General features: G+C 57.9%; 210 protein-coding genes, 2 tRNA genes, 2 other RNA genes, 1 pseudogene and 1 riboswitch (2 of these 216 cut by a window edge). Of the genes and pseudogenes, 116 read left to right on the forward strand and 99 right to left on the reverse strand.

Annotated elements, in window-relative coordinates:
• The 10 genes from purD to Q0Y21_RS00720 all read right to left on the reverse strand — a co-directional run.
• On the reverse strand, positions 1–884 hold the 5' portion of the coding sequence (gene purD / locus Q0Y21_RS00675; protein ID WP_297790565.1) for a phosphoribosylamine--glycine ligase. 403 nt of this gene lie to the left of the window's left edge; only the first 884 of its 1287 coding nucleotides appear in the window; the start codon lies at positions 882–884; the stop codon falls past the left edge of the window.
• A 22-nt stretch (positions 885–906) separates the two neighbouring features.
• Complete coding sequence (gene purH, locus Q0Y21_RS00680) at positions 907–2487, reverse strand: bifunctional phosphoribosylaminoimidazolecarboxamide formyltransferase/IMP cyclohydrolase (protein ID WP_297790567.1); 1581 nt, start codon at positions 2485–2487, stop codon at positions 907–909.
• A gap of 89 nt (positions 2488–2576) precedes the next feature.
• The gene (fis, locus tag Q0Y21_RS00685; RefSeq protein ID WP_297790569.1) at positions 2577–2894 is read right to left on the reverse strand and encodes a DNA-binding transcriptional regulator Fis; all 318 of its coding nucleotides are present in this window, start codon (positions 2892–2894) and stop codon (positions 2577–2579) included.
• The gene (gene dusB, locus Q0Y21_RS00690; protein ID WP_297792447.1) at positions 2891–3886 is read right to left on the reverse strand and encodes a tRNA dihydrouridine synthase DusB; all 996 of its coding nucleotides are present in this window, start codon (positions 3884–3886) and stop codon (positions 2891–2893) included. Before dusB ends, fis begins: the two co-directional genes overlap by 4 nt.
• A gap of 218 nt (positions 3887–4104) precedes the next feature.
• Positions 4105–5364, reverse strand: a complete 1260-nt coding sequence (locus Q0Y21_RS00695; protein WP_297790571.1) for a DUF3426 domain-containing protein — start codon at positions 5362–5364, stop codon at positions 4105–4107.
• A gap of 62 nt (positions 5365–5426) precedes the next feature.
• Positions 5427–6323 carry a 50S ribosomal protein L11 methyltransferase gene (gene prmA / locus Q0Y21_RS00700; protein ID WP_297790573.1) on the reverse strand — a complete coding sequence of 299 codons (897 nt, stop codon included), beginning with the start codon at positions 6321–6323 and terminating at the stop codon, positions 5427–5429.
• A 7-nt stretch (positions 6324–6330) separates the two neighbouring features.
• On the reverse strand, positions 6331–7677 hold the full coding sequence (gene accC, locus Q0Y21_RS00705; RefSeq protein ID WP_297790575.1) for an acetyl-CoA carboxylase biotin carboxylase subunit: 1347 nt from the start codon (positions 7675–7677) through the stop codon (positions 6331–6333).
• 18 nt (positions 7678–7695) lie between these two features.
• The gene (gene accB / locus Q0Y21_RS00710; RefSeq protein ID WP_297790577.1) at positions 7696–8160 is read right to left on the reverse strand and encodes an acetyl-CoA carboxylase biotin carboxyl carrier protein; all 465 of its coding nucleotides are present in this window, start codon (positions 8158–8160) and stop codon (positions 7696–7698) included.
• 33 nt (positions 8161–8193) lie between these two features.
• On the reverse strand, positions 8194–8631 hold the full coding sequence (gene aroQ, locus Q0Y21_RS00715; RefSeq protein WP_297790579.1) for a type II 3-dehydroquinate dehydratase: 438 nt from the start codon (positions 8629–8631) through the stop codon (positions 8194–8196).
• A gap of 343 nt (positions 8632–8974) precedes the next feature.
• Complete coding sequence (locus Q0Y21_RS00720) at positions 8975–10588, reverse strand: diguanylate cyclase (protein WP_297790580.1); 1614 nt, start codon at positions 10586–10588, stop codon at positions 8975–8977.
• 198 nt (positions 10589–10786) lie between these two features.
• On the opposite strand from Q0Y21_RS00720, the gene Q0Y21_RS00725 reads away from it, so the two are divergent.
• Positions 10787–12781: an EAL domain-containing protein gene (locus Q0Y21_RS00725; protein WP_297790582.1), complete on the forward strand. Its 1995-nt coding sequence runs from the start codon at positions 10787–10789 to the stop codon at positions 12779–12781.
• Between the two features lie 18 nt (positions 12782–12799).
• Positions 12800–13852: a DUF2333 family protein gene (locus Q0Y21_RS00730; protein ID WP_297790584.1), complete on the forward strand. Its 1053-nt coding sequence runs from the start codon at positions 12800–12802 to the stop codon at positions 13850–13852.
• 85 nt (positions 13853–13937) lie between these two features.
• On the opposite strand, the gene ppa is transcribed toward Q0Y21_RS00730, so the two are convergent.
• From ppa to rpiA, 3 genes are all read right to left on the reverse strand, one after another.
• Positions 13938–14465 (reverse strand): inorganic diphosphatase, encoded by a 528-nt coding sequence (gene ppa, locus Q0Y21_RS00735; RefSeq protein ID WP_297790586.1) that lies wholly within the window; start codon positions 14463–14465, stop codon positions 13938–13940.
• A 96-nt stretch (positions 14466–14561) separates the two neighbouring features.
• Entirely contained in the window at positions 14562–15701 is a 1140-nt protein-coding gene (locus tag Q0Y21_RS00740; RefSeq protein ID WP_297790588.1) for an acyl-CoA dehydrogenase family protein, read from the reverse strand.
• Between the two features lie 124 nt (positions 15702–15825).
• Positions 15826–16506 carry a ribose-5-phosphate isomerase RpiA gene (rpiA, locus tag Q0Y21_RS00745; RefSeq protein WP_297790590.1) on the reverse strand — a complete coding sequence of 227 codons (681 nt, stop codon included), beginning with the start codon at positions 16504–16506 and terminating at the stop codon, positions 15826–15828.
• Between the two features lie 140 nt (positions 16507–16646).
• Here rpiA and ilvA point away from each other — a divergent pair, with 140 nt between their 5' ends.
• Positions 16647–18179 carry a threonine ammonia-lyase, biosynthetic gene (gene ilvA, locus Q0Y21_RS00750; RefSeq protein WP_297790592.1) on the forward strand — a complete coding sequence of 511 codons (1533 nt, stop codon included), beginning with the start codon at positions 16647–16649 and terminating at the stop codon, positions 18177–18179.
• Positions 18180–18472: 293 nt separating this feature from the next.
• A complete protein-coding gene (locus Q0Y21_RS00755) occupies positions 18473–18643 on the forward strand; it encodes a hypothetical protein (protein ID WP_297790593.1) in 171 nt (56 codons plus the stop codon).
• Here the strand turns inward: Q0Y21_RS00755 and Q0Y21_RS00760 are convergent.
• The 6 genes from Q0Y21_RS00760 to Q0Y21_RS00785 form a co-directional block, all read right to left on the reverse strand.
• Positions 18640–19272, reverse strand: a complete 633-nt coding sequence (locus Q0Y21_RS00760; RefSeq protein ID WP_297790595.1) for a 5-formyltetrahydrofolate cyclo-ligase — start codon at positions 19270–19272, stop codon at positions 18640–18642. The two genes, Q0Y21_RS00755 and Q0Y21_RS00760, sit on opposite strands and share 4 nt — an antisense overlap.
• Before the next feature lie 4 nt (positions 19273–19276).
• Positions 19277–19456, reverse strand: a non-coding RNA gene (ssrS, locus tag Q0Y21_RS00765) — 6S RNA.
• Between the two features lie 66 nt (positions 19457–19522).
• Positions 19523–19822: a cell division protein ZapA gene (locus Q0Y21_RS00770; RefSeq protein WP_297790597.1), complete on the reverse strand. Its 300-nt coding sequence runs from the start codon at positions 19820–19822 to the stop codon at positions 19523–19525.
• The gene (locus Q0Y21_RS00775) at positions 19822–20028 is read right to left on the reverse strand and encodes a TIGR02449 family protein (protein WP_012136985.1); all 207 of its coding nucleotides are present in this window, start codon (positions 20026–20028) and stop codon (positions 19822–19824) included. Before Q0Y21_RS00775 ends, Q0Y21_RS00770 begins: the two co-directional genes overlap by 1 nt.
• A gap of 102 nt (positions 20029–20130) precedes the next feature.
• Positions 20131–21405 carry an ABC transporter permease gene (locus tag Q0Y21_RS00780; protein WP_297790601.1) on the reverse strand — a complete coding sequence of 425 codons (1275 nt, stop codon included), beginning with the start codon at positions 21403–21405 and terminating at the stop codon, positions 20131–20133.
• Complete coding sequence (locus tag Q0Y21_RS00785; RefSeq protein WP_297792449.1) at positions 21402–22070, reverse strand: ABC transporter ATP-binding protein; 669 nt, start codon at positions 22068–22070, stop codon at positions 21402–21404. Before Q0Y21_RS00785 ends, Q0Y21_RS00780 begins: the two co-directional genes overlap by 4 nt.
• A 120-nt stretch (positions 22071–22190) precedes the next feature.
• Here Q0Y21_RS00785 and Q0Y21_RS00790 point away from each other — a divergent pair, with 120 nt between their 5' ends.
• Entirely contained in the window at positions 22191–22712 is a 522-nt protein-coding gene (locus tag Q0Y21_RS00790; RefSeq protein ID WP_297790603.1) for a DUF3299 domain-containing protein, read from the forward strand.
• 16 nt (positions 22713–22728) lie between these two features.
• On the opposite strand, the gene Q0Y21_RS00795 is transcribed toward Q0Y21_RS00790, so the two are convergent.
• Positions 22729–23319: a DUF2796 domain-containing protein gene (locus Q0Y21_RS00795; protein ID WP_297790605.1), complete on the reverse strand. Its 591-nt coding sequence runs from the start codon at positions 23317–23319 to the stop codon at positions 22729–22731.
• A 139-nt stretch (positions 23320–23458) separates the two neighbouring features.
• Between Q0Y21_RS00795 and Q0Y21_RS00800 the strand changes: the two genes are divergently transcribed.
• The 5 genes from Q0Y21_RS00800 to Q0Y21_RS00820 are packed head-to-tail and all read left to right on the forward strand — an operon-like array spanning position 23459 to position 28867.
• A complete protein-coding gene (locus tag Q0Y21_RS00800) occupies positions 23459–24058 on the forward strand; it encodes a UPF0149 family protein (RefSeq protein ID WP_297790607.1) in 600 nt (199 codons plus the stop codon).
• Positions 24059–24084: 26 nt separating this feature from the next.
• Positions 24085–25404, forward strand: coding sequence for a Xaa-Pro aminopeptidase (pepP, locus tag Q0Y21_RS00805; protein WP_297790609.1), 1320 nt, complete (start codon positions 24085–24087; stop codon positions 25402–25404).
• Between the two features lie 4 nt (positions 25405–25408).
• On the forward strand, positions 25409–26689 hold the full coding sequence (gene ubiH / locus Q0Y21_RS00810; protein ID WP_297790611.1) for a 2-octaprenyl-6-methoxyphenyl hydroxylase: 1281 nt from the start codon (positions 25409–25411) through the stop codon (positions 26687–26689).
• The gene (locus Q0Y21_RS00815) at positions 26682–27905 is read left to right on the forward strand and encodes an FAD-dependent monooxygenase (RefSeq protein ID WP_297790613.1); all 1224 of its coding nucleotides are present in this window, start codon (positions 26682–26684) and stop codon (positions 27903–27905) included. Before ubiH ends, Q0Y21_RS00815 begins: the two co-directional genes overlap by 8 nt.
• A 47-nt stretch (positions 27906–27952) precedes the next feature.
• Positions 27953–28867 carry a DUF808 domain-containing protein gene (locus Q0Y21_RS00820; RefSeq protein WP_297790616.1) on the forward strand — a complete coding sequence of 305 codons (915 nt, stop codon included), beginning with the start codon at positions 27953–27955 and terminating at the stop codon, positions 28865–28867.
• Position 28868: 1 nt separating this feature from the next.
• Here the strand turns inward: Q0Y21_RS00820 and Q0Y21_RS00825 are convergent, their stop codons facing one another.
• The 9 genes from Q0Y21_RS00825 to ubiE form a co-directional block, all read right to left on the reverse strand.
• The gene (locus tag Q0Y21_RS00825) at positions 28869–29588 is read right to left on the reverse strand and encodes a 16S rRNA (uracil(1498)-N(3))-methyltransferase (RefSeq protein ID WP_297790618.1); all 720 of its coding nucleotides are present in this window, start codon (positions 29586–29588) and stop codon (positions 28869–28871) included.
• Positions 29585–30379, reverse strand: a complete 795-nt coding sequence (gene tatC / locus Q0Y21_RS00830) for a twin-arginine translocase subunit TatC (protein ID WP_297790620.1) — start codon at positions 30377–30379, stop codon at positions 29585–29587. Before tatC ends, Q0Y21_RS00825 begins: the two co-directional genes overlap by 4 nt.
• A complete protein-coding gene (tatB, locus tag Q0Y21_RS00835; RefSeq protein ID WP_297790621.1) occupies positions 30376–30846 on the reverse strand; it encodes a Sec-independent protein translocase protein TatB in 471 nt (156 codons plus the stop codon). The genes tatC and tatB overlap by 4 nt, the downstream gene beginning before the upstream one ends.
• 11 nt (positions 30847–30857) lie before the next feature.
• Positions 30858–31094: a Sec-independent protein translocase subunit TatA gene (tatA, locus tag Q0Y21_RS00840; RefSeq protein ID WP_366517643.1), complete on the reverse strand. Its 237-nt coding sequence runs from the start codon at positions 31092–31094 to the stop codon at positions 30858–30860.
• Positions 31095–31185: 91 nt separating this feature from the next.
• The gene (locus tag Q0Y21_RS00845) at positions 31186–31515 is read right to left on the reverse strand and encodes a phosphoribosyl-ATP diphosphatase (protein ID WP_297790625.1); all 330 of its coding nucleotides are present in this window, start codon (positions 31513–31515) and stop codon (positions 31186–31188) included.
• Positions 31508–31945, reverse strand: a complete 438-nt coding sequence (gene hisI / locus Q0Y21_RS00850) for a phosphoribosyl-AMP cyclohydrolase (protein ID WP_297790627.1) — start codon at positions 31943–31945, stop codon at positions 31508–31510. The genes Q0Y21_RS00845 and hisI overlap by 8 nt, the downstream gene beginning before the upstream one ends.
• Before the next feature lie 22 nt (positions 31946–31967).
• Positions 31968–33611 carry a ubiquinone biosynthesis regulatory protein kinase UbiB gene (gene ubiB / locus Q0Y21_RS00855; protein WP_297790628.1) on the reverse strand — a complete coding sequence of 548 codons (1644 nt, stop codon included), beginning with the start codon at positions 33609–33611 and terminating at the stop codon, positions 31968–31970.
• Positions 33608–34249, reverse strand: coding sequence for an SCP2 sterol-binding domain-containing protein (locus Q0Y21_RS00860; protein ID WP_297790630.1), 642 nt, complete (start codon positions 34247–34249; stop codon positions 33608–33610). The genes ubiB and Q0Y21_RS00860 overlap by 4 nt, the downstream gene beginning before the upstream one ends.
• Positions 34249–35040, reverse strand: coding sequence for a bifunctional demethylmenaquinone methyltransferase/2-methoxy-6-polyprenyl-1,4-benzoquinol methylase UbiE (gene ubiE / locus Q0Y21_RS00865; protein ID WP_297790632.1), 792 nt, complete (start codon positions 35038–35040; stop codon positions 34249–34251). The genes Q0Y21_RS00860 and ubiE overlap by 1 nt, the downstream gene beginning before the upstream one ends.
• A 113-nt stretch (positions 35041–35153) precedes the next feature.
• On the opposite strand from ubiE, the gene Q0Y21_RS00870 reads away from it, so the two are divergent.
• Positions 35154–35432: a polyhydroxyalkanoic acid system family protein gene (locus Q0Y21_RS00870; RefSeq protein ID WP_297790634.1), complete on the forward strand. Its 279-nt coding sequence runs from the start codon at positions 35154–35156 to the stop codon at positions 35430–35432.
• A 21-nt stretch (positions 35433–35453) separates the two neighbouring features.
• Here Q0Y21_RS00870 and Q0Y21_RS00875 read toward each other — a convergent pair whose 3' ends face one another.
• Together Q0Y21_RS00875 and Q0Y21_RS00880 are read right to left on the reverse strand one after the other, a co-directional pair.
• Entirely contained in the window at positions 35454–36203 is a 750-nt protein-coding gene (locus tag Q0Y21_RS00875) for a hypothetical protein (protein WP_297790636.1), read from the reverse strand.
• A gap of 70 nt (positions 36204–36273) precedes the next feature.
• On the reverse strand, positions 36274–37197 hold the full coding sequence (locus tag Q0Y21_RS00880) for an alpha/beta hydrolase (protein ID WP_297790638.1): 924 nt from the start codon (positions 37195–37197) through the stop codon (positions 36274–36276).
• Between the two features lie 348 nt (positions 37198–37545).
• Here Q0Y21_RS00880 and Q0Y21_RS00885 point away from each other — a divergent pair, with 348 nt between their 5' ends.
• From Q0Y21_RS00885 to Q0Y21_RS00900, 4 genes are all read left to right on the forward strand, one after another.
• On the forward strand, positions 37546–38958 hold the full coding sequence (locus Q0Y21_RS00885; RefSeq protein ID WP_297790640.1) for a WS/DGAT domain-containing protein: 1413 nt from the start codon (positions 37546–37548) through the stop codon (positions 38956–38958).
• Between the two features lie 220 nt (positions 38959–39178).
• Entirely contained in the window at positions 39179–40282 is a 1104-nt protein-coding gene (locus Q0Y21_RS00890) for a porin (RefSeq protein ID WP_297790642.1), read from the forward strand.
• Positions 40283–40410: 128 nt separating this feature from the next.
• The gene (gene nosP / locus Q0Y21_RS00895) at positions 40411–41691 is read left to right on the forward strand and encodes a nitric oxide-sensing protein NosP (protein WP_297790644.1); all 1281 of its coding nucleotides are present in this window, start codon (positions 40411–40413) and stop codon (positions 41689–41691) included.
• Positions 41666–43927: a NahK/ErcS family hybrid sensor histidine kinase/response regulator gene (locus tag Q0Y21_RS00900; protein WP_297792451.1), complete on the forward strand. Its 2262-nt coding sequence runs from the start codon at positions 41666–41668 to the stop codon at positions 43925–43927. The genes nosP and Q0Y21_RS00900 overlap by 26 nt, the downstream gene beginning before the upstream one ends.
• 119 nt (positions 43928–44046) lie before the next feature.
• On the opposite strand, the gene Q0Y21_RS00905 is transcribed toward Q0Y21_RS00900, so the two are convergent.
• Positions 44047–44724 (reverse strand): response regulator transcription factor, encoded by a 678-nt coding sequence (locus tag Q0Y21_RS00905; protein ID WP_297792453.1) that lies wholly within the window; start codon positions 44722–44724, stop codon positions 44047–44049.
• A 286-nt stretch (positions 44725–45010) separates the two neighbouring features.
• Between Q0Y21_RS00905 and Q0Y21_RS00910 the strand changes: the two genes are divergently transcribed.
• The 3 genes from Q0Y21_RS00910 to Q0Y21_RS00920 are packed head-to-tail and all read left to right on the forward strand — an operon-like array spanning position 45011 to position 47470.
• The gene (locus Q0Y21_RS00910; RefSeq protein WP_297790647.1) at positions 45011–46018 is read left to right on the forward strand and encodes an ABC transporter substrate-binding protein; all 1008 of its coding nucleotides are present in this window, start codon (positions 45011–45013) and stop codon (positions 46016–46018) included.
• On the forward strand, positions 46015–46806 hold the full coding sequence (locus Q0Y21_RS00915; RefSeq protein WP_297790649.1) for an ABC transporter permease subunit: 792 nt from the start codon (positions 46015–46017) through the stop codon (positions 46804–46806). The genes Q0Y21_RS00910 and Q0Y21_RS00915 overlap by 4 nt, the downstream gene beginning before the upstream one ends.
• Positions 46799–47470 (forward strand): ATP-binding cassette domain-containing protein, encoded by a 672-nt coding sequence (locus tag Q0Y21_RS00920; protein ID WP_297790651.1) that lies wholly within the window; start codon positions 46799–46801, stop codon positions 47468–47470. Before Q0Y21_RS00915 ends, Q0Y21_RS00920 begins: the two co-directional genes overlap by 8 nt.
• A 208-nt stretch (positions 47471–47678) precedes the next feature.
• On the opposite strand, the gene Q0Y21_RS00925 is transcribed toward Q0Y21_RS00920, so the two are convergent.
• From Q0Y21_RS00925 to Q0Y21_RS00940, 4 genes are read right to left on the reverse strand one after another with little or no spacing between them, the layout of a single operon-like run.
• Positions 47679–48482 carry an ABC transporter permease gene (locus Q0Y21_RS00925; protein WP_297790653.1) on the reverse strand — a complete coding sequence of 268 codons (804 nt, stop codon included), beginning with the start codon at positions 48480–48482 and terminating at the stop codon, positions 47679–47681.
• A gap of 2 nt (positions 48483–48484) precedes the next feature.
• Positions 48485–49207: an ABC transporter ATP-binding protein gene (locus tag Q0Y21_RS00930; RefSeq protein ID WP_297790655.1), complete on the reverse strand. Its 723-nt coding sequence runs from the start codon at positions 49205–49207 to the stop codon at positions 48485–48487.
• Positions 49204–50178 carry a YVTN family beta-propeller repeat protein gene (locus tag Q0Y21_RS00935; RefSeq protein WP_297790657.1) on the reverse strand — a complete coding sequence of 325 codons (975 nt, stop codon included), beginning with the start codon at positions 50176–50178 and terminating at the stop codon, positions 49204–49206. Before Q0Y21_RS00935 ends, Q0Y21_RS00930 begins: the two co-directional genes overlap by 4 nt.
• 43 nt (positions 50179–50221) lie before the next feature.
• Positions 50222–51394, reverse strand: a complete 1173-nt coding sequence (locus Q0Y21_RS00940) for an ABC transporter substrate-binding protein (RefSeq protein WP_297790659.1) — start codon at positions 51392–51394, stop codon at positions 50222–50224.
• A 164-nt stretch (positions 51395–51558) separates the two neighbouring features.
• On the opposite strand from Q0Y21_RS00940, the gene Q0Y21_RS00945 reads away from it, so the two are divergent.
• A complete protein-coding gene (locus Q0Y21_RS00945) occupies positions 51559–52791 on the forward strand; it encodes a HAMP domain-containing protein (protein ID WP_297790661.1) in 1233 nt (410 codons plus the stop codon).
• Positions 52788–53444, forward strand: coding sequence for a response regulator transcription factor (locus Q0Y21_RS00950; RefSeq protein WP_297790663.1), 657 nt, complete (start codon positions 52788–52790; stop codon positions 53442–53444). The genes Q0Y21_RS00945 and Q0Y21_RS00950 overlap by 4 nt, the downstream gene beginning before the upstream one ends.
• Positions 53445–53456: 12 nt before the next feature.
• On the opposite strand, the gene Q0Y21_RS00955 is transcribed toward Q0Y21_RS00950, so the two are convergent.
• Positions 53457–54110, reverse strand: a complete 654-nt coding sequence (locus Q0Y21_RS00955) for a pentapeptide repeat-containing protein (RefSeq protein ID WP_297790665.1) — start codon at positions 54108–54110, stop codon at positions 53457–53459.
• 66 nt (positions 54111–54176) lie between these two features.
• Complete coding sequence (locus Q0Y21_RS00960) at positions 54177–56030, reverse strand: methanol/ethanol family PQQ-dependent dehydrogenase (RefSeq protein WP_366517644.1); 1854 nt, start codon at positions 56028–56030, stop codon at positions 54177–54179.
• Positions 56031–56395: 365 nt separating this feature from the next.
• On the opposite strand from Q0Y21_RS00960, the gene pedF reads away from it, so the two are divergent.
• From pedF to Q0Y21_RS00975, 3 genes are all read left to right on the forward strand, one after another.
• The gene (gene pedF, locus Q0Y21_RS00965) at positions 56396–56824 is read left to right on the forward strand and encodes a cytochrome c-550 PedF (protein WP_297790667.1); all 429 of its coding nucleotides are present in this window, start codon (positions 56396–56398) and stop codon (positions 56822–56824) included.
• Between the two features lie 75 nt (positions 56825–56899).
• Entirely contained in the window at positions 56900–57856 is a 957-nt protein-coding gene (locus tag Q0Y21_RS00970; RefSeq protein ID WP_297790669.1) for a transporter substrate-binding domain-containing protein, read from the forward strand.
• A 209-nt stretch (positions 57857–58065) separates the two neighbouring features.
• The gene (locus Q0Y21_RS00975; protein WP_297790671.1) at positions 58066–59841 is read left to right on the forward strand and encodes a PQQ-dependent methanol/ethanol family dehydrogenase; all 1776 of its coding nucleotides are present in this window, start codon (positions 58066–58068) and stop codon (positions 59839–59841) included.
• 64 nt (positions 59842–59905) lie between these two features.
• On the opposite strand, the gene Q0Y21_RS00980 is transcribed toward Q0Y21_RS00975, so the two are convergent.
• The 6 genes from Q0Y21_RS00980 to Q0Y21_RS01005 all read right to left on the reverse strand — a co-directional run bounded on the left by Q0Y21_RS00980 (position 59906) and on the right by Q0Y21_RS01005 (position 67714).
• Complete coding sequence (locus Q0Y21_RS00980) at positions 59906–60691, reverse strand: ABC transporter ATP-binding protein (RefSeq protein ID WP_297790673.1); 786 nt, start codon at positions 60689–60691, stop codon at positions 59906–59908.
• Positions 60691–61506, reverse strand: a complete 816-nt coding sequence (locus Q0Y21_RS00985) for an ABC transporter permease (RefSeq protein ID WP_297790676.1) — start codon at positions 61504–61506, stop codon at positions 60691–60693. The genes Q0Y21_RS00980 and Q0Y21_RS00985 overlap by 1 nt, the downstream gene beginning before the upstream one ends.
• 52 nt (positions 61507–61558) lie before the next feature.
• Positions 61559–62626 carry a putative urea ABC transporter substrate-binding protein gene (locus tag Q0Y21_RS00990; protein ID WP_297790677.1) on the reverse strand — a complete coding sequence of 356 codons (1068 nt, stop codon included), beginning with the start codon at positions 62624–62626 and terminating at the stop codon, positions 61559–61561.
• A 67-nt stretch (positions 62627–62693) separates the two neighbouring features.
• Entirely contained in the window at positions 62694–66338 is a 3645-nt protein-coding gene (gene uca / locus Q0Y21_RS00995) for an urea carboxylase (protein WP_297790679.1), read from the reverse strand.
• A complete protein-coding gene (locus Q0Y21_RS01000) occupies positions 66329–66967 on the reverse strand; it encodes an urea amidolyase associated protein UAAP2 (RefSeq protein ID WP_297790681.1) in 639 nt (212 codons plus the stop codon). Before Q0Y21_RS01000 ends, uca begins: the two co-directional genes overlap by 10 nt.
• Before the next feature lie 12 nt (positions 66968–66979).
• Positions 66980–67714, reverse strand: a complete 735-nt coding sequence (locus Q0Y21_RS01005) for an urea amidolyase associated protein UAAP1 (protein WP_297790683.1) — start codon at positions 67712–67714, stop codon at positions 66980–66982.
• A 57-nt stretch (positions 67715–67771) separates the two neighbouring features.
• Positions 67772–67896, reverse strand: a riboswitch (guanidine-I (ykkC/yxkD leader).
• 376 nt (positions 67897–68272) lie between these two features.
• On the opposite strand from Q0Y21_RS01005, the gene Q0Y21_RS01010 reads away from it, so the two are divergent.
• The 12 genes from Q0Y21_RS01010 (at position 68273) to Q0Y21_RS01065 (ending at position 80478) form a co-directional block, all read left to right on the forward strand.
• Positions 68273–69793, forward strand: coding sequence for an aldehyde dehydrogenase family protein (locus tag Q0Y21_RS01010; RefSeq protein WP_297790685.1), 1521 nt, complete (start codon positions 68273–68275; stop codon positions 69791–69793).
• 336 nt (positions 69794–70129) lie between these two features.
• A complete protein-coding gene (gene pqqA / locus Q0Y21_RS01015; RefSeq protein WP_007153157.1) occupies positions 70130–70201 on the forward strand; it encodes a pyrroloquinoline quinone precursor peptide PqqA in 72 nt (23 codons plus the stop codon).
• 55 nt (positions 70202–70256) lie between these two features.
• Positions 70257–71186 (forward strand): pyrroloquinoline quinone biosynthesis protein PqqB, encoded by a 930-nt coding sequence (gene pqqB / locus Q0Y21_RS01020; protein ID WP_297790687.1) that lies wholly within the window; start codon positions 70257–70259, stop codon positions 71184–71186.
• Complete coding sequence (pqqC, locus tag Q0Y21_RS01025) at positions 71183–71941, forward strand: pyrroloquinoline-quinone synthase PqqC (protein ID WP_297790689.1); 759 nt, start codon at positions 71183–71185, stop codon at positions 71939–71941. Before pqqB ends, pqqC begins: the two co-directional genes overlap by 4 nt.
• A gap of 8 nt (positions 71942–71949) precedes the next feature.
• Positions 71950–72213, forward strand: coding sequence for a pyrroloquinoline quinone biosynthesis peptide chaperone PqqD (gene pqqD / locus Q0Y21_RS01030; protein ID WP_297792457.1), 264 nt, complete (start codon positions 71950–71952; stop codon positions 72211–72213).
• Complete coding sequence (gene pqqE / locus Q0Y21_RS01035) at positions 72210–73367, forward strand: pyrroloquinoline quinone biosynthesis protein PqqE (protein WP_297790691.1); 1158 nt, start codon at positions 72210–72212, stop codon at positions 73365–73367. Before pqqD ends, pqqE begins: the two co-directional genes overlap by 4 nt.
• Positions 73333–75228 carry a prolyl oligopeptidase family serine peptidase gene (locus Q0Y21_RS01040; RefSeq protein ID WP_297790693.1) on the forward strand — a complete coding sequence of 632 codons (1896 nt, stop codon included), beginning with the start codon at positions 73333–73335 and terminating at the stop codon, positions 75226–75228. Before pqqE ends, Q0Y21_RS01040 begins: the two co-directional genes overlap by 35 nt.
• An 80-nt stretch (positions 75229–75308) precedes the next feature.
• Positions 75309–76472, forward strand: coding sequence for an alcohol dehydrogenase-like regulatory protein ErcA (gene ercA / locus Q0Y21_RS01045; RefSeq protein WP_297790695.1), 1164 nt, complete (start codon positions 75309–75311; stop codon positions 76470–76472).
• Positions 76456–78213: a NahK/ErcS family hybrid sensor histidine kinase/response regulator gene (locus Q0Y21_RS01050; RefSeq protein WP_297790697.1), complete on the forward strand. Its 1758-nt coding sequence runs from the start codon at positions 76456–76458 to the stop codon at positions 78211–78213. The genes ercA and Q0Y21_RS01050 overlap by 17 nt, the downstream gene beginning before the upstream one ends.
• A gap of 71 nt (positions 78214–78284) precedes the next feature.
• Positions 78285–78569: a hypothetical protein gene (locus Q0Y21_RS01055; protein WP_012136930.1), complete on the forward strand. Its 285-nt coding sequence runs from the start codon at positions 78285–78287 to the stop codon at positions 78567–78569.
• Between the two features lie 32 nt (positions 78570–78601).
• Positions 78602–79978 carry a class II fumarate hydratase gene (locus Q0Y21_RS01060; protein WP_297790700.1) on the forward strand — a complete coding sequence of 459 codons (1377 nt, stop codon included), beginning with the start codon at positions 78602–78604 and terminating at the stop codon, positions 79976–79978.
• Between the two features lie 17 nt (positions 79979–79995).
• On the forward strand, positions 79996–80478 hold the full coding sequence (locus tag Q0Y21_RS01065; protein ID WP_297790702.1) for a CDP-archaeol synthase: 483 nt from the start codon (positions 79996–79998) through the stop codon (positions 80476–80478).
• 3 nt (positions 80479–80481) lie between these two features.
• Here the strand turns inward: Q0Y21_RS01065 and Q0Y21_RS01070 are convergent, their stop codons facing one another.
• Positions 80482–81456, reverse strand: a complete 975-nt coding sequence (locus Q0Y21_RS01070) for a metallophosphoesterase (protein ID WP_297790704.1) — start codon at positions 81454–81456, stop codon at positions 80482–80484.
• Positions 81457–81571: 115 nt separating this feature from the next.
• Between Q0Y21_RS01070 and msrA the strand changes: the two genes are divergently transcribed.
• The 3 genes from msrA to Q0Y21_RS01085 are packed head-to-tail and all read left to right on the forward strand — an operon-like array spanning position 81572 to position 83423.
• The gene (gene msrA, locus Q0Y21_RS01075; RefSeq protein ID WP_297790705.1) at positions 81572–82216 is read left to right on the forward strand and encodes a peptide-methionine (S)-S-oxide reductase MsrA; all 645 of its coding nucleotides are present in this window, start codon (positions 81572–81574) and stop codon (positions 82214–82216) included.
• Between the two features lie 10 nt (positions 82217–82226).
• The gene (gene msrB, locus Q0Y21_RS01080; protein WP_297790707.1) at positions 82227–82649 is read left to right on the forward strand and encodes a peptide-methionine (R)-S-oxide reductase MsrB; all 423 of its coding nucleotides are present in this window, start codon (positions 82227–82229) and stop codon (positions 82647–82649) included.
• Positions 82650–82658: 9 nt separating this feature from the next.
• The gene (locus tag Q0Y21_RS01085; protein ID WP_297790709.1) at positions 82659–83423 is read left to right on the forward strand and encodes a lysophospholipid acyltransferase family protein; all 765 of its coding nucleotides are present in this window, start codon (positions 82659–82661) and stop codon (positions 83421–83423) included.
• Between the two features lie 24 nt (positions 83424–83447).
• Here Q0Y21_RS01085 and Q0Y21_RS01090 read toward each other — a convergent pair whose 3' ends face one another.
• Positions 83448–84419, reverse strand: coding sequence for a calcium/sodium antiporter (locus Q0Y21_RS01090; protein WP_297790711.1), 972 nt, complete (start codon positions 84417–84419; stop codon positions 83448–83450).
• Between the two features lie 9 nt (positions 84420–84428).
• A complete protein-coding gene (gene nhaD, locus Q0Y21_RS01095) occupies positions 84429–85679 on the reverse strand; it encodes a sodium:proton antiporter NhaD (protein ID WP_297790713.1) in 1251 nt (416 codons plus the stop codon).
• Between the two features lie 296 nt (positions 85680–85975).
• Here nhaD and mqo point away from each other — a divergent pair, with 296 nt between their 5' ends.
• From mqo to Q0Y21_RS01120, 5 genes are all read left to right on the forward strand, one after another.
• Complete coding sequence (mqo, locus tag Q0Y21_RS01100) at positions 85976–87457, forward strand: malate dehydrogenase (quinone) (RefSeq protein WP_297790715.1); 1482 nt, start codon at positions 85976–85978, stop codon at positions 87455–87457.
• Between the two features lie 156 nt (positions 87458–87613).
• A complete protein-coding gene (locus Q0Y21_RS01105) occupies positions 87614–88846 on the forward strand; it encodes a carboxylate--amine ligase (protein ID WP_297790717.1) in 1233 nt (410 codons plus the stop codon).
• Between the two features lie 53 nt (positions 88847–88899).
• The gene (locus Q0Y21_RS01110; RefSeq protein ID WP_297790719.1) at positions 88900–90930 is read left to right on the forward strand and encodes a hypothetical protein; all 2031 of its coding nucleotides are present in this window, start codon (positions 88900–88902) and stop codon (positions 90928–90930) included.
• 37 nt (positions 90931–90967) lie between these two features.
• Positions 90968–92638 (forward strand): acetolactate synthase large subunit, encoded by a 1671-nt coding sequence (locus Q0Y21_RS01115; RefSeq protein ID WP_297790721.1) that lies wholly within the window; start codon positions 90968–90970, stop codon positions 92636–92638.
• Positions 92639–92684: 46 nt separating this feature from the next.
• A complete protein-coding gene (locus Q0Y21_RS01120) occupies positions 92685–93575 on the forward strand; it encodes a hypothetical protein (RefSeq protein WP_297790724.1) in 891 nt (296 codons plus the stop codon).
• A 27-nt stretch (positions 93576–93602) separates the two neighbouring features.
• Here Q0Y21_RS01120 and Q0Y21_RS01125 read toward each other — a convergent pair whose 3' ends face one another.
• Both Q0Y21_RS01125 and Q0Y21_RS01130 read right to left on the reverse strand, forming a co-directional pair.
• A complete protein-coding gene (locus Q0Y21_RS01125; protein WP_297790726.1) occupies positions 93603–94304 on the reverse strand; it encodes an outer membrane beta-barrel domain-containing protein in 702 nt (233 codons plus the stop codon).
• On the reverse strand, positions 94274–95005 hold the full coding sequence (locus Q0Y21_RS01130) for an SH3 domain-containing protein (protein ID WP_297790728.1): 732 nt from the start codon (positions 95003–95005) through the stop codon (positions 94274–94276). Before Q0Y21_RS01130 ends, Q0Y21_RS01125 begins: the two co-directional genes overlap by 31 nt.
• Before the next feature lie 439 nt (positions 95006–95444).
• Between Q0Y21_RS01130 and Q0Y21_RS01135 the strand changes: the two genes are divergently transcribed.
• The 12 genes from Q0Y21_RS01135 to Q0Y21_RS01190 all read left to right on the forward strand — a co-directional run bounded on the left by Q0Y21_RS01135 (position 95445) and on the right by Q0Y21_RS01190 (position 109277).
• Complete coding sequence (locus tag Q0Y21_RS01135) at positions 95445–96101, forward strand: AraC family transcriptional regulator (RefSeq protein ID WP_297790730.1); 657 nt, start codon at positions 95445–95447, stop codon at positions 96099–96101.
• A gap of 4 nt (positions 96102–96105) precedes the next feature.
• The gene (locus Q0Y21_RS01140) at positions 96106–97896 is read left to right on the forward strand and encodes a hypothetical protein (protein WP_297790732.1); all 1791 of its coding nucleotides are present in this window, start codon (positions 96106–96108) and stop codon (positions 97894–97896) included.
• Positions 97886–100732, forward strand: coding sequence for a tetratricopeptide repeat protein (locus Q0Y21_RS01145; RefSeq protein ID WP_297790734.1), 2847 nt, complete (start codon positions 97886–97888; stop codon positions 100730–100732). Before Q0Y21_RS01140 ends, Q0Y21_RS01145 begins: the two co-directional genes overlap by 11 nt.
• Positions 100713–101558 carry a tetratricopeptide repeat protein gene (locus Q0Y21_RS01150; RefSeq protein ID WP_297790736.1) on the forward strand — a complete coding sequence of 282 codons (846 nt, stop codon included), beginning with the start codon at positions 100713–100715 and terminating at the stop codon, positions 101556–101558. The genes Q0Y21_RS01145 and Q0Y21_RS01150 overlap by 20 nt, the downstream gene beginning before the upstream one ends.
• A 9-nt stretch (positions 101559–101567) precedes the next feature.
• Positions 101568–101882, forward strand: coding sequence for a hypothetical protein (locus Q0Y21_RS01155; RefSeq protein ID WP_297790738.1), 315 nt, complete (start codon positions 101568–101570; stop codon positions 101880–101882).
• 106 nt (positions 101883–101988) lie between these two features.
• Positions 101989–102603 carry a MotA/TolQ/ExbB proton channel family protein gene (locus Q0Y21_RS01160; RefSeq protein WP_297790740.1) on the forward strand — a complete coding sequence of 205 codons (615 nt, stop codon included), beginning with the start codon at positions 101989–101991 and terminating at the stop codon, positions 102601–102603.
• A gap of 19 nt (positions 102604–102622) precedes the next feature.
• The gene (locus Q0Y21_RS01165) at positions 102623–103150 is read left to right on the forward strand and encodes a biopolymer transporter ExbD (protein ID WP_297790742.1); all 528 of its coding nucleotides are present in this window, start codon (positions 102623–102625) and stop codon (positions 103148–103150) included.
• Positions 103147–103653 carry a biopolymer transporter ExbD gene (locus Q0Y21_RS01170; protein ID WP_297790745.1) on the forward strand — a complete coding sequence of 169 codons (507 nt, stop codon included), beginning with the start codon at positions 103147–103149 and terminating at the stop codon, positions 103651–103653. Before Q0Y21_RS01165 ends, Q0Y21_RS01170 begins: the two co-directional genes overlap by 4 nt.
• A gap of 14 nt (positions 103654–103667) precedes the next feature.
• On the forward strand, positions 103668–104621 hold the full coding sequence (locus Q0Y21_RS01175; protein WP_297790747.1) for an AgmX/PglI C-terminal domain-containing protein: 954 nt from the start codon (positions 103668–103670) through the stop codon (positions 104619–104621).
• 73 nt (positions 104622–104694) lie between these two features.
• On the forward strand, positions 104695–107613 hold the full coding sequence (locus tag Q0Y21_RS01180; protein WP_297790749.1) for a hypothetical protein: 2919 nt from the start codon (positions 104695–104697) through the stop codon (positions 107611–107613).
• A 16-nt stretch (positions 107614–107629) separates the two neighbouring features.
• Positions 107630–108307 carry a hypothetical protein gene (locus Q0Y21_RS01185; RefSeq protein ID WP_297790751.1) on the forward strand — a complete coding sequence of 226 codons (678 nt, stop codon included), beginning with the start codon at positions 107630–107632 and terminating at the stop codon, positions 108305–108307.
• Between the two features lie 271 nt (positions 108308–108578).
• Complete coding sequence (locus tag Q0Y21_RS01190) at positions 108579–109277, forward strand: hypothetical protein (protein ID WP_297790753.1); 699 nt, start codon at positions 108579–108581, stop codon at positions 109275–109277.
• Between the two features lie 63 nt (positions 109278–109340).
• Here the strand turns inward: Q0Y21_RS01190 and Q0Y21_RS01195 are convergent, their stop codons facing one another.
• From Q0Y21_RS01195 to smpB, 6 genes and pseudogenes are all read right to left on the reverse strand, one after another.
• Positions 109341–110006, reverse strand: coding sequence for a carbonic anhydrase (locus tag Q0Y21_RS01195; RefSeq protein WP_297790755.1), 666 nt, complete (start codon positions 110004–110006; stop codon positions 109341–109343).
• A 14-nt stretch (positions 110007–110020) separates the two neighbouring features.
• Positions 110021–110179 (reverse strand): annotated as a pseudogene (locus Q0Y21_RS01200) (biotin/lipoyl-containing protein); the annotation flags it as partial.
• 7 nt (positions 110180–110186) lie between these two features.
• A complete protein-coding gene (locus Q0Y21_RS01205; RefSeq protein WP_297790757.1) occupies positions 110187–110783 on the reverse strand; it encodes an exopolysaccharide biosynthesis protein in 597 nt (198 codons plus the stop codon).
• Positions 110784–110972: 189 nt separating this feature from the next.
• Positions 110973–111337: a transfer-messenger RNA gene (gene ssrA, locus Q0Y21_RS01210) on the reverse strand.
• Positions 111338–111425: 88 nt separating this feature from the next.
• On the reverse strand, positions 111426–112847 hold the full coding sequence (locus Q0Y21_RS01215; protein WP_297790759.1) for a wax ester/triacylglycerol synthase family O-acyltransferase: 1422 nt from the start codon (positions 112845–112847) through the stop codon (positions 111426–111428).
• Positions 112848–112997: 150 nt separating this feature from the next.
• Entirely contained in the window at positions 112998–113477 is a 480-nt protein-coding gene (gene smpB / locus Q0Y21_RS01220) for an SsrA-binding protein SmpB (RefSeq protein ID WP_012136896.1), read from the reverse strand.
• A 179-nt stretch (positions 113478–113656) separates the two neighbouring features.
• Here smpB and Q0Y21_RS01225 point away from each other — a divergent pair, with 179 nt between their 5' ends.
• From Q0Y21_RS01225 to Q0Y21_RS01235, 3 genes are all read left to right on the forward strand, one after another.
• Positions 113657–115276: a sodium-dependent transporter gene (locus Q0Y21_RS01225; RefSeq protein ID WP_297790761.1), complete on the forward strand. Its 1620-nt coding sequence runs from the start codon at positions 113657–113659 to the stop codon at positions 115274–115276.
• A gap of 72 nt (positions 115277–115348) precedes the next feature.
• Entirely contained in the window at positions 115349–115795 is a 447-nt protein-coding gene (locus tag Q0Y21_RS01230) for a type II toxin-antitoxin system RatA family toxin (protein WP_297790763.1), read from the forward strand.
• Positions 115792–116073, forward strand: coding sequence for an RnfH family protein (locus tag Q0Y21_RS01235; protein ID WP_297790765.1), 282 nt, complete (start codon positions 115792–115794; stop codon positions 116071–116073). Before Q0Y21_RS01230 ends, Q0Y21_RS01235 begins: the two co-directional genes overlap by 4 nt.
• A 7-nt stretch (positions 116074–116080) precedes the next feature.
• On the opposite strand, the gene Q0Y21_RS01240 is transcribed toward Q0Y21_RS01235, so the two are convergent.
• Positions 116081–116407: an outer membrane protein assembly factor BamE gene (locus Q0Y21_RS01240; RefSeq protein WP_297790767.1), complete on the reverse strand. Its 327-nt coding sequence runs from the start codon at positions 116405–116407 to the stop codon at positions 116081–116083.
• A gap of 122 nt (positions 116408–116529) precedes the next feature.
• Between Q0Y21_RS01240 and fur the strand changes: the two genes are divergently transcribed.
• Complete coding sequence (fur, locus tag Q0Y21_RS01245; protein ID WP_297790768.1) at positions 116530–116940, forward strand: ferric iron uptake transcriptional regulator; 411 nt, start codon at positions 116530–116532, stop codon at positions 116938–116940.
• Between the two features lie 97 nt (positions 116941–117037).
• Here fur and recN read toward each other — a convergent pair whose 3' ends face one another.
• A complete protein-coding gene (gene recN / locus Q0Y21_RS01250; protein WP_297790770.1) occupies positions 117038–118714 on the reverse strand; it encodes a DNA repair protein RecN in 1677 nt (558 codons plus the stop codon).
• Between the two features lie 240 nt (positions 118715–118954).
• On the opposite strand from recN, the gene grpE reads away from it, so the two are divergent.
• From grpE to greA, 7 genes are all read left to right on the forward strand, one after another.
• Complete coding sequence (gene grpE, locus Q0Y21_RS01255) at positions 118955–119548, forward strand: nucleotide exchange factor GrpE (protein WP_297790772.1); 594 nt, start codon at positions 118955–118957, stop codon at positions 119546–119548.
• Positions 119549–119689: 141 nt separating this feature from the next.
• Entirely contained in the window at positions 119690–121615 is a 1926-nt protein-coding gene (gene dnaK / locus Q0Y21_RS01260) for a molecular chaperone DnaK (protein ID WP_297790774.1), read from the forward strand.
• A 79-nt stretch (positions 121616–121694) separates the two neighbouring features.
• Complete coding sequence (gene dnaJ / locus Q0Y21_RS01265; protein ID WP_297790776.1) at positions 121695–122819, forward strand: molecular chaperone DnaJ; 1125 nt, start codon at positions 121695–121697, stop codon at positions 122817–122819.
• Between the two features lie 11 nt (positions 122820–122830).
• Complete coding sequence (gene dapB / locus Q0Y21_RS01270) at positions 122831–123631, forward strand: 4-hydroxy-tetrahydrodipicolinate reductase (protein ID WP_297790778.1); 801 nt, start codon at positions 122831–122833, stop codon at positions 123629–123631.
• Positions 123632–123851: 220 nt separating this feature from the next.
• Complete coding sequence (carA, locus tag Q0Y21_RS01275) at positions 123852–124976, forward strand: glutamine-hydrolyzing carbamoyl-phosphate synthase small subunit (RefSeq protein ID WP_297790780.1); 1125 nt, start codon at positions 123852–123854, stop codon at positions 124974–124976.
• Positions 124977–125061: 85 nt separating this feature from the next.
• Positions 125062–128277: a carbamoyl-phosphate synthase large subunit gene (gene carB, locus Q0Y21_RS01280; protein ID WP_297790782.1), complete on the forward strand. Its 3216-nt coding sequence runs from the start codon at positions 125062–125064 to the stop codon at positions 128275–128277.
• Between the two features lie 4 nt (positions 128278–128281).
• Positions 128282–128761, forward strand: coding sequence for a transcription elongation factor GreA (gene greA / locus Q0Y21_RS01285; RefSeq protein ID WP_082446039.1), 480 nt, complete (start codon positions 128282–128284; stop codon positions 128759–128761).
• A 66-nt stretch (positions 128762–128827) separates the two neighbouring features.
• On the opposite strand, the gene yhbY is transcribed toward greA, so the two are convergent.
• On the reverse strand, positions 128828–129139 hold the full coding sequence (gene yhbY / locus Q0Y21_RS01290) for a ribosome assembly RNA-binding protein YhbY (RefSeq protein WP_297790786.1): 312 nt from the start codon (positions 129137–129139) through the stop codon (positions 128828–128830).
• A 168-nt stretch (positions 129140–129307) separates the two neighbouring features.
• Between yhbY and rlmE the strand changes: the two genes are divergently transcribed.
• The 14 genes from rlmE to pnp all read left to right on the forward strand — a co-directional run bounded on the left by rlmE (position 129308) and on the right by pnp (position 144777).
• A complete protein-coding gene (gene rlmE, locus Q0Y21_RS01295) occupies positions 129308–129928 on the forward strand; it encodes a 23S rRNA (uridine(2552)-2'-O)-methyltransferase RlmE (protein WP_297790788.1) in 621 nt (206 codons plus the stop codon).
• Positions 129929–130077: 149 nt separating this feature from the next.
• Positions 130078–132021, forward strand: coding sequence for an ATP-dependent zinc metalloprotease FtsH (gene ftsH / locus Q0Y21_RS01300; RefSeq protein ID WP_297790790.1), 1944 nt, complete (start codon positions 130078–130080; stop codon positions 132019–132021).
• 93 nt (positions 132022–132114) lie between these two features.
• Positions 132115–132948 (forward strand): dihydropteroate synthase, encoded by an 834-nt coding sequence (folP, locus tag Q0Y21_RS01305; RefSeq protein WP_297790792.1) that lies wholly within the window; start codon positions 132115–132117, stop codon positions 132946–132948.
• A complete protein-coding gene (gene glmM / locus Q0Y21_RS01310; RefSeq protein WP_297790794.1) occupies positions 132945–134288 on the forward strand; it encodes a phosphoglucosamine mutase in 1344 nt (447 codons plus the stop codon). The genes folP and glmM overlap by 4 nt, the downstream gene beginning before the upstream one ends.
• A 74-nt stretch (positions 134289–134362) precedes the next feature.
• Positions 134363–135121, forward strand: coding sequence for a triose-phosphate isomerase (gene tpiA, locus Q0Y21_RS01315; RefSeq protein WP_297792459.1), 759 nt, complete (start codon positions 134363–134365; stop codon positions 135119–135121).
• Between the two features lie 24 nt (positions 135122–135145).
• A complete protein-coding gene (secG, locus tag Q0Y21_RS01320; RefSeq protein ID WP_297790796.1) occupies positions 135146–135520 on the forward strand; it encodes a preprotein translocase subunit SecG in 375 nt (124 codons plus the stop codon).
• Between the two features lie 7 nt (positions 135521–135527).
• Positions 135528–135612: transfer RNA gene (locus Q0Y21_RS01325), tRNA-Leu, on the forward strand.
• A gap of 361 nt (positions 135613–135973) precedes the next feature.
• The gene (gene rimP, locus Q0Y21_RS01330) at positions 135974–136435 is read left to right on the forward strand and encodes a ribosome maturation factor RimP (RefSeq protein ID WP_297790798.1); all 462 of its coding nucleotides are present in this window, start codon (positions 135974–135976) and stop codon (positions 136433–136435) included.
• 42 nt (positions 136436–136477) lie between these two features.
• On the forward strand, positions 136478–137971 hold the full coding sequence (nusA, locus tag Q0Y21_RS01335; protein WP_297790800.1) for a transcription termination factor NusA: 1494 nt from the start codon (positions 136478–136480) through the stop codon (positions 137969–137971).
• 18 nt (positions 137972–137989) lie between these two features.
• Positions 137990–140557 carry a translation initiation factor IF-2 gene (gene infB / locus Q0Y21_RS01340; protein WP_297790801.1) on the forward strand — a complete coding sequence of 856 codons (2568 nt, stop codon included), beginning with the start codon at positions 137990–137992 and terminating at the stop codon, positions 140555–140557.
• A gap of 25 nt (positions 140558–140582) precedes the next feature.
• Complete coding sequence (gene rbfA, locus Q0Y21_RS01345; RefSeq protein ID WP_297790804.1) at positions 140583–141005, forward strand: 30S ribosome-binding factor RbfA; 423 nt, start codon at positions 140583–140585, stop codon at positions 141003–141005.
• Positions 141002–141922, forward strand: a complete 921-nt coding sequence (truB, locus tag Q0Y21_RS01350) for a tRNA pseudouridine(55) synthase TruB (RefSeq protein WP_297790806.1) — start codon at positions 141002–141004, stop codon at positions 141920–141922. Before rbfA ends, truB begins: the two co-directional genes overlap by 4 nt.
• 91 nt (positions 141923–142013) lie before the next feature.
• Positions 142014–142283, forward strand: coding sequence for a 30S ribosomal protein S15 (gene rpsO / locus Q0Y21_RS01355; RefSeq protein ID WP_127333726.1), 270 nt, complete (start codon positions 142014–142016; stop codon positions 142281–142283).
• 379 nt (positions 142284–142662) lie between these two features.
• Positions 142663–144777, forward strand: a complete 2115-nt coding sequence (pnp, locus tag Q0Y21_RS01360; protein ID WP_297792461.1) for a polyribonucleotide nucleotidyltransferase — start codon at positions 142663–142665, stop codon at positions 144775–144777.
• Between the two features lie 275 nt (positions 144778–145052).
• On the opposite strand, the gene Q0Y21_RS01365 is transcribed toward pnp, so the two are convergent.
• From Q0Y21_RS01365 to Q0Y21_RS01375, 3 genes are all read right to left on the reverse strand, one after another.
• Complete coding sequence (locus tag Q0Y21_RS01365; protein ID WP_297790809.1) at positions 145053–145922, reverse strand: alpha/beta hydrolase; 870 nt, start codon at positions 145920–145922, stop codon at positions 145053–145055.
• The gene (locus tag Q0Y21_RS01370; protein ID WP_297790811.1) at positions 145892–147757 is read right to left on the reverse strand and encodes a DUF4105 domain-containing protein; all 1866 of its coding nucleotides are present in this window, start codon (positions 147755–147757) and stop codon (positions 145892–145894) included. The genes Q0Y21_RS01365 and Q0Y21_RS01370 overlap by 31 nt, the downstream gene beginning before the upstream one ends.
• Positions 147758–147844: 87 nt before the next feature.
• A complete protein-coding gene (locus tag Q0Y21_RS01375) occupies positions 147845–148309 on the reverse strand; it encodes a DUF3015 domain-containing protein (RefSeq protein ID WP_297790813.1) in 465 nt (154 codons plus the stop codon).
• A 322-nt stretch (positions 148310–148631) separates the two neighbouring features.
• Here Q0Y21_RS01375 and Q0Y21_RS01380 point away from each other — a divergent pair, with 322 nt between their 5' ends.
• Positions 148632–149066 (forward strand): hypothetical protein, encoded by a 435-nt coding sequence (locus Q0Y21_RS01380; RefSeq protein ID WP_297790815.1) that lies wholly within the window; start codon positions 148632–148634, stop codon positions 149064–149066.
• Positions 149067–149161: 95 nt separating this feature from the next.
• Here Q0Y21_RS01380 and Q0Y21_RS01385 read toward each other — a convergent pair whose 3' ends face one another.
• From Q0Y21_RS01385 to Q0Y21_RS01410, 6 genes are all read right to left on the reverse strand, one after another.
• Positions 149162–149863: an ABC transporter ATP-binding protein gene (locus Q0Y21_RS01385; protein WP_297790817.1), complete on the reverse strand. Its 702-nt coding sequence runs from the start codon at positions 149861–149863 to the stop codon at positions 149162–149164.
• A 9-nt stretch (positions 149864–149872) separates the two neighbouring features.
• On the reverse strand, positions 149873–150628 hold the full coding sequence (gene livG / locus Q0Y21_RS01390) for a high-affinity branched-chain amino acid ABC transporter ATP-binding protein LivG (protein WP_297790819.1): 756 nt from the start codon (positions 150626–150628) through the stop codon (positions 149873–149875).
• A gap of 6 nt (positions 150629–150634) precedes the next feature.
• Positions 150635–151906, reverse strand: a complete 1272-nt coding sequence (locus tag Q0Y21_RS01395) for a high-affinity branched-chain amino acid ABC transporter permease LivM (RefSeq protein ID WP_297790821.1) — start codon at positions 151904–151906, stop codon at positions 150635–150637.
• Positions 151906–152829 (reverse strand): high-affinity branched-chain amino acid ABC transporter permease LivH, encoded by a 924-nt coding sequence (gene livH, locus Q0Y21_RS01400; RefSeq protein WP_297790823.1) that lies wholly within the window; start codon positions 152827–152829, stop codon positions 151906–151908. The genes Q0Y21_RS01395 and livH overlap by 1 nt, the downstream gene beginning before the upstream one ends.
• Positions 152830–152991: 162 nt before the next feature.
• Positions 152992–154104: a branched-chain amino acid ABC transporter substrate-binding protein gene (locus Q0Y21_RS01405; protein WP_297790825.1), complete on the reverse strand. Its 1113-nt coding sequence runs from the start codon at positions 154102–154104 to the stop codon at positions 152992–152994.
• Positions 154105–154234: 130 nt separating this feature from the next.
• On the reverse strand, positions 154235–155191 hold the full coding sequence (locus tag Q0Y21_RS01410; protein WP_297790827.1) for a tetratricopeptide repeat protein: 957 nt from the start codon (positions 155189–155191) through the stop codon (positions 154235–154237).
• 302 nt (positions 155192–155493) lie between these two features.
• On the opposite strand from Q0Y21_RS01410, the gene Q0Y21_RS01415 reads away from it, so the two are divergent.
• Positions 155494–155988 (forward strand): MarR family transcriptional regulator, encoded by a 495-nt coding sequence (locus Q0Y21_RS01415; protein WP_127333715.1) that lies wholly within the window; start codon positions 155494–155496, stop codon positions 155986–155988.
• 6 nt (positions 155989–155994) lie between these two features.
• Here Q0Y21_RS01415 and lon read toward each other — a convergent pair whose 3' ends face one another.
• Positions 155995–158445: an endopeptidase La gene (gene lon, locus Q0Y21_RS01420; protein WP_297790830.1), complete on the reverse strand. Its 2451-nt coding sequence runs from the start codon at positions 158443–158445 to the stop codon at positions 155995–155997.
• Positions 158446–158645: 200 nt separating this feature from the next.
• Here lon and trxA point away from each other — a divergent pair, with 200 nt between their 5' ends.
• Positions 158646–159509, forward strand: coding sequence for a thioredoxin (gene trxA, locus Q0Y21_RS01425; protein WP_297790832.1), 864 nt, complete (start codon positions 158646–158648; stop codon positions 159507–159509).
• Positions 159510–159540: 31 nt separating this feature from the next.
• On the opposite strand, the gene Q0Y21_RS01430 is transcribed toward trxA, so the two are convergent.
• Positions 159541–160635 (reverse strand): fatty acid desaturase, encoded by a 1095-nt coding sequence (locus Q0Y21_RS01430; protein ID WP_297790834.1) that lies wholly within the window; start codon positions 160633–160635, stop codon positions 159541–159543.
• 136 nt (positions 160636–160771) lie between these two features.
• Here Q0Y21_RS01430 and Q0Y21_RS01435 point away from each other — a divergent pair, with 136 nt between their 5' ends.
• Entirely contained in the window at positions 160772–161794 is a 1023-nt protein-coding gene (locus Q0Y21_RS01435) for an AraC family transcriptional regulator (protein WP_297790836.1), read from the forward strand.
• 32 nt (positions 161795–161826) lie between these two features.
• Here Q0Y21_RS01435 and Q0Y21_RS01440 read toward each other — a convergent pair whose 3' ends face one another.
• A complete protein-coding gene (locus Q0Y21_RS01440; RefSeq protein WP_297790838.1) occupies positions 161827–163191 on the reverse strand; it encodes a lysine 2,3-aminomutase in 1365 nt (454 codons plus the stop codon).
• 638 nt (positions 163192–163829) lie between these two features.
• Here Q0Y21_RS01440 and aceE point away from each other — a divergent pair.
• Positions 163830–166499: a pyruvate dehydrogenase (acetyl-transferring), homodimeric type gene (aceE, locus tag Q0Y21_RS01445; protein ID WP_297790840.1), complete on the forward strand. Its 2670-nt coding sequence runs from the start codon at positions 163830–163832 to the stop codon at positions 166497–166499.
• A gap of 10 nt (positions 166500–166509) precedes the next feature.
• A complete protein-coding gene (aceF, locus tag Q0Y21_RS01450; RefSeq protein ID WP_297790842.1) occupies positions 166510–168174 on the forward strand; it encodes a dihydrolipoyllysine-residue acetyltransferase in 1665 nt (554 codons plus the stop codon).
• Positions 168175–168217: 43 nt separating this feature from the next.
• On the opposite strand, the gene Q0Y21_RS01455 is transcribed toward aceF, so the two are convergent.
• Entirely contained in the window at positions 168218–170080 is a 1863-nt protein-coding gene (locus tag Q0Y21_RS01455; RefSeq protein WP_297790844.1) for a Clp1/GlmU family protein, read from the reverse strand.
• 199 nt (positions 170081–170279) lie between these two features.
• Here Q0Y21_RS01455 and Q0Y21_RS01460 point away from each other — a divergent pair, with 199 nt between their 5' ends.
• On the forward strand, positions 170280–171545 hold the full coding sequence (locus Q0Y21_RS01460; RefSeq protein ID WP_297790846.1) for an NADH:flavin oxidoreductase/NADH oxidase family protein: 1266 nt from the start codon (positions 170280–170282) through the stop codon (positions 171543–171545).
• A 505-nt stretch (positions 171546–172050) separates the two neighbouring features.
• Here the strand turns inward: Q0Y21_RS01460 and Q0Y21_RS01465 are convergent.
• Positions 172051–173196 (reverse strand): DcaP family trimeric outer membrane transporter, encoded by a 1146-nt coding sequence (locus Q0Y21_RS01465; RefSeq protein ID WP_297790848.1) that lies wholly within the window; start codon positions 173194–173196, stop codon positions 172051–172053.
• A 161-nt stretch (positions 173197–173357) separates the two neighbouring features.
• Between Q0Y21_RS01465 and Q0Y21_RS01470 the strand changes: the two genes are divergently transcribed.
• The 6 genes from Q0Y21_RS01470 (at position 173358) to astB (ending at position 181296) form a co-directional block, all read left to right on the forward strand.
• Complete coding sequence (locus tag Q0Y21_RS01470; protein ID WP_297790850.1) at positions 173358–174809, forward strand: exonuclease domain-containing protein; 1452 nt, start codon at positions 173358–173360, stop codon at positions 174807–174809.
• A gap of 54 nt (positions 174810–174863) precedes the next feature.
• Complete coding sequence (locus tag Q0Y21_RS01475; RefSeq protein ID WP_297790852.1) at positions 174864–176087, forward strand: aspartate aminotransferase family protein; 1224 nt, start codon at positions 174864–174866, stop codon at positions 176085–176087.
• Positions 176088–176256: 169 nt separating this feature from the next.
• Entirely contained in the window at positions 176257–177273 is a 1017-nt protein-coding gene (locus tag Q0Y21_RS01480) for an arginine N-succinyltransferase (protein ID WP_297790854.1), read from the forward strand.
• A 34-nt stretch (positions 177274–177307) separates the two neighbouring features.
• The gene (gene astA / locus Q0Y21_RS01485) at positions 177308–178405 is read left to right on the forward strand and encodes an arginine N-succinyltransferase (RefSeq protein WP_297790855.1); all 1098 of its coding nucleotides are present in this window, start codon (positions 177308–177310) and stop codon (positions 178403–178405) included.
• 63 nt (positions 178406–178468) lie between these two features.
• Entirely contained in the window at positions 178469–179944 is a 1476-nt protein-coding gene (astD, locus tag Q0Y21_RS01490; RefSeq protein WP_297790857.1) for a succinylglutamate-semialdehyde dehydrogenase, read from the forward strand.
• Between the two features lie 11 nt (positions 179945–179955).
• Positions 179956–181296: an N-succinylarginine dihydrolase gene (astB, locus tag Q0Y21_RS01495; RefSeq protein WP_297790859.1), complete on the forward strand. Its 1341-nt coding sequence runs from the start codon at positions 179956–179958 to the stop codon at positions 181294–181296.
• On the opposite strand, the gene Q0Y21_RS01500 is transcribed toward astB, so the two are convergent.
• Positions 181287–181946 (reverse strand): TetR/AcrR family transcriptional regulator, encoded by a 660-nt coding sequence (locus Q0Y21_RS01500; RefSeq protein WP_297790861.1) that lies wholly within the window; start codon positions 181944–181946, stop codon positions 181287–181289. The two genes, astB and Q0Y21_RS01500, sit on opposite strands and share 10 nt — an antisense overlap.
• A gap of 165 nt (positions 181947–182111) precedes the next feature.
• Here Q0Y21_RS01500 and Q0Y21_RS01505 point away from each other — a divergent pair, with 165 nt between their 5' ends.
• Positions 182112–183191, forward strand: coding sequence for an efflux RND transporter periplasmic adaptor subunit (locus tag Q0Y21_RS01505; protein ID WP_297790863.1), 1080 nt, complete (start codon positions 182112–182114; stop codon positions 183189–183191).
• Complete coding sequence (locus Q0Y21_RS01510; protein ID WP_297790865.1) at positions 183191–186217, forward strand: efflux RND transporter permease subunit; 3027 nt, start codon at positions 183191–183193, stop codon at positions 186215–186217. The genes Q0Y21_RS01505 and Q0Y21_RS01510 overlap by 1 nt, the downstream gene beginning before the upstream one ends.
• Positions 186218–186233: 16 nt before the next feature.
• Here Q0Y21_RS01510 and astE read toward each other — a convergent pair whose 3' ends face one another.
• The 6 genes from astE to Q0Y21_RS01540 form a co-directional block, all read right to left on the reverse strand.
• Entirely contained in the window at positions 186234–187280 is a 1047-nt protein-coding gene (gene astE, locus Q0Y21_RS01515; protein ID WP_297790867.1) for a succinylglutamate desuccinylase, read from the reverse strand.
• A 167-nt stretch (positions 187281–187447) separates the two neighbouring features.
• Entirely contained in the window at positions 187448–188170 is a 723-nt protein-coding gene (locus Q0Y21_RS01520) for an ABC transporter permease (protein ID WP_297790869.1), read from the reverse strand.
• Positions 188171–188173: 3 nt separating this feature from the next.
• Complete coding sequence (locus Q0Y21_RS01525; RefSeq protein WP_297790871.1) at positions 188174–188878, reverse strand: ABC transporter permease; 705 nt, start codon at positions 188876–188878, stop codon at positions 188174–188176.
• A 50-nt stretch (positions 188879–188928) separates the two neighbouring features.
• Positions 188929–189681: a transporter substrate-binding domain-containing protein gene (locus Q0Y21_RS01530; RefSeq protein ID WP_297790873.1), complete on the reverse strand. Its 753-nt coding sequence runs from the start codon at positions 189679–189681 to the stop codon at positions 188929–188931.
• 100 nt (positions 189682–189781) lie between these two features.
• A complete protein-coding gene (locus tag Q0Y21_RS01535; protein ID WP_297790875.1) occupies positions 189782–190552 on the reverse strand; it encodes an ABC transporter ATP-binding protein in 771 nt (256 codons plus the stop codon).
• 151 nt (positions 190553–190703) lie between these two features.
• Entirely contained in the window at positions 190704–191462 is a 759-nt protein-coding gene (locus tag Q0Y21_RS01540; protein WP_297790877.1) for an FCD domain-containing protein, read from the reverse strand.
• A 339-nt stretch (positions 191463–191801) separates the two neighbouring features.
• On the opposite strand from Q0Y21_RS01540, the gene dctP reads away from it, so the two are divergent.
• From dctP to Q0Y21_RS01580, 8 genes are all read left to right on the forward strand, one after another.
• Complete coding sequence (gene dctP / locus Q0Y21_RS01545; protein ID WP_297792463.1) at positions 191802–192860, forward strand: TRAP transporter substrate-binding protein DctP; 1059 nt, start codon at positions 191802–191804, stop codon at positions 192858–192860.
• A gap of 97 nt (positions 192861–192957) precedes the next feature.
• The gene (locus Q0Y21_RS01550; RefSeq protein WP_297790879.1) at positions 192958–193662 is read left to right on the forward strand and encodes a TRAP transporter small permease subunit; all 705 of its coding nucleotides are present in this window, start codon (positions 192958–192960) and stop codon (positions 193660–193662) included.
• Positions 193659–195194 (forward strand): TRAP transporter large permease subunit, encoded by a 1536-nt coding sequence (locus Q0Y21_RS01555; RefSeq protein WP_297790881.1) that lies wholly within the window; start codon positions 193659–193661, stop codon positions 195192–195194. Before Q0Y21_RS01550 ends, Q0Y21_RS01555 begins: the two co-directional genes overlap by 4 nt.
• Before the next feature lie 21 nt (positions 195195–195215).
• Positions 195216–195641, forward strand: a complete 426-nt coding sequence (locus tag Q0Y21_RS01560; protein ID WP_297790883.1) for a heme-binding protein — start codon at positions 195216–195218, stop codon at positions 195639–195641.
• Positions 195642–195681: 40 nt separating this feature from the next.
• The gene (locus Q0Y21_RS01565) at positions 195682–197154 is read left to right on the forward strand and encodes an FAD-linked oxidase C-terminal domain-containing protein (protein ID WP_297790885.1); all 1473 of its coding nucleotides are present in this window, start codon (positions 195682–195684) and stop codon (positions 197152–197154) included.
• Positions 197147–198211, forward strand: a complete 1065-nt coding sequence (gene glcE, locus Q0Y21_RS01570) for a glycolate oxidase subunit GlcE (protein WP_297790887.1) — start codon at positions 197147–197149, stop codon at positions 198209–198211. Before Q0Y21_RS01565 ends, glcE begins: the two co-directional genes overlap by 8 nt.
• A 155-nt stretch (positions 198212–198366) precedes the next feature.
• The gene (gene glcF, locus Q0Y21_RS01575) at positions 198367–199575 is read left to right on the forward strand and encodes a glycolate oxidase subunit GlcF (protein WP_297790889.1); all 1209 of its coding nucleotides are present in this window, start codon (positions 198367–198369) and stop codon (positions 199573–199575) included.
• 51 nt (positions 199576–199626) lie between these two features.
• Complete coding sequence (locus Q0Y21_RS01580) at positions 199627–200067, forward strand: DUF4124 domain-containing protein (protein WP_297790891.1); 441 nt, start codon at positions 199627–199629, stop codon at positions 200065–200067.
• Between the two features lie 28 nt (positions 200068–200095).
• On the opposite strand, the gene Q0Y21_RS01585 is transcribed toward Q0Y21_RS01580, so the two are convergent.
• Positions 200096–201067: a calcium/sodium antiporter gene (locus Q0Y21_RS01585; RefSeq protein ID WP_297790893.1), complete on the reverse strand. Its 972-nt coding sequence runs from the start codon at positions 201065–201067 to the stop codon at positions 200096–200098.
• Positions 201068–201273: 206 nt separating this feature from the next.
• Here Q0Y21_RS01585 and Q0Y21_RS01590 point away from each other — a divergent pair, with 206 nt between their 5' ends.
• The 4 genes from Q0Y21_RS01590 to Q0Y21_RS01605 all read left to right on the forward strand — a co-directional run bounded on the left by Q0Y21_RS01590 (position 201274) and on the right by Q0Y21_RS01605 (position 204790).
• On the forward strand, positions 201274–201429 hold the full coding sequence (locus Q0Y21_RS01590; protein WP_297790895.1) for a hypothetical protein: 156 nt from the start codon (positions 201274–201276) through the stop codon (positions 201427–201429).
• Positions 201430–201484: 55 nt separating this feature from the next.
• Entirely contained in the window at positions 201485–202666 is a 1182-nt protein-coding gene (locus tag Q0Y21_RS01595) for a multidrug effflux MFS transporter (protein ID WP_297790897.1), read from the forward strand.
• Between the two features lie 64 nt (positions 202667–202730).
• The gene (locus Q0Y21_RS01600; protein ID WP_297790899.1) at positions 202731–203483 is read left to right on the forward strand and encodes an NYN domain-containing protein; all 753 of its coding nucleotides are present in this window, start codon (positions 202731–202733) and stop codon (positions 203481–203483) included.
• Positions 203484–203893: 410 nt separating this feature from the next.
• Complete coding sequence (locus Q0Y21_RS01605) at positions 203894–204790, forward strand: metal-dependent hydrolase (RefSeq protein WP_297790901.1); 897 nt, start codon at positions 203894–203896, stop codon at positions 204788–204790.
• Positions 204791–204876: 86 nt separating this feature from the next.
• On the opposite strand, the gene Q0Y21_RS01610 is transcribed toward Q0Y21_RS01605, so the two are convergent.
• The 4 genes from Q0Y21_RS01610 to Q0Y21_RS01625 form a co-directional block, all read right to left on the reverse strand.
• Positions 204877–204952, reverse strand: a tRNA-Phe gene (locus tag Q0Y21_RS01610).
• Positions 204953–205072: 120 nt separating this feature from the next.
• Positions 205073–205345 carry an oxidative damage protection protein gene (locus tag Q0Y21_RS01615; protein WP_297790903.1) on the reverse strand — a complete coding sequence of 91 codons (273 nt, stop codon included), beginning with the start codon at positions 205343–205345 and terminating at the stop codon, positions 205073–205075.
• An 82-nt stretch (positions 205346–205427) separates the two neighbouring features.
• Positions 205428–206492, reverse strand: coding sequence for an A/G-specific adenine glycosylase (gene mutY / locus Q0Y21_RS01620; protein WP_297790905.1), 1065 nt, complete (start codon positions 206490–206492; stop codon positions 205428–205430).
• Complete coding sequence (locus Q0Y21_RS01625; protein ID WP_297790907.1) at positions 206489–208711, reverse strand: AsmA family protein; 2223 nt, start codon at positions 208709–208711, stop codon at positions 206489–206491. The genes mutY and Q0Y21_RS01625 overlap by 4 nt, the downstream gene beginning before the upstream one ends.
• 192 nt (positions 208712–208903) lie before the next feature.
• On the opposite strand from Q0Y21_RS01625, the gene Q0Y21_RS01630 reads away from it, so the two are divergent.
• From Q0Y21_RS01630 to hisF, 5 genes are all read left to right on the forward strand, one after another.
• Positions 208904–209365: an SRPBCC family protein gene (locus Q0Y21_RS01630; protein WP_297790909.1), complete on the forward strand. Its 462-nt coding sequence runs from the start codon at positions 208904–208906 to the stop codon at positions 209363–209365.
• Positions 209366–209479: 114 nt separating this feature from the next.
• A complete protein-coding gene (gene hisB / locus Q0Y21_RS01635) occupies positions 209480–210073 on the forward strand; it encodes an imidazoleglycerol-phosphate dehydratase HisB (RefSeq protein ID WP_012136788.1) in 594 nt (197 codons plus the stop codon).
• 27 nt (positions 210074–210100) lie between these two features.
• Positions 210101–210742, forward strand: coding sequence for an imidazole glycerol phosphate synthase subunit HisH (gene hisH, locus Q0Y21_RS01640; protein ID WP_297790913.1), 642 nt, complete (start codon positions 210101–210103; stop codon positions 210740–210742).
• Complete coding sequence (gene hisA, locus Q0Y21_RS01645; protein ID WP_297790915.1) at positions 210736–211473, forward strand: 1-(5-phosphoribosyl)-5-[(5-phosphoribosylamino)methylideneamino]imidazole-4-carboxamide isomerase; 738 nt, start codon at positions 210736–210738, stop codon at positions 211471–211473. The genes hisH and hisA overlap by 7 nt, the downstream gene beginning before the upstream one ends.
• A gap of 12 nt (positions 211474–211485) precedes the next feature.
• A complete protein-coding gene (gene hisF, locus Q0Y21_RS01650; protein ID WP_297790917.1) occupies positions 211486–212259 on the forward strand; it encodes an imidazole glycerol phosphate synthase subunit HisF in 774 nt (257 codons plus the stop codon).
• A gap of 60 nt (positions 212260–212319) precedes the next feature.
• On the opposite strand, the gene Q0Y21_RS01655 is transcribed toward hisF, so the two are convergent.
• From Q0Y21_RS01655 to gpmI, 4 genes are all read right to left on the reverse strand, one after another.
• On the reverse strand, positions 212320–213147 hold the full coding sequence (locus Q0Y21_RS01655) for a divergent polysaccharide deacetylase family protein (protein ID WP_297790919.1): 828 nt from the start codon (positions 213145–213147) through the stop codon (positions 212320–212322).
• Positions 213147–214547 (reverse strand): S41 family peptidase, encoded by a 1401-nt coding sequence (locus Q0Y21_RS01660; protein WP_297790921.1) that lies wholly within the window; start codon positions 214545–214547, stop codon positions 213147–213149. Before Q0Y21_RS01660 ends, Q0Y21_RS01655 begins: the two co-directional genes overlap by 1 nt.
• A gap of 110 nt (positions 214548–214657) precedes the next feature.
• Positions 214658–215791 (reverse strand): peptidoglycan DD-metalloendopeptidase family protein, encoded by a 1134-nt coding sequence (locus Q0Y21_RS01665; protein ID WP_297790923.1) that lies wholly within the window; start codon positions 215789–215791, stop codon positions 214658–214660.
• Between the two features lie 8 nt (positions 215792–215799).
• The gene (gene gpmI, locus Q0Y21_RS01670; protein WP_297790925.1) at positions 215800–217347 is read right to left on the reverse strand and encodes a 2,3-bisphosphoglycerate-independent phosphoglycerate mutase; all 1548 of its coding nucleotides are present in this window, start codon (positions 217345–217347) and stop codon (positions 215800–215802) included.
• A gap of 143 nt (positions 217348–217490) precedes the next feature.
• Here gpmI and Q0Y21_RS01675 point away from each other — a divergent pair, with 143 nt between their 5' ends.
• Positions 217491–217907, forward strand: a complete 417-nt coding sequence (locus Q0Y21_RS01675) for a rhodanese-like domain-containing protein (RefSeq protein WP_297790927.1) — start codon at positions 217491–217493, stop codon at positions 217905–217907.
• A 62-nt stretch (positions 217908–217969) separates the two neighbouring features.
• A complete protein-coding gene (gene secB, locus Q0Y21_RS01680; protein WP_012136779.1) occupies positions 217970–218470 on the forward strand; it encodes a protein-export chaperone SecB in 501 nt (166 codons plus the stop codon).
• Positions 218471–218550: 80 nt separating this feature from the next.
• Here the strand turns inward: secB and trmL are convergent, their stop codons facing one another.
• From trmL to traF, 4 genes are all read right to left on the reverse strand, one after another.
• On the reverse strand, positions 218551–219015 hold the full coding sequence (trmL, locus tag Q0Y21_RS01685; RefSeq protein WP_297792465.1) for a tRNA (uridine(34)/cytosine(34)/5-carboxymethylaminomethyluridine(34)-2'-O)-methyltransferase TrmL: 465 nt from the start codon (positions 219013–219015) through the stop codon (positions 218551–218553).
• A gap of 4 nt (positions 219016–219019) precedes the next feature.
• Complete coding sequence (locus Q0Y21_RS01690; protein ID WP_297790930.1) at positions 219020–220198, reverse strand: acetyl-CoA C-acetyltransferase; 1179 nt, start codon at positions 220196–220198, stop codon at positions 219020–219022.
• A 122-nt stretch (positions 220199–220320) separates the two neighbouring features.
• On the reverse strand, positions 220321–221442 hold the full coding sequence (locus Q0Y21_RS01695) for a multifunctional CCA tRNA nucleotidyl transferase/2'3'-cyclic phosphodiesterase/2'nucleotidase/phosphatase (protein ID WP_297790932.1): 1122 nt from the start codon (positions 221440–221442) through the stop codon (positions 220321–220323).
• Positions 221443–221524: 82 nt separating this feature from the next.
• Positions 221525–222790: a conjugal transfer protein TraF gene (traF, locus tag Q0Y21_RS01700; RefSeq protein ID WP_297790934.1), complete on the reverse strand. Its 1266-nt coding sequence runs from the start codon at positions 222788–222790 to the stop codon at positions 221525–221527.
• Positions 222791–223046: 256 nt separating this feature from the next.
• On the opposite strand from traF, the gene Q0Y21_RS01705 reads away from it, so the two are divergent.
• Positions 223047–223580 (forward strand): LPP20 family lipoprotein, encoded by a 534-nt coding sequence (locus tag Q0Y21_RS01705; protein ID WP_297790936.1) that lies wholly within the window; start codon positions 223047–223049, stop codon positions 223578–223580.
• A gap of 39 nt (positions 223581–223619) precedes the next feature.
• A complete protein-coding gene (locus Q0Y21_RS01710; protein WP_297792467.1) occupies positions 223620–224813 on the forward strand; it encodes a flagellar assembly protein T N-terminal domain-containing protein in 1194 nt (397 codons plus the stop codon).
• Here the strand turns inward: Q0Y21_RS01710 and Q0Y21_RS01715 are convergent, their stop codons facing one another.
• The 7 genes from Q0Y21_RS01715 to sufB all read right to left on the reverse strand — a co-directional run.
• Complete coding sequence (locus tag Q0Y21_RS01715) at positions 224814–225275, reverse strand: SufE family protein (protein ID WP_297790938.1); 462 nt, start codon at positions 225273–225275, stop codon at positions 224814–224816. It abuts the gene before it with no gap.
• Positions 225276–225818 (reverse strand): putative Fe-S cluster assembly protein SufT, encoded by a 543-nt coding sequence (sufT, locus tag Q0Y21_RS01720; protein WP_297790940.1) that lies wholly within the window; start codon positions 225816–225818, stop codon positions 225276–225278.
• A gap of 60 nt (positions 225819–225878) precedes the next feature.
• On the reverse strand, positions 225879–226232 hold the full coding sequence (locus tag Q0Y21_RS01725; RefSeq protein WP_297790942.1) for an iron-sulfur cluster assembly accessory protein: 354 nt from the start codon (positions 226230–226232) through the stop codon (positions 225879–225881).
• Positions 226233–226245: 13 nt separating this feature from the next.
• Positions 226246–227499, reverse strand: a complete 1254-nt coding sequence (locus Q0Y21_RS01730) for a cysteine desulfurase (protein ID WP_297790944.1) — start codon at positions 227497–227499, stop codon at positions 226246–226248.
• Positions 227500–227505: 6 nt separating this feature from the next.
• Positions 227506–228792, reverse strand: coding sequence for a Fe-S cluster assembly protein SufD (gene sufD, locus Q0Y21_RS01735; protein ID WP_297790946.1), 1287 nt, complete (start codon positions 228790–228792; stop codon positions 227506–227508).
• An 11-nt stretch (positions 228793–228803) separates the two neighbouring features.
• Entirely contained in the window at positions 228804–229580 is a 777-nt protein-coding gene (gene sufC / locus Q0Y21_RS01740; protein WP_297790948.1) for a Fe-S cluster assembly ATPase SufC, read from the reverse strand.
• Between the two features lie 65 nt (positions 229581–229645).
• Positions 229646–230686 carry the 3' portion of a Fe-S cluster assembly protein SufB gene (gene sufB / locus Q0Y21_RS01745; RefSeq protein WP_297792469.1) on the reverse strand. It continues 408 nt past the right edge of the window, so the window shows 1041 of its 1449 coding nt (coding positions 409–1449); its start codon lies off the right edge, out of view; it ends in the stop codon at positions 229646–229648.

Here is a 230686-nt window from a genome sequence, read left to right on the forward strand (position 1 = left end):
TCCGGGTCGCCGAAGCGGCAGTTGAACTCAATCACCTTGGGGGAGCCGGAGCTGTCGATCATCAGGCCGGCGTACAGGAAGCCCTTGTACGGGTGGCCTTCGGCCGCCATGCCACGCACGGTCGGGTAGATCACCTCATCCATAATGCGCTGATGAATATCCGCCGTCACCACCGGAGCCGGTGAGTAGGCGCCCATGCCACCGGTATTGGGTCCGGTGTCTCCGTCGCCAACCCGTTTGTGATCCTGGGAAGTAGCCATGGGCAGGACGTGTTCGCCGTCCACCATGACGATGAAGCTGGCTTCCTCGCCGTCCAGGAATTCCTCGATGACAACCCGGCTACCGGCGTCACCGAAGGCATTGCCGGCGAGCATGTCACGGATGGCGTCTTCCGCTTCTTTCAGGGTCATGGCCACAATCACGCCCTTGCCTGCCGCCAGGCCGTCGGCCTTGACCACAATGGGAGCGCCTTGTTCGCGTACATAGGCGAGGGCGTCGTCAACATCGGTAAAGTTGGCGTAAGCGGCGGTGGGAATGTTCTGGCGTGCCAGGAAGTCCTTGGTGAAGGCCTTGGAGCCCTCCAGCTGTGCCGCCCCGGCACTGGGGCCAAAGACCCGAAGGCCGCGTGCTTCAAACTTGTCGACGATACCGGCGACCAGAGGGGCCTCCGGACCGACAATGGTCAGGCCCACGTTGTTGGCGGCAGCAAAATCCGCCAGACCGTCCAGGTCCATAACGTCGATGTTGATGTTCTCCAGGCCCGGTTCCCGGGCGGTGCCGGCGTTGCCTGGGGCCACGAAGACCCGGTCAGCATCCGCAGACTGGGCGGCTTTCCAGGCCAGTGCGTGTTCACGGCCGCCGGCGCCAATAACAAGAATATTCATAGTCGTTTTCCTGTTTGTCGGATTAATGCCGGAAATGGCGCATGCCGGTGAACACCATGGCAATGCCATGTTCGTTAGCGGCGTCGATCACTTCCTGGTCGCGCATGGAGCCACCGGGCTGGATCACGGCGGTAATGCCGGCTTGTGCGGCAGCGTCGATGCCATCCCGGAACGGGAAGAAGGCATCGGAAGCCATAACGGAACCTTTCACTTCCAGGTTTTCATCGGCGGCCTTGATGCCGGCAATTTTCGCGCTGTAGACGCGGCTCATCTGGCCAGCGCCGACACCGATGGTGCGACCGGCCCTGGCGTAGACAATGGCGTTGGATTTGACGTACTTGGCCACTTCCCAGGCGAACAGCAGGTCGTTCAGTTCCTGCTCGGAAGGCTGACGCTCAGTCACTACCTTAACGTCTTCCATGGCCACCATGCCCAGATCCCGGTCCTGGACCAGCAGGCCGCCGGTGACGCGCTTGTAGTCCATGGATTTGGCGCGCTCGTCATCAAGTTCGCCGCAGGCCAGCAGGCGCACGTTTTTCTTTGCTGCAACCAGTTCTACCGCTTCCGGGGCGATAGTCGGGGCAATGATTACTTCCACGAACTGCCGGTCAATAATGGCCTTGGCGGTATCAGCATCCAGTTCCCGGTTAAACGCGATGATGCCGCCAAAGGCAGATGTGGGGTCGGTGGCAAAGGCCAGATCATAGGCCTGACCAATGTCGGTACCAATGGCAACCCCACAGGGGTTCGCGTGCTTGACGATAACGCAGGCGGGATCCGCGAAGGGTTTCACGCATTCCAGTGCCGCATCGGTGTCAGCCACATTGTTGTAGGACAGTTCTTTGCCCTGAAGCTGCTTGGCGGTGGCAACGCAGGCCTCCTTCGGACTACGCTCAGCGTAGAAGGCGGCGCGCTGGTGGGGGTTTTCCCCATAACGCATGTCCTGAACCTTTACATACTGGGCGTTGAAGGTGCGGGGGAAGTCAGCGTTGTCATTGTCCGGGGTGCGCCCGCCAAGGTAGTTGGCGATGGCACCGTCGTAGCCGGCGGTGTGCTCGAAGGCTTTGACCGCCAGGTCGAAGCGGGTGTTGTAGGTCAGTTGACCATCGTTTTCTTCCAGCTCTGCCAGCACCCGGCTGTAGTCCGATGCATTGACCACGATGGCCACATCGTTGTGATTCTTGGCGGCGGCACGCACCATGGTCGGGCCACCGATATCGATGTTTTCGATCGCGGTGGGCAGGTCACAGTCCGGATTGGCCACGGTGTCTTCGAACGGATAGAGGTTCACCACCACCATATCAATGGGGTTAATGCCGTGTTCGCCCATAATGCTGTCATCGGTTCCCCGCCGACCGAGAATGCCGCCATGGATTTTCGGGTGCAGGGTTTTCACCCGGCCGTCCATCATTTCCGGGAAGCCGGTGTAATCGGACACCTCGGTGACCGGAATGTTGTTTTCCTTCAGAAGGCGAAAAGTACCACCGGTGGAGAGCAGTTCAATACCGCGCTCGGTCAGGGCACGGCCGAAGTCGACAATGCCGGATTTGTCACTGACGCTGATCAGCGCGCGACGGACGGGAGTGTTAGCCTGGTTTGCCATGGGTTGGTCACATTCTTTAGCTGGGGATGAACGAATAAGGGCCTCGCGAATGGTGTCCGGGAGGCCCTCGTTTCAATCGGGTAGCTGGATTATAGCAGACCGTATTGCTTAAGCTTCTTGCGCAGGGTGCCGCGATTCAGGCCAAGCATGGTGGAGGCCTTGGTCTGGTTGTTGCGGGTGTACTTCATCACCTGCTCCAACAGGGGCGCCTCCACTTCGGACAGCACCAGCTGATACACCTCTGTGACGGGTGCTCCGTCCAGCTGGGCAAAGTAGTTTTTCAGGGCAACTTCTACGCTGTCACGCAGGGTGACGCTGTTGCCGCTGCTGTTCACCGTCTGCAACTGATGAATGTCATCGTTGGCCGATGTGCTCAGGTTGTCGTTTGCCAAAGTCTCAGCGGTCATGCTGCGAATACCTCTCCATTTCGTAAGCCTGCAAAGTACTGTTGAATGCTGTCTCTTTGCTCCGCCGCCTCGTCCAGGGCGTTGAAGCGTTTGCGGAACTGTTTGCTCTCGTCGTGTGACTGCAGGTACCAGCCCACGTGCTTTCTGGCTATGCGCACACCCATGAAGTCCCCATAAAACTGGTGCAGGGCATCCAGGTGCTGTGTCAGGATCTCTTCTACCTCGGCCAGCGGAGGCGCCGCCAGGTGTTTTCCGGTCTCCAGGAAATGCAGGATTTCCCGGAAGATCCAGGGCCGGCCCTGAGCTGCCCGGCCAATCAACAGACCGTCGGCGCCGGTGTGCTGGAGTACCAGTTTTGCCTTCTCCGGGGACGTGATATCGCCGTTGGCAAACACCGGAATGCTGACGCGGGATTTTACTTCCGCAATGGTGTCGTACTCGGCGTCACCTTTGTAAGCGTCCTTACGAGTGCGGCCGTGAACCGCCAGTGCCTGTATGCCTGCATCTTCTGCCATGCGCGCGATCAGGGGCGCGTTACGATGGTCCCGGTCCCAGCCAGTCCTCATCTTCAGGGTGACGGGGATATCCACGGCGGCGACGACGGCCTCCAGAATCTCTCTGACTAGACTTTCGTCCTTCATCAGCGCGGAACCCGCTGCCTTGTTACAGACTTTCTTGGCGGGGCAACCCATGTTGATATCAATGATCTGGGCCCCGTACTCGGCATTCAGTTTCGCGGCGTGGGCCAGCATCTCGGGGTCGCCGCCGGCAATCTGGACCGACCTGGGTTCCGGTTCGCCGGCATGGTCCATGCGGGTCCTGGATTTACGCGTGTGCCAGAGCTTGCTGTCCGCTATGACCATTTCCGATACGGCCAGCCCGGCTCCCATGTTCCGGCACAGCAGACGGAACGGGCGGTCCGTCACACCCGCCATGGGTGCAACAATCAGCGGGTTGGGCAAGGTGTACGGCCCGATTTTTGCCGTTGGCAGCATGATCTGAGTCCGTGTCACAGCGGTTTAAGCAAGGGTCGGAATGGAACGATTGCTCAATAAGTGACCGATCCTGATCCGAAGGGCGGTAATGATACCGCCGGGACGCCGGTGATTGAAGGGGCAAAGGGGTGAAAAAATTGATTATTTTTCGTGCTTTCTGGTTGACTTTTAGTCTGTTCGATGGCGTCTGCCGTGGTTAACGAGTGAATGTTGGCTTACTCGGGGTTGTAGGCCCGAAAGGCAATGTTGTAGTTCACCGCATCCCTGCCCGGATCCCGGATATTGATCGCAATTCGCACCGGCGTGTCCGTTGGCATGGCTGACAATTCATGACCTTCGCCGGCGATGTATTCATCCGGAGTGAACACGCTTTGAGCAACCACGTCTCCGTTCAGGTTGGAGAAGGTGAGGGCAATGGCGGGGAAAGGTTGAGAAAACGTGGCCCGATTGATAATCACGGCTTCCACCAGCAGTTGGCTGCGGTTGTCGGGATTGGTTCGAACCACCAGTTTGCGACTCTGGATGGCATCGACGTCAATCAGAGGCTTGAGTTCACAGCCGGCCAGTTCGCAGCCTCTTTCGTAAAAAGGCCTCAATTCAGGGATTGAGGACAGACGGTCAAACTGGAACCAGGCAACCTGAGCCACCAATACGCCCATCAGTGCCAATACCACCAGGCTCCATGCTATCGTACGCACGCGTCCACCGGAGCTGCGATGAACGGAGACGGGTTCCCGCCGGAGGTCGCTGTAGGGATGGTGGGATGTCAGCGGCTCCTCCGTGTCGGCTTCATCTATTACGGGGCTTTCGACAGCCACTGTCTCTCGATGGTCCCTTGTGGGCTCGAGGCTGAGGTCGAGGGCGGTATCGGTCGGAGTAGCCGGCGCATCTTCGGATGGCGTCTGATCTTCCTGGGACTCACTGCCCGCACCGGGCGGGACGGAAGGCTCGATTTCCGGTTGCGGCTCGTCATCGGGTTCTGCCAGTGGCTCAGGCTCACGGGTGGCTGACAAACCGCTGTGTCCTCCGCTGATGTCATCGTCGACAAGCATGGCTTCGGCCCAGCTCTCATCGATATCATCGTCGGTACGATTGTCCTCGGCATCAAATTCCGATTTGGCTTCTTTGTCAACGGACCGAAAGCTGTCACTGAGCTCATCGTCGGAGAAGGTCATCCGGGAGCCGGCGTATCGTCCTTCTTCTGCATCCTCTTCAGGATTGTCGGCGAAGACAAAATCATCGTCTGCAGAGAAGCCGCTGGCGGAGCTGGCCGGTTCTGTATCCGGCGAAGCAGGCGGAGTGGGTTGCGACGGTGTCGTTGACGCAGCGGGTTTTACCTGGTGCTCCACTGCGTTGAAGACTTCCATGCAGTTTCCGCAGCGCACTTTGCCTCTGGCAATGCTGAGTTGCTCATCCGTTACCCGGAACCGGGTATCGCAATTGGGGCACTGTGTCTGCAGGCTGCTTTGGGTCATGCTTCGTTCCTGTAAGCGACTTCGCTACGAGTCACGGAGTTTAGTCGTTCACAATGGATTCGTCACCTGTCGCTACGTCGTCCTGTGAGGCGTATCCACTCTTCCTGTTGTTCGGGCTCATCCATCACAAACCAGGGTTCATAGGCCTCCATGACCTCGCGTGCCTGGTTGGCCAGAATCCCGGAGAGCACCAGGTCGCCGCCGGGTTTGACCCGGGCGGCCAGATGCGGCGCAAGGCCGATCAGCGGTTGGGCCAGGATGTTGGCCAGCATGATATCCGCTTTGGTATCGGGTTCATGCTCGGGCAGGTACAGGTCCAGGCGACGGTTTTCGACGCCGTTACGCTGAGAGTTGTCGCGGCTGGCTTCCAGCGCCTGTGGGTCTGTATCCACGCCAATAACGTGATCAGCGCCCAGTAACAACGCTGCCAGGCCGAGAATGCCGGAGCCGCAACCGTAATCGATTACCTGTTTATCCTGCACGTCCTGGCCGTCCAGCCACTGCAGGCAAAGGGCGGTGGTAGGATGGGTGCCGGTGCCAAAAGCCAGACCGGGGTCGAGCATCAGGTTGGCCGCGTCAGGGTCGGGAGCGTCGTGCCAGCTGGGGACAATCCACAGCCGTTCGCCGAACTGCAAAGGTTGAAAGTCGTCCATCCAGGCACGCTCCCAGTCCTTGTCTTCCACCAGGGACACGGCAATCTCTGGCAGGGATTGCTGGGTCTGCTGATGCCAGGCATCGCTGACCGCAGCGCACAGCTGGTCGATGTCCCGTTCCGAGTCGAACAGGCCGGTGACGCTGGTCTGGTGCCATAGTGGGGTGGTGCCGGGGTCGGGCTCGTATAGCGGCTGGTCAGCTGCGTCTTCCATGGAGACGGCTTCGGCACCCATCTCCATGAGCAGATCTTCCAGCTGATCCGCGTTGTCCGGATCAGCTGGGATCTGTAGTTGTATCCAAGGCATGTTTGGTTCAATCCCGCATCAGTTTTTCCAGGTAATGGATGGTGAAGTCTACCTGTTTAAAGCCACCATCGCGTACCAGTTTTCTATGCAGGGGTTGATTGGTCTTGATGCCTTCGACAACCAGCTCATCCAGGGCGTTCTTCATGCGCCGACGAGCAATCTCTCGGTCATCGCCCCAGGTGATCAGCTTGGCCACCAGGGAATCGTAGTACGGGGGTACCGTGTATCCGCTGTACAGGTGCGAATCGACCCGGATGCCGTTGCCGCCGGGGGCATGGAAATGCTTGACCTTGCCCGGACTGGGTACGAACGTCTTGGGATCTTCGGCGTTGATCCGGCATTCCAGAGCGTGGCCGGAAATGCGGATATCGTCCTGGGTGTATTGCAGTGGCAGGCCGCTGGCAACGCGGAGCTGTTCGCGCACAATATCCACGCCGGTGACCATCTCGGAAACAGGATGCTCCACCTGCACCCGCGTGTTCATCTCGATGAAATAGAACTCACCGTCCTGATACAGGAATTCGAAGGTACCGGCACCGACGTAGCCGATTTCCTTGCAGGCGTCGACGCAGGCCTTGAGCGTGCGCTCGCGGGATTCCGGGTTGATATTCGGAGCCGGCGCCTCTTCAATCACTTTCTGGTTGCGGCGCTGCATGGAGCAGTCGCGGTCACCCAGGTGGATGCAGTTGCCGTGCATGTCAGCCAGCACCTGAACTTCGACGTGCCGTGGATGCTCCAGGAACTTTTCGAGGTAGACCGTCGGGTCGCCAAAAGCATTGCGGGCTTCGCTTTGGGTAATCTGAACACCCTTTAGCAGTGCCGCTTCCGAGTGAACCACCTGCATGCCACGGCCACCGCCACCGGACGCGGCCTTGATCATCACCGGATAGCCGATCTCACGGGCAATGTGCAGGGTGCGCTCCTCGTCGTCGGTCAGTGGACCATCGGAACCGGGAACCGTGGGAACACCCGCCTTGATCATTGCATTAATGGCGGACACCTTGTTGCCCATGAGGCGAATGGTTTCTGCTCTGGGGCCGATGAAGCGGAAGCCGCTTTTTTCCACCTGTTCGGCGAAATCGGCGTTCTCGGCGAGGAAGCCGTAGCCAGGGTGAATGCCGACAGAGTCGGTCACTTCCGCCGCGCTGATAATGGTGGGGATGTTGAGGTAGCTGTCCGTCGCGCTGTTTGGGCCGATACACACGGATTCATCCGCGAGGCGTACATGCATCAGGTCACGGTCGACTTGTGAGTGGATGGCGACCGTCTTGATGCCCAACTCTTTACAGGCGCGCAGAATGCGGAGTGCAATCTCTCCCCGGTTTGCGATCAGAACTTTTTCTAACATAGCCATGATGTGCAATCACCGAGTTCAGGAAATGACGACCAGAGGCTGGTCGAACTCTACCGGCTGACCGTTCTCTACCAGGATTTCGGTGACGGTGCCGCTCTTGTCTGATTCGATCTGGTTCATCATCTTCATGGCTTCTACGATGCAGACCACTTCACCTGCTTTGACCTCCTGACCCACTTCCACGAAAGCCTTTGCCGTCGGCGACGGTGAGCGATAGAAGGTGCCCACCATGGGTGAATTGACGGTGTGGCCAGTGGGGCCGGTCGGCTTGCTCTCCGTGGCTGCCGGTGCTGGCGCATCGGCGGCCGCAGCCGGCTGCGGTGCAGGCGCTGGCGCCGGATAGTGAGCCATGTACTGAGTGGCGGCCGCGTGTTCACCGCGACGGGAGATGCGGACGGAATCGTCACCCTCATGAATCTCCAGCTCCTCGACGTCGGATTCCTCCAGGAGCTCAATCAGCTTCTTGATTTTACGAATGTCCATAGTCAGTTAAGTCCCGTATTTGTCTGTGGTCTATCAGTGAATTCGCTGCAGGGCCGCCTGAAGCGCGAGGTCATACCCCTGACTGCCCAGCCCGCAGATAACGCCTTCGGCGATATCGGAAAAATAGGAGTGATGGCGGAATGCTTCCCGCGCATGCACGTTGGAAAGATGCACCTCGATAAAGGGAATACCCGATGCCAGCAAGGCGTCTCTCAGGGCCACGCTGGTGTGGGTAAACGCCGCCGGGTTGAAAATAATGAAATCCACGCCTTCATTACGTGCATCATGGATCCGTTCAATCAGCTCATACTCCGCGTTGGATTGCAGGTGGAGCAGGTGATGACCCTGTTGTGCCGCCTGGTGGTGAAGCCGGTCGTCAATATCCGCCAGGGTCTCGCGGCCATACAGCTCCGGTTCCCGGGTGCCCAACATGTTCAGGTTGGGCCCATGGAGTACGAGTATAGTCGACATGATGATACGTGCCTTGTTTCCATTATTTGCTACAGGATCGCCGAAAATGGCGACATTTTCCATTCATGGTGCGTTTTCATGGCTTTCGGATCAATACATTTCGACGTTCCGGATGTGACAGCGGGAAAGTCTCATATTGCGGATCATTGTCGGAGGGTGCCGGCCAGACGTCCATAAGACGTTTGTTTCATTTCCGGTGGTTTGATCGTCTTTTTAGACCATAGTCTAGCAATATCGGTCGTGGCGGATGTGGTGCGGAGTCCACGCCACACCCGGGGATGAACCGGAACGGGGCCGTAGCTTGCAATGGCGGGTATGTCAGCAGACTTTGTACTGCCGGGCGTCAGTCCGTTGCTGCCGTCACACAGTTCCTGCCCAGCTCCTTGGATTTATACAGCGCCCGGTCAGCGCGCTCACACAGGGCCTGGGAGCTGTCCCCCGTCCATGCCGCAACACCACAGCTGAAAGTGACATTGAAATCTCGATCTCCGGCGGGCTGTTGCAGCTCCGAAAAGCGCTCACGGATTTCGTTGAGTACATTGCGGGCATCGCTCTCCCGGGTATCGGGCAGAATGATGGCAAATTCCTCGCCACCATACCGTCCGATATGGTCGGTCTTGCGCAGGCGTTGCTTGAGGAACATGGACAGACTACGTAGCACCCGGTCCCCGATGGGGTGGCCGAAGGTGTCGTTCACTTTCTTGAAATAATCGATGTCGATCATGGCGAAGCACAATGGTTGGTCCTTCTGCTTCGCACGAACAATCTCCTGGTCCAGCAGGTGGAGAGTGTGGGTGTGGTTGTACAGGCCCGTCAGGCTATCGCGAATCATCAGAGCCAGCAGAGAGCGCGCGCGTCGCCCGCGGTTGTGAATGGTAGCGACCAGGTGTTTGGGGTCAATGGGCTTGGTAAGGAAGTCATCGCCCCCCAGGCTCATGGCGTGCAGCTGCTTGGAGACGTCCTCCTCGGCGGACAGGTAGATAATGGGAACGCTGTGCAGTTTGTCCTGCTGGCGAATCACCCGGGCGATCTCCATACCGGTGCATCCGGGCATGTACATATCGAGGACGATGATTTCCGGTGAGAATTCTTCCAGTGCGTGAATGATCTGCATCGGATCGGTAATGATATGGGCGGTCATACCGGCTTTTTTCAGGACCGTTTCCATGAATTTGGCCTGGGCGCGGGAATCGTCCAGCACCAGTACCCGATATGGCTCTATTGTGTTGCCGTGGGTGTAGCTTTCGATTTTTTCAATCAGTTGTCCCGGGTCAACTGCCGGGTAGAAGAACTCTTCCCCCCCACAGCGTGAAGCGCGCAGGCGGGTTTCGATGGTGCCATCCTCACTGCTCATGAAAATGACGGGAATGGGCGTGTCATGTCGTTCCTGCAGGCACTCAATGGTGGCAATCCCGGCGTTGTCCCTGTCGCCGAAATTGACGTCCATCAGGATGGTTTCGGGTTTGTGCAGGGCGCAGGCTTCAATGAGCTGGTCGGCGTCACTGAAGGCTGTGGCCCGGAAACCGAAAAACTCCAACTGGCGGATCATCCGCCTGGCCATTTCGTCATTGGCCAGGGCAATATAAACCGGCGTCCTGCGGAATTGTTGGGGGGCATCCGGAGTGTTTATGTCGGTGCGGCGCAGGGTGTTGCGAGACAACAGTTCAATGGCGTCCTGCAGTTGCCGTTCCAGAGCGTCCGGAAGGTTCTCGCCGGTCGGCCAGTCCTCCAGGAGTGTCAGGACCTTTTTGCCGGCTTCGGAGTGACCGTCCATCTCGAAGCGCTGGGCGTAGCGAACCAGTTTCTCCGTGGCGATGGCGAAGTCCCCGTGAAAGGCCGCCGATTGCTGGTTGTTCCCATGGATTTTCTGCCAGGTGTCGAGCACCACTCTTGCCTGTGTTGTGACGCGGCGGGCAAAGTGCTGCTTGAGTTTCTCTTTCTGGCTTTCGTCGGTCATTGTATTCCGGCCTGTCTCTTTCTCTTTATCGTGTCGCCCCTCTCCGGGACACGAGTCCTTCACAGAGTCTATAGTGTTTAATGTTGTCGGCGTAGATCATGCTATGTAAATGTTTGTCAACTCTGCGGGGCAGGTCACATCAGGAGCCCGGCAGAACCTCATTTTTCAGGGCCAGACGGGCCCCGGGGGCCGCCAGTTATGGCACGGATGCAGTCTCTAACTTTACCTATGCGCCAGAGGGGCCTGATTTCCCTTCGTTCCCTTCTGCTGCTTTATACCGGCAGCCTGCTGTTGCTGATTCTGCTGGCCAGTCTCGCCTTCAGTTTTGATCGCTTCCGGGACTATGTGTCGGATCAGTTGGAAGGGCATGCCCGAGATGGGGCAACAGCGGTTGGGCTGTCGCTGTCGAACGCCATCGATGGCCGTGATCCGGTTGCGTCCGAGTCCCTGATTGACTCGGTGTTCGACAGTGGTCGCTACCTGTCGATGGTGTATTTCGATCATCAGGATGAGTGGGTGGCGGGGCGGCAAACCACCTTGTCCGGGGCTGGCGTGCCATCCTGGTTTGTGACCCTGGCGGATCTACCCTTGCCAGTGGGGCGAGCGGAAGTCGTTCGGGGGTGGTCCCGTCTCGGGTATGTCGAAGTGATCAGTCACCCGGGACGTGCCTATCGTGATCTCTGGCATGTGACCGTCGGAATGATTGCCGGAACCATCGTGGTTGGTGGGGTCGGGTTATTGCTGTTGTTCTGGATGGTCAGATGGATACTCAAGCCATTGAAGGCGCTTGAAATACAGGCAGAGGCATTGGGGCGACGGGATTTTCGCAAGCGTGTTGAGATAAATTCCACCCGTGACCTGAACCAGGTCACCCGTGCGATGAACCTGATGGCGGATGACCTCGGCGCACTGTTCGAGGGGCAGGCCAAACTGATTCAGCATTTGCGCCGGGTCAGCAACGAGGACACTGTCACGGGCCTGGCCAGCCGGAGCGCATTCGATCAACGTCTGAAGGTTGAAGTGGAGTCGGAGGAGCGGGCAGCGCCTGGGGTATTGTTTCTTATACATCTGGACGACTTTGCGTTGTATAACCAGACGTACGGTCGTAGTGAAGGTGATCGCTTACTGCTGAGCGTTGCCGATGTGATCAATCAGTTTGTCCGGTCCCATACGGGGGCGTTCGCCGGCCGTAGAAATGGTGCCGAGTTCGCAATTTTTTTGCCGGGTGTTACGCAGGCGGATGGCATCGTCTGGTGTCATCAACTGCTGGAAGAGCTGGATGGTGTTTATGCTGACCGTGCATCGCCCATGGATGTCATGGTTCATGGTGGCGTCGCCCAGGCTACGGAAGACCGGAGTGCCCGAGACTTGATGGTTGCCGCCGACGAAGCGTTGCGACAGGCACAGACCAGGCCTCAGACCGATTGTCACGCGGCGGATCCTGAGCGCGCTGGGCACCATAATCTGGAAACCTGGCGCGCCATCATTCGTCAGGCGATTGATTTGGATCGGTTGTCACTGTGGCTTCAGCCCATGGTGGTCAACGGTAATGGCCATCTGGTCTATCATCAGGTGTTTTCGCGTATTGAGAGCGATGAGGGAGAGCTCCGGGCAGCTGTGTTTGTGCCGATAGCCGAGCGCTTCGGTATGATCGCGGAAATTGATCGGCTGGTGATGCGGCATGCGCTTGTCCTGCTTGAGCGCCAGTCGCAGGCGAGTCTGGCATTATCTCTGGGTGCTTCATCCGTAGCCAGTGAGTCGTTCCGGCAAGACCTGATTGAATGCCTGGAATCGGCCGGGCCTTCGCGGGAACGTCTCTGGGTTGGTATTTCGGAACAAACCGTGCACCATCACCGGACGGCAGTTGGCTTGCTGGTACGAGCACTGAACCGGCTCAATGTTGCGGTACTGGTGGACCGTTTCGGAGTCGGCGGTGTGCCTTTCAGCTACCTGAGAAATCTGAGGTTCCAGGGGCTTCGTATTGATAACAGCTTCATTCATGGTATCGATAGCCATGAGGAAAACCGCTTTTATCTGGAGGCTGTGGTGGCCATCGCCCACAGTCGGGGGGTAAAAGTGTTCGCGACGGGCGTGGAAACCGCTGAAGAATATGAGGTTTTGTGTACATTAGGCGTGGATGGTGCGATGGGGTACCATCTGGGCCGACCGTTCCAGGCTGATAACGATAACTGACAGGGGGTTGAATAACCGATGCCGGGCAGAATTAGACAGTATTTCAGGGATCGTAAGGACGATGTACAGGATTACACCGACGGAAGCGGTGTGATTGGTAAATTCATCCTCATTGTACTGGGTGTTTATCTGCTGGTAGCGGTGATACTGGGCATGTTCTGGAGCAGTGAGCCGGACACCTTCTCGGTTCGGGAGCACACCCGTACCGTCGCATCTGAAATGGGCCGCGAGCCGGTTGCCGGGTTTGCCACCACGGTGACCATGATTCGTTTGGCGGAAACCTTGCTGGACAAGCCCGGCGGCTATATTTCCAATGACATTTTCCCGCCCGGCCTATGGCTGGACAATATGCCGAGCTGGGAGTTCGGCGCGCTGGTACAGCTGCGCGACCTGGCCCGGGCCATGCGTAAGGACATCAGCCGGTCCCAGAGCCAGTCGGCGGAAGATCCGGACCTGATCGTGGCGGAACCGCAGTTCCACTTCGACAGCGGTAGTTGGGCCATTCCTTCCACTGAGGCGGAGTACCGTCGAGGCATCGACGCGCTGTATCGCTACCTTGACAGACTGTCGCGCCGGGATCAGCCCTCAGCCCAGTTCTTTGCCCGCGCAGACAACCTGAATAACTGGTTGGCGGATCTTGAAACCCGGCTCGGCAGCCTTTCCCGCACCTTGGGCGAGAGTGTGGGCAAGGCCTCCGTATCGGAGGCGGTAGCAAACCTTAATCCTGATGATCCGTTGGCCGAAGAAGCTTCCGGGGAGGAAGTCAAGACGCCCTGGACCAAGATCGATGACGTGTTTTATGAAGCGCGCGGCAGTTCCTGGGCGCTGTTGCATATCTTTCACGCCATTGAGGTCGATTTCCGCAAGGTGCTGAATGACAAAAACGCGATGGCCAGTGTGAAGCAGATCATCATTGAGTTGGAGGGCGCCCAGGGTTCCATGTGGAGTCCGGTCATCTTGAACGGCAGTGGTTTTGGAGTGCTGGCCAATCACTCTTTGACGATGGCGGCGTATCTGTCACGTGCCAGCGCCGCGATCAGTGATATGCGGGATCTGTTGTCCCGCGGCTGATGTCGGGTTTGCCGGTTACCGGCAATGATTCAGGCATAAAAAAACCGGGCTGTCATGGCCCGGTTTTTTTATGAGAGTGCGACGCTTAGCCTTTGTAGGCGTTCACCGACTCAACGATGGCCTTCTTGGCTTCTTCGGCGTTGCCCCAGCCTTGCACCTTGACCCACTTGCCCGGCTCCAGAGTCTTGTAGTTTTCGAAGAAGTGCTGGATCTGATCTCGCAGCAGCTCAGGCAGGTCGTCGATTTCCTTAATATCATGGTAGGAGGTAGTCAGCTTGTCATGCGGGACCGCAACGAGCTTGGCGTCACCGCCGGCTTCGTCTTCCATGTTCAGGACGCCAACAGGGCGGCAGCGGATAACGGAGCCTGCCTGTACCGGGTAGGGCGTGACAACCAGAACATCAATAGGGTCGCCGTCGTCAGCCAGGGTGTGGGGGATGAAACCATAGTTGGCCGGGTAGAACATGGGAGTGGCCATGAATCGGTCAACCAGCAGCGCGCCCATGTCCTTGTCCAGCTCGTACTTCACCGGCGAACTATTGCACGGGATTTCAATGGCGACGTAGATGTCTTCTGGCGGGTTCTTGCCTGCCGGGATGTTGTCGAAGTTCATGAGCAATCCTTCCTGAGGTACGTTTAACTGCGTTTAAAAAGTGGGCGCAATTATACGGGACTCTGTTGTGGATCGAAACTAAACGTTGGTCTCTCTTCAGAGATGCATTTGCTTGGCGATCAGCTCCTTCATGATTTCGTCGGTGCCGCCGCCGATGGACAGGATTTTGGCATCCCGGTACAGGCGTTCAACCACAGACTCCCGCATATAGCCCATGCCACCATGGATCTGGACCGCTTCACGAGTGACCTTCTCACACACCTCCACCGCAAAATTCTTCGCCATGGCCACCTGTTTGACGGGGTTCTTGCCGGCCTGCATCAGCGCGGCGCAACGGTAAGTATACTCCCGTGCGATATCCACCTGGGTGGCCATGTCCACCAGTTTGTGGCGGGTTACCTGAAAGCGGTCAATGGAACGGCCGAAGGCCTGTCGTTGTTTGGCGTAGGCCAGGGAGGCTTCCAGTGCAATGTCGGCGGTGGTGTAAGCCATGATGGACAGCATCAGGCGTTCGGCCAGGAAGTTGCTCATGATGGCAATGAACCCGGCGTTCTCGGCGCCGATCAGGCGGTCGGCGGGTACCCGGCAGTCCTCGAAGAACAGTTCTGCCGTGTCGCTGGCCCACCAGCCCATTTTCCGTAGCTTTTTGCCGGTGGAGAAGCCTGGCATGTCGCGGTCAATCAGTAGCAGGCTGATGCCGCCATGGCCTTCGCCCCCGGTACGAACGGCAACGGTGTAGTGATCCGCGCGCATGCCACTGGTAATGAAGGTCTTGCTGCCATTGACGATGTAATGATCACCATCGCGAACAGCACGGGTCTTTAGGTTGGCCACGTCGGAGCCTCCACCGGGTTCGGTGACGGCGAGGGCCGCAATTTTTTCACCGCGCAGTACCGGCGGCACAATCTGCTCGCGCACTTCCGGCTTTGCCCACTTGGCGACGGGTGGCAAACCAATGTCCAGGGAGCCGAGGCTGGCCACCAGGCCGCCCGAAGTGGAGCGCATCAGTTCCTCGGAGACGGCGACCTTCAGGAAAACATCGCCCTCTCCAGTGCCCCCGAGGGCCTCGGGAAATCCAATACCCAGCAACCCGGCGTCGCCTGCCTTCTTGTAGATGTCACGGGGAAATTCACCGGCTTCTTCCCAGTCGTCAATATGGGGAAGCACGTGAGTGGCCACAAACTTGCGGGCACTCAGGCGGGCCTGTTCATGAATATCGTTGAAGTAATCGGACACGGTAAACCTCCCAATGATCGGACATCATGGGAGGCAGTGTCGCGCAATTCCGAATACCAAGCAAGCGCTTGGTATGGGGTGAGGCTGGCTGGCCTGAATTGCCAGGAAGCTTTGCCGAAGGAGGTCAGCTCCCCTGGCGCGGGATGCTTTTCACGCCGCTACTGGTGCCCAGCAACAACAGATCCGCGGGACGACGGGCGAACAGTCCGTTGGTGACGACGCCGACAATCTGGTTCAGCTTCTCTTCAACCTGGATGGGGCGGGAAATATCCATGTTGTGGATGTCCAGAATGATATTGCCATTGTCGGTGGTGAAGCCTTCGCGGTAGACGGGATCGCCGCCCAGACGGACAATTTCACGGCCAACATGGCTACGGGCCATGGGGATGACTTCCACCGGTAGTGGGAAGGCCCCGAGCGTGCCAACCAGCTTGGAGTCGTCGGCAATGCAGATGAAGGTCTTGGCGACCGCGGCGACGATCTTTTCGCGGGTGAGGGCGCCACCTCCGCCCTTGATCAGTTCCAGGTGTTCGTTGGTCTCGTCTGCGCCGTCCACATAGAACTCCAGCTCACTGGCGCTGTTGAGATCGTAAACGGGAATGCCATGGCTTTTCAGTCGCTCAGCGGTAGCGTCAGAACTCGCCACAGCGCCATCGAATTCATTGCGGATCTCTGCAAGCAGGTCGATAAAGAAATTGGCGGTGCTGCCTGTGCCGACACCAATGACGCTGTCGCTATCCAGGCGGGGGGCAATGTAATCCAGTGCGGCCCTGGCAACGGCTTTTTTCAGTTCGTCCTGGGTCATGGAAGGACTCCGGTTGGGGGAAGTGAGTAAGTTTGGCGCTATTATAGCCTTTCTGGCGTCACCGCTTATAGACGGAGGGCGACCAAAGTTTCTACACTGTGCGTTTTCCCCATGAATCTCCCTAACTTCCGGACGGACCCATGCCGCAACGCTATATCAAGAAAATCCTCGATGCCCGGGTGTACGATGTGGCAATCGAGACGCCGCTGACAGAGGCGCGAAGCCTCTCCAAACGCTTCAATAACCAGATTTATCTCAAGCGTGAAGATCTACAGCCGGTGTTTTCCTTCAAGATTCGCGGTGCGTACAACCGGATTGCACAGCTGTCCGAGGAACAGAAAGCCAAGGGGGTTATCTGTGCATCTGCGGGGAATCATGCCCAGGGCGTGGCGCTGGCGGCCAAGAACCTTGGTATCAAGGCGGTCATTGTGATGCCGCAGACTACACCGGACATCAAGGTGCGTTCGGTGCGGGATCATGGGGCAAAGGTCGTGCTCAAGGGCGATGCCTTTGATGAGGCAGCGGCCCACGCCCAGGAACTGATCAAGAAGCATGGCTACACCTATATTCCGCCCTACGACGATCCGGACGTGATTGCCGGGCAGGGCACAGTGGCCATGGAACTCATGTGGCAGTTTACCAAGCCCTTGCATGCAGTCTTTATCTGCGTCGGCGGTGGCGGCCTGATTGCCGGGATGGCGGCCTATATCAAGTACCTGCGTCCGGAGATCAAGGTGATCGGGGTCGAGCCGGAGGATTCCAACTGCCTGCAGGCAGCCATGAAGGCCGGTGAGAGAGTGATACTGGATGAAGTCGGGATCTTCGCCGACGGGGTCGCGGTCAAGCAGATTGGCGCGCACCCGTGGGAAATCTGCAAGGATTATGTGGATGAGGTGATCACCGTCTCCACCGACGAGATCTGTGCCGCCATCAAGGACATCTTTGAGGATACCCGCTCCATCGCGGAACCGGCCGGTGCCCTCGGTGTTGCCGGCATGAAGAAGTATATCGAGCGCGAGGACATCGAAGGGGAGAATCTGGCGGCAACCCTCAGTGGCGCCAACATGAATTTCGACCGCCTGCGTTACGTCTCCGAGCGCACGGAAATTGGCGAAAAGCGTGAAGCGATCCTGGCGGTCACCATCCCCGAGAAGCCGGGGGCATTCAAGACCTTCATCAAGGCCCTGCACAAGCGCAGTATTACGGAGTTCAACTACCGCTACGCTGACAGCAAGCAGGCCACCATTTTCGTGGGTGTCCAGATTCAGGCTGGCGGCCTGGGTCGGGATGAGCTGGTGCAGGACCTGCGGGAGTCTGGCTATTCAGTGGTGGACCTGACCGACAGTGAATTCGCCAAACAGCACATTCGCCATATGGTCGGGGGGCACGCTCCCTCGGTGACCAACGAGAAGGTGTACCAGTTCGAGTTCCCGGAACGGCCGGGTGCGCTGTTGAAGTTCCTGATGTCACTGGGTACCCGCTGGAATATCTCCCTGTTCCATTATCGCAACCACGGCGCGGCATACAGTCGTGTACTGCTGGGCGCCCAGGTGGACGAAGAGGATCTGGCGGACTTTGAGGAAATGCTCGATAAAGTCGGCTTCCGTTATGAAGACATGACTGATAATGAGGCGTACCAGCTGTTTCTGGGTGCCGGTAACGGTCAGGCCTGATGACTGGGAGTGGGAACCGACTCGTGGGTGGGGGTTCCGAAACACGCTCAAGCACATCCCTGTGACGCTTGGGCTCCGCCATCCATGGCTCCGCACAGTTTCGGAACCCCCATCCACGACCCGGTTCAGTCAGAATTTATTCGCCTTCAGAGATCAATTTCCTTACAAAACTTTAACCTTCAAAAATTGTAAAATACAAGATGCGTGTTAGTCTTTCGTCTAATTCTTAAATAACAATAATAGCTCGCTGATTTTTCGAGTTTTTACCTTTTCGGGAGTTGGAGAAACGCCTAATGGAACGCAAGCCTGACGCCATAAGGGCCGTTGTGCTGATTTTTGCTGTCGGCCTTGTGATCACCGGCTTTACCTCACTGCATGCTTCTGAAGAAAAGCAGAGCGCCAATGAGCGTGTTGTGGCCAGCGGGGCAATGCTTGAGACTGTCGCCCGAAGTGATAGCCGTTAGCGAACGCGGTAACACCGTCGATCGGTAATGATGCTGTGCAGGGGCACATCCCATGGCTCAATGGGTAATTCCGGCACTTTCTGGAAATCGTGGGCAAGGCCAATCAGCTTGGGTGCCAGCCGGGGCCGAAGCCTTGTGAACGCGAACGTCCGGTCATAGAAACCTCCCCCCATTCCCAGTCGTCCACCCGATTCATCAAATCCCACCAGTGGAAACAGTACCGCATCCAGTGCCCAGGGCGGGCGCTTGAGTCCCTTATGGAAAGGGGGTTCGGGGATGCCGAAACGGTTGATGATCAGTTGTACCCCATCATGATAGGGGCTGAAAACCAGTCTGCCGTGATGGATGGGGTGCAGCACCGGTAAGTAGAATTGAATGCCTTTGCGTCGGGCCACCGACAGGTAGGTCTGTGGATCAATTTCGCCATCGTTGGGCAGGTACAGTGCGATGTGCCGTGCCCGGTGCAGATCCGGGTTGCCGAGAAGGTTCAGGGCGAGGTTGTCAGCGGCTTGCTGCTGTTGTTCCGGGGTTAGCGATCGCCGCTTGCGACGAAGTTCTTTGCGCAGGGTGCTACGGGATCGTTTGTCAGGATGTTCTTCGAACGGTTGGGGGGCAATAATCTGACTCAAAATAAAGCTTCCCGGACTGCCGTTATCGGATGTGGCCCTTGAACCCAAAGTTCAAGGTCGGTGGCCGCTGTGACATATTAGGCTTTCCCCCTTGGGGGACGTGCTCACAATGCCCTGAAGTAGCCACCTGGGTAGTGCGCATCGGCTCGAGGACGAATCCGACCAGCGAACAGCCCAGGAAGTTATTTACATTATACGGGCATCAGCGGGGCCGATTGCAACACCTGAATCCGGATGTGCCGTTATCGGCTTACTGGCCGGATGATTCTTCCAGTGCGCTATCAAGCTTGTGATCCATTGCTTCCAGAATGGCGCTGGCGGTGTCGGACATGGTGTCCCGCTCGAGCAGATCGTGAGTGATGTTCAAGGCTGCCATAACGGCGATGCGCTCAGTGCCGAATACTTTGCCGCTGGAACGGATCTCCCGCATCTTGCTGTCCAGGTGGTGGGCAGACTGAATCAGTGCCTCGCGCGCCTCCTCGGGGCAGGCAACCAGGTATTCCTTGTCGAGAATCTTCACTTCAACGGTAGTGGGCTGCTGTTGTGCCATCAGTGGTGCTCCAGGGCCCGTAGGCGGCCGATCATGGCTTCGATCTTGTTTTTGGCAAGATCGTTCTTGTGCATTAACTGGGCGCGCTCCCGGTTCCAGTCATCCTGCAGCTCTCTGAGTGCAGCATTATCCCTTTCCAGTTTGCGGCAGCGCTCAATGAGCTTGTCCAGTTTGTCCGCCAATGCCTGTAGTTCGGACTGTTCCATGATTGCGTCAACGCCTGTGGTTATAGATGCAAGTAACTATAAGTGTGCACTGCAACCCGGTCAATTTACAGGGTTGTCATGGCCTCTGAAGAGTGACAACTGTCACTCTCCGGCGCTGTGACTGAGTCCCTGTCGCCGGCCCTGCCGCCAAGCCTGCAGTGCCGGGATCAGGCCCACCAGGGCCGCCGTGACCGGCACGCTGGCCAGAATGATCCATTCCGGCGCTGCCAGAGGGCGCAGGCTGATCTGTATCCCGTAGTGTTCCAGCAGCCAGGGGCTGAGTAGTGTCAGCCCGCCGGTGCCGAGCAGCAGGGCCAGCAGGCAGGCAATGACAGCAAGGAAGATGCATTCGATGACGTGGAGTGCAGCGACCAGCCCCGGAGAAGCGCCGGTGGCACGGAGAATGGCAATTTCACGACTCCGTTGGGCCTGGAGGGTCAGCAGCACGGCGACCAGGCCGACGAGGCTGATGACCACCACAAAACCGGTAATGCCCAGCAGGGCGCGCTCAAATTGCCCCATGATACGCCAGAGTTCACTCAGGGCGACCCCCGGTAGCACGGCTGACAGCGGTTCCACCCGGGATTCGTTGATCTGGCGCTGCACCTGGAACGTCATCACTTTGCGCTCGATACCCACCAGCGCAGCCGTTATAGCATCGGGGGTCAGGTCGCGTTCCCTGGCTTGCTCTGGCGAGACGGTTCTTCCCGGGATCGCCACTCCGGACTGCCAGCCAATGTGCATGGCTTCCATGCCTTCCAGGCTGATGTAGACGGCCTGGTCTACCGGTGTCCCAGTGGGCGCCAGAACGCCGATGACGGTAAAGGGTGTGTCCTTGTGGTTGGAGAAACTGGTGCTGCCGCCGCCGTGGGACAGGATCAGTTTGTCTCCCAGGGAGTGGTCGTGTTTGCGGGCGACCTCTGCCCCGAGAACCACATCGAAGACATCATCAAACCATTGGCCTTCGCTCAGCTGGAGCGCCTGATCCCGGCCATACTGGAAGTGTTCTATAAAGCCGGTATCCGTGCCGACAACGCGATGGCCGCGATAGCTGTCTCCCAGGGAGAGGGGCACTGTCCAGTCGATACGGCTGTCTCCGGTCAGCCCCTGATAGGTGGACCAGCGGATATTGTTGGTGGCATCTCCGATATGGAAGACGGTATAGAGAAGAAGATTCAGTTGCCCGCTGCGGGCGCCGACGATCAGATCGGTGCCCGAAATGGTGTTGGTGAAAGACTGGCGCACTTCAGTGCGCAGGTACTGAACGCCCAGCAGCAGTGTCACACTCAGCGTCAGGGTCAGCGTTACCAGCGCGAGCACGCGCCGCCGGTGCCACAGGCTGGCCCAGGCCAGGGAAAACGCAAGGCGGGCCTTCATGGGTGCGTCTCCAGGATAAGTTCGTGGTCGAAATGGGTGGCCAGACTCTGGTCGTGGCTGACAAATATGACCGAGGAGCCTGCTTTTTGCCCCAGGGTCAGAAGCAGCTCGATAAACCGGTCGCGGTTGTCGGTGTCCAGCGCCGAGGTGGGTTCGTCGGCAAGTATCAGCTCGGGATGGCCAATAAGGGCGCGTGCCGCGGCCACCCGTTGTTGCTGACCGACACTGAGCCGGGTAACCGGTTGGTGCCAGTGGCTTTGCGGAATGGCCAGCTCAGCCAGCAGCGCTGCGGCTTCCTGTAAGGGTTCCGGTTTGGCGAGCTGGTGCCGCTTGGGAGACAGGCGACACGGCAGGGTGACATTGGCCAGAGTTGTGAGGTAGGGCACCAGGTTGAATTGCTGGAAGATAACGCCCATGTGATCGGCACGAAACCGGTCCCGTTGCCCATTGGTAAAGGGGGTAATATCCTCCCCCAGTAGTGAAACTGTGCCAGATGTGGGCCGTAACATGCCTGCCAGCAGGCCCAAGAGTGTGCTTTTTCCGCTGCCGCTGGGCCCCTTGATAAACAGGTGCTCACCGCGTTCCAGGGTAATGTCCGGAAATTGCAGTGCGGCCTTGCTGTCGGGCCACCGATAACCGAGTTCGCTGGTCGTGACGGCCTGCAGATTGCTTGCGGAACTTCTGGTCTGTGTGGGTGTCTGCTTGGTCATGTGCGCTTACGCTGATTCGGTGTATGATTTGCGCACAAATCCATAGATAGGCAATTTATGTTCTCGGCTTCACGCATGTTTTCACTATTCTCTGTGTTTACCCGCCGCTGGTTTCGGGGCGGCGTCACCGTTTTCCTGGCAGTATTCCTGGGTCTTGCCTCAGCGGCCGATCGGGAAATTGACTGGCTCGAACTGATGCCGGAAGAAGACCTGAATTTGCTGGAGAGTATGCCAGAAATCGTTCATGAGGGAGACGGCCCGCCTACATTGCCGGACGAGATCATGACCGGTCGGGTGGTGCCTGAGATGGATGGGGTTTCGGGAAAGATTCCCGGCTTTGTGGTGCCTCTGAAAACCACCGATGACATGCGTATCCTCGAATTCTTCCTGGTGCCGTATTACGGTGCCTGTATCCATGTTCCGCCACCGCCCCCGAATCAGATCATCCACGTAAAGTACAAAGAGGGTTTTACCCTCGAGGCGCTTTACGATCCGGTCTGGGTCGAGGGTACTCTTATTGTTGAGAGTACCGAGAACGACATTGCCACCTCGTCCTATTCCGTGGTCGCAGAGAAGGTGAAGCGATATCAGGAGTAAGGCTTGTGCGCCTGCCTTATTGACCCAGCTGGAACGTGGATTCGCCCTCGCCAAGCCGGATGCTGCCCTGTCCGGCTTCGCCTACCCATTCCACTGTCAGCACCTCAAGGTTCGGGAACCTGACCTTCAGGGAGCTTGAGAGCGCTTGGCGGGCAGTCAGTTCCGTGCACTTCAGTTGCTGAGAGACTTCGTATTCGCGATGGCCTTCTTCGTCCTCACTGTCATGATTGTGTTCGTCGTCATGGTGGTGATGGTCTTTGTCTGGCTGGTCCGAAGGCCCGCCATGATGAACCGCGCCCGCGATGACAATGCAGGAGCCGGGGACAGTGTCGATCAGTGGATTGTCGCCCAGCCAGTTTGAGATCTCTGCCAGCCTGGCTTTTTCTTCCGGGGTTTGAGCCTGCCTTTCAAAGCCGGCAAGGTTGTAGGCTGGCGAGGTAAAAAACAGATCAATACTGTCTCCCTGGACGGCCATTTGCAGTTGCCCATAGCCATGGCGGTGAGCGCCCGGATTATCGTCGGCGAAACCCGGGCCAGCCACTAACAGGGAGGCCATGCCAAGGCTGAGGGCCGTCTTGGGCAGGGCGTGGAGAATGTTGCTGTTCATGACTTCGAATCTCCGAATTATTGATATGTTATAACATAATTAATCATCTGGCAGCCTGAATCAAGAGGGCGAGTGTCTTCCACGGCCCCGAATGCTAGGATAGACCCCTAAATCCAGTGATACAGGACAGTTCCGTTTCATGTCAGAAACCGACACCTCAGGTGCTGCTCGCGCTGCTGCGTTCGAGCGTTGGGCCAACATCTTTACCGCGCACAAAGCCTTCAGTCACCCTTCCGAACTTCATGGCGTCCTGTGTGGGCGGCTGGCTGCCGGTGCCCGTATAGACCAATCAGAATGGCTTGCCATGGTCTGTGAACACATGGGGCTGCCGGATACTGCTGCTGAAGAGTCCTCTGAGCTGCAGGAATTCATGCAGGCAGCCTACGACCAGACCCTGGCTCTGCTGAAGGCCACGGACATGAGTTTTCATCCGCTGCTGCCGGATGATGACTACGCCATTGATCAGCGTCTGGAGGCACTCACTTCCTGGGTGCGTGGTTTCCTTGAGGGGATGGCCTTGTCCGCCGGGGAATCCCTGGGCCAGGCCCCGGATGAGATCCGCGAGCTGATTGAGGATATGGTGGCCATCAGTCAGGTCTCCGAAGACGAAGAGACGGACGATGAAAGCGAACAGCAACTGATGGAAATTGTGGAATACGTGCGCCTGGGGGCGCTGGCGGTGTTCACCGAATTCAATCCGCCAGAAAAGCCGGCCACGGAAACTCCGACACTGCACTGAGCAGGCACGTACCTGCGGGAGAGGTTATGCCGTCAAAGATACCCGTAAAAGAATTTGCCGATCGTCGTCGCAAGTTGATGGAGCTGATGGCTCCGGACAGCATCGCGATTGTACCGGCGGCTCCGGAAAGCGTTCGTAATCGGGATGTACTGCATCCGTTTCGTCAGGACAGTGATTTTCAGTACCTGTCCGGGTTTGGCGAGCCGGAAGCGGTACTGGTGCTCATCCCCGGGCGCGAGCATGGTGAATCCGTACTGTTCTGCAAGGAACGCAATCCCGAGAAGGAATTATGGGACGGTTTCCTGGCCGGCCCCGAAGGGGCGATTGAAAGGTTCGGGCTGGACGATGCCTTCCCGATTTCCGACATTGACGACATTCTGCCTGGTATGATCGAAGGTCGCAGCCGGGTCTATTATCCGCTGGGCAAGGATCACAGTTTTGACGCCCGGGTGATGGACTGGGTCAAGGTGATCCGCAGTAAGGTGCGCGCCGGTGCCCATCCCCCGGGAGAGTTTGTCGCTCTGGAGCACCTGCTCCACGACTTGCGACTGTATAAGAGTGCCAACGAAGTCAAGGTGATGGCCAAAGCAGCCGAGATCAGCGCAGAGGCCCACTGCCGGGCCATGAAGAGGGCCCGCAAGGGCGGGCACGAATACAACCTGGAGGCGGAGCTGATCCATACCTTCATGGATCACGGTGCTCGTTCCACAGCGTATCCGTCCATCGTCGGCTCCGGTGTCAACGGCTGCATCCTGCATTACATTGAAAACAGCGCGCCATTGAAAGCGGGTGATCTGGTGTTGATCGACGCGGGCTGTGAAGTGGATTGCTACGCGTCGGATATCACCCGGACATTCCCGGTCAGTGGCCGCTTCAGTGCCGAGCAGAAGGCGCTGTATGAGGTGGTTCTGTCTGCGCAGTATGCGGCGATTGAAGCGGTGCGCCCCGGCAACCACTGGAACCACCCCCACGAGGCAGCGCTGCGGGTGTTGACCCAGGGCCTGATTGACCTCGGCCTGTTGTCTGGATCCCTTGACGATGCCATTGAACAGGACGCCTATAAGCCCTTCTTCATGCACCGCACCGGCCATTGGCTGGGGCTGGATGTGCATGATGTTGGTGATTACAAGGTTGGCGACGCCTGGCGTCAGCTGGAACCGGGCATGACACTGACGGTGGAACCCGGATTGTATATCGCGCCGGACAACACCGATGTGGATGAAAAGTGGCGAGGCATTGGCATCCGTATTGAAGACGATGTGGTGGTCACCAAGGAGGGGTGTCGCGTGCTGACTGAAGCCGTGCCCAAGACGATTGCGGATATTGAAGCACTGATGGCGGACTGACGCGGTGGCCAGACTCGATACCGATCTGATTATTGCTGGCGGCGGCCTGGCCGGTGCCACCCTGGCGCTGGCATTGTCCCGGGTGGTGCCGTCATTGCGGGTAACCGTAGTGGAGGCGTTTCCACTGTCTCCCGATGCATTGCCGGACAGCTATCAGCCCAGTTACGACGCCCGTTCCACGGCACTGGCCTGGGGCTCCAGACTGATTTTCGAGGAGCTCGGGCTGTGGCCGCGGCTGTCGGCACACGCCACCCCCATAGAGCATATTCACGTGTCCGATCGCGGTCGTTTTGGTGCGACCCGCCTGCATGCCTCTGAACATGATCAGGCGGCACTGGGCTATGTGGCCGACAATCGCTGGATGGGGCTGTGCCTGATGCGGGAGCTACTGCAAACCCGCGTGCATTGGGAAGCACCCGCCGAGGTGGTGGATATGACGCCGCTACCCGAGGGTGTCCAGGTATCGGTCAAATCCGGTGACCACACCCGTGAACTGACCGCTCAGTGCCTGGTGGTGGCGGACGGTGGCCGCTCCGGCTTGCGGGAAAAACTCGGGTTCCAGACCCGTGTCCATGATTATGGGCAGAATGCCCTGATCGCCAATGTCTCGACCGCTGAGAGTCATGGCTTCACCGCTTTTGAGCGCTTCACTGACGCCGGTCCCATGGCGTTGTTGCCCCATGGCTCCTTGTCCCGTGCCGGCCACCAGTCGGCGCTGGTGTGGACGCTGACCGATGAAGCTCTGGACGATATTCTATCCTGCTCCAATGAAGACAAGTGCAGGCGGCTCCAGGAGCGATTTGGCTGGCGGCTGGGGCGGATCACCCGTATCGGGACCTGCAATCATTACCCGTTGAAGCTGACTACGGTGGATGAGCCGGTCCGGCCTGGAGTTGCTCTGGTGGGTAACGCTGCCCATGCGCTGCACCCCGTGGCCGGGCAGGGCTTCAATTTGGCTCTGCGGGGCCTGATGACGCTGGTGGAGCAGTTCCGCCTGGCGGCGGCGCAGGGCACGCCCATTGGTGATCTGGCTGTGCTCAAACGCTATCAGGCGCTGCATCATCGGGACTGGCAGCAAACCGTGCAGTTTTCGGATTCGCTGATCCGCATCTTCGGCCAGTCCATGCCGCCGTTGGCGGCCGCCCGTGATGCCGGACTGGTGGGGCTGGACCTGTTGCCGGGAGCCAAGCGCTGGTTTGCCCGCAAGGCCATGGGGGTTGGTGGGCGTCGTGCCGTGATTGGTCATCCGGCTTCAGTGAACAAGGAATCTTCGAATCATGAGTGACCCAAAGTCTTTCGACATACTGGTTGTGGGCGGCGGCATGGTGGGTTCCGCCCTGGCATTGGGTTTATCCCGTCAGGGGTGGCATGTTGGACTGGTGGAAGGCAGTGAGCGCAAGGCCCTGTTGGAAGCGCCGGCCACGGCGGACAGTGTGGAGGGCTTTGAGCCCCGGGTCAGCGCTATTTCGGTGGCCAGTCAGCGCCTGCTTGAAGAGTTGGGCGTCTGGAGCGCGATCGCTGCCGGCCGTCATTGCCCCTACCAGAGCATGACCGTATGGGACGGTGATGGTACTGGTCGGATCCAGTTTGAGGCGGCGGAACTCCAGGCCCGGGCTTTGGGCACTATTGTCGAAAACCGCCACATCGTGCGGGGGTTGTTTTCAGCTCTGGCAGACAGTCAGGTCGAGTTGATTGATGGCGTAAAAGTCACAGGCTGGTGGCAGAATCAGAACCAGCGTGGCATTGAGCTTGAGAATGGCACCATGCTGGGCGCAGATCTGGTGGTAGCGGCCGACGGCGCCAATTCCCGCCTGCGCCAGTGGGTGGGTCTGCCTACCCGTGAATGGGATTATGACCAGCAGGCCATTGTGTGCACCGTGAAAACCAGCCAGAGTCATCGCTTCACCGCCTGGCAGCGCTTTTCACCCACCGGGCCGCTGGCGTTTCTGCCGTTGCTGACAGAAGGCGGGGATGAGCATTTCTGCTCCATAGTCTGGTCTCAGGACACTGAAGAGGCTCGCCGTCTAATGGCTCTGGATGACGGCAGCTTTGCAGGCGAACTGGAGCGAGCTATTGAACGGGAGCTGGGGACGGTCGAATCCATTTCCCGCCGGTTTGCGTTTCCTCTGCGTCAGCGCCATGCCAAAGACTACATTGCAACCGGTTTTGCCCTGGTGGGCGATGCCGCCCACACCATTCATCCATTGGCCGGACAGGGCGCCAATCTGGGCTACGGAGATGTGCGGGCGTTGCTGGACGAACTGGCGCAGGCCAGAAAGTCAGGTCTCAATGCGTCTGATGACCTGGTCCTCGCGCGATATCAGCGTCGCCGCAAGGGTGAAAACCTCACCATGATGGCGGCGATGGAGGGCTTCAAGCAGCTTTTTGCCCGAGACGAGCTGCCTCTGCGGTGGCTGCGTAACACCGGCATGCGCTGGCTGAATCAGCTTGGACCAATCAAGAATCGGATCGCCGCCGAAGCCATGGGACTGGATGCCTGAATCGCCATTTGGATTTTCCCTTTTACCCGCCGACATAGGAACGTGTTATGGCCGGAAGTAGTCTGCTTGTCCTGATCGATGACATCGCCACGGTACTGGACGACGTCGCCCTGATGACCAAAGCCGCCACCAAGAAAACCGCCGGTGTATTGGGAGACGACCTGGCCCTCAACGCCCAGCAGGTCACCGGTGTGAAGCCTGCGCGGGAACTGCCGGTGGTGTGGGCGGTTGCCAAGGGCTCGATGATCAACAAGGCCATCCTGGTCCCTGCGGCCCTGGCCATCAGCTTTTTCGTGCCGTGGCTGGTGACGCCCCTGCTTATGTTGGGCGGTGCCTTCCTTTGTTTCGAGGGCTTCGAGAAGCTGGCCCACAAGTTCCTGCACAAGCAGGAAGATGAGAACCACAAAGCTAAACTCCACGACGCCCTGATGAACCCTGATGTCGATCTGAAATCGATCGAGAAGGACAAGATCAAGGGAGCGATACGGACAGACTTTATCCTGTCAGCGGAAATTATTGCGATCACGCTGGGCACTGTGACCACCCAGACAATTGGCATGCAGTTTATGGTGCTGGCCGTCGTGGCGGTGATGATCACCGTGGGTGTGTATGGCCTGGTGGCGGGGATCGTGAAGCTCGATGATGGCGGCCTGTATCTCAGTCAGAGAGACAGTGCCATCGCGCAGTGGATGGGCAATGGCGTTCTCTGGCTTGCGCCCTATATGATGAAAACCCTCTCCATCCTCGGCACCATCGCCATGTTCCTGGTGGGAGGGGGTATCCTCACCCATGGCCTGCCCCCGGTCTATGATGCGATTCATCACGTTGCCGAGGGCTTCAGCGGTGTTGCCGGCGCCCTGGTCCCGACTCTGGCGAACGGCCTGTTTGGTGTAGCGGCAGGGGCTCTGCTGGTGGCGATCATCACGCCGTTACTGAAGTGGTGGGAAGCTCGCTCCGCCTGACTTAGCGGCAGGCGTCGAGCAGGCGGCTGATCAGTACCGGCACCGCCGTTTCCACTCTCAGAATCCGCGGGCCGAGGTGGACGCTTTCGCACCCGGCCTCTTCCAGTTTGCCTACTTCATAGGGTGTAAAACCGCCTTCCGGGCCCACGCAGAGCGCGACGGGCTGGTCCAGATGCGCAGGGCAGGGAGTTGCGGTACCCGGGTGGGCCACCAATGCCCGTTTACCTTGCAGCAGCGTAGGTAACTCATCCTCCACGAACGGCTTGAACAGCTTGCGGGTTTGCACCTCTGGAAGGATCGTGTCCCGCGCCTGTTCCAGGCCCAGGGTGATGTTCTCCCGCAGGTTGTCATCGGACAACCAGGGCGTTTGCCAGAAACTCTTTTCCACCTTGTAGCTGTTGATCAGCCAGATGTCCTTCACACCGAGGGTGGCACAGGTCTGCAGCACACGCCGGAACATCTTCGGTCTGGGCATGGCAAGAATCAACGTCAGGGGCAGCGGCGGGGGAGGTGGATCTGCGAGGTCCACCAGAATGTCTGCCTGTGCGCTGGTGAGGCTCACTATTCGACCGGTGCCGATATCGCCATTCACCCTGCCCACAGGAATCAGATCACCCTCAGTGACTTTCAGAACCTCGTGGAGGTGTGATAACCGGCGGCCGGTGAGTACGGCACGGTCGGCCGTGACAAAGTCTTCCTCAAACAGTAGTGCAAGGTTCATTCGTCCGTCGCTTCACCGGTGTCCGGGGCATCAGTCTTCCTGACCGCCAGCTTGCTGAAGATGATGCCCAGCTCGAAGAGCAACCACATGGGCACAGCCAGCAGCGTCTGGGAAATGATGTCGGGAGGCGTCAGCAACATGCCGATCACAAAGCAGGCGACCACGATGTAGGGTCGTTTGGCGGCCAGGTCTGCAGGCGTGGTGGCCCCTGTCAGAACCAGCAGGATGGTCGCGATGGGTATCTCGAAAGCCACGCCGAAGGCGAAGAACATTTTCAGGACAAAATTGAGATAGCTGGTGATGTCCGGCAACTCGACGATGCCTTCCGGGCCAATGGCGGTGAAGAAGCCAAATACCAGGGGGAATACCACAAAGTAGGCGAAGGCGGCGCCCAGATAGAACAGGATCACCGAGGTAAACAGCAGGGGGAACGCCAGCCGCTTTTCATGGGCATATAGGCCTGGTGCCACGAAGCTCCATAGCTGGTAGAGAATCACCGGGATCGCCGCGAACACTGCCAGTACCAGGGCCAGTTTCAGGGGGGCAAAAAAGGGCGAGGTAATGTCGGTGGCGATCATCATCTGGCCAACCGGAAGTAGTTCCCGCAGCGGCTGTGACAGCAGCAGGTAAAGTTCGTTGGCAAACGGGTAGATCGCGGCAAAGCAAATCACGACCGCCAGCACCATTTTTAGCAGGCGATTGCGCAGCTCCAGCAGATGCTCAATCAGGGGCATTTCCGGCTGGGCTGTGGATGAATCCGCGGTGTGGTTGCCGTCAGGCTTGTTGGTCATGAACGATTATCCGACGCGCTTTCCTGATCTGGGTGGGGTTCCGGCTGGTGCTCGCTGGCTGTTTGCTCGGTCGCGGGTGTCGGCTCCGGGCTTTGCTGTGGCTGTTGAGCAGGCTCCGCAGGTGGTTTGGAGTCGGCTGTCCGGCGGGTTGCTGGCGCTGGCCTGGGCTTGTCCGTCCGGTTTTCCGGCAGGATCATGTGTTCGTACTTTTTGGCCTCATCCAGGGCGCCTCGAACACTTTTCTCGACGTCTTCGAGGCCTACGTCCCCGGCTTTGCGCAGCTCTTCCCGCAGTTCTTCGGCTTTCAACTGGCGGTCCAGTTCCGAGGTGAACTGGTTAACCATGCGGCGGGCACCGCCAACCCAGCGGCCAGCCGCCCGCGCTGCCGTGGGCAGGCGTTCAGGGCCAAGGACCAGCAGTGCGATCACACCACAGATCAACAGCTCGACAAAGCCGATATCAAACATTCAGCCCGGTCTCAGCCAGTGGTTTTGTCCCGGGGTTTCTCTTCCGGGCTGGTTTTGTGGGCCGCCGGCTCTTCCTTGTCTTCCAGGGAGTCCTGATCGGGGGTCTTGTTATCCTCGTCGTTCATGGACTTCTTGAAGCCACGGATAGCGCCGCCCAGATCGCTGCCAATGTTGCGGAGCTTCTTGGTTCCAAACAACAGGATAACGATGCCGAGTACGATAAGTAGTTGCCAGATACTGATGCCCATCACGGGATCCTCTCTCTAATGTTGCTGTTGCATGCCATTGTACGTTACCGGGACGGTATTGCGGAAACCCCCGTTAGGGGTACCCATGGCATTACTTGTCCCGGGATGCCTTTTCCTCGAGTCCAGACAGGTCGAAGCGGCGGGCCAGCTCATCCAGTACCTCTTTGGGGCCGAGGCCCAGGTTCGATAGCATGACCATGCTGTGAAACCAGAGGTCGGCGGTTTCGTAAACCACTTCCCGGGTGTCCCCGGACTGTTCTGCATCCTTGGCGGCTAACAGGGTCTCGGTGCACTCTTCGCCCACTTTCTCCAGAATCTTGTTCAGACCCTTGGCGTGCAGACTGGCTACGTAAGACTTGTCGGGATCTGCTTCTTTCCTTGCTTCCAGAACCTGGGCAAGTCGTTCCAGTACATCACTCACTCTGTTCGCTCCCTTTCACCGGTCTGTAGATGCTTTGCGGGTCTTTCAACACGGGGGCGGTGGTCACCCACTCACCGTCCTGTAGTTTTCGGTAAAAGCAGCTGCGCCTTCCGGTGTGGCAAGCGATACCGCCTTTTTGTTCCACTTTCAGCAGAATCACGTCTTCGTCACAGTCCAGACGAATTTCATGCACCACCTGCTGATGGCCCGAGGTTTCGCCCTTACGCCAGAGTTTGCCTCGCGAGCGGGACCAGTAGACTGCCTGGCCCTCCTCTGAGGTTAGCCGCAGGGATTCCGGGTTCATCCAGGCCATCATCAGGATCTCGCCGGTGGTGGCGTCCTGGGCAATGGCGGGAACCAGCCCGTCGGCGTTCCAGCGGATGGCGTCCAGCCAGTCAAGGTTGTCGACTTTAGGTGATGAATCTTGCATTTCTATGAATCCTGAAAAAATGTTACCGGCCACCCCGGACGACCAGCCCGGTCGCCACTGCGAGCATGGCCCAGCCCCACGGGGGCATTGACTGGGCCAGGGTCGGCAGTTCGTACTGGGTACTGAGCCAGGCGCCACCCACCAGGGCGGCTGCGATAAGGGTTCGTCGCCAGCGTCTTTCCGCCCGCTTCTGGTTGTCCCGCAGGATCTCCAGTGTAGCGCGATTCTGCTCTTCCGTGGGGCCGGAGCTGCGTAGCTGCACCAGGGTGTCGTGTACCAGTTGCGGCATTTCCGGGGACTGTTCAAGCCAGGCTGGCAAATGCGACTGCAGTGACTTGATCAGCCCGGACGGACCGATCCGCTGGCGCATCCAGCTTTCCAGGAATGGCTGGGCGGTACTCCACAGATCCAGATCCGGGTATAGCTGGCGGCCAAGACCTTCCACGTTCAGCAGGGTTTTCTGCAGCAGCACCAGCTGCGGTTGCACTTCCATATTGAAGCGTCGGGCGGTTTGGAAAAGCCTCAGCAGGAAGTGGCCGAAGGAAATATCCTTCAGGGGCTTCTCGAAGATCGGCTCGCACACGGTGCGGATGGCGGCCTCGAATTCGTTGACGCGGGTGTGTGGCGGTACCCAGCCGGACTGAATGTGCAGTTGCGCGACCTGGCGATAATCGCGGCGGAAGAAGGCGAGCAGGTTACGCGCCAGATAGCTTTGGTCGTCCGGCGCCAGAGTACCGACAATACCAAAATCGATGGCGATGTATTTCGGGTCTGTGGGATTACTGACATCCACAAAGATGTTGCCGGGGTGCATGTCGGCGTGGAAGAAACTGTCGCGGAAAACCTGGGTAAAGAATATCTCCACGCCTTTTTCCGCCAGCACCTTCATATCGACACCGGCTGCCTGCAGCGCCGGTATGTCGGCAATGGGAATGCCGTGGATGCGTTCCATGACAAGTACGGTTTTACGGGTGTAATCCCAGTCAATGAACGGAATGTAGATCAGTGACGAGTTTTCGAAATTACGGCGTAACTGGCTGGCGTTGGCCGCTTCCCGTTGCAGGTCCAGTTCATCGTGGATGGTGGAGTCGTAATCTGCCACCACCTCGACCGGATGCAGTCGCTTACCCTCGGACCAGTATTTTTCCAGAAGCCCGGCCATCAGGTACATCAGGCCCAGATCCTGCTGAATGACTCTCTCTATACCCGGTCGCAGCACCTTCACGACGACTTTCTGGCCGTTAAGCAGGGTGGCAGCGTGCACCTGGGCGACGGACGCCGAGGCCATTGGGTCGGCGGAGAACTCGTTGAACAACTCGGCAACGGGCGCGCCCAGGGAGGTTTCAATGATTTCCCGCGCGGCGGTGCTGGGGAAGGGCGGGACGCGGTCCTGAAGGTGCTTGAGTGACTCGGCCATGTCATCGGGCAGCAGGTCGCGGCGCGTTGACAGAATCTGGCCGAACTTCACGAACACCGGCCCCAGTTCTTCCATCGCCAGGCGTAGGCGGTCACCCCGGCTCAGTTTCGGTTGCGGAAACAGGTGCCAGGGAGCAAGGAGGAAGAACACTTTGAGTGGGCCGGGCAGCTCGGCCAGCGGCAGGAACGTGTCCAGCCGGTAACGGCAAAATACCCAGGCTATTCGGAACAGGCGTTGCAGACGGGTCACGGTGTCTCCGGAGGCTCTTCGTTAGTGTGGCGTTCCAATAGCCCGAGACGGGCCTCCAGCCGTTCAGTGTGAAGGCTCAATTGATCGATATCCTCAAAGGTGGCTTCCAGCTCCCGGCGGCCCGGCAGGGTCTGGCTTTCCTCGTGCACGTATTCTTCGATATTGGCGTTGAGGGCGGTAAACGCCTGGCGACTCCACTTCACAGCACCGCGAATGCGCTGGCCGATAAAGTGGGCTGGTACATCGCCCATATGGCGGGCCAGGGCGGCTTCCCAGTCGGGCTCAAGCTGGTTCAGCGCCCGCTGGAACTGGTGTGCCAGGGCGGTGTCGCCGATGACCTGGATGCGGCCATGGCGGAACACTTCGCCGTCGCCGGTAGCCAGCGCGGCGAACGCCATGGGTTTGCCCGCCAGCTGTAATGCCGGAATCTCGGCCGGCTGACTGCAGACCTGAACCCGATCCCCAGTCTGATAAAGTGTAAACGTCAGGTGCAGGGGGGCGGTCAGGGTAAATTCTACCGGCCCCGTCAGGGCACCCATTAACGCCTTGTGACCAGCCGGATCGAGTTCCAGGGCGCGGTTCAGGGCGCCCTCAACAACGGCGGTCATGGCAGAAAGCAGGGTAGGGCCGGGAAACATCAGGGCTTGATTCCCACGTGCAGGGCAACGATGCCGCCGGTCATGTTGTAGTACTTGCAGTTCACCAGTCCGGCCTGCTCCATCATGCCCTTGAGGGTGTCCTGATCCGGGTGCATGCGAATGGACTCCGCCAGGTATTTGTAGCTTTCGCTGTCACCGGCAAACAGCTGGCCCATCAGGGGCAGAGCGTTGAAGGAGTACATGTCATACGCCTTGTTCAGCAGCGGGTTGGTGGGCTTGGAGAATTCCAGCACCATCAGTTTGCCGCCAGGCTTGAGTACCCGTGCCATGTCCCGCAGGGCCTGATCCTTATCGGTGACATTACGAAGGCCGAAGGCGATGGACACTGCATTGAAGGTGTTGTCTGGAAACGGCAGGTGTTCGGCGTCCGCTTGGGCAAACTCGATGTTGCCGGCATAACCCCGGTCCATCAGGCGACCGCGACCCACCTGCAGCATGGAGGCGTTGATGTCGGCGAGTACGACTTTACCAGTAGGGCCAACCAGGTCGGAAAACTTCATGGTCAGGTCACCGGTGCCTCCGGCGATGTCGAGCACCTGATGCCCCGGGCGGACACCGCTTAGCTCAATGGTGAAGCGCTTCCAGAGCCGATGGATACCCATGGACATGAGGTCGTTCATCAGGTCGTATTTGCCGGCCACACTGTGGAAAACCTCAGCCACTTGGCCGGCCTTCTGGTTTTTCGGCACATCGCGGAAACCGAAGTGGGTGACATCGTCCTGCGGGGAGCCTGGCTGATTATCATTGGCCGGCGTTTGTTGCTCGCTCATGGGGGTATCCTGTCAGAATCTGAACCCCGTATTCTAACGGTTAGGGGGGTGGCTACAAGTTTATTACCCCCTTAAACTATAAAACCTCCCAATTTTTAAGAGAAACCTGATTCATGTCTGTAATCGATGTTCATCGCGCCCATTCCCTGGACAAGGAGCACGCTCGCGAAGCGGCGGAATCCCTGGCGAAGGATCTGTCCAGACAGTTTGATGTGAACTACCAGTGGGACGGGGATGTGCTGCGCTTCAAGCGCAGTGGCGTAAAAGGCCAATTGACCATCGACCACAATGACCTGCACATCCACCTGGAACTGGGCATGCTGCTGAGGCCCTTCAAATCTCGGATCGAGCAGGAAATTCACTCCCAGCTGGATCAGATCATCAAGGCCTGATCTGCGATGCCGTTGCTGCGATTACAGGTCTTTCGGCAGGCTGAACGGGGCCGGGTGCTCATTGAAGATATTGTCCAGGACCTGCCGCTCTCTCGTGACCAGTCGCTCGATTAGTGAGTCAACATCTTCCATTTTCCGGAAGGCGGTGTAGCCTCGGTGCAGGAAGCTGTGGAGGTCGCTCAGATCCGCCATTTCCGCCGGCCCGCGGGTCATGCTGAGCAGCCAGCCCAGGGTGCGGTTGCGAACGTAGTGATCCAGCTGCTGCCCCACCTCGGCCACCAGTGCAATCTGGCGCTGGCGTTGTGTCAGGTTGTGACTGGCGCGAAAGGCCCTGCAGTATTGTTCGTTGGTAATGGCGTCACGCGGTACTTCGCGCTGGGCGAGCTGTTCTGTCAGCTCGAGATCAAGTTGTTGGGTAACCAGGTTCAGCTCCACCAGTCCGGCGAACGTGTTGAGCAGGCTATTGGGCAGCCACTTCACCATTTTGGGGAACACGCGGTCGATGTTGTCGTCGCGACGGGTCATGTGTGCCGGGGCATACAGGTCGGTAAGCAGAAACTCCAGGCCGGTGTGGTAGCCGGGGTGCCGGTAAAGATCCTGATGGGTTTGTTTCAATCGTTCCGCCTGCCAGTCGGCAACCCGGAAAGTATCTTCCAGTAATGGATGAGCCGCCTTGCGCTGGCGGAAATCGTGGTACTCAATCAGCAGCAGCTGCAGCCGACGGGCGCTGTCAGAGTGAACTTCGGTAGCGACGAGGCGCTCGCGGTACATGAAGGGGGCTCCGGTAACCTTGTGGCAGAAAACCTGCGAGTTTACCGGAGCCGACAGTCAGATGGCAGTCTCAAGCCTCAGCGGATGCCTGCAGGGTTTCGAGACCAGGTACCCATTCCTTGTTGTCCAGCGTGATGAAGTGGCTTAGGGCCTCGGTTTCCACAATGCGCATGGTTGTCGGGCTTTGACGAGCGCTGGCCAGCATGGCCTTGCGGTCAAGAATGCGGTCCACCGCGGGAATCAGGAAGGTGCCGTGGCGAACGTTGTTGTAAACGCTGGTATCCGTGCGCTCCATCCAGTCCATGATGTTCTCGATGTTGCGAACAATGGTGAGATGATCCTTGGTGGAGGAAAACAGCTTGCTCAGCAACTGCTTCTTACGGGGATTCATCTTTCCGAAAAACGTCTGGCCATAGGCAGAAGACGGCGCACTGTTGATCAGGCGAATCAGCCAGGGCCACATGCCGTGGCTGACCGGTTCCAGTATGGTAGTGACCAGTCCGTGGAGTTTGCCCTGGGGCAATACCGGTGCTTCCAGGACCACTTCCACGTTGTCATAGAGTTCCGGCCGCTGGTGAATAGCCTCGAGGATGACCGCGCCGCCCCGGGAGTGACCGTGAACACGAATGTTCTCGGTGCCAGGAAGATTGGCAACAGCCTGGTTCAGTATGCAGGCGTCGTACTCAATGGTGCCCTCGAGGTGCTTGATGGGCACTTCCCATTCCGGAGTTTCCGGCGTCACGCCGTTGACCGGGATGTGGTAGTTGCTGCAGGTCAGCAGAATAAGTTCGGTGGTCGGCGCTTCATAGGCCTGCGTGAAGTAACAGTGGTTCTCAAGGAAACCGTGCACACCAATAACCGTTTGTTCCGCCTTACCACTATGGTTGCGGACGGAAACTGCACCTTTGCCTACACGGTAGACACGCCCCGAGAACATCTCGGAGTAGGCGCTTTCAATCGGTTGTATCAGTTTGCGAACATGGCTCGCTTTCATAACCGTTCTCCTGTCAGCACCGTGGAAGACTGCTTTTGGATTTGTGGTGTGCTGATAGTGACTGTTGTATCGCGTTCCCGGACCATAGTTATTGGCACTGGTTACTCAATATACGAACGCCCACGGCCAATAGTCTGCTTGGTTGGCAGGTAGACACCCGCCCGGGGCTCAGTTAATAACCATTCCATTAATTCATATAACCAGTATAGAGGCGAAGGGTTAATTGCGCGTAATTTTTTGTAATTCTGCGAAGAGGACGCCTTATATGGAGCCTCTCGTCCTTGTCTGGCACAATGCTGGATTCGCCAATTATTCAATGTTTGTTAATTCACCCGGGGACAGCCAGATTTGAACCAAGAGGACTCACATCTCCTGTTACCTGTGGATTCCGCATGGCTGTCCCTGGAAAGACCCGAAAACCCGATGACCATAACGGTCATGTTGCGGGTCGACGGGCTGACGGCGGCACGGTTGCGGGAATTTCTGGAGGCCTACTGGCTCGCCTGGCAGCGCTTCCGGTGCTTGCCTGTAAAGCGACCGCCGGGCTGGTGGTGGGAAGCGGATCCCGTGTTTGATCTCAAACATCACCTGCAGGTGGCTCCCGGCGCGTTTTCCGGTGAAGAACTTCAGGAATGGGTCTCCGCGCGTCTGAATGAGCCCCTTCCGGACTACCGGCCGCTGTGGAAATTCTGGCTTGCGCCTGATGCCGAAGGTGGCGCGGCCCTGTTGCTGAGAATGCATCATTGCTATGCCGACGGTTTGTCCCTGCTGGGGGTCTTCGAAAGGATTTGCACACCCTCTCCGCAACAGCTACCAGCCATCTACGGTTCTCAGGAAACCGCCCAACTCCAGAGCTGGAGGATGGCGGCCGGCACCTGGCTCAGGGATTTGATTGGTGATGAAATAACGGCGGTCTCTGGAAGCCGTTCCGGTGATGTGTCCGGTCGTGTGGACGGCTCATCGGGCACGTTGCAGGACGCTGGCAAGGTACTTGAGCGGGTCGCCCATGGCGGCCTGAAACTGGTTAACGAGATCAGCCAGTTTCTGGTGGAGCCGGAAGATTCCCCCTCGTCTCTGAAACGCCCACTACTTGGGCGTCGCCATTGTTGCTGGTCGACGCCCGTGGCGCTGTCACGGTTTCAGGAGGTTGCCCGATTAACCGGCGTCACCATCAACGATGTCCTGCTCAGCTGTGTCGCGGCCGCCGTGCGCAGGCAACTGGTGGCCAGTGAGGCCGACCTTGACGAAGCCGTTCTCCACGCGGCGGTGCCAGTGGATATCCGTGGCCAGTTACCTGCAGGGATCAAGCCCGAAGCGGGGGCGCTGGGCAATTGTTTCGGCACCGTGTTCGTTCCTCTCCCGGTGGACGGTGAAAGCTCACTGGAACGGCTCTATCGAATCAAACACGAAACCCGCCGACTGAAAAAAAGCTGGCAGCCCGGTCTTGCCTGGGGCCTGACCGCCAGTGCGTCGCTGGTACCTGAGCCCTGGCGCCAGTCTCTGGCCGATGTGTTCTATCGCAAGGCGAGTGCCGTCGTGTCCAATGTGCCAGGTTCCCATGAGGAGCGGTATCTGGCCGGTTGCCGCATTACGGAACAAATGTTCTGGGTGCCTCAGGCCGGGGACATTGGTCTGGGGGTAAGTATTGTCAGTTATGCGGGCCAGGTTCAGTTCGGGGTCGTGGCTGATGAGGCTGTTATGGCGTCCCCCTCGCGGTTCCTGGCCGATTGCCTGGAGGAGCTGGAAGCTTTCCCCGGCTGATCCGCGTCCTCATCCTTTACCTGTGCCCGTATCTGGCGGGTATTAATCCCAAAGTCCTGTTTCTCAGGCCTCCTAAAAGATCAGAAAACCTGCCCCCTAGGCGCATTTTCCCCGCCACAGCCATAACCGACCATGGAATTCAGGCGACAGACCTACGCCTGGGACTGCCGGATGAGTCGGCGTCCCGATCCCAGATTTCCTAAAAACAACCGGGGGAACTATGAACAACAACAATTTTCGAAAGTCAGGGTTAGCGATTGCGATGGCTGCTGCCATGGGTGCAAGCGCCAGCGCCAATGCTGCCGTTGAACTTTACAACGAAGACGGCACCAGTTTTTCTGTTGACGGTTATTTCAACGCTTTCTACGTAAACCGTGACGACAAGGTGTCCGATACCCGCAATTCAGATGTGAAGATGGGGTTTCTGCCGAATACCATTGGCTTTAATTTTAGCAAGGAAGTGGGCGACCTGACCATGGGTGGCCGCTCCTCGTTCTGGAGCACGATCAATGACAGTCTTCAGTCGCCAACGGATACGGCGATCGATGTTCGTCAGCTGTATGCCACCGTCGATGGCTCGTTCGGTCAGGTTCTCATCGGTAAGGATTTCGGATTATACGCCCGTTCCAACATCTTTCTCGACGAAGTCCTGATGGGCTTTGGCTCCCCGGGAGCAGCCACCGGCGTCTCTTTCGGTAACATCCGTACCGGCTACCCGTATCCCAATCCGTCAGCTCAGATTACCTACCGGTCCCCGGCAATGGGTGGACTGAAAGTGGCAGCGGGTATCTTTGAACCGGCGAATACCACTCCCGGTGCCCAATCCGAGCAGTCGGCACCGCGCTTCGAGGCGGAAGTTACTTACAGCGCCGATCTCAGTGGCCTGGCGTTGACCGGTTGGGTTAATGGTCGTCATCAGAGCTCGGAAAATGCGACCACTGAGATCGACAGCCAGGGCATCGGCTATGGTCTTAAAGCAGCGGCTGCAGGCTTCTCACTCACTGCCTCCGGCTTTACATCGGAAGGGGATGTGCCCGTGCTGCTCGTTGATGGGGCACTTGCTTCTGAAGAAGATGCCGACGGCTATCTTGCTCAGGCATCTTACACACTGGGTAGTAATCGCTTCGTGGCCTCCTACGGCGAAACGGATTCGGATCAGGGCGATTTCGAGACGGAAAACACCTCCCTGGCGGTTTTCCATTCTGTAAACAGTAACTTCAAAGTGGTTGCCGAGTACAACATGTTCGAGCAGGAAATCAAATCCTCGGGCGCGACTGCAGTGGATGCCGATACCATCGCCCTCGGCGCCGTCATCACGTTCTAAGCAGCAGCCATCGCTACGGAAGATGGGAAGTCCTCCGTAGCGCCGGGTTGTCTAAGACTAAAGTGCCGGTTTGTCTTCGTGCAGACCGGCAGCGCCGCCAGGCATTGATTCGGGAGGTATTTTAATCAATGGCTTACGATCATTTTGGCGCGCCTATTAAAAGCACTGAAGTCGCATTGGCTGCGTTTGCGGATGCCGTAGAATCGGTGGAAAGTCATCCGTTCTCGGGATCTGCGTTTATGAAGTCAGCGACGACCCTGCCCGCCGTCCGGGTAGCGAGCTCCAGTGTTCGCGACCCGATGCTGGCTGCTACCAATCTCGCCAGTCAGCTTAATCATAAGCACCTGGGTTGTGTACTGTTCTTCTGTTCCGCGGAATACGATCTCGGTCGTCTCGGAATTGCCCTTGAGCACGCTTTTCAGGGCGTACGTGTGTGCGGGTGTACATCAGCCGGAGAGATTACACCGGATGGTTATGGCCGCGGATGCATAACCGCCATCGGCTTCGATAACCGTTACTTTGCCATTGATTGCGCACTGATTCGTGAGCTCGACCGGTTTACCCTGCAGAACGCCCAAGGCGTCATAGACGGACTGCTTTCCACATGCCGTGATGCGAAGCTCGCGCCTGTCAAAGGAAACACCTTTGCAATTACCCTCCTTGATGGGCTTTCCAGTCGGGAGGAGCTGGTGTTGGCGACGCTCAACGCAGCGCTCGGGACCATACCGCAATTTGGCGGGTCAGCCGGTGACGACGAGCGTCTTGCCAATACCCATGTCTTTTACGATGGGCAGTTTCATACCGGGGCGGCGACCGTTCTGCTGGTTAATACGCCTCTGGATTTCCGGGTGTTTTCCACGCACCACATGGTTGAGCGCAACGAGAAACTGGTTGTTACCGATGCCTGCGCGGAAAGTCGTACCGTATATGAACTCAATGCCGAGCCTGCGGCAGATGCCTATGCCCGGGCTGTCGGCGTCGATGTGGATGCCCTCGATCGCAAGGTGTTCGCGCTGAGGCCCATGGGGGTGAAGATTGGCGGGCACTATTTCGTGCGTTCGGTCCAACGGGTCAATCCGGACAAGAGCCTCACATTCTACTGTGCTGTGGAAACCGGCATTGTGATGACGGCCATGGAGCCCGAAGGTCTCCTGGACAGCGTACGGGCCCAGATCGAAGCGTCCGAGCGAGTGGTGGGACCGCCGCTGGTGACCATCGGGTGTGACTGTTTCCTGCGTCGACTGGAGGCAGAGCTGACCGGGGAAGTGGAGGCGGTGTCCGAATTCCTTCGCCATCACAAGGTGATCGGTTTCAACACATACGGCGAGCAGTTCGACGGTATGCACATCAACCAGACCTTTACGGGGGTGGTCATTGGCCAGCCTGAAGCCCGTGCCGTGCAAGAATGACGTTTCCGCTGAGAGCAGGGATCGGCGCATCGCCGAGCTTGAAGCGGAGAATGAACGCCTGCGCCGCATCCGTGATGCCCTGATTGTGCGGGTGGAGTCTGGCTCCGCCCATAAGCCTGAACCCTATGCAGCCTTTGAACATTCCGTGGTACTGGCTGAGCAGGTGCGTGAACGCACCGAGGCGCTCAATCAGACCATGGAGGAGCTTAAAGCCAGTAACAAGGCACTGAGCCGTGCCCGCGTCGAAGCCGATACCACCCGCCAGCGCCTTAGTGATGCCATTGAGAGCATTGCTGATGGTTTTGTTCTGTTTGATCACCGGCATCGACTGATCCAGAGCAACAGTCGTTTTCGCAGTTATTGGCGTCATGCTGGTGTGGAGGTGCCGGAGTCGGGCACCTCCATTGCCGAAGTGAAACGGCAGGCTGTCAGTTCGGGGCTGGTTGTGGAAGAGCACAGTCATCCGGATTCGGAGGGTGTTGTCTTCCTGTTGGCCAATGATCGCTGGGTACAGATGACAGAGCGGCCTACCCGTGAGGGCGGGTTGGTTGTGCTTTATTCCGACATCACCGACGTCAAGAACAGCGAAATGGCGCGTCGGATCAAGGCGCTGGAAGAAAGTGAGCGCTGGATTCGGGTGGTGACAGACCATGTGCCGGCACTGATTGCCTATGTCGGCGCGGACCTTACCGTGCAGTTTTGCAACAAGGTGTACGAATCCTGGTATGGCCGCAAGGGGGAATCTCCCCTGGGTAAAGCACTGGTCGATGTGCACCCCGCCGATCTGTATCAGCGCCTGTTGCCACAGATGCAGCAGGCGCTGGCGGGGCACAGTGTCACCTTTGAGTTTGAGGAATGCGGTGAGCAGGGCGACATCCGCTATATGCTGCGTTCCTATGTGCCTAATTTCAATGAAGACGGAGAGGTGACCGGTTTCTTCGTGTTGATCCGGGACATCACCGATCGCCGCAAGACTGCCCTGGCGCTGGAACAGGCCTATGACAATCTGGAACGACGGGTCAAGGAGCGTACTTCTGCGCTGACCGGGCTTAACAATCAGTTGCGTCAGGAAATTACCGAGCGGGCTGCGGTAGAGGCCAGGTTGCGGGATGCCAAACTGGAGGCGGAAAGGGCGAACCTGTCCAAGACCAAATTCCTCGCCGCCGTCAGTCATGACCTGCTGCAACCCCTCAACGCAGCCCGCCTGTTTACCAGTGCGCTTCTGGAACAATCGTTCGGGCCCAAGGCCGAGGGGCTGGTACGGTCAGTGAGTACCTCCCTGAATGATGTTGAGAACCTTCTGGGTACCTTGGTGGACATTTCCAAACTGGATGCCGGGGTAATCAAACCCGACGTGACCGCGTTTGACCTGCGGGACCTGCTCAATAACATCGCCCGGGAATTCCGGCAAATGGCCATGGCTGAAGGCCTGCGACTGGACTTCGTGGCAAGTTCCGCAATCGTGGAATCCGATTCCCAGCTTCTGGCCAGGATTCTCAGGAATTTCCTTACCAATGCCATCCGCTATACGGGTAAAGGTCGTATTCTGCTCGGCTGCCGGCGGCGGCAGGATCACATCTTGTTGCAGGTCTGGGATACCGGCCCGGGTATCCCCGAAGACAAACTGACCGAGATCTTCCAGGAGTTCAAACGCATTCGGCCAACAGGGTCTCAGCCGGACAAGGGGCTTGGTCTGGGGCTGGCCATTGTGGATAAGATCTCACGAATGCTGGGCCACGAAGTGAGTGTGGCTTCCATTGAAGGTAAGGGCTCGGTGTTCAGCGTCAAGGTGCCGCTTGGACGACTGCAACCCTCGCGACCGGCAGCGGATCAGAACCGGACGGTGTCCTTTGACAGCGGTCTGGGCGGCGCCCGGATCTGGGTGATCGATAATGATCAGTCCATCTGCCAGGGCATGAAAACGTTGCTGGAAGGTTGGGACTGTCGCGTGATGACGGCTGTGTCTCTGGAGGATCTGGAGCGCCAGCTGGACCCGGCTGACAGTCCGGTGGACCTGATACTGGCGGACTACCATCTGGACAATGAAGAAAACGGTGTGGATGTGGTGGCGGAAATCAATGGTCGCCGTCGTTGTCCGGCACCGGTGGTGATGATTACCGCCAATTATACCAACGAGCTCAAGCAGCATATTCGTGAGCTGGGGCACTTGTTGATGAACAAGCCAGTGAAGCCGCTGAAGTTACGCAGTGTGCTGAGTCATTTACTGAGAAGTTGAGATCGCCGATGGATGTCGGATTACGCTTTGCTAATCCGACCTACGCGGGGGCCGACGTTACGTTTGTAGGTCGGATTAGCCAAAGGCGTAATCCGACAAGCAGGATTGGGTCAGGCGAGTTACCGCTTCAGATACTGACTGAAATCCACATCACTGGCGGAGAGAATCGCCTGAACCCGGTTGTGCACGCCCAGCTTGCGAAGAATCGCGGACACATGGGCCTTCACTGTGGTCTCGGCTATGTTCAGGTTGTAGGCAATCTGCTTGTTGGATTCGCCCTTGGACATGCGCTCAAGGACCAGCAGTTGGCGACGTGTCAGTGAGTTCAGCAACTCTGGAGAAATCGGGTTGTCCTCATGGCGACTGCGGCGGCTGCTGCTTTCTTTACCGGTTCTGATGATGTCCGAAGGCAGGTAGACATTGCCGTTGAGGATCTGCTGGATCGCTTCGGTCATCTGGGCCCGCGGCGAGGACTTGGTAATGAATCCGCAGGCGCCATAGGTAATCGCCTGCAACACAACCTGTTTGTCTTCTTCCGCAGAGACAATCACCACCGGAATGGTCGGCGCCTCATTGCGCAGCGTAATCAGGCCATTCAGGCCGTGCATGCCGGGCATGTTCAGATCCAGCAGTATCAGGTCCAGGTCGTCATTCTCCCTGGTGATATCCAGCGCGCTGTCCAGATCATCGGTTTCGATGATCTCGCTGCCCTCAAAACCGGAAGCGATGACACTGCTGATGGCTTCCCGGAAAAGCGGGTGGTCGTCGGCGATCAGTATCTTGTAAGCCGGCTCCATGTTCGGTTCTGCCTGTTTGTTGTCATTTTCGGGGAGTGCTTCCGAACCATGATAGCGTTTTTCGGAAGAGAGTGCGGCATCGAGCTCGTTAAGCATAGCGGCCTCCTGTGCAGAGAATCTCCGGAATCGGAGCGCATCCTCTGGTTATTATTGTGATGATTTCATTACACGCTATCTGCGCCTCAGGTTGAATGCGACCATCGCACCAAAAAACAGGCACCAAAGTACTATTCTTGCCCGGCTTTGGGCTTCGTATCGTGGAGACATGAGCCAACAGCCTGTAACAATGCGACATTTCAAGCCATCCGTAGCCAGCAGCCGTACCCATGGGCTGGTAGCGTTGATGCTGCTGGTCCTGGTGGTCGTGCTGGCATTAGAGGCAGAGGTTCGGGCCGATGCGCCAGAGGGGCACCCGAAGCTGTCGATCAGCGTATTGCAGTTTGGCACCGCCCACTGGGAGCTTGACCACCTTCTTCATCAGGGGCTGGACCGGAAGCATGGCTACCGGCTGGAGTTGATACCTGTGGCCAATCTGCCGGCCTCCCGCCTCGCCGTCACCAGCGGTTCGGTGAATGGCGCGGTTGCGGATCTGCTATGGGCACAATCCCGATACCAGTCGGGCACATCCTACCTGTACCTGCCGTTTTCCAGCCAGATTGGTGACATTGTGGTGGCCGGCAGTTCGTCCATCCAATCGGTGGCGGATCTCACCGGCAAGCGAATTGGCGTAGCCGGTGGTCCGGATAGCAAGGGCTGGATACTGCTGCAGAAAGTCGCCGACCAGCAGGGACTAAACCTGTCAGATTCCGCAGATGTTCAGTTCGCGGCGCCACCATTGCTCAACCAGGCCCTCAAGCGGGGGCAGGTGGATGTGATTGTCACCTATTGGCATTTTGCTGCGCGTCTCAAGGGTGAGGGCGGTTGGCGCTCGGCGTTCCGTATGGCCGACCTGCTGGGTGCCCTGAATCTGGATACCAACCTTCCTGTTCTGGGCTATGTCTTTCCGGCAAGTTGGGCGCGGGAGCATCAATCCCTGCTCCGGCGCTTTGCCGGCTCCCTGCGCGAGGCGAAAGCTGAACTGGCGGATGATCCCGGCTACTGGGAACGACTGCGGCCACTGATGGGTAATCCGGGGGAGGGTATTTTCGGGGCGCTTCGCGATGGATTTGTTGCCGGTACACCGGCACCGTTAACCGATCAGCGAACAGCCGACCTGCAGCGTTTGCTGGTGCTCACCGGAGCGGCTGAAGATAACCTGATGCCAGTCTCACTCTTCTACTGGAGTGAGCCATGACTAACCCCGGAAGTTCTGCCGCAATAGGGCGTCCCCCCTTCTGGAGTTATTGGGTGGTGCTTCCGGCCTTCGTGCTCATCTGGGCGCTGATCGCCTGGTGGATGCAGTCACCGCTGTTGCCAACACCACTTCAAGTGCTGGATACACTGATACGAGAGTCTGCGTCCGGAGATCTCTGGCATCACCTGGGCGCCACCTTCGGTCGTGTAGCAGTGGCCTTTGTGCTGGCCATGTCACTGGGTACGGTCATCGGTGTCGGTATGGGGCGTTCCGCCACCACCAACGCTCTGTTCGACCCATTGCTGGTGCTGCTGCTCAACCTGCCGGCGCTGGTCACTATCATTTTGATGTACGTCTGGTTCGGACTGGTGGAAGTGGCGGCCGTCATGGCCGTTGTCATCAACAAAGTGCCCAACGTCGCCGTCACCGTGCGCGAGGGTGCCCGCAGCCTGGATTACCGATTGGAAGAAATGGCCACAGTCTACGAATTCAGCCACTGGCAGCGGTTTCGCGACGTCTGGGTACCACAACTGTTTCCCTACCTGATGGCCGCCACCCGCGGCGGCCTGGCGCTGATCTGGAAAATCGTCCTGGTGGTGGAACTGCTGGGCCGCTCCAGCGGCGTCGGCTTCCAGCTCCATCTGGCCTTCCAGGTCTTTGACGTTGCCACCATCCTGGCCTACAGCCTCGCGTTCATTGCCGTGGTCCAACTGATTGAGCTGACCATCCTGCAGCCCCTGGAGCGCCGCTCCAGCCGCTGGCGTCAGCCGGAGGCCGCCGATGCTTGAACTGCGGATTGCCGGCCGCGACTTTGGTCAGCCTGTGCTGGGGGAAATATTCGCCACCGTGGAGAAGGGCGACCGTATCTGCCTACTTGGGCCCTCCGGCATCGGCAAAACCACTCTGCTGAACACCATCGCCGGTCTGGACAAAACAATTCCACAAGAAGCCGTCATCGGCCGTGACGAACTTCGGGTCGGCTACCTGTTTCAGGAACATCGTCTGCTGCCTTGGCGAACTCTGAGCGCCAATCTCCAGCTGGCGGGCGCAACTCCGCAGGAAGCAGAAGACCACCTCGCCAGTGTGGGTCTGAAAGGGTATGGCCACTACCTGCCGGACCAGCTCTCCCTGGGCATGGCCCGGCGAGTTGCACTTGCCCGTTGCCTGGCGGTTAAGCCGGACCTGCTGTTGTTGGATGAGCCGTTTGCGTCGCTGGATCCGGTTATGGCTGGTGAATTGAAAACACTGATTGCCGGCATTATGGATGCCAATCCGGGCATGGCGATGATTTGTGTGACCCATGATGGTGGTGACGCCGAGATACTGGCAAATCGACTGTGGTATCTGGATGGCAAGCCGGCGCGGTTGCAGTGGGATGACAGGGTGGGGGAGCCCGGTTTGATTGATGGGTTGTTGGGAAAGCTTCGAAGACTTGACCTGGCGGACTCCTAGTCTTCATTGATAGGCGCTTGCTTGTTTGTTTGTCGGATTACGCTTCGCTAATCCGACCTACGAAGCTATAAGGCTAGCTCGGAGTGTGGGTGGGCTGTGGGGACAGGTTTCCAAAACTGTGCGGAGCCAGGGATGGCGGAGCCCAAGCCGAACAGGACGTCTTGAGGCGTGTTTTGGAAACCTGTCCCCCACAGCCCAAATACTCCAATCAGGCAGGCTTGGTCCCAAGTATCTTGGTCCGCTGAGGCCTGAACCCGGCGGTGGCAAGTAAAGCAAACACGATGGTCACGCCCGCAGTAATGCCAAAGGCCATAGGATTCCATTCCAGGTGCAGCGAAAACCGGATGGCCTCTACGGCGTGGGTAAACGGGTTGAACTGGCAGATCCAGTAGAGCCAGGGGCTGGCTTCGTTCATGCGCCACAGGGGGTAAAGCGCTGACGACATGAAGAACATTGGGAAGATGACAAAGTTCATCACCCCGGCAAAGTTCTCCAGCTGTTTGATCCAGGTGGCAATCAGCAGGCCGAGAGCGCCGAGCATCAGGCTGGCCAGGATCAGGGCGGGAAGTACCGCCAGGTAGCCCCACAATGGCGGCTCTACATCCACCAGCAACGCCAGCAGCAGGAACACGTACACCTGCCCCACCGACACCACCCCCATAGCCAGCAGTTTGGTAACCAGCAGGAAAGGCCGCGGCAGGGGGCTCATCAGCAGCACTCGCATACTCCCCAGCTCCCGGTCGTACACCATGGACAGCGCGCCCTGCATACTGTTGAACAGAATGATCATCCCGCACAGCCCGGGGGCAATGTATGTTTCGTAGGTAATGTAGGTCTGGTACGGCGGAATAATGGAAATCCCCAGCACCGCCCGGAAACCGGCAGCAAACACCACCAGCCACAGCAACGGCCGCACCAGGGCACTGGCAAAGCGAGTGCGTTGTTGCCAGAACCGCAGCCATTCACGGGTCTGGATGCCGACGAAACAATGCCAGTAATGCGCAGCTCTCATGGTTATCCGGCTCCGGTCAGGGTGTGGAAGGTTTCCGCCAGGTCGCGGGTGCCTTCGGCCTCGCAAATGGCCTGGCCGGAACCGTCGGCCAGTAGCTGCCCCTGATGCAGGATCAGCACCCGGTCTTCCTGACGTACTTCCTCAATCAGGTGCGTGGCCCAAAGAACCGTCAGACCCGCCTCGTCACACAGCGTGCGGACGTGGTCGTTCAGTGCCTTGCGGCTGGCCACATCCAGGCCCACCGTCGGTTCATCAAGCAGTAGAAGCGAAGGCTCATGGAGCAGGGCGCGGGCAATTTCCACCCGTCGACGGTGGCCGCCGTTGAGTTTCCGTACCGGCTCGTTCGCCCGTTCCAGCAAATCGAAACGCGCCAGTTCCCGATCACCCCGTGCGCGGGCTTCCTTGCGGGAAAGACCATGGAGCGCGGCGTGGTAGAGCAGGTTCTGGCGCACGGTCAGGTCCAGATCCAGAGCGTTCTGCTGGAACACCACGCCAATCTGGCGCATGGCCTCGGACGGTTGTTTTTTCAAGGATTGCCCGGCCAGCAGGAGCTCGCCCTGCTGCAGCGCCAGCAGCCGGGTTAACAAGCCGAACAATGTTGATTTGCCGGCACCGTTGGGGCCCAGCAGAGCATGAAAACGGCCAGAGGTAAGCGCAAAGCTGACCTCTTTGAGCACTGGCTTGTCGCCGTAGCGAAAGCTGATGTTTTTGGCTTCAATGGTCATGAAGTCGGATCAATGACCACGCCCCAGGGGTAGCGGCCTACCTTGATGGATTTGATCACCTTCAGGTCCTCCACGTCGATGACCGACACATCGCCGGACACACCGTTAGTGGTATAGAGGTGTTTTTCGTCCTTGTCGAGATCCAGCTGCCAGACCCGGCTGCCCACCAGCAGATATTCCAGCACCTCGTAAGTCTGTGCATCCACCACGGCAACGTGGTTGGAGGGGCCGAGGGCCACGAAGGCATACTTGCCGTCGGACGTCAGTTCGATGCCGACAGGCTGGACACGATCCTGGTTAACGCCGGGTACCTTGAAAGACATTTCATGGATCTGTTCCAGGTTGTCCACGTCGATAATGTGCACCGTGCCGCCGATTTCGGCCGAGGCCCAGGCAATCTTGCTGTCCTTGCTGAACTCCACATGACGCGGGCGCTGACCCACGACGATGTTCTTTTCAATCTCAAACGTATCGGTGTTGATCCAGTGCAGCATGCTGGTGGTTTCACTGGTGTTCACCGCCCATTTGCCATCAGGGCTGACAGCCATACCTTCCGGCTCGATACCCACATCGATCTGGGCCAGTACGTCCTTGGTGTCCACGTCCACCACCGTGACGATAGCGTCGTCCTCGTTGGCGATGTACAGATGCTTGTTGTTCGGATGCAGGGAAAACTGTTCAGGATCCTCGCCGGAGGGCAGGGTGTCGACGATCTTGCGAGTCGCCAGATCCAGTACCTGTACGGTGTCGTCGTCACTGGCGCAGATATACAGCTTGGTGTGGTCCTTGGAAAGCAGGATGCCCCGTGGCCGCTGGCCTACATCAATGGTTTCGACCACGGCCCGGGTTTCGGTATCGATGATTGAAATGGTGTCATCCTTTTCGTTGGACACATAGGCCAGACTCGCGAGTGCCGGTGTCGACAGGCCGATCATGGCGGCCAGGGCGGTGTGCTTGAACAGAGATGTCATGGTGTAACTCCTTCTTGTTTTCGAGGGACTGACGCCAAAGCAGTCAGCCGTTAATCCGACATTCGCTCTCCGGCTTGTCGAAGCCGAGCGTGTCCATTTCAGTATTGGGGTGCAAAAAGCCTTCAAACGGTGCGCGTGCTACCAGTCCCCGTGGATGCACCAGGGGAATCGGCTGTCGCAACTGGCCGTTCCAGTCACGGAAAGTAAGTTTGCGGCCTTTGAACGCTGCCAGCTGGAATTTTTCACTGAACAGGAAGTCGCGGATCTCGCCGGGGTTTGCCGTGCCAAGGTCGGTTACCGCCGTGCCGATGGAGCGAATCGCGGCCCAGGCGGTATAGTCCTCACTGTTCATGTCGCGGTCGGCGAGGTCGCGAAAGCGATTCTGCAACTGCGCCGCGCCCCAGCTTTCCACTACCCGGTGCCAGGTCGCCGGCGACATGCCCTGGGTGCCGACGACGGGACGTGGCAACCAGGTGTTGAATGGTACGTACTCACCGAAATCGCCTCGCACATCGGCCACCACCACGGCATCGTAATCACTGGCCTGGGTAAACAGTGGCAACTCCTTCGAGGCGGTGCGCCGCAGGTCGGCATCAAAAGTCCAGGGTTTGTCCTCGACAATTTCCAGGCCGAAGCGTTTGGCGGAGCGACGGAAGGCATCGGCCCAGCCTTTGTCAGCCTCGGTGGGACCGGTAATCAGGAATACCTCATTCCAGCGCCGCTGGTTCAGCCACTGACCGAGAGCATCGGTCAGCATGGCGTAGCTGGGCATGGTGTGTAGCAGGTTGGAGTGGCACTGTCCGGTACGCAGGGCGTTGTCCTTGGCACCGGCGTTGAAAACCAGGGTGTTGTCACCGGCCTTATCCATGAGGGTTTTCAGGGTCTGTGCGGGAGCGTTCACGACGAACAGCTCCATGCCGTTCTGGTGCATAGCCTCGAAAGCGGCAACAGCAGCTTCTTCGGAATCCACAACTTTGCTTTGCAGCGAATAGGTCTGCCCCAGAAACTTGCCGGTGGTGCTGTTATCGGCGATGGCCAGTTCAGCGCCCCGCAGGCCGGCATCTTCCGGCTCCGGAATCACGTTGGAAAGAACCGGCCCCTGATCCGGGACCCACTGCAGATAGCCAATCTGCACATCCAGAGATTCGGCCTGCAGGGGGGCTGCGCCAACCACGGTGATCAGTATTGCAGCAGCTGATCTGGATAAAAGAGACATGGGATTCTCCGGTTTGTTGTTGTGCTTCCAGCTTAGAGAAGGGAAAAAGTCCCGGAAATATTCAGAAAGTAGGAAAGTGGCGGTACTAAAGAACTATTCCTGTAAAAGCTGGCCGCTTTAGCATGGGTAGGGAGAGGGTCCTGGAACTGAAGCGGACAACAATAATGACTGTATACCGGAAGATTTCCCTGTTGATGCTGGCGGTTTTTATCGTCATCTATCTGTTCGGTGGGCTGCTCTATGGCCAGCAGGCCAGGCACGACGTCCAGCGTGAACTGGATGGTGTGGCAGGTCTGGCGCAAAGTCTGGGTGTCCCGGCAAGCCTGCCGGCATCGCTGGTTGAGAGTGCGCGCCACCTCCGCCCTGCCAGTGAGCCTGGTGCGGGATACGGTGCCCGGGTTCCTGACTGGTTCTCGGACATAATTGCGGGGCAATCGGTGCGCCCGGTTATCAATGGCTGGCAGATTGATCCGTCGGATGAAGTCGAGGAGATATGGGAAGGTTTTCTGCTGATTTCGGGCTCTTACGCGATCGGGATGGCCCTGTGCTTCCTCGCGCTGTTTGTCATGGTCCGGCGGGGCATGCGTACGCTCTCCAGGCTTTCCGCGGCCATGGAAGCAGTCTCTGAAGGCCAGCTTACGTCCCGGTTGCCGCGACAGAGGGAGCAGGAACTGGATTCGCTGGTGTGCCGGTTCAACTCCATGGCCGGTGCTCTGGAATCGGAGCAGCGGACGGTCAGTCGCCTGGTGAATGAATTGCTGCAGTTACAGGACCGGGAGCGGGAACACATTGCCCGGGTTCTGCACGATGACCTCGGTCAGTACCTCACCGGCATCCGGGCCCAGTCCCGCAGCCTGCTCTACGACCCGAAGCTGAGTGAGCGGCAAAAACAGCAGGCCCGGGACCTGGCCGAACACTGCGAGACCATCCAGAAACATTTCCGCCACCTGCTACAGGATCTGCACCCGCTGGTTATGGAACAGCTGGGCCTGGGCAGTGCGATCCGGCACCTGAGCGAGCAATGGCAGCAACTCAGTGGCCTGGACTGCCGCCTGGCCATGGATGAGCGCCTGCCAGAGTTTACCGGTGAGCAGCAAACCCATCTGTACCGCTTCCTTCAGGAAGCACTGAATAATATTTCTCGCCATGCCAATGCTTCCTGCGCCACTTTGGCGGTCGCACGCAATGACAATGAGCTGAGTATTGAAGTGCGTGATGATGGCGTCGGTAATGACCAGTTGCTTGATAACGCTGGCCTCGGGGTGCGCTCAATGCGCGAGCGGGCCCGCTGTCTCGGTGGCGAGGTGGAGTTTTTGAGCCGTACGGGAGAGGGAACCCGCATCCGGCTCGCCGTGCCCCTTGCCCGGCTTTATCCAACACCCGGAGGTGCACTGTGAAACTGATGATTGTGGATGATCACCAAGTGGTCCGGCAGGGGATCGCCAATCTCCTGCGCTCAATGCTTCCGGCAGTGGCCATCACCGAAATCGACAATGGCCAGGACGCGGTGGTCCGGTACGGGGAATTGCGACCGGATGTGGTGTTGCTGGATATGGGCTTGCCCGATATTTCCGGTCTGGAGGTGGCGCGGCGACTTCGACAGCGCTGGCGTGGCGCTGCAATTCTGTTTTTTACCATGCACGACGAACTACCCATGGTGCGCCAGGCCCTGGATGTTGGCGGCCTCGGCTTTGTATCCAAAAGCTGCGCACCCGACGAACTGGCGGAAGCGGTAAAGCGGGTGGCATCCGGGCAGCCCTATATCGAACATCCCATTGCAACCCGGCTGGCGATGAATCAGGAGCGGCCGGTAGATTTCCGGTTGAAGGAAATGACCCAGCGGGAAATGGAAGTGCTGCTGATGTATGCCCGCGGCGAGAGTGTTCCGGGTATTGCCGAGCGATTGTGCGTGAGTAGCAAGACGGTTTCCAACCACCTGGCGGGCCTGAAAAGTAAACTCCAGGTCTCCTCGTCCGTTGAGCTGATTCACCTGGCAGTGGATGCGGGCTTGATTCGCTATGGTCAGCTTGAGGAAGCAAGGCGGGTCTGAGCCCGCCCTGGATCACCAGTCAAAGGGGCAGGCGGTGCAGCCCTCCATGTAGGTTCCCTCGAAGGTGGCGTAATGAATGCGCGTGCCGGTGAGGTCCGCGTTGGCAAGGTTGGCGAGCCCCAGTTTGGCTTCCTGCAGATTGGCACCCTTCAGATTGGCGCCCTCCAGGTTGGCCTTCGGCAGCCAGGAGATCTCGAAGCTGCTATAGGGCATGTTGGCGTTTACCAGGGTCGCCCCGGAGAACCGGGAGAAATCGAAGTTGGCTCCAGTAAGATCTGCCCCGCTGAAATCCGCTCCCTGCGCAAACAGATATTCCCCCTGCATTCCCTGCAGCCTCGCATTTCTGAGCGTTGCGCCCCGCATGCTGGCGCGGTAAACCTGAATCCGGTAACCGGTGACAGCGTCTAGGTTCGCGCCGTCGAGGTTGGCACCTCTCAGGTTGGTGTGGCTGAGGTTGGCGCCGGACAGGTTGGCGCCCCGGAAGTTGGCGGAACGGAGATCCATATTGGACAGATCGGCGCCCTGAAGGTCTGTGCCTGCACAGCTTGTGTCCCGTTCCAGTTTGCAGCCGTTGATAACCGGTGCCTGATCCAGGTCTGCCATGTAATCGCCAGCCAGTGCCGGTGTGATGAATAACAACAGTGATGCGGTAACGACAGGTTTCATGGTTGTACTCCCCAATCGGAGAAAAAAGGGGCCTGGCGAAGTGCCAGGCCCAGGCCGGAGGGACAGTTAGCGGGAAGCCTGTGCCCAGGAAGGCATCTTGAAGACCCAGAATGAGCCGCCTTGCGAGATGGGCTTGGTCAGCTCAGCCATGTCGCCGCCCCATAATGGCACCGCGCCACCATAGCCCGAGGCAACGCCGATGTACTGCTCGCCATCCATTTCCCAGGTGATCGGCGACGAGATGATTCCCGAGCCGGTCTGGAACTTCCAGAGCTCTTCACCGGTTTCCGCATCGAATGCCTTGAGGAAACCGTCACCGGTGCCGGTAAAGACCAGGCCACCCTTGGTGGTGAGAACGCCGGCCCACAGAGGCATATTCTCCTTGTGCTCCCATTCAACTTCACCAGTAACCGGGTTCATGGCCCGAAGAGTGCCCACGTGGTCGTCAAACATGCGCTTGATCCGGAAGCCCTGACCAAGGTAGGCGGCGCCTTTTTTGTAGGTAACCTCTTCGGTCCAGTAGTCCTCTTTCCAGTGGTTGGCGGGCACGTAAAAAAGACCGGTGTCCTGGCTGTAGGCCATCGGGTTCCAATTCTTGCCACCGAGGAAGGGGGGAGATACCTCAATGGATTCACCGCGAGTTTCACCTTCCGCAACGGGTGGCGGGCGTTGGCCTTCCACCTCGATCGGGCGGCCGTCCTCTCCAATGCCCTCGGCCCAGGTAATGTTATCGACGAACGGGAAGCCCTTTTTGAACTCGCCGTTTTCACGGTCAACGACGTAGAAGAAGCCGTTTCGGTCAGCGTGTGCCGTTGCCTTGACGGTTTCGCCATTTTCGTCGTATTCGAACAACACCAGCTCGTTGTTGCCAGAGAAATCCCAGGCGTCATTCGGGGTGTGCTGGTAGAACCACTTCACCTCACCGGTGGTCGGGTCTACGCCCACCTGGCCGGAGGTATAGAGGTTGTCATAATCCGCGGGATCCCCGCCGGGAGAGGTTCGTTTCCAGGTGTTCCAGGGTGCCGGATTGCCTGCACCAATGATGATGGTGTTGGTTTCGGTGTCAAAGCTGGCGCTTTGCCAGGGGGCGCCACCGCCATGACTCCAGGCTTCCACTTTGCCTGTTTCAGTGTTGGGATCATCCGGCCAGCTTGGAGCGCGGGGGTCGCCGGTTGGTGTGCTCTTTTCACCATTGAGGCGGCCGTAGTGACCTTCCAAAAATGGGCGCATCCAGATTTCTTCGCCGGTGTCCGGGTCGCGGGCAAACAGCTTGCCGACCACTCCGAATTCATCGCCAGAGGAACCATGAATCAAAAGTACCTTGCCCGTTTTCTGATCTTTTACCAGTACGGGCGCGCCAGTCATGGTATAGCCGGCTTCATGGTCGGCGAACTTTTCCCGCCAGGCAACCTTGCCGGTGTCCTTGTTCAGGGCAACGATGCCAGCGTCCAGAGTGCCGAAGAAAACCTTGTCGCCGAAGATGGCTGCTCCCCGGTTGACGACGTCACAGCAGGGGCGGATGCCCTCTGGAAGTCGATGGTTGTATTCCCAGATTTTCTCCCCGGTCTTGGCATCCAGCGCAAAGAGTCGGGAGTAAGAACCGGTTATGTAGATGACACCATCATGGACAAGTGCCTGTGACTCCTGCCCCCGTTGTTTTTCGTCGCCGAATGAGAACGACCAGGCAGGTACCAGACGCTCGACGTTGTCACGATTGATAGTCGTCATCGGGCTGTAGCGCTGAGCCTTCGGTCCAATGCCATAACCCAGTACGTCTGCCGTCGTTTCCGCATCATTGGCGATGTCCTGCCAGGTAACTTCTTTTGCGTGACCCAGGGCTGCCATGCCGGTAGTTGAGCCCAGCACCAGGGCGAGACCAATGCCTCTAAGTAATGGGTGTTTACGTGTGGTGTTAGTCATAAATTTCCCCTTGGTTTTTGTTGTGGCCAACGTCTTGCTCGTGGCGTCGACGCTCAGAGTATTAGCCTTGAGCCTCGACGGGAGCGACGGAAATAATCATCCGGGAACCGGGAAAATGCCGAAAAAAAAGGGGAAAAATTCCCGAGCATCAAGCTTGTGCCTGAGTAACGGGCAGTTTTTCGGTGTGGCTTGTCATTCTCGTGCTTTGGCCTTCGCTCTCACCATCTACTACCAAGGAACTAGGTCAAAACCCCCAAAGTGGCATTCGGATTCGAAGTCGGGATTCCTAGACTGGAAGTCAGCAAGTTGGCACCTGATAACTCCAATAGCCAACGCACGGGGAATCAAAACAAGAGGTAGCAACAATGGCAACTTCCTTTTCACTTAACGCACTCCTGGCGGCCACTCTTATGGGAGTTGCCGGCCTGGTCATGGCCCATGGCAACGTAACGCCTCAGGAGGTGGATACCGGCAACTTGCCCGAGCTGGGGGATGACGTTCGTACGGAAAACCCCTTCCGCGAGGGCAATGAGCATGGTGATTACAATGTCCAGGCCATCGAGGTAGGGGAGAGCGCCTACGCCGGCAACTGTGCCGGCTGCCACGGCATCCGTGCCATGTCTGGCGGCCTGACCCCGGACCTTCGGGAACTGACCGAATGGGATGACGAGTACTACGTGAACCGCGTGCTCAATGGCACCGATCGTGGCATGCCATCCTGGAAAAAGACTCTGGATCAGAACGCCATATGGGCCATACGGACCTATGTGGAGTCCCTGCCGAAGCCGGAATAATGGCCGCACCTGTTCTGCATTGAAGCCTGTTTGCGGGCCGGCCTTGTGCCGGCCCGACGTCGTTGGGGGAAAACAATGAAAATACTGTCTCGTATCCTTGCATTGTTGCTGCTTTGCCAGCTGGGGGTTGCCCAGGAAGTGGATGATGGTGACCCGTTACTGAACCGACCGGCGGACCGGACCTACGACATTATTCTGGAGTCCGGTTATCTCAAGGTCGGGGTCTATGAAAACTTCCCGCCCTATTCGTACCAGGTGGACGGCGAGCCCCGGGGCATCGACATTGAGATCGGCAAGCGGATTGCTGAGGCAATGGGCGTGGAGTTCAGGGTGCACTGGATCGTCCCCGACGAAAATCTGGGCGATGACCTGCGCAATAATGTCTGGAAAGGGCACTACCTGGCCAAGCGTCGTTTGGCCGACGTGATGATGCGCGTTCCCTACGACAAGAAGTACGCCTACATGCAGGATTCCACGGGGGAATACATCAATGAGCAGGTAGTGTTGTTCGGGCCTTACCAGCAGGAAACCTGGCAGATTGCTTTCAATCCGGAAAAGCTGGATGCCGTCGAGACCGTGGCGGTGTTCCAGTATCACCCCATTGGCGTGGAAATCGATACCCTGCCGGATTTCTACCTGAGCTCCGGTCTGCAGGGGCGCTTGCGGGATCAGGTTCGGCACTACGCCAATGTGCGCGAGGCTTTCGCGGCGATGCGCAACGGCGAGGTCAGTGCCGTTATGGGTATGCGCGCCGAGATTGACCATGAGATGAGTCGGCCGGAGAACGGGGATTTCCAGCTCGCTGGCAATGGTTTCCCCGCCATTGGCAAGCAGGTCTGGGATGTGGGCATGGCGATCAAGCATACCCATCGGCAATTGGGGTACGCCCTGGAAGCGATCATCGGTGATCTGGTCAAATCCGGTGACCTGCAGTCCCTGTTTGCCCAGCTGGAGCTTCGTTACAGCGTGCCCCAGTACTATCGGGAGTTCCTCAGCGAGGAGGCGCTGGCAAAAGCTTCAGGCGAACTTTGAATCTCCACCTCCTATTGCGAAGCCCGCGACATCCTCGCGGGCTTTTTTTTGGGGAGTAGTAGTACCAAGTGATGAGAAAACCTGTTCCGGGGGGTAATTGTCGGTTTTTCTCCTAAAGCGAAGAATCTTATTAGAGGCGGGAAAAGTTCCCGGTTCGCCCTGAAACGGAAAACAGAGAACCGAAAACAAGAGACTTGGAGAGCGCAACCATGAGAACGAACAAGTTCGGGATTCGCATTGCTGCCAGCGCCCTGGCGCTGGCGGTGTCGTACGGCGCCCATGCGGTGACCGACAAAGACATCATGAATGACCATAAGACCCCTGAGGACGTCGTCAGTTACGGCATGGGAACCCAGGGTCAGCGTTACAGCATTCTGGAAGATCTCAACACCAGCAACGTTCAGCATCTGCAGCCAGCCTGGGCGTTCTCTTTCGGCAGTGAGAAAATGCGCGGTCAGGAGTCCCAGCCGCTGATCAAGGATGGGGTGATGTATGTCACCGCGTCCTATTCCCGTGTCTACGCCATCGATGCGCGCACCGGCGAGGAAATCTGGCAGTACGACGCCCGCCTGCCGGATGGCATCATGCCTTGCTGTGACGTGGTGAACCGGGGCGTTGCCCTGTACGACGACAAGGTGATTTTCGGTACCCTCGACGCCAAGCTGGTTGCCCTGAACAAGGACACCGGCAAGCCGATGTGGATCAAGAAGGTGGCCGATTATCAGGCAGGCTACGCGATTACTGCGGCACCAATTGTGGTCAAGGGCAAGGTGATCACCGGTGTCTCCGGCGGCGAATTCGGTATCGTTGGCAAGGTCGAAGCCTATGACGCCAATACCGGTGACGTGGTGTGGACCCGTCCCACGGTGGAAGGCCACATGGGCTATGTATACAAAGACGGCAAGAAAATTGAAAACGGCATTTCCGGTGGCAAGGCCGGCGTAACCTGGCCCGGCGACATGTGGAAAAATGGCGGCGCCGCCACCTGGCTGGGTGGCACCTACGATCCGGATACCGACTCGCTGTTCTTCGGTACCGGTAACCCCGCACCGTGGAACTCGCACCTGCGCCCCGGCGATAACCTGTTTTCCTCCTCGCGTCTGGCCATCGACCCGGACGATGGCAGCATCAAGTGGCACTTCCAGACCACGCCCCACGATGGCTGGGACTATGATGGTGTCAACGAGCTGATTTCCTTCGATTACAAGGAAAAGGGCAAAACCGTAAAAGCAGCTGCCACCGCAGACCGTAACGGCTTCTTCTACGTCCTTAACCGGGAAAACGGTGACTTTATCCGTGGCTTCCCGTTTGTGGACAAGATCACCTGGGCCGAGGGTCTGGATCCCAAGACCGGTCGCCCCATCTACACCAAGGGCGGACGTCCGGGTGATCCTGCGGCAATGGAGGGAAGCAAGGGTGAAGTGGTTGTAGCCCAGCCGGCCTTCCTGGGCGGCAAGAACTGGATGCCCATGGCCTACAGTCAGGATACCGAGTTGTTCTATGTGCCTTCCAATGAATGGTCCATGGATATCTGGAATGAGCCGGTTTCCTACAAGAAAGGCGCAGCCTTCCTGGGCGCGGGCTTTACCATCAAACCAGCTAACGACGACTACATCGGTGTGCTGCGTGCGATGGATCCGAAAACCGGCAAGGAAGTCTGGCGCTATGAGAACACCGCGCCGCTGTGGGGTGGTGTCATGACCACTGCCGGCAACCTGGTATTCACCGGCACACCTGAGGGCTACCTGAAGGCCTTTGATGCCAAGACCGGCGAAGAGCTCTACCGCTTCAATACCGGTTCCGGCGTGGTCGGTACGCCGGTGACCTGGACCATGGATGGCGAGCAGTACGTCTCTGTTGCATCCGGCTGGGGTGGTGCAGTGCCGCTCTGGGGCGGTGAAGTGGCCAAGGTGGTCAAGGACTTCAACCAGGGCGGTATGGTCTGGACGTTCAAACTGCCGAAGGATCGTGTAGCTAGTCAGTGATCCGCAAAAGAGCCGGTGTTGTACCGGCTTGAAAGGGGCTGCTTCCGGGCAGCCCCTTTTGCGTTCACGCTGCCTGATGCCTTGCCGTCTGGTTGACTGAGTTGTTTATATCCTCATACAGATTCTGGTCGGTCTGATCGATCGGAAGGTCATAGGTGATCGTGGCGCCGAATGCCTGGGGATTGTGGGGGTCGTTGCGAACCTTGTCGAAGACCAGTAGCCGGGTGCCCAGGTAGAAGCCTTCTTTCAGATCGTGGGTAACCATGAAAATGGTCGTGCCGGTTTCCTGCCAGAGTTTGAGTAGAAGGTCGTGCATATCACCACGAATGCCGGGATCCAGTGCACCGAATGGTTCATCCAGCAACAGCACTCGGGGACGCATAATCAGGGACTGGGCAATGGCTAGCCTTTGCTGCATGCCGCCGGACAGCTCGTGGGGCCATTTGTCGGCTGAGTGGCCAAGTCCTACAGATTCGAGCATGGCGTCCACTTGCTCCAGTGCCTCACGTCGCGCAGCTCCGAAAAGTTTGCCGAACCAGGGTTTCTGTTCCAGCTCCAGGCCCATCAGCACATTCTGGCGCACCGTCAGGTGTGGGAATACCGAGTAGCGCTGGAACACGATGCCCCGGTTTCGGTCTGGCTCTTCCGGAAAGGCTTCGCCTTCCAGCAACAATTCGCCCCGGCTGGCAGATTCCTGACCCAAAAGCATTTTCAGGAAGGTGGACTTCCCGCAGCCGGAAGCACCCACCAGAGTGCAGAACTCTCCCTGTTCCACGTTCAAGTTCAGGTTTTCGAGCACCACCTGATCACCATACTCTTTCCAAAGTTTCCTGACGGTAATAAAGCTCATCAGTGGCCTCCTGTGTTATACCAAGGGAACAGCCTGCGGTTTGTAAAACGCAGGCACTGGTCGATGACAATGGCGAGAATGGTGATCCAGATGACATAGGGCAGGATCACGTCCATGGCCAGATAGCGCCGAACCAGGAAGATCCGGTAACCCAGACCTTCGGTGGACGCGATGGCTTCCGCGGCAATCAGGAACAACCAGGCGGGGCCAAGGCTCAGGCGCACGGCATCAATCAGGCGTGGCAACACCTGGGGCAGCGCCATGCGGGTAATCACTTGCCAGGAATTAGCGCCAAGGGTCTGAATTTTTATCAGTTGTTCGCCCGGAAGCTCCCGGACCCGCTGTGCCACATCCCGCATCATAATCGGCGCGGTGCCAATGACAATCAGCATGACCTTTGAGAGTTCCCCCAGGCCGAATACGATAAACAGTATGGGCAGTATCGCCAGGGGCGGAACCATGGAAAGCGCCGAGACCAGCGGTGCCAGATTGGACCTGACCAGCGGCAGAACCCCATTGAGTATGCCTACCACCAAGGCCAGCAGGGCGGCAATGCCAATGCCCAGCCCAAGACGTTCCAGGCTGGCGGTAGTGTCCTGCCACATCAGATAATCACCGCTGCGGCGATCCTCCTGGAATGCCATGCGATCCACTGCCGCGGTCATCTGTTCCAGGCCGGGCAGGAGTTTGTCGTTGGGGTTGTCCGCCAGGCGCTCCTGGGAGGCCAGGCTGTATATCAGCATGATCAACAGGAAGGGAAGCAGGCCAAGCAGGGTGGCTGAGACTCGCCCGGGATGACGGTTGATCATTCGCATACGTTGTCTCCTCTGGTCACAAAATACGGCAAAGTCATCGCGGGCAACGGTCTCAGATCTCCCCGTCCGCAGCCATTTGCATGTAGTCGTCGTTAAACCGAAGCTTCACGTTACCCTCGTCTCCCATGACTGAGCCGTTCGGGAACTCGATGCCGACGAAGTCGGGGCTCATGGCACTCTGGCCGAGCAGACCCTTGTCGAAGGAGAACTGACGGACACTGTCCATCGCCTCGTGTGCCTCCTCGCTGTTGATGAAGTCCACCGAGCTTTGAGGTTCCCAGAACATCTTCATACCGGCCAGTTGTGCTTCATACCCTGCCTGATCAGTACCGGACAGCTCGCCAAGGAAGGTACGGGCTTCCTGACCTTCTTCGCTGTCGGTCGCCAGGATGCTCATGGTTTCATACCACGCGCCTACAAGCGCCTTGCCCAGCGCCGGATTGTCGGCCAGCGTTTCGGTGTTCACCAGCGCCAGATCCTTGATGTGGCCCGGAATCTGGCTGGAATCGAACAGTTTTTTGGCATCCGGATAGGTTTCAATTTCCGAAAGCAGCGGATTCCAGGTGGCAACATGGCGCACATCATCGGTCTGGAAAGCAGACACCAGATCTGCATCGGAAATGTTGACCACGCTGATATCCCGCTCTTCCAGCCCAACGGTATTGAGGGCGCGGACCAGCAGGTAGTGGGAAACGGACAACTCAACCAGGTGGACGGTCTCACCTTCCAGGTCGGCAATGGACCTCGCATCTTTGGACACCACACCATCATTGGCGTTGGAGTAATCCCCGACGATCAGTGCGGTAGTATCGACACCAGAGGCAGCCGGAATCGACAGGCCGTCCATGCTGGTGGCAACCACACCATCAAACTGGCCGGCTGTGTACTGGTTGATGGACTCGATGTAGTCGTTGACCTGCACAATATCCACCTCGATATCGTACTTGTCCGCCCACTTCTTCATGATTCCGTAGTCTTCGGCATACTGCCAGGGCACCCAGCCGGCGTAGATGGTCCAGGCGATGCTGAAGGATTTCTTTTCCTCGGCAAAAGCCCCGATGGACAGGGAGGCAGTCAGCAGGCCGGCCGCCAGGCGCTTGCTCAGGTCAGATGTTTTCATGGTCTCTCTCCTCGGGCAGTGCCCGCGTTGGTCGATCTGGTTTTATTGGTATCAGGATTGTTGGCATTCATTGGCTGAGCTCTTCCACGACTACCACCGGCGTTCCCGTCGAGACCGCCTGTCCCGCCTCCCGGAGCACGTTCACCACTCGTCCGGCAACCGGGCTGAGAAGCTCGATTTCCATCTTCATGGACTCGATTACCGCCACCGGGCGCTGGGCCTCGATGGTGTCGCCGGGCTTGACCAGGCACTCCCACAGGTTGCCGGCCACATGGCTTTCCACCGCGTGCTGGCCCGCCGGCAGGTTGGCGATGTCGTCCTCGCCGGTATCTTCAACGGGCGCCTCGGAACTGAAATTGATCTGGCCGGATTCGATCCAGCGCTGCAGCTCTTCATCGAAGGCCTGTTTGCGCTTGTCGGTGAAGGTCTGGATCTCGTCGTTGTTGTCGGCGAGGAACTGTTCGTAGTCCTTCAGGTTGAAGCGGGTGTCCTCGACGCGCATCGGGTAGTCGCCATTGGGGAAGTCCCGGCGGATCTGTTGCAGTTCCTCCGCGCTGACTTCGTAGAAGCGCACCTGGTCGAAGAACCTCAGCAGCCAGGGCTTGCCGGGCTCGAAGAAGTCTGTGGTGCGGTAGCGGTTCCACATCTGCAAGGTGCGGCCGACGAACTGATAACCACCGGGGCCTTCCATCCCGTAGATGCACAGGTAGGCGCCGCCGATGCCCACGGAGTTCTCCGCGGTCCAGGTGCGGGCCGGGTTGTACTTGGTGGTGACTAACCGGTGGCGTGGGTCCAGGGGTGTGGCCACCGGGGCACCGAGGTAGACATCGCCCAGGCCCATCACCAGGTAGCTGGCCTCGAAGAGTGTCTTTTTCACGTCGTCGATGCTGTCCAGCCCGTTGATGCGGCGGATGAATTCCAGGTTGCTTGGGCACCAGGGGGCGTCCTTGCGCACTGACTGCATGTATTTGGCAATGGCGGTCTGGCAGGCCTCGTCATCCCAGGACAGGGGCAGGTGCACGATACGTGCCGGCACGTCCCATTCCGGCTGCTGTTCCAGTTCCTTTTCAGCGCTGATCAGCAGGTCCAGCAGGATGCGCTGGTTCAGTTTGCGGCTGTCGTAGTGCACCTGCAGGGAGCGGATGCCCGGCGTCAGTTCCAGGATGTCATTATGGTTCAGCTCCCGCAGCCACAGCATCAGGGCGTGGGCGCGGAAGCGCAGGCGAATGTCCAGTTCCATGGGGCCGTATTCCACCAGCACGTAATTGTCACCGGCAGCCCGGTACACCACGCCAGTTTCATGGTCGTTGGTGCCCAGCGAATCCAGGATCGGCGTTTCCGGCTTGATCGGCGTGATGTGAGTGGTGGCCGCCGTCAACGTGGCCACGGAATCGTCCAGGGCTTCACGCAGGGCGACAGCCTGATCCTGGCTCACCGGCACGAACTGCACCTTGTCGCCGGCCTTGAGCTGGCCCAGTTTCCAGAGATCGGCGCTGATGACCGTGACCGGGCAGACGAACCCGCCGAGGCTGGGGCCATCGGGGCCTAGTATGACGGGCATGTCGCCGGTGAAATCAACCGTGCCCACGGCGTAGGCGTTGTCATGGATGTTGGAGGGATGCATGCCGGCCTCGCCGCCGTCGCTGCGGGCCCATTCCGGTTTGGGGCCGATCAGGCGCACGCCGGTGCGGCTGGAGTTGTAGTGGATCTCCCATTCACTGGCGAAGAAGGTATCGATGTCCTGGCCGGTGAAATAGTCCGGCGCACCATGGGGACCATAGGTCACATGGAGCTTCCAGGTCTTGCCGATGGTCGGTTTCAGTTCGTTCGGGAGTGTGTAGGCAGCCACGGGTTCGGCGCCGCTCAAGGCCAGTACATCCCCGGCCCTCAGGGCCCGGCCACAGTGGCCGCCAAACTGGCCAAGGGTGAACGTGCTGCAGGAGGTGAGGTATTCCGGGCACTCCAGGCCTCCCCGGAACAGCACGTAAGCCCGTGCGCCGTCGCCGGTGGTGGCGCCGAGTTTCAGGGTGGCGCCCGCGGGCACGTCAACCACCTGCCAGAAACCGACCGGCTCATCGTCCAGGGTCGCGTCCAGTGGTGCGCCGGTGAGTACGATCTGGGTGGCCCGGTTAAAGCTGAGCACCGGCCCCTTAAGGGTGATTTCCAGTCCCGGCGCTTTCTCCGGGTTGCCCAGCAGGCGATTCCCCAGGCGGAAGGAATAGCTGTCGAACGGGCCGGAGGGCGGCACGCCGATTTCCCAGTAGCCGATCCGTCCCGGGTAATCCTGGATGGTGGTCAGGGTGCCTCCGCTTAGCACATCCACCGTTGCTGGCCGGTAGTTGAATTCGTTGAGGGTACGGGTAAACAGACGGCCTTCGGCAAAGCGCGGGTCGTCCAGCACCTGGCGCACGTACCTGAGGTTGGTTTCGATTCCGTAGAGCTCGCTGCCATCCAGGGCTCGCATCAGGCGCTGGCGGGCCGACTCGCGATCCTGTTCGTGCACGATCACCTTGGCCAGCATGGGGTCGAACAGGGGGGAGACTTCGGTGCCCGGCTGAATCCAGGTATCGATCCTCAATCCGTCTTCATCCGGCCATTCCACGTTGGTCAGCAATCCCGCGCCGGGCTGGAAATCCTTGTTGGGGTCCTCGGCGTAGATCCTCGCCTGTATGGCGTGGCCGGAGGCGATGAGGTTATGGCTCAGTTCCTTCAGGTCCGGCAGGGTGCCAGCCCCCAGTTCCACCATCCAGCGCACCAGATCCACACCGTAAACCTGCTCGGTCACGCCGTGCTCTACCTGTAAGCGGGTATTCACTTCCAGGAAATAGAACTCGGTGGTGTCCGGGTCGTAGATAAATTCCACGGTGCCGGCACTGCGGTAGGCGATGCTTTCACCCAGCAGGCGGGCAGTGGCGTGCATGCGGCTTCGTATATCGTCGCTCAGGCCCGGTGCGGGAGCTTCCTCGATCACCTTCTGGTTGCGGCGTTGGGCGGAACAATCACGTTCGCCCAGAGCCAGTACCTGGCCCCTGCCATCGCCAAACAGTTGCACTTCAATGTGGCGGGCGTGTTCCACGAATTTTTCCAGGAACACACCGCTGTTGCTGAAGTTGTTCTGGCTCAGGCGCTGCACGGATTCAAAACTTTTACTCAGATCCTCGGCGCTGTAGCAGCGGGACATGCCAATGCCGCCTCCACCGGCGGTGCTTTTCAGCATCACCGGGTAGCCAATGTTCTCGGCCGCCTTCAGGGCTTCATCCAGGCCTGTCAGCAATCCCGTGCCGGGCAGCATTGGTACGCTGGCGCTTTCCGCCAGGGCCCGGGCGGTATGCTTGAGGCCGAACTGTTCCATCTGCTCCGGGGTCGGGCCGAGGAATACCACGCCCTCGACATCACAGCGCCGGGCAAAATCGGCGTTCTCGCTCAGGAACCCATAACCCGGGTGAATGGCGCCGGCCCCGCTTTTGCGGATAACCTCGAACAGCTTGTCCTGGTCCAGATAGGTGGCTGCAGCCGGGCCTTCGCCCAGGGACCAGGCTTCGTCTGCCTGGCGCACGTGCAGGGAATCCGCATCCGCTTCGGCGTAGACCGCCACCGAGGTGAGGCCCATGTCCCGCAGGGTGCTGATCACCCGGCAGGCAATGGCGCCGCGGTTGGCAATCAGGACTTTGTTGAGTGTGTTGAATGTGTTGAAGGTGCCGCTCAGCTCCATACCAGCACCTCAATCGGTGTCGGGTTCCAGCCGTTGCAGGGGTTGTTCAGCTGCGGGCAGTTGGAAATCATCACCAGCACGTCCATTGCCGCCTTCAACTCCACGTATTTGCCAGCGTCGGATATGCCGTCCTCAAAGGTCAGGCCGCCATCGGCTGTAACCGGCACGTTCATGAAGAAGTTGATGTTGTGGGTGATGTCCCGTTTGGTCATGCCCAGTTCCTCGTGCTCGGTAACCGCCACCAGCCAGCTGTCGCGGCAGGCGTGCATGCACTTTTTCTCAAGGGCGTAACGGGTGGTGTTGCTCTCCGCCGCGCAGGCGCCGCCAAGGGTGTCGTGGCGGCCGCAGGTGTCGGCGGTGATCTCCAGCATCACGTTGTTTTCCGAAGACATCAGTTTCGAGCCGGCGGTCAGGTACACATTGCCCTGCTCACGGATGGTGTCCACGGCGCTGTAGCGCTCGGTCGGGTTGTGGGCGTTGTAGAACAGGGTGTCGGCGGCCTGGTTGCCTTCCAGGTCCAGGATACGGACGGTTTCGCCGGCCTTTACCACTTTCAGGAAATACTCGCCCGCTGGCACGGTTTCACGGAAGGCGGCGTTGTCGGGGTTCAGTTCGCTTTGCTTGATCATCTCCGGCCTCCGTTACTGGAACAGGTGGTACAGGGCGTTATTGGCGAAGGCGCGGGTGGCCTCCGGCGACGAGATCCTGCAGGGATCGGCATCGGTCACCGGCGCCGCCTTGAAAAGCTGGTAACGCACGGCGTGGCTTGGGTACTCGCTGGCCGGATTCATCGGGTGCGGGCAGGTGTGCAGCACCACGAGGGTGTCCATCTCGAAGCGCAGGTCCACGGTGGCACCAGCGTGGGAGTGGTTGGCGTCGAAGGCCATCTTGCCCTCGTCGTCGGTCTTTACCTTGCTGAACCAGTTCAGGTTGGCGGTCAGGTCTTTCTTGCCCAGTCCATACTTGGCCAGTTCATTGAGGAAGCTGGTGAAGCCGTTGCGGTGGTAATGGTTGTGGGCCTGCTGGTAGGTCTTCCTGCCCCAGCGTTGCTCCACCAGATCGGCGTTGCAGGTGCCGCTGACGGTATCGTGCCAGCCCAGGTCGTCTCGAATAATGGAGGCAAATACTCGCCCCATATCGGAGAGCAATACATGGCCTTTGGTCAGCAGAAAGGTGTGCTGGTTTTTCAGGGTGTCTGGCATGTTGTACCGCTCGAGCGGGTTCTCGGGGTTGTACATCAACATGCCGACATTGGCTCCGCCGGTTTCGTCAATCAGGCGCAGCACATGGCCACGGCGCATGATGAAAGACCAGTGGGATCCGCCGGGAATCAGATCGTCGTAGAGGGGGGCTGCGCTATTGAGCGAGTCGAGCATTGCCTTTTCCTTCTGGTACGGGGTTCAAAAAAACGAGAGACGTCAGTCACTGAACGATCCTCCCGGGCTTTTGTCCCGCCGTGTAACCTTGGAAAAGGTCGTCAACTCTCGGACCAGTCGCCTGTGTTGCCTCGCACTTGCATCACTGCGAGCAACAGGCCGGAACCCTAGTTGAACTATTTGTCAGATTGTCGCGCTTTGATGGTGGTTTCAGTAACCGACTCTTCGCTGCGTACCAGAAGCACAGCATAGTCTGTGCCAATTAGTTAACTGATTGTTCCTGAAGCGTTTTTATATTTTCGCCCGAAAAGCGTTGCTCCCAGATAGGGCGCTTGCACTATTTTGGGTCGAAGTCGCCTGTAGACGATGTGCCAATTTTAACAATTCGGCCGATGGGCGCCAGCGCACACTGCCGTGGACTTCCTGTCACCTACTACCAAGGGATGAGTTTTTCCCCTCCATCGAATCATTCACCTAACTGGTTTGGAGGTCTACATTGAACTGGTAAACGCGAAAGGCCGCGTTGCCAAGCGACAAACACAACAAGAGGTCGACACCATGATCTACGCACAACCAGGAAAGGAAGGCTCTGTCGTCTCCTTCAAACCCCGTTACGAGAACTTTATCGGCGGCGAGTGGGTCGCCCCGGTGAAAGGTCAGTATTTCGAGAACATCACACCAGTGACTGGCGATGTTATCTGTGAGATCCCGCGCTCCACCGCGGAAGACGTTGAGCTGGCACTGGATGCCGCCCACAAGGCCGCGCCGGCCTGGGGCAAGACCTCTGCCCAGGAACGTTCGAACATCCTGCTGAAAATTGCGGACCGTATTGAAGCCAACCTGGAAAGGCTCGCGGTTGCCGAGACCTGGGACAACGGCAAAGCCGTTCGTGAAACCCTGAATGCCGATATTCCCCTGGCGGCGGATCATTTCCGTTACTTCGCCGGCTGCATCCGCGCCCAGGAAGGCCATATGGGCGAGATCGACCAGAACACCGTGGCGTACCATTTCCACGAGCCGCTGGGTGTTGTGGGCCAGATCATTCCCTGGAACTTCCCGCTGCTGATGGCGGCCTGGAAACTGGGCCCGTGCCTGGCCGCCGGTAACTGCACCGTGCTCAAGCCTGCCGAGCAAACACCTGCCAGCATTCTGGTACTGATGGAGATCATCGGTGACCTGCTGCCGCCGGGCGTGCTGAACATCGTTAACGGCTACGGCATTGAAGCCGGTCAGGCCCTGGCCTCCAGCAAGCGCATCGCCAAGATTGCCTTCACCGGCTCCACCCCGGTTGGCTCGCACATCCTCAAGTGTGCCGCTGAAAACATCATTCCCTCGACCGTCGAGCTGGGTGGTAAATCACCGAACATCTATTTCTCCGACGTGATGAGGGCCGAACCCGAGTTTGTCGACAAGTGTGTTGAAGGTTTGGTTCTGGCGTTCTTCAACCAGGGTGAAGTCTGCACCTGTCCGTCCCGTGCTCTGGTGCAGGAAGACATGTACGACGAGTTCATGGCGAAGGTCGTTGAGCGCACCAAGGCCATCAAGCGTGGCAATCCGCTGGATACTGATGTTCAGGTGGGCGCGCAGGCGAGTAAGGAACAGTTCGACAAGATCATGTCCTACCTCGCCATTGGTAAGGAAGAGGGCGCTGAGGTGCTGACTGGCGGTGATCGCGAAGATCTCGGCGTTGAGTTCAACAACGGCTTCTACATCCAGCCGACCCTGTTCAAGGGCGACAACAAGATGCGCGTGTTCCAGGAAGAAATCTTCGGACCGGTGGTGGGTGTGACCACCTTCAAGACCGAGGAAGAAGCCCTGGCAATCGCCAATGACACCGAGTTTGGTCTGGGTGCCGGCGTCTGGACTCGCGACACCAACCGCGCTTACCGCATGGGTCGCGCCATCCAGGCCGGTCGGGTATGGATGAACTGCTACCACGCTTACCCGGCACACGCTGCCTTCGGTGGCTACAAGAAGTCCGGTGTTGGTCGTGAAACCCACAAGATGGCGTTGGATCATTACCAGCAAACCAAGAACATGCTGGTGAGCTACGACACCAACCCGCTGGGCTTCTTCTGATCGGAAAGCGACGGGCGGGCCCTTCCACACGGGCCCGCGCATGGGCCAGCACATCGGATGTGCGTTTTGATGCCCCGGCGATTGCCCGGGGGGCTCTCGGAAGAGAGTCGGGTTTTTCTTTGTCACTCTCTTTGGGCCCCTGCAGGGGCCTTTTTTTGGCGGCTGGAAAAGTGCACTGTTGAGGTGTGGTTGCCTTCAACTTAGGGAGGTCTGAAAACAGTGCCAAAGTACCATATGGCTCTTTTGCCACCACCGCTAGGATGAGAAATGAGTTATCGGCATTGCCGCTGATTCACCCTGAATGCGCTAACAATCATGACAATAGAGGTAAGCATTATGTGGACCAAACCAGCCTACGAAGATCTGCGCATCGGTTTCGAAGTCACCATGTACTTCGCCAACCGCTGAAAGCCGAAACGGCCAGCCTTTTGGCGCTGGCCGTTTTGCTTCCGGAGTTTTTCTCATGCATATCCACGTACTTGGTTCCGCAGCCGGGGGTGGTTTTCCTCAGTGGAACTGCAATTGCTCCAACTGTGAGGGTTTCCGCAAAGGCTCACTGAATGCCCGGGCGAGAACCCAATCCTCCATTGCTGTCAGCGAAGATGGCGAGCACTGGATCCTGTTTAACGCATCACCTGACATTCGGGCCCAGCTTGCTTCTTTCCCGGCCATGCAGCCAGCCAGAGCTTTACGGGACACCGGTATAAGCGCCGTGCTGTTGATCGATAGCCAGGTGGACCATACCACCGGCCTGCTGACCCTGCGCGAGGGACTGCCGCTTGATGTCTGGTGCACGGAGCAGGTTCATGAAGACCTGAGTGGCGGTTTTCCGTTGTTCCGGATGCTGGAGCACTGGAACGGGGGGCTGAACTGGCGGGAAATTCCCGCTACTGATAACGAGTCGTTCACCATTCCCTGCGCGCCGTCCCTGAGGCTCACTGCGATTCCGCTGCTGAGTAACGCACCGCCTTATTCACCGCGTCGGGATAACCCGCACCCGGGCGATAATATCGGCGTCTTTCTGGAAGACACCCGCACCGGGCAGACCGTGCTCTATGCGCCCGGGCTGGGTGAGCCGGACGCACGAATCCTGGCCTGGATGCGCAAGGCCGATGTACTGATGGTGGATGGCACCGTCTGGCATGATGACGAAATGATCCGCCAGGAGGTCGGCACCAAGACCGGTCAGGCCATGGGGCACCTGGCCCAGAGTGGCCCCGGTGGCATGATGGAGGTGCTCGACACCATGCCGGCGAAGCGCAAGATCCTGATTCATATCAACAACACCAACCCGATCCTGAACGAGGACTCGCCGGAGCGCGCGGAACTGATGCGCCATGGTATTGAGGTGTCCTGGGACGGAATGCACATCGACCTGTCGGGGCAGCCATGAACGCCAAAGCCAATACCGCTATGAACCGCACGGATTTTGAACAGGCCTTGCGGGACAAGGGACAGTATTACCACATCCACCACCCGTACCATAAAGCCATGTATGGCGGACAATGCACGCCGGAACAGATTCGCGGCTGGGTGGCCAACCGGTATTACTATCAGATCAATATCCCCCAGAAAGACGCCGCGATCATGGCTAACTGCCCGGACGCAAGCGTGCGGCGGATGTGGTTGCAACGGATACTGGATCATGACGGTCACGAAGGGGACGCCGGTGGCATTGAAGCCTGGTTGTGCCTGGCGGAAGCGGTCGGGTTGAGCCGGGAAGAAGTCATTGACCAACGTCATGTACTGCCCGGTGTGCGCTTTGCTGTGGATGCCTACCTGAACTTTGCCCGCCGGGCGACCTGGCAGGAAGCGGCGTGTTCCTCACTGACGGAGTTGTTCGCGCCGGAGATCCATCAGTCCCGGCTGGACAGCTGGCCGCAACATTATCCGTGGATCGAAGAGAGCGGATACCACTATTTCCGTAAGCGACTCTCGGAGGCACGTCGGGACGTGGAGCACGGCCTGACGATCACCCTGGACAGTTTCACCACGGCGGCCTCACAGGCGCGTGCTCTGGAAATCCTCCAATTTAAGCTGGATATCTTATGGTCTATGTTGGATGCCCTGACTATGGCTTACCTGCACCGGACGCCACCGTACCACACCGTAACCGATCAACCGGTCTGGCACCGGGGGCTGTGGTGACTGACAGGATGGCGAAGGTGCCCCGCCTGCGCCCGGGCTTCCGCTTCCAGTGGGAGCCGGTGCAGGACTGCTACGTACTCTTGTACCCGGAAGGCATGGTGAAGCTGAATGGTAGCGCCGGTGCTATCCTGAACGAAGTGGATGGCCAGCGCAGTGTGGCCGACATTATCGCCACCCTCGAACGGCAGTTTCCGGACGCCGGTTCCCTGGAAGGGGATGTGAACGACTTTCTCCGGGACGCTTGCCAGCAACATTGGATCGAGATGTCATGACTAGCCCCGAGGCAGGCAAAACGGTCAGGAACCCGCATAAGGCGGGGCCACCCCTCTGGTTGCTGGCGGAGCTGACATACCGGTGCCCGCTGCAGTGTCCTTACTGTTCCAATCCGCTGGACTTTGCCAATACCGAGCAGGAACTGACCACGGAAGAATGGGTGAGCGTGCTGCGCCAGGGCCGTGAGATGGGTGCCGCGCAGCTGGGATTTTCCGGCGGTGAGCCTCTGGTTCGTCAGGATTTGCCGGAGCTGATCGCCGAGGCGCGACATCTTGGCTATTACAGTAACCTGATTACGTCCGGCCTGGGACTTAGTGAAGCGAAGGTGAACGCGTTCCGGGAAGCCGGCCTGGATCATATCCAGGTCAGTTTCCAGGCGTCAGACCCGGAGCTCAACAATGCGGTGGCGGGCTCCCGTAAGGCGTTCGACCAGAAGCTGGCCATGGCCCGCGCTGTGAAAGACGCCGGCTACCCGATGGTGCTTAACTTCGTGATCCACCGCCATAACATCCATCAGATGAATGACATCATGGCGTTGTGCGAGCGCCTGGGGGCGGATTACGTCGAGCTGGCCACCTGCCAGTATTACGGTTGGGCGTTCAAGAATCGCGAGGGGCTGATGCCGTCCCGGGCGCAACTGGAAAAGGCGGAAGCGGAAGTTCAGACCTATCGTCAACAGTTGGCCGCCAGCGGCTCGGCCATGAAGCTCATCTTCGTCACCCCGGACTATTATGAGGAACGCCCCAAAGCCTGCATGAACGGCTGGGGTAGCCTGTTCCTGACCGTGGCCCCGGACGGCACTGCGTTGCCGTGTCACAGCGCAAAGCTGCTGCCCATTGATTTCCCGAGTGTGCGGGAGATGGAGCTCAAGACCATCTGGTATGACAGCCCCGGTTTCAATCATTACCGGGGTGACAGTTGGATGCCCGAGCCCTGCCGGTCCTGCGATGAGAAAGGCAAAGATTTCGGCGGTTGTCGCTGTCAGGCGTACCTGTTGACCGGCAACGCCGACAACGCCGATCCGGTGTGCAGTAAATCCTCTCACCATGACCGAATTCTGGCGGCGAGGAGAGCCGCCGACCACGCCACGGCAGGCATTGATGAGCTGACCTATCGCAATGCGGATAACTCCAGACTGTTCTTCAGGGGCTGATGTTTCCTGCGCCCCTGCCCGTGATTCCGACCCCTGCGGGCAGCCGGTCCTGCTGAGCGCCGAGGACGCCTGTGCCTCCTACATCCAGCGCGGGGCACTGTCGGTCTCGCGGGCCGGCGTGTTCTGGCTTCAAACTGAACCGGCTCTTGGCATAACGGCGCTGTGGCACCTGACAGACCAGGGCCCGGCACGGCTGGGGCCACAAGGCTTGAGTATTCGCAGTCGGGTCAATGGGTATGGCGGGGGAGCGTTGGCCGCTTCGGATCTCGGTGTGTTTGTGGTGAGCGAGGATCAACAGATTCACTTCATTGATCGGATGGATGGCCACTGCCAGCAACTGACCGAGGAACGGGGAGTTGCCTATGGTGGACTGTTGGCGGATCCGGCGCGACACCGAGTGTTCGCGGTAAGGGAGAGGGACGGTCAGCAGCAGTTGGTGGCTGTGGGTCCGGAGCAGGGCATCCAGATCCTGCACAGCGGCCAGGATTTTTACGGGGCACCGGCACTTTCCGATGACGGATGCCATATTGCCTGGGTCAGTTGGCAGTTGCCGGATATGCCCTGGCTCCGGTCCGAGCTCTGGACGGCTCTGGTGACAGAGAGTGGTTGGCTCCGCGGCTGCGAAACCTGGCCGACCCCTTCGGAAGCGTCGGTGCAGCAACCGGTGTTTGCCGGCGACACCCTTTGGGTACTGTCCGATCATGGTGGCTGGTGGCAGCCGTGGCGCCTGAACCCGGACGGCGATAACGGTGACTGGGTAACGTGTGATGTGCCGAACCTGGATCATGCCAATGCGCCCTGGCAGCTTGGGGAGTCTCACCATGTCTCCCTGGTGGGTGGTGGCTGGGCCAGGGTTCGCTATTGCAACGGGTCCGGTGAACTCTGGCTGGTTGACCATGATGATCACCAGGGCCGAAGGGTGGCCGCTACATTCAGTGATTTTCGTGATCTGTGTTCAGTGGGGGCGGAGTTGTATTGTATCGCCCGATCCTCCACGCGGCTGGATGCGGTGTTGGCAATCAACCCCGGCACCGATCAGGTGCGAGTTGTCGCGGGTGGCGAAGAGGCCATGAAGGGAAACTCACCGGCCTTGCCGCAGAACTTTGTGGTGCCCACTGGAAGCACCTCCGAGCCGGGTATTCAGGGCTTTTTCTACAGCCCCACCTCAGAGGAGCCGGAGAATCCGCCGCCCCTGATCCTGGTAGCCCACGGTGGCCCGACCTCGGCAGCCTATCCGGTCTTCAACCCTCACATACAGTTCTGGTGCCAGCGCGGATTTGCCGTGGCCGAAGTTAATTATCGTGGCAGCTCCGGTTTTGGCAGAGAGTTCCGGTTAGCGCTCGCGGGTCGCTGGGGCGAAGCCGATGTCGAGGACATGGAGCGGGCGGCCGATTATCTCGCCGAGTGCGGCCTCGTTGACGGCCGTCGCCTGTTTATACAGGGGCGAAGTTCCGGAGGGTACACGGTATTGATGACATTGATCGCCAGTCGCCGCTTTGCCGCCGGCGCAAGCATGTATGGTGTGACCGATCCGTTACGCCTGCGGGCGGCAACCCATCGATTTGAATCCGGATATCTGGATTGGCTGCTGGGCTCTCCACACCAACATCCCGAGCGCTGGGACGCGCGGACGCCGCTACACCAGGCCGACCGCATCCGGACACCCATGATTTTCTTCCAGGGGGGCCAGGACCAGGTGGTGGTTCCCGAGCAGACCAGGGCCATGATTGCCATGATGCAAGCCGCCGACCTATCGCCGGAACTGCACTGGTTTGACGACGAGGGCCATGGTTTTCGGCATCGGTCCAGCCAGGCTGGCATGCTGACCTGGCTCTACAGCTTTTATCGGAAGCACAGTTGATTTAAAGGCCATGAACCTGCGGGGAACTTGAGTTAAACTTTCGACGATTCCTATAATAAAAATGCGTCGAGTACAGCCCAATGAGTCACGACATATCAGCACTTCGAAAATTTGTTTCACCAGAGATCGTGTTTGGTGCGGGGGCGCGTAAATCCGTGGCCAATTTCGCCAGTAACTTCGGTGCAAAGCACGTACTGCTGGTCTCCGACCCGGGCGTGGCAATGGCTGGCTGGGTGAATGAGATTGTAGCGCTGCTGACGGATGCCGGCATTCGCACCACGATATTCACCGGCGTTTCACCCAATCCCAAGGTGGATGAGGTGATGGCGGGGGCGGAGTTGTACAAATCCAGCGAATGCGATGTCATTGTCGCCATTGGTGGTGGCAGCCCCATGGATTGCGCCAAGGGGATTGGCATTGTGGCAACGCACGGGCGCAGCATTCTGGAGTTCGAGGGGGTGGATACCATTACTCATCCGTCGCCCCCGCTGATATTGATACCAACCACAGCGGGTACATCGGCAGATGTCTCGCAGTTTGCGATCATTTCCGATCCCAAACGGCGCTTCAAGTTTTCCATTATCAGCAAGGCGGTGGTCCCCGACGTCTCCCTGATTGATCCGGAAGTCACGGAAACCATGGACGCCTATCTGACTGCCTGCACAGGCGTGGATGCCATGGTTCATGCGATCGAGGCATTTGTTTCCACCGGCAGTGGGCCGTTAACCGATACCCATGCCCTGGAAGCGATTCGTCTCATTAACCGCAATCTTGAGCCGCTGGTGGAGAACACCGCAAACCCGTTCCTGCGTGAACAAATCATGCTGGCGTCGATGCAGGCCGGGCTGGCTTTTTCCAACGCCATTCTCGGCGCAGTGCACGCCATGTCCCACAGTCTTGGGGGTTACCTGGATCTGCCACACGGTTTATGTAATGCGTTGTTGCTGGAACATGTCGTTGCCTATAACTACGTCTCGGCGGAAGACCGTTTCCGCCGGGTGGCGGAGGCGATGGACATCGATACCCGCGGTATGGGCAAGCCTGAAATCAAGAAGCGGCTGATGAATCGTATTGTCGAGCTCAAGCGCAAGGTCGGGCTGGAGGCGCGGCTCGCCGAGTTGGGGGTTACCGTGTCCGATATTCCGTACCTGTCAGGGTTCGCCCTGCAGGACCCCTGCATACTCACGAATCCCCGCAAATCCAGTTTGCGGGATGTCCAGGTCGTTTATGAAGAAGCCCTCTGAGGAAAAGGACAGTGGCTATGGAGTGGGCGATCTGCTGGGGCTGGGAAGCCAGTCGGTCCGCAAGAACTATTACCCCGCCCTGCAGGAACGCATAGAGGAGCTGGAGAAGGAGCGTAACCGCTATAAGTGGCTGTTTGAAAACGCACTTCATGGCATTTTCCAGGCCAACATGCGTGGTGGCTTCCTGGCCTGTAACCCGGCGATGGCCCGTATCTGCGGCTACGCCAGCGCCGAGGAGCTGAAGCAACGGGTGATCCGGCTGCGGGAACAGTTGTTCTGCAGTTCCAATGAGTTTGACAAGATCCGCCAGGAGCTCCTGGACGAGGGCAGTCTGCGTGTGCGGGAGACCCGTCTGCGTCGGGCGGACAACACGCCGGTGCATGTTGCGATCTCCATGTTGCGACGCCCGGATCTGGGCCCGGAAGTGGTGGAAGCCTTCGTTGCGGACATTACTGAACGGGTTCAGGCCCGGCAAAAACTGGAACAGCTCAATGCCGATCTGGAGCGACGGGTGGAAGAGCGCACTGCAGCCTTGCAGAATGCCAACGTCGGGCTGCGCTACCAGATTGAGGAGCGGGAAAAGGTTGAGCGCGAACTGGTGGTCGCCATGGAGGCCGCGCGTGAAGCCAACCGCAGCAAGGACAAATATTTGGCCGCTGCCAGCCACGACCTGATGCAGCCGCTGAATGCCGCCAGGCTGATGATTTCTGCCCTTCAGGACAGCCAGTTGCCAGATCAGGAACAGCGCATGGTGCACCAGGTTCACCGCGCCCTTGAGGGGGCGGAAGACCTGTTGGCGGATCTGCTGGATATCTCCAAGCTGGATCAGCAGGCGATGAGGCCGGATCTGGCATTCACTGACGTGGCGGCGCTTGCCACCGGGCTCGGAGAAGAGTTTGAAGCGGTGGCCGCCAATGCCGGTTTACAGTTCCGGATTCATACGGTGCCCGCAATGGTCAGAACCGATCAGCGTATGCTGACCCGCATCATCCGTAATCTGTTGAGCAATGCCTTTCGCTACACACGCCAAGGAGGAGTTCTGCTGGCTTTGCGCGCCCGTGGTGACTGCCTGCGTATCGAAGTCTGGGACACTGGGGTCGGCATCGAAGAGAGTAAGCTCCGGGATATCTTCAGGGAATTTCACCAACTGCTGCCCCAGGGCACTGGCGGGCGTCAGGGCGTGGGGTTGGGGCTGGCCATTGTGGAACGCATGGTCAGGATTCTGGACTACGATATTGACGTTGCTTCCCGGCCGGGCAAGGGTTCCCGCTTTGTATTGACCGTTCCCCTGGAGAAAAGTATGACTGGCCAGGCAGCAGTCGGGGAAAGGAATCCGCTCGAAACCTTTACCGAAGGTTTCAACGGTGCACGGGTACTGGTCATTGATAATGAGCAGGCTGTTCTGGATAGCATGCGGGTATTGCTGGAGCGCTGGGGGTGCACGGTCAGGACGGCCCGCAGTGATACTGAAGCCCAGGAATCGCTGGCGGCGGAGGAGCGGCCTCCATCCGTCATCCTGGCGGATTATCATCTGGATAATAATCTGACGGGGTGTGAAGCGATTTACGGCGTCCGCCGCAAACTGGATAGGGATATTCCCGCCGCGATCATTACCGCTGACAGTAGTGACAATATTCGAAGACTGGTGCGTGCCCAGTACCTGCCGATCCTCAACAAACCCGTGAAACCCAATCGCCTGCGAGCATTGTTGACCAGTCTGCTGGGGCCATCTTCGGAATAACGAACTAACCCGTCATGGCCCAAGGGTCTACACTGATTCCTGAGATCCCATGAATTTCAGGAGAGTGCATCATGGCAATAACCGATAACGCCCTGACCAATCACGAAGTGACCATCTGCCTGGCTGGCGGTGCTGTCCTTGGCCCGTTCAATGCCACATGGTCCCAGGACAATGGTGGTGATGTCCGCGAACTCGTGAAGGAATACGATGCCTTTTTGCAGGGTGAGAAGCAGCACCGGTTCAAGTTCCATCTCCACGATACCTACACCAATACCGTCCAGACATTAGTTGTTAACTTTGAACAGGTTACGGGAATTTGTGACCATGTCAGACTGAAGTCACACCATGGGGGCTGACGATTCCCTGATACCGATAAGGAGAGGGTGTCATGAGTGAATTCAGAACGGAGAAAGACAGTCTCGGAGAAGTGAATGTTCCTGCGGACGCTCTCTGGGGCGCGCAGACACAGCGGGCCATTGACAACTTTCCGGTCAGTGGCCAGCCCATGCCGTCGGCATTTATTGCCGCGGTTGCCCGGATCAAGCAGGCAGCGGCGGAGGCCAATGCCAGTCTTGGGTACCTGGACAATGAAAAGCGGGATGCGATCGTCGAGGCATGCGAACAACTGGTGAACGGCGAGTATGCCGACCAGTTTCCGGTGGACCGCTACCAGACCGGGTCTGGTACCAGTACCAATATGAACGTCAACGAAGTGATTGCTGCAGTGGCGGCGCGTGCCGGAGTGGAGGTGAACGCCAACGATCATGTCAATATGAGCCAGAGCTCCAATGACGTGATTCCAACTGCCATCCATGTCAGTGCCGTGACTACGGTTCAGACCCGGCTGTTGCCGGCATTGTCTCATCTGTGCGGTATGATCTATGAGCGGGAAGCGCTGTTCTCTGAGCAGGTAAAAACCGGCCGAACGCACTTGATGGACGCCATGCCGGTTACCCTGGGGCAGGAGCTTCGCACCTGGCGTGAGCAACTTCTGGCGACGGAAAAGCGTGTGGAAGCGGCGGTTGACGATCTGATGTCGCTACCGCAGGGCGGAACGGCCGTTGGCACCGGTGTCAACGCACCCGATGAATTTGCAGGACAGTTCGTCAAGTTCCTGGCTACCGACACCGGGTACCATTTCCGCTCCCTGGAACACAAGTTTGTCGGGCAGAGTGCCATTGATTCGCCCGTGGCATTATCTGCCCAGCTACGGGGGGTGGCGATCGTACTGACCAAGATTGCCAATGACCTGCGCTGGATGAACAGTGGGCCGATTCATGGGCTGGCAGAGATCAGCCTGCCGGCACTGCAACCCGGTAGCAGCATCATGCCGGGGAAAGTGAACCCGGTAATTCCGGAATCGGTGGCCATGGCGAGTGCCCAGGTCATGGGGCTGGATACGACGGTTGCGTTGGCCGGTCAGTCCGGCAATTTCCAGCTCAATGTGATGCTGCCGCTGGTAGGGGCGAACCTGCTGGATATGGTGGACTTGCTGAGTAACGCTTCGTCCATACTGGCCAACAAGGCGATCAAGGGCTTCAGCGTCAATGAGGATAACCTGAACGCAGGGGTAGGCCGGAATCCGGTGCTGGTCACAGCCCTGAATCCGGAAATTGGCTACGCCCTGGCCGCGGACATCGCCAAGGAAGCCTACCGCACAGGTCGCCCGGTGATTGATGTGGCAGAGGAGCGAAGTGGGCTGGACAGGCCCCGGTTGGAAGCGCTGATGGATCCGCTCAAATTGACCCGTGGCGGGGTTTCCTGAACCGGAGGCTGATTGACTTGATCCTGGCACTGGAGCTGTTCGTGATGTTGGTGCTGGCTAACGGAGCCCCGGTGGTTGCCAGGAGATTGTTTGGCCATCATTGGTCGGCACCGGTGGACGGTGGCCGACTCTGGCGCGATGGTCGCCCAGTGCTGGGTAAGAGTAAGACCTGGCGTGGTGTGGTGTCTGGCACAGTGAGCTGTGGCCTGTTTGCCATGGTGGCGGGTCTTGGGTTGTTCTTCGGTTTGCTGTTCGGTTTGATGGGGCTGCTCGGGGATATACTCAGCAGCTTCATCAAGCGGCGACGTGGGCTGGAGGCCAGTGCCAAGGCTTTATGGCTGGACCAGGTTCCGGAAGCGCTACTGCCGATGATCCTGGCGTTTTTATGGTTACCTCTGGGGCTCTGGCAGGCGGTGGCGGTTGTGGTGCTGTTTACCCTGTCCAATATTTTGTTCTCACCCCTGCTATACCGCCTCGGTATCCGGCGCCAGCCGCACTGATCTTTACTCCGGTCCCCGAGTCAGGGTGTGGATCGTCACTTCCGGTGGGCAGTTCAGACGTACATTGATCACCGAGGTGCCCGATCCTGGCGAGGTGTACCCCTGCATGCCATTCATTTGCCAGTGTCCACGGCCGAGAGCCCTTGGGCAATCGGAATCCAGGGTGACGGGAATGCCGCCGGGCAGGCAGATCTGGCCGCCGTGGGTATGGCCGCACAGAAAGATGTCGTAGCCGGCGTGCGCGGCTTCCCGATAAATCTCCGGTGTATGGCTAAGTAAGATACTGATGCCCCCGAGGGGGATGTTATCCCCTGCCCGGTGCAGGTTGTGGACCTTGTAGAAGTGGGCATCATCTACCCCCGCCAGGTAAAGGACTTCTCCATTACGATGAATCTCTGAGTGTTCGTTCATCAGCAGCCGGTAGCCCATGTCTTCCAGGCCGGGAACCATCCGTATGCTGTCGTGATTGCCCAGCACCGCGTAGGCATCGCCGCGAATCGCATCCCTGAGTTTTGCCATGCCTTCCAGTGCTTCGTCCACCGGCCCCCAGGTCAGGCGCCGGTAATCACCGGTCAATACGCACAGGTCGTATTCCAGGGGGGCGATCTGGTCAATCACCGCCTGAAGATTGGCCTCGTCCATATCGACATGCAGGTCAGTCAGATGAAGGATGCGGAAACCCTCAAAGGATGCTGGCAGATCAGGTATATGAAACGAGCTGTTGGTGGTGGCCAGGCGTCGACTGTTGCTTTGCCCCCGCCCGAACAGGCCAGACAGTTGCAGGCAAAAACGGATAAACCCGGGGGCTAACGCCCAGTTCTCCAGGTGGAATGTCCTGTGGTTGGGTCCGAATACCCTGGCTTCAGCCTCCCGCTCGATCCCCAGCCTCTGGCGGGCGTGGACGGGACCAAGCCTCAGGCTTAAGCGGTACTCCAGTAGTTCATCCTCACTTTCTGGTGCATGAGCCCTGGCGGTCATGATAATTCCCATGTTGCACGTATTGGCAAACCCTAACTTCATTATGGTTGGCTTGGGGCGTGTTGCAACCGCAGTGATACAATGTTCATGTTTCACCAAACGAGTGGAGGCGATTATGGCAACATCATGTAATATTCCGGGGCTGGAAGTGCCACGCAGCCGGTTTCCCGATCCGGAGCAGGATCTGGAAGACAGCGCCAGCGCTGCCCATGTGGTTCTGGCTGGCGGTTGTTTCTGGTGCGTTGAAGCTGTGTTTCTGGCGATTAACGGCGTAACCCACGTGGAGTCTGGTTATGCCGGCGGCAGTGCCGACACGGCACATTACGAAGCCGTATGCGGTGGCCAGACCGGTCATGCCGAAGTGGTGGATGTTCACTACGATTCGTCTAAAGTCAGCTTTGGTCAGCTATTGAAAGTCTTCTTTTCCGTAGCCCACGACCCCACTCAGTTGAATCGTCAGGGGCATGATCGGGGCACGCAATACCGGTCCGCGGTGTTCTATGAAACGCCGGAGCAGAAGCGTGTGGTTGAGGCCTACATCCGTCAATTGGATGCTGCTGGGGTCTATCCGGAGCCCATCGTTACCCGGCTGGAGCCGCTGGAGGCCTTCTATCCGGCCGAAGCCTATCATCAGAACTTCGCCGCCCAGAATCCCTATCAGCCCTACGTCATGGCGGTCGCCGCGCCCAAGGTGGAGAAGCTGGTGGAGTCCTATGGCGATTATCTGAAACCCGATTACCGCAACGACGACACAGCCTGAGGAGGTTGCCATGAGTGTTTCTGCTTCCGGATACGACCTGACACCACTGACTCCAGCACAAATCGAGGAGATGGCCGCAGATCTGTCGGCGGAGGAGCGCCGGGTGCTGCTTGACCATGGTACCGAGCATCCCTTCTGCGGGACGTTGCTGGATAACAAGAAAGAAGGTGTTTACCACTGCCGGTTGTGCGACCTTCCGCTGTTCAGTTCCAGCTCCAAGTTTGATTCCGGTACCGGCTGGCCCAGTTTCTTCCAGCCTTTTGACAAGGAACATATCCGCTACATCGAGGACAACAGCCTGGGCATGACCCGTACCGAGATCCGGTGTCCGCGGTGTGACTGTCATCTGGGTCACGTATTTCCCGACGGCCCCCCTCCCACCGGACAGCGGTATTGTCTGAACTCTGTTGCCATGGTGTTTCGGGACCAATAAGGAACCTGGATGATCAGACTGACGATGAGCCCGCTGACGGAATCGGCCACCTTGCTGAGACGGGCGGGCGTTGTTCTGGGGTCCGCGGGGCTGACGGCCTTGTACTCCTTGCTGGTCCTGTTGCGGGCGCTGTTTGGCCGGCTGAATCGACCTATTGTCGACAAGTATTGCCGCGAGTGGTCGGCGGCGTTGTTGCGGCTGGTGCGGGTGAGTCTCACGGTGCGGGGCGCAGTGCCTGATTTTGGCGATGGTCGGCGTTATATCATCATGTGCACCCATGCCAGCCATTACGACATCCCGGTGACCTTTGTCTCCATGCCCGGATCGGTGCGGATGCTGGCCAAGAAGGAGCTTTTCAGCATTCCGTTGCTGGGGCAGGCGATGAAGGCGGCGGAGTTTCCCTCTATTGACAGGGCCCATCGGCAGCGTGCCGTGAGGGATCTGGAAAAGGCCAAGGCAATGATGGAAAGCGGTATCGTGCTCTGGGCTGCGCCGGAAGGCACGCGATCCCCAGATGGGCGGTTGCTGCCCTTCAAGAAGGGGTGTTTTCACCTGGCGCTGGACACCCAGGCGGTGATCGTGCCGGTGGCAGTCCGGGGCATTCACAAGGTCTTGCCGGCCAGGACCTGGCGTATCAATCTGGGGCAGCCAGTGGAAGTCAGGGTCGGCGCCCCCATCGATACTTCGGGTAAAAGCAAGGAGGATCTGGTGGAGGTAATGGCCGAGGTGCGCGGGCGCCTGGAAGGTCTCCTGGGAGATGGTGAAGCCAGCTGATTCCGTGGCTTCACCTTTTCGTGTTCAGCGGATGATGGTTGACGCCAGATACCCCGTATAGCTGACGTAAACCAGCAACAGCAGTGCACCATCGAAACGGCTGATCAGCCTGTTTTTTCCGGTCAACCCCAGGGTCATCAATAACAACCCTGCGGTGAGCGCTGCCATGAGAGTCCAATCGCGGTAGAGGACTTCCGGGTCAACGGTCAGCGGTTCTATGGCAGCCGCCAGGCCGACGACGGCCAGGGTATTGAAAATGCCGGAACCCACAATGTTGCCGAGAATCAGGTCGTGTTCATTCTTCTTGACCGCGGCCAACGCCGATGCCAGTTCCGGTAGCGAGGTACCGATGGCAACGATGGTCAGGCCGATAATCAGGTCACTGACGCCCAGGCTCTGGGCGATGGTCACCGCGCCCCAGACCAGCATCCTGGAGCTGACAATCAGCAGCACCAGACCGACCAGCAGCCATATCAGGGCTACTTTCAGTGGCATCGGATGGGCAATCAGTTCCGCATCGGTATCGCCTACCAGAGTGTCGCCTTTTCCCTTGATGCCCTGGTAAATGGACCAGCCCATGACCGCGGTGAATACGCCCAGCAACACCCAGCCATCCAGTCGGGTCAGCTGCCCGTCCAGCAGCTGCACCCCGGCAATAGCGGTCAGTGCCAGCAGCAATGGCAGTTCTTTGCGAATCACCTGGGAATGGACCGCGATGGGGGCGATCACCGCTGTCAGCCCCACGATCAGGGCGATGTTGGTGATGTTGGAGCCGTAGCCGTTACCCAGTGCCAGGCCGGGGTTGCCATCGGCGGCCGCCATGGCGGAAACGGCCAGTTCCGGGGCCGAGGTGCCGAAGCCAATGATCACCATGCCGATCAGCAATGATGGCATGCCCAGATGTTTGGCGGTGGCGGCAGCGCCTTCGACAAATCGGTCTGCGCTCCAGACCAGTAGAACAAGACCGGCAATAATGGCTCCGATTGCCAACAACATAATGAAACCTCAGTGAATGAAACGACCCAACATGAACACCCCTGCATAGCCAAGGGTGTATGCCAGCAAAAGGTGGCCAAGATACCGCATATAGGTAGCGAAGGTCAGCCCGGAAATCTTGCTCATAGCTACAATGCCCGCGGCCGAACCGATGACCAGCAGAGAGCCGCCAACACCGACGGCGTAGGTCAGCCCCATCCATTCACCGGGGCTCATTTCAATGCCGGATTTCAGTAGGGCGGCCGTCAGTGGCACGTTGTCGATGATCGCAGAGAAAATACCCATCAGGTAGTTGGCCGCGACCGGGGGCAGGACATCGTAAATGGCCACCAGTGATTGCAGGGCTTGGATTTCCTTGAGCATGCCCACCAGCAACAGGATGCCGAGGAAGAACAGCAGGGTTTCAAACTCGATCACGCGGATGTATTCCAGGATCGGGTCCAGGTCACTGTCCGTACTCATGAATCGGGAAACCAGGAACATAATGGACAGGCCAAACAGGAAGGTCAGTACTGGCGGAATGCTGAACAGGACATTGCCGGAAATGGTGGAAATGATGGTCAACAGGAACAGAATGCTGATTATCGCATCCACCGGACGTACCCGGTGGCTGGATGCGTTGAGGGTCACCGTGCCGGTCAGTCCCCTGGACAGGAAAACGGCCAGGATGAACACGGTGATGGATGCTGGTATGGCAAGGGTCAACAGGGTCAGGATTTCCACCTTGTCCGCCAGGAAGATCATCAGCGTGGTGACGTCCCCGGTGATCAGTGACACGCCGCCGGAATTCACGGCAAAGACCACCAGCGTGATGAACTGAATGCGCTTTTTCAGCTCAAGGTCGAGTGAGAGGATCAGCGAACATGAGACTAAAGTGGCGGTGATATTGTCTGCCAGAGACGAGAAAATAAAGCAGAAAAGACCAGTCAGAAACAGCAGCTTCCGCTCGCTTACCTGTTTCGGCATGATCAGGTACACCACGTTTTCGATCATACCCTTCTTGTTAAGGTACGCGACAAACGTCATGGCCGCGACCAGGAAAAGCCAGAGACCGGCTATCTCAGCGATGCTATCGGCAAGTCCTGCGGAGATGGCAGACGTTTCCGTGGCGTCCTCGCTGAACACAAACAGCAGCATCCAGCTCAGCGTGCCGAAAAAAAGTGTAACCTTGGCTTTGTTGACGTGAATGACTTCTTCAAAAATAACACCCAGCAAGGCCAGGAGGGCCAGGAATACAAGAACAGGCTCGAGACTGAGCATAAGGCATCCTGAAAGTGGGTTGTAATTGATAAGCGGCAGGATTTTAGACCTTTGACCCGCTGGCGGCTACTGCTGCGTGATTAAAGCAATCGTCGGGATGGTCCCTCAATGGGGTGTAAAACGTACCCATTGACTATCGCAATTTATTCTTGGGGCGAAAACCGGGATAATTGCGCCACATATTCGGACAGGAAGCCGCTGCCGGGCCCTAGACTCCTTGCTCTGCAGGCTTCCCAAAGACCTCTTTGCTGATCGTGAAGAGGTAACAGGCTCAAAACCAAGCAGGGTGAAGACCAATGGCCGTAAGACAGGCAGATGTAGTGCTGGTCGGCGGGGGCGTCATGAGCGCCACCCTCGGCATGATGCTCAGGCAGCTGGACCCATCATTGGACATCATCATGGTGGAACGTCTCGATCACGTTGCCCATGAAAGCACCGATGGGTGGAACAACGCAGGCACCGGCCACGCCGGCTACTGCGAATTGAATTACACCCCCGAAACCGAAGATGGCGATGTGGCCATCGAGCGGGCCCTTCAGATCAACGCCTCCTTTGAAGTGTCGCTGCAATTCTGGTCTTACCTGGTCGAGCAGGGCAAGTTACCGGAACCTACATCGTTTATTAACCGTACGCCTCACCAGAGCTTTGTCTGGGGAGAGAAGGACGTGGCCTTCCTCAAGCGCCGCTACGAGAAGCTCAGCAATCATCACCTGTTCCGGGAAATGGAATACACCGAATCCCTGGATGATCTGGCCGAGTGGATGCCGCTGGTGGTCAAGCACCGTGATGCCAAGCAGCCGGTAGCGGCAACTCGGATCAAGCATGGCTCGGACGTCGATTTTGGCTCTCTCACTCGCGGCATGGTCAAGTACCTGGAAAGTACGCCCAACTTTGAGCTGATGCTCAGCAGCCCGGTTCACTATCTGGCGAAACGGGACAATGGCCGCTGGAAAGTGCGGGTAAAAGACCAGAAAACCGGTGAAGTCAAGAAACTGGAAGCCGGCTTTGTGTTTCTCGGGGCTGGCGGTGGCGCCCTTCCGATGCTGCAAAAGTCCAATATCGACGAGGCTCGTGGTTACGGCGGTTTCCCGGTCAGTGGCCAGTGGCTGGTCTGTCAGGAACCGGAGGTTGTCAAACAGCACCACTCCAAGGTTTACGGCAAGGCGCCTATCGGCGCACCGCCGATGTCCGTACCACACCTGGACACCCGCATTATAAACGGCGAGCCGGCATTGCTGTTCGGACCGTTTGCCGGGTTTACCACCCGTTTCCTGAAGCAGGGGTCGGTGTTTGACCTGTTCGGATCGGTGAAGCCCACCAACCTGCGTCCGATGCTATCCGTGAGCAGGACCAACATGGATCTGACCCGCTACCTGATTGGCGAGGTGTTCCAGTCCCACACTGAGCGTGTGGCATCCCTGCGCAACTTCTTCCCGAACGCCCAGGAGCAGAACTGGAAGCTGCAGAGCGCTGGCCAGCGGGTGCAGATCATCAAGCAGACGCCGGATGGTGGCGGTAAACTCGAGTTCGGTACTGAGATCGTGGCGGCCAAAGATGGCTCGCTGGCGGCCCTGCTGGGTGCATCCCCCGGTGCTTCCACCGCAGCCCATGCGATGATTGACGTTATCGAACGCTGTTTTGCTGACAGGATCAAAACTGCCGAGTGGCAGGATCGCATGAAAGAAATGGTTCCGTCCTACGGTCAGTCGCTGGTCGACGATGAGTCCTTGCTCAGGAAAGTGCGTGACAGAACGCTGACCACGCTGCAATTGGGCTGATATAATCAATTGATCTAAAAACAGCAAAAGCACCACGGATACTGGTTCAGTGACCGGTGTCTTTGGTGCTTTTTGCGTGTAATCAGCGGGAGAATATTTGCGATTTGTGCTGAAACCTCTAGCTTAATAGGTACATCCCCTGAAAGGAGTACTACTGTGAGTGAGCACAAGTTCAATCCGGAGAAAGGATACATCGCTCTGCTGGGGTGGAGCCTCAACGCCATTGAGGCCGCAGACAAATTTGACCGTCGTTATGTCGTGGTTGCCCCGGACTGGGCCGAAGCATACTGCACAGAGCACAATATTCCGTACGTGCCCTGGAACTTCGAGCGCCTGAATGATCGTTCTTTCGAAATCGCCCAGACCCTCAAGAAGATGGGGGTGAATGTGGCAATCCCGCTGTTTGAAGAGACCGTGGAATGGGCTGGTGCCATCAACTCGGTGCTGCTGGATAGCCCCCGTCTCTTTGGTCAGGCCATGTTGTTGCGTGACAAGGCATTGATGAAGCGCCGTGCCCAGCTAGGTGGGATTCGTGTCGGTATTTTCGAAGAGGCCCATGACAAAGAAGATGTGGTGCGATTCCTCAAACGGGTCAACCAGACACTGTTGAAACTGGATGGTGACCCCAATGACCCGATCCACCTGAAAGCCTTCGACAAGGCAGGCTGTCTCGGGCACCGGGTGATTCGTACGCCGGACGAAGTGGATACCATTCCGGACGAGGAGTTCCCGGTGTTGATGGAGTCCCACCTGGACGGCTGGGAGTTCGCGGTGGAAGCCTGGATCCATAAAGGTAAGGTTGCGTTCCTTAATATTTCGGAATACGTGACCCTTGGGTATTCAGTGTTTGTGCCGGCGACACCTGATCTGGAAAAGTATCGCGCGCAGATTACCGCCGAGATCGAGAAGCTGATCAAGACCTTCGACATCGAATTCGGATTTATACACCCCGAATACTTTGTCACCAGCGACAGCACCATGTATTTTGGTGAGGTGGCTTACCGTCCACCGGGCTTCAAGGTCTTTGAGTTGTTGGAGCGGGCCTACGGCTTTAACGCCTACCAGGGGCTGATTCTGACCTTTGATCCGAAGACCACCGAGGAAGAGGTGAAGGCCTTTTTCCCGAAAGAGGTGGTGGACGCCAAGGGCTACGCCGGTTGTTTCGGTGTGTATCCCCGCCGTCGGGTGGTCAGCAAGCTGGAAATGCCCGAGGAGACCGAAAACCACGAGTATTTCGAGTCCCACGAGCTGACACCACCGGTCGAGGAAACCGTCACCAAACGCACGGCGTTTGGTACCCATTGGGGGTTGATCTACTTCTTCGGTGAAGACCCCTATGTGATGCGGGATCTACTTAAACACCAGGAAGAACTGGATTTCTATGTATAATTCCGTCAGGAATTACTAACAGTGGGTCTGGTCCAGGCCCTGAGGAAGACAGTTTGAGCGACTCCGACGCTGGCAGCTCTGTATCGGCCGTCAACTTTGAAAAGCTGATACAGAGACTGGATGATGCGATTGAGGCGCTGGAAGACAGCCGCCCCTTTGCCAAGCCTGCAAAGCTTCCCCGGCTGATAGATATTGTCCGCCGGGTGCTGCTGCAGCCGGAAGGCTGCGCAGCCGTGGTCGCGCGGGCGGAAAGGCTGGAGAATGCCGGTGTTTTCCTGGGTACTGACTGGGCTGACCCCGCCATACTCTTGCCGTACCTGACCACCAGCTCCCTGCAAAGCCCCCATGCCGACACCGTTATCATTGAAGCACTCAGTGAATTGCGGTTATTGGCGGTGGCAACCGGGGAGTACCTGCATCCGTCAGTATCCGCGGAGCAGGCGCATCATTACCTGACTCAGGTTCTGGCCCTTAATCTCAGCTTGCTGTTCGGTGAGGGCGGCGAGGCTGAGCGTGAACAGGGTAAGTTGGCACTGATCAGCCGGGGCGTGATCGGGCATGTCGCCAGGGAGGTTGGCTACGAGCATGTCATCGACCGGCTGATTGAGGAAATCTGGCGCATTCTCCAGCAGCGCCCGATCCAGGTCACCAGTGTTCGGCGGATGATCACCCAGATTGCCCTGTGCCGGACTGATCCGGCGATTGACCTGGGTGGTGCCGGGCAGGGCGCGGAACGCCTGATCTCCAGCCTTTATGGTCCGACCCAGGCCTGCCGCGAAGACCCAGGCGTCCCGGTCTACGAGGAGCGACTCCAGTCCATGGACGCCGTGGCACTGCAGAGTGAGGCCACGGGCTTTGCCCGTTCCATGCACGACACCGGACTGGTGTCCCCATACCATGCCGCGTTCGTACGATACACCCTGGAAAAACAGGACTCCCTGCTGACCGAAGCGCTTGGGCTCTCCAGTACCGGGCGTGACTGCCTGATGTGCTACCGGGGGCTGGTCCATGTGTTGGTGACTGAAGGCGTGTTTCCAGAGACGGCTCAAGGATTGTATGGCCTCGCGCTGATGCTGGAGCGGGGCATCCTCTACCAGCCACCGGTTGCGCCGGCACTGTGGCGGCAGGCGTTGCTGGCGATCTGTCCCGAGGCACGCGAGCGAATCCAGCTGGCTTACGGATATTCTCCGCAACCAAAAGCCTGGCTGATTCAGGGGGTGCTGAATATGCTCGGCCAGCCCCTGGGGGTTGGCCAGGGTAATAATCCCACCTGCCAGTCGGCCCGGGCATTGTCCATGTGGGCGTACAACGATCCCGACTATCTGTTGCAAATGGTGGCCTGGGCGGCACGGGATAACGAAATCATCATGCATTTCGAGGGGCAGCCGGTTTCGTCCGCTGAGAGTAGAGGCGGGGTGGCTTCGGAGCTCACCCTGGACCTGGATCCTGTGTCGCTGGTGGTGGTCCCGCATCTGGACCGCATTTACGCGGAGATGGGACGTCTTTGTATTGGCCGCCCGGGGGATCCCCACCAGTGGGTAAACCCGGAATTCCATGGCTGGTCTGCTGGCCGTGGTTTTGCCATCAATGTGGATGTGGGGACCGGTAAACTTCAGGATCTCGAAGGCTTCCTGCGCCATTTCTATGCCAGTTACCATCCGTACTACAATGGTAATCAGCCGCTGATCCATCCGCAGCCGGCCGGTATAGCTGTCACGGACAGCGCCGCGCGGTTTATCGGGTGGCATGCCATTACCATCCTGCGGGTTAACCTGGACCCGGAAGACGTGATGCGGGTGTATTTCTTCAACCCCAACAACGACAGTGGTCAGAACTGGGGGGACGGCGTGGTGGTAAGCACGGCCCGCAAGGGTGAGCGGTTTGGCGAAGCCTCACTGCCGCTCGAGCAGTTTGCATCGCGCCTGTATATCTTCCATTTCGATCCGCTGGAGCGTGGCGAGCCGGCGCGAGTTGACGAAGAAGAGCTGCAACGGGTTATCGATCGGGTGCACAACAGCTGGGGGCGCGACCGGGTGCCGGCTGATACGTCATTGCAGGCGGAGCCCCCACAATCCGGAGCGTAAGCGGCCCACAAGCAGCCCCCTCGGATCAGGAGACTGTATGACCGTAAAGGCCAGAGACAACCTCAATGGTGCGGAAATCTTTGTGCGCGCGCTGGAGAACGAAGGCGTAAAGTACATATTCGCCGTTCCCGGTGAGGAGAATCTGGACCTGCTGGAGGCGTTGCGGGAGTCCGATATTCAACTGATTCTCAACCGTCATGAGCAGGCCGCCGGGTTCATGGCGGCGACCTATGGCCGACTGACCGGGCGGGTTGGCGTTTGCCTGTCGACTCTTGGCCCGGGGGCAACCAATCTGGTCACTGCGGCCGCCTATGCCCAACTGGGTGCCATGCCCATGATGATGATCTCCGGGCAAAAGCCGATCAAATCCTCGAAACAGGGCCTGTTCCAGATCCTTGATGTAGTCGACCTGATGCGTCCGTTGACCAAGTACACGCGACAGATCAGCAACGCCAATACGATTCCGGCGAAGATCCGGGAAGCGTTCCGCCTGGCCTCGGAGGAGCGCCCTGGTGCGGTTCATCTGGAGCTGCCCGAAGACATTGCCGCCGAGATCACAGAACCGGACATTCACATTTTCCAGCCCAGCGATGCGCGCAGGCCGACGGCCAGCACCAAAAGCCTGGAAATAGCCTGTGAGATGATTCACCGTGCGAAGCACCCACTGATCATGATCGGTGCCGGCGCGAACCGTAAGCGGGTGTCTCAGGCGCTGATTCATCTGGTCAATACCAGCAACATTCCGTTCTTCACCACTCAGATGGGTAAGGGCGTGGTGGATGAGCGGCATCCCCGATACCTGGGCAACGCGGCGCTCTCCTCAGGGGATTTCGTGCACTGCGCCATCGACCACGCCGACCTGGTGATCAACGTGGGCCACGATGTGGTGGAGAAGCCACCGTTCTTTATGAAGCCCGGCGGCAAACAGGTTATCCACGTCAATTTCAGCGCGGCGGATGTCGACCCGGTGTACTTCCCTCAGCACGAAGTGGTCGGGGATATTGCTAACAGCGTGGAGTACCTTGCGGCACACTGTCCCCCCTGTGACAGCCATGACTTCAGTCGTTTTATGGAAGTAAAGGCAGCCGTGGACGAGCACGTGCACGCAGGCGAGTCTGACTCCCGTTTTCCGATCATCCCCCAGCGCATTGTCCACGATGTTCGGCAGGTCATGCCTGACGACGGAATCATTGCTCTGGACAACGGCATGTACAAGCTCTGGTTCGCGCGCAATTACCCAGCCTATGACAACAATACCGTGCTGCTGGACAACGCCCTGGCGTCCATGGGGGCGGGCCTGCCCAGCGCCATGATGGCTGCCATGCTATATCCCCACCTGAAAGTGATGGCGGTGTGCGGCGACGGTGGTTTCATGATGAACAGCCAGGAGCTGGAAACCGCCGTTCGCCTGAAGCTGAACCTGGTGGTGCTGATTGTCAATGACAGCGCTTACGGCATGATCAAGTGGAAACAGTCCCAGGAGGGCTTTCCGGATTATGGTCTGGACTACAGCAACCCGGATTTCGTGAAATACGCGGAAGCCTATGGCGCTGTCGGGCACCGGGTAACCCGCACGGAAGACCTCAAGCCGATTCTGAAGGCCGCACAGTCCGCCGGTGGTGTTCATTTGGTGGATGTGCCGGTGGATTACAGTGAGAACAAGCGGGTATTTGATGAGGAACTGGCGGAGCTGACCTGCAACCTGTAAGCGGTGTATGATCGGTATTCCGCTCAGTTTTCAGAGGACCTGTTGAATGCTTCGCTCCGTGTTGAGAATCCTTGCCTGGGTGTCCCTGGCAATTCTGGTGTCTGCCTGCAGTAAACCCAATACCCCGCAAGACGTGGCTGCTGCTTTCTGGCAGGCCATGGCCGACAACGACAGCAGCGACGTGGTCGAGTATTCCACTCTGAACAGTGACTCTGGTTTCGATGCTTATGAACGTGACTGGGCTGACGTGGTGCCCTCTTATGGTCGCGTGGTGATCAATGGTACCGAGGCCTCCATCGTTACCCGGTTGCCGGCGGAGAACGCCGGTGGCAACGAACGCCGGGAAGTCATGACGTATCTTGTCGAGCAGCAGGGGCAATGGCTGGTGGATTACGAACGTACCGGTGAAGCCATCATGAATCCGTCCCCCTTCAGTAGTCTGATGGGACAGCTCAGTGAGATTAGCGACCGCATCACCGCAAGCTTCTCCTCGTCTTCGGATGATATGGAGCGGCGCATGAACGACCTCGCCCGCGAGCTTGAGGCCTACTCCAACGACGTAGCCCGCCGCGCTGACGAGGCCATCAACGAATACGGTCAGGTACTCCGGGACTACATGGAAGAGTTGGAGGAATCCGTTAATCGGGCATTGGAAGAAAATCGCCAGGCTCCGGAAGCCGACCGGAAAGCCCTGGAACAGGCCGCGAAGGATCTGGAAAACGGCAGTGAAGAGCTGACCGACCCGACACTGGAAGCCCTGGCCAATGCGACCCGCACTCTGACCGATACTGGCCAGCGGCTTGCGGAAGTGAGCAGCGAATCCTTTGAGCGCAATCGGGAGGAATGGGCGGAAAAGCTGCAGGAGATCCGCGAGCGTTCTGAAGAGTTTTTTGAGGACCTGAGGGACAGCCTGAGATCTGAAAGCGAGGCGGGGTAGGCCCGCCTTGGCCGGGTGGCCGCCGGATCAGAAGAACAGGGTTAACCCGGATGACAGTTCGATGTTATGAGTCAATTGATCCTCCCGGATCAGGTCACTCTTGAACATATGGTCCCGGAAATCCACATGAACGGTTAGCCAGTCCAGCAGCACCACGCGGAATCCTGTGCCGAAGGTTGTGGTGAAGTTGTTTTCGCCGCCGAACTCGGTGTTGCCGACGCCCCCCACCAGATAAAAGGCTGAGTTGAAGGCCAGGGTGTCGCTGAAAAAGATCTCGCCCGGGAAAATATTGTAGCCCAGCAGGAAATCATAATAGTTAAAGTCTCGGTCCGAACTGCTCAGCAGGCGGACGTTACTGCCACTGAGCTCTTCGAAAGAGGTCAGGCCGGCTTCCGCCATACCGTAGTTGAACTGGATGAAGAAGTCCTCGGTGGCATGGAAGGCCGCACTGACACCAATCAGGGGTTCGGTGCTGAAGTTATCGATGGATAACAGCCCGGCGAAGCCGCCAACTTCGAAAAATTCGGCATCTATGTCTGCTTCCTTGATGGTTCGGGGCTGGACCTCCGGGGCGATGACCTGAACCGGGGCTGGCTTGTCATCAGCCTCAGTTTCCTCAGCCAGTGCCTTCAGTGGCAGCGCGCTGCCGATACCAGCCAGCAGCAGGGCAGCGAGCCCGGTGCGAGTGCCCTTCAGGCTCAAAAGAAAGTGTTCAATCCGATTTTCCATTCGCTTAAACCTGTGGTGTCTGAATTGGATGAAACCGAGTAGACGCGGTACTCGGCCCGGATAAGGAAATTACGGCCAATGTAATAGCTGGCGCCCCCGCCAAAGTTAATGGCGTCAGCATCACCGATATCGCTCAACAGGATTTTCTGACGGGCATCGAAGGAGAAGCGGGAGACACCCGCCAGGGCATAGGGAGTGATGTCCCATTGATGGAACGGCTCGATGATGAGATTGGCGCCGTAGTAATCGCTGGTGACGGACTGGTTATAGATCTTGCCCGCCTCCACTTCCATTCCGGCCCAGCTCAGAGGGCGGTAGCCCAGGGTAAGACTGAAGGCAGTGGAATCCTCGAACCGTCCGGCGGTAAAACCGACCCTCCAACTGGACTCCAGGTACTCGCCATGGCTCACTTCCGGCAGGTCCGCGGGTATACCGGTTGGTGCCAGTGTGCGGCCAAGTTGGGCGGCCTTGGTCCAGCCTTCCTCTCCAGCCGGCGTACGGACCTTGTACCAGTTGGTCTTGCGCTTGAGAATCTCGACCTGTTCGCCTTTCTCGATGACATGGAATATCGGATATCCGCGTCCCGGGGCCGTATGCATCTCAACGAATGGATCGACAACGTACAGCACCACGCCATCACTGTCCTGATCCGCCGCACTCGAAGAGGCGGCCCAGAACAGGCTCGCAATGGCAAAGGCCATACAGGACAAGTGCCTGCCTCTGGGAATCTTCTGCCTGCAATGCTGATTGCCGGTACATCCCTTCATGGTTATCTGTAGCCGCCCAGTCTTTGTTAAAAAATGTAAAATTATGTAAACATTTGTTTTTGTTGAAGAAAAATTCCACTTGCCGGCGGACTTTGAACCTTCGGTGTGGATCGGGCAACTCTGTTTGTCCGGAAACTTGAGGGAAATCACAGAAATGAAACATGAGCGAAAAAGCGTAGGGCAGATCGTAGCGAGCCTGTGCTAGGTTATTTTACGTTATTTGACGAATGGCATTTTCAGAACAAGAAATCTGACCATCGGGAACCAAGGGCCGTTAAAAGAGCTCCCCGGGCAAGAGTCAGAAACCTCAAAAGCCAGTGCCCCGTTTCCAGTCGTAGCCAGCGAATCGAATCAGAGTTGGCGGAGGAGCACCATGGCTAAGATTACAGTTCAAGAGTTTGCCAATTGGGTCAGGCCGGTACGGCATCGGGCGGTTATTGCCATGATGCTGGCGGTGCTGTGTCCGATGACAGGCCAGGCACTGGCGGCGGAAGACGCCAGTAAGCGCGCCCCTGCTGCGGCGCTAGACCAGATCATCGAGACTCCGATGTCTATCCGCAACAGTCGCCAGCAGGCACAGCAGGCGGTCAATGAATTGTCGCGGGACATCCAGGGTCTAAAGCAATCGGTGGTGGCGCTGAACAAGGACCTCCGGGTACTCGAAGAGGATCTGTTATTCCCCGCCAATACGCAGCTCAGTGTTTTCCTGTCCCTGGACGTGGGTGAGTTCTTTCGTCTCGAAGGCGTCAAACTTAAAGTCGACAGTGAAACCGTCACCAGTTATCTGTACAGCGACCAGGAGCGGGAAGCTCTCGCCAAAGGTGGCATGCACCGCCTGCATCTGGGCAATATCAGCCCTGGCGAGCATACCGTTTCCGCATTTTTCATTGGTGCCGGCCCCAATGGGCGTGAGTATAAGCGGGGCACCACCCACACGGTCACTAAGTCCAGCGGTCCGAAATACGTCGAGTTGAGTATCGAAGACTCGGAAGCCCGACAGCAGCCCGAATTCAGCATCCGGGAATGGTGACCCTATGATGCGGATGTGGGAGATAGGAAAGGAGCGCTGCACGCGCCGGCTATTGTCGGTCGGCGTCGCCACGGCGGCAATGCTGGGTGGGGCTGGGCACGGCGTGGCAGCCGAGCAGGTCCAGGACCTGAAGTACGGTGCCATACTCTATGAGTTCTACCAGCAGGACTATTTCGGTGCGCTGGTGGAATACGCTTACGCAGAAGAAAAGGGCGGGATTCATGGTCATGGCACCTATCCGGAATTGTTGAAGGGTGGTGTCAGTCTGTCCTATGGGCTGGATGTCCAGGCCGAGGACATTTTTACCCGGGTGGCCGAGGGCAATGTATCGGACCAGGCCCGTAACCGGGCCTGGTTCTACCTGGGAAAAATGCAATACCAGCGTGGGGACACCGAGCGCGCCGCACACAATTTGTCGAATGTGCGGGGACGGTTGCCAGAGTCGCTAGACGCCGAATACCGCTACCTGGCCGCCCTGGTGAACGTCAAACTCGGTTACTTCGAGGCCAGTGACAGCGTCACTGCCAGCATCGATAGCGATAGCCCGTACGCTCCCTATTTTTTCTTCAACCTGGGCATCGCCTACGGCAATCAGCAGCAGTCCGGTCTTGCTTATGAGGCGCTGGAGCGCGTGGTGTCATACGAAGGCGACAGTGAGGAACTGTCCCGGTTGGCAGACCGTGCCCGCATGGCGCTGTCTTTCCTCCACGCCCGTGAGGGGGAGCACGAACAATCCCGTCAGCAGTTCTCCCAGATACGCACCCACGGCGCCTACTCCAATCGCGGTCTTCTGGGTGCCAGCTGGCAGTCAGTCAATGACGGCGCCTTCCGGGATGCGCTGGGGCCGCTGGAGGTCCTGGCCAGTCGTTCCATCGCCCTGCCGGAGGTGCAGGAAGCACTGCTGCTCAAGCCCCACGTTTACGAGCAGATGGGGCTTGATGGCCGCGCTGCACAAGGATTCATTGACGCCGACAATAAATTCGGCGAGGCATTGGACTGGCTGGATCAGGCCCGTAACGCCCTGGCCGACGCCGACGTCATGGAGCTGTTTGTTCGCAACCTCGACAAGGTGTTGGGGGAGAGTGACTGGTTCGGGCGGGCACCGTCGGTCTCGGTCAATTACCTGTCGCCGTTCCTGGTGGAGCTGATGTCCGACCACAGTTTCCAGTCAGTGCTCAAGGATCTGCGCGATCTCTACGCGATTCGTAACAACCTGGAGTCCTGGAAAAGCCGCCAAAATGACTTCGATGTCATTCTGGCGGCCCGCAGCCAATCCCTGGCGAACGACCATCGAACACAGCAACTCAGTCATCTGGCGGCAACAGCAGGTCAGATCAAGGCCGACCATGATGCTTTGGCCAGCCGCGTGGCCAGCCTGGAACCCGGGCAGCGGGAGCAGGTGCAATGGTTGCTGGACAGCCTGGCCTTCGAAGTGAAGAGCAGTCAGGCCGCCCTGGCTGGTCTGCGAAGTGGCGGCTCAGGTAGCAGCGGCGGCGACTACGAAGCCAAAGTCCAGCGCATGATGACCGCGGTTGACGAGAACGTGGCGCAGACCGAAGCACTGATTACAAAGCTTGAAGACGTGATGCTCACTCTGGTGTCCACCGAACTCGATATCCACGAACAGCGGCTGACGCACTATCAGGTCGAGGCCCAGTTGGCGAAAGTCCGCATTCTTGATCGCTCTCTACTGGAGTTGGACGGCACTGAGACAGATGAGGCGACCGTCAACAGTGCCGGTGTGCAGTCACAGGAAGAAAGCGGGGAGACTGGGGAGCATAACGATGCGATATAGCGCAGTAATGCTGGCATTGTTACTGGGTGGCTGCGGCGCCTTCAATGGCGGTCAAACCATCAGCGGGCTGCAGGACCAGGACCGGGCACTGAACGATATCCCGTTGCCAAGTGTGCGCCATGCCGACGTGCGGGAGGAATACCGCCGCTTACTGGAGGTGGTCGAAGAGCGCAAACTCAAAGAACAGATTGAACGCCGGATTGCCAGCGTGTACATGCTGGAGGGGGACTACCACCAGCTGCTGGGTGTGCTGCCCGGTGACGACGGTTATTTCCCCGAGGCGATCAGCGCCTACCATCAGCTCCTGGAGAAATACCCCGGATCCGACGAGAACGCGGAAGCCATGTATCAACTGGCCAAGGCCTACGACCTGGACGGTCGTGACCGGGAGGCCCAGCAAATCCTCGATCGTTTTATCGAGGATCATCCGGACTCCGAGCGGCTATCGGAGGTGTATTTCCGCAAAGGCGATATCCATTTTCGCCACGAGCAATACGAGGAGGCAGAGCAGGCCTACCAGGCAGTAGTGGCCATCGGCGGGGACTCTGAGTTCCTCAACAACTCCCATTACCTGCTGGGCTGGGCGCGGTACAAATTGAGCGATTACGACCGCAGCCTGATGTCCTTCTCGCGGGTACTCGACCGCCTGGTGCCGGAAGATGGCAAGGTCGAAAAACTGGGCAACGTGGACCGCTCTCTGGTGGACGACACCCTTCGGATCATGAGTGTCGGGCTTGCCCATGCCGGTGGCGCAGGCAAGATCGACGCGATGTTTACGGGGCGCCCCGAGGCGGCCAAGTACACCTGGATACTGTACTCCAGTCTGGGTGAGCATTACCTGGAAAAGGAACGTTACGAAGACTCCGCGTCGTCATTCCGGGCGTTCGTAGAGAGCAATCCGGACTCCGACCGTGCGCCGGAAATGCATTCGGAAATGATCCGGGCCTACGTGGATGGCGAATTCTCCCAGCAGGTGTTGCCGGAGAAGGAACGCTATGTGCGTAACTACGGTATCCGTTCGGAGTTCTGGCAGACCAAACCGGCAGACATCAAGGCCAAGGTCACGCCGAATCTGAAAACCTACATCGATGAACTGGCCCGCCATTACCACGCTACCGGTCAACGCCTGAAGCGGGAGCTGGCGGATGGCAGCGTCAAGGCTTCAAAGGCCGTTGCCATGGCCGGCGAGCAGCGCACCAGCTTCCTCAAAGCGGCGGATTTCTACAGCGAATACGAACAGACCTTCCCGAACGACCCGCGTGTGCCGGAAATGGTGTACATGCGCGCCGAAGCCGCTTTTGACGGCGAAGACTACCCCGGGGCCATCGTCGACTACGAGCGCAGTGCCTACGAGTTCCGCCACCCCGAATACGGTCCGGATGCCGGTTATGCCGCCATTGTGGCCTATCAGAAGCAGGTGGAGCAGGTTATTGCCAGCACCGGGAAGCAGAGCGAGGAGCTGACCGAATGGCGGAGCAAGGCGGTGGAAAGCCAGTTGCGCTTTGTTCAGGAGTACCGTGCGGACGAGCGCTCCGGTGCCGTTCTTGCCAAGGCCTCGGAGGAGCTGTTCGAGCTGGGCCGCTACGAGAAGGCGTTGGAAGTGGCTACCAGCGTGGTCAGTGGCGCAGGCACCGTGGATCGTGACCTCAATCGCACCGCCTATGGCGTAATCGCACACAGCCAATATGAGCTGGGCGATTATGCTGCAGCGGAGCAGGGCTACCGCAAGCAACTGGAATACATCCCGGCCGACAGCGAAGAGTCCGGCAAGGTAACCGAGCGTATGGCCATCACCATCTACAAGCAGGGTGAGCAGGCCCTGGCTGCCGAGGACATGGCCGCTGCCATTGACCAGTTCCTTCGAATCAAGGCCGTTGCCCCCAACACCGATGCGCGGGTGGCTGCCCAGTTTGATGCTGCCACTTACCTGATGAAACTGGAAATCTGGGACCGGGCGTTGACCGAAATGCATGAGCTGCGTCGCCTGTTTCCCAATCACAAGCTCGCCGCATCTTTGCCACAGAAGATCGCCTACGCCTACGAACAGGACGAGCGCTGGGCCAGTGCCGCCAGGGAATACGAAGCCATTTACCACAGCAACGCCAGTGCCGCAGAGCGGCGTGATGCGCTATTCCTGGCGGCTGAACTCTACGAGCAGGCCGGTGAGGAGCAGCAGGCCCTGGCGTACTTCAAAAAGTGGGCATTTGACTACGAAGAGCCGTTCGATACCCGCATGGAAGCCCGCTACCACGTGGCCTACCTGTACAAGCGCCACAACGATCTCAATCGCCACCTTTACTGGCTGCGCCGGGTGATCGATGGCCACAACGAGGCCCCCGGCTCCTGGCAGACCGACCGCTCGGCCTGGCTGGCGGCCTGGGCCAACAACGAGTACGGCGATTACTGGCGCATTGAATTTGACCGGGTGAAGCTGCGGGCACCGCTCAACAAAAGCATTCCCCGCAAGAACGAGAAGCTGAAGAACGCCCTCGACCGATACCAGCAAGCGGCGGAATACGGTGTGCTCGAACAGACAACCCGTGCCAGCTACAACATTGCCAACCTCTATGGCCAGTTCGCCCGGGAGCTGATGGACGCGCCCCGGCCGGCGGGCCTGAGCGATCTGGAAAGAATGCAGTACGAACTGGTGCTGGAAGAACAGGCGATACCGTTTGAGGAGCTCGCAATTGAGCTTCACCAGGCGAATATCGAGCGCTCATGGAACGGCATATTCAACCGCTGGGTGGAAAAGAGCTTTGCAGACATGGCCAGGCTCAATCCGGCGCGATTCGACAAGCAAGAAGTACAGGTGGCTTATGGCGAAGGTATCCGTTAATTCCGTACGTACCGCTGGGATCCTGGGAATATTGCTGGTGTCCGGCTGTGCCGCGCTGCTCCCGCAACCCCAGGACAACAGTACCGTGGATGAGACCAAAGCGTCTCAGCCAATGGTGGCAGGCAGCCCGGCCACGCAATCCGATGCCCGGGCTCCGCTGCCGCAACAGGCGTATACCGCGGAAGGCGAGAAGATTGAATACAGGGCTGAGCCGAACCCCTATACCTCCAGCGACTCTGACGTTCCCCAGGAGGCGAGACTTGCTTTTCAGTCTGCCAGCAAGCTGATGGCTGCTGAACAGTATCGCGAAGCCCGCAAGGCATTCAAAGCAATGACCAGGGACTTTCCGACCCTGTCCGGGCCATGGGTGAAGCTGGGTGAAATTGCCGATAAACGGGATAACGCGCCACGGGCCGAAGCTGCCTACCGTAAGGCCATTGAGGTGAATCCTGACAACGTCAACGCATACATGGCACTGGCGCTGCACCAGCGTCGCCAGGGTGATTTTGACGGAGCCAGACAAACCTATGTTGATGCGCTGGAGCTGTGGAAGGATTTCCCGGGTGCCCATCTGAACCTCGCCATCCTCTATGACCTTTACCTGAACCAACCGGAACTGGCCCAGCCTCACTACGAGGCCTACGACTTCCTCACCAAGGGTAATGACCCCAAAGTCGGCAACTGGCTGGTCGAGGTGCGCCGTCGCACCGGTATTGAAACCAGCTTCATCGATAACCCGCCTCCACCGCCGGAGTTACCTGCGGAATCGTCGGAGCCGGTAGCTGCCGACAAGGGCGCTGAAAACGGTCAGACAGACAAAGGCTAGGAGTTCACCATGTGGAAAAACATCGCGCGACCCGGCTCGCCGCTGGTCGCTGTCACGGTCCTTTTGACCCTGACATTCGCCACGGCGGTGAGCGCCCAGGAAGACATTGACCTGGAAAGCACCTTTGTCGGTGACAAGGAACAGCCCTCGGTAAGTTATTTCATTCCCTGGAAGCCGCCGGAGGGACCGGAAAAGCTGTACCGCTCCATCACCTCCGTCTCAGGACGGGTGTTTGAGGTGGTCGACCGGGATATTCACTCACGAACCATGCAGTTTTACGACGAACTTTCTCTGGAAGAACCGTTGGGTTCTTCTCATGAGTGAGCCAACAAGCAGAAACACACAAACCAATCAAATAGCTAGCTGTGGGGTGTAGACCATGAACCTTTATTCAACAATCGTTTCTTTTTTCCAGGACGGCGGTGCATTTATGCTTCCGATTGCCTTGATACTGATGGTGGGGCTGGCGATTGCAGTGGAACGCTGGTTCTTCCTCAAGCGCGCTTATCAAGCCAACCGGGCAGCCTACTCGGAATTGCTTCCGCTGGTGGATAAAAAGCAATTTGATCAGGCCGAGACAGCGGCGCAAGGCAACGGTTCCGCTATTGGCCGTTTGCTGTCCGTGGCGCTGGACACCAAGCGTTCGTCTCCTCGTCGTGATGATATACACGCTGCCATGCAGGAAGGTGTGATGGAGAGCATCCCCCGGCTGTCCAAGCGCACCAACTACCTGTCCACCCTGGCGAACATCGCCACCCTGTTGGGCCTGCTCGGTACCATCATCGGCCTGATTGCCGCCTTCACGGCCGTAGCCAATGCCGACCCGGCCGACAAGGCCACCCTGCTATCCCAGTCTATCTCGGTAGCGATGAACACCACCGCGTTCGGCCTGATGGCTGCCATCCCGCTGCTGTTGATCCACTCGCTGCTGCAGAACAAGACCCTGGAAATTGTCGAAAGCATCGAGATGGCTGGCGTGAAGTTCCTCAACTCCATCGTTCGCAGCAACCGTGCATCCGTGGCAACACGCGAGTCAGACGCCTGAACAACAGTGGTGTGAAACTATGTTTTCCAAGCGAAGAGAGCTCGAAGAAGCCGACATCGATATCACCGCGTTCATGAACCTGATGATCGTGCTGGTGCCGGTGCTGCTGATGAGCATGGTGTTCAATCACATTGCCATCCTGGAACTGAACCTGCCGGACCTGACCGGTGCGCAGACCTCCAGCGCGGAGGAAAACCGCCAACTGGAAGTGGTGCTGCGGGAGTCCGCTATTGAGGTCTACTACCCCAGCGGTCGCCTGGTGAAGACCATCGATAACATCGAGGGTAAGGAGCCTGAAGCCAGTCGTCACGACTTCAAGACCCTCTCCACCGTGCTGCAGGAAATCAAGCGCAAACTGGCGGCCAGCAACGTCGACAAGCGCGACGCACTGCTGTTGTCCGAAGCTGGCGTCAGCTACCAGTCACTGGTGTCCACCATGGACGCCCTGCGTTCAGCGAAGACCGTGGTGGTGGCCGATGAGGTGGATGTTGAGCTGTTCCCGGAAATTTCCCTGGGCGACGCGCCGAAGAAGGGAGGGAAGTCATGATCGACCAGAAACTGACGTCATTCAGCCTTCAGGGGCAGCACAAGCAGTTCATGAAACCGGCCAAGCTGAACCTGGTGTCGCTGATGGACATTTTCACCATCCTGGTTTTTTTCCTGCTGCTGAATTCTGGCAGCAACGAAATTCTCAAGGTTAACAAGGATATAACGCTGCCTGATTCCACCGCCCAGGAGGCAGCCAGGGAGACCATCACGGTGCTGATCACCGACGAAGACATCCTCGTGGATGGCCGGCCGGTGGCGACCATGGAAGATGTGGTGAATGGCAACGGTTTGATTGCCGGCCTGCAGCAGGAACTGGGTTTCCTGGCCTCGAAGCGCACAGAGCTGACCGAAGAAGAGAAGGTCCTTGGGCGGTCGGCGACCATCCTGGGCGACCAGGAAGTGCCTTACGAGATTCTCAAACGCGTCATGTTGACCTGCGCCAAGGCCAATTACCGGGATCTCTCTCTGGCCGTTTCACGAGTGGCCGGAGGCGGCGCCTAGTCCGGGAGCATTAAATGACGACATTAACAACGACACCCTACGATTTTGCCCTTCCCTGGGACGCCAGTGCGGAAGAAGACAGCCGGTTTAAGCGCATCCTTAAACGCCTGGGCTTGTTGTTCCTGCTGTTCGCGCTGGTGTTTCCATGGCTGCCTTTGCCGGAAATTGAGCGGGAAGAGCAGGAGCGCATTCCGCCGGCCCTGGCGAAAGTTCTGGTCGAACAGCGCAAGGTTGCGCCGCCGCCCCCACCACCGGAACCGGTGAAGGAAGAGGTCAGCGAACAGCCCAAGCCGAAGAAAGAGACGGCGCCGAAACCGGCCCCCAAGAAAGAAGTGCAGGCGGCCCGGAAAAAGGTCTCTACGATGGGCGTCGCGGCCTTCTCCGATGAGTTGTCCTCGCTCCGCAGTTCCGTCGATGTGGCGAAGCTGCAGGCCCGCAACACCAACGTCGAGACCGGCGCAGCTGCCAAGGCCGCCCGTTCCGTTCTCGGGGCAACCTCGGCGACCAAGACCAGTGGCGGTGTGAACAGTTCGGAGATGAACAGCACCGGAACAGGCACCCAGCTTGCCAGCCACGCCTCCAAGGCGGTGGAAAGCCCTATCGGGGGCGGCACTGGCGGCACTGGAGCCAGTGGCGGCTCGGGGAGTGGGGGCGGTTCCCATCGATCGACGGTGGACAGTGGCCGGGATATGGAGTCCATCCGTCGGGTCTTCGAGCAGCACAAGGGCGCTATCTATGCCCTGTACAACCGGGCGCTGAGAAGCGACCCGAACGTCAAGGGCAAGTTTGTGTTCCACATTGTGATCCAGCCTGACGGCAGCATCTCCAGCATCAAGCTGGTGGACAGCCAGCTCGGTGACAAGACGCTGGAGACCAAGTTGCTGGCACGGATACAGATGATTTCCTTCGGTCCGGAGGACGTTGCCGCCACGCCCGTTAACTACAAGTTCGATTTTATGCCTGGTTGACCGGCACGTTACGCCACCGGAACGACCGGTGGCGTAACGTGCCCTGGCGGTTCTGATATTGGAGAGGTAGATCATGAATACATTGCGCAAGCGAGTTATCGGCCTGGGACTGGTCGGTATTGCGTTTCTGGGGCTCGGTGGCTGCTTTGAAGGCGAACTGAGCGACAATGAGCAGAGCATGATGTCTGACCAGCCTTTTGCCTATGTGGTGCGAGGTTATCCGGACATGGGCGATACCTCCTCCGTTAATGCCAGGCCACCGCTGGACCCCCGCGACCCCTATGCTTTCAATCCCGGTGCCCGGCTGATGGTGCGGGACCGTATTGCCCTGAGTTCGTCAGAGAAGGATATCCTGAAGGGCTATTTCGGCAGCAGCAACTATGACGTCAAAGACGTGGACGTGTCACCGGACGGCGAGCGCATGGTGTTTGCGGCCCATGGACCGGCCAGCAATACCGCCCACAGTACCTGGAACATTTACGAGTATACCTTCGCTTCCGGCCAGGTACGGCGAGTCTTCGCCGATGACGATATAGCCAATGCCGGTCAGGACACCAACCCCGCGTACACCAACGAGGGGCGCATCATATTCTCCTCGTCGCGACAACATTCCCGGGGGGACTGGCGTCTGCTGGATCTGCGTGAGTACCTGGAAGATTTCAGCGAACCGGCTTCCCTGTTGCATCTGGTCAGCCGGGATGGCTCCGGACTTGCCCAGATCACCTTTGGTGAGTTTCATGACATTGAGCCGAATACCATGAACGACGGCCATGTGGTATTCATCCGGTTTGGCCGCCTGTATGAGACCCTGGAAGACTGTACGCTGGAAAATATCGACGACCCCAATTTCAATACCCATCCCCACGGCGGCGGGTTCGGTCAGGGCAATGGCAACGGCTTCCCATCCGGTCTGGAAGAGTCCAAGGAATGGACTGTTGAAGACAAATGCGGTGCCTCGCTAGCAGGTGAAGTCGAAAACGAGCGGGTGTTCGTGGAAGACGTGCTCAGCATGTACCGCATTACCCCCAGTGGCGGTAACGTGCACCGTTACTTCGGAAGCCTCAGTGAAGAGTTTAACGATGCTTCCTTCATTCACTACATGGACCCGATCCCGCTGGATGACGGCAACCTGATCACGATCATGCGCCATATCTACAACCCCAACTATGGCGGCGATGTGGTCAAGATCAACAGCAAGAACTTCTTTGCGGTGGGGCAGCCGGTAGACGAAAGCGTCATCGGTGAAGCAGAGGAATCCATGACTCCGGGTCTGGTCAATTTCTTCCCCAATCAGGTATCGCCGTCCGGTTGGTACAGTGCCGTCGCCCCCTATGGGGATGGCAGCGGACGACTGCTGGCCAGCTGGGCCCAGTGTCTGGTTGAGGACGAAGAGATCAACGCGGTCTGCGAGGGTGCGTCCACCGTAGAGAACCTGGGCGAACCCCAATACGGCATCTGGATGGTGGACCCTGCCAGCAATACCCGCCTGCCGGTGGTGCGTGGTCATGAGCGGGCACTGTATACCGACATTGTGATAGCCAGCCGGAATGATCTGGCGCGGCCCTACACCGGCAACCGGAATGACCTGAATCTGGAGAACGACACCGCGGTGTTCCACATACGCAGTGTGTATGACCGGGACGGCACCGACATGGCGGAACTCTGGGACGGTGGTATCGAGACTCGCCGGGACCTCTCCCTGACCCAGCCCGATGACCGCTCCGAGCGCTTTATCCGCGTGCTGGGCAAACGTAGCATCCCGCCGGAACTGGAGCAGGCGATACTCACCAATGAAATCCTCAATCCCAGTGACGGCTCGCGGCCCCCGCTGGGGCTGACGCCCTTACTGGGCACCGGGGGGCGCGGACTGTATGACGTACTTTCCTACGCCATGGTTGAGCCTGATGGCTCGGCGATGGTGAAAGTGCCGGCGGAGACCAGCTTTACCTTTGAAGTGGTGAACAAGTACGGCAAACGTGTCGACCTGATTGCTGCTGATCAGTACAACTACAATTACCTGACCCAGCATCCCAGTTCGCTGCTGCTGGAGGACGGAGAGATACTCAAGTGTTACGGCTGCCATGATCCGGAACTCGACATTCCCCATGCCCGTACGGATGTGGAGCTGGCGTCTGCCAACCCCGGGGCGCCGGGCGATGCCATGCCGTTCCCCAATGCCAATCCGAGGATCCTGGCGCAGAACTGGAAGGACACCATGGCCGAAGCGCTGGCGGACTCCCTGGGTTATCTGCCCACGACCTGGGCGGACAACCTGAGCTACGAGGATTTCTGGAATAACCCGCCGGATGACTCACTGGCGTTTGAAGTTCCGTACGCCGGCCTGACCACCCCGGTCCCGACTGATGATCCGTCCTGCCTCACGGACTGGACTTCGGACTGCAAGGCGACCATCAACTATCAGGAGCACATCCAGCCAATCTGGAATGCCTGCCGGGTTAACCCCAATGACAACAACGCCATCACTTCCTGCCAGAACTGCCACCGTGCAGCCGAGTCCAAATCCTGCCCGGAAGGGGGAGGGGGCGGAGGTGCCAGCACCAACCTGCTGCTGGGTGATGGCCACGCGTCCTGGGACGGCCGTCAGCTTGAATCCTATGTCGAGCTGTTCGAGCCGGATTACTACCTGAAACAGGAGAACGGCGACTGGGTTGAAGTCTCCGATCCGGATGCCGAGGGCGCGTGCCCCAATGGTGTCGAAGGGGATCTGAGTGTCGACCACGAACCCGGAACCTGCTTCAGCCGCCGCTTGATGAGTGGGCGGGGTGCTATCGCCAGCGCCCGCTTCTTCAGCCTGTTCGACGATGACACGGACGATGACGAATACGAAGTGGAAGTCGAAGGCACCGCGACCATCAGGGAGAGCCACCAGGGCATGCTGAGCCGGGCCGAATTGCGGCTGATTGCCGAATGGCTCGACAGTGGCGCACACCTGTTCAACGATCCCGGGAAGTTTGAATTCCCGCAAGAATAAAAAAGGAAGCCGAACCGTGACAGTGGCTAGCAACCAGACAGAAATTATAAACCTTGACCGCTGGAACCTGCCGGATCTGGAACTTGAGCGGCAGGGATGGGGGGTTCCGCAGCGGGACACCTGGAAGGCAGATAGCCGGTTTCGCCAAGCCAATGTGCGCCGCAAGACCGGTACTGTGTTCACTCGTTTTAATCGGCACTTTCTGTCGATCCAGGCCTACCATAAGAAACGACCGCTGCCCGAGGCTGTGATCGACCTGGCCTTCCTGGAGCAGACGCCCAGGGAGGTCAAGGACTACAAGTCGCGGCTATGGCTGGCGGCAGCCAGCCTGCTGACCATCCCGCTTGCGCTGTTCTCGCTGCTGCCGACAGAACCCTTGTGGCTGATCCCGCCGTTTGCCACCGCACTGATGCTGATCGTGATCGCACTGCAACTGCGCCAGCACTATTTTGAGTTCCTTGCGCTCAACAGCGATGTGGTCGTGTTCCGGCTGGACGCGGGGCTGCCGGATAAGGTGAGGGCGGATGCCTTTATCGAGGAATTGTCGACCAGCATTGCCGACGCCCAACGGGGCTTGCCATCGGGCAGGCAGCGAATTCCGTTAGCGGTTGCCGAAATGCGGAGGCTGTCGGAGGACGGGGTGATCAGCAAGGAAGAATATGAAACCGTCAAGCTCAACTGGTTCCATGGCTGATTGCTGTTAAACCGACTGTTTGCCTTGGCGACGCTCAATAGCCCAGGTGGTGTCGGAGTGGTGTCGGGCCAGGCTCTCGCCGGTTGAAATGCAGAATGCAAAATAATGCAAAAAACATGTACAAAAAATGACCAGGTTCACGGAGGAGGTGTGATGGAATTAACCGAAACAGTCGCAGAACGCCTTTAGTATGGATCCTACGTTGAAGGAACCAAAACCAACCAAGAAGGAGAGTGGTAGTTTGACTGGACTAATTAGATAGGTAATTTTTATGAAGTTTTCTCGTATTGTCATTCCCGCCCTGGCCGCATCTCTGGTATCTACTTCCGCACTGGCTGTACAAGGTTCGAAGTTTTCCGCCACCCTGAGCAAAACCGCCCTGATGAATGAAACCACCAACGGCTCAGCCGTGGTCATGGATACGATGATCCATACTGCCAATAAAAAAGAGCTGTTGATTGGCGTATCTCTCGAAACCGGTCTCTACACCCAGACGCAGGTAAAGGGTAAAAACGGCGAAAAAGATTCTGCCAGCGCCATGGCCGGTATCGATGTCACAGTATACGTTGATGGGGTACCTGCCGAACCCGGTACCATCACTTTCAATCAACGTGAGCAGGAACTGACCGCAGTGCTGGGTGGAGTCATTGAATCCTGCACCTTTAGCACGGATCAGGATGGCGATGGTGTGACCGATGACTCGCTGACCGTCACCATTGAAGATGACTGCGTGGTCACCGATGAAGAAATTGAATTGATTCAAAGCACCATGTCGGCTCATCACTTCAATTTTGTTGCTCCCGACCTGTATGCCGGCGATCACACAATCACCGTGGAAGCGGCCATTTCAACCGATAGCAGCAGCGGTAGCGGCAGTGCCAGCGCAACCGGCCTCGTTGGTAAGGGGTCACTGACGGTTGAGTCGGTGCGGGCTATCAATCAGGATGGTGGCATTACCGTTCTGGAATGAGGCATTCATAAAGGGGCGGCAGCTTGAATCCAGGGGATTCGAGCTGCCGCCTTTTTTTCCTTCCTAGCTCTCCCTGACCCGTTTGATCTCCTCGGCATAGAAGTCGTCGAACTTCTTGAACTCCAGGCTGTCCTGACCGCAGCAGCGAATATCGCCGGATTTGATGTCGTACACCCAGCCGTGGATCTGGATCTTCTGGGTCGCCAGCTTCGCCGCCACCGCCGGGTGAGTGCGCAGGTGCTGGACCTGCTGCAGCACGTTCTCCTCGATGGCTTCGTTCAGGTACTGGCTGTCGAGGCAGGCGTCGGTGGCAATGTTGTGGCGCTCCCGGACAATTTCCATGGCGGAGCGGCAGTGCCCCAGCCATTCCTTGACGTGAGGCAAACCTTTCAGTGCCCCAACATCCAGCGCGCCCTTGATCGCACCGCAGTCGGTATGGCCACAGACGATGATGTGCCGGACCTTGAGCACCGCCACCGCGTACTCGATGGAGGCGGTCATGCCTCCGGTCTCATTGCTGTGAGGTGGGATAATATTGCCGGCGTTGCGGCAGATGAACAGATCTCCCGGGTTGGACCCTGTCAGCAGGTTGGGGTCGATGCGTGAATCCGAGCAGGTGAAAAACAGCACCTCCGGGCTCTGGCCATCGGCCAGGACGCCGAACAGGTCCTTGCGCTCGGGGTAGACGTTTTCCCGAAAATCCAGTACGCCACGAATGATGTGTTCCATATTGATTCCTTCTATCAGCCTATCTCGATCAAGATTTCCCCAGGGGTGACGCGTTCACCCCTGGCCACATGGATCGCCTGCACCGTCCCGTCGATGCTGGAATTGATTCCGCTTTTCATCTTCATGGCGTCAGTGACCAGTATCGCTTCACTCGCAGTGACTGTACCACCTTCCGCCTGACTACAGGATCAACGTGCTGGCAATAAACCAGAGAGTCAGCCCGGTGATTGTCGTCGCGATTAACGCCACCACTCCGTCCCGGACGACAATCGCCAACCCGAAGGCCATCAACGCTGCCCCACCGCCATTGGCGCTGAAAGGCACCAGTTCCATCGCGGGCATGGCCAATGCCACCGCTATGCAGATCAGTGCCATCACATAAAGCCCCGGGCCATTCACCAGATATGTGAGCCGGGGTTTGGTCATACGATCCAGAAACCGCGCCGGCCTTTGCAGCCAGTCGACACCCTTTACCAATTTCCCTCTGGGTATTTGCCGCCCGGAAATCCAGCTCGGCAGCCAGATTGAATGCCGACGGAATAGCAGTTGTCCGAGTGTCAGTACGACCACCAGGCCAAGCAGCGTCGGCACCCCGGGGATGTCTCCGATCAGAGGTGCAATCGTAATCAACCCCGCCAGCAATACCACCGGACCGAATGAGCGCTCTCCGACTGCCTCCAGAATGTTTGCCACCGGCACCTGCTCCAAACCCTCACTGGATGCCCGAATTCGATCAAGAAGCTGCTGCATGGTCGTTGGGTCGTTGTCATCCCGCATAGTGAGAATGTCTCGCTTGCTGTCGCTTCGGATGCTGATGAGCTACAAGAGAAAGTGAAAACTACCATCCCGGCGCTCCGGAAGACAGTAGCATTCCCCATTGGTCTAACGGGAAGGTGAGAGGCACGGCGCCGGGTGGAGTCCGGGCATAAAAAAAGCCCCTGAAGTCAGGGGCTTTTTCGGAGAGTTTGGTGGAGACGGCGGGAATTGAACCCGCGTCCGCCAGTACTCAGCCTTGAGGTCTACATGCTTAGCGTCTCTCTATTGATTTAAGTTCAAGCGACCCGAGAGCCAGGGTGCAAGAACCGAGTTCTTTAAATCTTAGCCTTTAGCCAGTGAACTCTGGTTAAAGGAGCATCCCGTAAGCGATGACGTCCTGAGATGTTGCTTCCGGGCTACGGGCGACCCGGTCAGGACGACTAGCAGCTTACGCTGCTAGTGCGTAGTTTTCGTCGTTTGCGACTATTGCGTTGCAGCTTTGGATTAACGAGATTGGCTGCCATCTCGACATGCACCCAAGGGTTCGCCACCAGCGTCGAAGCCATGTCGTCCCCTTACACACAGTATATGTGGCCGGTTCCAGCAACTTCAAGGGCTTCCTTGTTAAGTTTTATGTTTCCGGCCAGTGGACTTGTACCTACCTCAACTGGCGGTCTGGGCAGTTGTCGGCTCATTGCGCTGCAGGGCCGCGTCTCTCAGTTCAGCAAAGCTGTCACGGAAATAGCCCATGACCGCATTCGGGTCCGCGTTGATGGCCCGGTCGATGGTGATACCGAACTGCACCGTGCCGGCGTAGCTGAAGATGCTCATACCAATGCCAATATTGCCGCTCTGTGGCACCCAGAACATGGGTTGGACCAGTTTGGCGCCGGCAAGGTAGACCGCTTCCCGGGGTCCGGGCACGTTGGTCAGCACGGCAGAGGCCTTGTTGCTTAGCAGCGCCAATGCACGACGCTCCAGGATATCGGGGCCGCGACCAAACAGATCCAGCAGGCTATAGGTCACCTGAGCCTGGTAGGAGCGTTTGAGGCGATTCATGTTCTCCTGCACCTGACGGAAACGCATGAGCGGGCAGGTCACCTCGACCGGCAGGCATACCAGGACCAGTCCGAACTGGTTTCCCAGCGTCTCGATGGGTTGATTCAGCGGACGCAGGTTAAAGGGCACGGCCACGCGGATGCCGCATTCCGGAATGTGTTCCCCGGCTTCCCGAAAATGGCGTTGTAGTGCACCTGCCGCCGCAGACAGCAAGACGTCGTTGGCGGTGCCTTTCAATGCCCGGGCGCAGAGTTTCACTTCCGCCAGGCTCAGGGGCTCGGCCCAGGCTACCTGTTTGCGACCAGAGAGGGGCGAGCGCAGTCCGGTTTTGGGTTCAAAGCGTGCGGCACCGAGCTTGATCAGGTCCATGGCGATATTACCCGCCGCCGTCGCCATCTTGATGGGGTAATCCGGCTCCTTGCGTAACGAGCTGAGGAACAGTCGGCCTTGCTCCACGGCGGTTTGGCCGCTGTCCAGCACGCGGTTGGTAAAACGGCGAAGACTGCCGCCCACCTGTTGTTCCGTTGGCGATGTGGTGCTGGCGATGCGGCTGAGTTTGGTTTCCGGTGTCTTGTCGGTCAGAGACAACAACACTCGTACCAGCGAAATGCCATCGGCAATACAGTGGTGAATGCGAACCAGCAGGGCGCAGCCACCGTCGTAATTATCAATGTAATGGATGTCCCAGAGAGGGCGGCGGGAATCGAGTGCCGTGCTTCCCAGATCGCTGGTTAGCGCCTGAAGTTCGCTCTTGTCACCGTTACCGGGCAGGGCGACGCGATGAATGTGGTTGTCGATATCGAACAATGGGTCATCCTGCCAGTACACACGCTCGCCTTCCCGAACCACGCGTTGGCGAAAGCGGCGAAAACACAGAAAGCGTTCCTGCAGGATTCGTTTCAGGCGTTTGATGGAGATTGGCTGGTCAAAGATCAGGACCCCTGCAATCATCATCGGGTTCGTGGGACTGTCCATGCGCAGCCAGGACCGGTCCACGGCTGACATGGCGGTTTTGCTTTGAGACATGGGGCCTCCGTTCTGTGAGCAATCCATTTGCCGAACGGACATCACTGCCACGGAATCGTGGCATATCGGCGATCAGACCATAGAGTATAGGCCCATCATGGGGAGAGTAAAAGTGATTGCAGATGCGACATAGATCTGTCGCATCAAGGGTCAGGCATTGGCGTCGCGGAGGATGCGCTGTTTCTGGCGGTTCCAGTCCCGCTCTTTCTCGGTAGCCCGTTTGTCGAACAGCTTTTTACCTTTCACCAGGGCAATCTCGCATTTGACCTTGTTCTGTTTCCAGTACAGGGCCAGGGGAATGCAGGTGTAGCCGCTCTGGTTGACCTTGCCGACGATCTTGGCGATTTCCTTGGCATGCAGCAGTAGCTTGCGGGTGCGCGTCGGGTCCGCAATGACGTGGGTGGACGCAGTGATCAGCGGAGTAAAGTGCGAGCCCAGCAGCCACGCTTCGCCATCCTTGAGCAGCACATAAGCATCCGTCAGCTGCGCCTTGCCGGCACGGAGGGATTTAACTTCCCAGCCGAGAAGGGCGAGGCCGGCTTCGAAACGCTCCTCAATGTGGTATTCGTGTTTTGCCTTCTTGTTCAGGGCAATAGTGTTGCTCTGGGGTCCGGGTTTCTTTTTGCTCATGAATCCATAATCCGGGTTCGGATAAAAAATTTGCCGGGCATGGTACACGCCGGGAAAGCGCGCATTGTAGCCCAGGAGTGCCAGACCGGTCACGAAATCAGCGTGACAGAGCTATCGGTGGTCGTAGCAAGGGAGATTCATCCGCTACAATGGTCAGTTCAGCTCTGTCGGAATGTTGAATGCCTGCACCATATCAAACACATATCGGGTCCTGGACCCGAAAGTCGACCTTTTTCTGGGCCGCCGTCGGTGCCACGGTGGGCCTTGCCAACCTGTGGCAGTTCCCTTACCTGGCCGGGCAGCACGGTGGTGGGTGGTTTATCCTGCTGTACCTGGCGTGCCTGTTGCTGGTGACGCTGCCGCTGATGGTGACGGAATCCGCAATGGGCCGGTATTCGCGTCACGGAATTGTATTGGCGATGGACGGCTATATTCGCAGTGCCCGCTGCTCCCGATGGTGGATGTTTGCAGGGCGCCTCAGCATTATCGCGGCTTTTCTGGTGCTGTCCTACACTGCGGTCTTTGGCTCGATTGCGCTGGCTTATGTGTTCTATGGCGCCCTGGGCGTATTCAACAATGCCGGAGAGCGGGAAGCCACCGCCATATTGGCGGATCTGGTGTCGGATACCCGTGACTACCGGATGTTCATGGCATGGCACCTGTTTTTCATCGTGCTGGTGGTCTGGGTGTCCATTCAGGGGGTGGTCAGGGGGTTGGAGCGTGTGTTCCGGTCGCTGGTGCCGGCTTCCCTGTTGCTGCTGCTGGGGTTGTTTGCCCTGGCAGGCTGGCATGGTCGCCTGGAGGGGGCTATGGCTGCGATTCTGCAATTCCGGCCGGAGGACGTCAGTCTCGGCAGTCTCAAGGCTGCGCTTTTCCATGCCTTTTTCACTCTTGGGTTGGGGATGGGTGTGTGGGCCATTTTTGGTGCCTACACTCCGGTCGGGGTGAAGTTGAAGCGCTCGGTGCTTGCGGTGGTGTTGATGGATACCCTGGTCGCCATTCTCGCGGGGGTGCTTATTTTTGCCACGGCAACCATCGATGGTAGTTTTGATGATGCGCGTGGTTTCAGCCTGTTGTTCGTTTCACTGCCGGTGGCCCTGGCCCCTTTGCCGGGCAGTCAGTTCATTATTGCCGCGGCGTTCCTGCTGGTGGTCCTGGTGGTGTGGACCACTTCGCTGTCCCTGCTGGAACCGGTGGTCGGCTGGTTCCGTGAGTGGACCGGGTCGCCCCGGGGCTGGTCGGCCTTCATTATGGGGGTGCTGGTTTGGTTTGCCGGACTGGGCACCCTGTTGTCATTTAACGTCTGGGCTGATGTCCAACTGGCGGGTGGGACGTTATTCCGCTGGCTGGAGCTGATCACCGGTGGTTTACTGATTCCGCTGGTTGCCATCCTGATCGCTCTGTTTACCGGCTGGTGTCTGACCCGCTCGCTGTCATTCAGTATTCTGGGTAAGACGCCCTGGCTGTTCGGTCGTATCTGGTATTGGGTAATGCGTCTGGTTTTACCGGTGGTGGTGGCGGTGATCGGGGTTTCCTACACGCTGGCCTCGCTCGATAACCTGTGTGATGGCGGTGAACCGTCGAAGTGGTGTCGTCAAATCAGTCCGGTGGTTGCTTCACCCAAAGAGTCCCCTGCTGTTAATAGTCAGCAAAGTGAGGGGGGGCAGGTGAATGAGTCTCCGTCATCGGCCCCGGTTGACGGGGAGGCTCGTCCCGCGAGGCACGATGATGATCCGGGTAACGATCCGATCCCCGAAAAAGCCCCAAAGCGGGACGATATCCTTTATCATAGCGTCTGAACAAAGACGGCCACGGAGTAAAGTCTGTGGTTCGCTTTCAATGTGCATTTGTGAGCAGGACATCCGGTTTCAATGCCTCATCAGATCGACAAGACAGCCTTGGTCATGCACTCCGCCGAGCGCATGTTCCATCTGGTAAACGATATCGCCCGATACCCTGAATTTCTGCCCTGGTGCGCGGGTGCAGAAATTCATGACAGGGATGAGGGGCAGATTACTGCCTCACTCGATGTGGCGAAGGGTGGAATTCGCCATCGTCTTACCACTCGCAATCAGCTGTATCATCCCGAAACCATCGAAATGAGCCTGGTGGATGGGCCGTTTCGTGATCTCACCGGGCGCTGGCACTTTCGGCCGCTGGATGACAATGCCTGCAAGGTTATCCTGACTCTGGAGTTCGAATTCTCCGGGTCGCTCTCCCGTATGACCTTTGGTCCGGTGTTCAGTCAGGCCGCCAACACCATGGTGGATGCGTTTTGTCGGCGTGCGGATATGGTATATGCAGGAGTTGTGGAATGATTCGAGTGGAAGTGGCTTATGCCCGCCCGGACAAGCAGGAGATCATCAGCCTGCAGGTGCCGGCCGGAACTACCGCCCTTGACGCTGTCAAACTGTCTGGCATTGTCGCAGTCTTTCCTGAAATTGATCCCGAAAATACTGACATGGGGATTTTTGGCAAGGCCATCAAATCGCCTGCCGGGCACGAGCTGAGGGAGGGCGACCGCGTAGAGCTTTACCGGCCGCTGAAGATTGATCCGAAGCAGGCGAGACTCAACCGGGCTAAAAAGAAATCCTGACCCGGCCTTAATAGGCCGGTGTTTCTTCCAGTAGTTGCGCCTCGTAGTGGCTGTACTGGTCGTTGTCGTAATAGACGATGACCCGCTGTTCTTCGATATCACCACCCCGACGCTGGAAAGTGTAGATGTAGTATTCCCGGGAAGGGTCAACCGGGTTGATCATCAGGGGGTTGCCGAGGACGGAATGCACCTGGCTGCGGGACATACCCTCGGTGAGTGACGTCAGCTCCTCGTCGGTCAGGATGTTGCCTTGCTGGACGTTGATCTTGTAAACGCCGGGGAAGACACAACCAGACAGGATGAGAGTGAGAATGAGAGCTGTGAGCTTTTGCATCGCCGGGGGAAATCCTCTATCTTGAAATCGCCTGCCAAGGGCAGGTGTGACACGGTCTAACCGTATAAATGCGGCTTCATCATACCGGAAGCCGTGGGGCACACCAACGAGTGAATAGTAACATGTCATCTGAAAACGCCGAATTACGAAAAGTCGGTCTGAAAGTTACTCTGCCGAGAGTAAAGATTTTCAACATTCTGGAAAACTCCGAGGAACACCACCTCAGCGCAGAGGATGTGTACAAGAAGCTTCTGGAGCAAGGGGATGACGTGGGCTTGGCGACCGTTTACCGGGTTCTGACCCAGTTTGAGGCCGCCGGACTGGTGCTTCGTCACAACTTTGAAGGCGGGCACGCAGTATTCGAAATGGCCGGTGACGATCACCACGACCACATGGTTTGTACGCAAACCGGTGAGGTCATTGAGTTCTGCGATCCGATTATCGAAGAGCGCCAGAAGAAAATTGCCGAAGAGCGTGGCTATGAGATCATTGATCACAGCCTGATTCTCTACGTTAAACCTGTTGGCAAGTAACTTTCTTTCCGTAAGAGTAATGATCGAATAAAAAAAGGGGCGGGTATTAACCCGCCCTAACAGCTCTCGGGATCGAGAGGGGAATGTGCGCTGTCACTCAGTGATGGGTTGCCTGCCCCTTGGAAAACATTTCCCGGGCATGGGCAATGGTGTGCTCGGTCATGTCGACACCACCAAGCATTCTCGCCACTTCGCTGATCCGTCCATGGTCGTCCAGTGTTTCAATTTTCGAGAAGGTTGCGTCCTGTTCGGTAAACTTGCTGACGAACAGGTGCTGATGACATTGGGCTGCAACCTGCGGCAAGTGGGTTACGCACAGTACCTGACCGTCGTTGCCCAGGGTTCTCAGCAGCCGTCCGACCACTTCTGCCGTGCCGCCGCCGATACCGACATCCACTTCATCAAAGACCAGGGTGGGTGTGGTTGAGGTTTGCGCGACGACTACCTGGATGGCCAGGCTGATGCGTGAGAGTTCGCCGCCGGAGGCAACTTTGGCCAGTGGTCTTGCCGGCTGACCCGGGTTGGCGCTGACCAGGAACTCCACTTCTTCGAATCCATGGGGCGCCGGTTCACCGCCGGAGCGATTCAGATGGGTGACAAACTGCACTGACGGCATGCTGAGTTGGGCAAGTTCCTCTGCGATCCTCTGGTCGAGGTTGGCAGCCGCCTGCTGGCGGGCCTCCGACAACTGACCGGCCAGTTCATCGAAGCGGTGCCGCTGGGCTTCCAGCTGGGCTTCCAGTTGCTCAACACTGCCTTCGCCGTCATCCAGAGACGCCAGCTCGGCGCTGAGGCGCTGGTGCAGTTCGGGCAGCTCTTCCGGGGCAATGCGGTGTTTGCGTGCCATCTGGTAGATCGCACTCAGGCGTTCTTCGACCTCGGTCAGTCGTGCCGGATCGGCCTCGTAATCCTCCACAAACCGGCGCAGGTTGTCCCCGGCTTCGCTGATCTGGATTTGTGCCTCATTCAGCATCTGGATGGTGTCCGCCAGTGCGGGCACCTCAGTTGGCAGATGTTCCAGTTGCTGTAGTGCCTGACGAACCAGATCGGCGGCGCTGTTGTCTTCCTCTGTGCAGAGCAGAGTGGCTTGCTGGCTGTTCTGCAGTACGGTGTCGGCGTGGCTCAGTTGTTCCTGTTCCTGTTCCAGGCTTTCCTGCTCGCCGTCTTCCAGTGCCATACGGTCCAGTTCTTCCACCTGATAACGGAGAAGCTGTAGCCGGGCTTCTGCCTCGTCGGCGTTTTGCTGGCGCTCGGTCAGATGCTGACGGGTCTTGCTCCATACCTTCCAGGCATCGCGGGTGTCGGTGGCGAGGGATTCCACGCCAGCGTATTCGTCCAGCAGTTTGCGATGGGTTTCCTTGCGAAGCAGGGATTGGTGCTGATGCTGGCTGTGAATGTCCATCAACAGGCTGCCCAGATCCTTGAGGTGTGCAAGCGGGCAGGGCTGGCCGTTGATATAGGCGCGTGAGCGACCGTCCTTGCTGATTACCCGGCGCAGTATGCAGTCATGTTCGTCATCCAGCTCGTGTTGCTCGAGCCAGGTCCGGGCTTCGGTGATACGGGATACATCGAAAGAGGCCGTGATATCGGCACGCTTGGCGCCGTGGCGCACAGCGCCTGCATCGGCCCGCCCGCCCATGGCCAGTCCCAGGGCGTCCAGTACAATGGACTTGCCGGCGCCGGTTTCCCCGGTCAGGGCGGTCATGCCCTTGCTGAACTGAAGTTCGACTCTTTCAGCAATGGCGTAGTTGGAAACGGTGAGCTGTGTGAGCATGCTGGTGACCTCCGCTCTGGAAATACTGTGGTTACATACAGTGACTGTGAATATATACAGGGTTTTACCTGTTTGCAAATTCGCAGACATGAATTTGCGTATAAATGCATTCATTAAGGTTGAAACCGGAACAACGGGCCCCATATTCGTTCGCAACCCTCTTTGATCTGGCCTTGACCGGCTGGATGACATGTATAACCGGCCGTGCTTGCGGTCGCGGATGATTGACCAGGAGTAGCCATGAGTGCTGACGAGAATCGTAACGAGCAGGTTGAGGAAGAGCTGAAAGCCGCCGAGGCTGAAGCGGAGGAAAGCCCTGAAGGTGATTCCGCCGGTGAGCCCTCTGAAACTGAAGCCCTCCAGGCTCAGGTTCAGGAGTATCAGGAGCAGATGCTGCGGGCCCAGGCTGAAATGCAGAATGTTCGTCGTCGTGCCGAGTTGGACGTGGAGAAGGCCCACAAGTTTGCGCTGGAAAAGTTCGTGAAGGAACTGCTCCCGGTCGCTGACAGCCTTGAAAAGGCGGTTGAAAGTACCGAAGGCCAGGAAGCTTCCGGTGAGCTGGTGGCGTCTATTCGTGAAGGTGTGGAGATGACTCTGAACCTGTTCATGAATAGCCTCAAGAAGTTCAACGTCGAGCAGCTCAACCCGGTTGGCGAACCCTTCGACCCGCAACTGCATGAGGCCATGTCCATGGTGCCGGCGCCGGACGCTGAGCCGAACAGTGTCGTGGCGGTTGTGCAAAAGGGCTACACCCTGAACGAGCGCCTGGTTCGGCCCGCAATGGTGGTGGTGGCCAAAGCCGCGGATGCACCAAATATCGATGAGCAGGCTTGAAAAGTGAATTAAGGCGCCAATATAGGCAATAAACAGGCGGCGCCGGAATGAAATGCCGGGGCTGAGAGCCCGAAACAGTTTTGTCAGGCATCGGATGGACGATGTCGCAACCGGATCGAACAAACGAATTGGAGTGAATCAATGAGCAAGATTATTGGTATCGACCTGGGAACCACGAACTCCTGCGTTGCCATCATGGATGGCGACAAGGTCAAGGTTATCGAGAACGCCGAGGGTGATCGCACCACCCCGTCGATCATCGCGTACACCGAAGACGGTGAAACTCTGGTAGGCCAGTCTGCCAAGCGTCAGGCGGTCACCAACCCGAACAACACCCTGTACGCCATCAAGCGTCTGATCGGTCGTCGTTTTGAAGACGACGTGGTCCAGAAAGATATCAAGATGGTGCCCTACAAGATCACCAAGGCAGACAACGGTGATGCCTGGGTGGAAGTGAAGGGTGAAAAGATGGCTCCGCCGCAGGTGTCTGCGGAAGTCATCAAGAAGATGAAGAAGACCGCCGAGGACTACCTGGGTGAGAAAGTGACCGAAGCGGTGATCACCGTGCCGGCCTACTTCAATGACAGTCAGCGTCAGGCCACCAAGGACGCCGGCAAGATCGCCGGTCTGGATGTGAAGCGGATTATCAACGAGCCGACTGCCGCTGCCCTGGCCTATGGCCTGGACAAGAAGAGCGGTGACCGTACCGTGGCTGTGTACGACCTGGGTGGTGGTACCTTCGACATCTCCATCATCGAGATTGCTGATGTGGATGGTGAGCACCAGTTCGAAGTGCTGGCCACCAACGGCGACACCTTCCTCGGTGGTGAAGACTTTGACATGAAGCTGATCGAATATCTTGCCGATCAGTTCAAGAAAGACAGCGGCATTGACCTGCGCGGTGACTCACTGGCCATGCAGCGTCTGAAAGAAGCTGCCGAGAAAGCCAAGATCGAGCTGTCCAGCAGTCAGCAGACCGACGTTAATCTGCCGTACGTAACAGCGGATGCCAGCGGTCCCAAGCACATGAACGTGAAGGTGACCCGCGCCAAGCTGGAATCTCTGGTGGAAGAGCTGATCGAGCAAAGTCTCGCCCCATGTCGCACGGCACTGGAAGATTCCGGCGTTAAGGTCGGCGAAATCGACGAGGTGATCCTGGTTGGTGGTCAGACCCGTATGCCGCTGGTTCAGGAAAAGGTGAAGAACTTCTTCGGCAAGGAAGCCCGTAAGGACGTTAACCCGGATGAAGCCGTTGCCATGGGTGCTGCTATCCAGGCTGCCGTGCTGTCCGGTGATGTGAAAGATGTTCTGCTTCTGGACGTGACGCCGCTGACCCTGGGTATCGAAACCATGGGTGGTGTGGCCACGCCGCTGATCGACAAGAACACCACCATCCCGACCAAGAAGTCGCAGACGTTCTCCACCGCGGATGACAATCAGACTGCTGTGACCATCCACGTGGTTCAGGGTGAGCGTAAGCAGGCGCAGCAGAACAAGTCCCTGGGTCGTTTCGACCTGGCAGACATTCCGCCGGCGCCGCGCGGTGTGCCGCAGATCGAAGTTACCTTCGATATCGATGCCAACGGTATTCTGAACGTGTCCGCTAAGGACAAGGCGACTGGTAAGGAACAGTCCATCGTCATCAAGGCCTCTTCCGGCCTGAACGATGATGAAATCGAGAAGATGGTGCGTGACGCCGAGGCCAACGCCGAGGAAGATCGCAAGTTCGAAGAGCTGGTACAGGTTCGTAACCAGGGTGACGCGATGGTACACGCTGTACGCAAGACCCTGACCGATGCCGGTGACAAGGTCAGCGACAGTGAGAAGGAGTCCATCGAGGCCTCCATCAAGGAGCTGGAAGAAGCGTTGACCGGTTCTGATAAAGAGGACATCGAGGCCAAGACTCAGAAGCTGACCGAAGTATCCTCGGAGCTGGCTCAGAAAATGTACGCAGATCAGGCTGATCAGACGCAGCAGGCTGGCGGGGAAGAAGGTGCCCAGGCCCAGTCTTCTGACGACGCTGTCGACGCCGAGTTCGAAGAAGTCAAAGACGACGATAAGCGGTAATTTCTGACGTACATCAGGCAGTTGGAGAACGCGGGGGAGTCCCCGCGTTTTCCGCGTTTTAAAAACAGGGTTTTAAAGCATGGCCAAGCGCGATTATTACGAAATTCTCGGGATCTCCCGGGATGCGGACGAGAAGGAAATCAAGCGGGCTTACCGCAAGCTCGCAATGAAGTATCACCCCGACCGTAACCCGGACGACACTGACTCCGAGAACAAGTTCAAAGAGGCCAGCGAAGCCTACGAAGTACTGGCGGACCAGTCCAAGCGGGCCGCCTATGACCAGTTCGGTCATGCCGGCGTTGACGGTCAGGCCGGTGGCGGATTCGGAGGCGGCGGAGCCAGCTTCTCCGACATCTTCGGGGACGTATTCGGTGACATCTTCGGTGGCGGCGGCCGCGGTCGTAACACCCGTGGCTCCGATCTGCGGTACACCCTGGAGCTTGACCTGGAAGAAGCGGTCAAGGGTAAAACCGTTCAGATCCAGATTCCCGGCCACCGCGAATGTGACGTCTGCGATGGCAGTGGTGCCGAGAAAGGATCACGCCCGGAAGCTTGCGGTACCTGTAACGGTATGGGGCAGGTTCGCATGCAACAGGGCTTCTTCACGGTTCAGCAGGCCTGTCCTACCTGTCGTGGCTCGGGTCAGATCATCAAGAACCCCTGTAAGGCCTGCCATGGCCAGGGCCGGGTTCAGGAAGAAAAGACCCTTTCCGTCAAGGTGCCGCCTGGTGTGGATACCGGCGACCGCATCCGTCTCTCCGGTGAAGGGGAAATGGGTGTCGAAGGCGGCCCTCCCGGCGACCTGTATGTGCAGATCGCCGTTCGCGAGCATTCCATCTTCACCCGTGACGGCCGCAACCTGTATTGCGAAGTGCCCATCAGCATCGTGGATGCTACCCTCGGTGGTGAGCTGGAAGTGCCGACATTGGATGGCCGTGTAAAACTCAAGATTCCGCCGGAAACCCAGACCGGAAAACTTTTCCGTCTGCGGAACAAGGGTGTCAGCCCGGTTCGTGGCGGCCCGGCAGGTGATCTGCTCTGTCGCGTGATCGTGGAGACTCCGGTCAACCTCACCAAGCGTCAGCAAGAGCTGCTGGAAGAGTTCCAGCAAACGCTGGACGGCACCAATGGTACTCATCATGCTCCGAAGAAGACCTCCTGGTTTGAGGGTGTGAAAAGTTTCTTTGACGAAATGAAATTCTGAGGGCAGATAACATGAGGGTAGCAATCATCGGCGCCGCCGGGCGCATGGGGAAGGTCCTGATTGAAGCCGTGGACGGCACCGAGGGGCTGGAACTCGGCGCAGCGGTCGTTGAGCCGGGCAGTAGTCTGATCGGTGCCGATGCCGGAGAAATGACCGGGATCGGCAAGACCGGCGTGACCATGGCTGGCAGCCTGGCGGACGTGGCAGACGATTTTGATGTGTTGATCGACTTCACCTTCCCGGATCTGACCCTGGAGAACGCCGAGTTCTGCAAAGCCAACGGTAAGATGATGGTGATTGGCACCACCGGCATGACCGACGCCGAGAAAGAGCAGTTGACCGTGGTTGCCGAGTCAGCCCCTGTGGTGTTTGCGCCCAACATGAGTGTTGGTGTGAATGTCGTTCTCAACCTGCTGCGCACCGCCGCGGCGACTCTGGGTGACGACTACGATGTGGAAATTATCGAGGCGCACCATCGGCACAAAAAAGACGCTCCATCAGGTACGGCACTGCGTATGGGTGAAGTGGTTGCCGATGCCCTTGGCCGCGACCTGAAAGAATGCGCTGTGTATGGCCGTGAGGGCTTCACTGGTGAGCGTACCCGCAAGGAAATCGGTTTCGAAACCATCCGTGCCGGTGACGTGGTGGGTGATCATACGGTCCTGTTCGCCACCGAGGGTGAGCGCATCGAGGTGACCCACAAGGCGAGCAGTCGCATGACCTTCGCCAAGGGGGCAATGCGCGCGGCGCTGTGGCTTCAGGGCAAGCCAGCGGGACTGTACGACATGCAGGACGTTTTGAGCCTCAAATAAGCTGTGCTTCTCGTGGACATAAAGCGCCATATTTTTTACAATAAGGCGGTTTAACTGCACCAAGCGTAGCTTTGATCATGTCAGGGAACCAAAATTGTTCCCGGGGGAAACAAAAAAGCGGGACGGAGTTGAGACTCCCTCTCGCTTTTTTGCGACCTGAATTTGCGCTTGCGTTCCTGTTCGTGACGAACTTATACGCCACTCGATGAGGATACAAGCCTTGAGCACACCTGCAATCCTTGCACTCGCAGACGGAAGCCTGTTTTACGGCACCGCCATTGGCGCTGAGGGAGAGACCAGCGGCGAAGTGGTGTTCAACACCGCGATGACCGGTTATCAGGAGATCCTGACCGATCCGTCCTACTCCCGCCAGATTGTCACTCTGACCTACCCGCACATCGGCAACACCGGTGTGAACGAAGAGGACGTAGAGTCGGACCGTGTCCAGGCCGCTGGCCTGATCATCCGCGACCTGCCTCTGGTTGCCAGCAACTGGCGCAGCAGTAGCAGCCTGGATGAGTACCTGCGGGAAAATAATATCGTAGGCATTGCAGACATTGATACCCGTCGCCTGACCCGCATCCTTCGTGACAAAGGCTCCCAGAACGGTGCCGTGGTTGCGGGCGAGGGTGCGACCGCTGAGCGGGCGCTGGAACTGGCCAATGCCTTCCCGGGCCTGAAAGGCATGGACCTGGCGAAAGAAGTTACCTCCGACAAGACCTGGACCTGGAGTCAGAGTGAGTGGACTCTGGGAGAAGGTTACGGCGAGCGCACCGAATCCCGCTTTAAGGTAGTGGCGTGGGATTACGGCGTTAAGTTGAATATCCTGCGCATGCTGGCGGCCCGCGGCTGCGACATCACCGTGGTACCGGCGCAGACCCCGGCCTCCGAAGTGCTGGCCATGAATCCGGACGGCATTTTCCTGTCCAATGGCCCGGGTGATCCCGAGCCTTGCGATTACGCCATAAACGCCATTCGCGAAGTGCTGGACACCGAGATTCCGGTCTTTGGTATTTGTCTGGGTCACCAGCTGCTGGCGCTGGCCAGCGGTGCGAAGTCGATCAAGATGGGGCATGGCCACCACGGTGCCAACCACCCGGTCCAGAATCTGAGAGACGGTACGGTGATGATCACCAGTCAGAATCACGGGTTCGCGGTGGATGAGGCCAGCCTGCCGGATAATCTGGAGGCGACCCATAAATCCCTGTTTGATGGTTCCCTGCAGGGCATTCGACGTACTGACAAGCCGGCCTTCAGCTTCCAGGGGCACCCGGAAGCGAGCCCGGGTCCCCACGATGTGGCGCCGCTGTTTGATGAGTTTATCCGGTTGATGGAAGCCCGATAAGTTCCCGTTTGACGCTTCCCCAGTGAAACAGGCGCCGCAAATTGCGATGCAAGAATTTTTAAGTTGCTGACAGGTTTACCAAGAGATGCCAAAACGTACCGACATTAAAAGCATTCTGATCCTGGGCGCCGGTCCCATTGTGATCGGTCAGGCGTGCGAGTTTGACTACTCCGGAGCCCAGGCCTGCAAGGCCCTTCGCGAAGAGGGTTACCGGGTCATCCTGGTTAACTCCAACCCGGCAACCATCATGACCGATCCGGTGATGGCCGATGCCACCTACATCGAGCCGATTACCTGGAGGACCGTCGAGAAGATCATCGAGAAAGAAAATCCGGATGCGCTGCTGCCCACCATGGGTGGCCAGACGGCGTTGAACTGCGCACTGGATCTGGAGAAGCACGGCGTGCTGGAAAAGCACGGCGTCGAAATGATCGGTGCCAACGCCGACACCATCGACAAGGCCGAGGATCGCGATCGCTTCGACAAGGCCATGAAGAAGATCGGTCTGGAATGCCCGCGCGCCACGATCGCTCATTCCATGGCGGAAGCCTGGGAAGTGGCCGACGATATCGGTTTTCCGTGCATTATCCGCCCGTCCTTCACCATGGGTGGCTCCGGCGGTGGTATTGCCTATAACCGCGATGAGTTCGAGGAAATCTGTACCCGTGGTCTGGATCTGTCCCCGACCAACGAACTGCTGATCGATGAGTCTCTGATCGGCTGGAAAGAATACGAGATGGAAGTTGTCCGCGACAAGAACGACAACTGCATCATCGTCTGCGCTATCGAGAACTTTGATGCCATGGGTGTGCATACCGGTGACTCGATCACCGTGGCGCCGGCCCAGACGCTGACCGACAAGGAATACCAGATCATGCGGAACGCCTCGCTGGCGGTGCTGCGTGAGATTGGTGTGGAAACCGGCGGTTCCAACGTGCAGTTCGGTATCAACCCGGATACCGGCCGCATGGTGGTGATTGAGATGAACCCGCGGGTCTCCCGTTCGTCCGCGCTGGCATCGAAGGCCACCGGCTTCCCGATTGCCAAAGTCGCGGCCAAGCTGGCCATTGGTTATACCCTGGACGAGCTGCGCAACGAAATCACCGGTGGCGTGACCCCGGCGTCCTTCGAGCCCAGCATCGACTATGTCGTTACCAAGATTCCACGGTTCACCTTCGAGAAGTTCCCCCAGGCCGATGCCCGCCTGACCACCCAGATGAAGTCCGTGGGCGAGGTCATGGCCATCGGTCGCACCTTCCAGGAGTCCCTGCAGAAGGCCATGCGTGGCCTGGAAGTGGGTTCTGAAGGTTTCGAGGAGAAGGTGGATCTCACCACGACCGACGGGCAGGAGACCCTGACCCAGGAGTTGAACGTGCCCGGGGCCGAGCGTCTCTGGTACATCGGCGACGCCTTCCGGGCCGGTATGACGGTCGACGACGTATTCAATAACACCCACGTCGATCCCTGGTATCTGGTGCAGGTGGAGGATCTGATTCGTGAAGAGCAAGCGCTGAAATCTGCCGGCAAAGCGGATATTGATCGCGATACCCTGTTCCGGCTCAAGCGTAAAGGCTTCTCCGATGCCCGTCTGGCCAAGTTGCTGGGCATCTCCGAGGTGAGCCTTCGCAAGCTGCGTCATGACCTGGATATCCGTCCGGTCTACAAGCGGGTTGATACCTGTGCGGCCGAGTTCGCCTCGGACACGGCCTATATGTACTCCACCTATGAAGAAGAGTGCGAAGCGGACGCCTCTGATCGTGATAAAATCGTGGTCATTGGTGGTGGTCCGAACCGGATTGGTCAGGGTATCGAGTTTGATTACTGTTGTGTTCACGCGGCCCTGGCCATGCGTGAAGATGGCTATGAAACCATCATGATCAACTGTAACCCGGAGACGGTCTCCACGGATTACGATACCTCTGATCGACTGTACTTCGAGCCGATCACCCTGGAAGACGTGCTGGAAATCATCAACGTCGAGAAGCCCAAGGGTGTGATCGTCCAGTACGGTGGCCAGACGCCGCTCAAACTGGCCCGTGGTCTGGAAGCGGCGGGTGTGCCGATCATTGGTACCAGCCCGGATGCCATCGACCGCGCCGAAGACCGTGAGCGCTTCCAGCAAATGATTGGTCGCCTTGGGCTGTTGCAGCCCGAGAACGCTACGGTGCGCAGCCACGAGGAAGGTATTCTGGCGGCCCGCGAAATCGGCTATCCGCTGGTGGTGCGCCCATCCTACGTACTGGGTGGCCGGGCGATGGAAATCGTCTACGACGAGGACGAACTGGTTCGCTACATGCGCAATGCGGTTCTGGTTTCCAATGACAGCCCGGTACTGCTGGATCACTTCCTGAATGCTGCCATTGAGGTGGATATTGATGCCATCTCCGACGGCAAGGACGTGGTGATTGGCGGTATTATGCAGCACATTGAACAGGCTGGCGTTCACTCCGGTGATTCCGCGTGTTCACTGCCGCCATACACGTTGCCCAAAGACGTGCAGGATGAAATGCGCGAAGCCGTTCGCAAGATGGCGATCGAGCTGGATGTGGTGGGCCTGATGAATGTTCAACTGGCCTGGCAGGATGGCAAGATCTATGTCATTGAAGTTAACCCTCGGGCATCCCGTACCGTCCCGTTTGTATCCAAGGCTATCGGGGTCTCGTTGGCGAAAGTGGCAGCGCGGGTCATGGCCGGCAAATCCCTGGCGGAGCTTGGCTTCACTCAGGAGATCGTGCCGACCTATTACTCGGTGAAGGAGTCTGTGTTCCCGTTCAATAAATTCCCGGCGGTGGACCCGATTCTCGGCCCGGAAATGAAGTCGACCGGTGAGGTGATGGGTATCGGCGACAGCTTTGACGAAGCGTTCGCCAAGGCTGCGCTGGCCATTGGCGAGCGCCTGCCGGATCAGGGTACCGCGTTCATGTCCGTGCGTGATGTGGACAAGCCCGGGGCTGCCGAGGTTGCACAGGATCTGGTGGATGCCGGCTTCAAGCTCATTGCTACCACGGGTACCGCGAAAGCCCTGAAAGAGGCGGGTATCGAGGTCGAGCGGGTGAACAAGGTTCGTGAAGGGCGCCCGCATATTGTGGATGCCATCAAGAACGGCCAGGTTCAACTGATTATTAATACCACCGAAGGGCGCAAGGCCATTTCCGACTCGGCGCAGATTCGCCAGTCCGCCTTGCAGGCCAAGGTGACCTATACAACGACCCTGGCGGGTGGCGAAGCTTTCTGTCGGGCCATCAAGTTCGGCCCCGAGCGCACCGTTCGTCGCCTCCAGGATCTACACGCAGGAAAGTAAGACTATGTCTGCCAGAGTACCGATGACAAAAGCGGGCGAAGCCCGCCTCCGCGAGGAGCTCCAGAAGCTGAAGTCCGAAGATCGCCCTCGGGTGATTGCTGCGATTGCCGATGCCCGTGAGCATGGCGATCTGAAAGAGAATGCGGAATACCATGCCGCCCGCGAACAGCAGAGCTTTATCGAGGGCCGTATTCAGGAAATCGAAGGCAAGCTGTCTTCGGCGCAAGTGATTGATATCAACACCATCGAGAACACCGGCAAGGTGATTTTCGGGGTCACGGCGCACTTGCTGAATGTCGACACCGATGAGCAGGTGGTATACCAGATCTGTGGCGAGGACGAGGCTGACATCAAGGCCGGCAAGATTTCGATCTCCTCACCGATTGCGCGGGCGCTGATCGGCAAGAGCGAAGGCGATATTGTTGCCATCCGTGTGCCGTCCGGCACCGTGGAGTATGAAATCGAGGCGGTGGAGCACCTCTGAGGTTTCGTCCATTAAAAAAGCCGGCAGCGAGTGTTCGTTGCCGGCTTTTTTGTTGCTTCCGTGTGCTCAGCTTTTATTGCGGAGCAGGTTGGACAGCTTGGGATTGGGCTTTTTCGCGCGGCGCATGATGACCGCAATCTTGCCAATGGTCTGCACCAGTTCGGCACCGGCGGACTGGCACAGCTCGGCAATGGCCTCCTGGCGTACTTCCCGGTCGGGGCTGGCGATCTTGACCTTGATCAGTTCGTGGTCGTTCAGGGCTCGCTCAAGTTCTTCCTGCAGTCCTTCGGAAAGGCCCTTGTCGCCAACAATGATGACGGGCTTCAGGTTGTGGGCGATGCCCCGGTATTCCCGGCGCTGTTCCGGTGAAAGACTCATGATGTAATCTCTTAATGGATGCAATTAACAAAACGTCAGCGGCGAAATGGCCGCCAAAACCGTATAATTGGCGGATTGTAACAGATCACAACGGTTGAGAAATGGCCATTACCACGTATCAAGGCGTTCCGTTGCGCGTCTGTTCCTGTTTTATTTCGGAGGTTTGTTTTGGCCCGTTCAAAAACCAGTGATCGCTGGCTCAAGGAACATTTCGATGATGTCTGGGTCAAAAAGTCCCAGGAAGATGGCTACCGTTCCCGTGCCAGCTATAAGCTGATTGAGCTCGACGACAAGGACCGGCTGTTTCGTCCCGGTCAGGTTGTGGTGGATCTGGGCGCAGCTCCGGGGGGCTGGTCCCAGGTGGCGATGGAGCGTGTCGGGGACAAGGGTATTGTGGTGGCCAGCGATATTTTGCCGATGAATCCGATTGCCGGTGTGGACTTCGTTCAGGGCGATTTTACCGAGGACTCGGTGCTGGAAGAATTGTTGGGAATTCTGGGGGATCGAAAGGCAGACGTTGTAATTTCCGATATGGCGCCCAATATGAGTGGTATGGCTGCCGTGGATATTCCCAGGGCGATGGGCTTGGTGGAGTTGGCGCTTGATATGGCCCAGCAGGTGCTTCGCCCCGGAGGGGTGTTCGTGGCCAAGGTGTTTCAGGGCGAGGGTTTTGATGCGCTGTTGGCTGATATGCGGAAAAGCTTTAATACGGTTGTAAGTCGCAAGCCTGATTCCTCCCGGGCAAGATCGCGGGAGATCTATCAGGTCTGCAAGGGCTTCAGGGGCTGACTCGTGATCTCTGGTTGGTCCGGAAATCCAATGGCCTCTGTGGCTGATACGGATGGGCCGATTGTGGTGGAGCGGCGTACAATTGGTGTAAGGTGTTCAAAAAGGTTTCCCTGAAGACGGTCAACCTTTCAATTCACAGGTGACGATCCTTGAACGATATGGCAAAAAATCTGGTTCTCTGGCTAATCATAGCCGCCGTACTGCTGATGGTGTTTCAGAACTTTACTCCCACCACCAGCGGACAACAGGTCAATTATTCGCAGTTTGTCGAAATGGTACAGGACGGACAGGTCCGTCAGGTCACCATTGATGGTCTGCAGATTCAGGGTACCCGTGGGGATGGCTCTCAGTTTCAGACTATCCGCCCGCAGGTGGCCGACAACAAGCTGATGGACGATCTGTTAGCAAATCAAGTTGAAGTCATCGGCAAGGAGCCGGAGCGCCAGAGCCTCTGGACCCAGCTGCTGGTCGCGGCCTTCCCCATTCTGATCATCATCGCACTGTTCGTATTTTTCATGCGACAGATGCAGGGCGGTGGCGGTGGCAAAGGCCCCATGTCGTTCGGCAAGAGCAAGGCTCGGCTGATGAGCGAGGATCAGATCAAGACCACCTTCGGTGACGTGGCTGGTGTTGATGAGGCCAAGGAAGACGTCAAGGAATTGGTGGACTTCCTGCGGGATCCGAGCAAGTTCCAGCGCCTGGGCGGCAGCATTCCCAAGGGTGTGCTGATGGTCGGGCAGCCGGGTACTGGTAAGACGCTGCTGGCCAAGGCCATTGCCGGCGAAGCCAAAGTGCCGTTCTTCTCCATCTCTGGTTCTGACTTCGTGGAAATGTTCGTGGGTGTGGGTGCTTCCCGCGTCCGTGACATGTTCGAGCAGGCGAAGAAGCAGAGCCCCTGCATCATCTTCATCGACGAGATCGATGCGGTAGGTCGCCATCGTGGTGCCGGCATGGGTGGCGGTCACGATGAGCGTGAACAGACCCTGAACCAGTTGCTGGTCGAAATGGACGGCTTTGAAGGCAACGAAGGCGTTATCGTCATTGCCGCCACCAACCGTCCGGATGTGCTTGACCCGGCGCTGCTGCGTCCGGGGCGTTTTGACCGTCAGGTCGTGGTTGGCCTGCCGGACATTATCGGCCGTGAGCAGATCCTCAAGGTGCACATGAAGAAGGTGCCCCTGGCGGACGGCGTGGAGCCCATCCTGATTGCCCGGGGTACCCCCGGATTCTCCGGTGCCGATCTGGCCAATCTGGTGAACGAGGCTGCCCTGTTTGCCGCGCGCCGTAACCAGCGCCTGGTATCCATGGAGGAGTTTGAACTCGCCAAGGACAAGATCATGATGGGCGCGGAACGCAAGTCCATGGTGATGAGTGAAAAGGAAAAGCGGAATACTGCTTACCATGAGTCGGGCCACGCCATTGTCGGGCGCCTGATGCCGGAGCACGACCCGGTCTACAAGGTGAGTATCATTCCCCGCGGTCGGGCCCTGGGTGTCACCATGTTCCTGCCGGAGGAAGACAAGTACAGCCACAGCAAGCGCTTCCTGATCAGCTCTATCTGCAGCCTGTTCGGTGGTCGTATTGCCGAAGAGCTGACCCTTGGCTTTGATGGGGTGACTACTGGTGCGTCCAACGACATTGAGCGGGCAACCAGTCTGGCCCGTAACATGGTGACCCGCTGGGGTCTGTCCGAGAAGCTGGGACCCCTGCAGTATGATACTGACAGTGAAGAGCCGTTCCTCGGTCGCTCTGCTGGCCAGGCCCAGACGGTTTATTCGCCTGAAACCGCCCAGCGTATCGATGAAGAAGTCCGCAACATCATTGATGAATGCTATGAGAAGGCGAAGCAGCTGTTGGTTGATAACCGCGACAAGCTGGATCTGATGGCCGATGCACTGATGAAGTACGAAACCATCGATCGCTACCAGATTGACGACATCATGGAAGGTCGTGAGCCTCGTCCGCCGAAAGGGTGGGGGGATAGCGGCCCGACCGGTGGTGTGTCATCCGACGAGCCGGAGTCGGCGCCCGCGTCGCGCGATTCGGATGACGGGAAGCAGCCGGGTGTCGGTCGCCCTGCCGGCGAACACTGACGGCGCTAACCCGATAACAGTTTGTTTTATCATACGGCGCCGCCCCTTTCGGGCGGCGTTTGTTTTTGTGTACTGCCTGAAAAAGGATTGCCTATGGAAATGAATTTTGCCGGTCGGGTGTTGGACATGTCCCGCTGCCACGTCATGGGTATTCTTAACGTAACACCGGACTCCTTTTCCGATGGCGGACGTTTTAATCGGCCGGATGCCGCGCTTGCCCGCGCCCGCCAGATGGTTGCCGATGGCGCCGCTTTTATTGACGTTGGTGGGGAGTCGACGCGGCCCGGGGCCACTGAAGTGTCGGTTGCAGAGGAACTGGACCGGGTCTGTCCCGTAGTGGAGGCGATTGCCCGGGAACTGGACGTCGTCATATCGGTGGACACCTCCGCGCCGGAAGTTATGGCGGAAGCCGCCAAGCTGGGGGCGGGGCTGATCAACGATGTCAGGGCGCTGCAGCGCGATGGCGCGCCGGAAGTAGCCGCCGCAGCGGGTATTCCGGTCTGTATCATGCACATACAGGGTGAGCCTGATTCCATGCAGGACAATCCCGAGTATCGCAATGTGCGGCGGGAGGTCAGTTCGTTCCTGACCGAACGTATGCGCGTTGCCGAGGCGGCGGGCGTAAGGCCGGCGAACATCATTCTTGATCCCGGCTTCGGGTTTGGGAAAACGCTGGAGCACAATCTGCAGTTACTGGCTTCCCTGGAGCAGTTTCATATTCTCGGTCACCCCTTGCTGGTGGGAGTGTCCCGCAAAAGCATGCTGGGCCATATTACCGGCCGCGAAGTCAATGAACGGTTGCCGGCGAGCCTTGCTGCCGCGACAATATCCGCCATGAAGGGTGCATCCATTATTCGCGCCCACGATGTCCGGGAAACCGTAGATGCCGTCAGCGTTGTGGCGGCCATGAAGGAGGCTGGTCAATGACCGAGAGAAAATATTTTGGCACGGATGGGATTCGTGGGTGTGTCGGGGAGCCTCCGATTACCCCGGAGTTTATGCTCCACCTGGGGTGGGCTGCCGGGCAGGCATTCAAGCGGGCAGGTCAGCGCAACAGCGTGTTGATCGGTAAGGATACCCGGCTTTCCGGGTATATGTTTGAGTCCGCGCTTGAGGCGGGGTTGTCCGCTGCCGGCGTTGACGTCAAGTTGCTGGGGCCGATGCCGACGCCCGCCATAGCCTATCTGACCCGGACTTTCAGGGCGTCTGCCGGGATCGTCATAAGTGCCTCCCATAACCCTCATCAGGACAATGGCATCAAGTTTTTCTCTGCCAACGGCACCAAGCTCGATGATGCCCTGGAAGCGGAAATTGAGCGCTGGCTGGACGAGCCCATCAAGGTGTGCGATGCCGTGGATCTGGGCAAGGCGTTCCGGGTGGATGATGCGCCCGGTCGCTACGTGGAATTTTGCAAAAGTACGGTGCCGAATGATTTCACGCTGGAAGGCCTGAACGTGGTGCTGGATTGCGCCCACGGTGCTACCTACCATGTGGCCCCCAAAGTGTTCCGTGAGCTGGGTGCCAGGGTGTCGGTGATCGGTGCGGCTCCTGATGGCCTCAATATCAACAAAGAGGTCGGATCCACCCATCTGGACGCCCTGAAACGGGCGGTTCTGGAACAGGAGGCGGACCTGGGGGTTGCCTTTGACGGCGATGGGGACCGGGTGTTGATGGTGGATCGTGACGGTTCTGAGGTGGACGGCGATGAACTGCTCTATATTATCGCCTCCCAGCGGCACGCGGCGGGAACCCTTCGTGGCGGGGTCGTTGGCACCCTGATGACCAACCTGGGTGTTGAGTTGGCACTGAAGGAGTTGGGCATTGAGTTTGAGCGTGCCAAGGTCGGGGATCGTTATGTCATGGAGCGTCTTCTTCAGCACGATTGGCTGCTGGGCGGTGAAGGCTCTGGCCACATGGTGATAAGGGATTGCACGTCCACCGGTGATGGTATCGTGTCGGCGCTGCAGGTCCTGTTGGCGGTTCGCCGTTCCGGCAAGAGTCTTGCCGAATTGCGCCGGGGTATGACCAAGCTCCCGCAGAAGATGATCAATGTCCGGGTGGATCAGCGTTTTGATCCGCTGGGGCGTGAAGACATCGCGGTTGCTGTGCGCAAGGCGGAGGCGGATCTGGGTGACACCGGGCGCGTACTGCTGCGGGCATCGGGAACCGAGCCGTTGATCCGGGTCATGACCGAAGGGCAGAATGCCTCTGAAATCACCCGCATAGCCGAAGAGCTTGCGGTCGTTGTTGAGAGCTCCCGTGCCTGAGTTTGTGTGTGGGAGAGTTGTCTGGTCGGGTGGACTGCTGTATAGTTCGCCCTCCCTTGAATTCGGGGGCTGTTATGCGCCGTAAGATCGTAGCCGGAAACTGGAAAATGAACGGGTCGACAGACCTGGTGGAAAAGTTGGTTGGCTATGTCCGGTCAGGGGTGTCGTCCCTTGATAATGGTGTGGAGGCTGTTATTATTCCTCCCGCTCTGTATGTCCGGGATGTTAAAGCTCTTGCCGGTGATCAGCTTTCGGTAGGCGTGCAGAACATTGCATGCTGGGACTCCGGAGCTTATACCGGTGAAGTGTCCGCTGGCATGGCAAAAGATTGCGGTTGCCGCTACGCACTGGTTGGTCATTCCGAGCGCAGACAATTGTTTGCGGAGACCGATGCAACAGTTGCGGAAAAAGTTGCTCAGGTGCTATCTCAGGGTTTGGTTGCCATTGTGTGTGTTGGCGAAACCCTTGCAGAGCGCGAAGCCGGGCAAGCGGAAGAGGTTGTGTCTGCCCAGGTTCGTAAAGGGCTGGCAGGTGTAAGCGGGGATAGTTGGCGAAATGTTGTGGTTGCCTACGAGCCGGTTTGGGCCATAGGTACCGGAAAGACGGCCACTTCCGATGATGCGCAGGCAATGCATCAGTCAATCCGCTTTGTTTTGAAAGATCTGGGCGCGCCGGCGGAAGATGTTTCCCTGCTTTACGGCGGCAGTGTAAAAGCGGATAATGCAGCCGCACTTTTTGCCCAGCCAGATATAGACGGTGGTTTGATCGGCGGGGCATCGTTGGTCGAAAAAGATTTTGTGAGTATCTGCCAGGCTATGCCGGCGGGTACTTAAAGTTAAAGGTTCGCGAGAGTCGTTATGGATTGGTTAGAAACACTGGTAGTCGTTGTGCACGTGGTTATCGCGGTGGCGCTGGTGGGTCTGGTGCTGATCCAGCAGGGCAAGGGTGCGGATGCTGGTGCGGCATTTGGTGGCGGTGCGTCACAGACCGTATTCGGCAGTCAGGGTAGCGGTAGCTTCCTGACCCGTCTGACCACCCTCCTGGCGGTCGTGTTCTTTGTGACTAGTTTTTCGCTGGCAATCTTTGCCAAAGAGCGTGCTGAAGTCGCTGGTGAGGCCGGTATCCCGGTTGTCCAGGAGTCTTCCGAGGCATCTGCTCCGGTAGAGATGGAAGAAGGCGAAACCGAGAGCGGGAAGTCCTCAAGTGAAGACGAACTTCCCGAACTCGAGTAAAGGTGTTGCCCAGGTGGTGGAACTGGTAGACACGCTATCTTGAGGGGGTAGTGGCGAAAGCCGTGCCGGTTCGAGTCCGGCCCTGGGCACCATATAGAAGAAAAACGGCTTGGAATTTCCAGGCCGTTTTTTTTGGTCAGTCCTTGACCAGTCTTGCCGGCATCTCTATACTCCGGCGGATATTGGAGCGGGCTCTGGACGATGTTCGGCCGGCTCCTGGCAGGCCAGGTGTCTGTCAGCAGGAAACGGTTTGAATGGGTTTGTTTCCTGTGAGTTCTTGCAACAAAAGGCCCCACTCGTTCGGGGCTTTTTGATTAAGGGGCCTGGCGCATCAGGCCCTGGTGCATAAAAAGGGCTGATCAACAGCCCTTTTTTTGTTTCCGGGGTCCGGAAAATCCCGGGATTCAGGAAAATCCGGGATTCTGGAAACTAAGAGATGGAGACAGCAAAACCTTGTCAGCCAAGCTAAAGCAACTGGAAGACATATTACGGCCGGTCGTTGAGGGTCTGGGGTACGAGTTCTGGGGCATCGAATTTCGCTCCCAGGGCCATCATTCCCTGTTGAGAATTTTTATTGACGATGCCGAGAACGGCATCGGCGTAGATGACTGTGAAAAAGTCAGCCGGCAGGCCAGCGGTGTCATGGATGTGGAAGACCCTATCCAGACCGAATATACCCTGGAGGTGTCATCCCCGGGTATGGATCGACCGCTGTTTCGTCCCGAACAGTACGAGGCATTTGTCGGCCACCAGGTTCAGCTGAAGTTGCGAATGGCTTTTGAGGGGCGTCGCAAGTTTCAGGGCCTGATCAAAGGAGTGGAAGGCGATGACGTCGTGATCGTAGTCGACGATCACGAGTACCTGTTGCCGTTCGACAGTATCGAGAAAGCCAACATCGTTCCGGTTTTTGAATAAGTCGGTGGACGCAAAGTTTATTTTTAAGGGCAGGGCAATCCAATGAGTAAAGAGATCTTGCTGGTGGTTGAATCCGTCTCGAACGAAAAGGGTGTCGAGAAGGATGTCATTTTTGAAGCAATTGAGCTGGCGCTCGCCACCGCTGCCAAAAAACGTTACGAAGATGAAGAGGCCGATATCCGGGTCTCCATCGATCGTCGCACCGGCGAATACGAAACCTTCCGCCGCTGGCTGGTTGTTGATAACGATGCCGTCCCGGCACTGGGTACCGAACTGACCCTGCAGGAAGCGGAAGAGATTGATACCGCACTGAAGCCGGGTGATATTCATGAAGAGAAAATCGAATCGGTCGCCTTTGGCCGGATTGGCGCTCAGGCGGCCAAGCAGATCATCTTCCAGAAGGTTCGCGAAGCTGAGCGTTCCAAGATTGTCGACAGTTACCGTGACCGTGTCCACGAGCTGGTGTCCGGTACCGTAAAGAAAGTGACCCGTGACAATGTCATCGTCGATCTGGGCTCGAATGCGGAAGCATTGTTGCCGCGTGAACACCTGATTCCGCGGGAAACCTTCCGCATGGGCGATCGCGTTCGCTCTCTGTTGCAGGAGATTCGCACAGATCATCGTGGCCCCCAGCTGATCCTCAGTCGCACCGATCCGCAGATGCTGATCGAACTGTTCCGTATCGAGGTTCCGGAGATCGCTGAGGATCTGATTGAGATTCGTGGCGCGGCCCGTGATCCCGGTTCCCGTGCCAAGATTGCGGTGAAGACCAATGATCGCCGCATCGACCCGGTCGGCGCCTGTGTTGGTATGCGGGGTTCCCGCGTCCAGGCCGTGTCCAACGAACTGGGTGGTGAGCGTGTTGATATCGTGCTGTGGGACGATAATCCTGCGCAGCTGGTGATCAACGCCATGGCACCGGCGGAAGTGGCGTCCATCGTGATGGACGAAGATCGTCACACTATGGAAGTGGCGGTCGCGGAAGATAATCTGGCCCAGGCCATTGGCCGTAACGGCCAGAATGTGCGCCTGGCCACCGAGCTGACCGGCTGGACTCTGAACGTGATGACGGAAGAGGAAGCGGGTGAGCGTCAGGAGCAGGAATACAATCGCCTGCTTGAGCATTTCACCAGCAATCTGGATGTGGATGAGGAGTTTGCCGGCGTATTGATCGAGGAAGGGTTTACGTCCATCGAAGAGGTGGCGTACGTCCCCATGGAAGAAATGCTGGCCATTGACGGGTTTGATGAAGAGACCGTCACTGAGCTGCGTCGTCGTGCCAAGGATGTCCTGTTGAATCAGGCCCTGGCCAGTGAAGAGGCGCTTGAGGGCTCAGAGCCCGCGGAAGATCTTCTCAGTATGGATGGTATGGACCGTAGCCTGGCCTTCAAGCTGGCGGGTATGGGCGTTCGTACCATGGAAGATCTCGCCGAGCAGTCAGTCGATGACCTGCTTGATATTGAAGGTATGGATGAAGAGCGTGCAGGACAGCTGATTATGACTGCGCGCGCACCCTGGTTTGAAGACCAGGCCTAATTCGGGAGGAGGACCTGTATGGCTGAAGTAACGGTAAAACAACTGGCCGCAGACGTAGGCGCTCCCGTGGATCGTTTGCTGAAGCAGATCGTTGAGGCGGGGCTGAAAGCCCGCTCCGAGAACGACTCTGTCTCCAGCGATGAGAAGCAGCAGTTGCTGGCTTATCTGAGAAAGAATCACGGTGATAGTAACGCAGAGCCGAACAAGATTACTCTGAAGCGTAAAACCACCACCACTCTCAAAGCTGGCCGCGCCAAGACAGTAAATGTAGAAGTTCGCAAGCGCCGCACGTACATCAAGCGCGCCGAACTGGCACCGGAGTCGGAAGCCCCCCAGCCGGACGAATCGGCAGCAGAGGCACCGGCAGCGCAGGAAACTGCGAAGGAAACACCGCAAGTAACGGCAGAGCAGGCAGCTCAGCCGGAAGCCGGCAAGGGGGCCACTGCGGAAACGACGCAGGCAGAGCCGTCTCCGGCCGAAGACAAGCCTGCGGTGGAGGCAGAGCCGAAGAAGAAGGAAGAGGAAGAAGTTTCCATTCCTGCACCTGAGGATATGCCGATTCCGCCGCCTGAAGAAGGCGAAGGTAAGGATCGCAAGCCGAAGAAGAAGAAGGAAAAGGTGCGTGAGCGCGGTGACGAGCCGGAGGATGGCAAGCCCAAGAAGAAGTCTGCGGGTCACCGCGGGCCTCGCAACCGTCCGGTAGAAAAGCCTCCGATCATCAATGAAGACGAGGAAGACACCACGCTTCGCAAGCCACTGCGTGCGAAAAAGAAACCCAAAGAGAAGCGTCACGGCTTTGAGAGGCCGACCAAACCAATGGTTAGAGAAGTACAGATTCCCGAGACCATTACTGTTGGCGACCTTGCCCAGCGTATGGCGGTCAAGGCGGCAGACGTAATCAAGACATTGATGGGCATGGGCGTAATGACCACCATTAACCAGCCACTGGATCAGGAAACCGCGATCCTGGTGACTGAGGAGCTGGGTCACACCCCGAAAGCCGTCAGTGAAGACGCGTTCGAGGAAGAGGTTCTCAGCGAATTCTCCTTCGAAGGCAAGGAAAAGGCCAAGCGTGCCCCGGTCGTCAGTGTCATGGGCCACGTTGACCACGGCAAAACCTCACTGCTGGATTATATCCGCCGTACCAAGGTAGCGTCCGGCGAGTCTGGTGGTATTACCCAGCATATCGGTGCCTACCACGTGCAAACCGATCACGGCATGGTGTCCTTCCTGGATACGCCGGGCCACGCGGCCTTCACCGCGATGCGTGCCCGTGGTGCCCAGTGCACCGATATCGTGGTCCTGGTGGTAGCGGCTGACGACGGTGTCATGCCCCAGACCAAGGAAGCGGTTCAGCATGCCCGTTCCGCTGGCGTGCCGATCGTTGTTGCCATCAACAAGATGGATAAGGAAGCAGCCGACCCGGACCGGATCAAGACCGAGCTGGCGGGTATGGAAGTGATTCCGGAAGACTGGGGCGGTGACGTTCAGTTTGTCCCGGTTTCCGCTCACACCGGTGAGGGCATTGATGACCTGCTGGAAGCCTTGGTACTGCAATCCGAGATCCTTGAACTGGAAGCGTCTCCAGATGCGCCAGCCAAAGGTGTAGTCGTCGAGTCCAGCCTGGAGCGCGGTCGTGGTTCTGTGGCCACGGTTCTGGTCCAGAACGGTACACTGCGTCAGGGTGATATGGTTGTAGCCGGTTCCTACTTCGGTAAGGTCCGGGCCATGACGGATGAAGCCGGCAAACAGACCAAGGAAGCCGGTCCATCCATTCCGGTCGAGATCCTTGGCCTCAACGGTACCCCGGATGCTGGTGATGAATTCTTCGCCGTGGCTGATGAGAAGAAGGCCAAAGAGCTGGCCGAGTTCCGTCAGACCCGTGAGCGTGAGCAGCGTCTCCAGCGTCAGCAGGCGGCCAAGCTCGAGAACCTGTTTGAAAACATGGGCAAGGACGAAGTCAAAACCCTGAACGTGGTCCTCAAGACCGACGTACGTGGTTCCCTGGAAGCCATTTCCAAGGCCCTGCAGGATCTTGGTAACGACGAAGTGCAGGTCAAGATCGTATCGTCTGGCGTTGGTGGTATTGCCGAGACCGATATCAGTCTGGCGATGGCAACCAATGCCGTGATCTTCGGCTTCAACGTCCGTGCGGATACAGCAGCCAAGCGCCTCGTAGAGCAGGAAGGTCTGGATCTTCGCTACTACAGCATCATCTATAACCTGATCGATGATGTGAAAGCGGCGCTGACCGGTATGCTCGCACCTGAGTTCCGTGAAGACATTGTCGGTATTGCGGATGTGCGCGATGTGTTCCGTTCACCGAAGTTCGGTCAGGTGGCCGGCTGTATGGTGACCGAGGGAACCGTATACCGTAATAAGCCGATCCGTGTCCTCCGCGACAACGTGGTTATCTTTGAAGGTGAGCTGGAATCCCTGCGTCGCTTCAAGGATGACGTACCGGAAGTCCGGAACGGTATGGAATGTGGTATCGGTGTTAAGGGCTACGATGTAAAAGTCGGTGACCAGATCGAAGTCTTCGATCGTGTCAGAGTCGAGCGCAAGCTTGAGTCCACCGGCGCATGATGCGCCTGACGTTAAAGGAAGCCTGATGCCAAGAGAGTTCAGTCGTATTGATCGCATCGGCGATCAGATGCAGCGTGAGCTGGCCCAACTGATCCAGCGGGAAGTAAAAGACCCGCGGGTCGGCATGGTCACGGTCAATGCCGTCAAGGTAAGCCGTGATCTGGGGTATGCTGATATCTACGTGTCCCTGTTGACCACCGAAGAACTGACGGAAGAGTCTCCGGAGGTCAAGGAATCCCTGGCGGTTCTGAACAAGGCATCCGGATTCCTGCGCGGCCAGGTAGGTCGGGCCATGAAGCTGCGGGTCATGCCGCAGCTGAGATTCCACTTCGACACGCTTCAGGGCTACAGTCGCAAAATGGATAACCTGATTCGGCAGGCAGTGGGCGACAAGCCGGCAGTCTCCGATGACGAAACTTCCTCGGATGATCCGGAGCGAGACGCTTGAGCCGTAGACGCAAAGGCCGTGACGTTAACGGTATTCTGGTGATCGACAAGCCTCTGGATGTGACATCCAATGGCATCCTGCAGCAGGTCAAGCGCCTGTTCGGTGCGGCCAAGGCTGGCCACACCGGCGCGCTGGATCCGCTGGCCACGGGTGTTCTCCCCCTATGCTTCGGTGAAGCCACCAAGTTCTCCCAGATGATGCTGGACAGCGATAAGGCCTACATCGCCACGGCAAAGCTGGGTGTGCGTACGGAAACCGGTGACAGCGAAGGCGCGGTGGTTGAAGAGAAGCCGGTGCCATCGGGCCTGGATTCCGCCACTCTGGAGCCCGTGCTGGAGCGCTTCCGGGGCGATATTCAGCAGGTGCCATCCATGTACTCGGCCCTGAAGCACAAGGGGCGTCCGCTTTATGAATACGCCCGTGAAGGCATTGAGGTCGAGCGTCCCGCCCGCCCCGTCACCATCTACGAGCTGACTCTGCTTGAGGTGCGCGGTGACGAGCTGGATATCGCAGTCAGTTGCACCAAGGGTACGTATATTCGCTCACTGGTAGAAGATATCGGTGAAGCGCTTGGATGTGGCGCCCATGTGACTGCCTTGCGCCGTACCATGGCGTCAGGTTTTACCCTGGCGGATGCCCATCCTGTTGATAAGCTGGAGGCTATGCGCGAGCGTGGCGAAAGTCTGGACGGCCTGCTGGTGGCTCCGGATGCGGCCCTGTCGATGTTCCCGGAACAGGAATTGAGCGGTCAGCCACTGGTATCGATAATTAATGGGCAACCAGTTAGAATATCGGGTCAACCCGTTGATGGGTTCGTTCGCCTGTATGGCAATGAGCGGTTTATCGGGTTGGCGGAAGCATTCCCGGAAGGGGAGGCCACCAGACTGGTGCCTCGCCGACTGGTGAAGAGCAGCTGAAGCGTTTATCAATCGCGGAGGCTGGTTAGCCGGGCTGTAGAGATGCGTGGTTCGGCCGAATTCAATAGCATCGCAAATCATGAGGTGAGTTATGGCACTGTCTGCCAACGAGAAAGCACAGATCGTTCAGGATTTTCAGCAAGGTGATGGCGATACCGGTTCCCCTGAAGTTCAGGTGGCTCTGCTGAGCGCCAACATCAACAAGCTGCAGGATCACTTCAAGACCAACAAGCAGGATCATCATTCCCGCCGTGGTCTGATCCGGATGGTAAACCAGCGTCGTAAACTGCTGGACTACCTCAAGCGTAAAAACGCCGATCGTTACCTGGAGCTCATCCAGCGTCTGGGTCTGCGTCGCTAATCCGGTTGTTACAGCGACCTGACGGTCAATCGCCCGTAATTGGGGCGCGTTGACCATCAACTGGCGGGGTGCCCTGGGTGCCTCGCCAGTTGTGCTTTTCTCAAATCAGTCATGCTGCAGCGAGTAAATTTGTCGGTGGTGATCGGGGATTCCCTGTCGTAACGGAAAGCCGAAATTGATAGCAGGTTGTTGAAAAGCCCGGCTCTGAATTCCCATGGGAATGACTGTCGATGCCCGGGGTTTTGCAACAGCCTGTTAGCTTTCAGGCGGGTTACCCTTCGGATTACACCACGAACTTCCTGTAGCTGTAGCGGCCAACCCGCAGGGGCGGGTTGGCTGAGTCAATTTGGACAAGATAATTTCAGGAGTTACCGTGGATCTGAATCCCGTAAAGAAAAGTTTTGAACTGGGTGGCAAGACCGTCACTCTGGAAACCGGTCGTATTGCCCGTCAGGCAACCGGTTCTGTGCTCGTTACCATTGACGACATCTCCGTACTCGGCACGGTTGTTGGTGCCAAGGAAGCGAAGCCGGGTCAGCCGTTTTTCCCGCTGACCGTCAACTACTTCGAAAAGACCTACGCGGTTGGTAAAATTCCGGGTGGTTTCTTCAAGCGTGAAGGTCGTCCTTCCGAGAAAGAGACTCTGACTTCCCGCCTGATCGACCGTCCGATCCGCCCGCTGTTCCCGAACGGCTTCATGAATGAAGTCCAGGTCATCACCACCGTGATGTCCTCCAGCAAGAACCAGGATCCGGATATTGCCGCCATGCTGGCTGCGTCTGCAGCGCTGTCCATTTCCGGCATCCCGTTTGACGGCCCGATTGGTGCTTCCCGTGTGGGTTACACCAACGAACGTGGCTACTTCCTGAACCCGACGTTCGAAGAACTGGAAACTTCCCTGCTGGACATGGTGGTTGCCGGTACCGAGGACGCGGTCCTGATGGTGGAATCCGAAGCCAAGGGTCTGACCGAAGACCAGATGCTGGGCGGCGTTCTCTATGGTCACCAGGAAATGCAGGCAGCGGTATCCGCCATCAAGGAATTTGCCGCTGAAATTGGCAAGCCGCGCTGGGACTGGCAGCCGGAGCCAGAGAACACCGAGTTGCTGAATGCCGTCAAGTCCGAGTCTTCCGCTGCAATCGAGGAAGCCTACAGCATTCGTGACAAGATGGAGCGTTATGCCCGTCTGGGTGAGATCAAGACCGCGCTGGTTGAAAAGCTGGCGGGTGAAGAGGAAGGCCAGCCTTCCGCGGATGACGTCAAAAAGTACTTCGCCAAGGTGGAGAAGTCCATCGTCCGTAACCAGGTGATCGATGGCAAGCCGCGTATCGACGGTCGTGATACCAAGACTGTACGTCCGATTGAAATCGAAGTGGGTGTTCTGCCGAGCGTTCACGGTTCTGCCCTGTTCACCCGTGGTGAAACCCAGGCCATCGTGACCACTACGCTGGGTACCTCCCGCGATGTGCAGACCATTGATGCCCTGGAAGGTGAGCGCAAGGATCCGTTCCTGTTCCACTACAACTTCCCTCCGTACTCCGTAGGTGAAGCTGGTCGTGTGGGCACGCCGGGCCGTCGTGAGGTTGGTCACGGTCGTCTGGCCAAGCGTGGTGTTCTGGCGGTTATGCCGACTCTGGAAGAGTTTCCGTACGCCATCCGTGCAGTGTCCGAGATCACGGAATCCAACGGTTCCAGCTCCATGGCGTCTGTCTGTGGTTCCAGTCTGGCACTGATGGATGCCGGTGTGCCGATCAAGGCGCCGGTGGCCGGTATCGCCATGGGTCTGGTCAAGGAAGGCGACAAGTTCGCGGTTCTGACCGACATCCTGGGTGACGAGGATCACCTGGGCGACATGGACTTCAAGGTTGCCGGCACCAAAGAGGGCGTGACCGCCCTGCAGATGGACATCAAGATCAACGGCATTACCGACGAGATCATGGAAATTGCCCTGGAGCAGGCCCACGAAGCGCGTCTGCACATTCTGGGCGAGATGAACAAGGTTATCTCCGAGCCGCGTTCCGAGCTGTCTGCCCGCGCTCCGAGCATCACCGCCATCAAGATCAACCCGGACAAGATCCGTGACGTGATCGGTAAGGGTGGTTCCACCATCCGTGCCATCTGTGACGAGACCGGCGCTTCCATCGATCTGGATGACGATGGCAACGTGAAGATCTACGCGGACAACCAGGAAGCGGCCCAGGCGGCGGTGAACCGGGTTAAGGAAATCACTGCGGAGATCGAGGTTGGTGCCATCTACAAGGGCCGCGTTGAGCGCATTGTGGACTTCGGTGCTTTCGTTAACCTCCTGCCTGGCAAGGATGGTCTGGTGCACATTTCCCAGATTTCCGAGCGCCGTATCGAGAATGTGACTGACGAGCTGAGCGAAGGTCAGGAAGTTCTGGTCAAGGTGCTGGATGTGGACAATCGTGGTCGCGTTAAGCTGTCCATGAAGGAAATCAAGGAAGGCGACGAGCCGACCGATTTCTCTGCCTGATCATTTTCTGGCTTGATAAAAACCCGCCTTTCCTCCGGATTGGCGGGTTTTTTAATGCTTCATGCTTGGGTGCATGCAGCGGTTGGGCCTCTCTTTTCAAAAGACGCTACGAGCACCCGCAAGTGGGTCCAGCCAGCAATCACAGATTGCTGTCGTTCGCCTGCGCGCGAAGCTTCGCTTCTAAATCGCTTGTCTTACCCATGTGCGCTTCTTTCGGGCCATCCATGGCCCTCAAGACTTTTGAAAAGAGAGGCCCAACCGCTGCCCGTACCTTGTCAATGCCTGCTCATAAACCCTAGTACAGATTCTTTATAAGCCGGGATCACGAACGTCGCCGCATGGGGCGTATCGATGGGAAGAAACTGTTTGGGCTCATTCGCCGCCTCATACAACGCCTCTCCATGATGAAATGGGATAATCCCGTCTCGCTGGCTGTGAATCACCATCACCGGCACCGGACTGATGCGTCCGATATGGTCCACGCCTTCGTACTCGTCGGTAATGGTCCAGCTCAGCGGAATCTGGAACGGCCAGGTCAGCCAGAAGCTGCCGAGCTTTTCCCGGGCAATGCCGCGGAAGCCGGAGAAGGTGCCATCGAGGATGACGCCATCGATAGGCGGTTGTTCCTGCCGTTGCACCCATTCGCTGGCGAGCGCGATGCCAAGGGCGCCGCCCAGGCTTTGGCCCAGGAGGTAGAGCGGGCGATTGTCTGTTTGCGGTTGTTCCATCAGCCAGCGCAGGCCGGTTTCGCTGTCGTGCAGGGTGCCTTCTATGTCGGGGGCGCCAGTTGAGCGGCCGTAGCCGCGGTAGTCGATGAGGAATACGTTGTAGCCTTTCTCGGGCAGCCAGGCGACGTTCATCAGGTGGCTGCTGATGTTCTGGGCGTTGCCATGCAGGAAGTAAATCGTGCCTTTTGCGGCGCTCTCAGGGGCTGCTGAGGGCAGCCACCAGCCATGGAGTGTTTCACCGTCGGCGGTGTCCAGGAACACGTCGTCGTATTCCAGGTTGAGCCGGTCCGGGGTGATGTAGGTGACCTTGTCTGGATAGAAGAACACGCTGCTGCAACCGGATTGCAGCAGCAGAGTCAGGGCCAGGCCGGTGCTGGCGAAAGCCCTCAGAAGTAGGCGTGAAGTCCCAGTTGCCATGTGGTGCGGTACCTGTCGTAGTGGTCTTCGCGGCTGAACTCTCCGAACAGGCTGAAGTCCCGTCCGAGATGCCAGCCGGCCCTGGTATAGAGTTGATCCTGACGGTGTTGGCTGCCGACAATCCAGGCTTTGGTTTTGACCCCTGCTATCAGGCTGAGGCGATTGTTCTGGTGCAGCAGCCCAAGGTCGGCTCCCGGGGCGGCGTCATAGCCCTTGCTCAGGTCGTCATCGATTTCCAGATCGGCGGTGACCAGTGCAAAGGCCTGTATATTAGCGCCAAGGATCCAGCTGCCACCGGCGCCGCCTTCCAGGTAGGGTGTGAATACCCGGTCGTTTTCGGTGTCGGTACGGCGTCCGCCGAAGCCGACTTGCCAGGACAATGGCGAGAAGAACTGATTGCGGGGGGACAGCGAGCGGATTTCCACGCCAGTGAGCTGTTCCAGCTGCAGCTCATCGTTATCAGTGTAATAACGGGCATCCAGTCTCAGGAACTGCAACTGGGCGCCACCCCGGTACCCGGCGGGTGGGTCGAGTACATCGTGGTAAGCCGGGCGCAGGGTCAGTTGGCTGAAATTGCGATCCCCCAGGCGACCACCGGCCAGGCTGAAGCGGAAGGTGTCGTGGCCCTGGTCGTCCCGTACTTCCGGTTCGGGAGGCTTTTCCGGGGCGGATACATCGCGTATCTGGCTGCGAGTCCTGAGCAGGTCGTGTGACAGCGGCGCCGCGTGCTCACGAGGCCAGGCTTCGGCTTCACTCTGGTAGCGCACATAATCGTAAGTTGCATCCAGCAGGTGGGCTCGCTCCCGGTCGGGCAGTTGGTTGACCTCTCCGGAATCCACAGCAACGTAGCCGTTGGCAATGGCTGCCGCCAGTACCTGGTGATCGGGGGGCAGGGTGTCCAGTGAGTAGGCCACGCTGGTGGCAGCTGAGGGTCGGTAGATCACTTCTTTGACCAGATCCTTGTCCACCACCCAGCGCACGGTATCCGAGGGAATGGCATGGGTGCTGACTTCATCGAGCAGGTCAGTTCCCGGCCGCGCAACGTCGATCAGGGCCAGCAAACGATAAGCGCAGTTTTCGTCAAAGAAGTAATAGTCGAAGTTGATGTCCTTCAGCTCCCAGGCGTGGGCGAGCATGGCGTCAACTTCGTCCTGGGTCAGGTTGAGCTGGTATTCCCACAGGTCCCGGTGTTCGATATCGGAATACAGGCGGACCATCTCGTAATAGGGTTTGATGGACGTGATTCCGGGGTAGCCACCAAAAATGCCCTTGTAGGCGAACAGGATTTCACTGTCGTGGGCCTCGGCATCGGCGGCGTAGGAGATGGTGTCGGCCAGCAGCAGATCGGCTTCTTCGTCGTCCTGGGGCGGGTCCAACCGGATAAAGGTGTGACCAAACATGGAGGACGGGCTGTTCAGGTAGGACGCGGCAAACACCAGGGTGACGGTTTCGGTGTTCAGAGTGTCCTTCCATTCATCGTATCCGGGACAGTTGATCTCGTTGCGCGGCAGGTTCAGTTGCTGTCTCAGCCAGCGGTCCCTGGCGGGGAAGCGGCAACGGGCGTGTTCATCGCCTTCGCCGGATTCGGTGATGGCTTCCAGAGTGGCCTGTAATTCGGCCTGGGGGGAGTGCTTGCCGTTTTCGCTGAGGAAAAAGGCATCATCGTCGGCCTGACTGGTATAGCCGTCGGAATACTGGTTGGGCTGATAGTGCATCAGGGTCAGCCAGTCGGGATGTTCGTGCAGCTTTCCTGGGTCAGGTAGAGGTGTGGCGAATGTGTGGGTGCCTGTTGCCAGCCAGATCAAGGCCAGCCCGTACTGGAGCGTAGTGCGCATGAATTGTCAGTAAAGTCCGGGTTGGTCGGATGTCGTGTAACGGGAGTGCGCCGTCCCTGGCGCAGTGGGTCCCTTGATGTGCAAAGATCAGGCAGCTACGTACTTGCTGAGCGCCTCATCCTTTTCCAGCAGCGCTACGATCGCGTCAACCGCTTCACCAGAGGTGGTTTCAGAAGTCGGGAAAATGGTTGCAAAGTTTTCCTGAAGGATCTGGCGGAATGAGTCGCGGTCGGCTTCTTCCACGCCCAGAAGAACGGCCATGGTGTCGAGATTTTCACCGGAACCCCGGGACATGTCACGGGCAACCTTGTCGATGTTGCTGTCCATGTACATGGCCATGGATTGCACCGATTGGTTCGTCTGACAACCGAGTGTACCGGTGGTCATACCAAAGGTCTGGTTACCAAACGTGCCGTTGGTGGTGGCAGCCAGAACGTGAGGGGCAATGCCGGACTGGCCCTTCCAGATCATGGCACCGACGCCGCAACCAGGCTGAGCAAAAGCCATGGATGACGCGCCCAGAAGAATTGCACCTGCAATCAGTTTTTTCATTATCCACTCCTTGTTGTGGTCTAGCTCTCGTCGCTTTCCGTGGATGGCCACCGCTGATGGCGTGCCCACGGTAACGGCCCTGACTGATTTCCCGTAGAGCCAGGTTGACCGTTCCGTTGAGTATAGTCCAATTCCATGGAAAACAAGTCTACAGCGATGTGAGTTATTGATTTGTCCCGCAAAGAGAAAAAATGTGATCACGTGTTCATATTCCAAAAAGAGATATATAGAATAAGAAAGTATCTATATTGTTATATGTGGGTTCTTTGGGTATAGTGCGCGCGGCCATGAAGGCTTACACACAACACAAGGAGATCATTCTGTGAAAAAAGCACTTATCGCATCCAGCCTGCTGCTGGCCGGCGCAATGACCGGCTGCTCCTCCCTCAACGTCAGCTCCAGCCCGGTTCCTCTAAACGGTTCCGTGTCGACCGATATCAAGGCCGATATCGACGTTGGCGAGAAAATTACCGGCCAGTCTTCCGCCACCAAGGTTCTGTTCTTCACCATGAGTGATGACAACGAGTTTGCGGATGGAATGGAATACGGTAACGGTGGCGGCAGCGCCTTTGGTCTGGGCGGTCTGGACCCGGTATCGGCTGTCAAGTCAGCGGCTGCCTACAATGCCATTTCGGCATCCGGAGCTGACGTCATTGTCGCTCCCCGCTACACGGTCAAGAAGAACGACTATGTGGTGTACGGCACCATTGACGTCACTGTCGAAGGTTATAAGGGCACCATCAAGAGCGTGAAATAAGCAGGAGTGCGAAATAAGCACTGCTTTGATCGCTTGATACAGAAAAGCCGGAGTGTGTGGTCACGCTCCGGCTTTTCTGGTTTCAGGGGCGGCGACTAACCACCAAGGTAGGCGTTCTGCACATCCGGGTTGGCCAACAGATTCTTCCCTGTGTCGTGTAGTCGGATCTTGCCGGTTTCCAGCACATACCCCCGGTCGGCCAGGTTCAGGGCCTGGTGGGCGTTCTGCTCAACCAGAAATACGGTGATTCCTTCCTCCCGCAAGTGCCCGATGATCTCGAAGATCTGCTTGATGACCAGGGGTGCCAGCCCCAGGGAGGGTTCGTCCAGAATGATCATGTTGGGCTTGCTCATCAGCGCACGGCCAATTGCCAGCATCTGTTGCTCCCCGCCGGACATGGTGCCTGCCCGCTGGTGTTCGCGCTCTTTCAATCTCGGGAACAATTCATAGACATGATCCTGGCTTTTGCGGATTTCCGCCTTGGTATTGAAGAACCCCCCCATATGGAGGTTTTCCTCTACAGTCAGACCGGAGAATACCCGCCGACCCTCGGGTACGATCGAAATACCCGAACGCATGATGGTGGCGGTGGGTTCACGGGTGATATCCCGTCCCTGCAGAATGATCCGGCCAGAGGTGGCCTGGGGATTGCCGCAGACGGTCATCAACAGGGTTGTCTTTCCGGCACCATTGGCACCGATCAGCGAGACAATCTCGCCTTTCTTTACCTCGACGGACACCCCGTGCAGCGCTTCGATCTTGCCGTAATGGGTGTGGACATCTTCTAGTACTAGCATGGAATTTCCTCAGGCCTCACCCAGGTAGGCTTTGATGACGTCGTCGTTGTTACGGATTTCGTCCGGTGTACCACTGGCCAGGGGGCGGCCCTGGTTAATGACGTTGATGCGGTCGGAAATATCCATCACCAGACTCATGTCATGTTCAATGAGTACGACGGAGACGTTGTAGTCTTCCTTGAGGCTGACAATCAGCTGGTTCAGATCCCGGGTTTCCGCCGGGTTCAGACCGGCCGCGGGTTCGTCCAGCATCAACAGCTTGGGTTCGGTAACCATGCAGCGCGCAATCTCCAGCCGTCGCTGCTGCCCATAGGCCAGGTTGCCGGCGTCCCGGTTGGCGAGATCCAGCAGGCCCACCCGGTCCAGCCAATAACTGGCGCGATCCAGCGATTTCTGTTCCCGCTCCCGGTAGCTTGGCGTTTTCAGCAAGCCAGAGATCAGGTTGGTGTTCAGGTGGCGGTGCTGGGCGACCAGCAGGTTCTCCACCACAGTCATCCGATTGAACAGACGAACGTGTTGGAACGTGCGCACCATCCCGAGGCGGGAAATCCGGAAATCCGGTTTGCCCTGAACCTCGTGTCCCTCGAACAGGATTTTGCCACTGGTGGGTTTGTAGAAACCGCTCATACAGTTGAAGACGGTGGTTTTACCTGCGCCGTTAGGGCCGATAATGGATACGATTTCGTGTTCCTGAACGTCCAGGGAAACCTGATCAACCGCCAGGAGCCCGCCAAAGCGCATGGACAGATTCTGTACTTCAAGCATCGTCCGTTACTCCTGTTTTTCCAGTTCGATATGGATGCGGCGCATGGGCATCAGTCCCTGCGGGCGCCAGACCATCATCAGTACCATGGCGGCACCGAAGATCAGCATCCGGTATTCGGAAAACTCCCGGGCCAGTTCCGGCAGAATGGTGACCGCAATGGCGGCGAGGATAACGCCGAGCTGCGAGCCCATGCCTCCGAGAACCACAATGGCCAGGACAATGGCGGATTCCAGGAAGACGAACGATTCCGGGCTGATAAAGCCCTGTTTGGAAGCAAACACAGTACCGGCGAAGCCGGCAAAGAACGCGCCTATAGTGAACGCTGACAGTTTCACCGACGTGCGGCTCAGCCCCAGCGAGCGGGCAGCGATCTCATCCTCGCGCAGCGCTTCCCAGGCGCGACCCACCGGCATGCGCATCAGGCGCCGGATCACCAGTGCGGTGAAGACAGCGAGAACCAGGGCGATCAGGTACAGGAAGATGATCTTGTGTTCGCTGCTGTAAGCGATGCCAAAGGTCTCGTGGAAGGAGGTGTTGCCTTCCTCCTTGACGCGCCGCCCAAACTCCATTCCAAACAGCGTGGGATCGGGAATACCGCCGATGCCGTTGGGGCCGCCGGTGAGGCTGGTCATGTTATTCAGCAGGATACGGATAATCTCACCGAATCCGAGGGTCACAATCGCCAGGTAATCGCCCCGGAGTCGGAGTACCGGGAACCCCAGTACCAGTCCAAACAGGGCGGCCAGCAGTGCGCCAATGGGAAGCGCGAACCAGAAGGAGACGCCGTAATACTGGGAGAGCAGCGCAAAGGTATACGCGCCGACGGCATAGAAGGCGACGTAGCCCAGATCCAGCAGCCCCGCGAGCCCCACCACCACGTTGAGGCCCAGGGCCAGCATGATGTAGATCAGCACCAGGGTGGCCAGATCGACCGACCCCCGGGAAACAAAGAATGGCCAGAATAACGCCCCAATGATAATCAGGGTCAGGATGGTGGATTCCAGCTTCAGCCGTTTGCTCTGCTCCATGGGCTGGCGGTTGGCCAGAGGGTTCAGTGCCGGGGCTTTGCCGAGCAACGCCATGATGTTGTCGCGGAACAGCTGGAACAGGAAGACAACCACCGCAGCCAACAGCACCGAAATAACGGTCTGGGTCGTGGCACCTTCCAGGATGATATCCGTTCCCGAGGAGACCAGGTTAAAGCCAAGTATCGGATACGCCACGATCAACGTGACTATGGCGCAGAACAGCGCGTGTTTCAGGTTGTGTGCAGCCATCAGATCTTTTCCACCTCCGGTTTGCCAAGGAGCCCGGTAGGCTTGAAGAGAAGAATGAGTATCAACAGGCCGAATGACACCACGTCCTTGTACTCCCCGCTGAGATATCCGGAAGTCATGCTCTCGGCGACGCCGAGGATGAGGCCGCCCAGCATTGCGCCGGGGATGCTGCCGATGCCCCCAAGCACCGCTGCTGTAAAAGCTTTCAACCCGGCAATAAATCCGAATAGCGGGTCGATGGAACCGTAGTACATGCCCAGCAGCAGGCCGGCGACCGCTGCCAGTGCGGCGCCAATGACGAAGGTGGCCGAGATGATGCGGTTGGTATCGATGCCCAGCAGGCTGGCCATCCCCAGGTCCTGGGAAACGGCGCGGCAGGCACGGCCGATACGTGACCGGGATATAAACAGGGACAGCAGGGACATACAGATTAGCGTAGTGGCGAAGATCGTGATCTGCATGTAGGAAATCGACGTCTGGAATGAGTCCTCGCTGCCAAAGCGGAAACCACCTTCAATCAATGCGGGAAAACCAATGTTGCGGGAGCCCTGAGCCAGGTGAACGTAGTTCTGCAGGAAAATGGACATGCCGATGGCAGAGATCAGCGGGATCAGCCGGTGGCGGCCACGAACCGGCCGATAGGCGACCCGCTCCACAGCCCAACCCATGCTGCTGGAGACAATCATGGCGCAGACAAGGGCTACGATGAGTATCAGCGGAAGCCAGGCGATACCAAGGGCGGCAAGCCCGGTGATGGCAATCAGCGCGGTGTAGGCGCCGATCATGTAAATCTCACCATGGGCAAAGTTGATCATGCCGATGATGCCGTAAACCATCGTGTAGCCGATGGCGATCAGGGCATAGGTGCTCCCGATCGTCAGCCCGTTAATGAGCTGTTGCAGGAAATAGAGCAGATCTTGCATTGTTATGGGACTCCGAAAGCCTGCCCCCTCCACTGACCACACCTGACGCTCCGGGGTGCCGTCGCGGGTGCGGGAAGGATCAACAGGAGCCTAGAAAAACACCTTCTCCCGGATCGCGGTGAGAAGGTGCTCTCATTATTACCGTTTTTTAACGATTTCGGCTCAGTTTACCGGAGTTTTGCTGCCATCTGAATGCCATTCATACACAACGAATTCAAAGGACTTCATGTCACCCTTTTCATCGTACTCAACGGTACCGATGGGGGTGTCGAATGAGCCATTACGCAGTGCTTCGGCGACATCAAACGGATCTGTCGAGCCCGCTTGCTCAATACCCTCGGCAATAAGCTGAACGGCAGTGTAGGAAGTCAGCACGAATGGGCCGGAGGGGTCCTCGCCTTTTTCCTCGAAGGCTTTAACCAATTCCTGGTTTTGTTCCTGTTGGTCGAAGCTGGGAGGAAGTGTCACCAGAAGGCCTTCAGCGGCGTCACCGGCGATGGTGTTGATGTCCTTGTTGCCAACACCCTCTGGACCCATGAAGACGGTGTCCAGGTCAGCCTGCTCGGCCTGGCGCAGGATCAGCCCCAGCTCCGGGTGGTAGCCGCCGTAATAGACATAGTCAACATCCGCCTGCCTGAGCTTGGTAATCAGGGACGAGAAGTCCTTGGCGCCGGCGGTAATGCCTTCGAACATGGCAATTTCAACACCGGCATTTTTCAGGGTGTCGCGGACGGCTGTGGCAATGCCTTCACCATACTGCTGCTTGTCGTGGACAATTGCGACGCGCTCAGGGTTGAGGCTGGCGAGGTATTCCGCGGCAACAGGGCCCTGCATGCTGTCCAGGCCGATGGTGCGGAATACCAGTTCGTATCCGCGCTCGGTGATGGCCGGGCTGGTGGAAGCCGGGGTCACCATGAGGATGCCTTCGTCCTCGTAGATGTCAGATGCCGGCTGGGTAGAGCTGGAACACAGGTGGCCAACCACAAAGCGAACGCCATCGTTCACCAGGCGGTTTGCCACGGTGACAGCCTGTTTGGGGTCGCAGACGTCATCCACCTCTACGGCTTCCAGCATTTCTCCGTTGACGCCGCCATCGGCATTGATGCGTTCAATTGCCATGCGGGCACCGGAGAACTGCATGTCACCATACTGTGCAACGGGGCCTGTCATCGGGCCGGCAATGCCGATTTTGATTTCAGCGGCGGCATGACCTGCGCCCATCAGGGCAATGGAAGCGCTAACAGCGGTTACGAGTTTCTTTACTGAAGTTCTCATTGGGTCAGTCCTGTCGTGTTCCGGGTTATTCTTATGTTCTCAGATAGTTAAACAAACACCACGCCCTGCAACTTGTCAAGCTGATCGGGCCAGTCTTTGCTCGACCGCAAAGATTGTGCCTTGTCCGACCCTAAGCCTCTGTATTGTTCTCTTCTGTGTCCGGGAAAATGAGGGCCCTGAAGCTGTCGTGGTCCCGAAGTTGTTCGAAACTGGGGTCCACGGACGCGTCATCACGGTAGGCTTCGGAAATATCGATGGCCCGCTGCAGGGTTGCCACTGCATCTTCCCAGCGCCCGATTTCGGCATAGGCGCATGCCAGCTGATAGTGCGCGTGGCCATTATCTGGTGCGAGTTTGAGTGCACGTTGACACAGGCTGATGGCCCACAATGGTTCCTGCATCTCCAATACTGCATCGGCCTTGTAGCTTAGAGCTTCCACGTCGTCCGGTCGCAAATCCAGAATCCGGTCGTAGGCGGAAATCTTGTTTTGCTGGGAGGTTTCCTGGCTGGCTTTGAGCCACAGCGAGTGCACTTCATTAGTACGCTCAATTTCCGCCTGATTCTGGTGGATGATGTCGGATTTTTGCTGCAGCTGTTCTTCGATGGACTTCAATCGCTTCTCGTATTCAACGACCAGCTCGTTTACCCGTTTTTCGGCCAGGCTTGTGAGCTGGTTACGCATGTCGCGAATGGAATTCCAGCCGATCACGACCAGTATTGAGGTGGCACCGGCGATCAGATAGAAGAAATAGGTCACTGTGTCGGTGGCGTAGGACATGGTCTTGTCCGCGACGGAGAGTTCCTTGTCCACGACCTTTTCAATCAGCTCCGCCCGTGTATTCTGCATCTCTTTGCGCAGGGCTTTGCTTTCCTCCAGCAGATAGAGTTCCACAAAAGGCGTATACATGGGTTTTTCCAGCGACTCTATACGTTTTTCAACGTCTTCAGCACTCAGATCATCGGGCGGCGCGGCGGATGTTTGGGCCTGCGCGCCGGAGGCAATGAGTATGGCTATCAAGGCGCTTGTCAGAATGGGGATCAGCCGAAAGTTTGTCAGGGGATTGCGCCCCCAGTAATGCTTGGTCATGTAGCTATGTCCGTTCTGCGGAAGTTCAACAAAGTGATGACCTTAGCACAGTGCCTGCAGGAAAAAATGCGGGATGAACGAATGCCTGTCCGATCAATGATGCATGGCCGCGGATGCTCTGAGCAAATGCCGACTTGCATTTGCGGGAACAAAGACCTCTAATAGTTAGTGGTATAAATAAATTGATGGCAAGGACAGTGAGGCTGAAGCCGATGGCGAGTAGCAGAGTGCTTTACTCGAAGCAGCTCAACGCCTCCGATTTCAATCATAATGTGGCCCCCGGCCCGGATCGGAGTAGTACCGTGAACAATTATGAACAGGTGCTGGTGGCACTGCGGCGTGTTATTCGTGCAACCGACCTGCACTCCAAGCGCCTGAGTAAGCATGCGGGCCTGACGGGGCCGCAATTGCTGATCATGCGAACGATCCGTGATCTGGGGGAAGTGACCATAGGCACCATCGCCGACAAGGTGAGTCTCAGCCAGGCCACAGTGACCACCATTCTGGACCGCCTGGAGCACCGTCAACTGGTTTACCGGGTGCGCAGTACCCGGGACAAGCGCAAGGTGCACGCGCACCTGACCGAGGACGGCGCGGATATCCTTGCCCGCGCGCCCCAGCCCCTGCAGGAGGATTTCATCAAGAAGTTCCAGAGCCTGCATGAGTGGGAGCAGACCATGATCATCGCGTCGCTTCAGCGGGTGGCCAATATGATGGACGCCGACGATATTGATGCCTCGCCGGTGCTCGATGTCGGGCCGGTGCTGAAGGACGACGGCTGGAAAGAGAAGGCCTGAAGGCCTTCAATGCACCGAAGACCCCCTCCTGGGCTTGTTGCCAAAACAGACCTGAAACACATCGCTGTATTGTTTGGCGAAATTCACCGTCAGGCCTTCCTTCAGGTAGTCCGGTAGCTCCTCGTAATCCCCCCGGTTCGCCTCCGGCAGAATCAGGTTGCTGATTTTCTGACGGCGGGCGGCTATGACTTTTTCACGGATACCGCCTACCGGCAGCACCTGGCCTGTCAGTGTCAGCTCACCGGTCATGGCAATGTTCTGTTGTGGTGCTTCCCGCCGTGCGATGGACAGCAGGGCAGTGGCCATGGTGACGCCGGCGCTGGGGCCATCCTTTGGTGTCGCTCCTTCCGGTACGTGCAGGTGCACAAAGGATTTGTCGAAGAACGTGGGGTCGCCCTTGAAGCGCTTGAGGTTTGACGACACATAGCTGTAGGCGATTTCCGCCGATTCCTTCATCACATCCCCGAGTTGCCCGGTCAGTTTGAAGCCACGCTGGGAGCTGTGAATACGGGACGCTTCAATGCTCAATGTGGCGCCGCCCATGGCAGTCCAGGCAAGGCCGGTAACCACACCGATGCCCTTGAGGGATTTTTCTTTACGGAAGGAGGGCTGGCCGAGGTAGGTTGCCAGGTCTGCCACACCAACCTTCACCGGGGTATCCGGATCGTCCAGTAATCGCACGATGCCCTTGCGGATAATCTTGTGCAGCATTTTTTCCAGGTTACGCACCCCGGCTTCACGGGCGTAGCCCTCAATGACCTGTTTCACCGCCGCATCGCTGATGTTCAGCTGTTTTTTCAGCAATCCCACTCTCTTCAGCAGGCGAGGTATCAGGAAGTGCTTGGCGATGGCCAGCTTTTCCTCGGCGATGTAGCCGGACAGCCGGATAACGTCCATCCGGTCCAGCAGCGGGCGGGGGATGGTGTCCAGTTGATTGGCGGTGCAGATAAAAAGGACCTTCGACAGGTCCATGCGAACGTCCAGATAGTGATCCAGGAATTCGCGGTTTTGCTCCGGGTCCAGGGTTTCCAGCAGGGCAGAGGCCGGATCCCCCTGATAGGACGCGCCAATCTTGTCGATCTCGTCCAGCATGATCACCGGGTTGGACACCTTGGCGTCTTTCAGCGCCTGTACGAATTTGCCGGGCATGGCGCCGATGTAGGTGCGGCGGTGGCCCTTGATCTCGGCCTCGTCTCTCATGCCGCCGACGCTGAAGCGATAGAATTCGCGGCCAAGGGCATTTGCCACCGAGTGACCGATGGAGGTTTTGCCCACCCCGGGTGGGCCGACCAGCAGCAGTATCGAGCCGCTGACTTCACCTTTGAACGTGCCTTCGGCAAGGAACTCGACAATACGGTCTTTGACGTCCTCCAGGCCATCGTGGTCGCGGTCCAGTATCCGGCGGGCCTCCGTCAGGTCGAAGTGGTCTTCAGAGGTCAGTCCCCAGGGCACCTGGGTCAGCCAGTCCAGATAGTTGCGGGTGACGCCGTATTCCGGTGATCCCTGCTCCAGCACCTGCAATTTCTCGATCTCGTCTTCGAAGCGTTCTCTGACCTGCCCCGGCGGATTCAGTTTTTCCATGCGGGCCTGGAAGCGCTCCACGTCCGCGGTCTTGTCGTCCTTGGCCATGCCCAGCTCGCGCTGGATCACTTTCAGTTGTTCCCGCAGGAAGAATTCTCGCTGGTGTTTCTGCACCTTATCGTTAACTTCCTCGCTGATCTCCGCCTGCAGGCGTGCCACTTCCTGCTCCTTGCGCATGAGCAGGAGCACCTTCTCCATCCTGCGGAGAAGAGGAACAGTATTCAGCACATCCTGAAGCTCCTGGCCCTTGGCGCTGGTCATGGAGGCGCCGAAATCGGCCAGTGGCGAGCTGTCGTCCGGCCCGAAGCGGGACAGGTATTGCTTTACCTCTTCTCCGTACAGCGGGTTGGTGCGCAGAAGATCCTTGATGGCGCTGATGATGGCGAGGGTGTAAGCCTTGAGTTCATCGGCTTCTTCCTCGGGTTCGTTGGGGTACTCCACCTCAACCAGGTAAGGCGGTTTCCGACGCAGCCACTGGACGATCCGGAACCGTTGCAGGCCCTGGGCAATAAACTGGACCTTGCCGTTCTCCTGCTGGGCGTGGTGAACCCTGACGGCGCAGCCTATGGTTTCCAGTTCGTCGCTGGCGGGAATGTTTCGCTCCGGATCCGGGCCGTCGACAAAGCAGATGCCGAGAACCTTATGGTCGGTTTCGGCCACACGCTTGAGGGTTTCGTTCCAGGGATCCTGATTAACCACTACCGGCTGGACCTGCGCCGGGAAAAACGGGCGGTTGGATACCGGCAGGACGTACATGCGTCGGGGCATCAGTTGCTGGGGCAGCGCCAGGCCCTTGCTGTTCTCATCTTTACCGATGTACTCGGTGACATCTTCCTCGAATTCTTCAAGAGAGTCATTACGGTTGTCTTCGTTCATACCGTGCCAGTATCCATCCGGAAAGTTTGGTGAGGGGCATGATCGACTGCCCCGACGTGTCATTTATAGCTTATGTAAAGTCAGTTGCGGGTATTTCAAGGACCTCCGCCCAAGATGGGCGTGAGCCTTGAAATTCATCGTTTTGCCCCCAATACCATGGCAAACCCAACGAACTTTCCCAACCTGTTCAGGTGCCACTGATGAGCAATTCGCCTTATATTTTTGAAGCCAATATGGAGAACTTCCAGCAGAAAGTGATGGAAGCTTCTTCAACCACCCCCGTTCTGGTCGATGTCTGGGCGGAGTGGTGTGCACCCTGTAAGCAATTGATGCCCTTGCTGGAAAAACTGGCTGAGGAGTATCAGGGGGGCTTCATGCTGGCCAAGGTAAATGCCGACGAACAGCAGCAGCTGACCGCCTCACTGGGGGTGCGCAGTTTGCCCACGGTGATTCTGGTAAAGGACGGCCAGGCCGTGGACGGGTTCAATGGTGCGCTGCCGGAGAGCGAAATTCGCAAGGTGCTGGACAAGCATGTGGAGGCCCCCAGGGAAGATCCCTACGAAAAAGCCCACCGGCTCTGGGAGGGCGGCGACGTGGAGGGCGCCCTGGCGATCCTGACGGACATGAACCAGAAAGACCCGGAGGACCTCAAGGTCCTCATTGACCTGGCACAGTTGAAAGCGGAAATGGGGGATCTGGAAACTGCCGAACAGGTGCTTGAGAGTCTGCCGCCGGAAGAGAAGATGCAGACCCAGGCGAGGCAGCTGGCGGCTCGCATCAAGTTTCTGAAACAGTCCGCAGAGCTGCCGCCCATCAAGGATCTGGAAATGGCGCTGGAGCAGGACCCGAAAGACCCCCACGCCCTGCATCAATTGGCGCTGCACCATATCCTGCAGGAAAACAACGCTCAGGCGATGGAGCTGCTTATCCGCCTGATGCAATCTGACAGCAAATACAAGGATGAAGTTGCCAAGACAACACTGATCGAACTGTTCGACAAGCTTGGCAACAACAACCCGGACGTGAGGACCTACCGGCGCAAACTGTACACCTTGATGCACTGATCCGTTCGGTCAGCCTGAACCATTTCTGGATTCAGGCTGTCTGGCGTTCCTCTGCAGAGGTCTCTGCGTAGAAACGGTTTCCCCTCAGGAAAGTCCCGTAATCGTTGAAGCGAACCCCCATCTTTCTCATTACCTTGTGGGCGGCCGGTGCCGTCCATTGCCGGATATAGAAAGGTTCCCGCACCGCGAAGTGGTGAATGGCGTGGGTGCTGCCGAAGTTGAAGCAGAAAACCTGCATCGGCATCAGCCACCAGGGGTTGAGGACCTGGCATTGTTGCATCACGTTCCGGGCTTCGACGTCGCCGTAATAGTGCATGTTGGAGCTGATGAAGTGCAGGCAGAATGTGCGCAGGAAAGACGGCAGCATGTACACCACAGCAAAGGTATTCAGAGCGCTCATCACCGCAGACAGCTCGGCTGACAGGGTGAGCGGGTTGCCGCTGATCTGGGCGGTAAACAGGACTACGTGGGCGACCACCCAGCCGTGGAACAGCAGGTAATAGATGTTGCCCAGCGGTGCATAGGCGAGCATCTGCTGCAGGCTCATTTTTCTGGCTTCGCCCCGTGATGCCGGCTTCTGGGAGCGGATATACTGGCGCACGGCGCGCTGCATGGTAAACGGGCGGAGGAAAACCGCCATCATATTATCCCCGGTCATCAACAAACGCCGTAAGCCCCAGCGCTCACCGTTGGTAATGCCCCGCTCCTCCAGGTCGCTCTCGGTGCCGCTGAACTTGTGGTGGTGCAGGTGAAGCTTGCGCCGCACAAAGGGGCTGACGGTGCTGGCCCGTGCCAGCCAGCCCACAGCCAGCATAAGATCGTTGGCCCAGGGGCGGTTCTTGAAGTACATCAGGTGGATCAGGTCGTGTTCCAGCTCATGAATGAAGGAAGCGAAAATGGCCGTTGCCGGAATGCATGCCCACCAGGGGATGTAGCCCATGACGTAGAGTGTGCCACTGGCGATCATGCCCAGCAGTGAAACGATCATGATCGTTGCGCCGATCAGGTTCTGGTGTTTCTCAAGCCACGGATGACGGCGGCGAAGTGCCCGACCCTCTTCAAGAATGGTCTTGCGGATGTAATCAGTTTTCTCCGCATCGGTCATGGTGTTCGGATCAACAGACATGGATTTGACCTTTTTTACGGTTGTGGTTGGCAGCCAGGCACCTGTACCTGGCGATATCTGCTGCTATTGTGAGTGGGTCCATACCGAATCGGGGTATGATTGCACGACAAAAAACGATCATTAGACGACAATTACAATGACAACCGTTTCCATTGTTTCCAGTCAGCCTACTGTTCCCGGCACCTACGTTCTGCTACTGATCGATGTAGTAGAGCGGTGGAACGTCACCGTGGAACAGCTGTTATCAGAAGAGGGGCTTGCGCTGGAAGACCTGCTGCGCAGCGGCTTCCGTGTCCCCAGAGAAAGTTTTTCACGGCTTATACAGCGGGCTATCGCGCTGACAGGTGAGCCTGGCATCGGTTTCCTGTTGGGATTGCAGATGAAGGTGTCGTGTCATGGGGTGATCGGGCAGGCTGCCATGGTGGCAAAAACGCTGGGCGAAGCGCTCGATATCGCCCAGGCCTATTTCGCAGTCCCTTCGTCCGATCTGACATTGCGCCTCGATCGGGAGGGCGATGAGGTTCGTCTCATACTGAGTGAGCGGGATGGGCGCTACCAGCTCGGGGAGGTAGGGGCGCAGTTCCTTCTGACCGGGTTTGCCGCCATGGGGGAGGCGCTCACTGGCCGCAGGCTCAAGGGCAAGGGGGTGGTCCGTTTTCCAGAGCCGCCGTACATGGATCGCTTTGAGCACCTGATCGCGGGGCAGCTGATCTTTGACGGTGACTTCAATGGCTTCATCTTCGACGCATCGATTCTCGACTATCCCCTGGTCATGGCGGACCCGGTGGCTGCGCGGGTTGCCCGGGAGCAATGTAAAGAAGAGCTCGGGCGGCTGGGTGGCGGGCGCTCGCTGGTGCAACAGGTGCGGGACCTGGTGTTTGATGAGGAGCTGGGGTTTGCTTCCATGGAGGAGGTAGCGGAAAAGCTGAATGTGACTCCGCGAACGTTGCAGCGCCGGTTACAGGCTGAGGGAGTGGTGTTCCGGGAATTGGTAGAGTCGATCCGGCAGCAACATGCCAGACGCCTGCTTGCTATCCGGCAGAAAAGTATTGGTCAGGTGTCGGATTTGCTGGGCTACTCCGATGTCACCAATTTCAGTCGGGCGTTTCGACGCTGGACCGGCTGTTCGCCGCGGGATTATATGAAGGCGCCGGACTAGCGGCGCCTTCCTTTCGGGAGAGAGGGGCGGCCTCAGCCATTCCCCTTCTTCATCTGTTCATATTCATCCTCAAAGAAGAACTTCTCTTCCCCGAGTGCCGGTTCCAGCTCGTGCAGCCAGGTGGCTGTCTCACTGTACTTGGCGAAGAACGGGCGCTGCACCCAGTCCGGGTTGCGTCCCTGCAGGAAGCGCAGTACGAACACCTTCTCGCCATTGATTTCGGTGATGCCCTGCACCTCTACCTTGCCGGGGCCGGCGCTCATGGAGGGGCCGCGCGCGGTGCGGGCCAGGCCGGAGACCTGTTTCATGGCTTCGCGGTAGATCTGGAAGGCTTCGGCAAGCGGCACTTCGAAGTAGTTCTTGGCGCCAGTGTCCCGCTCCACAAACATGTAGTAGGGGATGATGCCCAGCTGAACTTCTTTCTTCCACAGTTTGGCCCAGGCTTCGGCGTCGTCATTGACGTGCTTGATCAGCGGGCCTTGGGCACGAATCTCTGCGCCGGTGGCGCGGATACGACGGATCGCTTCTTCGGCGATGTCGGTGGTGATTTCCTGCCAGTGGTTGTAGTGAGCCATGATGGCCACGTGCTTGCCAGCATCGACCAGGCGGGCAAACAGATCGATCAGCTCGTCCGCGTCCTTGTCGGTTACGAAGCGATACGGCCAGAAGGTCAGAGCCTTGGTGCCGATGCGAATGGTCTGGATGTGGTCGAACTCCGGCTGCAGCAAAGGTTCCAGATACTGCACCAGGTTCTTGGTCTTCATCACCATGGGGTCGCCGCCGGTAACCAGCAGGTCGGTAACCTCGGTGTGTTCCTGCAGGTAGCCATGAAGCTTCTCGGCTTCGGTGCTGGCCATCTTCAGGTCCTTGTCACCGACAAACTGTGCCCAGCGGAAGCAGAAGGTGCAGTAGGAGTGGCAGGTTTGCCCCTGGGCCGGGAAGAACAAGACGGTTTCCCGATACTTGTGCTGGACTCCGTCCAGAACCTCGCCGTCCAGCTCGGGCATGTTCATTTCCATCTGGCCGGCCGGGTGGGGGTTCAGCTCGTCACGGATTTCCTTGGCAACGGCCTGAATCTCTTTCTTGTCAGCACCTTCCCGATGCATCTTTGCCATGCGCTCGAAATGTTCGTCCTTCAACATGCCTTTTTGAGGGAAGACAAGCTGGTAGATCGGGTCGTTGGGTACCTTGTCCCAGTTGATCAGTTCGTTGATCACATACTCGTTGACCCGGAACGGAAGCACGCTGGCGACGACCTTCATTTCGAACAGGGTGTCTTCAGGGAGATTCTGGATAACCTCAATCTTGTCGAGCTGGCGGTCTGTATAGACCTTGAAGCGCCGCTCTTCGAACTCGGCAGTCGGGATGCGGTTCGGGAACGTGACGATGGAGTTCATAGATCGCCCTCTGGTTGAATGCCAATGTCAGGAGGATGGGGGTCGCCAACACTCCTCTGGTTAAAAAACGGGCAGGCAAGTATACATAAATCGATATTTATTTTCAGGTCTAATTAAAAAATCCTGGCGTTTTTGTAGAAGTGACTAGTCAAAATTGCCGAACGTCTTTAAAAATCAGCCAAATGTTCCGAAAGGTAATTATTGTCAGGATGGAAATTCGTTTAGCGTGATAAGGATAGGATGCCCTCCGTAGGAATACTACGACATTGGTCTAGACTTGGTTGTTTGCTGCTCGAAAACCCGTCATTATTGCGTAAGTAGTCGCAATAAAAGGTTTTGGTTTTCCTTAAATGGCCCTCGCAGTTGAATGTTTCTCTGGTTTTGTAGTAAAAAAACTACATAATGGCGGGCGAGATCCGGGCAGTTTCACGCCAGGCTTGCACCTTCTGGCCAAAAGCCGCGAATACAAAGGTGCCCAGGCAGTAAAGATGGCCAAGCTGTTCTATGCTTGATGACACTAGTCAGGCTGAATTATCCAAAACAACAGATTCTGCAATTCACCGCAGCGAATGACACCGTAGGCGCCAGGCTGCTGATCGTGGCCTGAGTGGCCTTTTTAATGCCAAGGGGAGGGTTTGATGTACCAGGACGATGATCCCATCGAGACCAGTGAATGGTTAGATGCACTGGAATCTCTTATCGAACAGGAAGGCGTGGACCGCGCCAAGTATATTCTGGAAAGGCTCTCCGAACGAGCCAGCCGCGATGGTACCGAGTTACCGTATTCGATCACCACCCCATTCCGTAACTCCATCCCCGTGACCCAGGAAGCCCGCATGCCGGGGGACCTGTTTATGGAACGCCGTATTCGCTCGCTGATCCGCTGGAACGCCATGGCCATGGTGTTGCGGGCCAACCAGCGTCCGGGTGAGCTGGGCGGGCACGTGTCCTCATTCTCCTCGGCGGCCACTCTATACGATGTCGGCTTTAACTACTTCTTCCATGGCGGTGACGAAAAGCGGGAATCGGACCTGGTGTATTTCCAGGGCCACTCATCACCTGGTATTTATGCCCGCTCCTACCTGGAAGGCCGCTTTGACGAAGCACAGTTGGACAAATACCGGGAAGAAGTGGATGGCAATGGCCTGTCTTCCTACCCCCACCCCTGGCTGATGCCGGACTACTGGCAGTTCCCCACGGTGTCCATGGGGCTGGGCCCGATTCAGGCGATCTACCAGGCCCACGTGATGAAGTACCTGCACAGCCGCGAGCTGATCGACATGGGCGACCGCAAGGTGTGGTGCTTTATCGGTGACGGCGAGTGTGACGAGCCGGAAACCCTGGGCTCCATCTCAATGGCCGGTCGCGAGAACCTGAGCAACCTGATCTTTGTGGTGAACTGCAACCTGCAGCGCCTGGACGGTCCGGTGCGGGGCAATGGCAAGATTATCCAGGAACTGGAAGGTGTGTTCCGCGGTGCCGGCTGGAACGTACTGAAAGTGGTCTGGGGGCGCATGTGGGATCCGCTGTTCGAACAGGACAAGGACGGACTCATGCAGCGGGTGATGGACGAAGCCGTGGACGGCGATCTGCAGAACTTCAAGAGCAACGGTCCAGCCTATACCCGCAAACACTTCTTCGGAAAGTATCCGGAGTTGTCCAAGCTGGTGGAAAACCTCACTGACGAGGACATCAACAAGCTCAATCGTGGTGGCCATGATCCCTACAAGGTATACGCGGCCTACCATCACGCCATCCACAACAACGGCGGGCGCCCCACGGTCATTCTGGCCCATACCATCAAGGGGTATGGTTTCGGGAGCGCTGGTGAAGCGCAGAACACCGCACACTCCCTGAAGAAACTCGACATCGAGCAGCTAAAGGCCTTCCGCGATCGTTTTGCCGTGCCGCTGAAGGACGAAGAGCTCAAGGATGTGCCTTACTACCGACCGGCACCGGACAGCCCGGAAATTGTCTACATGAACAAGCGCCGGCAGGAGCTGGGTGGTTTCTATCCCAAGCGCCGCAAGGATTGTCAGCCGCTGCAGACACCGCCGCTGGATACCTTCAAAGCTTTGCTGGAAGGCTCCAATGGCCGTGAAATCTCGACCACCATGGCCTTTGTGCGTCTGCTGACGGCCCTGACCAAGGACAAGCGCATTGGCAAGCGGGTGGTGCCGATCGTACCGGACGAGGCCCGTACCTTCGGTATGGAGGGCATGTTCCGCCAGCTCGGCATTTACACGTCGGAAGGCCAGAAGTACGTGCCGGAAGACCGTGACCAGATCATGTACTACAAGGAAGACAAGAAGGGCCAGATCCTCGAGGAAGGCATCAACGAGGACGGTTCCATGGCTGCCTGGATGGCAGCCGCGACTTCCTACAGCACCAACAACTTCCCGCTGGTGCCGTTCTACATCTTCTACTCCATGTTCGGTTTCCAGCGTGTGGGCGATCTGGCCTGGGCGTCTGGCGATATCCAGGCCCGTGGCTTCCTGGTCGGTGGTACCGCCGGGCGCACCACGCTCAATGGTGAAGGCCTGCAGCATCAGGACGGCCACAGTCACATCCTGGCCCAGACCATTCCCAGCTGTAAGGCCTACGACCCGGCCTATGGCTATGAGATGGCCGTGGTGATCCGGCATGGCATCAAGGAAATGTTTGAAGACAACCACAATGTCTTCTATTACCTGACCATTGAAAACGAGAACTACGAGCAGCCCGCCATGCCGGAAGGCAAGAAGGTGGAAGACGGCATCATCAAGGGCATGTACCAGTTTGAGTCCGTCGAAACCAAGGGCCGCAAGAAGACGCCGCGGGTCCAGTTGATGGGCTCCGGGGCCATCCTCAATGAGGTGCGCGCCGCTGCCCAGTTGCTGAAGGACGATTTCAGCATTGCCAGCGATGTCTGGAGCGTGACCAGCTTTAACGAGCTGGCCCGCGACGGCCTGCATACCGAACGTTGGAACCGCCTGCATCCGGATGACACGCCCAAGAAGGCTTACATCACCCAGTGCCTGGAGAAACAGCAAGGGCCGGTGGTGTCGTCCACCGACTATATCAAGCTGTTGTCCGAACAGGTGCGTGCCTATATTCCCAAGACCTACCTGACCCTGGGTACCGACGGCTTCGGTCGCAGTGACACCCGCGAGAAACTGCGGAGCCACTTCGAGGTGGACCGCTTCTACGTGGCGGTCACCGCGCTCTCGGCTCTGGCACGGGATGGTGAAATCAAGGAAGAGGTGGTTCTCGAAGCCATGCGCAAGTACGGAATCGATCGCAACAAAACGAACCCGGTGCTGAGCTAAGGAGACCGCCATGAGTGAACAGGAAATCAAGGTTCCGGATCTCGGCGGTGCAGACGAGGTCGAGGTTATTGAAGTTCTCGTCAGCCAGGGGGATTCGGTTGAGGAAGAAGATCCGATACTGACCGTAGAATCCGACAAGGCGTCAGTTGAGCTGCCATCGCCCGGCGCCGGCAAGATCACCAAAATTACCGTCAAGGTGGGTGACAAGGTCAAGGAAGGCGACGTGGTCGGCATGATGGAAGCCAGCGGCGACGCTGGAGGTTCGGATGACGACAAAGGCTCTGGTGAAGAAGCTAGCTCCGGCAAGGACGAAAAGGCCGAAGCCAAATCCGAAGACAAGGCTGAAGAGACAAAGCCGACCCCGAAGAAATCTGGCGGTTCCCGCAAGGAAACCGTTCAGGTTCCGGCTCTGGATGGCTTCGATAACGTACCGGTGATCGAGATCAACGTCAGCGAAGGCGATGAGGTTGAGGTTGATGACGCGCTGGTCACCGTGGAATCCGACAAGGCCACCATGGAGATACCGTCTCCCTTTGCCGGAAAAATTGGCAAGATCCTGGTGTCCGAAGGCGACAAGATCTCTGAAGGTCTCGACCTGGTCGAAATGACCGTTGTGGAAGAAGGCGGTGAAGAACCGGCCTCTGAAGCTGCGGAGCCCTCGGATGATACCAGGCAGGAAGGCAAGTCCGAGTCTGCAGGTAAGCGTGAGGAGCCGAAGCCGGAACCGGCTTCGGCGACCTATGAACCGCCAACGCCCGGCGCCAAGGTGCATGCTGGTCCGGCGGTGCGCAAGCTGGCCCGTGAATTCGGCGCGGACCTGACCCGCATCAAGGGCTCGGGTCCCAAAGGACGCATCCTGAAAGATGACGTGCAGGCCTATGTGAAGAGCCAGCTGCAGCAAACGCAGCAGGGCAGCACAGTGGCTGGCGGTGGTGGTGCCGGTATCCCCGGTGTGAAACTGCCGGACTTCAGCCAGTTTGGTGACATTGAGCGCGAATCCATGTCGCGGATGATGTTTGCGACCGCCAACAACATGCAGCGTAGCTGGCTGAACGTGCCCCACGTCACCCAGTTCGAGGACGCGGACATCACCGACATGGAGGCCTTCCGCAAGGCGCAGAAAGCGGCCGGTGAGAAGAAGGGCGTGAAGATGACGCCGCTGCCGTTCCTGCTGAAAGCCTGCGCCACGGCGCTGGCGGAATTGCCGCAGTTCAACGTGTCCCTGGACATGGAGCGCAAGGAAGTGGTCCGCAAGCAATACATTCACATCGGGATTGCGGTGGACACGCCTCACGGGCTGATGGTGCCGGTGATCCGGGATGTGGACAAGAAGGGGCTCTGGGAACTGGCTGCGGAAAGTGCGGATCTGGCCCAGAAGGCCCGGGACAAGCAGCTGAAGCCGGCCGAGATGCAGGGTGCCTGTTTTACCATTACCAGCCTGGGTGGTATCGGTGGCACAGCGTTTACGCCGATCGTGAATACGCCGGAGGTGGCGATTCTTGGTGTCTCCAAGGCGTCGATGAAGCCGGTCTGGGATGGTAAGGATTTCCAGCCGCGGCTGATGTTGCCGCTGTCGCTATCTTACGATCACCGTGCGGTGAACGGAGCGGATGCAGCACGGTTCACGACACTGCTGAGTCAGCTTCTCGGGGATATTCGGTCCCTGCTTCTCTGATCCCTGGCGGTATTGCTCCAGTAGCCTTCGGGCTACGGAGCGATTAACCGGATAGCGGCGTACTTTTCTGCGGGACCACCAGTCTGTCAGTGAATTTCCGAAGTTCCTCGTACACCCGGTCCTGCTGTTTTTCATAGCGGTGGGAGAAGTGAAAGGCAACCAGCTGCCTGACGTCGGCCAGGTTGGCGATACGGGCACAGGTCTCGGTGGTCAGGTGCTGGGTGCGTTCGGCCTGGTCCCTGTCGGCGAGCAGAAATGAAGCCTCGCAGAACAGGGTGTGGGCATCCCGGGCCAGCTCGCTCAGCTTGCGCACGTTCTCGGGGCTGTCGCGGAAATCGGTGGCGTACACGACTTTCTCACCGGGCGCTTTCTCCAGGCCGTCCAGCTGATCTCCGCGTACCTTGGGCTGACAGCGGGGCTCGTAGGCGTAGGCCATTACCGGGACCCCATGGTCCAGTTGGGTGGCGCGGACAGCAAAGCCCGCTTCCTGGTGTACAACTCCGTCCCTGATGGTCAGTGTTTCCAGGGGGATGGCCTGGGTTTCGCCAGCGGTGACCTGCCAGCGCTTGAGATGGTCCTCGTACCATTCGTGGACGATAAACTTCGGGGCGCGATCCTCCACCCGGTCCCATAGAATGCCACTGACCATACCTGACACATGCTTATGCAAGCCCGGCGGGCCAAACAGGCGGCAAGGCGGATAATGTCCGATGCGGCAACGAACCAGCCACAGGAAGCCGCCAATATGGTCGGCGTGGGCATGGCTGATAAACACATCGCTGATTTGGTGCGCGGCCCGCAGTGGCATCCGGCCGGTATCGCCGATATCGAAGAGCAGACTGCGGCCCTGGTGCAGCATTCGCAACTGCAATAAAGGATCGCCGGTAACACCGTTGACCAGGGTCGCCACAGTATTACCCACCCGCACCGCCACCTGGGGTTCACCGGTGACGTTAGTGAGTGCGCCCAGTTCCACTTTCACTTCTGTGGCGCCGGCGGCTATGGGGCGTGTGGGATCGGGTGCGGGAGGTTTTTTGGGGGCCGTGTGCAGTCGGTTGTCGCGGTAGACGGCGTCACGCACCAGCAATTGGTCGACGTCGACGGGCCGGCTGGCGGCTTTCACCTGTATGAGTGTTGGCGATGCTTCCTGCACTTCGCCCAGGGTCTGGAGTTCGCCTTGATGGAACAGAGCGACCTGACGACCACGCCAGGCCCTCGGGTTGTCCAGGGGCGGTGGCGTGCCCAGCAGGGTGAGCGGTTCAGGCGCCAGGCTCACGGTGTGGCCCTTGCCCAGGTGCTCGTTCCAGAGTTGGCTGCGCTTCAGCATCCGCTGGGTCCGTGGCACGGGGTGGGCCTGGGGAGACGAGGTTATGGTAATAACCCGCGCCGGCAGGGACGCCAGCTCGTTGTGCAAGGGCAGTGGATGGCCCTCGCGGGCCAATACCAGGCAAAGGTCGATATGAGCCGTGGCGGCCAGTGCCTGGAGCAACTCGGCGCCGCCGACACCTCGAACCAGTCCAGGGCTGTCCAGGAACAGGGGGGGCGTTTGGGTTTCTGGTGTTTGTTGAGTTCGTGGTAGCCGGGCCAACAACCGGTTGACGGCCATCACCAGTGGCATCCGGAAACGACCGGCATCCAGGGTACACAGGGGCTCGCTGGCCAGGATCGACCAGTCATCACCGTCGAGGCGAGCCAGCGTCAGGGTGCCCGGCACCCCAAAGCCGGGCATGCCGGGATCGCAGTTCAGGCAATAGCTGTTGCGCCCCCGGTTGGTGAGTTCGGTCACCAGTCGGCGGATCAGGGTGGTTTTGCCGCTACCGGACTCCCCCACCACTAACACGCGGTGGTCGGTGTGACAGAGCCGGTCCAGCAGTTCTGCTTCTGTCGGTTGGTACGGATCAATCACTCCGCATCCTCACTGATATTCAGTATTCAGTGTCTTTCTATAATACGCCGGTGTGGCATAGGCTGCAGTCCACGACATTTCTGCTTGCGGCACGGTCCGTCAGGGCTGACGGCATTCCGGCCAATGCAGCCAACGGGTTTCCTCTCCATGATCGGCGCTTGCCTTCGGATAAACCCATGCATCCTACGGAGACCGATCAATGAACGCCGCTGAATTGCTCTCGCAACCCCTGACGCTGAAGAATGGGGCCGTTATTCCCAATCGCTTTGCCAAGTCCGCCATGAGCGAGACGCTGGGCACCATCGATAACCGTGTCACCCAGGATCTGGTGACGCTGTATCGCACCTGGGCCGAGGGTGGTACCGGGTTGTCGATTACCGGCAACGTGATGGTGGATCGCCGGCACATTGGTGAGCCGCAGAATGTGGTGTTGGAGGATGAACGGGATCTGCAGTTGCTGAAGGCCTGGGCTGAGGCTGGAAAGGTTGGGGGTAACCAGATCTGGATGCAGCTGAATCATCCGGGCAAACAGAGCCCGAAGATGTTGAACAAAGATCCGGTGTCTCCCAGTGCGGTGCCGTTTCGCAAGGAAATGCGGAGCATGTTTGCGACGCCGAGGGCGCTGACCGGCCCGGAAATTGAGGACATTATCCGTCGTTTCGCAACCAGTGCAGCGATTGCTGAGAAGGCGGGCTTCAATGGGGTGCAGATTCACGGTGCCCACGGCTATCTGGTGAGTCAGTTTTTGTCGCCGCATCATAATCAGCGCACGGATGAATGGGGCGGCTCTGCTGAGAAGCGGATGCGCTTTGTGCTGGAGGTGTATCAGGCAATTCGGGCGGCAACCGGGGAAGGCTTTAACGTTGGCATCAAGCTGAATTCGGCGGATTTCCAGCGGGGTGGCTTTACCGAGGAAGAGTCCCTGGCGGTGATTGAGACGCTGGCGGATCAGGGCATTGATCTGGTGGAGATCTCCGGTGGCAACTATGAGAATCCGGCGATGGCCAAGGGGGCGGGGGTTGGTAAAGAGAACGGTGAAGTGAAGCAGAGTACGCTGGCACGGGAGGCGTATTTTCTGGAGTTTGCGGAAAAGGTGCGCGAGCGGGTGGATGTTCCCTTGATGGTCACCGGTGGCTTCCGCACGGAAACCGGTATGGCGAATGCTATTGCTTCTGGAGCAACCGATCTGGTTGGTATCGCTCGACCACTGGCGGTGGAGCCGGATTGTCCGAAGCGGATTATGGCCGGTGAATCATTTACCAGTGCGGTAAAGCCGATTAAAACCGGTATCCGGTTGATTGACGATATGGCGTTGATGGAGGTGAGCTGGTACACGCGGCAGCTTGGCCGTATGGGGAAGGGCAAGGCGCCGCGTACTCATGATCGGGGGGTGCTTTCTTTGATGGAGGTTGTTGGGGTGATGGCTTCTCGTGGGGTTCGGACTCGGTTGCGGGCCGGGGAGTAGCCCTTAATTTGGTAGTAGGGCGCGGGAGGGGGTATCTGGTAAAAAACGTCGCTTTAACTCGCTTTGCTCAGACAGGCGACGTTTTTTACCAGATACCCCCTCCCACACCTTGTCGGACTTTTGGGGCCTGGGGCCCTTTTAGTTTGCGAAATACATTCCTTCGAAGTAGTCGCGGAGATCCTGTATGACGGCGGCTTCGAAGGGGTGGGTCAGTTCGAAGAGCAGGCTGTGGTCGGTTGATGTTTTCATGGTGTCACCTCTGTTGGATTAAAACAGTGGCGGAGTGTGGTCCGTCACTTTGACTTCAATGGATGGACTTGCATCACATGTGCCAAATAACAGAAGTGCCTGCAGGCTGTTGAATAGAATAGAGATTGGGTTTGTCGGTGCTGAGTGACGGGCAGTCGGGGTGCTGTGGTTTGGTGCGTTTGATCCTGGATGGGGCGTACAAAAAGAAGCCCCGGCACTGGGCCGGGGTTTCTCCTGAGTTAACTTCTAAAGGGATTTAGAAGTTGTACTGGGCAGCGAACAGGACGCGGCTGGCATCACCGTCGTCACCGCTGACGTTTTCACGGTCCAGGAGCTGGTATTCAACGCCCATCATGACGTTCTGTACCGGAGTCCATTGGTAGTTGGCCATGATGGCAGAGTTGGTTTCACTCTGGTCGGCAACCAATACGCCGTCAGCTTCGGCATCATCCCAGTCCACTTCGACCAGGCCATAACCGACGTTAACGCTACGTCCGCCGCCGAGGTTGAAGCCTGCACCAAGGGTGCCGCCGTAACCGGAGATGGTTTCCACATCACCAGTAGCGGGATCAACATAGGCACTTGCAGCACCGAAATTATCGCCTGAGCGATACAGGTAGCTGTTTGCACCATCGGTGTAGCTCAATGAGCCCTGAATGGTGATCATGTCGCTCAGCGCCATCTTGGCAGCGACAAAGGTCGCAAAGCCGAAGGCGCTTTCATCGCTGGTGCCAGTGTCATAGCCTACCTGGTGAGCCAGGACCGCAGCTGAGTACGAGAGGCCACCGGCTGAATCCTGAAGCCGAGCGGTGAGCGATGGCAAGGCGTCTTTTTGAGCGTCATTGGCTGCATCAGTGACGAAAGAGCTGACTGGCTCCTCCAGGGAAACGGAAAGAGGGCCGGAAGTATAGCGTGCCTGCGCGGTACGGGCCTGGAAACCAGCCGCGCCGGGCATGGAGTCAAAGTCCAGAGTTGCGGTGTTACCCACGAAGCTGTTGAAGTTCGACCAGGTCTGGCCCATCAGTACGCCGTTGTATTCACCATACGCGTGACGAAGGCGCAGTGAACCGCCACCGCTGCCACGGAAGTCGCCTTCGACGTTAATCTTGACACCTTGAGGAGTCATGGTGGTTACGCCAAGACGGCTCTGGAAGGCATCTGCACCGAAGTGCCCGTCAGGTGCATCGTCGTTGTTTACAAGGCCGTCGAAAGAACCAGAGCGCGTGCTCAGAGCCTGATTACTGTCAACGTCGTAAGAAGCATTTAGGCGTGCGTAGCCATACACGCTCATCTCATAGTCGCCAGCGTTGAAGCTGACTGCTCCGGCTTGTCCAGCTACCCCTAGAACTGCTGCTGCTGCTGCCGTTGCACGAATTGCCATTCTCAGTTTGTTGCTTTGCATCGTTGTTGTCTCCACACATTATTTTTGTTGGACCCATTTCAAAGTAGTTACGGATCTGTGACATTTCAAATAAATTTGGTCATTAATTAGACGAATGTCTATACCCGTAATTCGTTGCTTTACAGGCATCTGCGATTCGCAGTTCGGAGTATCATTAAACTATGACCTCCAAAAGTACTGATCTGGGTGCAGTAACCCTCGCCTTTCTTGATATTGAGACGACCGGTGGAAGCTCTACCAGTGACCGGATTACCGAAATTGGTATCCGTTTCTGGCGGGAGGGTGAAGTCGTGGGTGAATGGCAGACACTGGTGAATCCCGGCACGAGAATTCCACCCTTCATTGAACGCCTTACGGGTATTTCCAACGAGATGGTGGCAGACGCGCCGCCATTTGAGGACATCGCCGACGAGCTCGAGGCGCGCCTTAAAGGTACAGTTTTTGTCGCGCACAATGCCCGCTTCGACTATGGCTTTATCAAAGCCGAGTTCCGACGATTGGGCAGGTTGTTTTCGGCGAAGGTGCTGTGCACGGTAAAGCTGTCGCGCAAGCTGTATCCGGAGTTTCGCCGCCATAATATGGATTCGTTGATTGAGCGGCATGGTCTGGGGCAGGTGCGGCGGCACCGGGCTATGGGGGATGTCTCCGCGATGCACTCGTTCTTCACTCATGCCCTGGCTGATAAGGGAACAGACGCTGTGGGTGAGGCTGTTCAGGTGTTATTGCAGCGACCGAGTATCCCCTCTCATTTACCGATGGATGTACTGGATGAGTTACCTCGAAGTCCCGGCGTGTACCGTTTTTATGGTGAGAATGAGGTTCTTCTGTACGTAGGGAAAAGCACGAACATTGCACAAAGGGTGGCTTCGCATTTTTCGGGAGACCATAACTCCAGCCGGGGCGTTCGGTTGTCAGAGAGTCTGCGGCGGGTGGAGTGGACCGAGACAGCTGGCGAACTCGGCGCTCTGCTGCTGGAATTAAAGCAGATAAAATCCCTCAAGCCGATGTTCAATCGCCGTTCGAGAGCTGCCAAGCAGTTGGTCAGTATTGAGCTGGCAGAGAATGAAGGGGGCTATCTTCGTGCCCGGCTGGTGCGGGAAATACGACCGGATCGTCTGGGGGATTACTTCGGACTGTTCCGCAGCAAGCGTGATGCCGAGAAGGCTTTAAGCGGAATTGCTGCCAGCAACGAGTTGTGCAACCAGTTGCTTGGTCTGGAGCCAGAACAGGGAGGCCCGTGTTTTCAGCGCGCACTCGGACGTTGTAAAGGTGCATGCGAAGGGCATGAAGATGTCGTCCGCTATAACCTGAGGGTACAGATTGCGTTCCATGCCCTGCGGCTTATTACCTGGCCCTGGAAAGGGCCGGTGGGGGTGGTGGAGCGAAACATCGATACGGGTGTTAGCGATATCCTGGTGATCTATAACTGGGTTCACGTTGCAACGGTCCACAGTGAGAAGGATCTGCATGATCTGTCCCTCCGGGGGCAGGCCGTGACATTTGATCTGGATTCCTACAAGTTGCTGGTCAGGGCTTTGATAGGGCGTGACAAGCGGAAGCTGCAATTGATCGACCTGCCTGCCCTTGGGGAACCGGATGTGCTGATGTCCTGAGTGGCGTATGATAAATATAGCTTTAATTCTTTGAACCGTTTTCGAGAGAGCCCGATGAACAGAGAACCCGTCAGTCGCGAACTTTTTGATGAAGTCATGGTGCCGAACTATGCTCCCGGCTCAATCGTTCCAGTGCGGGGAGAAGGCTCCCGCATCTGGGACCAGGAAGGCCGTGAGTTTGTGGATCTTCAGGGTGGCATTGCGGTGACCTGTCTCGGTCATTGCCATCCAGGACTTGTGGGTGCGCTAACAGATCAGGCCGAGAAGCTCTGGCATCTGTCCAATGTCATGACCAACGAACCGGCACTTCGTCTCGCCAAGACCCTATGTGATCTGACCTTTGCCGAACGTGTGTTTTTTGCCAATTCCGGCGGGGAAGCCAACGAGGCTGCGTTCAAGCTTGCTCGTCGTTATGCCTGGGAGCATTTCGGCCCTGACAAGAATGAATTTATCTCTTTCACCAATTCATTTCATGGCCGCACCCTCTTTACGGTCAGCGTGGGTGGTCAGCCCAAGTACCTGGAAGGATTTGAGCCGGCGCCCGGTGGTATTCACCATGCCACGTTTAACGATCTGGAGTCGGTCCGGAAACTGATCTCCAAAGAGAAAACCTGCGCGATCGTCGTTGAGCCCATTCAGGGCGAAGGCGGTGTCATGCCGGCAGATCCCGAGTTCCTGAAAGGCCTGCGCAAGCTCTGCGACGAGCACGATGCCCTGTTGGTGTTTGATGAAGTTCAGAGTGGGGTCGGGCGTACCGGTCATCTCTATGCCTACGAAATGTATGACGTGGTCCCTGACATCCTGTCCAGCGCCAAGGGCCTCGGGGGTGGTTTCCCGGTGGCCGCGATGCTTACCACAGCCAAAGTGGCCGCGAGCCTGGGGGTCGGTACGCACGGCAGCACCTACGGCGGCAATGCTCTGGCCTGCGCAGTCGCGCAGAAGGTCATTGATACCGTCAGCCAGCCGGAGATTCTCAAAGGCGTCAAAGCCCGTTCCGAGCGTCTGAAGAAAGGAATGATGGCCATCGGTGAGCGATATGGCGTGTTTAGTGAAGTCCGGGGAGCAGGGCTGCTGCTGGGTTGCGTTCTCACCGAGCAGTGGCAGGGTAAGGCCAAGGAGTTCCTGAATGCGGGGCTGGACGAAGGTGTGATGGTCCTGATCGCCGGTGCGAATGTGGTTCGGCTGGCACCGTCCCTGATCATCCCCGAACCTGATATCGAAGATGCTCTTGAGCGTTTTGAAACGGCTGTAAAGAAGGTAACTGAAACCGACAAATAACACGGTAATTGGTTCAGGAAAGGCGAGTACGAAGATAGAGGTGTAGGTGGGGTGACGATTATTTTTATGCGCCGACTGTCTGAGCAAAGCGAGTTCCACGGCGCATAAAAATAATCGTCACCCCATCTGCACAACCTCCAGAAGCCAAAACCAATAAAGGGGAGGCCTTATGTGGTTGGTCCGTCCGATTAAAATGGATGACCTGAAAGGTGTACTGGGCATCTCTGGGAAACAGGGTGCAAGGCTGTCATCGACCCTGCCAAAACAGGAAGACGCGTTAGCGGCCAAGATAGACTGCTCAGCCCGCTCCTTTGCTGATAAGCTCAAAACCGGAGAGTCCGCCCGTTTTCTGTTTGTTCTTCAGAACACCGCCACCGGCAAGATTCATGGTGTCGCCGGTATCGACGCCAGGGCTGGTAACGGCCAGCCTTTCTATAATTACCGACGGGATGCACTCATTCACGCATCCCATGAGCTGGGAGTGTCCCGTCGGGTTGAAGTTCTGTATCCATCACATGCACTGACGGACACCTCGCTGCTGTGTGCGTTTGCCATCGACCCCGAATTGAAAGGAACAGACGCCTTCGAGTTGCTTTCCCGGGCCCGTTTGATGTTCATTGCCGAACACCGGGAATGGTTCAGTCGCCGTATGGTGGTGGAAATCCAGGGTGTCCAGACCAGTCGTGGAGAAGTGCCATTCTGGGACAGTCTGGGGCGGCACTTTTTCGATATGGATTTTGAAACCGCAGACCAGCACTCGGGCCTGCTCAGCAAGACCTTTATCGCCGAGCTGATGCCGCCTAATCCGATCTACGTCACCTTGCTCTCCGCGGCCGCCCAGAAGGCACTTGGGCAACCCCACGAGCTTACCGGACCAACCTACGAGTTGCTGCAACATGAAGGCTTCAGCGCCGGTTGTTACGTGGATATTTTCGACGCGGGCCCCGTCCTGGAGGCCCGAACCGACAGCCTGAGAACCGTGGTGACCAGCCACCGTGCTGTGCTGCATGGCAACCCTGGCGATAACGGCGATATCTGTCTGATCTCTGCCGGATGGGGCGAGGCATTCCGCTGTACCCTGACACCCTTGGGTGAAACCCTCAAGAATGAGGTCAAGGTGCCGGTGAGTACTTGGCAATGCCTCGGATGCAGCTCCGGAGATGACGTGAGGATGGCCCCACTATGATCATCTGCAAGCCCACCAATTCCGGGAGGTTCCCATGCTGGTAATTCGTCCGTTGCAGGAAACCGATCTGGAGGCGTTGTACGACATGGCCCAGAATGCGGGGAAGGGACTGACCACCTTGCCCGCAGACCGGGAGTTGCTTGAACGCAAGATCGAGCATGCCCGGGAAACCTTCAATCAGCGGTGTGCCCCGGAAGCCGGCCTGTACCTGTTCGCACTGGAAGATACCGAACTCAAACGCTGCGTCGGCATCAGTGGCATTCAGGCCCGGGTGGGGCTGGATGAGGTGTTCTATAACTATCGGTTAAGCGTGACCGTCAATGCTTCGCGGGAACTCGGGGTACATGTGCGTACGCCGACCCTGCACCTGTCCAACGACATGACCGACACCACTGAAATCTGTTCGCTGTTGTTGTCTGACAGCCATCGCGGTGGTGGCAACGGCTTGTTGTTGTCCCGTTGTCGTTTCATGTACCTGGACAGTTTCCGCAAACACTTTTCGGAAAAGGTCTTCGCGGAAATGCGAGGGGTATCGGACAAACACGGGCGCAGTCCGTTATGGGATGCCCTGGGCAGCCAGTTTTTTGATATGGAATTCAGCGAGGCAGACATGCTGTCGGGTCTTGGCAACAAGTCCTTTATTGCCGAGCTGATGCCGAAGTATCCCATTTACGTGCCGATGCTACCGGATGCGGCCCGGGCGGTGGTGGGCAGGGTTCATGACAACACCGCGCCCGCCCTGAGGATGCTGCAGGAGGAAGGGTTCAACTTCAACGGGCTGGTGGATATTTTTGATGGTGGGCCCGTGGTGGAAGCCTTTGTGCACAATATTCGCACGGTGCGGGAGAGTATCAGCCGGCATGCGCTGGTCAGTCACAAGCCTATGGACCTGAATTTGCCAGCGTCGGAGCGTGTCATGATTTCCAACGTCTCGTTCCGGGACTTTCGGGTAACCACCATACCAGCGGAATGTATCGGGCCCGATACTGTCACCTTGAATAAGGAGGTTGCGGAAGCTCTGCTGGTGGAATCCGGCGATCAGGTTCGTCTGGCACCCTTGAAAGACGTTGGTCCGCAGGCCATCCATACAGTAAGAGAACATGGCCATGTCAGCCGGTCCCCCTGGGGGTAGGCGGACGGATCTGGCCGCAAGGGTTTTGATGACACCGCATTCAATCACCGGGAGGTGCAAGCTATGGCAAACCTGACAGGAGAGTTGTTTATTGATGGTCTTTGGCTGCAGGGCCATGGCTTACTGTTTGAGTCGATCCAGCCGGTCACCGGTGACACCGTTTGGGACGGCCAAAGCGCCAACCTGGAAGATGTGGATGCGGCGGTTCGTGAAGCCCGTAACAGCTTTGTAAAGTGGCGGCGGAAATCATTCGTTGAACGCAAGGCACTGGTTGAGGCGTTTGGTGAGAAGCTGGAAGAGCACAAGGAGGAGCTGGCTCATCAGATTGGTCTGGAGACTGGTAAACCGCTTTGGGAGTCCCGCACAGAAGTGGCGGCGATGATCGGCAAGATTGGCATTTCCGTAAAGGCCTACGATGAGCGGACCGGCCATTCGGAATCCGAGGTGGCTGGCGGTAAGGCGGTGTTACGCCACCGCCCCCATGGCGTGGTGGCTGTTTTTGGCCCCTATAATTTTCCCGGCCACTTGCCCAATGGTCACATCGTGCCTGCTCTGCTGGCAGGGAACACCGTGGTGTTCAAACCCAGTGAATTAACGCCGGGAGTTGCCGAACTCACCGTCAAGCTCTGGGAACGCGCCGGTTTGCCGGATGGCGTTATCAACCTGGTGCAGGGCGCGGCTGCTACGGGCAAATCCCTTGCCAGTCATCCGGGTATTGATGGTCTGTTCTTTACCGGCAGCTCCACGGTTGGCCATTTGCTGCACGAGCAATTCGGCGGTCAGCCGGAGAAAATCCTGGCTCTGGAGATGGGTGGCAATAATCCCCTGATTGTTCAGGACGTCGCGGACGTTGATGGTGCGGTCCATCACGCCCTGCAGTCTGCATTTCTGTCGGCGGGCCAGCGCTGTACCTGCGCTCGTCGCTTGCTGGTTCCCAAGGGCGCAAAAGGGGATCGCTTCATCGATCGTCTGACGGAAGTCGCTGCCCGTATCCAGGTCGGGGAGTTCGATGCCGAGCCCCAGCCGTTCATGGGCTCGGTCATCTCTGCCGAAGCTGCGGAAAAACTGTTGGCGGCGCAGGGCAACATGCTTGAGAAAGGCGCCCGCTCATTGCTGGAGATGAAACAGCTCAAGCCTGATACGGGCCTGTTGTCTCCCGGCATTCTTGATGCGACCGGCCTGGACGTGAGCGACGAGGAATTTTTCGGTCCTTTGTTGACGGTCTATCGTTACAAGAGTTTCGATGAGGCGCTGGAGTTGGCGAACAATACCCGTTACGGACTGTCCGCCGGGATTCTCACCGATGACCGCAAGCTCTATGAGCGGTTGGCGGAGGAAGTGCGGGCCGGTATTGTCAACTGGAATCGTCCGTTGACCGGGGCCAGCAGTGCGGCTCCCTTTGGTGGTGTGGGTGCCAGCGGCAACCATCGTCCCAGTGCTTATTACGCGGCGGATTACTGCGCGTGGCCGATGGCCTCACTGGAAGCGAAGAAGAGTGAGGTGCCGGACTCTCTGGCGCCCGGGTTAAATTTCGATTAATGGACTGACTCATGCCCAAGCACGCGGTAGAAGCCAATTTCGATGGCCTGGTTGGCCCCACCCATAATTACGCTGGATTGTCCTGGGGTAACGTAGCGTCCAAGTCCAATGTGAATGCGGTGTCCAGCCCCAGGGAAGCCGCGCTTCAGGGCCTGGCCAAGATGAAACGGCTGGCGGACCGGGGTTACGTTCAGGGTGTTTTGCCTCCGCACGAGCGGCCCCACATTCCCACCCTGAAGTCACTGGGCTTTACCGGATCGGACAAGGCGGTGCTGGCGGCCGTTGCCAGGGAGAATCCCTCAATTCTGGCAGCAGCATCGTCTGCGTCTGCGATGTGGACCGCCAACGCGGCCACGGTGTCACCCAGCGCCGATACCTCCGATCATCGTGTGCACTTCACGCCGGCCAACCTGAGTGCCAAGTTTCATCGCTCCATTGAGCATGTGGTGACCGGCAGAGTGCTGAAATCCATTTTTGCCGATGATGCCTGGTTTGCCCATCATCCGGCGCTGCCATCGGTCAGCCATTTCGGCGATGAAGGGGCGGCCAACCATACCCGTTTGTGCAGCCGTTATGGAGAGCCGGGTGTGGAGTTGTTCGTCTACGGTCAGGTGGCGTTCAATGAACTGGCGCCGGCTCCGGTAAAATATCCGGCGCGACAAAGCCTGGAGGCTTCCCGGGCTATCGCCCGCCTGCACGGCCTGAATGACAGCCACGTGGTCTTTGCCCAGCAGAATCCGGCGGCTATTGATGCCGGGGTGTTCCATAACGATGTGATTGCCGTGGGTAATGCCAATACCCTGTTCTACCATGAGCTGGCATTCCTGAAGGAAGAGCAGGTGCTGGCGGATATTCGCAGCCGCCTGGCCGGTACCGAATTGCAGGCGGTGCGCGTCAGCAGTGCCGAGGTACCCATTGAGGATGCAGTGCAATCGTACCTGTTCAATAGTCAATTGCTGAACACTGCCGACGGTATGTTGCTGGCGGTGCCCGGAGAGTGTCGTGAAGTTCGGTCGGTCAGCCGCTATCTGGATGACCTGGTGAAGGGCGATGGCCCGATCACCTCAGTGGAGGTCTTTGACGTCAAACAGTCTATGCGCAATGGCGGTGGCCCGGCGTGCCTGCGCTTGCGCGTCGCACTGAACGACGACGAACTGAAGGCCATGCACCATGGCGTGCTGCTGAACGATGCCCTGTACGAGCGCCTGACAACGTGGGTTGAAGCCCATTACCGTGAGGAACTGTCGACAGAAGATCTGGCGGATCCGATGCTGCTTGATGAAGTCCGCAAGGCGCTGGATGAGCTGACCGGCATTCTCGGTCTGGGCTCCATCTACGATTTTCAGCTCTGAATGGAAGAGGTCAGCATGTCCATTGTGTGACGAATCAGTGCGTTCGCAGAAAAAGTGGTGGGCGTACGTGGCGATTCGTCGCCTTCCCGCTCTGCCATTTCACTCTGGCACAACAGAATCACACCGTGCAGTGCACCCCGAAGGTACAGCGCCGTTTGCTCCGGGTCGCGAATCCGCGCCCGGTTCATGGTGCCATCCTCGAGACCCAGGCGGATTGCCCCTACCATCAGTTCCATCAACTCGGATTTTGAGCACAGCATGTCCATGGCCTGTTGTTCGTCCGCTTCCGTCATAGCGGTGGACGCCTTGGTCATCGCTGAAAAGTAATCCGGTTCTTCCAGGTAAAAGTGGTAGTAGGCCTCGCCCATGGCAGTGATCTGCGCCAGCCCTGTGGTGGCGGTGTCCCGTGCCTGCTCGAAACGGCGGCACAGGCTTTGGCCCGCACGCAGCATGATGCCTCGCTGGATTGCCGCCTTGTCCTTGAAGTAAACGTACAGCAGCGCACGGCTCAGGCTGGCAGTGCGGGCTATGTCATCCATGGAAGTGCGGTCGTAACCTTTCTCCGAGAATACCAGTTCGGCGGCATCCAGGATGGCATCGTAGCGGGCCTGCTTTTCCCGCTCCCTACGTGTTTTCAACTTCTCGCTCATTCTCGTGTCCGGTCGGTGGAAACTGCACTGTCATCATACCTTATGACAGATAAAAACCGATTATTGACAAATTGTCAAAGAATGACATTATGTCTTTTAACAACGATTGCTTCCAGGGACTTCGGGGCAGCCAAAACATCACAAACACGGAAGGAAGGGCCGGTCATGAATCCGAATCGAGTCATCATCAAACCTTTTCTGATTGCTGCCGCTGTGCTGATCATGGCGGGCTGCAAAGCCCAGGACACTTCACATGAGAGCGCCGTCCAGGCGGTCTCCGTTCGAACGGCAGAAGTCGCGGGCGGTCAGACCGAAGGGATTCCCCTGAGGTTTTCCGGGATCATCCGTGCCACCCAGAGAGCTACCCTGACGTTCCAGGTGAGCGGAACGCTGCGTGAGCGCGATGTCGAACTTGGCCAGCAGGTCTCCGAGGGTGATTTGCTGGCGCGGGTGTATAACCCGGCGCTCGAGCCGGCCCGTGATTCGGCCCGCGCCCGGTTGGACGAACTGAACACCCAGTATGACCAGGCAAAACGGGAGTGGGAGCGGTCCAGCCGGTTACACGAGCGGGGCGTGGTTTCCGAACAGACTCTGGAGCAGCTTGCTGCCCGTCGTGATGGCTTGCGAGCCAGTGTCGCCACTGCCCGGGCTTCGCTGGCGGAGGCGTCGCGATTGCTGGAAGAGAGTGTGTTGAGGGCCCCGTTTAATGGCCGTGTGGAAGCCGTGCTGGTTGAGCGGGATGAATTCGTCGCTGCCGGTCAGCCGGTGATACGGTTGTCTTCCCCCAAGGGCCGGGAAGTGGAAGTTCGGGTGCCGGCTTATATGCTCGGCCACGTCAGCCTGGGGCAACTGTTACCGGTCTGGTCGGTACAGGACCGGACCCGCGCGCCGGAGACCGGTTCCGTCGTCGAGATTGCGCAGGCAGGGGGCGTGCGGGGCGAGCTGCATCCGGTACTGGTGAGTCTGCCGGCAGATACCCTGGAGCCGGGTGAGCCAGTTGAAGTGGGCATCACGCCAACCGAGGTGGTGGCCACCACGGTTCCACTGCTGTCAGTCATGAAATCCCCCAGCGGTGCCAGTGTCTTTCGAGTAGCGGACGGCATCGCACGCCGAGTCCCCGTCAGGGTTCAGCGTGTGATCGGTGAACGTGTGGTGGTGGATGCCAAGGACCTCGAAGCCGGCGATCAGGTCGTTTACGCGGGCATGACACGGATAACCGATGGTGACGCCGTGGAGGTGCACTGATGGCTTCCCGGCTGCTGAATTACCAGCGTCTGCTGGGCATGGTGGTGACCATGCTGTGCCTGTTGGGAATCGCTGCCTACAGCACCATGCCAAGGCAGGAAGATCCGTCTTTCCCCTATCGTGCCGGGATGGTGACCGTGAACTATCCGGGAGCCAGTGCAGATGCCGTTGAACGTCTGGTGCTTAATCCCCTGACCGATGAGCTGCGTCAGGTAGAAGAGGTGGATTTTACCCAGGCCACTGCACGCACTGGCGTGGCGATTGTCCGGGTTCGCCTCAATGACAGCATATACGATACCGATTCGGCCTGGGACCGGGTACGCCAGGCCATGGACCGGGCCCGGCTCGAGTTCCCTGCCGATGTCGGACAAATGGCTCTGGATGACCGGCTGATCGATATTCCCGCTATTGTTCTGGCGGTGGGTGGCTCCACCTCGGTGACTGAGCTGAGCAAGGTGGCTGATCGCCTGAAACGGAACCTGTCGGATATACCTGGTGTTTCCAGGATTGAACTGGAGGGGGATGCCGACGAACAGATTACCCTGGCCCTGGACGATGCCGCCATGTTCCGCCTCGGGATTTCTCCGGCCCGGGTCATGGATACACTGGCTCGCCGCAATCAGACCATTCCCGGTGGTTTTGTGGTGGTGGATGGCCGCCGCATGTCGGTATTACCCAATAGCGAGTTTGCGGATATAGACGCCATACGAGCGACCCCCATTGAACTGCCGGACGGGTCACAAGTACCGCTGGCGGCAGCCGCCGAGGTATGGCGGGGGCCAGAGGAACCGAGACAGCCGGAGACCTGGTTTGACGGTGAGCGAGTGGTACTGGTCTCAGTGATCATGGAGGAAGGCTCCACCGACGCCATCCGCTTTGGCGAGCGGGTGAGGACGCGCCTGGATGCCATTCGTGGCGACTTTGCGCCTTACCAGATCCGGGAAATGTTCTTCCAGCCGGACAAGGTGGAGCAGCGCCTGGATAACCTGGCCTGGAGCCTGGTGTTGTCGGTGCTCATTATTGTCGCCGTGGTGTTTACCGGCATGGGCATCCGCATGGGGATTCTGGTGGCCTCCATCCTGCCAATGGTGGCATTGATCAGTATTGGCCTGTATGACCTGGGCGGCGGTGTGCTGCATCAGATCGCGGTGATAGGCATGGTGATCTCCCTCGGTATCCTGATCGACAACGCCATCGTGATTGTCGAGAGCATCCAGGGGCACCTGGACCACGGTATGCGCAGGCTGGATGCACTCAGGCAGTCGGTGCGGGAGCTGGCCGGTCCCCTCGGTGCCTCCACCGGAACCACCCTGGCGGCCTTCGCGCCGTTGTTGTTGTCCAAGGGGGGCACCGCAGACTTTACCCGGGGTGTCCCGGTGATGATCATGCTGACGCTGTCAGTCAGCTACCTGTTGGCAATTTCCGCGGTGCCATTGCTGGCTGCTCGGTTCCTCAAACCTCGTAAAGCCACGGGGCAGGATCGTTTGGTAGGGTTGGCCCGCTTCCTCGGCGGCCTGGTGTATCGCATGCCCGGGAAGCTGATGCTGGCAGGCCTGGTTCTGGTGCTTGTCAGCCTGGCATTGACGCCCTTCATGAAGCAGCAGTTCTTCCCTAATGCCGACCGTCCCCAGGTCATCGTAGAACTCTATATGCCGGAAGGAACCGATCAGGAGCGCACCTCGGCTGTTGCCGCTGATCTGGAACGGGCCATTCGTGAGCGACCCGAAGCCGTTCAGGTTCATCGGTTCACCGGCTATACCGGGCCGAGTTTCTACTACAACCTGCAGCGCTCGCCCCAGGCGCCCAACCGCGGCCGCATCGTGGTGTCGACACCGACGCTGGCCGATACCACCGAACTGATTCCCTGGATCCGCGACTACGCCAACAGCCATTTGCCGGAGCTGAGCCTGTCGGCGGGTGTTCTGGGGCAGGGGCCGCCGAGGGCCGCACCGGTGGAGATCCGGGTGTACCATGCTGACGAGGACACCAGAGCGCAAGCCGTGGAGAGAGTATTTTCGGCATTGCGCCGAGTCGAAGGTACGGTGGACGTACGTCACGACCTGGACATTGGCGTGCCCAGTATCTCTATCAACGTGGATGACGCCAGTGCCGCGCGATACGGTATCAATCGGTCCGATGTAGCCCAGGGGCTTTACGGTCAGAGCTTCGGTGTGGTTGCGGAACAATACCGCCAGGAGGAAGATCCCATACCTCTGGTGCTGCGGTCTCGCGAAGGCACTAGCCTGTCGCTGTCACGCCTTTTGTCGATAAACATCTACAACGACCAGGGTGACGCCGTGCCCCTTTCAGCGGTGACGTCGGTGGAAACCTCCTGGGAGCCGGCGGCACGTTACCTCCGAAATGGGGTGCGAATGAACACCGTCACAGCCAATCTGCTGAACGGTTACTCCTTCAGTCAGGCCTTGCAGGGACTGGAGGCCGCACTGGAAGAAAACCCGCTGCCCGCGGGAACGCGCCTGGCCATGGGGGGTGACGCGGAAGGCTCTGACGATGCCAACAATGCCCTGCTGACCACTGCGCCGATTGGCATATTGCTGTTGTTGTTCTTCCTGCTAATCCAGTTCAATTCCTTCCGCCGAGTGGGCATCATCCTGCTGACCGTGCCGCTGGCAACGGTGGGCATTTTCCCCGGCCTGGTGCTCTCCGGATCGCCGTTCGGATTCCAGTCACTGCTCGGGGTGATTGCCCTGGTGGGCATCGTGGTGAACAACGCGATCGTGCTGCTGGACGTGATGGACCGGCAACTGGAAAAAGGGGAGGGCATTCGTGAGGCGGTACGTACCGCAGTGGAACAACGCACGCGGCCGATCCTGCTGACGACAGCGACCACTGTGGCCGGCCTGCTGCCATTGGCATTCTCCAGCTCCACACTGTGGCCGCCCATGGCCTGGGCCATTATCTCCGGCCTGCTGGCGTCCACCGTACTGACCTTGCTGGTCATTCCATCGGTCTGCAGCAAGGTTATCCGCTGCAGGGTTGCCGAACCCGAGAACGCGCCGGCCTAAACAGCGGCAGGTGGGATCAGGCCCCGAGCGATTGCCGGGGCCTGATCAGCAACCCGACCCGCTGACCCACCGGCACATTCCGGTTGGGAAACACAATCGACTCCGGCGAATGCCCCACCCGATACTCAGTGTCCGCATCCTCCCAGATCAGCGTGCCGGGTGCATACTCCGTAAAATTGGCCACATCATCCGGAACATGAAAGCGGAAACCGTCGCCGGTATTGATGATCTCATGCACCACCTCAAACACCGCCAGGTGGTCGTGAGGTGGCGTGGGCGGAACTGGCGGCAGCCCACTCATGCGCCGACGCAGTGCATTGCTGATCCCGGCGAATCGGCTCAGATCGTTCTGACCAAAAGGTCGAACTTTCCCCAGCTCCACCGTAAAACTCTCCGCCTTCAGTACAGAAGACGAAAACGACGAAAACGTCGTTCCTTCCCGATGCTGCAGCAACAAAGTCTCAACCCCGGCCTCCAGCAAAAAGTCACACTGCGCCTGCGGTACGTCCCGCCCTGCCACAAACGGGTACAACGCAAACTTCTCCCGCCGGGATAATCGAATCGCCGTATGCAAATCGTAGTGACACAGATTGTGCGAGTGCTGCGCCGCAAACTGCCGGCAAGCCTCCTCCAGAAACTGAGCCCGGGCTGCCTCGGGTAACCCGCGGTATTCCTCTTTGCCGTGAGCACCATGGAACAGCCGGTTCATATTCGCATCGATAAACCGATCACCAGCGACCATGGCGGGCGGATTGCCCAGAATCAGCAGCATCGGACAGGCCAAAGTCCATTGCCCGTTCAGCAACTCCGTCACCAGACCGTTCAACACCTCAATAGGTGCAGTTTCATTGCCGTGAACCCCTGCAGAAACGATCAGTGCTTCTTGGTTAGGATTGGGGCGATCGGCAGGAGGGCACAGTTCCAGAACCCCAACGGCCCGGCGAATGGCGCGAGTGCCATCTGGCAATTGGGTTTTGATTTCGGGAAGCTGGGTATCGGGGTTGGCGAGAGTGTGGCGGAGCCAGTCGGAGTGAGTATCGAAGAGAGAGCTGCACGCTGTCATAGAGTCCCCGTAAAGAGTCTGGGGTCAGCCGATGGGGTCACCTTCCGGGAATCTTGAAGGCCAGGGACGGCCTGAAAGAAGCGCACAAGGATGTGCTCGTAGCGGTTCCCGGAAGGTGGCCCCATCGGCTGACCATGCACCATTAGCCGAAAGAAAAAGACAAGCGGTCAGGAACCGATCGGCCGCTGATGCTTCAACAAATGGTTCTCCAGTTTGCGGAACGCGAACACCAGCGCAAAGGTCAGCAGCATGTAAAGCAGCGCAACAAACAGGAAAGCATCAAACGGCGCATAAAACCGCGAGTAGATGTTCCGGGCAGCACCGGTCAGATCCACAATGGTCACCACGCTGGCAATGGCACTCGCGTGAAGCATGAAAATCACCTCATTCGAGTACGCCTGCACCGCCCGCCGCGCGGCACTGGGCAATACAATGCGCCGCATGCGCAGGAACCAGTTCATGCCATAAGCCTTCGCCGCCTCAATCTCACCATGGGGCGTCGACACAATCGCACCGCGGATAATCTCGGTAGTGTAAGCCGCTGTATTCAGCGTGAACGCCAACAGGGCCGGGTAGAAAGGCTCGCGGAAAATCTCCCACCAGAAGGTTTCCTGGATACCCTCAATCTGTGCCAGACCGTAATAGATAATATAAAGCTGAATCAGCAGTGGCGTGCCACGGAACAGGTAGGTATAGAGCCACACCGGGCCAGAGATAAAGGGGTTTCTGACCGTCCGCATGATCGCCAGCGGGACGGCAACCACCAAACCGATCACCAGGGACAGAAACACCAGGTGAACCGTGGTAACCAGACCGTCCCAGTATTCCATGATGGTCATGGCGGTGAAGATTTCGTTCTGGTTCAGCCACTGGGCAATAAAATCAGGCATCACTTAACCCTCCTGAACCACGCCGACATTGGCTCGTTTGTTGAGCCACTTGATGAACAACTCCGAGGCCGCCGTCAGGGTCAGATATACGAACGCCACCGGAATGAAGAAGTGGAACGGCATCCGCTCCGCCTTGGCGGCCTCCTCGGCCACACGGACCATGTCTGTCAACCCGATGATGGACACCAGGGCCGTGGTTTTGAGCAGCACCTGCCAGTTGTTGCCGACTCCGGGCAGGGCATGGCGCAGCATTTGCGGGAACATGATCCGGCGGAAGGTGTGCCAGCGCGTGAAGCCATAGGCACGGGCGGCCTCGATCTGGCCGGATTCCACTGCCAGGAATGCCCCACGGAAGGTTTCGGTCATATAGGCACCGAAAATCAGCCCGATCGTGATTACCCCGGAGATGAACGGATCGAACTGGAAGAAAAAGTCGATTTCGTAAGCCTCCCAGACATAATCCGAGATCATGTTCACGACGACCTGCCCACCGTAGTAAAACAACAGCATCATCACCAGATCCGGAACCCCCCGGATCAGTGTGGTGTAGGCGGTGGCAGTCCATTTGGCCGCCCGACTGTTTGATAGTTTGGCAGAGGCGCCGATCAGACCCAGGGTCACGGCGAGAGCGAGGGAGAGGAAGGCCAGTTCAATGGTGACGACCGCCCCTTCTAACAGGGCCGGGCCATAGCCTTTCAAATCGAGCATGGGAACGTCCGGTAAGCAGAGGGCGGCCGTTGTGGCCGCCCCGAAGCATTTTACATTTTGATGTCGTAAGCGAAGTATTTCTTCATGATGGTGTCATAGGTGCCATCTTCTTTCAGGGTGGCGAGGGCTTCGTTCACTTCCTCGGCCAGATCCTTGTCGCGTTTGCGCATAGCGACACCAACACCCTGGCCCAGCTTGACCGGCTCCGCCACTTCCTTGAAGCCTTCCTTGCTCAGAACGGTCTGCTCACCCACCGGGTAGTCCACGAAGACGACGTCCAGGCGCTGACCTTCCAGGTCCAGTACCATGTCGTCGGCTGTGGTGTAACGCTTGATGGTGACAATACCGCCCATGTTTTCGGTAACGTAGCTGTCCATGGTCGTGCCGCGCTGAACGCCCACGGTCTTGCCTTCCATCGCGTCCATGTCGGTGACGTCGGCATTGAAGCTCTCAGGGCCGAACCAGCCACCCGGGGTGTTGTAGTACGGCTCGGAGAACAGAACCCGCTCGGCACGCTCAGGGGTAATGGACATGGAAGACATGATCAGATCGAACTTGCGCGCCAGCAGGCCCGGGATCATACCGTCCCATGCCTGGATAACGAATTCGCAGTTGGCGTTCATTTCTTCGCACATGGCCTCTGCCAGTTCGACTTCGAAGCCGGTCAGCTCGCCATTGTCGTCCTTGTATTCGAACGGTTCGTAGGGCACATCAAACGCGATACGGAGGTCACGTTCCTGGGCCTGTACACCGCCTGTCATCATGGCCAGGGCACAGGTTGCTGCAACGATCAGTTTTTTCATGTGTCACTTCTCCAGTGGTTTGCCTTGTGGGCTTTATTTTTGTTGGAAGTTTTTGGTTCCAACTTTTTATTTCTTCACCGGTTCAAGATAGCACCGAGTGTCAGAAGTTGGGAGCCAGGAACTGTTTCATGCGTTCCGAGTCCGGGTGATCAAACACTTTGTCGGGGGTACCCTGTTCCTCGATCACGCCCTGATGCAAGAACAGGACCTGATTCGACACATCCCGTGCAAATGCCATCTCGTGGGTGACCACGATCATGGTGCGACCTTCCTCGGCCAGGCTTTGCATAACCTTCAGTACTTCGCCGACCAACTCCGGATCCAGCGCAGATGTCGGTTCGTCAAACAGCATGACTTCAGGCTCCATTGCCAGCGCCCGGGCAATCGCCGCCCGCTGTTGCTGACCGCCTGACATTTGCGCCGGATAGTAATCCTTGCGCTCATAGATTCCGACTTTGTTCAGGTAGGCTTCGGCACGCTCAATGGCTTCCTTTTTGGGAACCTTGAGGACGTTGACGGGAGCTTCAATGATGTTTTCCAGCACGGTCATGTGGGACCAGAGGTTGAAACTCTGGAAGACCATGGAGAGCTTGGCGCGAATCAGTTCAACCTGTTTGTTATCGGCGGGAATGCGTTCGCCCTTGCGGTTTTTGGTGAACCGGATGGGGTCGCCGTGCACAATAATGTCGCCGGAGGTTGGGGTTTCGAGCATGTTGATGCAGCGTAGAAATGTGCTCTTCCCGGAGCCGGAACTGCCAATCAGGGAAACCACATCGCCTTTACGGGTTTCCAGTGAGATACCCTTGAGCACTTCAAGCTGGTCAAAGGTTTTGTGAATATCCCTGCAGATCAAAGGCGCTTGTTCCGCCATGAGTGGCTCCTGAGGCTGTCATTCAAAGGCGCATGTTTTACGGACTGTGGCATCGGAAATCAATACCCTTTACGAAGGGGTTTACCGAGAATTACAACAGATACCGCCAAATCATTGTGTCGCAATGTGGGTGCAATGCAAGTTTTGCTGTTCAGGCGGACGGTGTCACGCCGGAATTTGAATGCTTTGCATCTAAGGGCATCCGAATCACTTCTGCTCCCTGGCTTTCCAGATCCCTCATGGAGTCTGCGACAAAGCGAACGTGATCTATGGCGGCTTTTCTGGCTGCGGCTGGTTTTCCTGCCAAAATAGCCTTATAGATCCGACGATGCTGCTTCATTATGGAATGCCGCATTGCTTCTCGGGGATTGAGATTGGCGACAGATGCCTGTACCGACAACAGCATCATGTTCTTCAGGCCCTTGAGTACGTGTACCAGGATGGGGTTGTGGGATGCTTCGACAATGGCCTGATGGAAGCCGTGATCCGGCTTGGCATTGCTCAGAGGATCCGTTTCTTCGAGGATCCTGAACGCTTTCGTGAGTCGGTGTCGGTCCATGCTGGTTGCGCGCTGGGCCGCAAGGAATGCTGCCTGCCCTTCCAGTTGTTCCCTGACTTCAAGGAGGTCATACATTGTTCGGGGATGACCTGCAAAAAGGTGCATGAGGGGGCCGCTTTCATCAAGATCTCTGGTTGCCGGAACGATGCTGGCAACAAAGGACCCTTTGCCGTGAAATGTATCGATCACACCTCGTCCCTGTAATTCATGCAGTGCCTCCCGGATAATGGCTCTTGAGACCCCCATGCGCTCGGCCAGTTGGCGCTCCGAGGGGATCTTCTGATCCGGAGCGAGGCCACCGTCGAGGATCAGTTGCTCCAATCGGTACGAGATTTCCTGAGATATTCCCATCGTCTTTGTCCGTTAACTCCCGCTGGTCTGACCAGTGATGTTGCTTTATGCGTGTCCCAAGTCCTTCTGCCTGATTGCCCTGTAGCCCTTTAACTATGGCTGATCGGCGAGTTCACGTCTATTTCACACAATTTAAAACTGGTCAGACCAGTTGGTTATTCTCTGGACTAAACGTCAATCGCCTACGAAGATCTTGTTAATACCGGCACCCGCTGGTGTTGGCTTCACTCTGATAACAACAACGGCAACGGAGATGTGTCAATGGACATCAAGTGGAACACGAACTCGCAATGTGATGATGGAAATCTGCGGCCCCGCAGGAGCTTCCTGAAAAGCATAATGGTCGGCGCTACTTTGTGTGGGGCTCTTCTTGTGGGGGCGGGGCAGGCCCAAGCGGCTACAACATGGAAAATCCAGTCCGTGTGGGATGCCGGCACCGTCGGATACGACTTATTCGAGGAATGGTGTAACAGCATGGAGGAGAAGTCCGGCGGTGAACTGATCTTCAAGTGTTTCCCCGCCAAGGCTGTCGCCGCCGATAACAATTCCCTGTTCGATTCGGTTCGCAGTGGCGTTCTCCAGGGTATGAACCCGTTCACCCTGTACTGGTCGGGCAAGATTCCCGCGTCAGTATTCCTGTCCTCCTACCCGGCCGGCCCTGATCAGCCCCACCAGTGGGATATCATGTTCTATTCCATGGGCATGCTGGAAAAGACCCGGGAAATCTACAAGAAGTTCGGGCTGTTCTACGTTGGCCCGATCCAGCACGATGCCAATATCATCCATTCCAAGGAGCCGGTAAACAGCCTCGATGATCTTAAAGGCCTGAAGCTGCGGGTTCCCGGCGGCATGGTCGCCGAGGTGTTCCAGGCGTTCGGTGCTTCCACCGTGAGCCTGCCTGGCTCTGACATCTTCCCGGCCCTGGAAAAAGGTACCATCGACGCAGCCGACTATGTGGGCCCGGCGGTGAACTGGGAACTGGGCTTCTCCCAGGTGACCGATTACATCCTGTTCGGACCTCCGGGTGTCATGTCTATCTACCAGCCGGTAGACCTGATGGATCTGACGGTGAACCTGCGTGCCTGGAACTCTCTGGATCCGAAACTCCAGCAGCTGGTCGAGGATGAAGTGCGAATTTATTCCCAGAAGCACTACCTGACCATCCAGAAGCGTAACGTTGAGGCCATGGAGAAGTTCAAGGGCGCGGGTGACACTGTGAGCCGTTTGAGCCAGGAAGACGTGGATGAATGGCGCCGCAAGGCCATTCCGATCTGGTACAAGTGGGCGAACAAGGACGAGGATGCCCGTGCCATCTTCGATATCCAGATCGAGTATATGATGAATGAGACCGTCGGCTACATCGATGAGTCTGACCTCGAAGGTGTATCGGGCCGTTAACATTTTGCTGAACCAATAAAAAAGCAGGGGGAAGGTCAGGGACGACTCCGCAAGAGGAGTCCCGCCTTCCCCGTTTTGTGGCTGAGGAAGTAACAACATGTCTGATCTTGAAGGTTTCGGATTCGTAATGCCGCACTGGTTCTACTGGGGCTGGCTTGCGGTCATGCCGCTGATCATGATGGCCTGGGACAAGTGGAGTAGTGGTCACGGAGGCGAGACTGTCGAACCGGAATTGACACCGGGCGAATTGCAGGCGGAAGAGGACGATCCGCTGATCTATCTCCAGTTCGAGGGGAACTGGTTTACCAAAGTAGTGGACTGGATTTGTGACAAATCCGGTTTGTTCGTGTCGTTCTGGACAATCAACGCCGTTGTCTTCTATTTCTTTGGGGTGGTCATGCGCTACATCTTCAACATGCCGACCATCTGGGTCCATGAAGCCAGCTATCTGCTGCTTGGCATGCAATATATGCTCGCAGGCGCATTTGCCATGCTTCATGGCGCACATGTGCGTGTGGATGTGATGTACAACATGCTGCCAGTACGGGGAAGAGTTGGTCTGGACATCTTTACGTCCATGTTCTTCTTCATTTTTGCCCTGATCCTGCTGGTTACCTCCTGGAGCTTCTTCCAGGATTCCTACGCCATGAAAGAAACCACTGTTGAGACCTGGGGCATCCAACACTGGCCGGTCAAAGGCATGATGGTGGTGGGGTCCCTCCTTCTCTTACTCGCGGGCATATCCAAGCTGATCAAGGATATTGTTCTGTTCGTTCGTCTTGGTCGGGAGCGCACGGCATGACTACAAGTCCAACAACTGTGCCGGGCAGCAACCTTGTGGGGAAGCTCAGTACCTGGCTGATGATTATCGCCACAGTGGCACTGGCATTTGTTATCTGCGTTGAGATGATCAACATTCTTTTCTACGATCCGTGGAGCGACGAGAAATTCCTGTTCAAGCTCTCCGGCAGCCTCTCTGACGTCAAGGTCGGCCCTCTGACCTATCTGATGTTTGGTTCTCTGGCCGTGGCCTTGATGATGGGGCTTCCGCTGGCTTTCGTGACCGGTGGCCTCGGGGTGATGTTCATATACCTGGTGGGCGACGCGATGATGCTGAACCTGGTGCCGGGTCGCATCTTCCCGATGATGACCAACTCTGATCTGGCGGCGATACCGCTGTTTATCTTCATGGCTTCGATGCTTGAGCGTGCGGGCCTGATTGAGGAAATGTTCAGTGTGGTCTACAAGTGGATGGGTGGCCTCAGCGGTGGTCTGGCGACAGCAACCATCCTGGCGTCTACTCTCCTTGCAGCCATGGTGGGTGTTATCGGAGCCGCCGTGGTCACCATGGGTATCATCGCTCTGCCGGCGATGCTCAAGCGCGGTTACGACCAGAAGATCGCGCTGGGCTCAATCATGGCTGGCGGTACTCTGGGTATACTGATCCCCCCCTCGATCCTGGCGATTCTCTACGCGGTTGTCGCCCAGCAATCGGTCGGTGAGTTGTATCTCGGCTCCGTGATCCCGGGCCTGATGCTTTCTTCCCTGTACATTGCCTATGTGCTGATCCGCAGCTGGATCAATCCGAAACTGGGGCCGCCGGTGCCGGTGGAAGAGCGGATTTCCTTCAAGGAAAAGCTTCTTCTCACCAAAAACCTGATCGCTCCACTGGTGCTGGTCTTTCTGGTGCTCGGCCTGCTGTTCGGTGGCATCGCAACGCCGGTAGAAGCGGCGGGTATTGGCTCCTTCGGGGCCATCGTGGTGGCCATGATGCACGGCAAGTTCTCTATTGGCGGGCTGCGGGAAGCATCTGTAACCACTACCAAGGCATCTGCGATGGTGCTATGGATCATGTTCGGTGCCTCGGTCTTTGTCGGCTTCTACATCCTTCAGGGTGGCCAGCAATTTGTAACGGATGCCATCCTCGGTACTGGCATGTCGCCTTATGGCATTCTGTTCCTGCTGATGTTCCTGCTGGTGGTCCTGGGTATGTTTCTGGACTGGGTGGGTATTCTGCTGCTGGCAGTTCCCATCTTCATTCCTATTGTCAAAGCACTGGAGTTTCCAGGGCTATTCGGCTTTCCACCGGTGGCAGGCGATGATGTTGTGCTCTGGTTTGGTGTGCTCTATCTGGTCAATATGCAGATGTCGTTCCTTAGTCCTCCGTTCGGTTATGCATTGTTCTACCTCCGCGGGGTATGCCCGCCGGAGATATCCATGGCCACGATCTTCAAGTCATCGTTGGTGTTCCTGGCCATTCAGGCATTCGGACTGTTCATGTGCATCCTGATACCCGGCATTGTGACCTGGCTGCCGGGGCTGGTTTACGGTTAATAAATTCAAGGAGTCATTATTATGCTCACGGTCAACAGATTGGACCTGGCTGATGCCCGGACCTTGATTGCAGGGGCTGCCGAAAAAGCCAGGGAGATTGGCGTACCCATGTGCATAGCCATAGTGGATGAGTCGGGAAACCTGATTGCTTTTGAGCGAATGGACGGCGGCAAGATTACCAGCGTGACCATCGCCCAGGACAAGGCTTTTACGGCGGCCGCGGCAAAGAAAGCCACCCACGACTACAACAAGGTCAACGTGCCGGGCAGCCTGGCGTTCGGTATTCACACCGAAGTGGGTGGCCGCATCAGTTCTGTCGGGGGAGGCCTGCCGGTGATTGTCGACGGCGAAGTCGTGGGCGGTATTGGCCTGAGTTCCGGTACTCCGCAGCAGGATATGGACTGTGCCCAGGCCGGTATTGATCATTTTGAAACCAAACGCGGTTAATGGCTGTCACAGCTAAAGCGACATATACCCAGAGATTGATATGACAACCAATCCGAAAATCAGCAAAGCCGAACTGGCGGAGCAATTCCGGACGTTTATCGACCCGGAATACGTCATTACCGATGACGAAACCATGAAGCCCTACGAATGCGACGGCATGTCCATGTATTGCGAGATGCCGTTGCTGGTAGTGCTGCCGGAAACGGTGGAACAGGTACAGCGGGTGATGCGTATCTGTAATGAAAACACCGTCCCGGTGGTGGCCCGTGGCGCAGGCACCGGGCTCAGTGCCGGGGCCATGCCGAACAAGGAAGGCGTGGTGCTGTCGCTGGCCAAGTTCAACCGAATCCTCGATATCGACCCGCTGGCGCGCACGGCCAGTCTGCAGCCCGGCGTTCGTAACCTCGCGATCAGCGAGGAAGCGGCCCAGTATGGCCTGTACTATGGCCCGGACCCTTCCTCTCAGATTGCCTGCACCATCGGCGGCAATGTGGCGGAAAACTCCGGCGGCGTACATTGCCTGAAGTACGGCCTGACCGTGCACAACATCCTGAGTGTGGAAATGGTCACCGTTGAGGGCGATGTAGTCACCGTCGGCAGTGATGGCCTCGACAGTTGCGGTATGGATCTCCTCGCGCTGATGACCGGCTCTGAAGGGTTGCTGGGTGTAGTCACGGAAGTGAAGGTCAAGCTGTTGCCCAAGCCGGAAGTCGCCCAGGTGGTGATGGCCGGTTTCGACAGCGTACAGAAAGGCGGAGACGCCGTTGGTGGCATCATCGCCCACGGCATCATCCCCGGAGGCCTGGAAATGATGGACGGCCACGCCATTATCGCCGCCGATGACTTTGCCCAGGCCGGCTATCCCCGCGATGCCAAAGCCTTGCTGCTGTGTGAAGTGGACGGCACCGAAGAGGAAGTCCATGAGCACATCGCCGAAGCGGAAGAGGTCTTTCGCAAGCTGGGCGCCACCTCGGTGCGCACCTCCCAGAGCGAGGAAGAGCGAGCGTTGCTGTGGAAGGGGCGCAAGTCCGCCTTCCCGGCCGTGGGCCGCATCTCGCCGGACTACTACTGCATGGACGGCACCATTCCGCGTCGGGAGATTGCCCGCGTTCTGACCGAGATGGAGAAAATGTCGGAAGAGTTCGGCCTGCGGGTGGCCAATGTTTTTCACGCCGGAGACGGCAACCTGCACCCGCTGATCCTGTTCGATGCGAACGTGCCCGGCGAGTTCGAACGTACCGAGGCCTTTGGTAGCAGCATCCTTTCCCTGTGTGTGGAAGTGGGCGGCTGTATCACCGGGGAACACGGCGTGGGTGTTGAGAAAGTTCGCCAGATGGCTGTGCAGTTCAACGATGAAGAACTGCAACAGTTCCATGACCTCAAAGCTGCATTCGACCCGAAGGGCATCCTGAACCCCGGTAAAGGCGTCCCGGCTTTGCGGTTCTGCCAGGAATACCGCTCACTCGAATACAAATTACACAAGCACGACCATACGGAAGCCGCCCATGGCTGATAATCTCCAGACACTACAGGAGCAAGTGCTCCAGGCCCGCGATGGCGGACACAAACTCAATATTGTTGGTGGTGGTACCAAGGCCTTCATGGGCCGTGCTGCCGATCTGGATGCCGGTACTCTCAATGTGGGAGAACACACAGGAATCGTCGACTACCACCCGGTGGAACTGGTACTCACCGTGCGCGCCGGTACCCCCCTGAAAGAAATTGAAGCCACCCTGGCTGAAGAAGGGCAGGCATTGCACTTCGAACCACCGCACTTTGGCGAAGACTCCACCATCGGTGGCACGCTCGCCTGCAACCTGTCAGGTCCGGCACGCCCCTGGGCGGGTTCTGTGCGTGATCAGGTGCTCGGTGTACGGCTGATCAACGGCAAGGGGGAGCATCTGCGCTTCGGTGGCCAAGTAATGAAAAACGTGGCTGGCTACGACGTATCCCGGCTCCAGGCCGGCGCCATGGGCACCCTGGGGGTGTTGACCGAAATCAGTATGAAAGTCATGCCCAAACCCGCCGCTACCCTGACCCTGGCACAGGAAATGTCCGCGGACGACGTCATCCACTACATGAACAGCCGCGCGGCTGAACCCAAGCCCATCACCGCCGCCTGCTGGCTCGACGGCAAAGTCTACCTCCGCCTGTCCGGCGCTCGCTCAGCGGTGGAAGCCACCGCACAGAAATGGTCCGGCGACGTGATGGAAAACGGCGACCAGTTCTGGCGCCAGATCCAGGATATGGGCCATGAGTTCTTCACCGGTGACGACCCGTTATGGCGCTTCTCCGTCGGCTCGACTGCTGCTAATCCAAAGCTCGACGGCCCCTGGCTGATCGACTGGGCCGGCTCCCAGCGCTGGTACCGCGGCAACGCGGAATTGAAACAGATGGAGGCGCTGGCCAAAGAGGCTGGGGGACAGGTCAGCCTGTTCCGTGGCGGTGATCGCGGGGGGGAAGTGATGCAACACCAGCCGGATGCCCTGAAAGGCATACAGCGGCGATTAAAGAACTCGTTCGATCCCGACGGCATTTTTAACCCGGGCCGGCTCTATAGCTGGTTGTAATCAACTGAAATGTCCGGGAAGCGTCTGAGTGCCGCCTTCCGAAACTGTGCGGAGCCATGGATGGCGGAGCCCAAGCGCACATGGATGTGCTTGTAGCGTGTTTCGGAAGGCGGTGCTCAGACGCTTGTACTCGAATCCAGAAGGCTAGGTAAATCATGCAAACCAATTTAGTTCAACAATTTGCCAACACCGCGGAAGGACAGGAGGCCGAGTCCATCCTGCGGGCCTGCGTCCACTGCGGCTTCTGCACGGCAACCTGTCCCACCTATCAGGAACTCAATGACGAGCGCGACGGCCCCCGCGGTCGCATCTACCTCATGAAAATGTTCCTCGAAGGCCAGGAAGTCACCGAAAAAACCCGCGAACACCTGGACCGCTGCCTCACCTGCCGCAGCTGCGAAACCACCTGCCCCTCCGGCGTCCAGTACGGCCGCCTGGTGGATATCAGCCGTGGCCTGATCGATCAGGAAATGCCCCGCCCGCCGAAAGACAAGTGGGTGCGCTGGGCACTGGCACGAGTCCTTCCCAACCGCAAACTGTTCGGTTTGCTGTTGCGCCTCGGCCAATTGTTCCGTCCGGCATTGCCGGAAAAGCTGCGCACCAAAGTGCCGCCCAGAAAAGAAGCCAGCCCCTGGCCTGAGGCTAGCCATAGCCGCATCGTGCTGGCGCTGGCCGGTTGCGTGCAGCCCTCCGCAACGCCCAACACCAACGCCGCTGCTGCCCGTGTGCTTGATCGCCTCGGTATCACCATGGTGGAAGCGCCAGCGGCCGGTTGCTGTGGTGCGGTGAACTACCACCTTTCCGAACACGAGAAAGGCCTGGAGCGCATGCGCCAGAACATCGATGCCTGGTGGCCCGCTATCGAAGCCGGTGCCGAAGCCATTATCATGACTGCCTCCGGTTGTGGCGCCATGGTGCAGGACTATGGTCATCTGCTGAAGGATGATCCGGTGTACGCCGCCAAGGCGAAAAAGGTGAGTGAGCTGACCATCGATCTGGGTGCGTTCCTGCTCCAGCAGGACCTGGAAAAACTCAAAGTGACCCAGAGCCCGGGTAAGGTGGCGTTCCACTGCCCCTGCACCCTGCAACATGCCATGAAGCAGAATGGCGTGGTGGAGCAGGTCCTGACCAAAGCGGGCGTGAACCTGGCTGCTACCAAAGACAAGCACCTGTGCTGCGGGTCAGCCGGTACCTACTCCGTGCTCCAGCCGGAGATGAGCCAGAAGCTGCTGGACAACAAGCTGAAAGCGCTGACCGTCGATCATCCGGACCGCATTGTCACCGCCAACATCGGGTGCCAGATGCACCTGGAAACCAAAGCGGATGTACCGGTTCAGCACTGGATCGAATTACTGGACCAATAACCTCTGCTATAGTCCCTGGCTCATTTTTGAAACCACAGGGAGTGGAATCATATGCCAGGGAGTTTGGCCGTCTTTCTTATAGCTTCATTGTTCGCATTATCGGTGTCAGCAGGTGTATATACCTGGACGGACGCCGATGGTGTGGTGCACTTCAGTGATAGACAACCACCGAGTCGCGAGCACGATACCGTAACGCTTACCGAGCCCTCGGTTGTGCCCATGTCCGAGAACATCGAACAGGGCAGGCGTGTAACCACCATCAATCAACAGGTAAGTCGCAGTCTGGAACGATCCGGTTCGGACCGGCGCTCTACCGCCGCCCGGAAGAAAGCGGAAGCGCGCCATCAGAAAATGTGTGGAGGGTACCGTAAGCGTCTGGCCAGAATTCAGCAGCAACTCAGGGCCGGTTACAGCAATGACCGGGGCAACCGCCTGCGGCGCCAGCGCAGGGAGGTGAGCCAGGCCCTCAGCCGCGAATGTCTGTTGCGTTAGGGCCCCGCTGTCGTTGAGTTCGGGCAGGTTACTGCCCGAACGTGGTGGACACCAGGTAGGCGGTGTAACCGATAAAGCAAGTCATTAGCAGACCACCTTCCACCCGGTTGATCCGGCCAGGACCACGGAAACCGTAGCCAAGCACAAACAGCGCGAGGGTAAGTCCCGCCATTACGGGAAGATCCCGCACCAGAACTTCGTCTGCTACCGACATTGGCGCAATCATGCCGGCAATACCCACAACTGCCAGGGTGTTGAACAGGTTGGAGCCAAGAATATTGCCCAGTGCCAGATCATGCTCGCCTTTGCGGGCAGCGATGACAGACGATGCCAGTTCCGGTAATGAGGTTCCAATGGCCACAATGGTCAGTCCGATGATCAGATCGCTTACGCCAAACGCTGTGGCCAGGTCTACCGCCCCCCAAACCAGCATGCGGGAACTGATGATCAGCAGAATCAGCCCGGCCACCAGCCAGAACACCGCCTTGCGAATGGGCATGGCGTGCGCTTTCAACTCCGCGCTCACTTCACCCGCGAGAGGGTCATCCGGTTGCTTCATGCCCGACCAGATGCTCCAGGTAAGCAATGCGGCAAAGGTCAGGAGTAAGCCAACGGCATCGAGCCGGCTGAGAGAACCATCCAGAAGCTGCCAAACTGCCAGGAGCGTCACCAGGATCAAAATGGGCAGCTCCTTCCGCATGACCTGGGAATGCACCGCAATTGGAGAAATCACCGCAGTGATACCGAGAATCAGGGCAATATTGGTGATATTGGAGCCGTAGGCGTTGCCCAGCGCCAGTCCGGGATTACCCTGTGAGGCGGCCAAGGCGGAAACTACCATCTCAGGTGCGGAGGTGCCGAAGCCAACCACGACCATCCCGATCAGCAGTGGCGGCATGCCAAAATGCCCGGCGGTGACCGCAGAGCCCTCAACAAACCGATCAGCGCTCCAGACCAGAAGCGCCAGACCGGCAAAAATGGCAAGCAAGGCAATGAGCACTATGGTGGCCTCCTGAGCAAGGGTTGTTGTATTTCATGTCCGGCACCCGGCCAGCGCAATTACACAGATCTACCTATATTCGTTGGCACCTGGCGAGGAACTGAGAGTGTGAGTGATATCCCTTATAGTCCCTTTGCTGAAGTGTGAACGGAAGGTGCTAAACTTGGCACCGAAAACCCACGACAGTGCCAACCGGAGAATTCGCCATGGCCAAAAAAAGGGCAAAGCCCACACAGCATAGTACTGTGCAGCGTGAGCTGAAAACACCGAAGTACCACATGAGGGTGGTGGAAGACAAAAGCAAGTACAAGCGGAAGCGTGACAAGACGGTGAGAATCGAGGATTTCCGCAAAGCTGCCTGACAGGTGGTTTTACGAAAATCCTTGATTCTCCTTCCCGCAGAGCTCTCACGTTTTTATGCCCCAGATTCAGCTGGCGATTCTATTGGGAATGACGGTCGCACTGGGACCGTTGGCACTGGACGCCTACCTGCCAGCCTTTCCGGACATCTCCGATGCCCTGGGCGCCTCCCACGGACAGATTGGGTTAACCCTCAGTGCCTACGTTGGCGCATTGGGGCTGGCTCAGCTTGTCGGCGGGCCGTTATCTGATCGTTATGGTCGCCAGCAGGTTCTGCTGGGCGGGTTGTCGATATTTGTCGGGGCAGCCTTTATGGTTGCCCACGCAGATACGATCAATCAGATGCTGTTCTGGCGGGTGATCCAGGGTATTGGTGGTGCCTTCTGCGCGGTATCGGTTCCGGCTATCGTCCGGGATCAGAGCCAGGGTTCCGAGGCGGCCCGATTGTTCGGGCTCATCGGGCTAATCATGTTTATTGCCCCGGCGCTTGCGCCCTCCATAGGATCATTGCTGCTGACCATCAGTGACTGGCCGGCCATCTTCCTGATGCTGACGGGGTACGCGATGGTGCTGGCGGTCATCCTGCATTTCGCGTTGTTCCGGCGCCTTCCGAGGCCGGAGAGAGAGTCAACGCCCGTTCATACTCTGGTGACCAACTATCTGCTGGTGCTGCGACACCCGGTGACCATGAGGTTCATCGGGCTGCAGGCGTTGTGCTTCAGCGCCATGATGGTTTTTATTACCCATGCATCCTTTATCTACCAGGAATGGTTCGGGTTATCCAAAGCCATGTTCTCCGGCCTGTTCGCCGCCAACATTGGGGCCATGGCCTGTATTAACCTGTTGAACCGCCGGCTTCTGAATCGTTTTGAGTCCGTCGATATTCTCAGGGTTTCCGTTTTCCTCCAGACCGTTGCAATCATCGCACTGGTGCTCTGCGCCTGGGCTGCCGCTCCCTATTGGGCTGTTGCAGCCTGTATCATCGTTGCCGTGGGCTTCATGGGGGCCATCGTGCCAAACAACATGGCCAACGCCCTGGAGTTCTTCCCGCACCTTGGTGGCACGGCAGCTGCCTTGCTGGGTGCGTCGCAATTCACCATCGCCGGCACCATCAGCGCGATATCAGCCACGCTCAGCGGCGGTTCGTTATTGCCCATTGTGTTGACCATGGCGGTTTGTGTGTCAGGAGCAGCGGTTCTTGCAGCCGGGGCGCCGGGGGCGGTTCGGCAGATTGCCTGAGAGGTCTTTCCAGTCAGAACGTCTATGCTGAGTATCAGCATGCAACAACAAAGGTACAGCGCCGTTGAAAGATCTTGAACAGCATAAAAAGATTGCCGTATTGATCGATGCAGACAATGCTCAGTTGTCAAAATTGCCCCTGATTATAGAGGAACTGTCCTCTCACGGGCATGTGGTGGTGAAGCGGGCGTATGGCGACTGGTCGGTGGACAGCCTCAAGAACTGGAAGACCGTGCTCAATGAACTGGCCATCCAGCCGATCCAGCAGTTCGCCTACACCAAGGGCAAGAACGCGACCGATGCATCCATGATCATTGATGCCATGGATCTTCTATACTCCTCCAAGTTCGATGCTTTTGCTCTTGTCTCCAGCGACAGCGACTTCACCAAGCTGGCGTCCCGGCTGAGGGAGTCTGAGATCTATGTCTTCGGCTTCGGCGAGAAGAAGACGCCGGTTTCATTCCGCAGTGCCTGTGATGACTTTCTTTTCACCGAGAACCTGGAGTATCCGGAGGAAGTGACGTCGGATGAGCCGGCCAAAGCGGCAAAAGAAGCGCCGAAAAAGAAATCCGAAAAGCTTCCTGAGGAAGTCGCACTGCTCAAACGAGCCTGGGAACAAACCCAGGACGATCAGGGATGGGCGACCTTTTCCGCAGCCGGTTCCTTCCTCAAACGCACTCGCCCGGATTTCGATCCCCGGACCTATGGCGCCAAGAAGTTTTCTGATCTGTTGGTCGCGAGATCTGAGTACTTTACGGTCAAGAAGGGGGCTGACGGGCAGGGGTATCGGGCTTATAAGCCGATAGGTCAGAAGTAAGTGGACACCAGAAATAACAAAGCTCGCAAAATAACCGCTACATGGCTAGCGGTTATTTTTTATGGGACATCTTGATGATACCCGCCGAAGTCAGACGCTGCGGGCCCCCGCCCCATCAGTTCAACCTGCTGGCCGGCAAGGTTGAGTTTAGAGGTGTGTCATAAGGGGACAATCTGAATGGAGACGACCGAAGAGGCGTCTTTAAGTGTCTGTATTAAAAATATTTTTCTTGTTTTTTTATGTGTGTTGGACGTTTTTGCTAGCCGTTTGGTGCTTTTTCCCATTCCTTTAAGTTCAAGTCGGCCTCTATGATGAATCTCAATAGTCACCGGGGCTGAAGGCGCAGTATTGCCCATTTCCTACTTGCGACTTTGGCCAGTATGCGCCTCTCAACGAACAAGGTTTTTCTCATGAGTAAAATAACAAGCATTGAGCCATCCTTGAAAATGGCGAAACGTAAGAGTTCTGACCGACCCATGCTGATCCCCGTGCGCAGAGACCTGGATTTCAAGTTGGATGAGAGCAAAATCTCAAACTGGAATACAGCAGCTGGTCCGGTATTCACTGCGTTTCTGAATACTTTCTCGGCAATACTCCCTGTGGGCGAGCGATTCTTTATTGACAGCGTCCGTGCGTATCGAGACCAGATTACCGATCCGGAACTGAAGAAGGCCGTTTCGGCATTCATCGGGCAAGAGGCTATGCATGGTAGAGAGCATGAGGTCTATAACTCGGCCTTCTTTAATAAAGTACCGGCTGCGGCTCGATTCGAGAAGCGGGTCAAGAGGATTCTTGATGGCTTCACCAAGCATTCCAGGCCCGTGTCGTTGAGTGGCACGATTGCCCTTGAGCACTTTACTGCCTTGCTGGCGGACAGTGTGCTAAAAGAGCCCCGTTTGACCAATGGCGCTGACCCAAAATACGCGGCACTCTGGCGTTGGCATGCCCTGGAAGAAACCGAACATAAGGCAGTAGCGTTTGATGTTTTCGAAGCAGTGATGGGGACCGGCATTAAAGCGTATAGTCTGCGAAGCTTTGGTCTCGTCCTGGCAACCCTTGTCTTCTGGGGATTGATCATACCGGTTTTCATCGAGGCTCTGCGGGCAGAAGGGCATCTGGGGAACCTGAAGGGGTGGCGCCAGTTCTTCCGTTATACCTTTGGTGATATTGGTATGCTGCGAAAGCAGATCGGAAACTACCTCGATTACTTCCGTCCGGGTTTCCACCCGTGGGATCATGACAACCGGGAATACCTCAAGGAGATCGATGCTTTCCTCGCGGAGCAGGAGCAACTGGCCACCGCGTGAGCCGTAAAGGCGGAGTGAGAATTGGCGTTTCGCGGACGCCATAAAAAACAAAGCCCGCACAAGGCGGGCTTCGTCAGAATTCTTAATGGTGCCCGGAGGCGGAATCGAACCACCGACACGGGGATTTTCAATCCCCTGCTCTACCGACTGAGCTATCCGGGCATGTTGCGCTACTGCTGTGCAACGGGGCGCTATTAAACCGGTTTCGTTGTTTTGAGTCAAGGCTGGGGGCTAAAAATTTCCGGATCTTTTGCGGATTGCTCAGCCTTTGATCAATAAAGGTTATTTTTCCGGCGGTACGTAGCCTTCCGCCTTGTCGAAGGGCTCGTTGTTGAAGAAGCGTTCCATCTGGGCCTGCAGGTATTTGCGGGTTTTGGGATCCATCAGGCTCAGGTGTTTTTCGTTGATCAGCATGGTTTGCTGCTTCTGCCATTCTTCCCAGGCTTTCTTTGAGACGGTTTCCCAGATCTCCTGGCCTTTCTTGCCGGGCATGGGCGGGAAATCCAGTCCTTCCAGTTCTTCCTGATACTTGCGACAGAAAACGGTGCGGCTCATGTCTGCTCCTATTGGAATTGGCCGTGTAGATAACTGGCGACGATGATAACAGATCGTGGTGGGGGCCGGTCAGTGTGTGAGCTCAGAGCAATGCGGTTTGCTCGGGGTTGGTCAGCAGCGTGCGTATCGGAGCAGGTAGGCCCAGAGTGAGGGCCTGGTCCCGGTGCAGCCAGCGCTGGCTGTCATTGTCAGCGATGGTGTTACTGGCGTTCACTGAAAGCCTCGCGGGCTGGATATGCAGGTGGTAGTGGCTGAAGGTGTGGCGAAAGCCACCAATCAGTTCGGCATCGCTGCAGTCAAAGCCAAACGCCTGCTCACAGGCCTCGGGAAGCTCATCCGAGCTGAATGCGGGGTCAAGCTCGGGAAGACTCCATAAGCCGCCCCAGATACCGCTGGGAGGGCGTCTTTCCAGCATGATGCGTCCCTCGCTGTCTTCGAGGATGACCATCCAGGTGGTTTTCTCCGGTTTCGCCTTCTTGGGCTTTGAACCGGGGTAAAGGCTGACTTCGCTCTTCCTGTAGGCAAGGCAGCCGCGTTGCAGTGGGCATGTCTCGCATGCGGGGCGAGTGCGGGAACACACCATGGCGCCCAGATCCATGATGGCTTGAGTATAGTCCCGTACCCGGTTATCCGGGGTATGCTTTTCGGCATGCTCCCACAGGGTGTTGAGTACCCTGGTTTGTCCCGGCCAGCCCGGCACCGCATGGTAGCGGGCGAGTACGCGTTTGACGTTGCCGTCGAGAATAGCCGCCCGTTTGCCGAATGCCTGGGCCAGAATGGCAGCCGCTGTGGAGCGGCCGATACCGGTGAGGGATTCCAGCTTTTCCTGATCCGCCGGGAATTCGCCGCCAAAGTCGTTAACCACGGTTCTGGCGGCTTTCTGCAGGTTGCGGGCGCGGGCGTAATAGCCAAGGCCGGACCAGTGGCTGAGTACGTCGTCCTCCGGCGCCTCCGCCAGGGCCTGAACATCCGGGAACCGCTGCATGAAGGCCTGGAAGTAGGGAATCACCGTGGTGACCTGGGTTTGCTGCAGCATGATCTCCGATACCCAGACCCGATAAGGGGTGCGGTTGTGGTGCCACGGCAGGTCATGCCTGCCGTGTTCGTCGTACCATGCGAGCAAATCCCGGGCGAAACTGTCACTCATCGGTTGAACAGCCCCTTCACCGCGTCCTTGATCTTGTCGCCTTCTTCTCCCAGTTGTTCGTCGATTTTTTCCTGAACTTTTTCTTTGGCTTTGTCTTTGGCGCGATCGGTTTCTTCCTTGACCTTTGCCTTTGCCGCGTTGGCAGCGATGTCCTTCAGGGTGTCCCGGAAGCGGGAACCGTCAAAGGAGCACAGGCCAGCAGGGTCTTCGGAGAAGTTGCCGCGGCACTCAACCGGGATGACTGCGTCCTTAACGTACTCGGTTACGCGGCAGGCTTCATCGCGGTGAATTTCGCCAACAATCCGCAGGCCCAACTCGTAGTCCAGGTTGGTTTGCTGCAGGTCGACGGTGCCGTCGCCTTCCAGGCGCATGCCGGCCAGGGCCGCGACCAGGTCAGTGTTGTTGAGGGTGTTGCCGTCGATCTTCAGCGTGCCCTTCATGTCGTTGAAGGGTGTGATGGTGCCCCAGTCACTGGTGCTCAGGGTGTCCTGATTTGCCAGTGCAATGCCCTGGCACGCCATGCGAGTCAGGTTCATTTTTCGGAACTCGCCTTTGGCGAGGTTGAAGCCGACTTCGCCTTTGGCATTGTTTCGCAGGGCGGAAATCCTGTTGCCGGTGGTTTTGACATCCACTGACAGGTTGGCGCCACCGGAGAGCATGTCGACTTCGGCCAGATCCGTCAGCAATGGCAGGGTCTGCACATTGTTGACCTTGGAGCCGATTGCCCATTTCGGACTATCCGTGCGTGCGTCCAGGGTGACATTAGCGCCGAAGCTGCCGTCGTACAGCTTGCCGCTGAACTCGTCCACTTTCAGCACGCCATTCTTGGCGGTAATGGACGATTTGATCTCGTTGATGGTGAGGTTGCTGATGATCAGCTCGCCCAGGCCAAGATCAACATCCAGCAGAAGACTGCGCAGGGTTTCCAGGGGCAGCAGGTCGCTTTCCTCGGCCGATGCCTGAGCGGTGCCGCCGGTCTTCTCCGTGCTGTCTTTTTCTTGTTCGCTGGCGGCTCCGCCTTGATCCTCTTCCGGCGTGGGCGGCAGGTAGCGGTCTGCATTAATGGCATCCCCCTGAAGGTTCAGCGCAACGGCGCTGTTGTTCAGGGTGTAGCTGCCTCCGCCAGTAAAGGTGGTGTCATCGAGGCTGATGGACAGGTCACTCAGCGCCACCGAGCCGGCCGGCCCCCCGATTTTGGTAGAGAATGAGATGGCCTTGAGGACATCCGGATCGTCGGTTTCTATGGCTGGCTGACCAAGGGCTGCCAGCAGTTTCCTGAGGGAGAATTCGTCAATGCTGAGGGTGCCGTCCAGCTTAGGATTGTCACCAAAACCCTGAACCGACAGGTCGGTGTTGATTGTCAGGTCGGCGAGGCTGGCGGTGAGACCGTTAATGCTGGCCGTCTCGTTCTCGAGGTTGGCTTCGATGGCGCCGGCCAGTTTGGCGGTCACCGCCTTGCCGCCAAACGGTTCGCCCTTCATGTCGAATACCGCTTCGAGGTCAGAGATGCCAAATTCGTTCAGCGCTTCGTTTGCGGCGAGCAGGGCGCTCAGGCGGCCGTCCACTGCAAGCTGGGGCTGGTTGGTTTCAACCCGGAAACTGATATCCAGCGGAAAGCTGCTGCCCAGAGTGATGTCACTGGCATTCACTGTGAAGTCTTCCAGGGTCACGGACTGGCCAGTGCTTGCATCGTTGTAGTGAACTTGGGCGTTGCTGATTTCCACGTTCTCCACGTTGAAGTTCAGAGGCTCGCCGCCTCCGGCTTCGGTGTCCTCCTGGACCGGCTCGCCTTGCTGTTCCTCGGCAGGCTGCTGGCTGTCAGCTACGTCACCTTCCGGCATGATGCGGGTCCAGTTGCCATTGCCGTCTTTATCCACGTTCAGGCGTGCATCCAGGCCATCCAGCAGGAAGGTGTTCACTTGCGGCGACATGGCGATCAGTGACCAGAAGTCCAGCTGGGCCACCAGTCGATCCAGTCGGACGAAGCGTTCGCCCTCAAGGGTGGCTTCCACATCGTTGAGTTCCAGGCCGAGGGGGATGAAAGACCAGCCGATATCACCGCCCAGGATGAGGTCGAGATTGGTGTTGTCTTCGGCGGCTTTCTCAATCTGGGGTTTGTAGGCGTTGGGGTCGATAACCATAACGGCAACCGCAACAGCGGCAATTGCCAGGATAATCAGGCCGATGATGGCGAAGGCGATGTAGCGAACAGCTTTCATAATTCGGGCTTCCTTCCATTTTTATGCGTTCGGGCAGCGCAGGGCGAACAGAGTTAAGGATAACGCAGGGGTAACAAAATAAAAGCGCGTATGTATGACAATACGTTAGTGATAGGCCAAAATAGCGAACTGTTTTCTGACAATAACGTGTAATAACTTTAATAACTCTTCAGAGACAAAAAGGAGCTGGCTGTGGCTATTACTGTATCGATCGAGCTGAACCGGGAACTGGACATACCGGGCAGTTACGATGATGTATTCGATCTTCTCGCCGATGTGCCCCGTTCTGCCAGCCACTTCCCGAAAGTGGACAAGCTGGTGGACCTGGGCGACAACGCCTATCGCTGGGAGATGGAGAAGGTGGGTGTCGACAAGCACGCCATTCAGTCCGTCTATGCGTGTAAGTATGCCGCTGACAAGAGCAGCGGCAGGATTACCTGGGAACCGGTAAAGGGTGAAGGCAACGGCGTGGTTCGTGGCTCCTGGACGATTACCTCCAAAGGGGATAACGTCACCGCCGTCAAGTTCCAGACCAAAGCCGAACTCACTGTGCCACTGCCCGGCATGTTGAAGCTGGCCATCAGTCCGGTCATCAAGCACGAGTTCAACAGCTTGGTGGATACCTACATGAATAACCTCAAGAAAGCCTTCTGACAGGGAAGCTATCAACTCCATTGAAGGTCATGGTGGGACTCGGGGATTCAGAAAAGGTATAATCCGCAAACAATCAGTTTCCGGCATTGTGCCTATTCATAACCTGGAGTCCCCATGGCCGAACGTAAGGCTCGGGTAGAGAGAAATACCCTTGAAACGCAGATCACCGTTGAGATCAACCTCGACGGTACCGGGCAATCCACCTTTGACACCGGTGTGCCGTTCCTTGAGCACATGATGGATCAGATCGCCCGTCATGGTCTGGTGGATCTGAACATCGTCTCCAAGGGCGACCTGCACATTGATGACCACCACACCGTGGAAGACATTGGCATCACCCTCGGTCAGGCCTTCAAGCAGGCCGTTGGTGACAAGAAGGGTATCCGTCGCTACGGTCACGCTTATGTGCCACTGGATGAGGCCCTTTCCAGGGTGGTGATCGACCTGTCGGGCCGGCCTGGCCTGATGATGGACGTTCCCTACACCCGGGCTGCCGTGGGCGGCTTTGACGTGGACCTGTTCGAAGAGTTCTTCCATGGCTTCGTGAACCACTCCATGGTGAGCCTCCACATCGATAACCTGAAGGGCAAGAATACGCACCACCAGATTGAGACAGTATTCAAGGCCTTCGGTCGCGCCCTGCGTATGGCTATCGAGATGGACGAGCGAATGGCGGGTATTACCCCGTCCACCAAAGGCTCACTGTAACCGGTCATCGAAGGACACCGCATTACCATGAAAACCGTTGCCATTATCGACTACGGCATGGGCAACCTTCACTCTGCTAAAAAAGCGGTAGAGCACGTAGCCCCGGACACCACCGTACTGGTCACTGACAATGCCGATCAGATCCGCGAAGCCGATCGGGTAATCTTGCCCGGTGTCGGTGCGATCCGCGATTGCATGGCCGAAATCCGCCGATTGGGGGTCGACACCCTGGTGCGCGAAGTGTCGCAGGATCGCCCGTTCCTGGGTATCTGCGTCGGCATGCAGGCGCTGATGTCCCGCAGCGAAGAAAACGGCGGCGTCGACTGTATCGACCTGTTCCCGTCTCAGGTGCGTTACTTCGGTGACAACCTGACGGAAAACGGCGAGCGTCTGAAAGTGCCACATATGGGGTGGAACGAAGTCTATCAGACTGTCGAACACCCGCTCTGGCACAACATTCCCGACGGCGACCGTTTCTACTTTGTGCACAGCTACTACGCCGAAGCCAAAGGTAACGCCGATATCGCCGGTCGCAGCCATTACGGCGTTGATCTCGCCGCTGCAGTGGCGAAAGACAATATCTTTGCAGCGCAGTTCCACCCGGAGAAAAGTGCCCGGGCGGGGCTGCAGTTACTGAAGAATTTTACTGACTGGACTGGAAAATGCTGATTATCCCCGCCATTGATCTGAAAGACGGCAAATGTGTTCGCCTGCGTCAGGGACGCATGGACGACTCCACCGTGTTCGGTGACGATCCCGTTGATATGGCCACCCGCTGGGTGGAAGCCGGTGCCCGTCGTTTGCACCTGGTCGATCTGAACGGTGCCTTCGCCGGTGAGCCGGTTAATGGTGAAATCGTCCAGGCCATCGCCCGCAAGTACCCGGATCTGCCAATCCAGATTGGCGGCGGCATCCGCTCTGCTGAAACCATCGAGGCGTATCTGAAAGCCGGTGTGCAATGGGTGATTATTGGTACCAAGGCGGTGAAAGAGCCGGACTTTGTCACCGAGATGTGCAAGAAATTCCCGGGTCACATCATTGTTGGGCTGGACGCCAAAGACGGCCGGGTCGCGACCGACGGCTGGGCGGAAGTGTCTGAAGTCATGGCCACCGACCTGGCGAAACGCTTTGCCAACGACGGCGTCGATTCCATTGTCTATACCGACATCAGCCGTGACGGCATGATGCAGGGCGTGAACGTTGAAGCGACCGCTGCATTGGCCGAAGCCGGTGGTATTCCGGTCATCGCCTCTGGTGGCGTCACCAACATGGATGACCTGAAGCGCCTGGCGACCGTGGCCGAGAAGGGTATCCTTGGCGCTATCACCGGGCGCGCCATTTATGAGGGCACCCTGGATGTGGCAGAGGCTCAGGCCTACTGCGACAGCCTCAAGGCATAAGGACACACGACTATGGGACTGGCCAAACGCATCATTCCCTGCCTGGACGTGGACAAGGGCCGCGTGGTGAAAGGCGTGAACTTTGTCGATATCCGTGACGCGGGTGATCCCGTGGAAGTGGCCCGCAAGTACAACGAACAGGGTGCGGACGAGATTACCTTCCTGGACATCACTGCCAGTCACGAAAGCCGTGACACCACCTACGAAACCGTAGAGCGTATGGCGGCAGAAGTCTTTATCCCGCTGACCGTGGGCGGTGGCGTGCGGACCGTCGAAGATATCCGCAAGCTGCTGAATGCCGGCGCTGACAAGGTGTCTATCAATACCGCTGCCGTGTTCAACCCGGAATTCGTGCGGGAAGCCGCCGACCGCTTCGGCAGCCAGTGCATTGTGGTGGCGATCGATGCCAAGCGGGTATCAGCCGAGGGTGAAGCGCCGCGCTGGGAAATCTTCACTCACGGCGGTCGCAAACCGACCGGCCTGGATGCAGTGGAATGGGCGCGCAAGATGACCGAGCTGGGCGCCGGTGAATTGCTGCTCACCAGCATGGATCGGGATGGTACCAAGATTGGCTTTGATCTCGGACTGACCCGTGCGGTTAGTGATGCGGTATCGGTGCCGGTGATTGCATCCGGTGGTGTTGGCGAGCTGCAGCATCTGGCGGACGGAGTAACCGACGGCGGTGCGGATGCGGTGCTGGCGGCCTCGATTTTCCATTTTGGCCAGCACACCATCCCCGAGGCCAAGGCGTTTATGAAGGCTCAGGGAATAGAAGTCAGGGATTAAATAGGGTTTGTCGGATTACGGCTTCGCCTGATCCGACAGCTCAGGCCTGATCTTGTAGACCTATTCGCCCCTGGCGTAGGTTGTCCGGATCGGCTGTTTCTCACCTTCGGCAAACATCTGTTGATTGTTATTCCGGATCGCCCACAGGCCGCTCACCGTTGCGACCGCGATGCCTTGCTCATCCAGCTTAGGCAGGTTTTTCTCTAGGTAGTCCACCGTCACCTTGTGTGGGTGTCCAATGCCGATGGCACTGCCGTTTTCTCGCGCCCGCTTAACCAGAAGACGGAACTGCCGGTCGACAAATTCCTCGGTTTGCTCATGATCCAGAAAGACATCCCGGGTCAGGGTCGGGATGCGATAGGCGCCAGCGACCTGGCCGGCAATGGAGGAAGCAATAGTGCGACTGTCGACAAAGTACACCGGATACAGGTCCAGTTCGGACATCACCCAGTCCATGGGCTGTAATTGCTGGGTCAGCAGGCTGCCCATGTGATTGTTCACGCCTTTAACGTGAGGGATGGATTGCAGCGCCCGGCGCAGTGTGGTCTTCAGACTCTGTCTGTCCATCTCCGGCGTTAGCCCGCCGGGGCCCAGCCCGAAATTTCGGGTGTTCGCCATGGGGGCGTGAAGCATGACTTCCTTTTGCTTCTGGTGGGCCAGCGTTGCCAGAGCCACGGTGTGGCGCCGATAGGGCAGGAAGGCCAGGGTAACCGGTTGCTCCAGGTTAATCAGGCGTTTGCCTTCATGCAGGTTATGCCCCATGTCATCAATGATGATGGCGATAGTGGGGGGCATCTCCCCCTCGCGGGTTGGTCCGGGCTCTTCAGCCCGGGCCACGGATGTCAGCAGTGTTGCGACCAGCAGTGGTATCAGCAGTCTCAAGGGCATTATTCCGTTTTATCGGCGCGGACCTTGTTGCCGCGCTTATCCAGAATCTTCAGGCCCTTGAGCAGGTTGAGCGCGGAGCGTAGCTGGAAATCCTGCTCCGCTGCCGACGCGTCCTGTTCCTGCTCGGGTGTGGGTGCTTCCTTTCCTTCACTCTGACCTTCCAGGTGGCCGCTCAGGTCCGCTTCGGTAAAGAACGGCCGGCCGTCAATCTCCTGAAATTCAGCCGGTCTCACTTCAATGTCCGGCTTGATCCCCTTGGCCTGAATGGAGCGACCGTCCGGGGTGTAGTAACGGGCGGTTGTCATCTTGATGGCGTGGGTCTCATCCAGGGGAATAACGGTCTGAACGCTGCCCTTGCCGAAAGACTGGGTGCCCATGACCACCGCACGTTCGTGATCTTGGAGTGCGCCGGCGAGGATTTCCGAAGCAGACGCGGAGCCCCCGTTGATCAGCACGACAATAGGCGTGTCTTCCATGACGTCACCGGCCTTGGCATTGAAGCGCAGGCGCGAGCTCTGTATGCGGCCCTCGGTGTAGACAATCAGGCCGCCGTCGAGAAGGGCGTCTGCCGCTTCAACCGCTGCCTGAAGGACGCCGCCCGGGTTGTTGCGAAGGTCAATCACCAGGCCATCAAGGTCATTGCCATTCTCTTCTTTCAGTTTGTTCAGGGCATCGACAAACTGGCTACCGGTATCGGCCTGGAACTGGGTAATGCGGAGATAGCCATAGCCGTTCTCGATCAGGCGAGACTTGATACTGGTCACCTTGATGATGTCACGTTCAACATCAATCTCGATCGGGGCGCTTTCGCCTTCGCGCATAATGGTCAGGGTCAGGACTGTGCCGGGTTTACCGCGCATCAGCTTGACCGCTTCCTCCAGGGACATGCCCTTGACCGGCTGGTCGCCGAGTTTGATGATCAGGTCGCCGGCCTGCACGCCTGCTTTCTGTGCCGGGGTGTCGTCAATGGGGGCAATCACTTTGACGAAGCCGTCCTCCATGCCTACTTCGATACCCAGACCGCCGAACTCACCGGAGGTACTTTCTTCCAGTTGCTCGTAATCCTTGGGGGCAAGGTAAGTGGAGTGGGGGTCCAGCTCGGACAGCATGCCTTTGATCGCGCTTTCCAGTAGTTGCCGGTCTTCTACTTCTTCCACATAGGCGTCCTTGATGCGGCTGAAGACTTCGGTGAACTTGCGGAGGTCATCAAGGGGGAGCTGTGTTTCGGGATCAGGGAGCTGAATCTGGACGCGTTCGCCATTCTCGACGCCATCGAGAAGCTCACCGGTACGGTCATCGGCTTCCTGAGCATGAATCAGGCCGGGAAAAGCAATAAAGCAGGTAATCAGAGTCAGTGCGCGGATGATTTTGGTGTTGTGTGTACTTCTGGCCCGTCTCATTCACTTATCCTGTGTATATTCCGATGGTTGAGCAGTCCCCTGTATACCGGGACAGTATGGCGTCACTGGCCGGGTTTGTCAGCCCTCGGTCCCGATAACCGGAAGTGTATCTATTTTGCCAGCCAACTGCGGGGATTCACCGGCTTGCCGTTGCGGCGAATCTCGAAATAGAGGGCAGGGTCTTCGGTACCGCCGGTGCGCCCTGCCGCCGCAATGGCCTCGCCGGGTTTTACCCAGTCTCCGGGGCTGGTGTAGAGGCTGCTGCTATGGCCGTAGAGCGTCATGTAGCCATCCCCATGGTCGACAATCGTCATCAGGCCGAAGCCCCGCAGCCAGTTGGCAAAGACCACCCTGCCATAGTGTACGGCTTTGATGTCCGCATCTTCGGAGGTGTTCATCAGCAGTCCGTTACGGCGGAGTTTGCCGTCGGCATAGGGGGCGCCAAAGCCACTGAAAACCCTGCCTCTGGCGGGCCAGGGGAGTTTGTTTCTCAGTGACTTGAACGGGGCGGACTCGTTGGGTGTCGGGATGTCGACAATGGCTTTTTCCACCTCGCGCAGCAGTTTCTCCAGGCGCGCCCTGTCAGCTTCCAGCTCTTTGCGTTCATCTTTTCTTTCGCTGATTTCGTTGTCCAGGGCTGCGAGGGTCTGTTTGCGCTGGGCTTTGTTGTTGGTGAGCTTTTCCTGGCGTTTTGCCACATCGGCTTCCAGCTTGCCCAATCGAGCGCGGGTAGCCTCAGCCTCTCGCTGGGTTTCTCTCAGCTGGCGAAGATTGGCATTGAACACCTCAAGACGCTGGACGGTGTCCCGGCTGAGGTATTCGTAATAGGTCATTGTGCGGGCGATCCTGTCGGGATCAATCTCATTAAGCAGGACTTTCACTGCAGGCGCATCGCCCTCCATCCAGGCGGCGCGAATCTGCTTTTTCAAGCTTTCGCGCTGGCTGGCCAGGGTGCGATTCAGATCTCTTTCTTCCTGCTGCAATTGCGCCAGGCGTTGTTGCTGTTCTTCCGCCTGTTGGCGCAGCTCACGGCGTTCCCGGGTCAGGCGGCTGATATCCTGTTCGATGCCGGTCAGCTGCTGCTCCAGGGATGAACGGTCCTTCTCGGCCTTTGCCAGCCACTGGTCAATGTCGGCAATCTGTTCTTTCAGCTCTTCAATCTGGCCGGGAGTGACGTCCTGATTGGCCAGCACTGGCAGTGCACTGAGTATCAGTGCCGCTGCCAGTAATCGTGGGGAAAACAATCGATCTCTCAACCGATGCTTACCAGGCTGTGCCCGGTCATTTCCGCTGGCTGATCCAGGCCCATGAGCGTCAGCAGGGACGGTGCCACATCGCTCAGGCTGCCGTCATCCTGCAGGGTGACCTGACGCGGACCGGTGTAGATCAGTGGCACGGGGCCAATGGTGTGCGCGGTGTGGACCTGCCCGGAATTGGGATCCGTCATCTGTTCGCAATTGCCATGGTCCGCGGTGATCAGCGCTTCGCCACCCACTTCTTCGAGCGCTTCCGTAATACGCTTCACGCAGTGGTCGATGCACTCCGCAGCTTTGATCGCGGCGTCAAGCTTGCCGGTATGGCCAACCATATCGCCGTTGGCATAGTTGCACACCACCAGGTCGTACTTGCCGCTCTTGATGGCTTCCACCAGCTTGTCCGTGACTTCCGGTGCACTCATTTCCGGCTGCAGGTCATAGGTTGCCACTTTCGGAGAGGGCACCAGGATCCGGTCTTCACCTTCAAACGGTGTTTCAAGACCGCCGTTGAAGAAGAAGGTGACGTGGGCGTACTTTTCGGTTTCTGAAATGCGCAACTGGGTTTTGCCCAGGTTGGACACATATTCACCCAGGCCGTTGACCAGTTGTTCGGGCGGGTAGGCGCAGGACGTTTGGATATCAGCGGCGTACTCGGTGAGCATAACGAAATCCGCCAGCTCCGGGTGCTTGCGCCGTTCAAAACCCTCAAAGTCCTTTTCTACGAAGGAGCGGGTCATTTCCCGGGCACGATCGGCACGGAAGTTCATGAACAGGACGGCGTCACCGTCATTGATGGTGCCCTCCGGCTCGCCTGCTTCATGGATGCGTGTTGGTGCAACGAATTCGTCGTTTTCGCCACGCTCGTAGGCCAGTTCCAGAGCGGATATCGGGTCTGTGGCAGTAAACTCGGCATCACCGGTGGTCATCAGATTGTAGGCCGCTTCCACGCGGTCCCAGCGGTTATCACGGTCCATGGCGTAATAGCGGCCAACAATGGACGCTACGCGGCCGACACCCAGGCTTTTCAGCTTGGCAGCGGCTTTCTCCAGGGAAGGCTTGGCGCTGCGTGGCGGCATGTCACGACCGTCCAGGAAGGCGTGAACATAGACTTCTTTTGCGCCCCGGGCGGCGGCCAGTTCGGCGGCTGCCAGAATGTGCTCTTCGTGGCTGTGTACGCCGCCGGGCGACAGCAGGCCCATCAGGTGCACCGCACGACCACTGCTGACGGCCTTGTCGATTGCCGCGCACAGCGTCGGGTTACTGGCGAAGGTGCCGTCTTCCAGATCCTTGTCGATGCGGGTCAGGCTCTGGTAGACCACGCGGCCGGCGCCAAGGTTCATGTGGCCGACTTCGGAGTTACCCATCTGACCCTGTGGCAGCCCCACAAACATACCGGAGGTATTGATCAGGGTTTTGGGGTTCTGCTGCCAGAGTTTGTCCCAGAACGGGGTGTTGGCGTTGCTGATGGCATTGTCTTCGGCAGGGTCACGGTGACCCCAGCCGTCCAGAATAATCAGTGCAGTCGGCTTACGCGTTGCGGTCATCACTCAATCCGGTATGGTTTGGAAGTTTGTAAACAAGAGTGCAGATTCTAACCGTTTTCATTCCGCTAGGCCACGGAGGTCTGCCTTCTGTCACTGGTTCAGGGTGTGTATAATCCCGCCAAACTAATTAACTGGGTGTTTTCATGGACAGGTTTATTGAATTTGCCGTCAACCACTATGTTCTGGTATCGCTGTTTGTGGCGTTCCTGCTAGCGATTCTTGTGCTGGAATCCCGCCGTGGCGGACAGAAAATCTCAGCCCAGGGTGCGGTAAGCCTGATCAACCGTGATGAAGCCGTCGTGGTGGATATACGTGACCGCAAGGAGTTTGGTGAAGGCCGCATTACCGGTTCCGTGAACATTCCGCTCAATGCGATCAAGAGTCGCGCCAGTGAGTTGAAGAAGTTCAAGGATAAGCAGATCATCGTGGCGGATAAAATGGGCCAGCATTCCGCCATGGCGGTAAAGCAGCTGAAAGCGGAAGGATATGAGAACGTGGTCCGCCTCAATGGTGGCATTGCCGACTGGAAAGGCAGTAACCTTCCTCTGGTCAAGAAGTAAAATACTTAATATAAAAATGGTGACCCCGGTGGTCACTGTCAGAGAAACGAAAAGGATTGAACATGGCTGAGAATCAGCAAGGCGCTGCAGGCAGCGATAACCAGAACCAACCCCAGTTCGCGCTTCAGCGTATCTATGTGAAGGACCTGTCCTTCGAATCGCCGAATTCACCGCTGGTTTTCCAGGATCAGTGGAAGCCGCAGGTGAACCTGGATCTGAACACTTCTCACAACAAGGTAAGCGACAACCAGTACGAAGTGGTGCTGTCGCTGACCGTGACGGCAAAAGTGGGCGAAAAGGTCGCCTACATTGTAGAGATTCAGCAGGCGGGTGTGTTCATGGTCCAGGGTATTGAAGGCCCGCAGTTGGGGCAGATGCTGGGTGCCTATTGCCCGACGATTCTGTTCCCCTACGCCCGTGAATCGATCGACGGCATCGTTAACAAGGGCAGCTTCCCGGCCCTGATGCTGGCTCCGGTGAACTTTGATGCGATCTACGCCCAGGCGCTCAAGCGCAAGCAGGAAGAGGGCGAAGGAACAGGAAAAGAAGAGCAGACTCACTGAGGTTATTGTTCAGGTATCTGCTTTCATAAATAAACCGGCTTTTGCCGGTTTTTTTATGTCTCGCCGAAGTGGGTCGGGGGTCAGACCGCACCTTCAAATCCCAGTTGTCGCCAGGCTTCGTAAACCACCAGTGCGGCTGTGTTGGACAGGTTCAGGCTCCGGCTTTGTGGTCGCATGGGCACCCGCAGGCGATGTTCCGGTGGCAGTCCGTTGCGAATGTCCTCCGGCAGCCCGCGGGTTTCCGGGCCGAACATCAGGTAATCGCCATCCTGAAAGCGGGCCTGATGATAGTGCTGGCTGCCCTTTGTGGTAAGCCCGAACAGCCTTTCCGGCTGCTCGCTCTCCAGGAAGGCCTGGTAGTCCTTGTGCACCTTTACCGTGGCGTACTCGCTGTAATCAAGGCCCGCACGCCGCATCTGTTTGTCCTCCAGGTTAAAGCCCAGGGGTTCAATCAGGTGCAGCTGGCAACCGGTGTTGGCGCAGAGCCGGATGATATTCCCGGTGTTGGGCGGAATCTCCGGCTCGTAGAGCACCACATGCAGCATGCAATCAGCGCTCGACGGCAAGCGCGACACCCATGCCACCACCGATGCACAGGGTGGCCAGGCCCTTTTTTGCATCGCGGCGGGTCATCTCATGCAGCAGAGTGACCAGGATCCGACAGCCAGACGCACCAATCGGGTGACCAATGGCAATGGCACCGCCGTTGACGTTGACCTTGCCGGTATCCCAGCCCATTTCCCGGTTAACGGAAATGGCCTGGGCAGCAAAGGCTTCGTTAGCTTCCACCAGATCCAGGTCATCGACTTTCCAGCCGGCAAGCTTGAGGCAGCGCTGACTCGCGGGAATCGGGCCGGTGCCCATGATGGTGGGGTCAACGCCTGCGTTGGCATGTGCCTTGATGGTAGCCAGAGGTGTCAGGCCCAGTTCCTTCGCTTTCTCGGCGCTGCATACAATCACGGCAGCTGCACCGTCGTTCAGTGATGAGGCGTTGCCGGCTGTTACCGTGCCATCCTTCTGGAACGCCGGACGCAGCTTGCCCAGACCTTCGGCAGTGACGCCATCGCGGGGATTTTCGTCCTTGTCGACGACCAGCGGATCGCCCTTGCGCTGGGGGATGCTGACCGGAACAATCTGGCTGTCAAAATAGCCGGCGTTACTGGCGGCAACGGCTTTCTGCTGGGACGCCGCGGCAAACGCATCCTGCTCTTCGCGGCTAATGCCGTATTTTCCGACAATGTTCTCGGCGGTGACGCCCATGTGGTAATCGTTGAACGCGTCCCACAGGCCGTCCTTGATCATGGTGTCGACCATGTTCCAGTCACCCATACGCTGACCGTTGCGGCTGTTGGGCAGCACGTGGGGCGCTTGGCTCATGCTTTCCTGGCCGCCGGCAATCATCAGTTCGGCGTCACCGGTGCGGATGGCCTGGACCGCCATGTGAACGGCCTTGAGGCCGGAGCCGCAGACCTTGTTGATGGTCATGGCGGGCACCGAAGCCGGAATGCCTGCATTGATTGAGGCCTGGCGAGCCGGGTTCTGGCCGCAGCCGGCGGTCAGAACCTGTCCCAGGACCACTTCGTTGATCTGGTTAGCCGGGACTCCGGTTTCTTCAAGCAGAGCCTTGATCACGGCGGACCCCAACTGGTCGGCGCGCAGGCTTGAAAGGCCTCCGCCAAAGCTTCCGACAGCGGTACGTTTGGCAGCTACGATGACAACATCACGCATGGATTCTCTCCGGTTCTGAAGGCGCAAGCGAATCTGAGTACCCGCGCAGGCAGGGTGGCAACTGACCGCATTGTAACGGAAAGCCGCCAAGCACCAAAGCCACGGTCGGGCAGGCGGTGTTTTCAGTGCGGGTGTTCGGGCAGCAGTTCAGCGATGCGGTGTAATCTTTCCTTCCGGATGGCCTCTCCCAGTGCCTTGCCCTTGTGACCCCGGGCCATCAGCTCTCTCGCATCCACGTTGGACGCAACGTTGGCAGACTCCCGCAGCAGGTCAATGGCAGCCGCATACTGGTCGGGCAGGGTGCAGGTGAGGGCTGCCAGCAGCCGCTGGAACCTGTCTGGCCTCCGCCAGGTGTCCGCCTCATCGAGCAGGGTCAGGAGGCCCTGTTCAGTCATCCCGCCGTCTGACTGTTCGCGAACCTGCGGTGCCAGCCGGCTGGCAAGGCGTGCCAGGTCCTGGCAATCGTTAGGGGCCTTGAGTGCTTGCGCCCGTTGACTGGCCTGGCTTTCGGGGAGGTGGGCGAGTAACACCGCGAAGCGGGTTGCGGTATCCGCATCCGTGGCACAAACACAATTCAGCGATCTCAGCGCTGATGCCAGTGTCGAGGTGTCTGACAGTTCAGGGATCAGCACCGAAAGAGCGTCACTGGCCTGGAGCACCTCAAAGAAGGTGGCTGGATCGTTTTCGTGAAGGGCTCGCTGGATTTCCTGCCAGACCCGCTCGGGCACCAGGTGATCAACCTCGCCGGAAGCGGTCATCTTCTGCATGAGCTGCAGGGTGCTGTCGGCAACCCGGAATCCCATGGGGGCCAGGCGAGCCGCGAAGCGAGCGGTACGGAGTATTCTCAGGGGGTCTTCCGCGAAGGCTTCTGAGACGTGGCGCAGGAGCCGTGCCTCTATATCGGCCTTGCCGTTGAAAGGGTCTATCAGCGCTCCTGACGTGGACATGGCCATGGCATTGATGGTGAGGTCGCGGCGCTGGAGGTCATCTTCCAGGGTGACGTCAGGCGCGCTGTAGACGGTAAAGCCATGGTAGCCCCGGCCGGCCTTGCGTTCGGTACGCGCGAGGGCGTATTCCTCTCGGGTATCGGGGTGCAGGAAAACCGGGAAGTCGGCGCCGACCTGCTTGAAGCCCTGTTTGAGCATCTCCTCAGGTGTGGCGCCAACGACAACCCAGTCGCGGTCCTTGACCTCCAGGCTCAGCAGTTCGTCCCGTACCGCGCCACCAACCAGATAGGTTTCCATGGGTCCCGAAGTTCTCCAATGCCCGAAAATGATCCGGGGATTATCGGTGGTAGCGGCGGCGGAGGCAAACCGTTCTCCCGGCTTAGAAAGTCGCGCCCAACTCGATGGCTGCACCGAATTCCGTGTCGCTGTAGAGCGCGCCTATATCCAGGCGAGCGCCAAATGGCGACAGCCCGATGCCGGCGGTGAACTGGGTTTCTTCCTCTGCGCCATCGTTATCGTCGTTACTCGCCAGATTCTGACGAGCGCCGGCACGCAACTGGGCGTACCCGAATGCATCGAATTCAGCACCAAGGGCCAGCCACTGGGTATCGTCTTCGTAGCCAAAGGCTTCCTTTTCGGTCAGGTCCAGTTCGGCGGTCAGCACGTGAAACTGGCCTTTGTGGGCAATACCGGTGGTGATCATCGGATGGAGCTTGAGCTTTCTCTTTTCTTCGCCCAGTTCCGGCCGGCTGGCAGCGGACTCAAGGTCCATCGGGATGAGGTTCTTTACACTGGCGCCAGCGGTCCACTCTCTATCTTCGCCAAAAGAATAAGCCATCCCAAGGTCGAAGTTCAGTCCACTTTTGGTGGTCTCGAATTCACTGCCGTCGAAGTCGTCGTCTTCAAAGCCTGATACCCGCTCGGTGTACTGAAAGGTGCGAAGCTGGACGTATTTCGGTGAAAAGCCGATCTGGAAGGCGCTGCCATCCGACAGTTCCGTTGATCGGGCGAGGGAGACGCCAACCTCGATTACTGCCGAAGCAAGAATACTGCCACGGGATTGCAGGTCCCGGTCCAGATCAGCCGTTGCCAGTGTCACTTCGTCTGCTGTTTCCAGCCCCCGGAGGAACGCTTCGTCCCGTTCATCAAATTCGCCGCGGACCGTTGCTCGCAAATTGCCGGTGGAGAAGAAGCCAACCGAGGACTCTTCGGTGGGGATTGCGGCAGCAATGGCCAGGCCCGTATCAACTCGTACAGTGTCTTCATCGAATTCGTTGAGCTGGCGGCGCAGATCGCCAGCAATACGGCGGGCTTCATCGGAGTCAGATGTGCGATTCAGCTCCGCAAAGCGATCAATATTGCTCTGGATGTCGTCAACCTGGTTGATGGTATCTTCCTCATCCGCGAAGCGGGCATTGACGGAAGGCAGGGTCAGACCAAAATTATCGGACCGGTTGCTCTGATCGGAAGCCAGCAAAGCGGGGTTGGCCAGGCCTGACGATGTCGGGTGAGCTACGGCCACACCTGTACCGCCCATGGCGAAAGAACGGGACGACATGGGTTGTTGGGGGCTTGCAAGGGTAGCCGTGGTGGCTAGCGAAAGTCCGATAGCAATGGCCAGCTTGGTCAGGTGGTTTTCGGTCATGTATCTTCCTGTTTTGTCTTTAGAGTTTTCATGGGGTCAGACGTTACACGAGGTTCAGGTTAAGGAAGTTCCTGACATTTAGCATCCGTGAAGCGGTAACGGTTTGTTTTATTGGTGTAAATGGCGGTAGGTTTTTGCCGCTTATGGTGTGGGGGAACGGGCGCTTTCAGGGTTATTCACAATTTATCAATCACCTATGCAACATGGCGTGATTTTTTCATGGTGGTTTGCACATAAGCGTTTGCGGAGAATGAACATGACCCTGCGATGGATATTCGTATCGGTATTGGCTGCTGTGATGGTGGGGTGCGCGCCAGTTGGCCAGTATCAGAATGGCGGCGACAACCGCGACCTGGAACCGATTACGGTGCGGGTCAGCGGTTTCGGAACCTATGAAGATGTGTCCAGGGACCGCTTGAATACCCGCAAACGATTGCTTGCACGCCGAGCGTCTCAGCTCGATGCCTATCGTAATCTGGCAGAGCGGGTCTACGGGACCGTCATCTTTGGGAGTTCCACTGTCAGCGACTTTGTGTTGAGCAATGACATGTTCCGTACTTATGTGGACAGCTATATTCGCGGGGCGAAAATGGTGGCGGTCAATGAGCACAGTGATGGCGTGATCGAAACCGTGATGGAGCTGAAGCTGGAGACGGAATTTCGTTCCTGTGTAGCTCAGGTGTCCGACACCCAGGTTCAGGATCTGTGTCCGATTCCCGTGCCTCGTGACAGCGGCAATACGGGGGATGTGCAAGCCCGCAGTGTTGATTCCCTGTACTACCTTGATTGATCCGCGCGACTGAAAGTCCGATTGGGTAACTGAATGAATATGAACACCATCCGTTTACTGCTTGTACTGAGCCTGCTGGTCACGCCGATGGCCAACGCCGTTGTGTTGGAGGGAGTAGGGCATGCCACCATCTATAGCGGTAACGTGGATGCCGCCCGGGACAAGGCCCGCGAAGCCGCGCTACGGGACGTTGCGTTGCAGTACGAAGCACAAATCAGTAGCCGCGACACGATGGAAAACGGTGTCATCACTGAATCCCGCCTGCAGGTGGCTTCCTCTGCCCGTGCCCGGGATGCCCGGATCGTCGATGAGTATCGTAGTGGAGATTTGCTACGCATAACGGTCAGGGCGGAAGTGTCTGAAAGCAGCCGGTGCAGTTCCGGTGACGCAGCTGGCCTGAAGAAACGGGTGGCCGTCACTGGCTTTCCGATTCTGTATCCGGATCAGGCGAGGGTTGGCCGCATTGGCGACGCCGGCGAAATCTTGCCGCAACAGTTGCAGGCATCCCTGAGAGAGACCGGTCGCCTCCAGGTATACGGTGCCACAACTTCCAGGCTGTTCCAGGATCTGTTGAACGCACCTACTCAGCAGAAGTTTGATAACCGGCTGACCAATGTCATTCAGGTGGCCCGCGAGCTGGATGTACAGTTCGTGGTAACGGGCGTGATTCGCGATCTCGGCGTGTCGGATCCTTCGGCCTGGGGCACGTCTGTTCTGGACAGGATGCAGCGGGGTGCGGGCCTGGCCAATCAGAACCGGCGCTTTGTGGCGGACATGATGGTATTTGACGGGTTCAGTGGTGCGCCGGTCTATCAGCAACGGTTTGCCACCGAAGCACAGTGGGATGCCGGTCCCGGTGCGTCCGCTGGGTTCGACTCGGCGGGCTTCCAGGAAACTCAGTATGGTCAGGCGGTGGATAAGGTGATGGCGGACATGGGCGCGGCGGTTCAGGAAGCTCTGGCTTGCCAGCCATTTATCACTCGCATCACTCGTGTCGATGGCAGCAAGGTGACGCTGGCGTCCGGCGCTACAGCAGGGCTGCGTCCGGGGGACGAACTGCATTTATATCGGAGTGAGAGCTTCTTCGATTCGCTCGGGGGAACGCCGGAGCTGTCTGACAGCCAGACCCGGCTGACCCTGAACAACGTCCACCCGGATTTCAGTAACGGCACGATGCCGCTGTCCGGCGGTGAGATCAATATTCAGCGGGATGATGTTGCCATCGTCTGGTGATCAGGCGGCGGCAACTCTGGCAGCGGTATCACGAATCTTGCCAACCATGGCGCGCAGACCATTGCCACGGGTCGGGGAGATGTGGCGGAACAGATCCAGTTTCTCGAAAAGCTCATCGATGTCTGTGGCCAGCAGATCCCTTGGGGTCTTGCCGTTCAGGGCCACCAGGATGATGGCGGCCAGGCCGCGCACGATCATGGCATCCGAGTCGATCAGCAGAAACAGCTTGCCGCTCTCCTCATCGTAGTGATGAATCAGCCAGACCTGGCTCTGACAGCCGTGCACGTAGTTTTCCTCGGTGCGGGCTTCATCCGGGAAGGACGGCAGCTGCTTGCCAAGGTCAATGATGAAGGCGTAACGCTCTTCCCAGTCGTCCAGAAACTCGAAGCCGTCCAGAACGTCTTCCAGGGTGGTGTCTTTTCCGAGCGGATTGTTCAGAAAGGTCTGTTCGCAGGCAGTCATTTACAGCATCCCCAGTTCAAGCTTGGCTTCGTCGGTGAGCATGTCGTTGTTCCAGGGCGGATCAAAGGTCAGGTCAACCGTCACCTTGTCGACATTGGGGACGTACTCGACCTTGCGCTGGACATCATCGGTGATCACCGGGCCCATGCCACACCCCGCGGCGGTCAGGGTCATCTTGATGTAGACGTGATTGCCATCTTCGGTGCCATTCTCGATCTTGCATTCGTAGATCAGGCCGAGGTCCACCACGTTGACCGGAATTTCCGGGTCGTAGCAGTTACGCATGGCTTCCCACACCTGGTTTTCGTTAACAGTGCCGTCTTCCGGGGTGTCAAAGCTGCTTTCCAGTGGCTGCTTGCCGAGGGCATCAGCGTCGTGACCCTCAATGCGGGCAAGGTTGCCGTTGACCGCAACGGTAAAGGTGCCGCCCAGTGACTGTGTGATGGTCACAAAGGTATCCGACGGAATCATGATTTCGGTTCCGGCAGGAACAAGGCGGGCTTCCACCTCGCGTTTGGTCAGGACAACTTCCCGTTCTTGCATGCCTGTTCTGGCCTCGCTGTTTTCTGTCTTTGATGTCGGATTACGCTACGCTAATCCGACCTACGCTACGGTAAAACTCTCGCCACATCCGCACTCGGCGGTCGCATTCGGGTTGCGGAACTGGAACATGGAGTTCACGCCCTCAGTGACGAAATCAATCTCGATACCATTCACCAATGGCAGGTGTTCCTCTTTTACGTACACGTCCACACCATCAATGTGAAACACCTTGTCATCGGAGGCGGCTTCTTCGACCCAATGTGTCTCATACTTGAAACCGGAGCAGCCACTCTTCTTGATGGCGAGCCGGATACCCATGGCGTCCGGCTTCTTGTCCAGTTGTTTGCGCACGTGCTTGACCGCACTTGGCGTCATGGTGACGGCAACGGTCGGGGTGAAGACTTCAGCTGTCATGATTCCACCTCCATCAGGCAAACAGGCGCTGGACTTTCTGCAGTGCGGTGAACAATTGTTCCACCTCGTCCAGCGTATTATAAAACGCAAAGGAGGCCCGGGCTGTACCGGGAACTCCGTAGAAATCCATCAACGGCATGGCGCAATGGTGGCCGGTGCGAATGGCAATGCCCTGCTGATCAAGCAGCGTTCCTATATCACTGGGGTGCAGGCCGGCAATTTTAAAGGACATGACCGGAACCTTGTGCTTCGCAGTGCCAATGATTTCCATGCCCGGAACGGTTTCCACCAGCTGGTTGGCGCGATCCAATAAGGCCTTTTCCGCCGTCTCCAGTGCCCGCCGGTCAAGGCGGCCAAGGTACTCGATGGCGGCGCCCAGACCAACCGCTTCGGCAATCGCCGGAGTGCCAGCTTCAAACTTGTAGGGAAGGGTGTTCCAGGTGGTGCGCTCGAACGACACCCGTTCAATCATCTCGCCACCACCCTGATACGGCGGCATCTCTTCCAGCAGCTGTGCCCTGCCATACAGCACGCCGATACCGGTGGGGCCGAACAGTTTGTGGGAAGAGAACACGTAAAAGTCGCAATCCAGCGCCTGCACGTCCGGCCTGTAATGGGGCACCGCCTGGGCGCCGTCCAACAGGGTCAGCACGCCCCGCGCTTTTGCCTGTTGCACCAGTGCCGCCACCGGGTTGACGGTGCCCAGCACGTTGGAAACGTGGGTGATGGCCAGAATGCGGGTGCGGTCATTGAGCAGGCTGTTAAAGGACTCAAGGTCCAGTTCGCCCTCCGGTGTGATCTGTACCGGCACCACTTTCGCGCCCGTGCGCTCGGCGATCATCTGCCAGGGTACGATATTGGCGTGGTGCTCCATCTGGCTGACCAGGATCTCGTCACCGGGTTTCAGCTGCGGTGCCAGACCATTGGCCACCAGGTTGATGGCCTCGGTGGTGCCCCGGGTCCAGATGATCTCCCTGGTGCTGTCGGCATTCAGGAATTCGCGAACGGTTTCCCGGGCCCCTTCAAATGCCACGGTAGCGCGGTCGCCCAGGGTGTGGGCGCCACGGTGAACATTGGAGTGCATCTCCCGGTAATAACGGTCCATGGCATCCAGCACGGCCACCGGCTTCTGGGCCGAGGCACCATTGTCCAGGTACACCAGCGGCTTGCCGTTCACCTGCTGTGACAGGATCGGAAAGTCACGGCGAATGGCGTCAACGTCAAACGCTGTTTTTTTGGCTGTGTTGGCCACGGACAGATCTGTCATAACCGGTCACGCCCCCTCGAATGTCTGATCAAAGAACTGGTTCAGTCGGGTGTGGGCGGTATCCCGTACCTGTTCCACCGGAATCTGCTCAACCAGTTCATTAATGAAGGCCATGGTGAGCAGAACGTTGGCTTCCCGACGGCCAATGCCGCGAGACACCAGGTAGAACAACGATACTTCATCCAACTGGCCTATCGTTGCGCCGTGAGCACACTTGACGTCATCGGCGTAGATCTCAAGCTCAGGCTTGGTGTCTATCTCTGCACCGTTAGACAGCAGCAGGTTCTTGTTGTTCATGTCCGCATTGGACTTCTGGGCGTCCTGGTGGATATGGATGCGGCCATTGAACACGGCATGTGACTGGTCGGCAGCAATGTTGCGATAGGTTTCCTCGCTGTTGCAGTGCGCCGCCACGTGCTCGATGGTGGTGTGGTTGTCGTAGTGCTGTTTGCCCTGGGTGACAACCACGCCATTGAGCTTGCACTCGGCACCTTCGCCTTCCAGGCGCACCTGCAGGTCGTGCCGGCGCAGCGGGCCGCCGAAGCCTACGCAGTGGCTTTCAAAGCGTGAGCTGCGCTGCTGGCGAACGCCGGTTGCGCCAATATGCTGCACATTCTCGCCTTCTGTGTTGAGGCGAATGCTGGTAACGTTGGCGCCGTCTCCCAGGGTGAATTCCGTAACGGTATTCACCATAACGGCTTCACTGCCGCTGGAGATGTACTCCTCCACCAGGGTGATCTGGCTGTGGCGGCCAGCATCCACAAAAATGCGTGGATAGGCGGAGCCGCTGGCGTCGGCGTTGACTTCGTGGACGATGAACAGCGGCTGGTCCAGCACGGCATCCGGCTTCAGGCGGATCAACAGGCCGTCCTCGAAGCGGGCGGAGTTGAGTCGGGCCATCTGCACGGCCTTGTTATCCAGCGTGCTGTCCATGCGATCCGCCAGGCTGGCGGCCGCGTCGTCATCCAGATCGGCAAAGCGTTCAATGGTGATGCCGTCCAGATCGGGATAGTCGCTGGCTTCCGGCATCATCACGCCATTCAGGAACGACACTTTGTAGCCGGGCACCGCCAGACTGCTGCCGGCCTTGTGCTCTGCCGGCAGTGAAATGGCCATGTCGTCGGTCAGCTTCAGGTACTTGCTGGAGTACTTCCAGTTTTCTGTTTTGCGGGTCGGCAGTGGCATGTCCACCAGTGCCGTGCCCCGTTGTTTACGCAGCGCCAGCAGCGGCTCAGGCAGCGATTGCCCGGCCGGATAAAGGAACGCGGCGGAAAGTGTTGGTGCTGGTTTCATTCCGCTCTCCCTCAATTGGCTGAGTTGGCTGCTGCTTCTTCTTCGTCTTTGATGCCGAGCCAGCCGTAACCGCGTTCTTCCAGCTCCAGGGCCAGCTCGCGACCGCCAGACTTGACGATCTTGCCGCCGGCCAGCACGTGAACATGATCCGGCACAATGTGGTTCAGCAGGCGCTGGTAGTGGGTCACCATCAGGATGGCGCGATCTTCGGCACGCAGGGCGTTGACGCCATTGGAAACCACCTGCAGGGCGTCGATGTCGAGACCGGAATCGGTTTCGTCCAGGATCGCCAGCTTCGGTTGCAGCAGCAGGGCCTGCATGATTTCGTTGCGTTTTTTCTCGCCACCGGAGAAGCCTTCGTTAACGCCACGCTTGAGGAAGGCCGGATCCAGGTCTACCTGCTTCGACACTTCCTTCGCCAGTTTCATGAACTCTGCAGCGTTCATTTCGGCCTCGCCCTTATGATGGCGCATGGCGTTCACCGCAGTGCGCAGGAACTGAAGGTTGCTGACCCCGGGAATCTCGACCGGGTACTGGAACGCCAGGAAAATGCCTTCGCGGGCCCGTTCCTCGGTTTCCAGGTCCAGCAGGTTTTCGCCGTTCAGGGTGACTTCACCCTCGGTAACCTCAAATGCCTCGTTACCTGCCAGCACCTGGGACAGGGTACTCTTACCAGAGCCGTTCGGACCCATGATGGCGTGAACTTCCCCGGCCTTGATCTCCAGGTTGATGCCCTTGAGGATTTCCTTGCCCTCAACGGAGGCGTGCAGGTTCTTGATACTGAGCATTTGTCGGGTTCTCTCTTCTCTAAACTGTATGAATTCGTTTATCTGCCGGTGCGTGCGGGCTGCTGTTAACCAACGGAACCTTCAAGGCTCACTTCAAGCAGCTTGCCGGCTTCTACCGCAAATTCCATAGGGAGCTCTTTGAACACTTCTTTACAGAAGCCGTTCACGATCATGGAGACCGCCTGCTCCGGGTCGATACCACGCTGACGGCAGAGGAACATCTGCTCGTCGCTGACCTTGGAGGTGGTGGCCTCGTGCTCGACGATGGCGGACTTGTTCTTGCTCTCGATGTACGGGAACGTGTGGGCACCGCAGCGGTCGCCGATCAGCAGCGAATCACACTGGGTAAAGTTGCGGGCGCCTTCCGCGCCGGGGCCGAATTTTACCAGGCCGCGGTAGGCGTTGGAGCTTTTACCGGCGGAGATGCCTTTGGAGATGATGGTGCTGGAGGTGTTCTTGCCCAGGTGAATCATCTTGGTGCCGGTGTCGGCCTGCTGATGGTTGTGAGTCAGCGCCACCGAGTAGAACTCGCCAACACTGTTATCACCACGCAGCACGCAGCTCGGGTACTTCCAGGTCACCGCGGAGCCGGTTTCAACCTGGGTCCAGGAGATCTTGGAGTTTTTGCCGATGCAGGCACCGCGCTTGGTCACGAAGTTGAAGATGCCGCCCTTGCCGTTTTCATCCCCGGGATACCAGTTCTGAACGGTTGAGTACTTGATCTGGGCATCGTCCAGGGCAACCAGTTCCACAACCGCGGCGTGCAGCTGGTTTTCGTCGCGCATCGGCGCGGTGCAACCTTCGAGGTAGCTGACGTAGCTGCTGTCTTCAGCAATGATCAGCGTGCGTTCGAACTGACCGGTGTTAGCCGCGTTAATGCGGAAGTAGGTGGACAGCTCCATGGGGCAGCGTACGCCCTTGGGCACGTATACGAAGGTGCCGTCGGAGAACACCGCCGAATTCAGAGCGGCGAAGAAGTTGTCGCCGTGGGGCACGACCGAGCCCAGATACTTCTGCACCAGTTCCGGATAATCCTGGATGGCTTCGGAAATGGAGCAGAAAATCACCCCGGCTTTGGCCAGCGGTTCTTTGAAGGTGGTGGCGAC

It is taken from the genome of uncultured Marinobacter sp., from assembly GCF_947259545.1.
Lineage (GTDB): Bacteria > Pseudomonadota > Gammaproteobacteria > Pseudomonadales > Oleiphilaceae > Marinobacter.

Coding starts and splice junctions, on each gene's coding strand:
- purH (WP_297790567.1), bottom strand. CDS start 2,487: ATGGCAAACCAGGCTAACACTCCCGTCCGTCGCGCGCTGATCAGCGTC.
- fis (WP_297790569.1), bottom strand. CDS start 2,894: ATGACCGCTGAGACTTTGGCAAACGACAACCTGAGCACATCGGCCAAC.
- Q0Y21_RS00695 (WP_297790571.1), bottom strand. CDS start 5,364: ATGACCCAAAGCAGCCTGCAGACACAGTGCCCCAATTGCGATACCCGG.
- prmA (WP_297790573.1), bottom strand. CDS start 6,323: ATGCCTTGGATACAACTACAGATCCCAGCTGATCCGGACAACGCGGAT.
- accC (WP_297790575.1), bottom strand. CDS start 7,677: ATGGCTATGTTAGAAAAAGTTCTGATCGCAAACCGGGGAGAGATTGCA.
- accB (WP_297790577.1), bottom strand. CDS start 8,160: ATGGACATTCGTAAAATCAAGAAGCTGATTGAGCTCCTGGAGGAATCC.
- aroQ (WP_297790579.1), bottom strand. CDS start 8,631: ATGTCGACTATACTCGTACTCCATGGGCCCAACCTGAACATGTTGGGC.
- Q0Y21_RS00720 (WP_297790580.1), bottom strand. CDS start 10,588: ATGACCGACGAAAGCCAGAAAGAGAAACTCAAGCAGCACTTTGCCCGC.
- Q0Y21_RS00725 (WP_297790582.1), top strand. CDS start 10,787: ATGGCACGGATGCAGTCTCTAACTTTACCTATGCGCCAGAGGGGCCTG.
- Q0Y21_RS00730 (WP_297790584.1), top strand. CDS start 12,800: ATGCCGGGCAGAATTAGACAGTATTTCAGGGATCGTAAGGACGATGTA.
- ppa (WP_297790586.1), bottom strand. CDS start 14,465: ATGAACTTCGACAACATCCCGGCAGGCAAGAACCCGCCAGAAGACATC.
- rpiA (WP_297790590.1), bottom strand. CDS start 16,506: ATGACCCAGGACGAACTGAAAAAAGCCGTTGCCAGGGCCGCACTGGAT.
- ilvA (WP_297790592.1), top strand. CDS start 16,647: ATGCCGCAACGCTATATCAAGAAAATCCTCGATGCCCGGGTGTACGAT.
- Q0Y21_RS00755 (WP_297790593.1), top strand. CDS start 18,473: ATGGAACGCAAGCCTGACGCCATAAGGGCCGTTGTGCTGATTTTTGCT.
- Q0Y21_RS00770 (WP_297790597.1), bottom strand. CDS start 19,822: ATGGCACAACAGCAGCCCACTACCGTTGAAGTGAAGATTCTCGACAAG.
- Q0Y21_RS00775 (WP_012136985.1), bottom strand. CDS start 20,028: ATGGAACAGTCCGAACTACAGGCATTGGCGGACAAACTGGACAAGCTC.
- Q0Y21_RS00780 (WP_297790601.1), bottom strand. CDS start 21,405: ATGAAGGCCCGCCTTGCGTTTTCCCTGGCCTGGGCCAGCCTGTGGCAC.
- Q0Y21_RS00790 (WP_297790603.1), top strand. CDS start 22,191: ATGTTTTCACTATTCTCTGTGTTTACCCGCCGCTGGTTTCGGGGCGGC.
- Q0Y21_RS00795 (WP_297790605.1), bottom strand. CDS start 23,319: ATGAACAGCAACATTCTCCACGCCCTGCCCAAGACGGCCCTCAGCCTT.
- Q0Y21_RS00800 (WP_297790607.1), top strand. CDS start 23,459: ATGTCAGAAACCGACACCTCAGGTGCTGCTCGCGCTGCTGCGTTCGAG.
- pepP (WP_297790609.1), top strand. CDS start 24,085: ATGCCGTCAAAGATACCCGTAAAAGAATTTGCCGATCGTCGTCGCAAG.
- Q0Y21_RS00815 (WP_297790613.1), top strand. CDS start 26,682: ATGAGTGACCCAAAGTCTTTCGACATACTGGTTGTGGGCGGCGGCATG.
- Q0Y21_RS00820 (WP_297790616.1), top strand. CDS start 27,953: ATGGCCGGAAGTAGTCTGCTTGTCCTGATCGATGACATCGCCACGGTA.
- Q0Y21_RS00825 (WP_297790618.1), bottom strand. CDS start 29,588: ATGAACCTTGCACTACTGTTTGAGGAAGACTTTGTCACGGCCGACCGT.
- tatC (WP_297790620.1), bottom strand. CDS start 30,379: ATGACCAACAAGCCTGACGGCAACCACACCGCGGATTCATCCACAGCC.
- tatB (WP_297790621.1), bottom strand. CDS start 30,846: ATGTTTGATATCGGCTTTGTCGAGCTGTTGATCTGTGGTGTGATCGCA.
- tatA (WP_366517643.1), bottom strand. CDS start 31,094: ATGGGCATCAGTATCTGGCAACTACTTATCGTACTCGGCATCGTTATC.
- hisI (WP_297790627.1), bottom strand. CDS start 31,945: ATGCAAGATTCATCACCTAAAGTCGACAACCTTGACTGGCTGGACGCC.
- Q0Y21_RS00860 (WP_297790630.1), bottom strand. CDS start 34,249: ATGTTTCCCGGCCCTACCCTGCTTTCTGCCATGACCGCCGTTGTTGAG.
- ubiE (WP_297790632.1), bottom strand. CDS start 35,040: ATGAGCGAGCAACAAACGCCGGCCAATGATAATCAGCCAGGCTCCCCG.
- Q0Y21_RS00870 (WP_297790634.1), top strand. CDS start 35,154: ATGTCTGTAATCGATGTTCATCGCGCCCATTCCCTGGACAAGGAGCAC.
- Q0Y21_RS00875 (WP_297790636.1), bottom strand. CDS start 36,203: ATGTACCGCGAGCGCCTCGTCGCTACCGAAGTTCACTCTGACAGCGCC.
- Q0Y21_RS00880 (WP_297790638.1), bottom strand. CDS start 37,197: ATGAAAGCGAGCCATGTTCGCAAACTGATACAACCGATTGAAAGCGCC.
- Q0Y21_RS00890 (WP_297790642.1), top strand. CDS start 39,179: ATGAACAACAACAATTTTCGAAAGTCAGGGTTAGCGATTGCGATGGCT.
- nosP (WP_297790644.1), top strand. CDS start 40,411: ATGGCTTACGATCATTTTGGCGCGCCTATTAAAAGCACTGAAGTCGCA.
- Q0Y21_RS00905 (WP_297792453.1), bottom strand. CDS start 44,724: ATGGAGCCGGCTTACAAGATACTGATCGCCGACGACCACCCGCTTTTC.
- Q0Y21_RS00910 (WP_297790647.1), top strand. CDS start 45,011: ATGCGACATTTCAAGCCATCCGTAGCCAGCAGCCGTACCCATGGGCTG.
- Q0Y21_RS00915 (WP_297790649.1), top strand. CDS start 46,015: ATGACTAACCCCGGAAGTTCTGCCGCAATAGGGCGTCCCCCCTTCTGG.
- Q0Y21_RS00920 (WP_297790651.1), top strand. CDS start 46,799: ATGCTTGAACTGCGGATTGCCGGCCGCGACTTTGGTCAGCCTGTGCTG.
- Q0Y21_RS00925 (WP_297790653.1), bottom strand. CDS start 48,482: ATGAGAGCTGCGCATTACTGGCATTGTTTCGTCGGCATCCAGACCCGT.
- Q0Y21_RS00930 (WP_297790655.1), bottom strand. CDS start 49,207: ATGACCATTGAAGCCAAAAACATCAGCTTTCGCTACGGCGACAAGCCA.
- Q0Y21_RS00935 (WP_297790657.1), bottom strand. CDS start 50,178: ATGACATCTCTGTTCAAGCACACCGCCCTGGCCGCCATGATCGGCCTG.
- Q0Y21_RS00940 (WP_297790659.1), bottom strand. CDS start 51,394: ATGTCTCTTTTATCCAGATCAGCTGCTGCAATACTGATCACCGTGGTT.
- Q0Y21_RS00945 (WP_297790661.1), top strand. CDS start 51,559: ATGACTGTATACCGGAAGATTTCCCTGTTGATGCTGGCGGTTTTTATC.
- Q0Y21_RS00955 (WP_297790665.1), bottom strand. CDS start 54,110: ATGAAACCTGTCGTTACCGCATCACTGTTGTTATTCATCACACCGGCA.
- Q0Y21_RS00960 (WP_366517644.1), bottom strand. CDS start 56,030: ATGACTAACACCACACGTAAACACCCATTACTTAGAGGCATTGGTCTC.
- pedF (WP_297790667.1), top strand. CDS start 56,396: ATGGCAACTTCCTTTTCACTTAACGCACTCCTGGCGGCCACTCTTATG.
- Q0Y21_RS00970 (WP_297790669.1), top strand. CDS start 56,900: ATGAAAATACTGTCTCGTATCCTTGCATTGTTGCTGCTTTGCCAGCTG.
- Q0Y21_RS00975 (WP_297790671.1), top strand. CDS start 58,066: ATGAGAACGAACAAGTTCGGGATTCGCATTGCTGCCAGCGCCCTGGCG.
- Q0Y21_RS00980 (WP_297790673.1), bottom strand. CDS start 60,691: ATGAGCTTTATTACCGTCAGGAAACTTTGGAAAGAGTATGGTGATCAG.
- Q0Y21_RS00985 (WP_297790676.1), bottom strand. CDS start 61,506: ATGCGAATGATCAACCGTCATCCCGGGCGAGTCTCAGCCACCCTGCTT.
- Q0Y21_RS00990 (WP_297790677.1), bottom strand. CDS start 62,626: ATGAAAACATCTGACCTGAGCAAGCGCCTGGCGGCCGGCCTGCTGACT.
- uca (WP_297790679.1), bottom strand. CDS start 66,338: ATGGAGCTGAGCGGCACCTTCAACACATTCAACACACTCAACAAAGTC.
- Q0Y21_RS01000 (WP_297790681.1), bottom strand. CDS start 66,967: ATGATCAAGCAAAGCGAACTGAACCCCGACAACGCCGCCTTCCGTGAA.
- Q0Y21_RS01005 (WP_297790683.1), bottom strand. CDS start 67,714: ATGCTCGACTCGCTCAATAGCGCAGCCCCCCTCTACGACGATCTGATT.
- Q0Y21_RS01010 (WP_297790685.1), top strand. CDS start 68,273: ATGATCTACGCACAACCAGGAAAGGAAGGCTCTGTCGTCTCCTTCAAA.
- pqqB (WP_297790687.1), top strand. CDS start 70,257: ATGCATATCCACGTACTTGGTTCCGCAGCCGGGGGTGGTTTTCCTCAG.
- pqqC (WP_297790689.1), top strand. CDS start 71,183: ATGAACGCCAAAGCCAATACCGCTATGAACCGCACGGATTTTGAACAG.
- pqqD (WP_297792457.1), top strand. CDS start 71,950: ATGGCGAAGGTGCCCCGCCTGCGCCCGGGCTTCCGCTTCCAGTGGGAG.
- pqqE (WP_297790691.1), top strand. CDS start 72,210: ATGACTAGCCCCGAGGCAGGCAAAACGGTCAGGAACCCGCATAAGGCG.
- Q0Y21_RS01040 (WP_297790693.1), top strand. CDS start 73,333: ATGCGGATAACTCCAGACTGTTCTTCAGGGGCTGATGTTTCCTGCGCC.
- ercA (WP_297790695.1), top strand. CDS start 75,309: ATGAGTCACGACATATCAGCACTTCGAAAATTTGTTTCACCAGAGATC.
- Q0Y21_RS01050 (WP_297790697.1), top strand. CDS start 76,456: ATGAAGAAGCCCTCTGAGGAAAAGGACAGTGGCTATGGAGTGGGCGAT.
- Q0Y21_RS01055 (WP_012136930.1), top strand. CDS start 78,285: ATGGCAATAACCGATAACGCCCTGACCAATCACGAAGTGACCATCTGC.
- Q0Y21_RS01060 (WP_297790700.1), top strand. CDS start 78,602: ATGAGTGAATTCAGAACGGAGAAAGACAGTCTCGGAGAAGTGAATGTT.
- Q0Y21_RS01070 (WP_297790704.1), bottom strand. CDS start 81,456: ATGACCGCCAGGGCTCATGCACCAGAAAGTGAGGATGAACTACTGGAG.
- msrA (WP_297790705.1), top strand. CDS start 81,572: ATGGCAACATCATGTAATATTCCGGGGCTGGAAGTGCCACGCAGCCGG.
- msrB (WP_297790707.1), top strand. CDS start 82,227: ATGAGTGTTTCTGCTTCCGGATACGACCTGACACCACTGACTCCAGCA.
- Q0Y21_RS01085 (WP_297790709.1), top strand. CDS start 82,659: ATGATCAGACTGACGATGAGCCCGCTGACGGAATCGGCCACCTTGCTG.
- Q0Y21_RS01090 (WP_297790711.1), bottom strand. CDS start 84,419: ATGTTGTTGGCAATCGGAGCCATTATTGCCGGTCTTGTTCTACTGGTC.
- nhaD (WP_297790713.1), bottom strand. CDS start 85,679: ATGCTCAGTCTCGAGCCTGTTCTTGTATTCCTGGCCCTCCTGGCCTTG.
- mqo (WP_297790715.1), top strand. CDS start 85,976: ATGGCCGTAAGACAGGCAGATGTAGTGCTGGTCGGCGGGGGCGTCATG.
- Q0Y21_RS01115 (WP_297790721.1), top strand. CDS start 90,968: ATGACCGTAAAGGCCAGAGACAACCTCAATGGTGCGGAAATCTTTGTG.
- Q0Y21_RS01120 (WP_297790724.1), top strand. CDS start 92,685: ATGCTTCGCTCCGTGTTGAGAATCCTTGCCTGGGTGTCCCTGGCAATT.
- Q0Y21_RS01125 (WP_297790726.1), bottom strand. CDS start 94,304: ATGGAAAATCGGATTGAACACTTTCTTTTGAGCCTGAAGGGCACTCGC.
- Q0Y21_RS01130 (WP_297790728.1), bottom strand. CDS start 95,005: ATGGCCTTTGCCATTGCGAGCCTGTTCTGGGCCGCCTCTTCGAGTGCG.
- Q0Y21_RS01135 (WP_297790730.1), top strand. CDS start 95,445: ATGGCTAAGATTACAGTTCAAGAGTTTGCCAATTGGGTCAGGCCGGTA.
- Q0Y21_RS01140 (WP_297790732.1), top strand. CDS start 96,106: ATGATGCGGATGTGGGAGATAGGAAAGGAGCGCTGCACGCGCCGGCTA.
- Q0Y21_RS01145 (WP_297790734.1), top strand. CDS start 97,886: ATGCGATATAGCGCAGTAATGCTGGCATTGTTACTGGGTGGCTGCGGC.
- Q0Y21_RS01150 (WP_297790736.1), top strand. CDS start 100,713: ATGGCGAAGGTATCCGTTAATTCCGTACGTACCGCTGGGATCCTGGGA.
- Q0Y21_RS01155 (WP_297790738.1), top strand. CDS start 101,568: ATGTGGAAAAACATCGCGCGACCCGGCTCGCCGCTGGTCGCTGTCACG.
- Q0Y21_RS01160 (WP_297790740.1), top strand. CDS start 101,989: ATGCTTCCGATTGCCTTGATACTGATGGTGGGGCTGGCGATTGCAGTG.
- Q0Y21_RS01165 (WP_297790742.1), top strand. CDS start 102,623: ATGTTTTCCAAGCGAAGAGAGCTCGAAGAAGCCGACATCGATATCACC.
- Q0Y21_RS01170 (WP_297790745.1), top strand. CDS start 103,147: ATGATCGACCAGAAACTGACGTCATTCAGCCTTCAGGGGCAGCACAAG.
- Q0Y21_RS01175 (WP_297790747.1), top strand. CDS start 103,668: ATGACGACATTAACAACGACACCCTACGATTTTGCCCTTCCCTGGGAC.
- Q0Y21_RS01180 (WP_297790749.1), top strand. CDS start 104,695: ATGAATACATTGCGCAAGCGAGTTATCGGCCTGGGACTGGTCGGTATT.
- Q0Y21_RS01190 (WP_297790753.1), top strand. CDS start 108,579: ATGAAGTTTTCTCGTATTGTCATTCCCGCCCTGGCCGCATCTCTGGTA.
- Q0Y21_RS01195 (WP_297790755.1), bottom strand. CDS start 110,006: ATGGAACACATCATTCGTGGCGTACTGGATTTTCGGGAAAACGTCTAC.
- Q0Y21_RS01205 (WP_297790757.1), bottom strand. CDS start 110,783: ATGCGGGATGACAACGACCCAACGACCATGCAGCAGCTTCTTGATCGA.
- Q0Y21_RS01215 (WP_297790759.1), bottom strand. CDS start 112,847: ATGTCTCAAAGCAAAACCGCCATGTCAGCCGTGGACCGGTCCTGGCTG.
- smpB (WP_012136896.1), bottom strand. CDS start 113,477: ATGAGCAAAAAGAAACCCGGACCCCAGAGCAACACTATTGCCCTGAAC.
- Q0Y21_RS01225 (WP_297790761.1), top strand. CDS start 113,657: ATGCCTGCACCATATCAAACACATATCGGGTCCTGGACCCGAAAGTCG.
- Q0Y21_RS01230 (WP_297790763.1), top strand. CDS start 115,349: ATGCCTCATCAGATCGACAAGACAGCCTTGGTCATGCACTCCGCCGAG.
- Q0Y21_RS01235 (WP_297790765.1), top strand. CDS start 115,792: ATGATTCGAGTGGAAGTGGCTTATGCCCGCCCGGACAAGCAGGAGATC.
- Q0Y21_RS01240 (WP_297790767.1), bottom strand. CDS start 116,407: ATGCAAAAGCTCACAGCTCTCATTCTCACTCTCATCCTGTCTGGTTGT.
- fur (WP_297790768.1), top strand. CDS start 116,530: ATGTCATCTGAAAACGCCGAATTACGAAAAGTCGGTCTGAAAGTTACT.
- recN (WP_297790770.1), bottom strand. CDS start 118,714: ATGCTCACACAGCTCACCGTTTCCAACTACGCCATTGCTGAAAGAGTC.
- grpE (WP_297790772.1), top strand. CDS start 118,955: ATGAGTGCTGACGAGAATCGTAACGAGCAGGTTGAGGAAGAGCTGAAA.
- dnaK (WP_297790774.1), top strand. CDS start 119,690: ATGAGCAAGATTATTGGTATCGACCTGGGAACCACGAACTCCTGCGTT.
- dnaJ (WP_297790776.1), top strand. CDS start 121,695: ATGGCCAAGCGCGATTATTACGAAATTCTCGGGATCTCCCGGGATGCG.
- dapB (WP_297790778.1), top strand. CDS start 122,831: ATGAGGGTAGCAATCATCGGCGCCGCCGGGCGCATGGGGAAGGTCCTG.
- carB (WP_297790782.1), top strand. CDS start 125,062: ATGCCAAAACGTACCGACATTAAAAGCATTCTGATCCTGGGCGCCGGT.
- greA (WP_082446039.1), top strand. CDS start 128,282: ATGTCTGCCAGAGTACCGATGACAAAAGCGGGCGAAGCCCGCCTCCGC.
- yhbY (WP_297790786.1), bottom strand. CDS start 129,139: ATGAGTCTTTCACCGGAACAGCGCCGGGAATACCGGGGCATCGCCCAC.
- folP (WP_297790792.1), top strand. CDS start 132,115: ATGGAAATGAATTTTGCCGGTCGGGTGTTGGACATGTCCCGCTGCCAC.
- glmM (WP_297790794.1), top strand. CDS start 132,945: ATGACCGAGAGAAAATATTTTGGCACGGATGGGATTCGTGGGTGTGTC.
- tpiA (WP_297792459.1), top strand. CDS start 134,363: ATGCGCCGTAAGATCGTAGCCGGAAACTGGAAAATGAACGGGTCGACA.
- secG (WP_297790796.1), top strand. CDS start 135,146: ATGGATTGGTTAGAAACACTGGTAGTCGTTGTGCACGTGGTTATCGCG.
- nusA (WP_297790800.1), top strand. CDS start 136,478: ATGAGTAAAGAGATCTTGCTGGTGGTTGAATCCGTCTCGAACGAAAAG.
- infB (WP_297790801.1), top strand. CDS start 137,990: ATGGCTGAAGTAACGGTAAAACAACTGGCCGCAGACGTAGGCGCTCCC.
- rbfA (WP_297790804.1), top strand. CDS start 140,583: ATGCCAAGAGAGTTCAGTCGTATTGATCGCATCGGCGATCAGATGCAG.
- rpsO (WP_127333726.1), top strand. CDS start 142,014: ATGGCACTGTCTGCCAACGAGAAAGCACAGATCGTTCAGGATTTTCAG.
- Q0Y21_RS01365 (WP_297790809.1), bottom strand. CDS start 145,922: ATGGCAACTGGGACTTCACGCCTACTTCTGAGGGCTTTCGCCAGCACC.
- Q0Y21_RS01370 (WP_297790811.1), bottom strand. CDS start 147,757: ATGCGCACTACGCTCCAGTACGGGCTGGCCTTGATCTGGCTGGCAACA.
- Q0Y21_RS01375 (WP_297790813.1), bottom strand. CDS start 148,309: ATGAAAAAACTGATTGCAGGTGCAATTCTTCTGGGCGCGTCATCCATG.
- Q0Y21_RS01385 (WP_297790817.1), bottom strand. CDS start 149,863: ATGCTAGTACTAGAAGATGTCCACACCCATTACGGCAAGATCGAAGCG.
- livG (WP_297790819.1), bottom strand. CDS start 150,628: ATGCTTGAAGTACAGAATCTGTCCATGCGCTTTGGCGGGCTCCTGGCG.
- Q0Y21_RS01395 (WP_297790821.1), bottom strand. CDS start 151,906: ATGGCTGCACACAACCTGAAACACGCGCTGTTCTGCGCCATAGTCACG.
- livH (WP_297790823.1), bottom strand. CDS start 152,829: ATGCAAGATCTGCTCTATTTCCTGCAACAGCTCATTAACGGGCTGACG.
- Q0Y21_RS01405 (WP_297790825.1), bottom strand. CDS start 154,104: ATGAGAACTTCAGTAAAGAAACTCGTAACCGCTGTTAGCGCTTCCATT.
- Q0Y21_RS01410 (WP_297790827.1), bottom strand. CDS start 155,191: ATGACCAAGCATTACTGGGGGCGCAATCCCCTGACAAACTTTCGGCTG.
- lon (WP_297790830.1), bottom strand. CDS start 158,445: ATGAACGAAGACAACCGTAATGACTCTCTTGAAGAATTCGAGGAAGAT.
- trxA (WP_297790832.1), top strand. CDS start 158,646: ATGAGCAATTCGCCTTATATTTTTGAAGCCAATATGGAGAACTTCCAG.
- Q0Y21_RS01430 (WP_297790834.1), bottom strand. CDS start 160,635: ATGTCTGTTGATCCGAACACCATGACCGATGCGGAGAAAACTGATTAC.
- Q0Y21_RS01435 (WP_297790836.1), top strand. CDS start 160,772: ATGACAACCGTTTCCATTGTTTCCAGTCAGCCTACTGTTCCCGGCACC.
- Q0Y21_RS01440 (WP_297790838.1), bottom strand. CDS start 163,191: ATGAACTCCATCGTCACGTTCCCGAACCGCATCCCGACTGCCGAGTTC.
- aceE (WP_297790840.1), top strand. CDS start 163,830: ATGTACCAGGACGATGATCCCATCGAGACCAGTGAATGGTTAGATGCA.
- aceF (WP_297790842.1), top strand. CDS start 166,510: ATGAGTGAACAGGAAATCAAGGTTCCGGATCTCGGCGGTGCAGACGAG.
- Q0Y21_RS01460 (WP_297790846.1), top strand. CDS start 170,280: ATGAACGCCGCTGAATTGCTCTCGCAACCCCTGACGCTGAAGAATGGG.
- Q0Y21_RS01465 (WP_297790848.1), bottom strand. CDS start 173,196: ATGCAAAGCAACAAACTGAGAATGGCAATTCGTGCAACGGCAGCAGCA.
- Q0Y21_RS01470 (WP_297790850.1), top strand. CDS start 173,358: ATGACCTCCAAAAGTACTGATCTGGGTGCAGTAACCCTCGCCTTTCTT.
- Q0Y21_RS01475 (WP_297790852.1), top strand. CDS start 174,864: ATGAACAGAGAACCCGTCAGTCGCGAACTTTTTGATGAAGTCATGGTG.
- Q0Y21_RS01480 (WP_297790854.1), top strand. CDS start 176,257: ATGTGGTTGGTCCGTCCGATTAAAATGGATGACCTGAAAGGTGTACTG.
- astA (WP_297790855.1), top strand. CDS start 177,308: ATGCTGGTAATTCGTCCGTTGCAGGAAACCGATCTGGAGGCGTTGTAC.
- astD (WP_297790857.1), top strand. CDS start 178,469: ATGGCAAACCTGACAGGAGAGTTGTTTATTGATGGTCTTTGGCTGCAG.
- astB (WP_297790859.1), top strand. CDS start 179,956: ATGCCCAAGCACGCGGTAGAAGCCAATTTCGATGGCCTGGTTGGCCCC.
- Q0Y21_RS01500 (WP_297790861.1), bottom strand. CDS start 181,946: ATGAGCGAGAAGTTGAAAACACGTAGGGAGCGGGAAAAGCAGGCCCGC.
- Q0Y21_RS01505 (WP_297790863.1), top strand. CDS start 182,112: ATGAATCCGAATCGAGTCATCATCAAACCTTTTCTGATTGCTGCCGCT.
- Q0Y21_RS01510 (WP_297790865.1), top strand. CDS start 183,191: ATGGCTTCCCGGCTGCTGAATTACCAGCGTCTGCTGGGCATGGTGGTG.
- astE (WP_297790867.1), bottom strand. CDS start 187,280: ATGACAGCGTGCAGCTCTCTCTTCGATACTCACTCCGACTGGCTCCGC.
- Q0Y21_RS01520 (WP_297790869.1), bottom strand. CDS start 188,170: ATGCCTGATTTTATTGCCCAGTGGCTGAACCAGAACGAAATCTTCACC.
- Q0Y21_RS01525 (WP_297790871.1), bottom strand. CDS start 188,878: ATGCTCGATTTGAAAGGCTATGGCCCGGCCCTGTTAGAAGGGGCGGTC.
- Q0Y21_RS01530 (WP_297790873.1), bottom strand. CDS start 189,681: ATGAAAAAACTGATCGTTGCAGCAACCTGTGCCCTGGCCATGATGACA.
- Q0Y21_RS01535 (WP_297790875.1), bottom strand. CDS start 190,552: ATGGCGGAACAAGCGCCTTTGATCTGCAGGGATATTCACAAAACCTTT.
- Q0Y21_RS01540 (WP_297790877.1), bottom strand. CDS start 191,462: ATGGGAATATCTCAGGAAATCTCGTACCGATTGGAGCAACTGATCCTC.
- dctP (WP_297792463.1), top strand. CDS start 191,802: ATGGTCGGCGCTACTTTGTGTGGGGCTCTTCTTGTGGGGGCGGGGCAG.
- Q0Y21_RS01550 (WP_297790879.1), top strand. CDS start 192,958: ATGTCTGATCTTGAAGGTTTCGGATTCGTAATGCCGCACTGGTTCTAC.
- Q0Y21_RS01555 (WP_297790881.1), top strand. CDS start 193,659: ATGACTACAAGTCCAACAACTGTGCCGGGCAGCAACCTTGTGGGGAAG.
- Q0Y21_RS01560 (WP_297790883.1), top strand. CDS start 195,216: ATGCTCACGGTCAACAGATTGGACCTGGCTGATGCCCGGACCTTGATT.
- Q0Y21_RS01565 (WP_297790885.1), top strand. CDS start 195,682: ATGACAACCAATCCGAAAATCAGCAAAGCCGAACTGGCGGAGCAATTC.
- glcE (WP_297790887.1), top strand. CDS start 197,147: ATGGCTGATAATCTCCAGACACTACAGGAGCAAGTGCTCCAGGCCCGC.
- glcF (WP_297790889.1), top strand. CDS start 198,367: ATGCAAACCAATTTAGTTCAACAATTTGCCAACACCGCGGAAGGACAG.
- Q0Y21_RS01580 (WP_297790891.1), top strand. CDS start 199,627: ATGCCAGGGAGTTTGGCCGTCTTTCTTATAGCTTCATTGTTCGCATTA.
- Q0Y21_RS01590 (WP_297790895.1), top strand. CDS start 201,274: ATGGCCAAAAAAAGGGCAAAGCCCACACAGCATAGTACTGTGCAGCGT.
- Q0Y21_RS01595 (WP_297790897.1), top strand. CDS start 201,485: ATGCCCCAGATTCAGCTGGCGATTCTATTGGGAATGACGGTCGCACTG.
- Q0Y21_RS01605 (WP_297790901.1), top strand. CDS start 203,894: ATGAGTAAAATAACAAGCATTGAGCCATCCTTGAAAATGGCGAAACGT.
- Q0Y21_RS01615 (WP_297790903.1), bottom strand. CDS start 205,345: ATGAGCCGCACCGTTTTCTGTCGCAAGTATCAGGAAGAACTGGAAGGA.
- mutY (WP_297790905.1), bottom strand. CDS start 206,492: ATGAGTGACAGTTTCGCCCGGGATTTGCTCGCATGGTACGACGAACAC.
- Q0Y21_RS01625 (WP_297790907.1), bottom strand. CDS start 208,711: ATGAAAGCTGTTCGCTACATCGCCTTCGCCATCATCGGCCTGATTATC.
- hisB (WP_012136788.1), top strand. CDS start 209,480: ATGGCCGAACGTAAGGCTCGGGTAGAGAGAAATACCCTTGAAACGCAG.
- hisH (WP_297790913.1), top strand. CDS start 210,101: ATGAAAACCGTTGCCATTATCGACTACGGCATGGGCAACCTTCACTCT.
- hisA (WP_297790915.1), top strand. CDS start 210,736: ATGCTGATTATCCCCGCCATTGATCTGAAAGACGGCAAATGTGTTCGC.
- hisF (WP_297790917.1), top strand. CDS start 211,486: ATGGGACTGGCCAAACGCATCATTCCCTGCCTGGACGTGGACAAGGGC.
- Q0Y21_RS01655 (WP_297790919.1), bottom strand. CDS start 213,147: ATGCCCTTGAGACTGCTGATACCACTGCTGGTCGCAACACTGCTGACA.
- Q0Y21_RS01660 (WP_297790921.1), bottom strand. CDS start 214,547: ATGAGACGGGCCAGAAGTACACACAACACCAAAATCATCCGCGCACTG.
- gpmI (WP_297790925.1), bottom strand. CDS start 217,347: ATGACCGCAACGCGTAAGCCGACTGCACTGATTATTCTGGACGGCTGG.
- Q0Y21_RS01675 (WP_297790927.1), top strand. CDS start 217,491: ATGGACAGGTTTATTGAATTTGCCGTCAACCACTATGTTCTGGTATCG.
- secB (WP_012136779.1), top strand. CDS start 217,970: ATGGCTGAGAATCAGCAAGGCGCTGCAGGCAGCGATAACCAGAACCAA.
- trmL (WP_297792465.1), bottom strand. CDS start 219,015: ATGCTGCATGTGGTGCTCTACGAGCCGGAGATTCCGCCCAACACCGGG.
- Q0Y21_RS01690 (WP_297790930.1), bottom strand. CDS start 220,198: ATGCGTGATGTTGTCATCGTAGCTGCCAAACGTACCGCTGTCGGAAGC.
- Q0Y21_RS01695 (WP_297790932.1), bottom strand. CDS start 221,442: ATGGAAACCTATCTGGTTGGTGGCGCGGTACGGGACGAACTGCTGAGC.
- traF (WP_297790934.1), bottom strand. CDS start 222,790: ATGACCGAAAACCACCTGACCAAGCTGGCCATTGCTATCGGACTTTCG.
- Q0Y21_RS01705 (WP_297790936.1), top strand. CDS start 223,047: ATGACCCTGCGATGGATATTCGTATCGGTATTGGCTGCTGTGATGGTG.
- Q0Y21_RS01710 (WP_297792467.1), top strand. CDS start 223,620: ATGAACACCATCCGTTTACTGCTTGTACTGAGCCTGCTGGTCACGCCG.
- Q0Y21_RS01715 (WP_297790938.1), bottom strand. CDS start 225,275: ATGACTGCCTGCGAACAGACCTTTCTGAACAATCCGCTCGGAAAAGAC.
- sufT (WP_297790940.1), bottom strand. CDS start 225,818: ATGCAAGAACGGGAAGTTGTCCTGACCAAACGCGAGGTGGAAGCCCGC.
- Q0Y21_RS01725 (WP_297790942.1), bottom strand. CDS start 226,232: ATGACAGCTGAAGTCTTCACCCCGACCGTTGCCGTCACCATGACGCCA.
- Q0Y21_RS01730 (WP_297790944.1), bottom strand. CDS start 227,499: ATGACAGATCTGTCCGTGGCCAACACAGCCAAAAAAACAGCGTTTGAC.
- sufD (WP_297790946.1), bottom strand. CDS start 228,792: ATGAAACCAGCACCAACACTTTCCGCCGCGTTCCTTTATCCGGCCGGG.
- sufC (WP_297790948.1), bottom strand. CDS start 229,580: ATGCTCAGTATCAAGAACCTGCACGCCTCCGTTGAGGGCAAGGAAATC.